The following is a 223861-nucleotide window of genomic DNA, read 5'->3' as shown; positions in this document are numbered from 1 at the left end:
GGGACCCCTACGAACGTGGCCGAGGTTGTCACCGTGGACTTGCCTTACCCGAGGGACCAGATCGGAACGAAATCCACCCGAGAGTTCGCGGAGCTTCGTGCCCATGTGCTCGGCCTGATTCGGAAGCCTGTGGGGCAGTGACTACTGGCACGACCACTGTGTCCAATGTCGAGGCGATGTTCCAAGCGCGAACTGTTCGGGCCTTCGTTGATGCGGAAGTTACTTACGAGCAACTCGCCCGCGTGCATGAGCTCGCCAGGTTCGGTCCGACAGCGTTCAACTCGCAACCGATGCGACTCACACTGATACCCGCCGGTCGACCCCGAGAACGACTGGCGAATCATATGAGCGCCGGTAACCGTCCCAGAGTCCAAGCAGCACCGATGACGGTGCTGCTGTCCGTGGACACTGCGTGGCACGAGCAACTCGGCGAACTCTTCCCGCATGCACCGGCCACCCGAGATCGGTTCATCCGAGACGCCAAGGCCCGCTGGCAGACCGGCTTAGAGAACGCCCACCTCCAAGCTGGCTATTTGATCCTCGCTGCCCGGGCGACCGGACTCTCGGTGGGGCCCATGAGCGGGTTCGACCGGACCGGCGTTGACAAGGAGTTCTTCAACGGGCGCGAGCGTGCCAGCTTCCTTGTGCTGAACTTCGGCTATCCGGGTGCAGCAGCGTGGAAGCATCCACGGTTGCCCCGCCTTAGCACGCACGAGGTGCTTGACGTCGCTTCATGTGACGGGCCCTCAGCCGGCAAGGAAACGCACGCCGCCGTCCACATGACCGCAACCGGAACAGTTCAATGAGAGGAAACCTATGTCCTGGGGACTCATAAGCGAAATGGGATACGTCGGCCTCCAAACCACGAATCTCGCCGACTCTGTGTTTGATGCGACTCAGATCCTTGGTCTTCGTGAGACGGACCGCGACGCCAACGCCGTGTATCTGTCGGCGGGCGAGGCACACCATGAGCTCGTATATGTGGAATCCGATGTTAATGGCGTCGATGGGTTTGGTCTTGTCGCCTCTGACGGTGACGCTCTCCGACAAATCCGTTCCCGCGTACAGGACGAAGGCTTCAGGATCGTCAACTCAAAACCTCGCCTGGACGGGATCGAAGATGGATTCGCCTTTGTCGGACCAGAGGGCTTCCTCTTCGAGATTTACATCGGCATGCAGAAAGCAGGCCGCGTTGAGAGAACCTTTGGGCCGGACCGCTACGGGCACATCAACTTCCATCCGCGAGATGTCACCGGCATGATGAAGTTCCTCCATCGGGTCTTGGATTTCCGGCTTTCGGACACGATAGGTGACGACTATGCCTACTTCATGAGATGTAATCCCGACCATCACGGCATCGCCCTCATACGGGGCGAGGGGACTCTGCACCACCATGCCTGGCAGACACAGAGCATCGCGGATTTGAGCAAGCTTGGCGATCGCCTCAACGCTGTTGGGCGCGAGTTGATCTGGGGACCGGTACGCCACGGAGCCGGCCACAATATCGCCGCCTACTTCGTCGAGACGACCGGCGCCGTTGTCGAGCTGTACACCGACCTTGAACAGATCTATGACGATTCCCGATCGCCAGTCGTATGGAGCGAGGGCGACAACTGGTGGAACATGTGGAGCTCCTATCGTCCAACCGAATTTCGCAAATACGGCATAACGCCTGTGGTTCGGTGACCATGCGCGCGCGAATGCGTCAGACCGCCCCTGCGCGGTACGCGACGAACCGGCGAACGGCGAACTGAATGGTAGTGGACACGGGTCAACAAGCCCGCCTGCACGGAGTCCGGCTGCTCCTAGCGCTTGTCGCCGCAATTGTCCTCGGGCTCAACCTCCGACCTGCGATTACATCTGTTGCTGCGCTCCTCGATGAAATCGCCGTCAACCAGGGTCTCAGCCCCGTTGACCTCATTCTCCTTTCCGCACTGCCCGTCGCCGCGTTCGGCATCGCCGCTCCAGTCATTCCGCCGCTGGCAGAACGATTTGGGATCGAGAGGTCCCTACTAGTGGCCATGGTCGCACTTGCGGCGTCGCTCTGGCTCAGGGCCGCGTCGCCCCCGCTCCTGCTGCCGGGGACGTTCCTAGCCGGCATTGCCATCATGTGCGGCAGCGTGCTCCTTCCGCCGTATATCAAGGCCTTGCAAGTCTCCAAAGTATGGGTCGGAGTGATGACAGCGACGTTCGGAGTTGGTGCTGCACTCGGCGCAGCACTCTCGCGGCCCCTCTATTCGTTATCGGGCGACGTCAATTGGACACTCGGCGCTTGGGCGGTACTCGCGTTGCTTGCAGCGGCTGCCCTCGTCCTGCCGACGGCTGAGAGCCGTCGCACGCGCCCGATCAGGTCCGCCAATTTCCGGCACCTGAAGACGACGTTCGACAGCAAGACAACGGCCGCACTTGTCGCTGGGGTTTTCGCGCTCCAGGCGATGCTCTTCTTTTCGATGACTGCTTGGCTTCCCGCAATGCTTGTGGCCCGGGGGGTAGCGCCATCAGGCGCCGCTGGCCTACTTGCCCTCTTCAGCGCCATCGGTTTAATACCGAACCTGATCTTGCCGGTCGTAGCGAAATGGCGCACCACTTTTCGAACAGTGGCGGCTGTCACTGGTATCTCGATCGCTTTGGGCCTCATGTTCCTCGCGTACGGTCCGCCGGAGTCGGCAGTGTGGGCCGCGCTCTGGCTCGGATTCTTCCACGCAGCCGCCTTCGGCTTCGCCATGGTGCTTCTCGTGGACAAGGCCGCCGATGTTGCCACGTCGCGGAAGCTATCAGCACTGAGCCAGGGTGCCGGCTACCTCCTCGGCGCAGCTGCGTCGGCACTAATCGGTGCAATTTTCGCCGCAACGGGGAGCTGGACTGGATCCATTTGGGTGCTGGCGGCGATAGCGGTGGCATTCGCGGCGGTGACTTCGGTGGCGCTGGCTCGGCCGACACTGACGGGAATCACGAATGCGGGGCCCAGCTCGCCAGCAGCCGATCTCGGTTCGGAAACCCGCAGAGTACTCAATCAACGAGAGATGGAGAACAAATGAAGTTCGCAAGCTACAGCGCAGAGAATGGCGCAGCCACCTGGGGCGTGGTCGATAGGGGAACGGTTTTTGACCTCGGCCCAACTGGACTAAACGTCGCACCAAGTCTCCGCACCGCAATCGCGCAAGACGCACTTTCGGGGTTCGGGGGTGCCCTCGAAGCGGCACCCAGCCAAGCGGAGGACAGCGTCGAGTTTTTGCCCGTGATTCCTGACCCGGGCAAGATCATCTGCGTCGGCGTCAACTATCGCAGCCATCAGGAGGAAACCGGCAAGACTGGACAGAAGGCACCAACCATCTTCACGCGCTTCGCTGATTCTCAGATGGGCCATCGCCAGCCAGCCCAGATGCCGCGCGTGACTGATCAATTCGACTATGAAGGTGAACTTGCCGTCATCATCGGAAAGGAAGCCTTCCGCGTAGCCGAAAAGGACGCGTTCGACTATGTCGCCGGCTACAGCATCTACAACGATTTCAGCGTACGCGACTGGCAGCGAGCGGCATCCCAATGGATACCCGGCAAGAACTTCCCCGGTACGGGTGGCTTCGGTCCCTACTTCGTCCGTGCAACCGATGTCGACGACCTAGACAGCCTCACGCTCGAAACGAGAGTGAACGGTCAGATTCGACAATCAGCTTCCATCAAGGACCTCGATTTCTCGATCCCCCAGCTGATTGCGTACATCACGACATTCACCAGGCTCGCGCCGGGCGACGTGATCGTCACCGGAACGCCCGGCGGCGTTGGCCTGTTCATGTCCCCTCAGGGCTTGCTGGCGGAAGGCGACCTGGTCGAGGTCGAGATCACGGGAATGGGCGTTCTCAGGAACGAGGTGGCACCCGAGGCGTAACGCAGCCTCGCGCAGACAGCAAGCACTGGCTTCTCGAACGCGGGCCCCAGGGGCCCGCGGGGCATTCAGCAAAGCGGTCGAGCCGCGACTTCCGTGCGCGGTGACGAGGAGTCCGCAGGAAGGTTCGGCTGTTGGGCGTCCACAGGCCTGGGAACTCAAGTCGGTGAACGGCGTGCATGTTTTCGACGGTAGTGATCCCCGTCCCTCTCACCTCGCCTGGGTTTGCGTGAGCGTCGATGGGTCATGACGGTCTGGTTCTGCGTTGTGCCAAACGTCCCTGATTTCGGCTGGCCATGCGTCGGACAGTGGTCGCTTTGTCGGGGCTTCAGCGTTCGGCAAATCTCCCCTCAGCACACGGCGTTCCGGGCCGTTCTGCAGGCAGTCGCGGGCGGTCGCCAAGTTGCGAGCGGCGGCGTCGGTCCAAATTGAAGGAATCACGACCGTTCGAAGTGGGTTGTCGCGAACGAAGGGACCGTAAGAATCCTTCGGACTGATTGGAACCGGTTCCAGACCGAACCTAGTCGACGTGGAGTCGACGAAAGCCTCCGCGTCGCGGTACGCCTCCGCGAGCGCGTGCTCAGAGTCATGGCAGGCTTTCGCGTTCTTCTCGGCTTCAGTGTTCAGCCGGACAAGCACGCGGTTGTACTCGGCGAGCCGTGAACGAGAATCGATCCGCGCACGGGCCCAATACGCGACGATCGGCACGAGGAAGGGAATCGATGCCCACAGGAGCGTCGTGATGTTCATTTCGCTCGGGACGTGCAGAACGTCCAAGCGCCAGGCATGGCTGAAAGCCTCGTATACGAACGCTGCAGACAACACGAGGATGCTGACGATTAGGGACGTCATTGCGAAGTTACCCGAGACGTCATCCTTGCCCCCGCGCTTTCGCTTGAAGAGGTCCTTGGCTGCTGCTTCGGCTGCTTCACGACGCTCATCGGGCGTAGTCGTGATGGGGGTCGGTGCCGTCTGCGAGAGCCGGACGACACGACGCGCCTCAATCAGCGGGTCTGGAACCAGCGATTTCCATGCCGTGTCCCATCTCTCTTCGATTTCCGAAGCCGTGCTAGCGATGGGGTCGAACCTGTTTTGGAAGGACTCCCATGCTTTGCCGTCGGCGCTGATGATCCAGCGCAGGGTGGCAGTCTCCTCCTTCTGTTGCTCGATGATGTTCAGGAGCGCCTCGCGGTCGTCAGCCGCTTCATCGGCCGCCTGCTCCAATATTTCGTAGGCGGCGGCGGTTTGGGCCTTGCTTTCAGCGAGAGCGGTTTGGAACTCCTCAGTCTGCGTCTGGATTGCAGAGCGAGTTCCCTCGTGCAACTCCGCTTGCCGGCACGCATAGCAATCGTGGTGGTGAGTGACGTGCTTGTGACAGCCCACGGTAAGTTCCTTTCGGCATCATTCAGATGCCGAGCCAATCGGAGCCACGGCAAACATGAGACGAACACACAGACTATTGGTTCGGGATGTCTCGCCGAGCGCGTGAAGTGGCCCCAGAAGAGGTGCCGAGAGAGTTATGCGACAGCGACGCCCGGCGTTCACCATGGAGAGTTTTAGCGGTCTGCGTCTGATGTGACCGCTAATCTGAGCCCGTGAGTGAGACTGAGGATCCGATAGTCGTGATGCGGACGAAGCGGCCCCGATGGCTCGACGTTAGTGTCGCAATCGCGGTCCTACCAATCGCCGTCGCCGCACTTCGGATACTCCTCTACTCCGGCGGCGACCCCGTGCTGATGAAGGTGCTCGTCGATACGCTCGACATCCCCACGCTCATCCTCGGTACGCTCCTGCCGCTACTGCCAGCGCTCCTCTGGCTCCCCCTCCAGCCGCTAATCCTCGATGCATCGCTGGCGCGGCAACTTCTGGGGGGCAAGTCGCGCACGTTGTGGATCATCCTCGTACTGGTTCTCGTGCTGATCTACCTCCTCATTGGGCCCTGGCCGAGCACCATCGAGATGTTGCGGAACTGCGTCATCGGCGCCGCCACGGGCGCCGCCATCGCCTACTGCTGGTACGTATTCAAGGAGCGCCGCGCCGGGCATCGATGGCTCACCGCGCTTCGCGTTCGGCTGGGTTGGGGCGTTGCACCTCCGGTCGGGCGCCCTATCCACGTGCTGATTATTCCGCTCGTTGTCCTCGCGGCAGTCTTCGCAATGCCCCTAGGCATGTGGCTCCCTCTCGAAAGGGTCACTACTGGTAGCACGCCGGTGCTCGCGTACGTCCTGCAGAACGAGAATGACTGGGCCACCCTCATGGAAGAGGACAAGACAGTGCTCCGAGTACCTGCGACCTCCATCACCGAGCGGGCGATCTGCGATCAGGGAGAGTACGAGTCGCTCATCACGACTTGGACAGGTGGCGCAAAGACCACTCCTTCGGTCTGCGACTAGCGAGCACCCGTCCTCGCGGCGGGCTGGTGGCCCGTCATGAGCGCGTGTGCGGTCAGCGAATCGCGCGTTCCGCTCCTCCACGCGGAAAGGCGCCGGCTGCGTCATTGAATGTCGCATAGCGCCGATAGGCTCTGATCGACCCGAAGCCGTGGGGGGAATGGCATCGGAAGTCGACGGCGATCGACCAACTTTTTGGGGGAACCATGAACCGCACACCACGAGCCGCGTTAACGGCCACAGCGATGACAGTGTTGCTCGCAGCGCTCGCTGGCTGCACCAGCCCGACCGACGAGTCGACTTCTACAGAGCGGTCACCAGCCGCAATCGCGGAAACCGCTCCTGCCGTTGACCCGGGACCCGTGACGCTCACAGCTGCCGACGGCGCGCAGCGTTACCTCGACATTGTCTGCGCAAACAATATCGCGGCCGGCAAGCTTGCCGACGCGTTCACCGCGGGCGAGGCAGAGTGGCTAAATGGCGGCGCTCCCGACCCCGGCGCGGTGAAGACGGCAGCGACCGATCGCGTGGCGCTGAACCGCATCGCGATCGAGCAATTGGACGACACCTACTTCGTCTGGCCGGACACCGTTGCAGGCCACCTGCCCCACATCCGGACCAGCTACATGGCAGAGCTGTCAACGCTCAACGCGATCGCGAACGCTGGTTCGTACGAGGATGCGTACTACACGACGTGGCCGGAGATGCCCGCTGAGCAGCAGGCAGCTGCCCAGGAGATCCGCTACCAACTCGGCCTGTCGGCCGACACGGACGCCAGCTGCGTCGGCCACGAAAACGGCCTCAACGCGCTCGCCGCAGCGAAAGCTGATCGAGACGCCGCGCTTGCGGCAACGGCAGAATAGGCGCCCACCGGCAATCTCGCCATGATGGCGGCGACCAGCGACTCTTTGGCGGAACAGGCTTGACTACACAGCACATCGGAGCGGCGGGGGAGATCCTCGTCCAGTACCAGTTGTTAAAGCTCGAAATCGACAGCGCCCGCCTCACCACCGACTCGGGCGTCGATTTGGTGGTGTACTCCCCCGGTGACGGCGCGGCGACGACTGTACAGGTGAAGACGGTCCGGTCGCCCATGCCCTCGGGCGGGAGTGGCAAGGCCGCCATCGGTTGGAGCTTTCCCCACGATTGCCAGGCGGACATGCTCGCCGTGACATCGCTGTCAACGGACACCGTGTGGCTCTTCACTCTGGCCGAGGCACGAGAACTCGCACAACAACACACCACCGCAGGCGCTCGACGGCTCTATTGGTACACGGACGAAGCGATTGCACAGAAGAACGGTGTGCCGTTGAAGCAGAGCGATATGGCAGGGTACCTGCTTAGCGCGAGAGCGCCCATCCTCTTTCGCGTGAATCGGGGCCGCGAGGCCATCAGGTTTGGTGCTGCCGGCGCCAATGGGTAGGCGGCAGGGTTGGGTTGTACTGGTCGACCATATGCCACAGGCCAGCCCGTACCTCGACGGCGGCGAGGATCGGATGCCGGTTCGGTGTCGGGTTCTTCGCCGCTCGGGTGCGCGCGTCGATGGCGTCTTGGCGACTGTGCTGCATGGCCATGAGTGCTCCTGTGGTGCTTGGAGCAGCCCGGCCGCTGCGTTACGTCGATTCTAACGACTGGGCCACAGTCGCTTCGAAGAGAACAAAACTGATCTGTACCCCCCTTATGCTCGTCAGAACGCCTGCCCCCCTGCAGGCGTTTGGCACGTCATCCCTGTCTCCGGGTAGAGACATGAGTGGATCGTGCTCGCTTCGTCTCCGGGGCGCATTCGGGTTGTATCCCGGAGGCGAAGCACATTCGAATCACGCTTACCGGGAGAGGACTGCTCGTGAATCTCTCCTGCCCAAATTGCGGAGCATCGATCAGGGCGGTTGTTGATCGCAAATATAGTTTTCGTAACGCAAACCATTTTTCGTTGACGGTTCAAGTGTCGCTTGCGAAACCTCACCGTCACGCTTGCCCGAAAGCCGAACTAGTAGGAGGGTTGGGGCGCCTCTCGGACTGCTCGCTGGCGGTGGCGAATTATCGAGGTCAGACTGCTCACGCTCAATGGCGAGGCCGGATTGATCCATCCACGAAGATCCATTTTCGGGAGTAGCGTGTCGACATTTCGCCACTGTTGGTCAATGGAAATCGAGCAGTCGTGGATAAGGTCGGCGCCGTGGGGACGGTTGAGGATGTCTACCGTCATGGCTGTCATCCCGGCAGCGGCTGGCCCGAGCACCCGCAACCACCGTGTAACGGCGCATGCCGGGCACGCCGGTGCTGAGTCCGCTCGCGCGACCATGCGTCGTGCAATGGCAATTTCAGGTTGCAGCTTCACATCTCGCGTTTCCACAGCGAGGGCCTCTCGACTACTCATCCCCAATACGGCGATTAGAACGAGCAACCAAGCGTCGCGTCTGCCTCGAAGGCCGGCGGGGAATCCGGATGCCGGCATCTTTTCCAACAGTTGTGGCCAACCCTCATCGAGGCCGCCTGTGGATCGGGTCTTGAGACCGCCAGACTTCAGCGCACGCAGTATGGCCCTGGTCCGTCTCTTCTGAGTGGCCTCCGGCCCAGACACGTCTCTAAGAAACGCTTCGATTTCGCGTGTCGTGCAGCTCAAAGCGTCGATTTGCATGGACGTGCACCAATCGCGAAAGAGCAGCCAATCCCTGTCGGTGACTTCGTCCAATCCTCACCTCCGCGACCGGAGTCTCAAAGCCAAGACTTCGAATCGCTCGCTCGGTATACCGCCGCTGCCCGCTCCTTCGTCCTTGTACGTCCAAGGTAGGACTCGCGCAGCGCTGGGCGAACGACGCTGTCCCGCCCTAAGCCGTACCGGGCAGTCGGGACAGCCATGGGTGCGCAGACGGTTGGTAGCCTTCGCGTATCGAGTGTGGCCAACCTCGCAAGTCCAGAATCGACCTTGATTTCCGGGGAGGATTTCAGCCGGAGAAAGGCCCATATTGGCTTCAAAGTCCCAATCGAGGATTATGAACGGGTAGCGTGCCGCAAGCGTGAACATTTCGAATCCCTCCTCGTGGTCGCAAATCGGACAATTGGAGTTCGCGGTCATTTGCTTCACCGACTTTGGGTAGGGATGGCCGTGCGCGCAGCACCACCAAAGGCGAACCCCTCCAGCCGCCAGCACCTCATAGGGCTCCAAGCCAAGGTTCAAGCCAACGTGCCACTTTTCGACCCAGTCCGGGTGTCTGGTTGCAATGTCGTTGAAGCCGGGCAAGACCAGGCGATCGTCACAATACGGACACCCTGCTCCCCGCTCTCTTGCAGGTATTGACTCGTAGAAGGAGTGATTGCGTTGACATCTCCAGAAGTGCAGGCCACCTAAACCCGGCCCTGCTAGGTCTGCTGGCATCCCGTTCATCGGGCAATCCCATTCGTTCGCGAGACCCAGAGACATCGAGGCTAGGTCGTTGAAACCGGGCAGAGTGGCGCGCCCCGCGCAGTACTCGCATCCCGTGCCGCGCACCCGAGCCCGTACTTCTTGGTAGAAGAAGTGCTCCTGACTGCATCGCCACCACAGCCATTTCTTAGAATTCGGCGCAATGGTGGCTGGGGCTAAGTCTTCACCAGGGGCCCAGTACAACTCAGCTGCGATGTCAGGGTAATATGCGGCCAGATTACGTTCGGGGGTAACCCGGCCAGGGGCGTGCGCCTCGCACGTGGGACACACCTGGCGAACGATCTCCGCAAACACCGTGCCGCGGTAGGAGTGATTCTGCGGACATAACCACCAGTACCAGGTCGTCTTGTCACTCAAAGCCACAGCATGAATATCCACTGACTTGTTCTTCTCGGGATGCCAGCGCGCGGCGACAGCCGGATGGAGATCCACCAGCGTGTTACACCCTCGCAGCTTCTTGTCGCCGGCGCATATTGAGCATCCGGGCATTTGGTTCTTGAACGACTCGGCGACGAACGATGGCTGGCGCAAAGTCGTATGGCCGCGTGGGCAGAGATTCAACAGAGCCGTCGCCGACGTCGATCTCGTCCGTAGACGTGTTGGAGCGTCTGACTCGGCAACAAATAGCGCGATGCATTCGAGCCACTCATTCCCGAGGCTAGTGCGCAGGCATTCGATGTAACGCTCGAATGGTTCGAGCGGACGGGTGACGTCCTTTAGGTCGATAGCGCTACGGCAGACCTGATAGCTGCGGTGCGGTTGGTCCCAGCCGAGCAGCTTGTCGCGGATCGTGGCGAAATCTGGCCGGATCCAAAGCCATAGGCCATCGACAAGAGCCGGGTGAGGTCCAATAGTTTCGTCTATCGAGTCAACCAGCTCGGCGTATGCATCGCGGAAGGTGAGATGCGGGTCGAAGAGTTTCTGCTGGAAAGCTGGGGCGGTGATGAGGTCACCCAATCGAACAACGGTCGCGAAGTGGGATGACTTCGCGCGGGACCTTCCAGGCCGGTCGGCCCCCTCCATGGCGTGAGTGACGATGGACTCTAGTTCGTTCAGGAGAGTCTCGTCCAAACGCCCTGATTGAAGCAGATCGCGTAGTCGGCGATCTGCTCGGACTGTCGTTTGATCCACTCGGTGTTGCTCGTCAAAGGGGCATCCGGGTCCGATCCATACTGCGTGCTTGTGGCACACATAGGGGTAAAGATGAGGCACTTGTGCCACACGTTCCCCATGCTCGCACCGAGCACAGCTGTATCGTGGGAGCGGCAGAATGTCGTGCCGGGGCGCCGTGCGTAAAAGTTCCTGAACGCTTCCCGACCTCAGCCGATTCCATGCCCTCGTCTCGTATCGGTGCTGGTATCTATTTCCACTGAGCACCTTCAGTACTTGAAGGCGCGCTTCATACGAGCTTGTGCCAGGATCGGCCTGTCGAATTTGTCGCGCGCACCATTCGAAATGGCTCGCCTGAACAGAGTTTGCGCTCAGGAGCCGTTCGACATAGCTCTCATCCGACTCGAGATGCCCGGGTTTGGGTGCCAGGCGCAGCGGCCTGACCTTAGACCGCTCAGTCGGGTGCATGCCTCACCCCAAATGGGAGACCACCATTCGGTGCCTTTGCGTCGAGTTGGATTCGTTCCATGACGTCGAGCGTGATTAGCTCGTCGGCAGGGTCTCGTTGTTCCCGAACGACCCTCATCGCAGAGCGCGTCAAGAGAGTGTTGACCGAACCTATCCGCCCACCGGTGCGCTCGTGGATGTAGCTACTCAGCGGCTGCAGAGGGTTCTGCTCCGAGCTCAGTAGCCCAAGGCGCTTCCAAAACCCAGCGAGCAAGCCGTTCCATTCCCTCGCTTGCTCGACAGTCCCCGCGGGATAGTCGTGGAGCCGGAGCAATTGGCTTCGACCCATAAATTGCTCGCCGTGCGGGCCAGCGAAAAAGGGACCGTTCTCTATGTTGAACCCCGAATAGAGAAAGGAAACAGGTACAGCTTCGATCAGGTCTTTCAACACTTGAGCTGCGTGATGGACGCCTTCAGTCTTCCCTGCAAGGTTCTGAATCTCATCGATGACGAGGAGGCGAGTGTTCGCCGCGTACATCTGCGGAATGACCATCTGAATGATCTCTTCTGCGGTGGCGTTCGTACGCATCGGAAGCCCGAGGAATATTGCAAATCTTCCGACCATCGCTTTGGCGGTAGCGTTGGGCGGCACGGATACAAAGATGATGGGCACAGAGTTCGCATCCGCTGCATCCGGAAAGACTTCGGTGTAGGTGTGGTAAAGGTGCCGCATACATTCCAGACAAGCTGTCGTCTTGCCCGAAACGGGGGTTCCAGACAACAGAACACCAGATCGACCCCGTTTTTTCTGCGAGAGCCACATAGTATCGCCGAGCGTTTCTATCAGCGACCGAATTAGGCGGGTTGGGACAATCAAATCCCCACCGAGATCCATTAGACGGGTTCTGTCGAACCTACGGCGGGTCTCAGCGTCCCAGCGGCGCATTTCGTCCCAGCTCGGCGAAGTCGGCCTGGTCTGAGGCACCGAGAGGAACTGTCGAAGGCCTGCGGCTCGGTGCAATCCACGCTCGTCATCATCCTCGCTCAATTCTTTCAAGGTGTGTCCTCCTCATCGAGTTCAATTTCCATCGGCTCAATCGCCGCGAGGTCATAGCTGCGCGATGGCTCCGCTGAGATCGCAAGGTGTGCGCCAAGTTCAGATTCGCGCTGACGAGCCGCATCGTTTCGGGCGCTGTGCGACTCCTCCCTCTTCCGTTGCTGATGCCCCTTGACGAGCCCGCTCGTCACTGCGTGCGCCTCTTCGTTCGTCACCGATATCGAGCCCTGATCATAGAGGCGAGCCCAGTCCTCAATTGCCTTTCCGAACGGCTGGTCAAGGTGGCTTCGGTCAACCAATTTGCATGCGATCCAGTCGTGGTTCGGCTTCTCAACCCAGACCTGGCCGTAGTTGTAGGGGTCAAATCGTATGGGCCACCGGCGACCTGCGCCAGCCCAGTTAGACGGCATGCCGCGGTATGGATCCAACTCCCGCGAGTCGTACCTTCGGTTTCGGAAGCTCACCCCGAGACGCCCGATTGTGCGATAGTCCGGCGACATGAGAGAGATGTAGCCGTCGCTCGTGATCGGTTGCAGCGGCTCGTCGGACGTGAATCGCCGCATGGCTTGATACAGGGTATTGGGTGAGTGCATGATGCTCGGGTACAGCGGATCCCGCAACGATGCATGTCGGCGGTTGGCGTAGATGTAAGTGCACCAAACGTCAAACAGGCGGGCCAGTTGCTCAATGCTCAAGAGCTCCTGTTTTTCGACGTTACGCCCGCGATTTTCCGGGCTTCCGCCTGTGAAACCGGGAATGTACTGGGCGAATCCAGTCTCGATGTATCGGAACAATCGTTCGACGTTGGGCTTGTCGGTTGGGGTGTAGGACGCGGCCTCAATTCTTGTGACACCGAAGCGGTCGCATGCTGACACAAACTCTCGAGATACGTAGTCCGCGCCGTGATCCGTGACAAGTACGTGCGGGCGCACGTACGGAGCCGGAAGCAGGGCAACGTCAAGCTCTGAACCGAACACAGCAGGCCACACGTCCTTACTAAGGAGTTCCGTCAGCTCTCGGTCGACAGGTCGGGACTCTGGAGGGAGTAGCGCTCGGGCAAGTAGATGTACGTGGTCGATTGCCTTCATTGCCACTATCCGAAGACAGCTGCCGATGATGAGCCTCGTGGGTATGTCGATCATCACCGTTAGCTGCGCAGCATGCGCCCTTCCTTTGTAGTCGCGGACCATGATGTCGAAGCCGGAGCTGTCGATCTGGACGGCGCTTCCAGGGAATAGCTCGACTCGGGTCCTATTCAGTCCCTTCGGCTGGTTGGCGGCTGATTGTCTCGTAGTTGCCTTGCCAAGGGTGTGTTTGCCGTTGCCGAGCATCTTGAGGTAGTTACGCATGGCGGAGCGAGACGGAAACCGGCTTCGGAAGTCAGGATCGAGCACTTCGAGATGATCACGAGTGCGAGCGATAAAGGCGTCCAGAGAGCCAGTCGATGTGAATATGCTGTCGTCAATTGTTTCGAGGATCGCCTGCCTGACCTTGGGGTGAACGCGCCCCAGCGGGTCCTGGGCGCGTAGTTTCCGGCCGTCAACGAGGGCGGCAGGCCCGCCGATCTTCCAGCTCCGCTTTTTGTTTTGCAGTGAGCGCAGCGTCATGGGAGCCCCAAGCCGGTCGAGTTCGTCGAGCTTTGACCTTTCGCGAACCCCAGCGGGAAGCTCCGGCCGATATTGAGGGCGCGGCTCAATGGCGCCGCTGAGTTGTTGCCCGGTCACAAGTTCACGCATGTGCAGATCGAGATCAGGGGGGTTCAATTCTGGGAGGCTGGCGCTGAGACGAAGCCGGCCGGGCTCAGATGACACGCTTGATCGTGAGGGTCGGTCTACTTGGCCAATCGGAACGCTCCGCACGGCGCCCGAGTTCATGTCGCGGAGTGTCACCCAGTCCTCCTCGACGATCACCACGGCGAACTTGATTCCTCGGAGAAGGAGGAGTTCACCTGGTTCGAAGCTTCGCTTCTGCCCGTCGCCGCTCATGGTTCACCGTCCCAGATGATGAGGGTGTCGTCGCCCAATGGCGCCATCAAGTCGAAAAACAAGGCACGCTTCCACATCAAGTGAAAGAGCGCTGCGTACGCGGTCGGGAACCCCAGCGCGCTCGCGGCGCGCCCGATTGAAACGGGATCAGCGCAGATAGCCCGGACGCTCTCGACGACAGCCGAGGGCGGCGCGAACCTGTCGAATCGATAGCCCGCAATCCATTCCAGGTTCTGACTCGCTGACCGGTTGGGAGCTCCCGTCAGCACCTCATATCTCCAGCCGACGGCTTGGCAAACTGACTCCGTCATGACGAAGGTCTGGATAGTTTTGGGGTCCAGAAGCGCGGCGGGCCGAACGTCATAGACAACTTGCTCGCCGCTTGCGTGGACCGCAAAATAGTCCGGATAGTGCCGCAAGTTATTGGGGAAAACGATGCAGAACGGCTGCGCAGAGATACCACGTATGGTGCAGAAATGGTCGAGCATGCGCAGCGCAGCGCACTCAACGAGTGACTCGTACCAAACAAGATGCTCGAGTTGCGCGAACCAGTAGAAACCCTGGTAGTTGCGTTTGTGTGGGTAGTTGATGGGCTCACGAGAGGCTAGCGATCGCTCGAGCTGTACATGGGTGAGCTCGGGTCCGGCGTGCAGCATGTGCTCGCCCTTGTGTTCATCTATCCAGTAGATGTCTGGGGCGGCCGAAGTGGGTTTCTTCTGACCGAAGGGGTTGGCTCTGCTCGCGCCGAAGGATCCCACGAGTTGTCAGCTCTCAACAAGGCTTCGCATCGTCGTTGTGGAAGGCGAACGCAGCGTGGAGTGACCGCTGGAGCAGGATCCAAGTAGCGACCGTGCGTTTGCCTGAACGCCCGGATGCGAACCAGATGCTGTGTCCACCTTGTCGCGGTGGATTTCCGCGGACATGACAGCGACTGTAGTATCACCGATCCTGAAAGTCACTGGGTCCCTCCCAAAACGCGGAGCACCGTCGCGATCAGGACGGCTAGAGGCTGGGTCCGCGCAATGCGAGCATCTTCGCCATAGAAGGTTTCAGCCCTCTTGCGTGCCTGTTTCTTGGGCACTGTGATTACGGCGCACCGATACTGATCGCGGAGCAAGGTGACTGTCGTGAGCTGCGTAATCGATTCGGCAAGCAGCACCACGCTTGGGCGCGTCCTGGACTTGAGGAGCTCATCGACAGACGCCGCGGCGATGACGACCGTCAAGCGACGATCGCGCTCGAGAACCACGGAGAGGCCCGACCGGTAGTGAAGCTCCGGGTCCACAATGGCGATGCTAATCATCTCGAGTCCTGCTCGTCCTCAATGATCCAATGCAAGCTTGGCGATAATAATAACCGACAGAGTGGGAAGTTGGAAGAGTTCTTGGGTGACCGCGGGAGAGGCTCCAGTACACCCAAAACGGTCCATCCCGCTTGGGCAGCGGCAAGCTTCGGTTGTGGCACCTGGGCTCGCGCCCGTAGTGCGCGACACGCCTGAAAGGTTGCGGTCATGACCCGACTGCTGCTATTCATTACTTGGTTAATGTTATAACCACAGGAGAGAGGTGTCGATGTCTGACTCTTCGTTGTCCTCTACGGTATTGTCATGGCTCGACCTCCCAGACCTAAGCCGCGTGATCTCGCGGTTGGCTGGCCCGACGTGAAATCCGAAGATTTAGCTGGCGAGGTCGCCCGGCTGTTTGCGCTCAATGTGCGGCACGCGATGGGTGACCGCAGTATTCGATCCGTTGCGGCGGAGGCTGGTATCGACCACGTCACGCTGGGGAATGTGCTCAAGGGCGACTCCTGGCCGGACCTCGTCGTTATCGCTCGCCTGGAGTACACCTTTGGCGTCGACCTCTGGCCAGGACGTGTCAAGTCGGGGGCGCGGATCCCTCGAGCTTGAGGTGCCAGCGATCTAACACTGGATACAAGTTTGTTGAGCACGGCGGCAAAGCCTCTGGGGAGTTCAAATGCCTTTAAGCCCCCCATCGCAAGTTCCGATGGGCTGATCGCTGGCTCGAATTGAGAGCACCGTTGTTGTCGTTCGCCTGGTGAAGATGACGTAGCGCGGGTTGCCGAGAGGCTCGAGAACGAAGACGGCGGGGAATCCGACCTGGAGGCTGACGACAGTAAGTATTTTAATGAGCTCACCGTCGCGCCTCAGGCGCACTGATTGAACCCCGGCGCCATGCGATTGGAGGGTATTGGCTCGCGACCGACAAAGGGTCATACGGTCGAGATCCACCAGGTACTCGCTCCCGCTGACAGTGCGGACAACGACGCGGCCGCTTGCTGGGCCAGGCTGGTCCTCCCATTCCTCACCGAAAGAATCTGGACCCGAGGGGAGGTGGCCGAGGAGGAAGTTGGCCAGCTGATCCACCGCGCCATCGCGGGTCTGTTCCGTCCGGCTTACCGGACAGTAACCACCCTCCCGGCGAAGGGCGAGTTCGAGCGTGAGGGATCGGTTCAACGTGACTACTGCGATGCGGCACTCGGTGTCGCTGACGACCCGGATTAGTACGAGTCTTGAAAGAGTGGTCTCAATGAGAAACTTGAAGTGAAACCACGACCTAACCGGTGCGAGTTTGGAATCCCCGGTACGGAAGAGAATCGCCGGCTGACGACTCGTTTGGTCATCGCGCGGCTGCCCTTCGAAAGCGGTCATGAGACAGAGGCTCGGGTCGTCGGGTTCTCAGCGCTATTGAGGAGCTGGAAATCGACGCTCACCTCGAGGTCTGCGACGGACGTATTGCCTAACGCAGCTCCGGTTGCGTGCCTGGTTCCAACTTCGGTTGTCAGCTCCTGCATCATCGCGCCTCCGATAGTGTGGCGATTTTAATCGCCACACTATCGGAGTACAGCAGGGCGTCAAGGGCCACCTGATGCAGGGCTTCTGGCAGCCCGGTCTGACTGGCCTCCGCTCGGTGCGGGCTGGGGGCTCTCGCCCGACTCGACCATGTGCCGAGAGTACCGCGCTGCCGCAGCACGTGCGAAGACTTGGAGAACCAGCGCAACGGGTGCCCCAAAAGACGACTGACACCAGCCCTTCCCGACGCGATCCGCGCACGTTATCGACGTTTGGCTCCCACCTCTCATAGGTGGCCACATCCCCTAATCAGTTGATTAAGCAGGTCTCTCTATTCGAAGCCGTAGCAGGGGGCGTTGGCGGATTGTGCGCAGAAAGAGGTCGTCGCCGGACTTCCATGCGGCAGAGCTGACTACGCGAATGTTCACTTCTCGGCCTAGCGCTCCTTCAGCTTGCGCAGCAGCCTCGGTGATTGCTGACCGCGCAGGGTTGCCGACGACGAGCACGTCTATGTCACGGGGCGCGGTTCCTGGCTCTCCTGAACGACGGGCCGCCCAGGAGCCGTAGACGTAAGCTGCCGAGACTCCATCGATCGGTTCAAGGACACGAGGGAGAACTGCGGCCGGACCGTAGCTCAGTCGCAGGAGCCCGACGACGTGGTCATACGCGGGGTCCTGCTGGTTGGCGCTAACGAGGATGGCGCGGCCGACCGCCTGCTGGTGGAACAGCCCTAGCTCGACTTGGCGTTGCACCTCGCGGTGAGTGGAGGCGTATGACGTCTCGTTCAGACGAGCGAGCTCTGCTGTGGTGTAGCTCCGGTCGGGATTCAGCAACACGCGCGCCAAGATGTCTGCTTGCGCGTCCGAGCGGAATAGAGGGCTGAGTCGAGGAGCTGCGATATTCATATTCACGATGATGTTATCGGCAATGCGAGCACTGTCACAGGTCGACGAGTAGTCCGAGGACTGCAGAGGTATGTATGAATCACATGGCACACAAATCGGTACGAGCGAATGGGCAACGCGGTGGGTGATTAGTCTCACCACCCCGTTGTACACACTACGGATGCGCACCCAGATTGACGTCGAGATGAGAGTTTTTGCCCGCCGGATGCCTGAGTACCACAACACTTTCATGGCCGGCGTGCTCTTCGACTTGATCGCTACTCTCGACCCTGCGGACCCTTGGCGGAACACTTACATCGACGATTCCCTCAACGTCCGGGTTCCGGGCGGCGAGATGTTTGGCATGTGGATGAACGCCGCGGACATGACTTTCGCCGTCAACAGCGACACGTCTGTTGACCTTGGCCTGTCGCCGCTGGCCGACCCGCTGTCCGGAGACTCCACGATGCTCTTCCACTTGGCGTCGACCAAAGGCTGGCGGGCTGCCAGTGCATGGTTGACCAACCGTCCCTCCAACGCGGAGAACGGCCAGGATCCGTTCGAGCTCGCGGAGGACGCGATCCGCTGGGCGCTATTCCGGCGCGCGAGTTACGCCATTGAAGGCGACGGCTTCTTCGCGGTCACCTCTGGTGCCTGGTTGAACCGGGTGACCAAGGTTGTCGCCGGGGAACCCTACGACGAGTCGCGGATGCTTCGACTGCGCTACAGCGCATCAGTGGAAGAGGGAACGTACGAACGGCTGATCGGTACGAAATCGCCTGAGTAGTTGGCGCTCTCTCGCCCCTCTGATTCGAGGCGGGCTCTATGCGCCAGCGAAGCATCCGAATTGAACATGGGCGTGGAGCGGGCGGCACCTAGCGATATCCGACGCGCTCGCGTCAGTTCGGCGCCGGTCAGTGCGGGACAGCCCCGACGCTCGCTGTGACACTCACTAGGCTCGGCTCATGGACGATGACTGGCTCGAAGCGATCCTTGAGGATCTGGAGATAGCAGCGATCGTGCGTGAGCGGACCGCTGCCGGTCCGGCCGTTCCGATGACAGCACTACTCGCAGAGTTCGGTGTGCAGATCGAGTAATCCCAACGTAGAACGCCCCGACCTCGTGATGTGGTGTGCCTTCCGCGGGATATTGGCGCGATGGACGGTGCCCGAGAACGAAAAGCGAGTATTCGCGGATTTCATCCAATGGCGGCAGGCTGATGGTCCTCGTGACATACGTAAGCGTCCCGCGGAAGTGGGTCTGGCTCCTTCCACTCCGCGCGGCACTCGACCGCGCTCCGCAGAGTCGTCTTTGTGAAGTATCTTCGCGTACCTCCAACTGGGGGTGCGCCGCCGAGCCCATCCATACCCGCTGAAACCCATGTGCATGACACGCTGGTTTGGAACCCGGCTGACGCGGGAGATTGGGTGGGTCGGTTGAGGCTCAATGCGGTTCGAGTTACGAATCACGCGCGATTAATGGACCTCGCACTGGATGTCCGCCGACACCTTGTGCTGGTCGGTGCTAACGACGTAGGCAAATCATCGCTGCTTCGGTGCCTCGATCTTGCTCTTGGGGCAAGTACTGCCGGACTTTACTCCCGAATCACGCCCGATGACTTTCGGGACCGAGCCGCGGAACTCCTCATCGAAGTGGACCTCATCGACTTCTCCGCCGACGAGAAGGCGCACTTTCCAGACGAGATCAACCAGGATCCCAGACTGCCGCAACCTGTGCTCACCATCAGGCTTGAAGCGCAGCTCGACCAAGCGGAAACGCTTCAAGTTCGCAGGTATTCTCCGAAGAGCGGGAACGAGCGGCAGCTGAGCCGCGAACAGCTGCAAACGCTCGGCTGGAAGATGATCGGGGCCACACAGTCGGGTGCTCGCGACTTCAGGGACGACCGCAACAGCTCATTCGAGGACATCCTCGCCGCCATTGATCTGAGCGATGAACGCCCCGAGTTTGAAGACGCGGTCGACGGATTCCAGAACAAACTGAACGACTCGATCGTTCTGGGGGAGCTTCGTGCGAAGCTTGCCACCCAGCTCTCGAAGGCGGTGCCGTCACGAATCGAAGCGGATAATCTGCGGTTCGTTAGCCGGAGTATTGCTGATGAAGACCTGCTTGCAGATGTGCGGCTTCAGATGATTCGCGACGGCGTCACGCGCGGTATGGCCGAGCAGTCGGATGGTGCCCGGGCGCTCTTCGCAATCGCGATGTACGACCTCGTCTCGGAAGCAGCCAACGTCGTAGCCGTCGATGAGCCCGAGATCCACTTGCACCCGACCAGCCAACGCAGCCTCGCCAACCTACTTCGGTCCTCGTCCAACCAGAAGGTGATCGCGACACATTCGCCTGACATCGTCGGAGCGTTCTCGCCGGAGGAAATTGCCGTCGTGCGGCGTGGTGGGCTTGTGAAACAGGCGGGAGAGAACTTTCTCGACGGCGATGCGAAGCTCGCTGCGCGGTGGTGGGTGCGTGACAAGCTTGAACCGCTCACGTCTTCTTTCGTGCTCCTCGTGGAGGGTCCATCGGACCGAATCGTCGTTCGGCGCGTCGGGCAGCTCGTCGGAAACGATCTCGACCGGCATGGGATCTCCGTCGTCGAGACTGACGGCAGCCGGTCCGTGCCGAACGCAAGGAAGGTATTCGGACCCGATGGCTTTGACGTGCCGATCCGGATGCTCATCGACGACGACGCGGTCCAGGACACTGCGGATGCTTTCGGCGTAGATAAGGGCGACCTCTCCTCTCATGGGGTCATCGTCTCGATGCCAGATCTCGAGGCTGAGTACTCAGCAGCCATCGGCGGCGAAGCGCTTTGGAATCGGCTTGTCGCGTCCGGTGAGTTCAAGCCCAACCAGCTGCTGCTCTGCACCGCATCGGGTCCAGGTGGCACGTACACGGCCGAGGATGTCGCAGCATTCTGCCGCCGGAAAAACTTCAAGGTCCAGGCGGCGCTCATCGTTGCCGCCACGCTGACCGCCGCCGAAGCCACAGCGGTTACCTCGATCAACGCGCTGCTGGCGGGAATCACCAGTGCGGACTGAAGTGCCCGCACCCACGCCGCGCCAGCAGGAGATTCGCGATTACGAGGGCCTTGGCCTACTGATCACAGCACCCGCCGGATGTGGGAAGACTGAAGCCCTCGCTCTCCGGGTTCGAGGTCTCATAGATCGTGGCGCAACCAGTCATCCGCGGCGCATCCTCATCCTCACGTTCACCAACCGCGCCAAGGAGAACATCGAGGAACGCCTCCGCAACTACCTGACCCACAGCGAGGTTCGTCGTCATGTCACGATAAGCAACCTTCACAGTTTCGCAGCGCGTGTAATTAGGGCGCACGGCAATGTGATCGGTGTCGACCACACGTGGGCCATTCCTGACTCCGACTGGGTAGGTGAGCAGCTTCGCGCCCTGGGGATACCCTCCAAGCAGCGGGAGATTGTGAAGGGGTACCTCCAAGAGGCGAAGCTCACAACCCGAACCGACGCCGAAGTCTTGACCCGCATCGCGCAAAGCCAGCACCCTCTTGCGATCCAACTCGAGCAGAAACGAGTCGCGGAAAAGCGCCTTACCTACGATGATTTGCCGCGCCTCGCAGATCTCATCCTTCGCGATGACGGTGTTGCTGCGCTGTATCGTGAGCACTTCAGTAGCCTCATCATTGACGAGTTTCAAGATTTGACGCTGCAGCAGTTGAGCATCGCGCAACGCATCGGCGCCAGCCGCATCACCTATGCCGGCGACCTAGCCCAAGGCATCTATAGCTTCGCCGGCGCGAACCCGCAGATGGTCCTGGACGCTGCACGCGCCGAAGGCATCCAAGAGATCGCGTTCGCGGAGTCGCACCGGTCCTCCCCGGCGGTGCTTAACCTTGTGAACTCGCTCACGCCAATGACCGACGGAACCGTGCTTTCCAGTTCACGGCCCGAATCATGGCCGGGCGGCGGACTCACCGGTCATCGCACATTCGAGACCGTCGAAGACGAAGCAGCTTGGATCGCGGACTTCGCCGCCAAAATCATCCCCTTGGCGCCCTCACACCGAATCGGCGTCGTCACTCGCGTGAAGGCTCGTCGCGAGGCGCTCGACAGCATCCTCAACGAAGACGGGCACCCGTTCTCGTGGTACCGATGGGACGACCCCATCTTCGACTCCCATACCGCGCCGATCCTCAGATCTCTCCTGCGGCGCGCAACTGACAGCATGCTGAGGGCCGATGACGCCGTCAAACAGATCCTCGAGCTCGTCGACCCCGTTGAACTTCATGATCCGACGACGCTGGAAAGCGTCACCGCCGGGTGCACATGGATCCAAGAGTTGTCCATCGACGGCTCGACACGGGCAGAGATCCGGGCACGCATCAAGGTTGGTGAGGATGAGACACTGCTGAGCGCCCCTGGTCTCCACCTGCTCACGGGTCACGCAGGCAAGGGGCAGCAGTTCGACTGGGTCATTGTCGCGGGAATGGAGGACGACTCAATTCCCTTTTACCTCGCGAAAACTCCGGATGCTGTTAAGGAAGAGGCGAGAGTGCTCTCCGTAATGATCTCGCGCGCACGGCACGGGGTCATCACCACCTATTGTGAACGCCTCACGAAGCCCTGGGGAGACGTTGTCGGGACCACACCATCGCGATTCTTCGGGCACTTGAATGCATCACCCTCGTACATGGGATGGGATGCCGCAGCCAACTGGCTCAACAATGCGAGCTGGGAGCAGATCGCTCAGCGGTAGTTGTTTCGTCTCGTTGGTCGCCCGCGGGACGTTTTGGGGAAGACGTTGGCGGTCGCGTCGCTGGTTGCTCTCCTGCTCCTAATTGCGGCCGGCATGCTGCTGTCTGAGGAGCCTCAAGCACCTTGACGTGGTGTGATCACGTGAGCCGGCTGTGGCCCAACCTAGCGAGCACGAGTGATCCGGGCGCGGACACATCCGACGGCCGCTCTTGTATCGACCAAAACCGCGCCTTGCCGCTATTGCCGCTGACGGGACCCAGTGCGGGCGTCGGTGCAGCGGTGATGGTTAGTGGCGCGGCGGAGGTTCGGCGGGGCTCCACGGATCCGGTGCGAAACCAGCGGGGCCGTGCGCTCGCACGTACACGCCGTGGGCTGCCTCGCATGCAGCGCGGAGCGTGCGGTAGTAACCGACCAGGTTTCGGTGGCCGTCGCGTGAGACGTGAACGGCCCGGTAGCCCTGTTCACCTCCGAGTTCGAGGAAGAGGACGACCGCGTAGGGCTGGTTGTACTGGTCGACCATATGCCAGAGGCCGGGTCGAATCTCGACGGCGGCGAGAATCGGATGCCAGTTCGGTGTCGGGCTCTTCGATGCACGAGCGCGCGCGTCGATCGCGTCCTGCCGGCTGTGCTGCATGGCCATGAGTGCTCCTGTGGTGCTTGGAGCAGCCCGGCCGCTGCCTACACCGATTCTAACGACTGACCCACAGTCGCTTCGAGAGGAGCAACACTGATTCGTACCCCCTTATGCTCGTCAGAGCGCCTGCCCCCCTGCAGGCGTTTGGCACGTCATCCGTGTCTCCGGGTAGAGACATGAGTGGATCGTGCTCGCTTCGCCTCCAGGGCGCATTCGGGTTGTACCCCGGAGGCGAAGCACACTCGAATCACGCTTACCGGGAGAGGACTGCTCGTGAATCTCTCCTGCCCAAGTTGCGGAGCATCGGTTAGGGCGGTTCGGAAACCCTACTTCGGTACTGGCCTTGCTGTCCACGAGTTCCTGCTCGACTGTCGCCGGTGCAAGACAGTGAGCTTGATCGCCGGCCATAGGGAGAAACCTGCAGTCGTGGAAACTCCTCCGCGTGTCTCGATGATTCGACGCTGGTGGAACAGGCTCTTCCTGAGGTAGTGGGTGGCGTCATTCCCCACCTTCGTGCGGGGCGCCCGAGGGGGGAGAGCGCCAAGGGTCGAGCTTAGGGACGCCCTAATCCGCGAGCGACCCCCACTCCACGGGTGTACAGATCTGTCCGCGGGGCCCCGAAGACCTACCGAGGCAGCCATGGCTGCGTGTCCTCCGGGAAACCGTCGCCAGCCATCGACCGTCGCCCCGTCGGCAGGGCCGCCACCCGGCATCGAGGGCACCACCAATAGGGATGGCCGTCTGTGCCCGCGATGTCGAGCGGCTGAAGGCACGTGGCGCAGTTCGGGCTCTGCAACACGTCCCCAAGGTCGTCCCTCATGCGCGCGATGCTACGCCCCGGCGATCGCGACCGGCCAGTGGGGAAGGGTTGGCCGACACTCCTTGAGTGTGTCATGTACGCAAAAGCGAATTCGCGCCGATTCATAACCGGAGGAGACGCATACTGGCACCCGCCCTGCGATGTCTGAGGTGAGGACTACTCTTTTGCTCATGACCTTGGGGATGAGTATGGCTGCAGGCACGGAAACACGCGTTGTGCCGAAACCTGACCGCGTATTCGTAGTTCATGGGCGTAATGACGCGGCACGCAAGTCGATGTTCCAGTATCTGCGGGGGCTAGGGCTGAACCCGCTCGAATGGAGTCAAGCGGTCGAGATGACGGGCGAAGGATCGCCCTATATCGGCCGTGTTCTTGACGTCGCTTTTGAGAATGCGCAGGCGATTGTCGTTCTGCTCACTCCGGACGAAATCGCGTATCTCCAGCCGCAGTATGGTGACGGCGACGGCGATCCCGAAACTCAGCCCTCGGCTCAAGCCCGGCCAAACGTGCTTTTTGAGGCTGGAATGGCGCTAGGGCGCAACGCGGCGCGAACGATTCTCGTTGAGTTAGGCGAACTCCGACCATTTACCGATGTGCTTGGTCGCCACGCAATCAGGATGGGCAACGGCGTTCCTCAGCGTAAGGCGCTTGCAAGCCGCCTTCGTACCGCGGGTTGCCCTGTCGACATGACCGGAGATGACTGGCTCACAGTCGGCGATTTCACGCCACCCGAGAAACCCGGTGGGGTGCTTCCACTCGGAAGGCGAGCGCCATCGTCGGAGCGACGAGGAGCCAGCGTTGACGCCCACTGGTATTCGAGCGGGGGGAACAAGCTCGATCAGCTCAAAGTCACCAATAACGGGGCAGTTCCCATCTTTGATGTTCGAGTCCACGTCCCGGAAACGCTCACCGGGGTGCAGATATGGCAGGAGGATCCTGTCCACCGGCTGCCAGCGGGCAAGAGCTTCACAATTCGCGCGCACAATTCGTCACACTCGCTCGGTGCCCCAGGACCGCAGCACTTTGATCTCAATGTGCTCGGCCGCCTCGAAGACGGTCGCGAATTCCACCAAGAAGTGTTCATCGATGCAGAGGGGTAACGCATGCAAATTCCCATTTCACTCCCACTCGACTCCGACGGATTTCTTCGCCGCGAGTGCCCGAACTGCGAACTGGAGTTCAAGTGGCACCATGGCAAGACCCCGGATGCTCCCGAGGACTTTGTCTATCCGCCCGTGTACTGGTGCCCCCGTTGCGGGCGGTCAGCTGGTCATGACTCGTGGTGGACTCCGGAGCAGCTCGATTACGCGCGAGCTGCGGCGATGGGCCCCATGCTCGACCAGCTCGACGATGAACTGGCTGGTGCCACTCGGGGGAGCAAGCACCTGAGTATCAAGCTCTCGTCCGAGCGCCCCGAGATTCCTGATCCGATGGTGGAGCCGGACGACATGATTGCGCTCCAGCCCCCGTGCCATCCGTGGGAGCCAGTAAAGGTTCCCGAGAACAGCGCACAGCCGCACTTCTGCCTCGTTTGCGGAGAGGCTTTCGCCGCTTAGTGCCATCCTTGAGCATGCGACGACCACGGATATCCCACCAGATTCCCGAGCCCACCGCCGAGGACTTGGAAAGGATTAACGTGCTCTTGCGTCATGTCGGCGGGCAACACGTCTCTTGGGGTGCACAGACTGCCCTTGATGTCTGGGTAATAGAGCAGCGTGCCAGACTCGATCAACAGATGTCTGAGCGAATTCGCGCCACCTCATCGGCCCTCGTGGTGGCGACAGTCGGTCTGGTCGTATGCACTGCCGGTCTCATCTGGGCGACGCTGGCTGCCTGAAGCGTCGGCGCGCAATCAGTATGCCCGGGAAAAGCCGAGAGCGGCATAGCGCCTCCAGCTCTCCCTTGATTGCCATCCCCACCTGTTAGGCCGCGAATCCAAAGCCGTGTAGAGGTCGTCCTTCTCCTCGTCACGTGATCAAGATCCACGTCGCCCATGGACTTGGCGAGTATGTAGAAGGTTTGGGCAGCCCGGCCAATGACGGGTAAACGTCCTGGCGATCGCAAGAACTCTTTTCGTAGAGCACGTGGCATAACTCGCAACCGAAACGGCTCGCGGGTCCATTGCCGGACCCTAAACGGGCCCGCTCGAAGCTGCTGCTTCGGCCCGCGCTGCATCTGTGCCATCCGTCGGGGCCGACTGAGTATCTCCGACTGCGATCAGACCTGGCCGGGATAGTTGCGAGCGAACGGCTCATCGCGGGATTGAGCCGCCGGCAGCTGGCGAAGGCAGCGGAGGTTGACACGTCGATGATTGTCGCGATCGAGCGGGAGAGGCCGGTCAGCTCACTACGGGGTTTGCGCAACACGTTACGGGTCCTCGGCATTGAGCCTTCCGCATTGCCGCCCCTTGTGCTGGCTCAATCCTCTAGCCAGCAGTCCGAGAGGACCCGTGTTCATCAGGCGCTTGAGGAGCGGGGCCGAGATGTGGCGCCACCGATCGAGAAGGCTGGGCGGAAGCCGCGTCTTGATCGGTGACGAGAGAGCCGGTGCGTTGGCGGCCGAGACCTAGCAGCTTTGCACCGGTAGTGTGCTGCTCATGGAACCCCGCCCCGACGACGAGATTGCCGCTGACACACGGCGAGTCATCGAGGCCGCCGGCACGGTGCTGCACCCCTCCACCATCTCGATCTGGCTCGACTCTCCCAACCAATGGCTAGGTCACTCGACGCCACGGGCGTGCATCGAGCGGGGCGACACCCTGTCGGTACTGTCGGCGCTAGAAGCGCAGGAGGAGGGTGGCTATGCCTGAGGAACAAGCGAAGTCTTTCGGCCCCGCGTATCGCCGAGGCGAAGCTTTGGTCGGTATCCCGATCACCTGGCGATCCGACACTGACGACACGCCTCGCAGCGCGATCGGTGAGGACCTGGAACGTCTGGTCGAGGAGCTGGGTCCGAACGGGTGGCTGCGGGTACAGAAGACCTATCCGCCGAACGAGCCGTTGTGGGTCTTAGTCCACCGGGTCGACGACACCCGGTTCACAGTAGAGACCGGGTTCAAGGACTATTCGACGCCGATTTCTAAGGGGACGGATTTCCGGAGGTATACAGGGGTGAGCCCGGTCACCGCTTTCACGGCTGGCGCGGTGAGCCGACACTACCTGCGGTTGGCGACGGTGCCTAAGGGATTCGGCTCGGTGCGAATCTGGTCTCCAGTCCCGGCAACTGCGCTGTTTTGGATGCGTGCGTACGCCGAGTTCGAGTGGTTGACGCTCGCCGAGGTTGTGTCGATGCTGGAGTTGCCGGAGAGCGCGACCCGCGAGGACCTCCAGGATCAGCTCCTCTCGACTGAACGTGACGGCGAGCTCGTCTACCCGGCCTTTCAATTCACCGAGGACGGGCAGGTGCGCCCGGTCATCGGCGAGCTGATCGTTGTGGGGAAAAAGTACGACCGGTCCGAGCGAGACATAATCGCCTGGCTCCTCATCGCCACCACCCAGATCAGCGGCGGCGGCGACTACGGCATTCGCCCGGTCGATCGCCTCGACGACGAGGACATCAAGGTAGTGCCTGAGGCGGCCAGGAGCCACTGGGGTGTCGACTGGTAACTGTGGAAGAAGCGCTTCAGGCGGGTGCCGCGACAGTACGGGCGGGTGAGCCCTCTTCGGGGAGGTGATCGGGGATGCCTCAGCCAACTTTGCAAAAGTGACTGAGCAGGCCGTCGGGGTGACGCTTCTGTTGTTAGCTTCTACAGAAGTGTCATCCGGGAACGACAGAAGAGCCCCAACCCGACCCATGAGAGGCGCGAGCCGATCCACGGCTGGACTTCTCAGCGCGAAGCCTGGTGGCTGAGCCACTCACTTGGTGCTGCCACGCCGATAGGGCGACGGCGAACAAAAGAGAAGGGTCGGCAGTCCTGCTCACCGGCCCTTCTCTCTTGTTTCTGCTAGACGCGCTGGGTGATCGTGCCCCCCGGGTTGTTCTTGGCGGTGTAAGCCGTCACGAACTTTCCCGTCGCCGCCGAGCGATTGACCGAACGAGCATTGCCCGTTCCATCTCCCACGCGTTCGGTGGTGGTTTTAGCTGGAGACCGCTTGGCGGTCGCCTTGGATACGAACTTTCCAGTTCCTGCGCTGCGATTGACAGTGCGTGCCATGATTGGCTCCTTCGGAGTAGGGGGAGGCCCAGAATGGACCTCCCCGGCTGTTACTTGATACGGCGAGTGGTCGTGGTGACCGTGACGCGGACAAGGACGGGCTTTGTGCGGATGCGCACGCGGCGGATGTTTGCCATGTCTTTCCTCCTCTCTCAGGGGCTGCGCCTGAGAGAGGAGAGCTATTCCGTAACAGCTGGGGACTCCGGTATAGTCAGTCTTCGCAACAAGGACTGTCTAATCTCAGGACTTGCAGGTCGACCCGTTAGAGCGGGTCGACCTTTTTTAGTTTTTGGGTGCACTCGCTAATGCGCTGACCCTCGGTGCCGAGTTCAGTCTTCTTGTAACAGAGACTCAACTCGGCAAGCACAACGCTACATGTAGTGGCCGACATTTAATCAGCCACTAGATGAAGTAATTACAACCGTGTCATTATTCACAGGTCCATCCACATGGTTATCCACTGCCGGGACCAGTTGTCCCCCGGATTGTCCACAGTTGGACGGACAATTGGGGCGTTTCTGTGGAAACTCCAGTTTGTACAACTCGCGGCGTGTCGAGGGCGTTCGCCTCGGCGACAAGGCGCAGGCACGGCCTCTTAGCGCGCTCGCGGTCGTGTGCGTAGCGCCCGCATGATCGACGACTCGGGGGATGTGCTGGAGTGCCCGAACTGCGCCACGTGCCTTCAGCTGCTCGACATTGCGGGCACAGATGGCCATCCCTATTGGTGGTGCCCTCGATGCCGAGTGGCAGCCCTGTCGACGGGCGACGGTCGACTGTTGGCGACGGTTTCGCCGAGGACACGGGGCCCTGGTCGCCTCTGTAGTTCTGCGGGGTCGAGCACTACCCATCTGTACACCCGCAGAGTGGGGGTCGCTCGCGCAGTGTGGGATCCCTATGCTCGACGCTTGGCGCTCTCTCTCTCTCTCTCCCCCCTCGAGCGCCCCCGCGTCGTCCCCGCCACCCGAAGGTGGGGATGACGCTACCCGCTACCTCCCGAGGACCCTGTTCCACCAGCGTCGAATCATCGAAGTATGGGGCGGAGGAGTTTCCACGACTGCGGGTCTCTCCCTATGGCCGGCGATCAAGCTAACTGTCTTGCATCGGCGACAGTCGAGCAGGAACTCGTGGACAGCAAGGCCGGTACCGAAGTAGGGATTCCGAACCGCCCTAACTGATGCTCCGCAACTTGGGCAGGAGAGATTCACCAGGCAGTCCCTCTCTGCAGTCTGAATCGAATAGCTTCGCCCCCCGGGGTACAACCCGAATGCAGCCCTAGGGGCGAAGCAAGCACGATCCGCTCATGTCTCTACCCGGAGACAGGGATGACGTGCCAAACGCCTGCGGGGGCAGGCGCTCTGATGAGCATAAGGGGGTACAAATCAGATTTTCTCCTCTCGAAGCGACTGTGGCTCAGTCGTTAGAATCGATGTGCAGCGGCCGGGCTGCTCCAGGGCAACAGGAGCACTCATGGCCAGGCAGCACAGCCGGCAGGACGCCGTCGACGCGCGCGTTCGAGCGGCGAAGAACCCGACAAGCAGCGAGTATTGGCCTCGGTTGCTCAGCCACCGAAATCGTGGAGCGATGTCAGGTCAGAGCCTGCCGCCCGGCAAGCCTGGCCGATAGTGGACCGCAAATCCTTCCACTCGCCGGCTTTCGGGTCATACGACTCTCCAGCTGCGGTGGGTTCGGCAGATTTCAAGTAGTTCGACGCTGCCTTTACCGCCTTGCCGACATCATTGTCGTCGATCAGCACATGGAGGTAGCCGTTCCTCACCACGTCGATGGTTTCGGTGTACTTAGCAGGAGTGATCGCCGCTAACGCAAAGCCCTCAACCGCATTGACCTCCATGGTGAGCAGGGTCGTTACTTGCCCGCATACGTGGGCCGGGCTAATAGCCGCGTCGCCAGCCTTCGGAGCCTCTAGCTCTGGTTCCGGTGTGGCTTGAGCAGTCGCAGGCGCCGGAGCTTGCGGGGCGGCATCCGGGGCGGCACACGCGGCGAGGCTGAACGCAATCGCGGCGGCTAGGGCGACGAAGCCGGTCCTACGGATGAGATTCGGGGTGAGCATTCTCGCCCTTTCTACGTGTTCTGGGTCAAGGGTTTTCAACTGGTGGCTGCCGCTGGAACCCAATCCATCACCCGACCATGTCAGCTGTGTGAGTTCTTATCATCTAAGCCTGATCCACCATGGCAGGTGCGCCCCGGAAGTTAAGGGCACCCATGCGAGGGTCACCGGTGGTCGCGTGGGTAGACCACCGGTCACCCCTTCAGGGGCCGCTTTTGCGCATGAACAGCGGCGCAACGCTGGGCGGGCATACTGAGCCCATGAAGAGCGACGCATCCCGTGCCAAGTCGACCCGATGCCTGATCGCAATCGGACTCGTTGGAACACTCAGCGGATGCGTCGCGAGCGCCTCGGACTTGGCGCGCGACAAAGTGGCCAACAGCGCTGCCGCAGTTTCCGATCGCTTGCAAACACTCTTCGCAGAATCGCCATCAGTGTCGGATGGCGATGTCACTGATCCCGGTTTCGACGCAGACCTGGCGGCGCCTGTAAGAGGGGCGCCTGTAAGAGGGTCGTACGTTCGACCCAGACGCTTTGCAGACTCTTCATCACATGGACGCTTCTTTGGTGCGGCCCGTACGCCCAGGGTTGGCGCACGATTCATCGCTCCGTGGCAACGAAATCCAGGTGAGCCGTGTCGCTCGCGGGTGACTCACCGAACAGGCACGGGTGCTCCGCGCGCCCCTTCCCGCAACTTCGACCCCCTACAATGCCGCGTGGTGTCGTTGCTCCATCCGGCACCGCGCCCGCGGGTCGGCTGCGGGACACGCCCGGAACGCAGGAGCACCACCAACGTGAAGTGGATCTCGCGCCACAGGTCGCTCGTTGCCATGGGCGTGAGCGGCTCGGTGCTCGCCAGCACCATCGTCGTCACGACGATGCTGACTCCCGGCTACCCGGGTGTGCAAGCGCTGCTCGGGGACGGCGGAGTCTGGGTGGTGAACGGGTCCGAGCAGGCGGTGGGCCGTGTGAACACCGAGGTCGGCGAACTCAACTCCGCCGTTCGGTTCGACACCTCCAAGCTCGAGGTGGTGCAGCAGGGCAAACATGTGCTCGCCATTGACCGGTCCACGTCGGCGGCCGCGGTGATTGATCCGGCGATGTCGGTCGCGTCCGAGCCGGTAAGGCTGCCGACGGATGCCACGGTCATCATCTCGACCGGAGGTCCATCGGCGACCGTGGTGGTACTCGACGCCGAGTCCGGCGAAGCGTGGACGGTTCCGTTCGAGCACTTCGATCGATTCGACGCAGGCCAGCCGGCGGACATTCACCTCGGCGCTGATGCCGTGATCGCGCCGGGAGTCGGCGGCGGGTTCGTCGCTGCGGCTCCGGCTACGGGGGAGGTGCTCCGGTTCTCCGCTTCGGAGCGGTCGACGCGCGAAGCCGCGCCACTCCCGAAAACGGGGCGACTACAGGTCGCCGACACCGCACACGGGTGGGTAGTGCTGAGCGGTGACACCCTCATCACCGCCGAACAGTCGGTGCCGCTCAACCTCGTCCGTGGGGAGAGCGCCACGCTGCAACGCTCGGCGGACGCGACATCCGTGTTCCTCTCCACGCCGACCCGGCTGCTCGAGGTGAACCCGCCCGACGGTGCAGTCCTAACGGCGCTCGCCGACGTCGACGGACGGCCGACCGCTCCGATCTGGGTGGACGGATGCGTACACGCCGCTTGGGCCGACGGCACGACCTGGAAGCGGTGCGGCGCTGATCCGACCGGTGACCGAACGGATGTCGCCAGCCTCGGTGGGGCGCGCAACGCGGTCTTCCAGGTGAACGGTTCGCGCGCGCTGCTGAACGATCCCGCTACCGGAAACGCGTGGGCAGTGCAGCAGGAATCACAGTTGATTCAGAACTGGCACGCGGCGCTGCCGCCGAAGGGAACTGAATCATCGGAGCAAGCGGAGCCAGGGCAGCAGCCGACCGTCGACGATCCACCCCCGGCGCCAATCGCTGCTCTGCCGCAATCACCCACCCCTAAACACAAGGCGACACCGGTCGGAGGCATTAGCCCGGTGCCGACGCCGACGCCGACGCCGACGCCACCAGCCGATCCCGCCCCACCGGAACCGGCAGCGGCCGGTACCCCGATCGCGACGGAGATCAACGCGACCATCGACGACGACCACGGCACGGCGGTGCTTGCCTGGTCGCCGTTCGACGGCAACGGCTCGCCCATGCTCGGCTACTACGCACAGAATCTCGGCCTCGACGCGGCGCCAGTCCAGTCTCCGTGCACGCCCACGCACGCTCCGACCGGGGGCGAGATTCAGCACCTCGGCCAGGCCACCACAGCCACGGTCACCGGGCTCACCCAGCCCGGGGCGACCTACCGACTGCTGGTCTGGGGGTACAACGAGGTCGGCTGTACTGCCAGCCGCATCATCGAACTCATCCCGCGGCCTGCGCCCGGGCCGGTAACCGCCGTCGACGGGGGAATGGTGCAACTCGGCACCCGCTACGAGTATCAGCTCGCCGCGCTAACGCCGGTGGCGGCCCTATACGAAGTGCAGAGACTGGATGCCGCCGGCCTGCCGATCGGCGACGTTGTGGGCTTCAGCGGCCAAGTGGTTCCGCGCGCGCTCACCGGCGGACCGTTCGGCGAGCCATACGCGTTTCAGGTGCGAGCCTGCGCTCTGTGGACTGACGTCGCCAAGTGCGGCGAGTGGACCGATCACACAGCCCCCGAGCCCTCCATCGATTTCACGGTCGAGGGCCTCAGCTACGACGAAATGACATCCACGTGGACGTGGACGGCGCTGCCTGACAACGGCGACCTCCTTGCGCGTGTCTCGTGCATCGATCGATCCGGGGGCTCAGTCTCTAGTACGGCCGACGCGTCGGCCTGCTGGCACGACTCGCCAGTGACCACAGAAAACAGCTGGGTGCTCGTTCGTGTTGGTGTTGGGACTGTGACCGTCTACCGCTACGAACATCACCCGAACTGACCAACCCTGAGCCGCCCAACCCATGACCGGCGCTTGCGTGCGCTACAGTCCCGCATGTGGATGATCCGACCGATGAGTACCTCATCGCGGCGTCCGCGAGCGGCGACGAACGCGCATTCGGTGCCCTGTACGATCGGCACGTTGAACCGATCTACCGGCATGCCGTAACCGAATTGGGCGACGCCGATGACGCCCAAGAGGTCACTCAGCAGGTGTTCGCAACCGCATGGCGAAAGCTACGCAAGATCAACTTGGTCGATGGTTCGGCTCGGTCGTGGCTGCTCGTAACCGCGCGGAATCTGACCGCGAATCGGCTTCGTTCGGCACGTCGGCGGCCGGTCACAGCGAGCTTCGACGATCCGGGCCTTACGATTGCCGACGCTGCAAGGTTTGGGGATGCGGACCGATTCGACGACCTGCTGAGCGAGCGAGAACTGATGACCCAACTGGACGCGGAGGTGGCTGTGATGCCCACACTCGACCAGGGGGTGTACCGCGCGGTGCTCGAGCAGGGACTCTCGTACGAGGCGGCCTCCGAGACTCTGGGCATCTCCGTGGCATCCGTGCGCAAGCGACTTCATCGTGTGCGCACGCGCCTGCGAAAGCGGTTGGGGGCGACCCAGTGACCGACACTCAACTCAGCCCCGAACGTCGCGCGGAGATGCGCGGCTGGGTCACGGGATACGTCCAGCGCAGCAAGCGCCGGCGTCGGCGCATGGCCGTCGCCGGGATCGCTGCTGCGTCGGTCGCCACGCTGGCCACGGCCGCGTGGATCATCATCTCGCCGCAGCAGGTCCAGGAGCGCTGGGCATTCTGCTACGAGGATGCCGCGCTGGATGCCCCTCACTCGGAAGGTGTCCGGCACAGCGGTGACGAGCTCGGTAACCCCGCCGCGAACGCCCTTGACATGTGCGCGACGCTCTGGAGTGCCGGCATCCTCGGTGGCACTGCTGGGGTTCCCGTGACCGGCGAGCCGGTGCATCCGGTACCTGACCTCGCGCTCTGCGTGCGCGCCGACCAGGCACTCGCCGTGTTCCCGGTCGGGCCGGCCAGCGACACACCAACGCTCATCACAGGGCCGGATGCCACGGAGTTCTGCTCCTCGCTCGGCTTGGGCGTCGTCGCCGACGGCGACTGACCGATCTCGACTACACCCACGTAAGCAGCCGACCAGAACAGTCGGATCCGCCCTCTGGCGACGCCATTTCCCTCTTTCCGCGCCGTCTTGATCGTTACCCCTCGATCATCGGGTTCACCCAAAGTTAGCCGGTTATACGCCAGATGGCCCTTGTTCGTCGCCGACTGTTTCCCTCACAGATGTTCAGAAGTTCAACCTGGCGCGGAAGACTCAACGGAGTCGGACGGTACCCGTTTACCACCGGCCATTCACCCCCTGCCACGCGGCGCCAGCGCACGCACTCACCGGGCAGCGGGTCATCCGTTCTTGCCCCAAGGAGACACCAGCATTGAGCACGACGAGCTTTCCGCGGATCACCTTCACGGAGTTTCAGGATTCGCGGCAGCACATGCTCGTGTCATTTCTGGCGCAGGTGCAGTCCATCACCCTGGCCGAAGCGCTCTCCGCTGACGCGCACACCGACGAGACCTCGGTGAAGTGGCCGACCGACCCGCTCGACGGCACCGTGGTGTGGCGGCTGATGGCGTCGAACCGCAAAGAACTGGGACGCACGGTGCGCAGCCACCGATCGTTCGAACTCGCCCGACGCAACGCGCTCGCGTTGGTCGCCGGGGTCGACGAACTCGAGGGCAAGGTGATCCGCGCCGGACGCCGCGCCGTGGGCTGGTACCTGGGCCTGTACGGGGTTCCGATGCTGGTGTGCGGTGAGCTGAGCCGGGATGCCGGACTCGCCCACGCCGCGATGGGCGCCGCCAGCGACGCCCTGCGCCGCGTCACCGTCGCTGACCGGGCCCGGCTGCTGCGCGTGGAGCACTCGGGTGGCCCGCTCGGCATCAACTCGTCGGTCACCCGCGGCCCGGCCGCGACGACCCGGGCCGAGCCGGTATCCAGCTCGCTTCGCAGCGGGGCGGATGCCCGATGACGACACTGCTCCCCAACCGGGTGGCCGAGGACGACGCGACCGCGGAGGTGACCGCATCGCACGGCCCGCGCCGGCTGACCACCGTGCGCGGCTGGCAGGACCTGTTCTTCCGGGGCGGTGTGCGCGGCGGCGGGGTCGTCGTGCTGCTGATCATGGCGTTCGTCGGTGTATTTCTGTTGTGGCAGGGCTATCAGGCGTTCAGCGTCGCGGGATGGGGCTTCTTCACGACGCAGTCGTGGGAGCCGAACGAGGGCGCCTTCGGTATCGCGGCGGTTTTGTTCGGCACCGTCACGATCGCCCTGATCGCGATCATCATCGCGGTGCCGCTTGCCACGGGCACCGCGCTGTACATCAGTGAGTACGCGCCGCGGCAGCTTAGGCAAACCCTGATCTCGACGGTCGACCTGATGGCCGCGGTGCCGAGCGTCGTATACGGACTCTGGGGATTCTTCCTGCTGACCCCGCTGGTGCTGCCGGTCAGCCAGTGGATCAGCAGCTACTTCGGCTGGATCCCGTTCCTGGCGGCTCCGAACTTCGACCCGACGAACCCGCTGGACACGCCCACCGTGTTCACCGCGAGCGCGTTCATCGCCGGCATCGTCGTCGCGATGATGGTCGCCCCGATCACCACCTCGATCATGCGCGAGGTGTTCGCGCAGGCCCCCCTGGGCGAACGGGAAGGCGCGCTCGCGCTGGGGTCCACCAAGCTGGGCATGATCCGTTCCGTGGTGATCCCGTTCGGACGCGGCGGAATGATCGGTGGCACCATGCTCGGCCTCGGCCGGGCGCTCGGCGAGACCATCGCGGTGTACCTGGTGATTTCGCCGATCTTCGCGATCAACCCGTTCATCCTCGAGAAGAACACCAACTCGATCTCATCCATGATCGCGCTGCGGTACAGCGAAGCATCGCCGTTCGAGATGAGCGCGCTGATGGCCGCCGGCCTCGCCCTGTTCCTCCTGACGCTGCTCGTCAACTTCGGCGCGTCCTTCATCATCGCCCGGTCCCGTTCCGGCGCATCCAGCGAGGCATAAACCCATGACCCTCACCATTGACCCCCAGACCGCGGAAGTGACCGCGCGCCCGAGGACCACAATGCCCGCACGCGATGCGTCAAACCACGCTGGCGACGACCCGCGGGCGGAACCTCGCCGCAACACCGCCACCGTGCGGACCAAGGATGTCGCCACCCTGATCGCCGGCGCGCTGTCGGCGATCGCGATCACCACGTTCCTCTACACGCAGAGCCTGCCGCTGGAAGGCGTGCTCGGCTTCCTGCTGATCGGATTTGCGGTGTTCGTCGCCGTCTACCTGGTGATGATCAGTCTCACCGAGGACGGGCCGGCCATCCAGGACAGGTTCGCCTCCATCATCATCCACGCCGCGGCGATGCTGCTCGTGTTCGCTCTCGCCGTCGTGGTGATCTTCGCCTTCATCCGCGGCACCGAGGCACTCCCGCATCCGAACTTTTACCTGCAGGACATGTCAATGGCGGGCCCGCTTGATCCGCTCAGCAACGGCGGCATCCTGCACGCCATCGTCGGCACCCTCATCCAGATCGGCATCGCCCTGGCCATCTCGATCCCGCTCGGGCTCACCTGCGCACTGTTCCTCACCGAGATCCCTGGACCGCTCAGCCGGTTCGTGCGCACCGTCGTCGAGGCCATGACCGCGCTGCCGTCGATCGTGGCCGGCCTGTTCATCTACGCGACAGTGGTGGTTTTCCTGGGCTTCGACCGGTCCGGATTCGCCGCGAGCCTGGCGATCACGGTGATGATGCTGCCGATCATCATCCGCGCCGCGGATGTGGTGCTGCGCCTGGTGCCGGGCAACCTCAAGGAGGCATCGCTGGCGCTGGGAGCCGGGCAGTGGCGCACCGTCTGGGGGGTCACCCTTCCCACCGCGCGCTCCGGGCTGACCACCGCGATCATCCTCGGCACCGCCCGCGGCATCGGCGAGACCAGCCCCGTGCTGCTGACCGCCGGGTTCACGCAGTTCCTCAACCTGAACCCCTTCTCCGGGCCGATGGTGTCGCTGCCGCTGGCGACCTTCAACTTCGTCAAGAGCCCCGAACCGACGATGATCGCCCGCGGGTTCGGCACCGCCGCAGTGCTCATGGTGCTCGTGCTCATCCTCTTCGCCGTTGCCAGGGTCATCGGCGGGCGCGGGCCAGGGGACCTCACCACCGCCCAGCGCCGTCGCGCCCTCGCGCGCTCGCGCCGCGAAGCCGAACGCTACGAACAACGCCTACTCGCTGCGAGTGACACCGTCGCGACAACCACTTGGAGTACCCGATGAACGCCCGCGGCCACCTCGTCCGAGCTCTCACCGGGATGGTCGGCGCCACCGCGCTCATCGCGGGCATCCTATTGCCGCACCCGCAAGCCGCGCAGGCGGCGGGCACGACCCACTGGCCGATCGCCGGCGCCGGATCGTCCTGGTCGGCCAACGCGCTCGAAGCGTGGATGCGCAACGTGTGGGACAACTACCGATGGAAGGTCACCTACGACAACTCCGGCTCATCCGCCGGCCGCTCCCTGTTCGCCGCCGGAACCGTGGACTTCGGCGTATCCGAAATCCCCTACAACCTGAAGGGTTCGGACGCGGCCGACCCGGCGCCGCCGCGCAAGCTCGCCTACATGCCGATCGTCGCGGGCGGCACCGCGTTCATGTACAACCTGACCATTGCCGGCAAGCGCGTCACGAACCTTCGCCTGTCGGGCGAGGTGATCACCAAGATCTTCACCAACAAGATCACCGTCTGGAACGACCCGGCGATCGCGGCCGACAACCCCGGCCTCGCCCTGCCGGCGATCCCCATCGTCCCCGTGGTCCGCTCCGAAGGCTCCGGCACCTCCGCCCAGTTCTCGTCGTGGATGCGCTCACAGCACGGCGGACTGTGGAGCGACTACTGCGTCGACGTCGGCCGCGGCGCGAACTGCGGCATCACCAGCAACTATCCTGTCGTCCCCGGCTCGAAGTTCGTCGCGCAGTCCGGCTCCAACGGCGTGTCGGGCTACGTCGCCCAGTCGGCGTCCGTCGGCGCCATCACCTACGTCGAGTACTCCTATGCACTGAACTCGGGCTTCCCCGTGGCGAAGGTGCTCAACAGTGCCGGCTACTACGCCGAACCGACGGCATCCAACGTCGCGGTAGCCCTGCTCAAGGCGCGCATCAACAACGACGCCGCCTCACCCGAGTACCTGACGAGCGACCTCTCGGGCGTCTACACCGACGCGGACCCACGCACCTACCCGCTGTCGTCGTATTCGTACATGCTGCTGCCGACCGCGCTGGAGTACAACTTCACCGAAGACAAGGGGCTCACCCTCGCCGACTTCGCCAGTTACTTCCTGTGCGAGGGACAGCAGTCCGCCGAATCGCTGGGCTACTCGCCGCTGCCGATCAACCTGGTGCAGGCTGGGCAGGAACAGGTTCAGCGGATTCCGGGCGGCAACCCCACGATCAAGGGCATCAGCGCCTGCAACAACCCCACGTTCAGCCCCGACGGCTCAAACAAGCTCGCAAACGAGGCACCACTTCCGCAGGACTGCGACAAGCAAGGCGCCACGCAGTGCACCACGGGAACCGGAGGTGCACGCGCGACGTCGACAGTCGCCAGCGGAGGTGCTGGTGCCGGCGGTTCCTCGGCCGGCGGCGCAGCCGCCACCGGTTCTGAGGGAACAACAGGCTCGGCATCTGACGGGCAAACCGTGGTCGGCGATGAGACGACCATCGACTCGACGCTTCCCATCAGCGTGGCCGCAAGCCCCCAGGGACTGCCCTGGGGTGGTATCTCCACAAACGTTCTCATGGTCACCGCAGGCGCTCTCTTGCTCGCAGGGGTACTCCTTCCCCCCGTTCTCTCCCGCCTCCGCCGACGCGAGCTCGGCTCGGTCTCGGCATCGCAGGCGGCCTCTGCGCGTACGAAAGGTCTCTAGTCTCCATGTCCCGGTCATCCGCTTTCCGCCCCAACGTGCGAGCCCGCAAACTTGTGGCGTTCGGTGCGGTCATGCTCGCCGCAGTCGGGCTCCTGACCGCACAGCCGGTCACTCTCGAGCAAGCGCAAGCGGCCACCGACCCGAGCGCGACGGACTCGACCGTCACCGTGAAGTGGGCAGGCGACAACGGCCAACTGCAGGACTACCAGCCCGAACGCACGCACTTGATCGACAACGCCGACGGCTCGGGGCACTGGCTCGATTTCAAGGACTTGCAAATCACGGTCTCGCAGACTCGGGATCTCACCGATCAGGCAGTGACTTTGACCTATTCCGGGATGGCGGCGACGACTCCGGCGAGCAACTCGTCAGTGCTCGGGAACTACCTGACGATGATGCAGTGCTGGGGCACCGACCCGAGTGCACCGGACTTTGCCGAGACTTGTCAATACGGCGCGTATGACGGCGGTCTTCTCCAGAGCCAGATCGATGCCACAGTGGGAAAGCTCAAGCTGGGTGGGTTTGATCGCGGCAGTGTCCGGTTCCGCACCGTCCAGAACGCAACGACCAAGTTGGCGAGCGAACGGAAGCTTGGCGAGCCCAGCGGCCTTCTCAACTACTTTCAGCCCTCGACGACGAACGAGATTTTGGACGCGCGCTTCGGCGCTGACCGGCGTGGGCAGCGGACCTTCGAGGTGCAGACCGCGGACGCGTCTCCGGCGTTGGGCTGCGGCCTGAGCCAAAACCAAGGCGGGGCGGGAAACCGCTGCTGGCTGATCGTCGTGCCCCGCGGATCGCACAGTGTGGTGCACCCGGACGGAAGCTCGTGTATCCCAGCCCATCAGACCGTCATCCCCTTCGGGCAATCATCGCCGATATCGCAGTCTGGCAGTCCCATCGATCCGGCTTGCGCGACGTGGAGTAATCGGATGGTGATCCCGCTCGACTTCACCGATGTGGACGTCTCGTGTCCCGCCGGCGTCAGCGAGCGTCGCATGGTCGGTTCAGAGCTGATCACTGCAGCGGCCTCATCATGGAAGCCCGCACTCTGCACGGCGGAAGGAGGAGCAAACTACTCGCTGGCTTCGGGGAGTGAAGATCTCGCCCGGACGCAGCTTCTCGCGGGGGGCGGTCTCGCCTTCGTGCAGGACCCGATCGATCGACGATCGCTCTCTACCGAAATGGAGATCGCGCAGTTCGACTCCGCCAAGCTCCACTACGCGCCCGTGGCCGTTTCGGCGCCTGTGGTCGCCTACCAGTACCGCGACGCGCTCCAGCGCGAATACGACCTCACCCTCTCTCCTCGACTCCTGGCGAAGATTCTCACGAACTCGTACCCGTACCAAGTCGCTGTTGACAGTGCCGAGACGGATGTGTCACACCTCGGCGAGGTGAACCGAACGTACCCGACCTGGGCCAGCGACCCAGACGTGATCGCGCTCAACCCGGCACTGGCCGACCAGAACGTCAGCATTGGCGCGGACAACCCTGCCCCAGTACTCGTTGGCCCATCGAGCTCCGACGCGATCGCCCGCCTGTGGGAATACATCCAGGCGGACGACGAGGCACGTGCCTTCCTCCAAGGCGCCCGCGACCCATGGGGCATGACGGTTAATCCATACTTCCTGCCGTCCGCTCACCCCAATTCACTCGCCGGTGGTGTCGACTTCGACCTCTCCTCCGACCGCATCGACACCTTCCCGAAGTCCGACCGTTGGCTCGTTCCGGGGAAGGAGTACGCCGACCGGTTCAGGAAGGGCAGACAGGTCGACATCCTGGCCAAGTCCCCGTACGTCAACAGCTTTGCGGCAGCTGCTGTGGCGACCGCCCGCCTCGACCCGGCGGACAAAACGATATGGGACAGCTTCAAAGTGGTTTCACCCGGGGTCTCAGGCGACTTCGTCGCCGGCGGGCCTCTCCTCGACACCGGGATGGTCATCACTGTGGTCGACGCGCCCGCAGCATTGCGCTACAACCTACGAATCGCGTCGCTCGTACAACCGAACAAGGACGACGTCGTGTCGTTCGACAATGCGGCGCAGACAGCTGCGCTGACTGCGCAGGTCGAGAACGGCGTCGAGGGCGTCACGAAGACCGACGTTCGAGCCCTCCCCGCAAACGCCTGGCCACTTACCGGCATCCTCTACGCGCTGATCGATGACAACGCCGCGACTCTCGACGACAGGGCGCGCGGGGACTACGCCGCCTTACTCCGCTACGCGGCGGGCGACGGGCAGAAACCCGGGGAGGCGCGCGGGCAGCTGCCAGCCGGTTACGTTCCACTCCCCGCGGACCTTCGTGCGCGCACGCTCGCGATCGCCGACGAGATCGCGCCCAGTCCTGGAGCGGACTTGTCTGACGAGGATTCGTCAACGACCACAGGTGCTGCACCTACCCAGGGAGCGGCAGCGGGGCCAGCGTCATCTCACCCCGTACTCGCTTCCCAAACGGCGACGACAATCACGACGGCGGGGGTCGCTGCCGCTGATGAGACGCCTGCCGCACCGGCTTCATCGACGGTTGGGCTCATGGGCGCCATCGCCGTCGGCGCCGCCGGTCTCGTTGGCGGCCCCTGGCTCCTTCGAAGGCGCGGCCCGTCCACATGAGCCTGAACAGAAGCTTGCCCTTTTCCGTCAAGAGGAGCGGCAAATCCCGCTCTCCTCAACCCAGTAATCCGAATTAGAAAGGCATCGCATGATTCCCGTTCCCCCCTCCCTGAGGCCATCCCGCCGGTCGCCGCGCCGGGCGCTGCTGGCAGCGGCCACAGCTCTCACTGCTCTGCTCGTGGGCGCCGCGACCGTCGCACCTGCTCACGCGGCCGCCGAAGATGTCAACCCCGCTCTGGGCACGTATCAGGCGCCTCTGTACGTGACGCCAACATCGGGCGTGTTCACTGCGACGCCGGGTGCGGGCTACTCAGGCGGCACGGGGCTCACGCGTCTTTGGACGGGTGGGGTCGCCAGTTCCGACACGACCTCCAAGCCCGAGAATGTGCGAGTCCTGCTCACCTACACCCACAACGGTGCCAAGAAGATTGTCCAGCTAGACACAACGGGCATTATGGCCAACAGCGCCGCCGCGCCGGTCTACGACTTCAACGCTGCCAGCCTCACCCAGGTGAGCAGCTTGCTCACCACCAGTAACGTTGACCCGCTGCGAAACATTGCTCAGTCGACCAACGCGCCCCTCACCTTCTCTGTTCTTCTTCAAACCAGTGGCATTGACTTGGTGAACCCGGATCAGCCCTACTTCCGCGCTGACTTCGAACTCGCCGCCGACGGCAACAGCTGGAGCTTCCTGGGAACCAATCCCGCCCCGGTCGATAAGACTGACACCACGACCCAGATCGCGGGTTCGCCGCAGCTTGACGGCAGCGTGGAGCTGACGGCAACCGTGGCGCCGATCGCGGCGACGGGCATGGTGTCATTCCAGAACGCCGCCGGCGAGGAACAGGGCACCGGCACGGTGACGAACGGCGTTGTCATGTGGACGTCGGGAGCACTCACCGCGGGCACCGACTACGTCTTCAAGGCGGTCTACTCCGGCGACACCGCGCACGAGGGCTCAACCTCGGGAACCATCACGGTGAAGACTGAAGCCGCTCCTGCGACACCGGTGAACACCACGATCACGGTCGACATCCCCTCGGGCGGACCGGGAACGGTCGCACTGCAGGGCGCATCGGCGGCAAGCCTGGGCGAGGCGTCGAACACGGGCACACTGTTCGAAGCGACCGGGCAGCTTGGTGAGGTCACCGTCATCGACAGTCGTCTCGACAAGAACGCCGGCTGGTCGATGAGCGGCAAGGTGAAGGACCCGTTCGTTTCGGGCGCGAACCAGATCCCGGCCAGTGCGCTGGGCTGGACCCCGGCCGCAGTCGGCACCCTTCCGACCGGCGTGACTGTCGGCAGCGTGGTTGCGGCAGGCTCGCCCGGCCTGGCCGACTCGAAGCCGCTGCTGTCGGCGGTGGGTTCGGCGCAGGCCGGCACAGTTACAAGCAAGGTGAACGCCGGCCTGAAGCTGCAGGCGCCGTCGTCGACGCCCGCCGGCAGCTACAGCTCCACCCTCACCATCACCCTCACCTGACGCCAGCCGCGTCTCCGTGTGAGACCGGGGGTGTGTTCGGAGCGGAGCTCCGCTCCGAACACACCCTCACCCGAGCGTTCCAGTTCTGAAAGACGACGATCCACCACATGCCATCGCATTCGATAACACCAGTGCTGAGGGTTGCCACCGCGCTCCTCGCCGCATTCGGCATCCTGGGCGCGACAACCGCCGCCGCCACGGCCGCGCAGCCGGTCTCGCCCGCTATCGCGCTTGTGGCGCCCACTGCGGGGACGGATGCCCCGACCTGGGGGGTACAGCCCGGTGGTGTCGGCGGCCCCGATGGCCGGCAGGCGTTCGACTTCACCGTCGCCCCGGGCTCGGTGGTCAGCGATCTGGTCTCCATCTCCAACTTCACGCCGAGCCCGGTCACGTTCGCCGTGTACCCGGCCGACGGCATCAACGACACCGAGACTGGCGCGTTCACCCTGTCGTCCGGACCGACGGACAACACCGACGCGGGCAGCTGGGTCACCGTGCAATCGGATGCCGCCGATACCGCCTGCGCCGACCCGGCCACCGCGCCGGCCGCGTGCCTTGCCGTGCAGGAAGGCGCCATCGCGCTCACCCTGCCGGGAAACTCCCGCGCCGAGGTGCCGATCCAGATCTCAGTGCCCACCAATGCGTCGCCAGGCGACCACGCCGCCGGCATCGTCGCCGCAGTCAGCCAGCGCAGCGAGAACGCCGAGGGACAACCGATCATCGTCGAGCAACGCGTCGGCGCCCGCATCTACCTGCGCGTCGACGGCGAGCTGACACCCGGGCTGACCGTCGCCGGCTTGGTCTCCGAGTACACCCCGGCGTTGAACCCGTTCGACGGCACCCTCCGGGTCGAGTACCAGCTCACCAACTCCGGCAACGTGCGCGTGCACGCCGGGCAACGCGTGAGCGTGACCGGGCCGTTCGGCATCCCGCTCGCCTCGGTTGAGGCCGGCCGGGTGGAAGACCTCGTCCCCGGACAGAGCGTGCATGTGCCACTGGAGTTCACCGGCATCCCGGCGCTGCTGTTCGCCGTGGCCACCGTCGATGTCGTTCCGCAGCTCGCGGGCGAGGCAACGCCGACCGAGGTTGTGAGCCAATCGGCGACCGGCTGGGCGATCCCGTGGACGTTGCTGCTCGCGCTGCTCCTGATCGCCGGCGGCATCTGGTTCGGCCTGCGCTGGCGGCGTCGATACCGGGTGCGGCTGGCCGCGACCGTCGAGCACGCCGTGCAGCAGGCCCAGCGAACACAGGCCGCCGCCCACAGTTCTGAAACCGCCGAGAGAGAGACCGTCTGATGAGCCCTTCGAACCGTCCCCCACACCCACGGTCGCGCACGACCCTTCGCGCTGCCGTCATGACGGCGCTGCTCGGTGCACTGCTGACCGTGCCGCTCGGCGCCGCGCACGCTGTCGAGGGCGACGAGTGGGCCGGGCCGACGCTCGATGTGTCGATCCCGACCACATCGCCGTCTCTACAGCCCACACAGCAGCCCACGCAGAAGCCCACGGAGAACGTCGCTCCCGCGCCCACCGAGACCGCTGCACCCGCAAACCCGGGCGGGAGCAAGGGCGGCGCGGCAGCTCCCGCCGGAACGGCCGCCGACCCGGCGCCGACCGCGCCGCAGGCCCCCACCCCGGGGCAGGCACCGAAGACGGACGCCGACCGGGCGATGCTGTCGACGACGAACCCGAAACCGGGACAGCGCGCCACCTTCACCGGCACCGGATACACGCCGGGCGAGCAGGTGCAGCTGGTTATCTACTCCACCCCGGTGGTGATCGCCTCCTACCCGGCTGGCGATGACGGGCGAGTCGTCGCGGAGTTCGATGTGCCGAAGGACCTCGCCCCGGGTGCGCACACGGCCGAGGCCACCGGTTGGCAGTCCGCGCATGTCACCAACGTGCGTTTCATCATCGCGAGCGACGCCGCCGCCTTCGGTGAAACCGACCACCCCGCCAGCGGGCTGTGGTGGGGACTCGGAATCGCGGGAGCGGTGGTCCTGCTCGGCCTGCTCGCATGGTGGCTGCTGCGGATGCGCCGGCCCCGCGCCGTGCTTTCGGGAGCAACCGCATGACGACCGAGGAACTGACGGCCACCGCCCCGGGCGAGGTCGCCCCAGACCAGACCCGCACTCGCCAGCTGCCTGCTGTGCGGTTGCCACGCCTGCGTCCCGCCCGCAGTGCACGCGGCGGCCCGGACAGGGCAACGTCCGCCGGCGGGTCGGGGATGCCGCCCGTGAAACTGCTCAACGTGCCGCCTGCGGCCGTGCTGACCCCGCGCGTGAAGGACACTCGGTACTGGGTGGGCGTGGCCTGGCTGACCATCTCGGCGCTGGTGCTGGGCTTCCTGTTGCACGTCGTCGTCATCTCGGGCCTGCAACACCAGCGTGCGCAGACGCTCGGCTACGACGAGCTGCGCGACTCGCTCGCCAAATCGGAGACACCGGTCAGCCAGATCGATTTCACCGACAACCCCGTGGCCGCCGGCACTCCACTGGCGCTGCTGGAGATCCCCAAACTGGGACTGCGTCAGGTGATTGTCGAGGGGACCACCGCAGAGACCCTTCGCGAGGCTCCTGGCCATCGACGCGACTCGGTGCTCCCCGGCCAGGCCGGCACCAGCGTGATCCTGGGCAGACAAACCACCTACGGCGGACCGTTCGGCACATTATCCCGGCTGCAACCCGGCGACGTGATCCGCGTCACCACCGGCCAGGGCGTGAACACCTTCGAGGTCTTCGGCCTGCGCCGCGCCGGCGACCCACAGCCCGCCGCCCCAAGCCGCGGGGAAGGCCGGCTGGAACTGGTCACCGCGGACGGCCCTGCCCTGTTCCTCACCGGTGCGCTGCACCTCGACGCCGCGCTCGTATCCGACACCCAGGACACGCCCGGCCGAATCTTCACGGAGACGGCGTTGCCGCCCGAGGAACGCGCCCTCGGCGTCGACTCCTCAGGCTGGGCGGTCGTCATCGTCTATCTCATGCTCATGGTCGCCGCAGCCGTCGGCACTAGGTGGGCATGGCGGCACCTTGGCCGCTGGCAGACCTGGCTCGCCGGGGCGCCCGTGCTGCTGATCGTCGGCATGGGCACCGCCGATGCGATCGTCAACATCATGCCCAACTTGATCTGAAACGCCAAGCTCACCATGACCGTTCCCCGCTCACACGAAAGCCCTGCACCCATGACGGACGACACCACAACCCACATTCCGGTCGACACTCTTGGCGAAGCCGATCACGACTCCGGCGCGCCGGAGGGGAAGGATGCGCCCGAGTTGTCCGTCGACGACACCGCGCCATCCGCGCGTCGGGCACACCGAGTGGACAAGTCCTGGTGGCGCAACGTCACGGGTTCTACACCGCAAAGGACTCCCAATGGCGGCACAACGCCTCAGAACTCCACACTTGAGGCAGCGCAGGCCATGACTGGCTCCCGGGGATTCGCCGCGCCGCCGGTTGTGATCGCCGAGTCAATGCACGCTCCGACGACCACGGTGACGGCCACTCAGCCGCTCGCATCGCTCCAGGCGCGTGACATCAGTGCGTGGTTCGGCGACCACAAGGTGCTCGACCGGGTGTCGCTGACCATGGAGGCCGGCCAGGTGACCGCGCTGATCGGGCCCTCCGGATGCGGCAAGTCGACGTTCCTGCGCATCCTGAACCGGATGCACGAACTAGTGCCGTCGGCATCGCTCGCCGGTGAGGTGCTGATCGACGGTGAGGACATTTACGACGCGTCGAAGAAGCTGACCGACGCGCGCCGCAACATCGGCATGGTCTTCCAGAAGCCGAACCCGTTCCCGGCGATGTCGATCTACGACAACGTGATCGCCGGGCTGAAGCTCACCGGCACGCGGGTGTCCCGTGATGAGAAGGACGCGATCGTCGAGCGTTGCCTCACCTCGGCCGGCCTGTGGAAAGAGGTCAAGGACCGGCTGCGGCAGCCCGGCGGTGGTCTCTCGGGCGGTCAGCAGCAGCGGCTGTGCATCGCGCGGTCGCTTGCGGTGCAGCCGAAGATCCTGCTGATGGACGAGCCCTGCTCGGCGCTGGACCCGACCTCGACCCGGGTGATCGAGGAGACCATGGTGGAGCTGCAGAAAGAGGTGACGATTGTGATCGTGACCCACAACATGCAGCAGGCGCAGCGGGTGTCACAGCAGTGCGCGTTCTTCCTCGCCTCGCAGGGCACCCCGGGCGCGATCGTCGAGCACGGCGACACCGACGCGATGTTCAGTGAGCCGCAGGATCAGCGCACCCACGACTACGTGAACGGTGTGTTCGGGTAGCCGATGAGCGCGGCGATGCGTTTGCCGCGCTCCCGAGGAGCGGCATCATCGGCGATGCTGGGCGCGCCCGCCGAGGAGCCCCCACCTCGGCGGGCGCCTGCGACGTTCCCGACAGAGGGAGAGGGCAGACGTCGATGAGTCTTGAGGGCGACGCTCGACCGGATGAGCTGCTCAGCGGACGTTACCGGCTCGGTGACTTGCTCGGCAGCGGCGGCACGGCATCCGTGTTCCGCGCCCATGACACGCTGACCGGCGACACGGTCGCGGTCAAGGTGCTGCACCCGCGCCTGTCGCACGACGAACCGGCGCGGGAGGCGTTCTTCGCCGAGGCGATGGCGGTCGCCGGCCTGGCGCACCCGAACATCGTGCGCGTGCACGCGGTCGGCGTGCACGACGCCGGCGGCGTCGAACTCGCCTGGATCGCCGAAGACCTCGCGGCCGGGGTGAGCCTCAGCGAGCACCTCGAGCAGGTGCACGGGGTATCGATTCCGCAGGCGCTCGTCATTGCCGAGGGCGTGCTGTGGGCGTTGACGGTGGCGCATGAGTCCGGATTGGTGCACCGCGACCTGTCGCCGGGCAATGTCATGGTCGATGTCGAACCCGACGGAGCAATCACCGTCGACGGGGTGCGCCTGGTCGATTTCGGACTCGCGGATGCCGCAGGGCGAACCGCACTCGGCAGCAACCCGCTGCGCGTTCCCGGCGACACCGCCGGCGAACTCATTATCGGCAACGCCCACTATCTCTCGCCCGAGCAGGCTCGCGGCGAACCGGTCGACGAGCGCGGTGACGTCTACCAGGCGGGCGCGGTGCTGTACACGCTGCTCACCGGGCAGGTTCCCTACCCGCGCAGCAGCATTGACGAAACCGTGCGCGCGCACGCGTCGGCCCCGCCGCCGGTGCCGTCGGCGACCCGAGATGGCGTCCCGCGCGAGGTCGACCGGATCGTCGTGAAGGCGATGGCGACGGCAGTGCGCGAGCGCTACCAACACTCGTCTGCAATGCTCGAAGCGGTGCGCGCGGCGCAGGCTCGGTACCCAATGGCTGCTGGCGCCGAACCCGCGCCCGCCACCGCCGGCGCACTCGCCTCCGCCGAGCCAACGATGACCAGGGTGCTGCCCGTCGCCACGCTCGGTGACAGCCCGCTGCCGAGCGAGGCGCGGACGGTTGTGCTCAGCGCCCTGCCGCCGGCATCCGACGACACGATTCCGGTCGACCCCATGTTCAGCACCGGCCGTCTGTCGCCCGCTGACTCGGGGGACACGACCGCCGCTCGCCGCCCGGGACCGCTCGTGCCCTATCGGCCGAGCTGGGGCGCAATCGCCGGGGCCGCTGGCGCTATCGCCATCATCGGACTGCTCAGCTGGGGCGTGATCGCCTACCAACTGGGGCAAGACGCCCCGCCGGCGATCGCTGACCCCGGCCCGGAACCCACGGCCGAGACATCCGCCCCGCCCGTGACGTCTCTGCCGACCCGGTCGCCGGCGCCGACGTCAACCGCGACGGCCGAGCCAGAGCCGGTGCTGACGCCGATTCCGGATGTCGCGGGTCTGACACTGGCGGTCGCCACGCGCCTGCTCGGCGAGAGCGGCTTCACCCGCGGGCAGGTGATCCCGCGGGACTCGATCGAGCTGCGCGATGTTGTGCTCGGCAGCGAACCCGCGCCGGGAACCAGCCTCGCGCCGGGGTCCGGCGTGAACCTCGTGGTCGCGTCCGGAAACAACCTCGTGCCCGCGGTCGCCGGGATGAGCTACCAGCAGGCCGTTCAGGCGCTGCGGGCGGCGGGGTTTGCCGCATCGCCGACGTCGGTCTCCGATGTGCCTTCGGGGGCGACCATCACGGGCACCAGCCCAGCCAGCGGTGCCAGCCTTCCGCTCGGGAACGCCGTGAGCATCACCTTCACCGTACCGACCCCGTCGCCCACGCCGACCGCACCGCCGACCGAACCACCTGTTCCACCCGAGGAGCCGGAATGACCCTGTTCTACCTGCCGCCGTTCACCGACGAGACAAAGGAGGATTCCGCGCTGCGCGCCGGTGTCGACTGGCTGCGGGCACAGGCCACGCCGGGGCTTGTCGTTGTCCCGGATGCGATGACGGCGAGAAGGGTCGAAGCGATGCGCGCGAGGCGGCGCGAGTTCGGTATCGTTGCGGAGGGTCGGCTGGCCTTTCACGGCCAGGACGTGAGTGCCGTGCTCCTGGTATGGCCGACGCCGAGCATGCTGAGCATGGTGTCGGTGGGCGGTCGTCTGGGCGAGACGACGAACGTGTGCGTACTCGAGCGGGGGATCACCGGCTGGCAGTCATCCTGGCTGCGGGCACATCAGGCGGTCGATGCCCGGTACGAGACCGTGTACCCCGGGGCATCCGTGCCGGTGCTGTCGCAGGCGATGCGAGTGCGGCTGCGCGAGTTCGCGTGGGCGAGGCGGCCCGCGATCGCGCGAGGCCTCGCGGAGATCATCGAGGATGGCCAGCACGTCAGCGCCAACGGAGTGTGGGCGTGGGCGCTTGCCGAGGGGTACGGGGCCAAGCGCGCATCACTGTTGCAGGAGCTTGCGGTGAAGGCGGCGCAGAGTTAGGGCGGTGTCTCAGGCGCTGGTGGTTTCGCCTCCGGGTACAACCCGAATGCAGTCCCGGAGGCGAAGCACGCACGATCCCGCTGCGTCTCTGATCCGGAGACTGGCAGGACGCGCGTAACGCGCTCGCAGGGCAGAGCGCTCTGACGAGCTTAGGGGGTACAAAACAGATTTGATAGTCCCCGGGGACGCAGTACCGCATCGCCGCTTGGTCGGAACGGAGTCGCTGCGTGGCCGTGCCATGTCCCGGTCAGCCGACGTGCCCGTATGGTCCGACGGTTGAGGCAGCGAGATGGAAGGTCAGCCTCACGACGGGACCAGACTTCAGTTCGCCACCGACCTTCTCTCGGGTATTCCGCTCTCAATACCTCCAGCTGCCCCGTGCGACCGCGGCCGTCGAAAGCTTTCAATGAGCATCGTGTTCTTGCACATAAGACTCTCTCGGTGGCCGTTCATCAAGCCACGGCCAACCGTTGTCCCGTCTCAGCGCCCAGCGGTCTGACCCCACCGCTTCCAGGCCGAGTTCCTCGCGCATCGCATTCCGGGTGACGTTGATCAGATCATCCGCTTGAAACCATCCCGGATAGTACTCGGAGAACGAACCTTCTATCTCGACCTGAGCGGTGATTTCCATCAGCGCTCCAGACACCCGATCGGAGAGGTCAGCGACCTTCGGGGACGCCAAGAGCTGCACTTCGCCGAGTAACGGTTGAAGCTCGTCCTCCCACTTTGCGAAGTATGCCTGGAGCTCCTCCCGCATGAACTGACGGTCCTCATCCGAGACTGGATCGCTGCCGTCCCCTGAAAGGAAGATCGCAACCCTGTCGAACTCTTTATGCATAGACTGGGCTAACCCGAGAAACCGCGAGTAAACCGTGCGTCGGTCCGCTAACCATCGGCGTCTATCCTCATTGGCTACACGTCGTCTATCGATTCCGATCGAGGAGACGAAGGTCAATAGCGCCCCCACAGCAACTCCGATCAACCCTTGCCGGTTGCACTCGACGTGTTTGACCGCCCGCAGACTGAGCAGGATGTGCCGACGCTCCCGACACCTTTTGGATATGGCGACGATGACTCGTTCCGCATTATCTTGGCCCCGACAAGCGACGCGGACAATGACGGCTATGTCGTATACGCCGCGACGAGCAAGAAGGGCATCTGCATCGTGGCGACGACGCCGGATCTGGGGACGGCTGACGCCAGCTGCGTCTCAGCGGAGGCGTTCGCCGATCAGGGTCTTGAGTTGAGTTGGACAATCGGCCGTGATCGAGAACTGAACCACCTGGTCAGGTGGGAGCCGGACGGCACCGTCTACTCAGAAAGGACGGAGGACGGCGCAGTTGCTTTGCACCGATAGAGGGTGGCGGCAACTGATGTCGAATCGCAGGGCTGAACCCTGAATATAGCAACGTGAGCGAAGGAGCCTCGATCGCCAAGACCAGTTGGCCGCCGGCCGCAATAGTGGTGACTCAGCTGGCGGTAACACTCGTCGTTGCTCTCGGCATCGTGCCCTTGTCATTCGGTGTCGCGTCCATCGGTGCGGATAGCGCGTCCGAGTTCAAGAACTTCGGCGGCGACATAGATGAAGGGCTGTGGCTGGGCATCGCATACGCAATCGCCGCAGGAGCCCTCGTCGCCGTGACGGGGTACTTGTGCCTGATTCCACTACCGGGCGGGCGTTACCTACTGCCCGGATTGGGACTCGCGCTGGTCATTCCTGTGCTAGGGGCTGGTCTTCTGGTGGTCCTTTGGTTGATCGGCATCGGCGGGATTGGTGGGCCCCCCGCGGAATTACCTGCGGCGCAAGAATACGGACGGGTCCTGCACCGGACTCTCCCTGTGCTGACAATCATCTGCGTGGGTGCCGTGATGCTCGGCGGCGTGGGTCTCCGGCATGTTCGATCGCCGAGATGGCGCCGGGTCGTGTGGTGGGTGCCGGGATCGGTGGCGGTCGTTGTTTCCCTGGCGCTCACCGTGCTCATCGTCGTGGCTCACGAGTTACCGCGATAAGCCCTTTTTTGCCGGGAGAGTCGGTGTGCAGTGGTTCCAGATCGTCAGCATCAAGTCCGAATTGGAGCCATTTTGGTGGGTGCTTGGAAGTACCACCTCGCCGTGGGCGCCTTCGGAAGTCGGACCCTCAACGGACGCCTTGACCGGTTCGCCGAACCCGATGAGTGTCTGTGAATGAATGGACTACTCATCGGATACGCACGCGTGTCCACGAATGAACAGGACCTAACCGCCCAACAAAACGCCTTGGAGCATCTGGGCGTTCAACCGAACCTGATCTACACCGATCACGGGCTCACCGGAACCAACAGAGCACGGCCTGGGTTGCGGGAAGCCTTGGCCGCGTGTCGAAGTGGCGACACCCTCGTCGTGGCAAAGCTCGACCGGCTTGCGCGTTCGCTTCGTGATGCGAAGGACATCGTTGACGAGCTCACGGCGAAGGATGTGAAGTTGAGCATCGGCGGCTCGGTCCATGACCCGAACGACGCGGTGGGTCGTCTGCTCTTCAACGTCCTGGCGATGGTCGCCGAGTTCGAATCCGATCTCATCCGGGCTCGCACTCGGGAGGGCATGCAGGTCGCCAAAGCGAAAGGTCGGCTTCGCGGCAAACAGCCCAAGCCTTCTAACCCGCAGCAGAAACACCTGATGGAGGTATACAACGCGGGGACTCACACGACTGCGGAACTAGCCGAGCTGTTCAACGTGGCCCGATCCACCGTGCATCGAACAGTCCAACGACAGCAGCACGGACACTGACAAGCGCCCACTCCGCCGCGGAGCCGTAGTCAGTTCCGCGAAGGGCACCTCGAGTGCCAAGAGCAAGCTGAGCCCTGTGCGGTCAGCATCGACCCATGCGGGCGGAGTTGGCCGCCGATGGACTTCAGCGCCCGCCGAACGGTGATGTCCACAGACAAACAATCGCGGTATGCGCCTTAAGTCCTTGCAGGGATGAGGGCTTCCGGCAGCCCACAGTGCCGGCGTCCCGATTGCAGGTCGTGCTTGGCGGGTGGTCGGATCGGCTCGGGTCGCGGCCACCCGCCGCACTCACATAGGCGCAATGTTTAGTCGTGGACCGTGACCCCCAAGGCTGCCCGAAGTGCCTCCTTGGCCCGGTGGTAGCGTCCGCGTGCTGTCGGGGCCGGGATACCGGTGAGTTCAGCGGCTTGGGCGAGGCTGAATCCGTCCCAGTGCACGAGCCGGACCAGTTCGGCCAGCTCGGGTTCGAGGCGTGCGATCGCGTCCAGCACCTCCGAGCCGGCATCGGCCGGCGGGGCTGACATCTGCGCATCCGTGGTCAGCAGGCTTCGCATCCGGTCGGCCAGTCGACTGCGGCGGCGGTCGGCGCGGTCGGCGTTCAGCAGCATGTTGCGGGCGATCCCAAACAGCCACATGCGCGCCTGCTCCGGATCGGACGGCAGCAGCTCGACGCGTCGCCAGGCGGTGACCATCGTCTCGGCCAGTAAATCCGCGGCGTCCTCCGGGGCTGCTCGCCGCCGGCAGTAGGCCAGCAGATCCGCAGACGCACCTGCCAGCACGTCGGTGAGCCGATCCCCAGCCGCGCTGTTGCCGCGGGTCACCAGTCAGCGCCCGGGCAGTGGGACTCGCCAGCGTAGCTCAGACCGGTGTCGGTTTCGAGATCGAAACCCTGCCGTAGCAGTTCATTCGTGATGACAGCACTCACCGCTTGGTTCACGGCAAGGTTGTATTCGACGTCCGCGTTGTAGTGCACCGTCCCGTAGCCGCCTGGCTCCTCGGTGCCATTCTCTAAGTGCTGGGTAGTTCCTTGCTCGCGCATGAGCTCAAGCGCTGCGTCGATGTCGGCGACAGCGAGGATGTCGACTCCGCCGACGAATGTGCGGATCGCTTCGGTGATCGCCGGGTCCTGCCCCCGTACGTCGCCCAACCGGTTCTCGCACACTGCACCGCTCGGAAGCGTGTACGTGTACACGGCATCCGGGGTCTGCGCCCACGGCGACCACCCGGCGAACGTCGCCGCAGCAGCGGCCCCGGCACCGCCCAACACGAGGACAGCGGCCACCCCGGCGACGGCCAGACGCGGCATCCGACGCAAGACACCCAGCGGGCGCGCCTCACGTTCAGCACCGACAACCATGCTCGGCAACTCATCCAGAATCCCCGGGTTCGGCTCGTGCCTGTACGGCGCGGTCTCGGTCAGCAAGGCGTCCAAGGTGTCATCTTCGCGGTCGGGATCGGTGATCATGTCGTTCTCCTTCACAGGTGGGAAATGCCTACACCTTGAACATGTCCGCCCCGCGCCGAAACGATCACGACCGGCACAATTTTCTCAGCTGCGTCGACGCACCTCACCCGCGGATCGCGCCGAGGGCACGATTCTCAGCCGCCCCCCTCGACCATCAGCACTGCTGCTCCGGCAGCCGGACCTTCAACGGGCACGACTCTCAACAAATTTATGACGCGGTTGAGCAAAGCCGGAACAGGGGGTGATGCCTCAAAGGAGCAAGCGGGAAGGTTCCCGACGGGTGGCTGCGAGCTGACGTGACACGCTAGCGAGGAATGACGGGATAAATGCCGAGTATGCATATACTCGGCATGTACGGCACAACGTTGGTGTCGCACTCGGTGCAGTACCGAACCGCAGGAGCCCCACATGTCCGTTCGTCAGAGCCTTCTCGCCATCCTCGACCAGGGGCCCAGTTACGGGTACCAGTTGCGGGCGGAGTTTGAGCGCCGTACCGGATCGACGTGGCCGCTAAACGTTGGGCAGATTTACAACACGCTGGACCGTTTGGAGCGCGACGGCATGGTGGTGAAGGGTGACACGGATGCCGAGGGTCACGTGTTCTACAACATCACCCACGCCGGCCACACCGAGGCGATCGCCTGGCTGCACTCGCCCGTGCCGCGATCGACCACGACCAAGGACGAGCTGGCGATTAAGCTGGCCATCGCAATCACCCTGCCCGGTGTGGAGATCACCGACATCATCCAGACGCAGCGAGTCTCAACATTGAAGACGCTGCAGGAGCTGACTCGGGCGAAGGCGGGCGGCGGCGACCCGGCAACAACCGAGGACCTGGCCTGGCAGCTGGTGATCGACTCGATGATCTTCCAGACCGAAGCCGAGGTGCGCTGGCTCGACCACACCGAGGCACGACTGGCCCGAGCGACCAAGGCAGGCGTCGTCACCGCGGTCCCAATCGCGGAGATCCCGAAAAAGGGCCGTCCTAGCAAAGACGGCGCGAGCACCGTCTCGGAGGTAACCCGATGAGCCGCGAACCGATCGGCGCGACCGAGCTGCTGCGACTGGACGGGGTGGCCATGCACTACGGCAAGGGCGAAACCTCGGTCACCGCCCTTGCCGGGATCGACCTAACCGTAAAACGCGGCGAACTTGTCGCCGTGATGGGCGCATCCGGCAGCGGTAAGTCGACCCTGCTGACCATCGCCGGGGGCCTGGTCACCCCGACCAGCGGTGAGGTCATCGTGGACGGGCAGTGGCTGAGCGACGCGTCATCGAAGCAGGTGGCCGCGCTGCGTCGCCGGAGCCTCGGGTTCGTGTTCCAAGACTTCAACCTGATCCCCGCGCTGACCGCGTTAGAGAACGTTGCGCTGCCGCTGGAACTCGACGGGTGGAAGACGGGCAAGGCCCGCCGTGCCGCGCTTGACGCACTCAGCCTGGTCGAGCTCACTGATCGGGCCAGCCACTACCCGGACGACCTGTCCGGCGGGCAGCAGCAGCGGGTCGCGATCGCCCGCGCCGTGGTCGGGGGGCGAGCGCTGATCCTCGCCGACGAGCCGACGGGGGCGTTGGACAGCGCGACCGGTGAGATCGTGTTGCGGATGCTGCGCTCCCGTGTCGACGCGGGAGCCGGCGGCATCCTCGTCACCCACGATGCTCGGCATGCGGCGTGGGCCGATCGGATCATTTTCTTGCGCGACGGGCGAATCATTGACGAATCCCGACAAAGCTCGCCGGACTCGCTGCTCGACGGAGCACTCGCGTGAGTCGCCGGGCAACGTTTCGAGCCGCTCTCCGGCTCGCCCGCCGATCGGCCTGGCAGTCCAAGGGACGTAGTGCACTGATTATCGCCATGATCGCGATCCCGGTAGCGGGGTTGAGCGGGGTCGCGCTGGTCGGGATGAGTATGCTCCCGACCAGTGAAGAGAGCGTCACGATGGAACTGGGCAGTACAGATGCCCGCTTCGAATTAGTCAGCGCGCCCGACCCGTCGCTAGTACAGAGTCCGACGAGCCCGTTCTGGTACCAACAGGATCAGGACAGTCACGGATCTCCAGTCAATGTGGAACCGGATGCCGCGCTCGCCGACCCGTTCGCGCTACTTCCAGACGCAACGGTGGTTGCGGTCCGACAGACCGACGTGACCGTCGAGTCGGCGGCGGGCGTCACGGGCATGACGGCTTATGAAGGTGACGTGTGGGAACCCGATTTCGAGCCGAAGTACACGGTCACGGCGGGTCGTGTGCCGGCCGGCGACGGCGAGGTGATGGCCACCGCAGCGGCGCTGGAACGCCTCGGGGCCCGCCTCGGCGAGTCCGTGCGGGTGCTTGACCCAGCCCGCGACGCGCTGGTGGTCGGTGTCGTTGATGCCGCCGAGCACCCGGACTCCAAGCCCTTGCTGTTCGGCTCGCTGGGTGCCTTCACCGGGCAACCGAAGGCTGCGCCGGGCGACTCCTTCTTCGTTCTCGATCAGGAGCTCGACTGGGATGCCGTGCAGCGGCTCAATCAGCACGGCGCCGTGGTGTGGTCGCGATCCGTGCTGCTCGAACCACCACCGCCGGGCACCTACCAGCTCCAGGATTCCGGCGCCGTGCAGGGGCCTGTGGTTTCCGTGATCATGATCACCGCGGTGGGGGCCGCCTTCGCGGTCGTGGAGGTCGCCCTGCTGGCCGGGGCCGCCTTCGTCGTCGGCGCGAGGCGGCAACAGCGCAGCCTCGCAATTGTCGCCAGCTCCGGCGGACAACGCAGCACGCTCTTCCAAATCGTCTCGGCAGGTGGCCTCGTTCTCGGTACGGCCGGCGGCATCATGGGACTGGGCCTCGGCATCGCGGCGGGGTCAGCCTTCATGGCATTCACGGCCGACGGCAGCGGAACTCAGTACTGGGGGTATCACCTTTCGTTCCCAGTCCTTGTGGGCGTGGCTCTGTTCGCGATCCTGGTCGGGTGGCTTTCGGCACTGGTACCGGCGTGGGCGGCGTCACGCATCGACGTTGTCGCCGCACTGCGAGGTGCACGCCGTCCAGCGCGACCAAGCAGGCATAGGCGATGGGTGGGGTTCACTCTGCTCGGTGTAGGTCTTGGGTTGACCCTGGCCGCGGCCGCCGTGCTGGCAACAGTCGTGAGCCGGGAAGGATTCATCTCGAACGTGCCTCTCTTCTCGGCGGCCTGGATCGCGGTTTTCGCCGGACCGGTGTTGGCTCAGGCCGGAGCGATCCTGGTCGCTCCGACGTTGCTAATCCTGGCCAGTCGTGTGCTGGGTCGGCTTGGCCTGGGCGCGCGGCTCGCCACCCGCGACGCGGCACGAAACCCCGCCCGCTCGGTTCCGGCGCTCGCGGCGGTGATGGGTGCCGTGTTTCTCGGCACTGTGGTGATCGGTTACATCGGAAGCGCCGAGGCGAGGTCTAGCGAGACCTACGAGCACTGGAATGCGCGCGGACAGGTGGTGGTCGAACTCAATAGCTGGGACGCAGCAGCGGGACGCCCGACGGTTCTCCCGATCGCCGACGCGGTGGCAGACGCGCTCAAGGCCCAGCTGAATTCAAGCGACGTTCGAGTCCTTTCGGGCGAGGAAAGCTTTCACTTACGCGCTCCGAGCGATGTCACTCTGGTTCCTCAGCTCGTTCTTCCCGACAAGTTCCAGTGCGAGCCGGCCTCCCAAGGGTCATCTTGGGAGGATTGCGGCACCCCGACCTACCTCGTTACGGAAGGGCTGGGTCCCAGGATCTGGGCGGGCTCCGTCTCCGATCTCGCACTGGTCCTGAACACTCCCGTGAGTGAGGCCGCACAGGAAACCCTGCAGAACGGCGGGGCGGTTGCGCTGTACTCCGAGTATGTCCGCGACGACGGAACGATCCTGCTGGAATGGCGTCGCGCATCAGACTTGCACGAGGCTGCGATGGGCAACGACACCGTCATCGCGGAGCGTAGTGAGAGTCTGAGCGCGGTCGTGCAGGAGCCGGAACATTCAATCTATTTCGGCGCGTTCATGCTCGCGGAGACTGCGAAGGACCTCGGCCTGGAACTCGTGGAGTACCGGATTCTCGCGGCGCTCGACGGACCTCCGACAGACGCGCAGCTCGACGCGGCGAGGGCATCGCTTCGCGCGCTGGGCGGACAGGACTTGCTTCTGCGATATGAGGCCGGGCCATCCGACACCATCGGTACGACCGGCTGGGCGGTGGTTGCGGTTGCCGCGCTGATAGCTCTCGCTGCATCGGCAGTCGCGCTGGGTCTGGCACGGGTCGAAGGACGCCGGGATGACGCCACGCTCAGTTCTATCGGCGCGAGCCCAGCAGTCAGACGCAACTTCGGGTTCTGGCAGGCCATCGTCATCGTTGGATTAGGAGCGCTCATCGGAGGCCTGCTGGGCTTGTCACCGACAGCAGCCACCGGGCTAACCGGCGCGATGCCATTCGCCGCACCGCCGTTGCAGGTGGTCGCGATCGTAATCGCGTTGCCACTATTCATCGCGGCCTGCAGTTGGCTGTTCACCGGTCGGGTGCGTTCACCGTCTCGTCGACCGACCGATTAGAGGGGACCTGGATACGGTCAGCTCAAGAGAGCTGACTGAGGGCACCTACCTCAGTTCCTTTCCGCGGCTTGTACCGCGGGGAGGCATGTGCCGTTCGCGGTTAACGGCGACCCGCGGGATCCCTCCCTCGAACCAAAGTGGGCGCCCGCAGGCGGGACCCTCAGCGGGCAAGTTTGACTAGTCTGCTCGCAGATTCGGGATATGAGCCGGGAGGGTATCCCTAGCGGTCTTGATTGCTTGCCGGCGGGGTGAAGGTGGTGAGGATCGCTCCCGATTCGGAACCGATCGAGACAACGAATGTCGACTCGTCGATCCAGGCCGCCCCTCTCACCCCGCAGGTGAACGGCAGGGATGTCGCCTTCCCCGCCCGAAAGAGGGCAAGTCCGCCCTCCTCTTTTGCTGTGCAGTCGCCATCCTGCGACATGACGTCCCTGGCTTCAGAGGAGCCGCGCACCATCGCCCAGTCCACGTCCGTGCCGCCTTCGCGCGAAGCAGGGGCAAGCACATCGCCGCCGGCGCTCACCGCAAGCACCGGCTGCCGTCCTGCATGTGTGCTTATCGGTGTTCGGGTTCCGTCGATTCCAACGGAGAAGGTTTCCCGTTCCGTGCTGACGTAGACCGTGCCGGTGGAATCGGTGTCGATAGCAACAGCTGTCGCGGTCAGGCCCGGATCAGCCTCCAACACCGTCGTTTGCCTGCCGCTTGAATCGAGCGCTCGAATCGCGAACGGCGTCGGCGCATCCGAATTGACGGAGCCACCCATCGCCCCGGGCACCACCGCGCCGAGGAAATCAACGAAGACGATCCGTCCCGCTGCATCCACCACCACGTCGCCGGTCGTCTCAGCGTCGACACCCACGGCGTCCCAGGTTCCGGCGTCCGTGTCATACAGGAAAAGCCCTGTACCGGCGCCGGAAGCGTTCTCCCGGTCGGTCCGCGATACAGCGAGGACCGACGGCGACACCGCCGATATTCCGTGCACCGTCATGATCATCTCGGCGTTGAACCGCCGCAGGGTGTTCCCGTTCTCGTCCAGGTGCAACCATGACCCCGCCGACTCGGTCCAAATCCCGCCCGCCGTGTCCGTCGTGATTTTCGCCATCGGGTAGCTGACATCGATCAGGTCCTCGCGGTCACCTTCCATGGCGTTATCGAATTCGATCGGCGCCACCCGCCAGGCATTCGGCGAAACCGAGGTACAACCGCCAAGGAACACCAGCACGATTACAGCGAAACAAACAGGCAACCATCGCCTTCGCGTCGCCACACTGGTCACGGGTCGAACCTAGCGCACTCACGACCCGTTGCGCCGGGCCGGCAGCTGATGACTGCAATTGGCGTAACGCATCGCGCCGCAGGCCGGACCCTCAACGGGCGGTGTAACTCAATACCTCAAGACGCTGGATATGCTCCGCCACCTGGTCAAATAGGTCGGCTTGCAGTGAGACGGAGGATCGCCAGTCGCCAGCGAGTTCGAGTGCGTGGTTGGCTCCCGAAACCGTTATGAGCCGGGCGGTCGAGTCCGCGACTTCGTTCGGCCAAAGATCATCAGCGTCGCCCCCGATCGCGACATCAGCTGCCGTTGCAGCCAGGAGCCCCGCGCGAACGGCGTCGCTGGTGAGAATCGGGGTCAACCAAATTCCGGGAACGCCGTTGCGTGCCGCCCAAGGTAGCGCGAACGAGCCAAATGACTTGGCGACAATGAGCCGCCGCGATGCGCTGGGCGCTGCCGCGAAAGCCGCCGCAACCGCGCTCTCCACAAATGACACAGGGTCTTCTGGCTCCTGCTCGGTCGTGTCCCATCGCACGGCTTCGACATGCCAGCCCGACTCCGCGAGCATTTCGGCACACCAATACAGCAGCGGTCCTTCGACGGGGTACCTCCCGCCGGGCAGCAAGACGGCGACGGGCGGATGTTCGCTGACGGAGTCTGACCACGCAAAGGAGCTCATGCCATCAGTATCTACGCTTGCTGGATCTACGGGCTCGCAGGGCTGGTATGTTTCGAGTTATGCACATGACGACGGCTTGGTGGCCCACCTTCTCGGTGGGCTGATTCAGGCGTTCTGCGCAACCAGACCCACCCGAAGTCGGTGGGTCTTTTCTGTTGCCCTCCGACACAACCCTCCGGAGGAAACATGACCAGTCCGTATGACCCTGACAACATCGGCGATTACCTCATCAGTGCCCGTAACCTCGCTGAATACAGCGCGTTCTTCGCCCTAACTTCAGACGACCGAAAGAAACGCATTCTCGACTGCCCTGGCGGCGCGACCAGCGTCGTCGCCGAACTCACCACGGATGGCAGTGACGCTATTGCCGTCGACCCGGTGTACAACCAACCAGCAGACACGCTGAGTGCACGCGTGATGGCCGAGGCTGAGCGCGCAAACGCGCACGCGACGGCCGGATCCGACCGGTACGACTGGACGTTCTACGGTAGCCCCGCCGCCCACGCCGACATCCGCCGCAAAGCGGCTGAACGCTTCATCGCCCATAAGGCGGCCGAGCCCGAACGATACGTCGCCGGTGGTCTACCCGACTTGCCATTCGCCGATGCCAGTTTCGACGTCGCGCTGTGCTCACACTTGCTGTTTACCTATGCTGACCGGCTGGACACAGACTTCCACGTCAGCGCTCTACTCGAAATGGCCCGCGTCGCACGTGAAGTGCGTGTTTACCCGCTCGTCGACTACACAGGCGCCCCAGCGGAGGACCTTTTGCGGCAGGTGCTCGCACAATTGCCGGAGTGTGGCCTCGCGGCGGAGGTCCAGCCGGTGCCATACCGCTTTCAGAAGCAGGCTACGGACATGCTCGTTGTCAGCCGGATCGCAGCGCAGTAGACCGACTCCGCACTCGAGTCCAGGAGAACATGATCTACGACCACACTGCAGATCGTTGCGCAACGATCCCGGCCGTAGCAATGGCCCAAGGCCGCCAAAGGGCACCAAAAGTCACAGACGAGGCCCAGCGAGTGAGCTTCAGCCCGATCGCCGGACGTCTAACGGGACGAATATCTGAAGCTGCGCTGGGTCCGCCAGCTGTGGAGGAACTGCGATTACGTGGACGAGCACCGAGCAGCGGACCGATCACACTCGGGTGAGCGTGGGCGTATGACACCGCGTGGCAAACACCAGAATCAACGCTGGTCGGGCACGTCGATTACGTCCTGATGAACCAATTCCGCGAGCAACGAGTGGTCGGTGGCATCCCCGGCGAGCTAGATTCCCCCGTGACCGAGCGGCACATCGAATCTGTCACCCTCCCGATCGACGGGGTCGACGTACCCGCAATGCGCATCGACAGTGACCCGCACGTCTATGCCCTCGCTGGGAACAACTACCGTAAGGCCTGCAGCCGCCTACTCAGACCTAAGGACGTTCCACTGCATGCGGCGGAGGCACAGCTGGTAGTCCAGTTCGTAGGCTGACAGCCCCTGCCATGTCGCGATTTGAGACGATCGGTCATCTTCTGGGACCTCTGCTGGGTCGGCGAGCATGGCGTTGTGTGGGCCCTCTATCGGAGACGCGAGCGCCTCTTCGACCGCTGCGCGAAGTTCAGGGTCATCGCACGCCTGTGGCGTCACTTCGGGCATCACGAACACCGCGCCTGAGTCTTCGATTGCTGGCTCTGTCGGGCCTGGCATCTCGCTGCCCGCACAGCTTGCAGTTCCGAGAGTTATCACCGAAGCCATCAGGATGGCTGCTGTGGTTCTGCGTTTCGTCAGCACCGCAGCCACCCTTCTATGGTTCGAGACCTATTGGAGCATTATTCATCACAATTGACGAGAATTCGTACGACAAGTTCGTTCGCCTGAGATGGGAATCGGTGCAGAGAGGACTGTCGATCGCTGAGCAGGTATACGAGCAGCCGGCCGACACCAACGACCGGCTTCTGTTCAACGGCGCGAGGACCTTCTTTCTGGATCAGAGGGGTGTGCTGCTGCAGGACATGGCCTCGGCCGACCTCAGCGCCCTGGCGGGGGCCCTGGTGAACCGGGTGGCAGAACTGTCAAACAACTACACGCGACTCCCTTAGCCTCACCCGGTCAGCTTGAGCAGCTGTTCACCGTCTTCGGATTCCACGATGACGGTGAACACTGCTAGCGGGTACCGGTACCGGATCTCGTCGAACCACTGTTCGACCGCGTCGACGGCACGATGCTCCTCAACTATTGGCAGGCCTGGTTCCAGCGTGATGACGCCGACAGGGCTTACTTGGGTGTCGTACGGGGTGTTGTAGAGGACGTCGACGTAGTCCACGCCCTCGGTTTCCCGTCCGTTCTCGTAGATCGCTTCGACGACGTGGTCTTTCGGATCGACGTTCGTGGTCACCAGATCAACGGCAAGGTGGCCGACGAGGAGGAGCGCAGCGATAGCGGCGAGCACGAGGCCTGCGATCGTCGCCCACTGCGACGCTTTGACGGTCGGTTCGCTTTTCATGGCTGTTTCACCCCTCTATCTCTCAAGTTACCGAGGAAGGTCCACAGGTCGTCCCCGGTGACAAGTGACCACACCTCCCCAACCAGGAGAAGACCGACTATGTGTAGCGCACCGACAGCGGGGAGCGGGAACACCAGCGCCACCGACAGCTGCAACACCAATACGGCCGGATGGGTAGAGCGCTGTCTTGTGGGCTGCGGTCCGTGCTGGTCCGCAGCCATGGGCTGACAATAACAAGTGAACAGTCTTCAGGGTCGGTATGCTCAGTGCCCGTTCCGACCTCGAACGGGCGCCGGCAATACACCGAAGCAGTTGGAAGGCCCGGATGCGTTCGATCGATAGGATCGCGAGATGGATCCCATGTGGCTGCTTGTCATCCTGATTCTGCTCGTCCTGTTCTCAAGCATCAGCATCGTTGCCGCTCTTCGTCGAATAGCTGACGCGACAGAACAGACTGCGGCGCATCTCGAATCTCTGGCCGCTGCATCCGGTCCGACGGTCAGCCCCAGCCGGGGCCCTGAATAGGAGCAACGTGAGCGACGAAGTTTCGATCGTGAAGACTGCTTGGTCCCCAGCTGCCACGCTAGGGACGCAGTTGACGGTAACGATCGTCGTTGCTCTCGGCATAGTGCCTTTGTCGTTCGGTGTGGCGTCCATAGGTGCCGATAGCGCGTCAGAGTTCATGACCTTTGGCGGTGACATAGATGAAGGGCTGTGGCTGGGCATCGCATACGCATTCGCCGCAGGAGCCCTTGTCGCCGTGACGGGATATTTGTGCCTGATTCTCCTACCGGGCGGGCGTTACCTGCTGCCCGGATTGGGACTCGCGCTGGTCATTCCTGTCCTAGGGGCTGGTCTTCTGGTGGTCCTTTGGTTGATCGGCATCGGCGGGATTGGTGGGCCGCCTGCGGAATTGCCTGCGGCGCAAGAATACGGACGGGCCCTGCACCGGACTCTTCCGGTGCTGACACTCATCTGCGTGGGTGCCGTCCTGCTCGGCGGCGTCGGTCTCAGGCATGTTCGATCGCCGAGATGGCGCCGGGTCGTGTGGTGGGTGCCGGGATCGGTGGCGGTCGTTGTTTCGCTGGCGCTCACCGTGCTCATCGTCGTGGCTCACGAGTTACCGCGATAAGCCCTTTTTTGCCGCGAGAGTCGGTGTGCAGTGGTTCCAGATCGTCAGCATCAAGTCCGAATTGGAGCCATTTGGTGGGTGCTTGGAAGTACCACCTCGCCGTGGGCGCCATCGGAAGTCGGACCCTGTACGGGCAGGGGGCAGGCTGGTGCGATTGGTGTCTCGACTCGGGCGACTGAGGGAGAATCCGTTTCTTGACGTCAACGCAGCGCCGACATAACGACTAGGCGAGTCCCGAGGATCGTCGAGCAGCAATGTACAACAGCGTCAGCGGGGGTACCGAAGCAAGCGCAACCAGGAATAGCCACGGCAGTATGTAGCTGATGGACCCGCCGAAAGCGCATACAAGACCAACCACAACTGCTACGCCGGCAGCCCATCCCAAGCACAACCAAAAGGCCCGAAAGACGGAGCTCGGTTGAGCATACTTCTCGGGCTGTAGCCGCGCGGCCGTTGCTCTCACTCCGGCGGGTATTGCCGCAAGAGTGAGCGCGAATACGCCGACGACACCGGCGGCGGGTGTCGCAAAGTTCACCACGACCAGAATCGCCAGGATAGCCGCCGCCAGGTAGAGCGGCGTCATCACGAGCAAGAGCAGTCGGCCCTCCCAGATCTCGTTCCAATAGCCGCCCGTAAAGGGGATCCGCCAAAGCGGTTTCGTCATCTCGTTTCTCCTCTCGTTGACAGCTACTCGAATAGAGTCAGATCAGTCCGCCAGTCACCGCCACTGCGCCATACGCGATGCCAGCAAGGGCAAACGCTGCGCCGATTGTGGCGACAGGGATTCCCAGACCGTGGCTGCAGTTCCTGCGTTGCTGGGATTGCAGCCCGCGTATGGGTATCGGTGCGGGTCTGGCCTGCTGGGTATCGACCCGGGTGAATCGGCCCATCACCGGGTTGGAGTGGCGGGCACCCAGTTTCGCCGACTCGGTCGCGGCGTCGTGGTCTCCGCCGGCGTACTCCCACTTGTTGTTGGCCGCCTGCGCGCCCGTCATGGTGATGGTTCCCCAGGCGTCGTAGGCGTAGGTGGCTGCTTTGGCTTCTGCGCTGTCGGTGAGCAGGGCCGTCGCGCCGAGGGCGTCGACGGTGAAGGAGAAGCTTCCCGCGCTGCTGCTCATGCTGACGATGTTACGTCGGGATCGCGGATGAAGGGAGTGGTCGCGGCGGCAGTGGTTTGTCTCTGGCAGAACGCCGGCCCTAAACCGGACCCTGAACGGGCACCGTTCGAACCTGATGCCGCAGCAAACGCGCGAAGCGCGCCAGCAGACGGACGTGTGGTCGCGCAGCTCATTGACGCCAGTAGGTGCGTGGGGCAGGCTACAGAGGTGAATACGGCTCAAGGCAGCTGTCGCGGCGATCTTCAAGAACGTTCCGTTGGAGCGCCAACCTCCTTCATCGATCTCGCACAGCACCGGTAACAACCACCAAAAGACCGACTCGCCCACTAGAGGGGCGAGAGTCATCGAACAGCAGGAGCAGCAATGAGCGTCCGACGGGCAGCTGTACCTTTCGTGCTCCTAGTTGGTGTCCTTGCTGGCTGCGCAACCACCTCGATCGTCCTGCCGACACCCGCTGCGACCGTCTCTGCATCACCGTCTCCGACCCCGACGGCCTCAGCTTCGTCAACACCAGCCCCGCCACCTGAGTCGAGCTTCATACCTCCGACTGTGCCGAGCAACGAGTGCCACCCGTGGGAGTTCACCGCACGCGACGACCCAGAACAAGTAGTGGGGTGGAAGCAGCAGATTCCGTCTGATGGTGGGCCCCGCGAGTTCGCGAACGGAACGCCGACGAACAACGAAAATGGCACACCGGTCGCCTACGTTGTCGCGCCCGGGGATGTAGGCGCGATCGTCGCTGAGCGGTTCTGCGTGAACCTGGCGTACTTGAGCACGCTGAACTCAGTACGGCGAAGCGGTGTATGGAACCTGCATCCCGGCGACACGTTGAACCTCGACGCGCACACAATCCTCTCGGTGGGCGACGAAGCAGGCGCTGTGCTTGAGAACATGTCCCCGTCACCGATACCACCGCAACACTAAGGATCGAGATGCGGAAAATCCGCCGAAGAATTGCGAAAGCGAACAGAGTCCGGCCATGAGCTCATCGTTCGCGCTACGCTCGCGGTAATCAACGTTCCCGGAGGATTACTTGGATCTTTTCACGCTGGGCTTTCTGTTCTTCGGGCTCGTTCCACTGGCCCTAGCGATTTGGGCGCTCGTGAGCATCGCCCACACCCCGTCCGAGCCGACACCGAAAGTGCTGTGGGTACTAGTCGTTCTCTTCTTCCCGCTGATCGGTCCGATCCTGTGGTTTGTGATCGGTCGGTCAGCCGCATTGCAGAAGAACTGACACACGACTCCGGCGAGTAATGAGCGGTGAGCTCAGGGATCGATGGCGGTGGTTGTCGCTCTGGCGCTTGTCGTGCTTGTCGTCGTGGCTCGCCAGACACCGCAATGGACCGACCTCGGCCGGGCGCACGGGGATTAGAAACAGTGGCTTGCGAGGAGCCCTCAAACGCCGATAGCTTGCAGCGAGATCGAAGGGGATACATGACCCAAACTGTTCGAAACACAAAGCGTAGACGCCTGCTCGCGGTCCCTGCGCACCTCGCCGCCATTCTCCTCACCGCAGCGTGCTCGCCTATGACCGCGGTAAACGATGCAAATGATGCGGCAACCGATAAGGCAAAGGCTCAGTTCACTGAGGCGCGCACCGCCTTCACTGAGAACATCCAGTCACTCCCGCCCGAAGGTTTCGTTCCGTTCGCCGAAGCGGGTGGCTTTAGGGCAGGCGCGTTGTTCATCGGCATGTCGGACGACGAGCTCCGGCAGCAGCGCCTTGAGGGGACATGGACGTACCAAATCAGCGCCGTAGAGGAAGACGGCGAAGGGCGTCTACTGACACTGATCATCGCCGACGCCGATACCGGCGGTGGACTCACCTACGAGCAGGCGAGCGTGTACGCGTGCATCGACTTTGTGTTCGACCTCGCGACGAAAGCGCTTGTAGACACAGAAGACACCGAATGCCCTCAACCCATACTCGACATTTCGCCCGGTGACGAGAAAATCAGCGTCGAGCAGCTTGAGTAACGGGGAACGGGAAATCACTCAGGCAATTGATCGGACCTAGGGCGACCATCAGCGGCACGCGGGTCCTTCAGTTATCGGCGCCACCCTCGTAACCGCCTGTATTCGATCTGAACGCCAAACAGGGCTCAACGCGTTGGGTAACTCGGTTGCCGATGTGCAGTATCACCGGCATCCTCAATTCCCCCACCGTACGGATGCTCAGCCGCCGAAATCGTGGAGCGCTGTCAGGTCAGAGCCTGCCGCCAGGCAAGCCTGGCCTATGGCGGACACCAGTTTCATCCAATCACCGGTCTTCGGGTCGTACGACTCTCCATCAGCGGCGGGTTCCGCAGATTTCAAGTAGTCCGACGCTGCGGTTACGGCCTTGCCGACGTCACCGTCGTCGACCAGCACATGGTGGTAGCCGTCCTTCACATTGTCGATGGTTTCGATGTACTCAGCGGGCGTGACCGCCCCATGGGTCAGGCCGTCAACCGCGTTCAACTCCATGGTTCTCAGGGTCGTTACTTGGCCGCATACGTGCGCCGGGCTAATTAGCGCTTCACCAGCCTTCCGCTCGACTGGCTCTGGCGTGGCCTCCGCAGTGGCAGGCTCCGGTGATTGCGGGGCGGCATCCGGTGCGGTGCATGCGGCGAGGCTGAACGCAATCGCTGCGGTTAGCGTGACAAAGCTGGTCCTACGGATGAGATTCCGGGTGAGCATTCTCGCCCTTTCTACGCGTTCTGAGTCAAGGGGTTTCAACTGGTGGCTGCCGCTGGAACCCAAGCCATCACCCGACCATGTCAGCTGTGTGAGTTCTTATCATCTAAGCCTGATCCACCATGGCGGGCGCGCCCCGGAAGCTAAGGGCACCCAAGCGAGGGTCACCAGTGATCGTGTGGGTAGACCACTGGTCACCCCTTCAGGGGCCGCTTTTGCGCATGAACAGCGGCGCAACGCTGGGCGGGCATACTGAGCCCATGAAGAGCGACGCATCCCGTGCCAGGTCGACCCGATGCCTGATCGCAATCGGACTCGTGGGAACACTCAGCGGATGCGTCGCGAGCGCCTCGGACTTGGCGCGCGACAAAGTGGCGGACAGCGCTGCCGCAGTTTCCGATCGCTTGCAAACACTCTTCGCAGAATCGCCATCAGTATCGGACATCTCAGCAGAGGAGCTCAGTGAGATCGGCTTCGACCTGCGTGAGCTCAGACGAGATGAGCTTCTAGAACTCGGAGAAATACGGACCGCCGTCTATGACCTCGAAAGCCGGGGACCTTCCGTTGAGGTTGGAATGATCGTCGCCGAGCGTGCGCAAACCGGCGGCGGCTGGTCGTATGACGACGCTCGCCTATACACCTGCGTCCTCTATCGCGGCCAGCTGGGCGAAGCGACGGAGGTGGACGCAGAGAGCGCACAGTGCCCGGACGAGATTGTAGAGAATCTGTACTTAATCCGAAGTGGTGAATTCATCCCCTTCGACAGACTTTGATACCGGGGGCGTAGGCCGTGATTCGGCTCGCTTACCGAGCCGCTCGCAAGCCGGACCCTGAACGGGCAGCCGACTCACTCACTAGCGAACGCAAGGTGCCTTCGAGCACGGTCGCAAGATGGCGAAGGGCAGCAGTTCATAACGCTGATCTTGCCTGCACAGGCTGATCGGTGAACCGGGCACGATAGCCTTCAGCGCATGGAGTCCACACCAGCATCCGTCGCCGACGCGCTCCTCGCGCTTCTCGATAACAAACGGGCGTGGGTGAAGGGGACCGCGCTCTGCATGGGTACCGATCAAGCCACGAGCCGATATGAGTTTGAGGTTTGGCCCAGACGCGGTGCGTGGTCAACGCGAAACATTGAGACAGACGAACTGCGTAGCTACGACGCCAGCGCGCAGACCCTGAGAACCGGCGAGATCGACACGTTTGCCGCGACTTATCCAATATTTCCAGCTCACGAATCTGTAAAGCTGCTGTTTCCATTGGAGCTGCCCATCTGGGGCAGAACGAGGGACGACTACCGACCCGTCTCAGCTGACGCAGAAAAGGACCGCCTAATCCTCATCTGCCGCCACAAGCACGACGCTGCGGTGATCGGGACGCTCACCGTGGATACCCTTCACGGACACGCCACAGATTGGATATCGCCGCTCACGACCGTCCGGTACACCGATCTCCCGGTCCAGACACGCGACAATTCCTGATTGCACTCGGTTGCAGTCCGAAAGTCCCCAACCGATACTCGACATTGCGACCGGTGACACCGTCATCAGCGTCGACCAGTTCGAGTAGAAGCGCGCGCACTCGTCAAGGCCCGGGACGCTCCAGCTCAGACGGTCGGGCAGCGGACTCTCGGCAAGAACAAATTCGGAACGGGTGATCGGGCAACAGATTCGGGCAGACAGACAGACAGACAGAACGCACGCGCGCCCCACGCGGGACCCTCGACGGGCACCCGAGGGAAGGCGGAACAAAGCGGATGGTTTCTGCTCGGATAGGCCCGTCACTCATAGTGCTTCGGCCTTGACTGGATAGGCCAGCTCAGATCAGACTGCACTCGCACGACAGCCGAGTGGATTATTGGGCGCGAGGCGCGATCTAGCCGCGGATCAAGGGACGAGATGCATAGAAAGCCGAATCTTCGCCGGCTAAGCAGAGTCGCTGTCTTGGCTGCGGTCCTATTTCTGATCCCGGTCGTGTGGCAGCTTGCGTTCTCGGAGCGGGACGGTTCGTCAACGTGTCAGCGCTACCCGCTGCCAGAAGGCACCATCATCAGCGAGAGCGCGGAATTGGCCGTCAAGGCCGAAGTGACCGCGTTGCCGCCGCAACTCGTTTGCAGCTACCCGGTCGGGGATCCCGCCAGCCCGACGCACGTGACCGTTTCCCATGATCGCGGGGCTGTATGGATGACGGCATCCGCGTGCCTTTTCATCGTCGCGGCAGCGATGCGTTTTTGCGGGAAGAAGCGTTGGCAGTTCCCCGTACGAGGACAGCTCCGGCCGGTGGCCAGCGGAGCGACACAACGACTGAAGACGCTTCGGTAACTTGACGGCGGAAGCGAATAGGCCTCGCGCAGAACCGGAGCGGGCTGGGCGTGACCGAGTGACGGACGGCCTGCGACTCTCGCCTCGCCGTATCGCACTGTGGGTGACCGCGGCCGGTCACCGATCGGCAACGATTCCTGCCGGGCAACTTCGCCTGGGTTAGTGTCTGCCTATGCGGAAACTCTCGGTCGCTGGGGTCCTCGTACTGTCGTGCGTGGGTCTCACAGCGTGCATGCCTCCAGGCCAGGTGGCAGGATTCGCATGCCCGGCCGTTGGTTACCCAAACGCGGCGAAGATCACGTTGGCCGAACCGAGGACGGGCGTCGAGCTTCAACTGTGTGAAGGTGCGAGTTGCACGCCGGGACCGCCGATGGCGCCCGTCGAGGTGCAGCCAACGCGCACAACGGCGGAGCCGATCGTTGAAGATACCGGCGTGCTTACCCTCACCGGAGACGGTGTTACAGGTTGGAGCGCGGAATTCCTCGACGGCCAATCGGTCGTCGGATACCGACTGGCTGACACGGTCGGCGGAGTGATCGCAGAAGGCGCCATCGACGCCGACTGGGTTCGCATCGGTGGAACCGAACAGTGTGGCGGACCTAAGGAAGCGGAGATCGAACTGCCCGCCTGAGGCGCCACGGCGATCGCCTGAGCCCGATACTGGACCGTTCGGCGGACCCTAAGCGCCTCAGCTTTGGGTGCACGCCAGTGTCACCAAACTTGCGGCTGTGGGCACGCCACGGTCACTTCGTTGAACCTGTCGGGGCTCATGCCTTTGGGGAGAAACGTAAATGCGGACCACTGAGCTTTCGAGTCGACATAGGTTTGAAGACTCGGCGCCGCCGGGACGTCGAATCCGAAACTCTCCAAGCACTCGACAGACTCGGTCACTTGGGCGTATAGCTCTTCATAATCGTTGTCAGTCAATGCGGGCAGGTTATCCATGCCAATTTCGGTTGAGCACTCATTGGTATCCTCGATGTAAAGGTCGGCTTGACTGGTCGGATACTCGGAAACGATGCCGCCGTCTGCCGGGTCAACCTCGGCGGACCAACCCCGATCAGCCAGGCATGATCTGAGCAGATCGCTTGCGTGCGCGCCTGACGTTGGATGCGGGGCACTGTGCGCCTCCGCGTAAGCGGCACATCCCGTCGCTCCTAGGCACAGCACGATGCAGACCGCAACGGACAGCCGCAACCTCACATCGACTCCTTTGAAAGCCGGAAGCACAGAGGAACCAATGCCTCAACTGGATAACTCTCACATTATGTTTCAGGTTAAGTGACTCCAGAGCATTTAGCTAGTGTTCGCCGCTCATCAGTCTGTGCCCTTGACTACATTTCCGATGGATGGCCTCGTCAGGTGAAAAGGCGTCGTTGTAGGGTTTCCGCATGGTTCTCCGTGTGACCGCCACCCCAATCGATCTTTGGGGCGCGACGACGCCTCCGACGGAGGAGCCTGCGTTGGCGGAATGGTTACCTGGCGCTGCCGCGTATCGGCGCGTGCTGAACCCAGCGCGGTCAGACCAAGGTGCGTTTCGCTGGCAGGCGTGCGCCGGCGACGATTTTCGCGTCGACGCGCAAACGCAGTGGCCCGACATCCGCGCCCACAGGCCGGATGTCGAAGGCCGATATGGGACTCCGGAAATGGGTGGGCTTGACGCCGACGTCGCGGCGGCGCTCGCGAGGGTGCTCAGAGACTTCACCACAACCCCCGATGAGGTCTACTTCATGGCTTGGGAGGGTTATGCAGGTTTGAAGGATGTCTACCGCTCCTCTGCGCTCATTTCCGGACCAAACGATAGAAATCTGTATGTGGTGCGGGGAACGCTCGATGACGTCCTCGCATCTGTAGAGGAACCACCCTTCAAACGTCTCCCCCTCTGGTGGGTTCCTGCCGACCGTGCTTGGTGCGTTGGAAATGACATTTACGCGCTAAGCGCTTTCGTGGGAGGGTCGGAGGAATGCGCCACCGCGATCGCCGGCGAGGGAGCGCTCGAAAGTTATGTCGCAATCGCCGGTCAAAGCGTGGTGCCCGAGGAGTTTTGAACTGCTCGACGGATCGCCGCTGCCTTCGATTAAGGTCACGGCTAGTGCGGCGACACGTCAGCGGCCGCGTGTCTCAGCCACGCCTGGCGTTCCGTCCACGAGCCCCTGCATGGCCCCGATCAGCGGTCGCTGTGGGAACAGGGTGTCGAGCACTAAGTCACCGACAACGGGAGTCACGGCGATCACAACTGTGACAAAGCCCGGCGATCGTTGCCAGCTGCACCGCGCTCACCGGCGGCTTCGCTGGCGCGTCGGCAGGTAGCTGGCCAAACAGCTCGTTGGTCACAGGCGGACGATAACAGGTGAGCCCGTCATGAGAACGGGTTCCTGGACGTTGTGAAGTTGCTGGCCCGAACATTCTGCTAAGACAAACCTTCCGTGCCGCGACTGTTGCGAAGGGGACGCTGAACGGGCACGATGTTCCATACCCGCTGAACAAATTCGCCGGAGGTTGGCGCGACCGCGGGACTCCTACCGGCTGTTCGAGGGTGTCCAGTTCCCGTCTTCGCCGTCGTATTTCCATTCTTGATGGGTCGACGTGTCTGGAGTGACGTCTCGGAGCCAGTAGGTCTGGTCGGGGTCCCACCCAGCGAGCACCGTCGCCCAATCATCTGCAACGGGTAGAGCTAGGCCAGCCGTGGCCAGGTAGCCGCCGACCGAGAGATGAACCGCGTCGTGGTCATGTTGGACACGCGACCAATCAGGGACGAGCCAGCGACCGTTCCGGCCCGTGGTGCGGTACCAGTCATGTCGTCGGGATGCCGTGACATCCAACGGATACCGCCGGCACAGATCCACCCATGCTTGAGGACCATCGATCTCGTAAATTCGCGCGTCAGCGGGGATGGGGACTTGTTCCGTGGTGGCAGCGGTCCAGTCGAATCGGTCTTCAACCAGCCACAAGCCCACGGGACCCCGCCCTCGGAGGGACCGTGTTGTGCGCGTCAATACCGAAGGCGGTATCGACCACCAGGGCCCGCTCACCATGGCGGAGGGGTCTGCGGGTCGCTCGCGACTCGCGTTGCTCTCTTCGACGAGCATTAGGGAACGCCACCGATCGAGCGTTTCTCGGGCAGTTCTCGCTGTCGACGAACTGCCGCCTGTCGTGCCAGCAAAGGTGACTGTCCACTGCCGCAGGCGGTCCATGGACTCCACCCATCGGGTTGCGCACGGTGACTCCGTGATCGCAGCGGCCACGCGGCCGAGCGACGCGCCAACCTCCGGCGTGCTGGCGAGAATGTCTTCGCCGTCGGGCTCCTGCCAGTAGCGTGCACTGTCCACCGCTGCCGCCAGCGAGAACCACAGGGCACGTTCGTCGGGCTCCGCAAGCGGGACGGACTCAAGAAGCTGCCCAACGTCTTCCGGCGAAGGGTGCGGCAGCGGACGCTGGTCCGCACCCGCTCCGAAGAGAACAACTGAGGCACCACGGCCGGGGTCGGCATCGTAGGCGGCATAGAACACTGCTTGACGAATCTCATCAGCGGCCACGCTCTTGTTGTCCCATCGCCGCAGCGCGAATTCAAGACACAGGCGCCTGCCGCGGGGGCCGGTAAGCAATTGAGCGGGCCGCAGACGCATGAGGTCACCCTATGCGCACGAGGCGCAACCGACCGGTCCCATGGACGGAGCGCCTCGGAGTTCGCGTTACCCCGACGTTGAAAGGGCCCGCCTTGACCGGTTCAGGGAACCGCACGACCGTCTGTGGATGAATGAACTACTCATCGGATACGCACGCGTGTCCACGAACGAACAAGATCTGACCGCCCAACAAAACGCCCTCGAACACTTGGGTGTGCACCCGAACCTGATCTACACCGATCATGGACTCACCGGTACCAACAGAGCACGACCCGGATTGCGTGAAGCGCTGGCGGCCTGTCGGAGCGGCGACACCCTGGTCGTCGCGAAACTCGACCGCCTCGCCCGATCGCTGCGGGACGCCAAGGACATCGTTGACGAGCTCACCGCGAAAGACGTCAAGCTGAGCATCGGCGGCTCCGTGCATGACCCGAACGATCCGGTGGGCCGGCTGCTCTTCAACGTCTTAGCGATGGTCGCCGAGTTTGAATCCGATCTCATCCGGGCACGCACCCGAGAGGGAATGCAAGTCGCCAAGGCGAAAGGTCGGCTTCGTGGCAAACAACCCAAGCTCTCGATTCCGCAGCAGAAGCATCTGATGGAGGTGTACAACGCTGGAACGCATACGACAGCAGAACTGGCGGAGCTGTTCAATGTGGCGCGGTCCACCGTGTATCGAACAGTCCAAAGGCAACTGCACGGACGCTGATCCCTGTGATCCCGATCTGAGCGCCGAAAAGCAAGTGCGCGCGGACAGTGCGGGGCGCTCCGCCGCTGCTCCCCGATCGCTGAGGACCTGCCATTACACGGGCCGTCCCATAACGACGCGAGGCCATCGGCTCAGACCAAGCGTCGCCTCCTGCTCCACTTTTCGGTGAAGATCTGGCCCCCATTGTTCGCGGGCGATCTCGGCAAAGCCGAGGCGCGCATAGTAAGGCGCGTTCCACGGCACGTCTCGGAAGGTGGTCAGTGTTAGTCCGCGTAACGACCTGTCCGCCGCATGCTGACCTGCTAAATCAAGTAGCCGTGAACCGAAGCCTTGGCGTGCATGCAGCGGATGCACGGTTACTTGCTCGACGTGCAGTGCGTCGTCGATCGGCTCGACGAGCAAGTAGGCGACAACCGAGCCATCCACCACTGTTACCCAAGCATCATCGTGCAGGAGATAGCCCTCGAAATCGGTAGTGCTGATTGGATCGTCATCCGCAACCTCATACATGCCGACCGTCCGGAACCTCTGCCCCGCTGCTCGCTCAACGTCGTGGACGGCGGCCAAATCACGAAGGGTCGCCAGCCGATGCATGTCCTCATACTGGCACGTGGTCTAGTGCGAGGATCCAGGCGCCCCAGTACGCGGACCCTCACCGCAACTCAAACGGCGCCCCGCACCTGGCGTGACCAGCTAGCGCTCCGCTTCGAAGTGGAGGTCGAGGTCGCCGACGTTCATCCGCCGCAGCGCATCGTTGCGTTGCGGGTCCAACAGGGGCCTGGTATTGAGCAACTGCTGCGCGAGCCCAAGAGCGCAACGGAGAGCGAGCCCCAAACGAAGAGACGGTAGGCGGCCTTCCCTCTTGCCTACAAACCTGGCCACATCTAGTTCACGCGATTGGCTTGCCGAGTTCCGCTACTCGGACCGGATTCGGTTGGTGGTTCGGCACCCCAGCGTGATGCACGCGCGTGACGGATGACGGGTGACGGACGGACAATCACCCACGCGACGACGCCGATCACTGGCAGAAGAAGCGCAACCGCAACCCAAAACATGCGCATGGCCGGAGTGAGTCGAGGATCACGAGAAATGTCCGCTAGAGCGGCGGCTAGAGCGGCTAGGTAGAGGACCAAGATGGCGCTCCACATGAGGTCCGCTGACGCTATAGGACCCATCGAATGACCTCCATGAAGCAACCATAGCCTCCGCCCGTTTGGGTCCACCAGCTCTTGTGAAAGCAACTCATGAGTTGCGCTGCCGTCGAGTCACTACGCGCTGGTGGGGCCCGAAACCCCAGCCCCGATTAGCGCTGACGGGACCCTCAACGGGCCCTCGGCGAACGGCGTATGTCTGCACGCCGGGGAGCCAGTCGAGCGGCAGGAAGAAGGAAATCTCCGGATACTTGGTTCATGACCAACGGTGACAATACGTCGGAGTTACCCGAAAGCTGGTCCAGGGAGCATCCGCACGCGGCGGAGATCCTCGCGGTCGAGGTTGCCATCCAGGACCACCCGGGCCAGAAGCTCGCGCTCCGGCTAAGAGACCTCGAAAGGATCTTCACGGCGTGGGCAGGCTTCTCCGTCGGCCTCGGCCGACTCCTTGAGAAGTGTGAAACTCACGAGCCGACAATTACCGAACTGGTCATACGGAACGTGGGTGACACATCTCAGCGTGCGGCCATAACTACCGCTCTTGACCAAGCCACCGTCGCCTACGTTGCCGGACTAGGCGCTCTCATCGATCACACCCGCATCGTGCTGAAGTCGCAAGCCGACGAAATCCAAACGGAGCACGCGGACCTTCTGCGATCCATGACTGCAACCGTTCCAGCAGCCTTGTTCCTAGCAAAGCTCCGTACTTACGTTCTGCACTATGTCGTCGCCCCGTGGGAGTTCACTGCAGAACAGAATGGCGACACGATCACAGCCAAGGTCCTCCTGGCCACTGACGAACTGCTGAAGATTGAATGGCAGGCGCCGGTGCGGTCGTTCATCAAACTAAGCGGCAGCCAAATTCACCTCTCACCGCTCCTCAACCCCTATCTGAATGCAATGCACAGCCTGACGACCAGCTTCATTGAGAGGTGTTGGCAGGCCAACGCTCGATTGTTCGACGAGGTGGACGCGCTCGTTGCCAAGCGGAACTTGCTGCTCTCAGGTGGCGTGACAGACGGGCGGGACTGGGCCGCGCGCGTGGCGAACATGGAAGAGAACATCAAACGTGCTGAACGTGGGGAAATGCAAGTCAACTTTCAGACTGGTAGACCCTTCCAAATGGATCCTGAGCTGGAAGGCCACGCGCCTTGAACGGGCCGAGCTGATCCGAGGAGTGACGGTATCGCCCACACCATCGCTGCCAATGCATAACGACATACCGGCGGGGCGGTCGCATAGCCGCCGCTCATTGTCCGGACCCTGAACGGGCACCACGCCAGAGCCTTCTGCTAACGATCTTTGTACCGGCGCTGGGTGAGAATGGCGATTGTCAGGCTCAGGAGAAAGCAGAGAGTGACAAGGATGAACGCGAACCATTCGCCATCGTTCGCTGGATCCCGGGCCAATTCCATTCCGCTTAGGACACCGCTCACCCCGAACGTAACAGTCCCGAGCCATAACATGATGATGCGGCCCCTGCTCGGTTCTTCCGATTCGGTCATCCGTGAGTACTCCAGTCTCGGCTTATCGCGTGCACGAAGTTAGGAACGGTCAGCACTTATTTATTGCGTCTCCAATTCGATAAACCAGGAACGCGTCAAATGGCGAAACGAACTGCTGCGAGGGCGCCTAGCGCCGAGGATCAGGGTGGGAGCGCCAAGAACAACACCTTCCGTCGCGTAACCCGTGCTTATCAGGAGGCCGAGAGAAGCGCTAGAGCTTTACTAGATTCGAGCCTGGCAAACATGGACGGGTCCGTCGAGTTGCGGGGATTGCACCACGCATACGGGCACCCATTCTTCCTGCCCGCTGGGGTCAGCGAGGTGAATCCGCCAATCACCGTGCAGTAGTAGCGGAACCGAATTTCGCGGATGTACGAAGTGGTCGCCCCGGCCATCGTATGCCGCCTCCAGCCGGCCCTAAACCGGACGTTGAACGGACGCGTTCTGCGAGCCGACCGACCACTCTCCGCGACGCCGAGCGTCGGGCCCGCATTGGAACGAGAAACGGGCAATCGGACGCACCCCCGCGTTATGTAGCGGCCGGGGCTAGATTGACAACATGGCTGACGGACGAATGGTTTTGTGGGTTAGGAAGCACTACGTCGCCCTCAACGTGGCAATGGTGGTGCTCTGGTTAGCTGTTGCCGCGACCCAGATCATCCCGCTCGTCAACGGAGACTCGGGAACCAACGGAGGACACGTCTTCGCGCTGGTGCTAAGTCTCCTGCTAGCTGTCCTCGCAGGGGTGAGTGCAGTCGTAGCCTCCACTATCAAGAGGAAGAAATCTCCGAAGAGTTCATCGCAGCGAGTTGACCAATAAACGGACCCTCAACGGGCGCTATTCTTCGAGGCAGCCACTCATGGTCTACGTCTTGCCTACGTAACTACTCGGCTAAGACTTTGATCGCGTTCTCAACGCGGAAATCAGTTCCTAACATGGGGCCACGCTGAGTATTCGACGACGCTGCCGGCGGGCTCATCGAGGACGCCTAGTCCGCCGGTGTAGATGACGTCCGAGGCGATGATCTGTCGGGTGGCTGCGTCGATAATGACTGTGACTTCAAACGCTGTGCGGGTCGATGATGTGAGCCGGAGGGCGATGCCGTCGCGACCGAGTCGATCGGTGACAGTGCCGAGCAGTTCCAGTCCGCCGGATTGTTCGAGGATCTGCAGCATTGCGGCGTGATGGGCGGGTGTGAGCGTCCATTCGCTCAGGAGCATTCGGAAGGCGCCCCAATACTCCATGGCGTCCGCGTCGTCGCGCAGCGGGATCTTCTCGCGAAGCGCGGCGACCAGTCCCGCAGTGTCGGCGGGGGGTGCAGTAGGGAATCCGCCGAAATACTCGTCTTCCGCTGCCGTGCTCACTCGCGTGCCGGCGGTCGGTGCGGGGCCAGCGGGCTCGGTGATCTGCCCGTCGGCCAGCACGGAGTACGGTTGCTCCGCGGTGATCAGCACCGACGCGGCGCCATTCTCGTCCCATTCCCAGGCGTACCGCTGGGGAATGAAGACCGGCTCGCCCTCGGCATCCTGACTATGCCGCCACCGAACGACCTGTCCCTCTCGCCTGGCCGCCTGCTGCGGTGCCGTGAGCAAGACTTGCACTGACGCGTCGACGACTTCGTTGAGAGATTCGGCGACGGGTTGCGGGGCCAGCGGTGGTGGGGTTTGAGCGTAGGCCGGTGGGGTGGTGATTGAGCCGGTCACCACGGCCACGGTGACGAGGGCGGCAGCAATCGGAAGTGCCCAGAGCGTGCGAAGCCGGAGCAGCGCCGGTGGGCGGGCCCGGCGGCTGTCCGTGGCCATCATGGTTCGTAGCTGCGCCCAGTCTGTCGAGGTCGTCGCCGAGTCGGGTGCTGTGTGTGCCGGGTCGAGCGACTTCAGTCCTTCGGCGAGGCGGTCATCGGTCCAGCGCAAGTTCATTCACCTCCTGTGGGAGTGTTGCGTCATCGTCGAGTAGTGCGCGCAACGCGTCCCGTGCGCGGCTGAGGCGTTTCCACACCGTGGGTACGCGACATCCGATGACCTGTGCCGTTTCGGCGGCCGACAGCCCGTCCCAGTACACGAGCATGAGCAGCTCGCGGTCCGGCTCGCGCAGCTGGTCCATTGCGATTGCGAGTTCGACGTGGTCGTGTGACCCGGTTTCGGGGCCGAGGCGCTCGATGTCGGCGAGGTGCGCCAGGCCGACGCGTTCGCGGTCGCGGCGCCGGTAGGAGTCGCCGACGATGTTGTGCGCGGTGCGTAGCAGCCAGGGTAGGCCGAACGGATGCTTTGGGTCGAAGCGCTTCCACGCGACTTCGAAGCAGTCCATGGCGAGTTCGCGCGCTTGCTCGCGTTGGTCGACGCGACGTTCGATGTAACGGAGAACGGCGGGATGGTGCTCGGCGAAGAGTGTTTCGAACGCGGCACGCCTGTCGTCCACGCGGTCCCCTCCCCGCCGGCGCGGATGCGCGCCGATCTCATCAGACTAGGTTGTTGGTGGCGCCGAATCCTGACATCGGCGCGCCTGTCGGTCGCGGTGTGCATCATTGCCGCAGCGCCTCCGCCGGATGAACTCGGCTGGCCCGCGCGGCACCGACGATCGAGGCCAGCGCGCCGATCGTGACGCCCGCGACCACCGCGAGCGGGGCCAACGCCACGTCGAAGACCGGTAGCCACCGGTTCGCGACCGTGAATCCGAGGATCCCGGCGAAGCCCGCGGCAAGCCCGAGGACACCGCCGGCCGCGCCGAGCATGGCCGATTCGGCGACGACCAGCCCGATCAGATCGGCTCTGCGTGCGCCGAGCGCGCGCCGCAGCCCCAGCTCGGCACGGCGCGCGGTGATCGCCGAGCCGATCGCGTTGATCAGGGTCAGCACCGCGATCATCGCCGCCAACCCGGTGAACGCCAGCAGCGCGACTCGCACTCCGGATTGCACCTCGGCACGCAACATGGTCGGATCGGTGGGCGCCTGCACGACGTACGCGTCCGGTGCGTGCGGATCCAGAGCGACCGGGAGTTGTCGTCCGACCTGCAGCGCGGCGCCCGCGACCGTGCGGATGAACAGGGTGCGACTCTGCGCGGTCAACTCAGCGGGCGCCTGCCCGTCGCCGAGCACGACACCGCCGGCAAGCATTGGCGCACGGTTCGAGGTGTCGATGATGCCCACCACGGTGAACGTGGTGCCGGCGATCGCAATCTGCGGGCGTGCAATCAGCGGGCCGAGCTCCAGCTGGGCGGCGAGGGATGCTCCAACCAACGCCTCGCCGGCTCTGGGCAACCCGGCACCCTCGCCGCGCGCCCAGCTGAGGTCAGCGCGCAGCGCCGAAGCAAGGTCGCCGCCCGCTTCGTGGACCTGTGCGGTGCGCGTGGTCGTTCCGTTGCTGATAGCGCTTTCGAGGTAGCCCGAGACCACGGCCGCAGACTCGACGCCGGCGAGGGAGCTGGCTGCGGTCACCGCCTCTGCCGGGGCAGGTGTGTCGGATGTCGCATCTTCTGGTTCCCATTGGGCACTGACTTCCCGATTGGCGTGGGCGTCGAAGGTTGAGGTCACCTGGGCGCGGGTTGAGGCATCCAGACCCAGCGTCGTGACCAGCAGCGCGACGGCCAAGGCCACCGTGCCCGCGAGCGCGAGGGACTGCCGGGTTCTGGAACGAAGTGATGCGAGGGCGTCGGCAAGCAGGTCGCCGAAACGGACCCGGTGGCGAATGGGCGCGGAGGCAGCTTGCGCGGTCGGCCCGCTGCGGGTCGAAGGCTCGCTGGCCTGTTGCCGCTCCTCGGTGAGTCGCCCATCGGCGATCCGCACCACGCGCGACGCGGCGGCAGCAACCTCGGAGTCGTGAGTGACAACGATCACGGTGACGCCTTGTCGGTGCAGTCGGGTGAGTTCCGCCATGACCCGCGCGCCGGTGGCGGAATCCAGGTTGCCGGTGGGTTCGTCAGCGAGCAGCACCGGTGCGCGGGACGCGATCGCGCGAGCGATGGCGAGCCGCTGGCGTTGGCCGCCGGACAGCAGGGCGGCTCGGGCACCGAGGCGGTCCCGCATGCCGATGTGCTCCGTCGCCTCGGCCGCGCGGGCGGCGCGGTCCTTCGCGCCTACCCCCTGGTAGAGCATCCCCAGTTCAACGCTGTCGGTGGCCGGGCGCTGATCGAGCAGGTGAAAGCTTTGAAAGATGTAGCCGAACGTTTCGGATCGCAGCGCCGCAAGTTCGCGGCCTTCTTGACGCGGAACCGCGACCCCATCGAGCAGATACTTGCCTGAGGTCGGCGTATCCAGGGCGCCGATGATTGACAGCAGGGTGGACTTGCCGCCGCCGGAGGGTCCGACGATGGCGAGGAACTCGCCGGGATCCACTCGCAGGTCCACGTCGACGAGAGCATGCACGGGAGCCTCAGCGGTGCCATACACGCGGGACACCCCGACCAGTTCGATGAGCGGCATCAGTCCACCCGCACCCGATCTCCAGGCTGCAGCTCACCCGCGACCGCAGATCGCCCGCCATCCGAGCCGAGAACACTCACCGGCACCTCCAGGAACGTGCCATCATCTTCCCGGCGCAGCACGATTCCGTCGGTGCCGTCGTGTTGCGCCACCGCAACCGTTGGCACCAGCAGCGCGCCCGCCGCGATCTGCCGCGTTTCGACCACGACGCTCACCGCCGTGCCCACCGCCGCCAGCTCGTCCTCGCCGGCCGGGAGGATGTCAGCCCACTTCATCGGCTCACCGCCGGCACCGACCCCGACCTCATCGGCCGTCGCCTCGAAGACCCGATCGACAACTCCGGCTACGGCAGGCTGCCCGGCCACCGTGAAAGTGACCGCCGCACCGAGAAGGAGAGCGGATGCCGCATCCGGCGTAACGCCCACCCGCACGACATTCCGCGTGGAGACAACCCCGATGCTCGCGCCCGCGGTCACATCGGCACCAACCGGCGGCACCGCGACAATTTGAGCGGGCAGGGATGTGAACGCCGCGACCGCCGACAGCGGCAGGTACGGGTGCTCGGATGCCGGTGCCGGTGCTAACGCCGGTGCGATGGGCGCTTCCGTGATCGTTGTCGTTGTCGTTTCCGGTGCAGGAGTCGCGATGTCAAGCGTGCGGTGCGGGGCGGCCCCGCCTACCCCGAGATACAGCTTCGCGACGGCCTTCGCGGTCGCCTGCCCGAACTTGCCATCCGCGCCGCTCAACAGCCCGAGATGGGTGAGGTTGTCTTGCAGCACGCGAACGTCGGGTCCGGCGTCGCCGACGCCAAGGTCACGGTAGAAGGGGAATGGAGACGCGATCGCGAACACCGGTGAGCCATTCACCCACGCCGCCAGTGCGCCCGCTGCGAGGCTCTCGCCCGGAGACAGGGGGCTGTCGGTGACCACGCTGCGTGCGGCGTCCGTCACTGCAGCGAGCATGACGGACTCCTCCGTCTGCGCCGCGATCACCCCCGGCAGGGTCCGGGTCGCGATGAGATCTCCGCGCTGCACTTCCGCGAGCACGGGTTCCACAGCCGGCGGCATGGCCTGCGCCTCCCACTGCGCGGGAGAGGTGAACGCCTGTGCCGCGAACCACCCGCCGGCCACCAGCACACCTGTGGTGGCGACCCCGAATGCGGTCAGCCAGACGCGCCTGCTCATCGTTGCGCCGGAGCGTGCTTCGCGATCAGTTCGAGCAGCACCTGCCGGTCCTTCAGCCACGTCTCGCGATCGCTGCTCAGCCGGTCGGCGTTGTCGCGGATGAATTCGACCTGGCGGTCCCACTGGGCGTCGTACTGGGCCTGCGTCCAGCCGCTCGACTCCCGGCACTGAACATCGGCGGTCGCGAGCGCGATCTCCATCTCGGTCAGCGGCGGCTCGGGCGGACCATCCACGCCGGGCGCGTAACCGGGGATCCCGAGCTGAACGCGCATCTCCTCAGTCGGCATCCCATCCAGAGGGCTGTCCGGAGCACCGCCGTAGCCGGCCTTGTCCAGGCAGTCGCGCCAGGCGTCCGCGGCCGCCTTCACAGTGTCGGTGGTGGCGGCATCCTCCGCGGTCTGCCAGTAGCTCGGCGCAATGAAATTCACCGACTTGGATACGCCGCCTAATACCGAATGCTCGGCCCTCACCCCGTGAACGCACGGGGTGATCACCGTGTCGAATCCCGGCTGAGACTGCGCCAGCGTGTTCATCTTTGTGAAGTTCTCGATGCGCGCCGCACGCTCAGCTGAAGGCGCCTCGTGATACCCCCACGTCTGCGCCACCTCAAGAGTGAGAATGGACATCATGCCCTCATAGTCCGCATCCTCCAGCGACTCCGGCATGATCGGCCATTGGAAGCCCGCCTCCCGCATGCACTCGGAGACGAGCAGGTTCTCCGCGTAGGATTCGATCTGGCTTGAGGACGGGAAGTAGTAGTCGTCGAGTGGCATGACCCAGCTCGCCCGGTCCTTCGCCGGAAGGTTCAGGTCCGCGATCGCCGGGCCACCGGCACACCCTGAGAGGAATGCGGTGCAGAGTGCGGCAACTGCCGCGCCATGCACCACCGTTGTTCGTGCACTGCGGGTCATCCTTGCTCCATCCTCATTAAGGGTCGATACCCACAAGGTTGTCCCAGCGACTCAAACCTGACCGATGCCGACGATTAATTCTCAAACTCAGGGCCTAGAGATAGAAACGTAAGTAATTCGAGAAGCCGATCTGGGTGGTTGCCGGCCGTAAGCCGGACGCTTGGCAGGCGCCAGTAAGGGTCGTCGCGAACGGGCTATGTGAGTCAGTACCGTTTACGGTCTGATGAGCGTGGTGTGTGTAACCAAATCGTCGGTGCGGACATTCTTAGGTATGGGGACTTCTCAGATTTCGGATGTCGAGCTGTGGCAGAGCAGCCTCGCTGGTGACGGCGCTGCCTTCGCCCGGCTGTTCGACCGGCACCGTGACCGCGTGTTCCTCTACGCCCGGCGGCTGTTGGAAATCCCGGCAGATAGCGAGGACGTCACCGCCATCGCGTTCCTTGAGTTGTGGCGTCGCCGCGACGACGTACGCATCGTGAATGACTCAGTGCTTCCTTGGCTTCTCGTCACAGTGGGCAACACCGCTCGCAACTCTGCGCGCGCGCGTCGCCGGCACGGGCGTTTCCTCGCGACCCTCCCTCCAGCCGATCACCAGCCAGACGTCCACGACGACATTGCCGACCGGCTGGACGGGGAAGGGGAGCGTCGCGCCCTCCGGCAAGCCATGCGGGAGCTGTCGCCCGTCGACCAGCAGCTTTTGACCCTGACCCACTTCGAGGGACTCACGCTCCACGAAGCAAGCGACGCCCTGAGCATCGGTTACGGCGCCGCTAAGACGCGTTTGTCGCGCGCCCGCAGTCGCCTGCGGTTGGCGATCGCGCCGAGCGTCCGCATGCCCGAAGAAAGGACCGCACCGTGAACGAAGCACAGTTCACCCAGGCACGCAGCGACCTGATCCGAGCGGAACTCCAACGCACGGTGGAAGCAACGCGCCGAGTCCGCCGTTCGCCTCACCGGAAGCGCTGGGGAATCGCCGTCTTCGCAATCGCTGGCGTCGTTTCGGGCGGCACCGTAGCGGCGGCCGCGACATCCGGTCTGTTCTGGCCGCACACCGAACCGAACCCGCTGCCGGGAGCACCCGCGGCGACTGCGTTGACCGACATCAGCATCACCGAAGGCACTGGCGATCTTGTCATCGAGCTCCCCAGCCAGCCCGCGGATGCCACGCACTTCAGCGTCGTCTTCACCTGCCGTAGCTCCGGGACTTTCGTGTGGGGATTCGACCCGTCCGGTAACAACCCGAGCACGGCGTGCCAGCCAGGCGAGATGAGCAGCCACAACTTCCCGATCACAGCGGACTCCACGAAATTCCACGTGACCACAACCGACGACCAGGCAAGCTGGTCCATTGCCAGCCGATACGTTCAAACTCGCACCGAAGCGCTCGGCGTCAACGAACACGGAGAAACCTACGGTGTCGCCGGAGACGGCAGCAACACGCCAGACCTGATCGCCGTCATCGGGGTCGCGGACGACGGGACAGCCATCGAGGGCTACGCGAGAGCCTCTGACATGGAACAACCGATGCCGTCCTCTCCCGAAGAAGCACTCCGCTCGCAGGAGGAGCATCAGGCGAAACACCCGAACGGGCGGGAGGTGCCGGTGTACAAATCGGATGGCACCACCCGCATCGGCACGTTCACCATCGGCTGACCACTCGTCCATACTCGCCAACCTTCGGAGCAAAAGCGGGACCCTGAGCGGGCACAGACTCAACTGTGGCCGCAGGCGCTCAGCTCGCGAGCATCGTGGCGAGCCCAGCGCAGAGGGGGTGTAGGTGCGCAACCCAGTTCCGCTACTAGCTGTCCTTGTTGCCTGCTCAGCTCTCATGTGCGGATGCTCGATCGTGTCTAGCAGCTACTCTGGCGGTCCCACCAGCGATGACGGCGGACGTCTCGTGGCGGAGAGACGCGATGTCCAACGTCGGTTTCAGTCGAGGGTGAAAGATTTCCAACACCACGTCCCGCCCGTTCACACCGTTCTGCTCTGCTGATATAGCCACGATGACCTACGAAATCGACCTCCCGGATGCAGTTCAGGCTCGGCGGAGGCGGAGATTTCCGTCGCCGACGGCGCACCGGTGAGGTTTTAGAACCATGCAGTGGTACGAACCCTCCCCGCGGTTGACGGTGAAGTCAAAAGCCGACCTCACCAGGTGAGAGCGAACCCAGAGGAGAACAGAGCAGCAAGCGCGAACACAATTCCGAGGCCGCTGACAAGGCCCGTGCCGATGCGCATGATGGCCTGCGGGATACTCCCCGAGTGATTCACGGCGCCGGCCAGAATCCAAGTTGCTGCGGCTAGGCAGATCACAACAACCCCACCGATCGACGCGAGCAGTATGCGGGTACCCGTGGAACACGCCGAAACCGTTGCGGCGCACACGGCCGATCGCGTACCAGCCCAGAGAAGCAGGAGCAGGATGACCGCGAGAACCGGCAGCAGCGTTGAGAAGCCCAATCGAGTTGTGGTGGAGAGTCTTTCCATGGTCTTCGTCACTCCTAGGGCTCTGCCGCCTTGTGGCCAAAATGGCTTATCAGCTGACCCTAAGGGGAGGTATCCAAAAAGTGTGGATTTCTTCAGGATGTATGCGTTGCAGCCGATGATCCGGCGCCAACTGATCCCATCTGACACAAGGGCACGAACTACGGGCAACCCGAAACCGGACGCTGAGCGGGCACAGCCTTCGGTCACCGGCTATGCGAGCGGGTGACCGAAGTCAGACACTAGCTCGCCGGGGCAGCAGGCCCGTCAGCGATCGAGACACTGCATCACACAGAACATAAGCCTCGCCTGATTGCGCAAGAAGACTCCGAGCCTTATGCAAAATTGATTCACGTTCGTTAGGCTACGTCGCGGAGCTCGGCGGCGAGGAGGCGGCTCAGTGGGAGAGCAGATGGAGTCAGCCATGGGCGGCAACGCCGCGCCTATTCGTCACGGCCGCACCAGAAGGCCGGCGCGGTGGAAGGCGCTGCTCAAGGCTCTCTCGATCTCGATCGCCGTGGTGCTGGTGAGTGCCACCGCTGTCGCTGGCACCACTGCATGGCAGCTTGGCGCGGAGCTCAGCGCCGACGCAGTAGACCTTTCTGCTGGATCGGATGCGCCGCCGCTACCCGCGATCGGGGCATACGGCGGCGGGTTCAACATTCTCGTCGTCGGCGTCGACAACTCTTCCGATCAGGGTGCGCAGTACGGCAAACGCACAGGCACGCTCAATGACGTGAATCTTGTTTTGCACGTCTCCGCCGACCACAGCAGCGCCGTCGCAGTCAGCTTTCCGAGGGACCTGGTCATTCCCCATCCGAGCTGTGAGGACCCCGAATCGGGCAAGTCCTTCTCCGCCATGTCTGCACAGCCGCTTAACGCAGCGATGGGACGTGGTGGTCTGGGGTGCGTAGCTAAGACGATTGAGAATCTCACTGGCTTGGACATTCCCTACGCCGCCACGATGAACTTCAACGCTGTCAAAGAGGTGACCGATGCAATCGGCGGCGTATCTGTCTGCTTAACTGCGCCCCTGCGTGACCGATACGTCCCCATCAACCTCCCGGCCGGGTACTCCGACATATCTGGAGAGGAAGCGCTTGGCTTCCTCCGCTCACGACATGGCGTCGGCGACGGCAGCGACTTGTCCCGTATTTCATCCCAGCAGCAATACATGTCGTCACTCGTGCGGAAACTGAAGAGCGCCGAGACTCTGACGAATATTTCGGCGATATACGGGATCGCGCAAGTAGTGAAAGACAACGTCCAGCTGTCCACGACTCTGGCGAGCATTGACACCATGGTCTCAATGGCCCAGGCCTTCAGCAGAATCGATCTGGGCGAGGTGACGTTCGTGCAATACCCGACCGGTAGCGACGCCCGCTACCCCGGAAAGGTCGTTCCACAGAAACGTGCCGCCACCGAACTGTTCGATAAGATCATCGCCGACGAGCCGTTCGCGCTCCCCGAAGATTCCACCGGGCGCGGCAGCGTCGATGTGTCAACCGAGCCGACGACAACCCCCGCGCCCGAAGCCGCACCCACACCAACGGATACACCATCTCCGACAGACACCGTCGCGCCGCCCCCGCCCTCGGTAGTCGACGGGCTAAAAGGAAGCACCGCGGAGCAGGAGACCTGCGCAGTACCCTTCGGGCAGTAGCCGGTTGAACTCGTCGAACACAGTCACATCATCGCTTGCAGCTGGAGTACAGGCCGTCCAGCCCAGGTCGACCACGCACGAGTCGGACCTTGAACGGGCGATGACGTGCAGCGCGCGGCGTTCACTGATGACCCCTGTCTGCTCAGCCCGGCAGTCGCTAGCGCCAGGTGCACCGGCCAGCCGGTGGCCGGGCTGGTGAAACGCCTGCTGAAACCGCAAACGCCTCCCTACCGAAATTGTGGTCGACTCGCGCCGGTGGACATTGAAGTATCGTTACGACAGTTTCGGAAAACGTAGAATCTTCATAGGGGAGTCCTGGTGCGTGCACGTGGTCCCGTTTCGATCCTCCTGAGCGCGCTGCTGATTCTCGCTGTCGCGGGTTGCACGGATGATCCCCTCGCGCAGCAATACCGCGAGGGTACCGACAAGGGGTACGTCGCGGGCGACGGTAACATCATCACCACTCCACTCGCGGAACGTGGCGACCCAATCGTCTTCGACTCGGAACTGAGCGATGGTTCCCAGATCTCGTCCGACGAATATGGCGGCAAAGTCCTAGTGGTGAACTTCTGGTACGCGTCCTGTGCACCGTGCCGGGAGGAGGCACCGGATCTGGAAGAACTGAATCAGGAATTCGCCGATGACGTCAGTTTCCTTGGCGTGAACCTCCGAGACTCGGCCGGCACCGCTGAAGCATTCATGCGGAAGTTTGAGATGACTTTTCCGACCGTGCTGGACGTCGACAACGGCACAATGACCCTTGCCTTTGCGGGTGTCACGGCGCCACGGGCCACCCCGTCCACAATCGTCCTCGACCAAGAGGGACGAGTCAGCGCACAAATAATGGGAATGTTCGATCGATCAATCCTTCGCACGCTCATCGCAGAGACAATCGCGGAGCCGACGGAAGCGCCCTGAACCATGGATCTCCCCGAGAATCTCGCCGCGCATTCGAAAGCGCGCACTGCATGACCAGATACCAGACATCGATCCCTAGCGCAGGTCCCGTGACTGGCCTGTATTCACGCGATCGGACAGAACTGCAGGGCGCGGTCCGCGTAGGGACGCGCAAGGGCAGTTAGAACAAGAAGCATCGGCGTGCATCTCGACGAGTTGTGCGAGGCCAGACATGGTGCTGGCGGCGAGTAGTCAGAATACCGGCGCCGCTGCCTAGGCTCGCCGTTCGTGGCGTCGTGGCTTGAGCCGGGCTGGCGCGTCGGACGCCGGAACGAAGTCGCACGTGAATTCGCCTTCGTAGCCGAACAGGAATCCGAAGAGACGATTTCGCACTTCCAGTCGGATCCGGTAGACGTTCGCTGAGTCATCGAATGACTCGTGCAGGTCGGCTCGGCCGCTGAAGAGCATCGGAAACCGGAACGCGAGGGGACCTTCGTAAAAGCGTTGGGCACCGGAGCACAGGCGCAATGACCCGTCCGGTTCGACTGAGAGGTCAAGGTCGACGGCCAGGTGCTGGTGGGTGCCCAGGTAGTCGAGCACCTTGCCGTCGCTCAGGACCATGGTCGCGTCGAACCGGCTCGGTCTGTCGCGAACCCGGTATTCACGCACGAACGTGACGGTCTCACGACCGAATGGGTCGAGGTAGGGATAGTTCTCGATCGTGAACGGCACGTTCTCGCCGAGATCGGGGATGAGGATGTTGCGAATCTTCCCGATGCGCAGGAAGGGGATCGTCCACCATGGCCCGCGCCTGATCTGCGCCATCGTGCCACGACCGATAGCTGCGTAGCCGGCGTCAAGCCCCACCCCGAATCGGAGCTGCAGCATTGGATGCAATCGATCGAAGTCATCGCCGAGTGCGTGCTGGAAAATCGACGTCATGGCGCTTCCAGGGTGTGCAGGGTTCTCGGGGCTTGGGCCATCGCGTTTCCGAGGCGCGGGGCTCGCCGGCATCGCGCCGCTTTGGGCCGGTCCGGTCGCCAAAACGCGAGAACGGACACCAGCGGCCACCGCTCCGGCGGCGTGCCCGTTTCAGCCCAGATTCGCAGGCGGTCGAAGCTCCACGCCGTCATCCATCCGATGAGTCGACGCATAACCAACCGGTCCACGAGTCGCCCCCACCCAGGGTCGTAATCGAAGCCGGTAATGAAGGTGGTTCGCTCAGCTGTCGGAAGGTACCGCCAGTAGCCACGGCCTGCTCCGAGTGGCGAGAATTTGTCGTTCGTCGCGAACCTCAGTGCCGAGGTGCGTGTTCCGTCCGGTCGCTGTCGCTCTCCTAGCGAGGTGCCCGTCCCCGTGATGGTGTGAAGCGGCATCCGGCGTTCGTAGGTGAATCGATAGCCGCCGGTTGGAAGCTCCGCGGCCGGAGTGATGGTGCTGAACCGAAGATCCCATCGCGGATGCTGAGCGACGCCCTGGGTGAGTTCCCACACGCGATCGACGGCGGCTTTGATCTCGATCTCAACATAGATCGCCTTGTCGCCCATTCGATCAGCTTGCAGCACGGCCCAGCATTGAGGAGGTAATGAATCGCGTGTTGAGCCCGGTCGTCCGACCCTGAAGGGGCAGCACGGCCAGTGCCTCGATTGTTATCTCGACTCGGACGACTGCGGGAAAATCGGGTTCCTGGCGCCACGCGGCGCCGACATAACGTCTAGGCGTGTCCTAAGGATCGTCGAGCAGCAATGTACAACAGCGTCAGTGGGGGTGTCGAAGCTAGCGCAACCAGGAATAGCCACGGCAGTATGTAGCTGATGGCGCCGCCGAAAGCGCATACAAGACCAACCGCAACTGCGACGGCGGCAGCCCATCCCACGCACAACCAAAAGGCCCGAAAGACGGAGCTCGGTTGAGCATACTTCTCGGGCTGTAGCCGCGCGGCCGTTGCTCTCACTCCGGCGGGTATTGCCGCAATAGTGAGCGCGAATACCCCGACGACACCGGCGGCGGGTGTCGCAAAGCTCACCACGACCAGAATCGCCAGGATAGCCGCCGCCAGGTAGAGCGGAGACATCACGAGCAAGAGCAGTCGGCCCTCCCAGATCTCGTTCCAATAGCCGCCCGTGAAGGGGATCCGCCAAAACGGTTTCGTCATCTCGTTCCTCCTCTCGTTGACAGCTACTCGAATAGAGTGCAGATCAGTCCGCCAGCCACCGCCATTTCGCTAGGGATCCTGGTGTCGACGCTGGGTAAGAATCGCGATTGTCAGGCTCAGGAGAAAGCCGAGAGTTACAAGGATGAACGCGAACCATTCGCCATCGTTTGCTGGCTCCCTGGCCACTTCAATTCCGCTGAGGACACTGCCCACCCCGAAGACAACCATCGCGAGCCACTCGATGATGATGCGGCCCCTGTTCGGTTCTTCCGATCCAGTCATCCGTGAGTACTCCAGTCTCGGCTAATCGCGTGCGCGATGATAGGAACGGTCAGTACTTGCCGGGGTGAATCGGCCGATCGCCGGGTCGCAGTACCGGGCCTCGAATTTCGTCAACCCGGTCGCGGCGACTTTCTAGCCGCCGATACTGCCACGGGTTGTTCGCCGCCTGCCCAGCTGTGGTGGTGGGAGTCGTAGGCGTAGATGCCCTGGCTTGGGTGCTGTCGGTAAGCAGGATCGTCGAGCCGAGGGCGTCGACGGTGAAGGAGAAGCTTCCCGCGCTGCTGCGCATGCTGACGATGTTACGTGCGGGATCGCGGATGAAGGAAGTGGTCGCCCCGGCCGTGATTTGTCTCCGGCAGGACGCCGACACCCGACGAGGGCGTTTCAACTGTGCCTGCGACTGACTCAGGTGGGTCCGTCGAAGGGGTAACAGTGAAGTGGGTGTTGGGGTGCGGGAAGCGACGGTGGTCAGCTCTCGATTGGCCGCGATTCTTCGATGGGTGTCACCGTTCGGTGTCGTAGATGGGACGATCCCGCATACGTCGCGCAAATGCCGCTGACGAGGATCGCGGCAACATAAGCCGTTGCCGGAGCGATCAAGATCGGCGACAGCCGCTCGATCGTCAAAATACCCGAGGCGATCAGAGTGACCGAAGCGGCGACGAGGGCAGCCCTGACACGAATACTGACCTTGGCGACCGGGACGATCGCCGGTATCAGATACAGCAGGCAAAGAACACCGAAAACCACGAACTTCCCGTCGTTGAACTCAAGCATCGACATCGCCACCCACCACGCCCAGGCCAGAGCCGCCGAATACCCGATCCAACCGAAAACGCGACTCGCGGCGCGATTCTGCCGCTCGTCCCATGTTGCCGCAACTCCCCGAAAGACAAAGCTGAGCAGAAGCGCTATGAGCTGAATCGCAACGGTGAGTATCAACAGAATCCGACCTGGAGAGCCGAGCAACACGGTCCGGCTCGGCGAGACGAGCCATGAAATGATTGGTATCCAAATCGCCAGGCTTGCGAGCGAGAAAATCACCAAATGAATCGTGGGATTTTTCATGGCGCTTGTCACTAGACCACCCTGTAATATCTTCGTAACTTACTGTCGGAATCGGGTGCCCGGCGCCTCTTCATCAGTCATTACTGAAGCAACCGGGCTCGGGACTATGTGTTGAAAAACGCCCGCACCCTGCACGATAACCGAATTATCGGACCTTCAACGGGCGGCTTGTTCGCGCGGGTCATGCGGCGAACGGCGACGAACCGGTGAGGCGTCTGGTGATTCGGCCGGCGTTGATTTCGAGGATTTCGGTGCTGAGCTCGTCGATGTCCTCCCGGTTGTGACTGGTGAAGACGATCGTTGTGCCCTTGGCCTGTTCCTCGCGAAGGATCCCGCGGAGGATGCGTACGCTGTCTGCGTCCAGGGCGTTGAATGGTTCGTCGAGGAGCAGCACTTCCGGGTTTTCCATGAGTGCCTGCGCTAGGGAGAGCTTCTGCTTCATCCCGAGGGAGTAGCTACGCACCTTTTGCTTCAGCTCGGGACGCAAGCCGATCCGCCGTAGCGCCGCGTCGACGTCGTCTGGGCTGATCCGCTTCTGGATGGCGGCGAGGTCGAGCAGGTTCTGTCGCGCGGTTGACCCCGGCAGGTAAGCCGGGCCGTTGATCGTCACGCCGAACCTGTCGGGGAAGCTGCGGTTCTTTGACAGGTAGCGCGGATCAATCCAGATTTCGCCCGCGTCTGGCACAGTGAATCCGCAGAGCAGCTTGAGCAGGACAGATTTCCCCGAACCATTTGCTCCGACCAGACCATATGTCTTGCCCTGGTCAAGGTCGAAGGAAACGTCATCGAGGATGACGGTCCCTCTGTACCGTTTGGTGACGCCACGAACCGACACGACTGTCATCTCTGTACCTTTCACGAACGTAGTTTTTGCCAATGAAGCAGTGGAGGAATTGACACGACGAGTACGCACAACGCCGCTGCCAGGGTGCCGGTGGCAGCGAGCACGGGAGACCACCCGCCCACCGCGAGAGCCATGCCAGACAGTTGGACAGGCAGCCAGGGCGAGGGCGTGTTCTGCAGGTACGCGAGCATGATCAGGAGAGCGCAGATCACCAGCGCACCAGCCCGACTTGGCGTGACCCAGGTGGCTCCGAAGACGGCGACGAGGTACACGGCAAGCTGCAGCACCCCATTGACCATGAACTGATAAGCCCACACTGCGAAGCCTCCATCAGGCGGAGAGAACTCGCGGCCTCCCCACAGCACGTAGATGAGGGTTGCCAGGCCAAGCAGCACGGTGACGAAGGCGATGGCTTTCAGTAACTCGACAAGTGCAAGGCGAGCGCACCATCGAGTGGTGGAACCGTGACGGAGGAGCTGAAGTTGCGCCCAGCCGTCCCGCAGCTGCGATAAGCGGGCACCGAACAGGTAGGCGTACCCGATGAAGATAAACGAGGAGACGAAGAACTGCGGGAGCGTGCCTCCGCTGCCGGTGAACGCGATCGACACCGTGTCAAACAGCGATGTATCGTGCAGGTTGATTCCGTTGATCGTGACAGCCAGTACTCCCACAACCCCGGCCATGAAGACGATCGCCGGTACATCGAATCGCCTGCCACCCCCGCGCGCACGCCTATCCTGCTCGCCGATCGCCAGAGCACAGAACATCCAGATGGCCGCGATGCTTGCCGCGGTGGACAGTGTTCCCTCCGCCGATGTCGCGCTCAAGGAGGCGTTGAGAAAGTAGCCAAGGTTCAGTGGCGACCCTTCCGGGACTGCGCCCATCGTTGCGGCACTGGCCCAGAGCCAGAGGGCGAGCGCGGACAGAATCTCCACCGCGCGCCGCCGGAAGACAACCCACAACGTGGTGAATAGGAACTGGATGGTGATGAGCGACAGGACGACGAGCGCGATCTGCAGGAGCAGCCCGAGAGGCGCCGAGATCCCGACGAGTGAAAGGCGTGCGGCAGCGGTTCCGGGTACGGGGTCGCCCGACCACCGCAACCCCAGTGCGGCACTGGCAATCAGCCATGCCAAGGTCAGAGAAGCCAGGGTCACGCCGATTGGCGGAACCGCGGCGGCGCAGGACACGTCGGCCAATCGGCGGAAGCTGCCCAACCGCATCAAGCCCGGCACGGCAACCGGTCGTGCAACTACCAGTCGCACCAGCCACACCGTCAGTACCACGTAGGTAATGAAGTACGGGTCTGTCGCCACCTCCAGCGCCAGATCCCAGGCCCCCGGGGACGCAGCAAGCTCGCCGGCCTCAGGCAGTAGGCGGGCGCCATACCCCAGCCCACCCAGCGTGATGAGAAGTGCGAACGACGCCGATCGAACCGTGTGACGCCAGCGCCGGCCCACTTAGGCGAGATTCTCGATGCGTTGGACCCGGCAGAGCACGACGAGACAGAGGATTCCGGTGAGGGCGGCCAACACCAGGGTCGGCGCGGCCCCCGCCAGGATCGAGGTTTGGCTGAGCCCGAACGGGAACGTTGAGTACACAAGCCCCGCCTGCGGGTACCCGATCACCGCGGCGATGACTGTTTGGCCGAAGTAGACCAGGAAGGGGATAGCGAGCGCGAACACGCGATTCTTCACCACGAGCAATGCGGCTATCCCCAGACTCGCGTAGATGCTCGCGGTGAAACCGACCCACGCCGAGTACGCGACGCCGTACGTCATCGTCCCGTGCTCAAGCAGCGAACTGTAGGTGGTGCGCTCGAAGCTGTCCGCCAGAGCTGTGCTCGTCGTCAGACTGTAAACGATCGGATTGACGGAAGGGTTCCCCAACGCGGGCCACAAGTAGAAAGCGACGACAAACGGGACAAACGCGAACAGGAAGAACACGACAAAACTGGTGCCACTGGCAAGGAGGAACTTGGCGAATACGTAGCTTCCTACGCGAACACGCACACGCGTATTGGACACATATCGGTGACCGATCTCCCGGTAGAAGCGCAGGCAACTCAGAAAAACGACCAACACCGGAAACACGAGGTTCAGCGGCGTGTTCATCAGCACCTGATACACGTCGAAGTTGTCCCTGAGGAGGACCTTGAATCCGCCGGCCAAGTCGTTGGAGACAACGCCGAGCAACAGGGGAACCGCAACCACCAACGCCGCAATGCCGACCTGCCTCCAACTGCGCGAGGTACTCATCTCCGTGTTCAGCAGTTCACGCGAGACCGCGGCTGCGGCGAAGCTGAATGCTCCGAGAACGATGCCGGAGCGGCGGATGTCCAACTCGTCGGCATCGCGCAAGTCGGCCATCCACTGTTCCCGATAGCGGGCACGGGCCGTCGCGCGAAGGGTGGCGGAGGCCAGAAGAACCAGTTGCTCGGCTAGGCGAATCATGCCTGGGCGCCGGTCGGTCGAAAGGAAGCATTTGATTTCGCGTCAAACCGCGCGATCACCGCTCGGGCCGCAACTGCACCACCGTCACTGAGTTTGTAGAAACGACGGCGCGGGCCGGGCCGATCATTCTCGGCCTCCCACGCCGAAGACACCCACCCCGCACGTTCGAGACGCTCCAAGATCGGGTACACACTGCCCGGAGGTCGTCCGCTCCCCTTGATCACGCGAAGACCCCAGCAGGCATCATCCCCTGCACTGAGCACACGGAGCACGTCCACAGTCGCGGCAGTGACCCGCGCGAGTTCATCCATGGCTGAACTCTAGCTATATCGAGATGGGTTCGTCTATTGCCCCCCCGCAGATCCGAGTGCAGGGCGCATCCACCCATGCATGTGAGCGGTCCTACAGCAACGAAAACCGTGCGCTGCCCATGGGCCGGGTCCGCAGACGGACCCTGAACGGGCAGCACGGCCAGAGCTTCCGCTAAGGGTCTTTGTGCCGACGCTGGGTGAGAATGGCGATTGTCAGGCTGAGGAGAAAGCAGAGAGTGACAAGGATGAACGCGAACCATTCGCCATCGTTCGCTGGATCCCGGGCCAATTCCATTCCGCTTAGGACGCCGCTCACCCCGAACGTAACAGTCCCGAGCCATAACATGATGATGCGGCCCCTGCTCGGTTCTTCCGATTCAGTCATCCGTGAGTACCCCAGTCTCGACTTATCGCGTCCATGAAGATAGGAACGGTCAGCACCTATTCATCGCGTCTCCAATTCGGCAGACCAGGACGCTGACGAAATGGCGAAACGAACTGCTGCGAGGGCACCTTGCGCCGAGGATCAGGGTGGGAGCGCCAAGAACAACACCTTCCGTCGCGTAACCCGTGCTTATCAGGAGGCCGAGAGAAGCGCTAGAGCTTTACTAGATTCGAGCCTGGCAAACATAGACGGGTCCGTCGAGTTGCGGGGATTGCGCCACGCATACGGGCACCCATTCTTCCTGCCCGCTGGGGTCAGCGAGGTGAATCCGCCAATCACCGTGCAGTAGTAGCGGCACCGAATTTCGCGGATGTACGGAGTGGTCGCCCCGGCCATCGTATGCCGCCTGCAGCCGGCCCTAAACCGGACCCTGAACGGGCACCAAATCGCTTCCCTTCGCTGGAGTTCAGAAGCGAAAGCGGAATCGTGCTCCTCAGCTCGACAACTCCAGCTTGTGTGGAGCTAGCTCCACACGCTGAAATGCAATTTATAACGCGTGCCCTCGAAGACTCCCATTCGCACACCCAAATTCGGCTGTCGAAGATCCTTCCATCTGGACGAATCACCATGACCGTCATCCCCGGTTGCCACTCACTCGCCGATGCGCAGTGAAGATTAGTCGAATTGATGCGATAGTTCGGTGGACGTTTTCCTTCCGGGCGGACATGTCTTAGGTGAAGGGCATGCGGCCCTAGAAGGAGTTCACGATGAACGACACCACCGAACCTGAGTCTGACGCGTTCGACCGCAGGCTTGACGCATCCGCCCCGGACACCTCCGTTCTGACGCCCGAACTTCACGCCGAGATGGCGAGGATTGCGGCAACGGCGAAGCGGGAGCTACCGAGTCGTCGGCCTCGACATCTGTCGCGAGCCGCGGTATTCGGTGTCGCCGCGGTGATCGGTCTCGGTGGCGTGGGTGCGGCCGCCGCTGCCACGTTCTATGAGTGGGGTTTACCGTGGGCGAGCAATCCGGATGGGATTGTTCATTTCACGCTGCCAAGCGGCACGGACTGTGAGCTGCGGGTCGGCAACTTCGCTGGGAAAAATGCGGAGGCGGCAGCGGCCGCGCGGGAGTTCGCCGGTAAAGCTGACATTCTCGACAGGGCGGACGTCCAGGGCACGTTCGAGGAGATGCGCTCCGCTGAGATGACCGTGGTCGGAGGCGGAGAGACACCTGGGGACGATTTCTTCTATAAAACCGCTGTCGCACGGGCTGTCGGGTTGGTGGTTTACGAGGAACTGGAGCGACAAGGGTTCGACACTGTCGGGCTTTCCTCCGAGGGTGAGATGCACTGCTCGGACGACCAGTCGTGACGCGCGCCTCTCGTCGTGAGCCCGCGGATCGGCTTTCTGAAGCCCTCACCGCGGTAGCACCGGACCTGCTCAAGTATTTTCAGCGCCGCGTGAATGGTGCGGATGCCGCCGATCTGCTGGCGGAGACGATGACGACCGCGTGGCGGCGTGAGCACCTGCTCCCCGGCGAGCCGGAGAAGGCGAGGATGTGGCTATACGGGATCGCCCGGAACACGCTGCTGAACGCTGAGCGGAGCGAACTACGACGGCTGCGCCTCGCCGACCGTCTCCGGTCGATGTTGGCCGTCCATCACGATGCTGTGGGGCAACCAGCCGATACCGGCGGCGAGGTCAGGGACGCGATCGAGCGGTTGGAACCGCACCTCGCCGAACTCATTCGGCTGGTGCACTGGGACGGGCTCACACTCGTGGACGCCGCGGCTCTCATCGGCATTCCGGCATCGACGGCCCGTGGCCGCTACCAACGCGCAAAGCAGGAACTTCGCGAGGCCTTGGGCTCCGAATCTATTGGCACGGATGGAGGAACCTTTGATGCCAGGCACAACGCGGGCGCCATCTCTTGAACGTATCGATCCCGCTGCAGTCGAGCTCCCGCCCTCACAGACCGTGATCATTGTGTTCGTGAGCCCGGAGCACTCAGCTGGCAGCGTGTAGCGGCGCAGGTTGGTAAGAGGATGCGCGTTTGCCCTTCTCGTTTGGATCGCGCGCTCTCGTCCGCCCGGTGGCTCAGCGCGTTCGTTGGTCGAGGGTTGATGTCGCCGGTGACGAGCGACCATCAGATGTCCCAGACGGGGGGAACGAGGTTGAATGACTGACACTCAGCAGACACACGTTCCCTCGGCAATGGAGCGCCGCAGGAAGAGCGTAGGGATCTTCCTCCGTGACGTGGTCGTCATATTCCTCGCCGCGATCCTGATCTCCTTTTTGATCAAGATCTTCCTGGTCCGGTCGTTCTATATTCCGTCCGAGTCGATGATGGACACCCTGCACGAGAACGACCGGATCATCGTCAACCAGCTCACCCCGGACCTGATGCCGCTTCAGCGTGGCGACGTAGTGGTGTTCAAAGACCCCGGCCAGTGGCTCCACCCGCGAGTTCCCGAACCGCAAAACCCTGTTCTCGCTGCCTTCGACTGGTTGTTCTCCGTCGTCGGGCTGTCGGCGCCCGACAGCAACGATCACCTCATCAAGCGTGTCATCGGGCTGCCAGGAGATGTTGTCGCCTGCTGTAACGAGTTCGGTCAGGTGACCATCAATGGCGTCCCGATCGACGAGCCATACGTCGTGCTTCTCGCCGGATCTGATCGAGTCTCGGAGGCTGACTTTGAGGTGACGGTGCCGGAGGACTCGCTCTGGGTGCTCGGCGACAACCGGTACGCCTCCGCCGATTCCCGGTTCAACACCGACAAGCCCGGCAACGGGTTCGTCCCCTACGACAACGTCGTCGGCCGTGCCATCCTGATCACCTGGCCGATCGATCGCTGGACCTGGCTCGACAACCACGAGTTCACCTTCCGGGGAGTTGAACCCGCGAAGGAGTGACCGCGGCTGCACTCGTTGGCCAGATCGCTGGGAAACGCGATGCCGGTCGCGAGGGGGGACCCTCAGTCGGCTTCCGCTTGCAGAGTGGCGAATGGTCGGATGTCCCTACCGGCTCGTTCCAAGCTGCCAGATCTCGCGGTCCCTGTCGTATGTCCATGTTTGACGAGTTGACGTGTCGTGAGCGAGGTCTCGGAGCCAGTAGGTCTGGTCCGGGTCCCAGCCAGCCAGCACGGTCGCAAGATCATCATCGACTGGAATAGCGCGCCCTGCGGTGGTCAGGTAGCCGCCGACCGTGAGATGTACCGCGTCGTGGTCGTGCTGGACCTGCGCCCAGTCAGGGATAACCCAACGACTATTCCGACCTGTGGTGCGGTACCAGTCGTGTCGGCGGGATGCCGTGACTTCCATCGGGTAGCGCCGGCACAGCTCGGCCCAGGCTGCAGGCCCATCGATCTCGTATACTCGCGCGTCGACGGGGAGGTGGATTCGTTCGGCCGTGGCTGCCTTCCAGCCGAGTCCGTCTTCGACGAGCCACAGGGCCACGGGCCCCCGTCCTTCGAGCGCACGCGTTGTTCGGGGCAACCCAGTAGGCGGTTTTGACCACCATGTCCCGCTCCAGTTAGCTTCGGGGTTGATGGGTCGGTCGCGGCTCGCGGCAAGTTCCTCCTCGATCTGCAGGGCGGGCCACGCTTCGAGCGTCTCAAGAGCGGTCTTCGTTGCTCTTGTCGTGCCTGTGCCTGCTGTTTCGGTGAAGGTGACTTCCCACTGCTCGCCTTCGTCCATCGAATCGGCCCACCAGGCTGCGGAGGAGGACGCGGTGATGGCTTCGGCTACGCGCACGAGCGCCGCGCGAACCTCAGGCGTCGTGGCGAGAATGTCTTCGCCGTCGGGTTCTTGCCAGTACCTCGCGTTGTCCACTGCCGCTGTCAGCGAGAACAGCAGGGTGCGTTCGTTGGTCTCTGCAAGCGGGACATCTTCCAGAATGCGCCCTACGTCTTTGGGTGAAGGCTGTGGCGGCGGCTGGTCCGCACCTGCCCCGAAAAGCACTCTCGCTGATGTGCCACGTCCAGGGTCGAGAGCAAAGGAGGCGAAGAACACGGCTTCGCGGAGCCCGTCAAGGGGACCACGCCTTGGATCCCATCCTTGCAGCGCGAACGCAAGACACAGCCGTCTTCCACGGGGGCCGGTGAGCAGATCATCGGACTGCAGGCTCATGAGGCCACCCTATGGGGCCCAGCGACGCGGAGGAGCTGGCCCCGAGATCGAACTGGGAACGGATTCCCGTAGCGGAACGTTTGCCGACGCGCTCGCAAGCCGGACGCTCATCGGGCGGCCAAAAGGGGTGCCGTCCGGCGACATACCAGACAAGCGCGCCGACTGCTGGGGCGAATAGGCCGGCCGCATTTGTACACCGGTATCTGCAGACCGTTGGGATGCTTCGCTTGATGAGCCTCCTGAAAGCGGAGTGCTTCTTCGGGAGAAGACGGCATCGATTGCTCCAGGTCAGAAGCTCTCGTGTAGCCCTGTTGCGACAGTCACAAGTGTGATCGAAATGAGGAGTGGAAGCCCGTTGAATAGCAGCACACCCGCGCCAGCCAAGAAGGCTGCTAGGGAAAGACGAAAACCGCGAAGGTCAGGCCGCGCTTTGAGCTCACGGCGACTCGCCAACGCAAGAACAACCGCCGCGGCCGCAACGACGAGGCCGAGCCATATTGACACGGACACGAGCACAATCGACGCGAGCCCAACGACGAGGGCCCCGATCGCCCGGCCCGAGTAGGGCTGGGCTGAGGTTGCGGGATGATCGTCCGTCATGCGGGCAATCTAGCAGCCTCGCCGGGCCAAGGGTCGGACCAAGACCGCTCCGTGTTGAATGGCAGGACCCACTCGCTAGGGGTGGCGTCGGGCGGGAAGAACTTGTAGCAGTGAGAGTGCGTTGACCGAGCGAAGAAGCTAACGCTGGACAAGTCCATGGCTCCTCGCCGCAAAACATCCAGTGTGACGGACGCTCAGCGGGCACTTCAGCCCACGAGTTCGCGCCCTTCGATTTACATGGCGGTAGTGTCGCCGGCTGTTGGGATTCGCCTCAGATTCCGAAAATATTGGCGCGGCTGCGCAGTTTGCTCTAAGGAGCTCCTGAGCTATCGCCTGATTCTTCGGAATCATGCTCCAAAGTGTCTTGTGATGGAGGCTTCGAGATGGAGAACGGGAGCAACCCATAGAGTGCTGCACCGATGGTCGCAAAGCCGGCAAGTGCATTGAAGCGCGATGGATCTGCCGGTGGATACATTGCAGCCCAGGACTGAAAGATCCAGATTGCGCAGGTGAAACCGGCGACCGCTCCTGCCCAAAACAACGGAGTTCGCCTGCTCGAAGAATCATTGGGACCCTCCGGCACCACGCTGCTCGCACCGATGCCCGCGCCAAGGAGAACCACTCCGAGTCCAATGGCAATGAGCCAGACCGGTAGCGCAGCGGCATTCTCGCTATTCAAGTCGTTCCGAAGCGTCACTGTTGTAGGCAGATCATCTGCCCACAACACCCATGTCATGAGGAACGTAAGGAATGGTAGCCAGACGGTCGCCGCGGCCAACGCGTCTCGAGTTCGCACGGTCCAGGTACGCGTCGCCATTCGTCGAGACTATCCGGTCACTCAAAGCGGGAAGGGCAGCAGATTCGCGCATCCTTCAGCCAACCACCCGCGAGCGGGACCCTAACCGGGCGATTGTCAGGCCTACAGGGAGGGCTGTGAGAACCACAGCGAGCGGTGGCCACGGCCGCGGCAAACACCTCGTTACCAGAGGCGTGCAACGATCAAGGCGTAGCCGGGAATGAGTAGGTAATAACCCCGGGAGGATTCGGTGAACGATACAGAGCTAGATGGCCTGCTGCAGTCCGCGGTTGCGCCCATTCCGCAAGCGATTACAAAGGAAGCTGAGCGCGCGGCTATGCAGACAATGCCTGCACGGGTTCGGCGAGGAAGGTTACCGCGGCCACGTTGGGCTCTACCGACCCTGCTGGCGGGCGGTGCCCTCGTCCTGACAGCAGGGGCGGGCACGGCGACGGTCATGATGTCTCACTGGGGTGGTGTGAGCATGCCGCTGGAGAACATCCGGAGTGAGGTACCGATCCCCGTTGGTTGGATCGCGGAGGGCGGTCACGTAGAGACCTGTCGAGTGTGGATTGAATTGCGAAACCCGCAGCCCGGTGACCGGCAAGTTTTGGACGCCGCTATCGCATCTCACGACTGGTCTGGCCTCGGCCAGCGTCTGTACGACAACGCAGGTCCCATGAAAGACGATCCCGGCGGGGAAGTCCGCGTCAGCAACGCGCTCGCCCCCGTCATCGAGTCCTTCGCGGATGCGACGTTCCCCGGGGTGCTGTGGCTTAGTGAAGCAGGCGCATCCCGCGCGGTCGACGGTTGGGGCATGACTTGTGTGCCGGAGGATCAGTGAGAGCTCGCGCGGGTCAGACGACGAAGCGCATCGAGGATGCCGTCACCGCCAATTCTCCCGTGCTGCTGTCCTACTTTGCGCGCAGAGTGGACCCGCCCGACGATGCCGCCGATCTGCTGGCGGAGACGCTCCTCGTCCTGTGGAAGCGCGCGGCAGCACTTCCCTCAGAGGATGATGAGGTACGTCCTTGGATGTTCGGCATCGCGCGAAACGTACTGCTGCATCACTACCGCGGGAAGACACGCCAGCACGCCCTAGTCGATCGACTGCGGAGCCTCCTTGCCGTGACGGCACGCCCGGGCTTTGTGGACGTCCCTGACTTCGACGGTCTCCACGCCGCGCTCCGCACTCTCGACGAGGTAGATGGAGAAATCATCCGGCTCCACCACTGGGACGGACTCACCCTGGCGGAGGCCAGCCGAGTGCTCAGGATGAAGGAAGGAACAGTGCGTAGTCGATACCATCGCGCCCGGACCTCCCTGCGCACCCAGCTGGAGATGTATACGCCGGTCGCTGAGCAGACGTCGCGGTGACGGGACGTTGAACGGGCTGCCGCTCGGCTCCTGCTGAACGCGCCGATACGGTTGCGCACGCGGACCCGCTTTGAAAACGTTGGCATGGACGAACTGTCTTCTCCCAATTCCCGCAAGCCCCGCCCGTTGATGTGCCCGGTCAAGGAACCTCAACCGCGACAAGTCTTGAGTCGATTTACTTTGGTAACTGGCCCGTCCGGTGATCAGCGTCGCGGGCGACGGCGACGCGAATGACACCACCGTCGGATAGTGAGGGAAGGTCGCTACGAAAACTACCTTGCGTTACGAAAACTATCTGTGCGTTACGAAAACTATCTTTGCGATCGACAGCGGTGAGGTGTCGCATAGCCTGAGAATTGACACGTGGAGCGGATGACGGGAATCGAACCCGCGCTATCAGCTTGGGAAGCTGAAGTTCTGCCATTGAACTACATCCGCGTGCGGCATCCAGAGATGACGACTGCCCTATCCTATCGCGGCGTTCCCAATGCGAGGCCGAATTGTCGACTGCTCAGTTTTATGCATAAGTATGGAATAAACCGGCCGAACTGCGAGTTAGCTATCAATGACGGGCCGGAACCGGTCGGTCAGGATTCAATGACTGCAGGACACAATCCCGCGCAGGAGGACACATCATGGGTAACTTCGAAGGCAAGACAGCACTGGTAACCGGCGGCGGTTCGGGGCTCGGCGAGGCGATCAGCAAGGACCTCGCCCAGAACGGCGTGAACGTGGTCGTCGTCGACATCAACCTGGATGCCGCGACCCGGGTCGTCGACGAGATCAAGGCCGCCGGTGGCAGCGCCGCACCCTTCAAGGCCAACACCATGGTGGCCGACGACAGCAAGAAGGCCGTCGACTTCGCCGTCGAGACCTTCGGTGGCCTCAACTACGCGGTCAACAACGCCGGCATCGGCGGCGCCAATGCCCCGACCGGTGAGATTGACCTCGAGGACTGGGACCGCGTCATCGGCATCAACCTCAGCGGCGTGCTCTACGGCATGCGCTACCAGATCCCCGAGATCCTGAAGGCCGGCGCCGCCGAGGGCGCGATCGTGAACATGGCGTCGATCCACGGCACGGTTGCAGCGCTCGGCAACTCGGCGTACACCGCCACCAAGCACGCGGTGGTCGGCCTCACCAAGAACGCCGCCGCCGAGTACGGTGCCCAGGGCCTCCGCATCAACGCGGTCGGCCCTGGCTACATCGACACCCCGCTGCTGAAGACCGCGCCAGAGGAGGTGCTCGCCGGGCTGAAGGGCAAGCACCCGCTGGGCCGGCTGGGCCAGCCGGAGGAGATCGCGAACGTCACCACGTTCCTGCTCTCCGACAAGGCGAGCTTCATGACCGGCGCCTATGTGCTGGTCGACGGCGGGTACACCACCGTCTAGCCATGGGCTGACACGCTCAACGCTTCGAGGGGCATCGGATGGCGACATCCGGTGCCCCTCGTCGTTACTAGGCTAGGCACGTGCTGCTATCGGACCGGGACATCAAGGCGGAGATCGACGCGGGCCGGATCGGGCTCGATCCACTCGAGCTCGAGATGGTGCAACCGTCGAGCGTCGACGTGCGGCTCGACCGCTTCTTTCGGCTGTTCGACAACCACAAGTACCCCTATATCGACCCCGCCGAGGACCAGCCGGAGCTGACCCACATGGTCGAGACGATGCCCGACGAGGCGTTCATCCTGCACCCCGGCGAGTTCGTGCTGGGCGCCACCTACGAGCAGATCACCCTGCCGGACGACGTCGCGGCGCGGCTCGAGGGCAAGAGCTCGCTCGGCCGGCTCGGCCTGCTGACCCACTCCACCGCCGGCTTCATCGACCCCGGCTTCAGCGGTCACGTCACGCTCGAGCTGAGCAACGTGGCCACCCTGCCGATCAAGCTCTGGCCCGGCATGAAGATCGGGCAGCTCTGCTTCTTCCGGCTGAGTTCCGCGGCCGAGTACCCCTACGGCTCGAGCGTGTACGGCTCGCGGTATCACGGGCAGCGGGGGCCGACGGCATCCCGGTCGTTCCAGAATTTCCACCGCACGGATGTCTCGGTGACCGAGGCCGGCCGGCCGGGCAAATAGCGCGTCATGCGGGTGCGGCTGAAGCTGGTTCTTAATTGCCAACCGGATGCCGCGTGGGCCGCGATCGCGCGACCGGAGGCGTTCCGCGCGGTGTCCGCCCCGCTCGCCACCTTCGAGTCGCTGACCGTCGCCGGGTTTCCCGACCGCTGGACGCCCGGGCTGCCGCACCCGGTGGCGCTCCGGCTGTTCGGTGCCATCCCGATCGGCACGCAGACCATCGACGTGGCCTTCACAGAACGCCGCAACGGGGTGCGGATGATGACCGACTCCGGGCACGCGCTGTCCGGCCCGCTCGCGGTGATCGACTCCTGGGATCACCGCATCGCGATCTCGGCCACCGCGGACGGCCGCACCCTCTACCGCGACCAGCTCAGCTTCTCGGCCGGAGCTGTGACACCCCTGGTCTGGGTGGGGCTGTGGCTGTTCTGGCAGTGGCGGGCGATCGGGCTAACCCGTGCCGCCCGCAGCTGGCGAGTCAGGCTGTAACGCGGTCGCCCGCGCTGACGAACTCGAGTACCGCGTCGAGCGTCTCGTCGGCGGCGAGGATGCGATTGTGCCCGAGCCCCTCGGTGATCACCAGCCGGGATCCGTCGTGCGCGGCTGCCAGCGCCTCTGACTGGCTGGTTGGCACGGTGCGGTCGCCGCGGTCGTGCACCAGCAGCACCGGCACGGCCACCGGATGCTTGAGCCCCGAGAACCGCTCGAACAGGTCCGGCTGCCCCGGGAAGACCCGGCGCTGGAACACCTCTCGCAGCGCGGCGGTGGTCGCCGGAGTCAGTCGCATGACCGACGCGAAGCCCTCGACCAGGCTGTTCGCCTCGGCGACCCCGGCCAGGCCGACCAGCCGCCCGATGCGCATGCCGTCACCGATCGCGGTGAGCGCGGCGAGCAGCCCGAGGGAGTGCCCGACCACGGTGTGGAAGCCGCCGTGCTGCCGCTCGAGCTGCCGCATCGCGTCGATGTACTCGACGATGTAAGTGCCGCGCCCGGCGGAGTCGCCGTTCGCCGGCGCATCGAAGCTCACCACGGTGAAACCCTCGGCGAGCAACTCGCGCACCAGCGACGCGAGCTGCGAGGCGCGTCCCTGCCACCCGTGCACCAGGAGCACCACCTCGGTGCCGCGCCCCCACTCGTAGACCGCGACCCGTTTGCCGTTCACCCTGATGCTGCTGCGCCGAGCGGCCTCATGGGTGGCCAGGTCTCGCGGATGCACCGGCATCCTCGGACCGACCCGCATGAACAGCGGCAAGGCGAGTTCTGCGCCGAGCCTGGGCGACAGGGCGGATGCCGCGGCGATTGCGGCTCGGGCGGTGGTCAGTGCGGCGGGCATCGGTGCCTCCAGATCGGCTGCGGAACAATACGAACGATCGTACTACTAACAATACGGACGATCGTACTACTAAACTGGCGAGATGCAACAGGTTGATGGCCGCCGGGCGCGGGGAGACGAGTCCCGCCGCGCCGCGCTGTCGAGCGCGGTCAACACGGCGTCGGTGCACGGGCTCGAGCGCCTGTCCATCGGCGGTCTCGCCGGCTCGATCGGGGCGAGCAAGAGCGGCGTCGCCGCGCTGTTCGGCTCCAAGGAGCAGCTGCAACTGGCCGTGGTGGCCGCCGCCCGCGAGATCTTCGTGGCGACGGTCATCGAACCCGCGCGGGTTCAGCCCCGCGGCATCCGTCGGCTGACTGCCCTGGTGCAGTTGTGGCTCGACTATTCGTCTGGTCGCACCTTCCCGGGCGGATGCTTCTTCCTCGCCGCCGCGGCGGAGTACGACTCCCAGCCGGGACCGGTCCGTGACGCCGTGGTGGCCGCCCTCGCCGAGTGGGACGGCTACCTCACCGCGTCCATCCGGTTCGCGATCGAGCAGCGGGAGCTGCCGCTGCTGGACGATGCCGAGCAGCTTGCGTTCGAGATGCTCGCGCTAACGGCCGAGGCGAACTCGCGGTCGCTGCTGCAGGACTCGGATGTCCCGTACGCCCGCGCCCGCGCCGCAATGTCCGCCCGGCTGCTGATGCTCGGCGCGGACCCCGCAGTGCTTCGCGAGGGCGGCCTGGGCTAAATCCGGATCGGGATCGAGCCGGTCGAGGTGTACGAGCCGCTCGCCACAGCGACGCTCGGCACTCCGGCCTCGTCCAACTCGCTCGTCACGATGATCGGAACTCCGACGTCGGCAGACTCGCCGGTCATGACGATCGGAATTGAGCTGGTCTGCGTGCTCTCGGCGAGGTTCTCGGTGGTGTCGACGAACGTGTCGACGAACTCCGACGAGTCGATGATCGACACCGAGATGGTGGGCGGCGGCAAGTGGCGGCCGCGGCGCACCACGACGACGGTGGCCAGCGCCAGCGGCACGCTGACCAGGCAGGGGGCCATCACCCAGAACGAATTGGACAGCACGCCGAAGGCGATCCAAAACAGTCCGGAGACCACCACCAGCCACTGCGTGCTGGATGAGATCCCGGCCAGCCGGGCGGCGTCGTTCCGGTTCTGCCAGGTGATCCGCGCCTGCGGGATCCAGAGAAAAATGCCGGTCGCGGTGGCCGCGAATCCGAGCAGGTTGATGACGAGGGTGGAGCTGTCCATGGCGGGGTGGTGCACTTTCGAACGGTCCCGCGGGAGAGCCCCGAATGGACAGGATGTTGCTAGGGCGTCGACGATCGCCACGGTCATCATACGTACTTTTTATTGCGGAAAAGTTACCGATTTTGGGCGGGGTGAAATCGGTCTTTCGGGCGGTGCGGAGCCTACTGATTCCAGGCGGCCGGGTGCCGTCGCTGCCACTGGATTCGGCGCTCCAGTTGGGCGCCGATCGCGAGCAGGGTGGCCTCCCCGCCGGGACGGCCGATCAGCTGCACCCCGACCGGAATCCCGGCCTCGGTCTGGTGCACCGGCAGCGTGATCGCCGGCAGCCCTGAGACGTTCACGAAGCTGGTGAACGGGCCCACCTGCACCTGCTGGTTGAAGTTGCGTTGGCCATCAATCTGGTCGTACCAGCCGATCGGCTGCGGCAGCAGCGCCAGGGTCGGGGTCAGCACGGCGTCGAACCGGGAGAACTGCCGAATCACCGAGCGCTCGAAGCGGCTGGCGGCACTGAGGGCCAGCAGGATGTCGCGGGCCGGCAGCCGCCGCCCGCGTTCCACCAGCCAGCGGCTGAGCGGCTGCAGCAGCTCGAGCTCGTCGCCGTCGGCGGGCACCGTCACGGCGCTCGCTTGCCAGATGGTGGTGAACAGCTCGGGGTAATCCGACGGCTCCAGCGCAATCTGCTCCAGCCCGTGGCCGAGCGCGTCGAGTTCGGATGTCGCCAGCTCGAGTGACTCGACAACCGCCGGGTCGAGACGGATGTCGAGCGCGTCATCCCACGGCGACGTGGTCATCACGCCCAGCTGGAAGCGTCCCTCGCCACGGATGGCGGCGCCGAGCAGCGGCCCGTCGGCGGACACCGGGGCGCGCAGCGCGAACGGGTAGGGACCGGCCGCGACCATGGCGTCGAGCAGCATGGCGGCATCCGCGACGGTGCGGGCGATCGGGCCGCCGACCGCGAGGCCGGCAAATTTGTCGACACCGGATGCCGCGGGCACCAGCCCTCGCGAGGGCTTCACCCCCACCAGCCCGGTTGAGGACGCGGGGATCCGGATCGAGCCGCCGCCGTCGGATGCCGGGGCGAACGGCAGCAGGCCGGCCGCCACGGCGGTGGCCGCTCCCCCGCTGGAGCCGCCGGCTCCGAGCGTCAGGTCGTACGGGTTGCGGGCGGGCGGCGCCACCGCCGACTCGGTGTACCCGGTCATGCCGAATTCGGGGGTGTTGGTCTTGCCGAGGCTCACGCCGCCCGCGGCATCCAGCACCTGGGCCATTTCGTCGGACTCGGTGGGCACGAAGTTCTCGAACAGCCGGGAACCGTAGGTGGTGCGCACCCCGGTGCGCATGGTGAGATCTTTGTCGCCGAACGGCAGCCCCCAGAGCGGTGCGGACTTCGGCACGGCCTGCTCGAGGGTGCGGGCGCGTTGGCGCGCGGCATCCGGTGTCACGGTGATGAACGCGCCCAACTCGGCGTCCAGCCGTTCGATGCGGGCGAGGTAGTGCTCGGTCAGCTCGGACGGGGTCAGCTCGCCGCGGTGCAGCAGGTCCCACTGCTCCTGGGCGGTGAGGTGGTGGAGTTCGGACACCCCTCGAGCCTAGTGAGCGGGCTACTCGGCTGTGTTTACTCGGCGGCGTCGTCCCAGCCGAGGTTGCGGGCCATCGTTTCCAGCACCTGGAGCGTCTGCTGATATTCCTCGGCGCTGACGCCCTCGCCGGCGTAGTCGCGCAGCTCGCTCACCACCTCGCTGAGCTTCTGGAACGCGAGCCGACCGCGGTCGGTCATCTCGTAGCCGGCTTCGGTCGCGCTCACCCAACCGCTTTCGATCAGTTCGGTGAGGTGCTCGAGCGAGGATTCACCCTCCCCCTCGGCAAGGAACGGGGCGACCGCCTCATCCAGGTGCTCGACGGTGGCCTCGCCGGCCGACAGTACGTTGAGGATCTGCCATTGGCGACGAGTCACGCCGTGCTCTTCGAGCACCTCGGCGAAATGCTCGTCGATGAGACGGTCGAGTAGTTTGAGCCAAAATCCGATGGGTCTGGGCTGCGCTGCCATACCGGCACACTACCGCCGCGGACGCAAACCTCAAGCTCACCGCGCGACCGCGCCATCAACCGGTTTCCCTTACTTAACCGCGCGTGCCCGCGGGCATCCGCACGAACAGCATCAGCACGAGGCCGACCGCGAGCACCACGACGATGCCGAGGATGCCCCAGTATGCTGCCCCGAACGCGGCGATGAAGGTCGTCCACAGGGCGGGTGCCATGAAGCTCGCCGCGCGTCCGGTGGTGGCGTACAGGCCGAAGATCTCGCCCTCGCGTCCGGCCGGGGTCACCCTGGCCAGCAACGACCGGCTGGAAGCCTGCGCGGGGCCGACGAACATGCAGAGCATCAGGCCGCCGATCCAGAACACGATCTTGCCGGCGTCGTGCAGGGCGAACACCGCCGTGCCCGCGACGACCAGGCCGATCAGCGCGGTGAGGATCACCGCACGACCACCGAAACGGTCGTCGAAGCGCCCGGCGATGATCGTGCTGACTCCGGCGACGAGGTTCGCGGCGATGCCGAACACCACTACCTCGAGGAACTCGAAGCCGAAGCTCACCGACGCGATCACCGCACCGAAGGCGAAAACCCCGGCGAGGCCGTCGCGGTACACCGCGCTGGCGAGCAGGAACCAGAACGTCGGGCGCGCCTCACGGAACAGCCGGGCAATATCCTTGCCGAGCTGCAGGTAGCTGCGGAAGACGCTCACTCGCTCGCGCGTGGGACCGACGGCCAGTTCGGGAACGTTCCGGGCGAACGGGATGGCGAACACCACCGCCCAGATCGCGCAACCCACCGCGACCAGACGGAACGGCAGACCATCCTCCTGCGGCAGCCCGAACCAGTCCGAGGCGTAAGCGGCCACCACGATCACCAGGGCCACGATGCCGCCGATGTAGCCGAGCCCCCAGCCGAGACCGCTCACCTTGCCGACGGTCTTCGGCGTCGACACCTGCACCAGCATGGCGTTGTAGTTGACGCCGGCGAACTCGCTGAAGACGCTGCCGATCGCGATCAGCGAGACGCCGAGCACGAAGTACGCCGGGTCGGCCTGCACGAAGAAGAGCAACGCCATGCACGCCACGAGCCCTGCCGTGTACACCAGCAGCCAGAACTTGCGACGGCCAGAAGCGTCGGCGCGCTGGCCGAGCACCGGCGCGGTGACGGCGACCGCAAGACCGGCGATGGTGGTGGCGAGTCCGAAGCCGCTCGCGAGGTCGGCGAGACCCCGTTCCTTCGCCGGGTCGCCGTCAGGCAAGGCGGCGATCGACGGGTCGAGGAAAGTTTCGGTGGTGAGGTAGAGCGCGGTGAAGACGAAGGTGAGGATCACCGAGTTGAACGGCTGGGTTGCCCAGTCCCACATCGCCCACGACCGCACCTGCTTGCGCGGGATGTCGCGCTCACCCTGCAGATCCAGGCCGGTGGTCGAGAAGGATGCTGCGGGCGTCGCAACAGTGCCGGGCGTTTCGCTCATGGCGACACGCTAGCGCCAGACGGTAAACGGATGGCGCTACGCCGAGCACCAAAAACTTGAGCCACTCACACTCAACTTTCAGCCAGCGAACTTGACAGCAAATCCGGTGGGGTAGAAACTTGATACCGCAAGACTCAACTCTTGTGATGGATGTGGCCGCCGAGGCTCTCGGAGCGGCTTTAGCTATTTAGTGGTCCCTTTGAGAGCCTCAGGGACCGGGTACAGGAGCGTAAGACGCATGGCTCGAGCAGTAGGAATCGACCTGGGAACCACCAACTCTGTTGTGTCGGTTCTCGAAGGTGGCGAACCGAAGGTAATCGCCAACGCGGAAGGCTTCCGCACGACGCCGTCTGTGGTGGCGTTCACCAAGGATGGCGAGGTGCTCGTCGGTGAGACCGCGAAGCGCCAGGCCGTCACCAACGTCGACCGCACCATCGCGAGTGTCAAGCGCCACATGGGCACCGACTGGACCGTCGGGATCGACGAGAAAAAGTACACAGCGCAGGAGATCTCGGCGCGCATTCTGGGCAAGCTGAAGCGCGACGCCGAGCAGTACCTCGGCGAGCCGGTCACCGACGCGGTCGTCACCGTTCCCGCGTACTTCAACGACGCCGAGCGTCAGGCCACCAAGGAGGCCGGTGAGATCGCCGGCCTGAACGTGCTGCGCATCATCAACGAGCCGACTGCCGCCGCGCTCGCCTACGGCCTCGACAAGGGCAAGGAAGACGAACTCATCCTGGTCTTCGACCTCGGCGGCGGAACCTTCGACGTGTCGCTGCTCGAAGTGGGCAAGGACGACGACTTCTCCACCATCCAGGTGCGCGCCACCGCCGGTGACAACCGCCTCGGCGGCGACGACTGGGACCAGCGCATCGTCGACCACCTGATCAAGAAGTTCAAGGAAACCACCGGTGTGGATGTCTCGAACGACAAGATCGCCAAGCAGCGCCTGAAGGAAGCAGCAGAGCAGGCGAAGAAGGAGCTCTCCAGCTCCATGTCGACCAGCATCCAGCTGCCGTACCTGTCGCTCACCGAGAACGGCCCGGCGAACCTCGACGAGACCCTCAGCCGCGCCCAGTTCGAACAGATGACCAGCGACCTGCTCGACCGCACCAAGAAGCCGTTCACCGACGTGATCAAGGAAGCCGGCATCAAGCTGTCGGACATCGCCCACGTGGTGCTGGTCGGCGGATCCACCCGCATGCCCGCGGTCAGCGAGCTGGTGAAGCAGGAGACCGGCGGCCAGGAGCCCAACAAGGGCGTGAACCCCGATGAGGTCGTCGCCGTTGGCGCCGCGCTGCAGGCCGGCGTGCTGAAGGGCGAGCGCAAGGACGTTCTGCTCATCGACGTCACCCCGCTGTCGCTTGGCATCGAAACCAAGGGCGGCATCATGACCAAGCTGATCGAGCGCAACACCGCGATCCCGACCAAGCGCAGCGAGACCTTCACCACCGCAGACGACAACCAGCCGTCCGTGGCGATCCAGGTCTTCCAGGGCGAGCGCGAATTCACCCGCGACAACAAGCCGCTCGGCACGTTCGAGCTCACCGGCATCGCGCCGGCTCCGCGCGGCATCCCGCAGGTCGAGGTCACCTTCGACCTCGACGCCAACGGCATCGTGCACGTGTCCGCCAAGGACAAGGGCACTGGCAAGGAGCAGTCGATGACCATCACCGGCGGCTCGTCGCTGCCGAAGGAAGACATCGAGCGTATGGTGCGCGAGGCCGAGGAGCACGCCGCAGAAGACAAGGCCCGCCGTGAGTCGGCCGAGGTGCGCAACAACGCCGAGCAGCTGGCCTACTCGATCGACAAGCTGATCAAGGACAACGACGACAAGCTGCCCGCCGAGGTGAAGACCGAGGTGCAGGCGGATGTCGACGCGCTGAAGTCGGCGCTGGCCGGCGACGACGAGACGGCCGTGAAGACCGCCTTCGACAAGCTCAGCGAGAGCCAGACCAAGCTCGGCGAGGCGATCTACGCGTCGAGCCAGGCTGACGCGTCCGCCCCGCAGGCGGATGGCGCCGAGCAGCCGCAGTCCGGCACCGACGAGGACATCGTCGACGCCGAGGTCGTTGACGATGAAGAGGAGACGAAGAAGTAGTGGCCGACGACAAGACATCCAATGAGGGCTTGCCGGAACCGCACTCCGAGGACGGCGACGCGACCAGTCACGAGAACCTGATCGAGGCCGAAGGCCCCGACCAGGAGACCTCGACCGACTCTGGCTTCTCCGACGCCGATCAGGAGATGTTCGACCAGGCGGAGCAGGACCTGCTGGCCGAGATGCGCGACGACCTGCTTCGCGTGCAAGCCGAGCTGGTCAACTTCCGCACCAGGGTGGAGCGTGACCGGCAGGCGAACCGCGAGTCGGTGATCGCCGAGGTCATCCGGTCGTTGCTGCCGGTGATCGACGATCTCGATCGCGCCGAGACGCACGGCGACTTGGCAGAGGGCAGCGCGTTTGCGCTGATCGCGCAGAAGCTCCGTGGCGGCTTTGAGAAGTACGGGCTGCACAAGGTCGGCGAGAAGGGCGACGCGTTCGACCCGCACCTGCACGAGGCGCTGGTGCAGCTGCCGACACCGGGCGTCGAGGTCAACACGATCGCCGATGTCATCGAGATCGGGTACGCGCTCAACGACCGGCTGATCCGCGCCGCCAAGGTGGCAGTGGCCGTTCCGGCGGAGTAACACCCCCCGTCGGTCGAGCTTGTCGAGAGTGGTCTCGACAAGCTCGACCGACCAAGGGCCAAACTCGACAGACGAATCAACACGTAAACAGCAACGGAGGCACCGAATGGCGAGCCAAGACTGGTTCGACAAGGATTTCTACTCCCTCCTCGGCGTCTCCAAGGATGTCTCGGAAGCACAACTGAAGAAGGCGTACCGCAAGCTCGCCCGGCAGTACCACCCCGACTCAAACCCGGGCAACGCGGCCGCTGAAGCCAAGTTCAAGGAGATCAGCGAGGCCTACTCCGTGCTGTCGGACGCCGACTCGCGGCGCGAGTACGACCAGATCCGCGCGATGGGGTCCGGAGCCCGGTTCACCGCGGGTGGCGCTGGCCAGACCGGCGGCTTCGAGGACGTCTTCGGCGGCATGTTCGGCGGCCAGGGCGCCGGTGCACGCGCCCGCCAGGGCAACTTCGACGACATCTTCAGCGGCATGTTCGGAAACCAGGGCGGAGGGTTCGGCACCCCCTCCGGCGGCTTCCGCGGGTTCGGCGGTCCGAGCAAGGGCCGCGACCTCACGGCATCCGTCACCCTGGAATTCACCACCGCCATTCACGGTGACACCGTCGAGCTGCAGGGCAGCGCCAGTCGACCGCTCAAGGTCAGGATCCCGGCCGGTGTCGCCGACGGGCAGAAGATCCGGCTCAAGGGTAAGGGCGAACCGAGCCCCGACGGCGGAGAATCGGGCGACCTGGTGCTCTCGGTCACGGTGCGCCCACACCCGGTGTTCGAACGCGACGGACTCAACCTGCGCGTCGACGTTCCGGTGACCTTCGTCGAGGCAACCCTCGGCGCAACCATCGAGGTGCCCACGCTCGGCGGGCCTCCCGTGAAACTCAAGGTAGCCCCCGGCACGCCGAGCGGCCGGGTGCTGCGGGTCAAGTCGCGCGGAGTCGTAACCGAGAAGGGCACCGGCGACCTGCTGGCCACGGTGCAGGTGGCTGTTCCCAGCCACCTGTCGACCGACGCCCGCGAACGGCTGGAGGCGTTCGCCGCCGCCATGCCGGAGGAGAACCCGCGAACCGACTTGATCGCCCGCGCCCGCGGGTAGGTTGGGGACACCATGGGACTGGCAACCGGAGAGGGAGGCATGGACGAGCACTCCCCGCTGTTCGCGATCACCGTCGCGGCGGAGCTGGCCGGCATGCACCCGCAGACCCTGCGGCAATACGACCGTCTGGGCATCGTCTCGCCCACCAGGACCCCCGGCAAGTCACGCCGGTACTCCATGCACGACATTGTGAAGCTGCGGGAGGTCGCGCGACTCAGCGGAGAAGGCCTCAACCTTGAGGGCATCCGGCGGATCATCGACCTCGAAGACCTCGTTACTGCGCTGCAGGCCAGGGTGCGCGACCTCGAGGCGACGCTCGCCGATGAACTGCTCACCCGGCCCGGCCGCCGCGTGTTCGCCGCCGGCCAGGACGGCGACGTCGTGACCCTGCGGGCGGGCACCCGTACGCCGCGCAACACCCAACTCGTGGTCTGGAATCCGCTGCGGCGCAGGTGATATCAGCCGGGGCATGCCCCCGTTTGCGTGCCCCGGAAAGTGTGGGCAGAACGGGACGTCCCCGTGGGCCGTCGGCGTGTCACGATGAGTCCGTGGCACCCTTACCCGAAGGATTTTCGCCCCCGACGATTCTCGACGTCGCGAGGCGCGCCGGCGTGTCCCGAACCACGGTCTCCCGGGTGCTCAACGAGCCAGACAGCGTGTCGAAGGATGCTCTGGCCAGGGTGCAGCAGGCGGCGGCCGAGCTCAACTACGTGCCGAGCAGCGTTGCCCGCAGCCTGCGCAGCGGTCGCAGCGGCACCATCGCGCTGCTGGTGCGTGACTTCGCGCAGCCGTTCAACGGGGCACTCGCTAAGGCGGTCGCGCACGCCGCGGACACCCGGGGCCTGAACGTGGTGCTCGCCGATCTCGGCAGCGACGACGACCGGCTGGCCCCGGTCGTCTCACGGCTGTCGAGGCAGGGAGTCGACGGCATCATCATCGCCACCGGAGACGACGTCGCATCCGGTGCGGTCTACGACGCCCTCGCCGCCGCCACCGCCCGCGGGATCGCCGTCGGCATCACGGTCGGTGATCCAGGCGATCTCGACATCTCGGCGCTCCGGGTCAACTACCGGCAGGTCGGTGCCGCCGCCACCGCGCACCTGGTGGAACGCGGCGCACGGAATATCGTGCTGCTGCCGGGGCCGACTGGCGGCTTCCACTCCGGGGAGCTGCGGGACGGCTATCTGCAGAGCATTACCGGCCACGGCCCGGAACGGGTGGCCTGGACCGGTTATTCGTACGATGACAGCCTGCGGGCGCTGACCAGCCAGCTCAGCTCCGACCCCGTCGTCGACGGAATCGTGGTGGGCACCGTGCCGATCGCGCTCGGCGCCATCCGGGCACTCGAGGCATTCGGTCTGCGCGTGCCCGGCGATGTGGCGCTGATCTCGTGCGAGGAGCTGCCGCTGGCCCGGCACGCCCGCCCGGCGATCAGCAGCATGGCCATCGACATCGACCGGGTCGGACACGAAATGGTGCGCATGGTGAGCGTCGCGATGGGCGGCGGCATGCCGGAGCCGATCGCGCTGCACCCGCTGCACATCCCGCGCGAAACGTCGTAGTCTCGCCGCGCGGGTTTCGACGGAGCTCAACCAGCGGAGGGTGAGCTGGCGCAGGCATGGGACGATGGATGCCGTGGCTGACTTCTCGCTCGATGCGCTGCGGCGCTGGCCGGATGTCGAGGCCGACAACCTGTTCGCCGTCGACGCGGCCGACCGCTTGCTGCTCGCCGAGGCATCCGCAGCCCTGACCGGTGCTGACGTGGTGGTGATCGGCGACCGGTACGGTGCGCTGACCCTGGGGGCGTTGCACGAGCACGGCGCCCGCAGCGTTCGGGTGCACCAAGACCCGCTGAGTGGCGAATTGGCGCTGGACAACAACGCGCGCGGGTCGGATGTCGCATTCAGCAGGCACCCGCTGGACGCGTCGCTCGTGACGGGCGCCCGAGTGGTGCTGCTGCGTCTGCCGCGCAGCCTGGACGCGCTCGACGAGATCGCCGAGCTCGTCGCCTCGCACGCCGCCGACGACGTGGTGCTGTTCGCCGGCGGCATGGTGAAACACATGAGCGTCGCGATGAACGACGTACTCGGCCGCCACTTCGGCCGGCTCGATGTGAGCCATGCACGGCAGAAGGCGCGGCTGCTGGTGGCTCGGGAACCGCAGCACCGCGGGGGGCTCGACCAGCCGCCCACCTGGCCGCGCCGGGCATTCGACGACGAACTCGGGTTGTGGGTCTGTGCACACGGCGCCGCGTTCGCCGGCACCAAGGTGGACATCGGCACGCGGTTCCTGCTGTCCGCCCTGGAGAACACGACGCTCCCGACATCCGACGCCATCGACCTCGGCTGCGGCACCGGTGTGATCGCCGCGTGGCTCGCCCGGCGCGGGCACCGGGTGCTGGCCACCGACCAGTCCGCTGCCGCTGTGGCCTCCGCTCGCGCCACCGCAATCGCCAACGACGTTGCCGATGCCGTCACGGTGGTGCGGGATGACGCGCTCAGCGGGCAACCGGATGCGTCGGCCCGGCTGATCGTGCTCAACCCGCCGTTCCACATCGAATCGGCGGTGCACGCGGGCATCGCCCTGAAACTGTTCGAGGACGCCGGCCGCGTGCTCGCCCCGGGCGGGCAACTCTGGGCGGTGTGGAACTCCCACCTGACGTACAAGGCGGCGCTGACCCGACTGGTCGGACCGGTGCGAGAGGTCGCCCGCAACAGCAAATTCACCGTCACGGTGGCCACTCGCCGCGACTGACCGAGCGCGCGACATCCGGCGCACCGTAGCGGAAGCGCGGCGGGCGGCATTAGCTTGTCCTCAACTAGCTTGTCTCAACAGCCGACAGCGGCGGCACTGCAGCCGTCGCGAAGTGGGGAGCGATCATGGGCGATCTGGCAACCGAACAACGCGCGCTCGTCGAGACGGTGCGCGACTTCGCCCAGACCGAACTGGCACCCCACGCTCTCGAATGGGACCAGGCCAAGCACTTCCCGGTTGACACGCTGCACCGGGCAGGCGAGCTGGGGCTCGGCGGAATCTGCGTGGCCGAGGATGTCGGCGGACTGGGGCTCACCCACGCCGACGCGGTGCTGATCTTCGAGGAACTCGCGGCGGGAGACCCGTCGATCGCCGCGTACATCTCGATTCACAACATGGTGGTCGGCATGATCGACCAGAACGGCACCGACGAGCAGCGTCGCCGCTTCGTGCCCGCCCTCGCCGCGATGCAGTCGTTCGCCAGCTTCTGCCTGACTGAGCCCGGCGCCGGCTCGGATTCCGCCGCGCTCACGACATCCGCCGTGCGCGACGGCGACGAGTACGTGCTGAACGGGGTGAAGCAGTTCACCTCGGGCGCCGGGTCATCGAGCGTGTACTTCGTGCTGGCCCGCACCGGGGAGGCCGGGGCCACCGGGATCAGCGCCATCCTCGTGCCACTGGAGGCGCCTGGCCTGTCGTTCGGCGCCAACGAACGCAAGATGGGCTGGAACGCGCAACCCACGCGGCAGGTGATCTTCGAGAACGTGCGGGTGCCGGTCGACAACCGGATCGGCGCGGAGGGCGCCGGCTTCGCCCAGGCCATGCGGGGGCTGAGTGGCGGCCGGATCAACATCGGCGCCTGCTCGGTGGGCGGCGGACAGTGGGCGCTCGACAAGACAGTGCGGCGTCTCGCGGACCGGCAGGCGTTCGGCCGACCGCTTGCCGCCCAGGAGGCCCTGGTCTTCGAGATCGCCGACCGCGGCACAGACCTGCAGACCGCGCGGCTGCTGCTCAGACACGCAGCGCAGGCGCTCGATGCCGAGCAGGCCGACGCCACCGTGCTTTGCGCCATGGCCAAACGCCACGCCACCGACGCCGGATTCGCCGCCGCCAACGCGGCCCTGCAACTGCACGGCGGATACGGCTACCTCGCGGAGTACGGCATCGAAAAGGTGGTGCGCGACCTGCGAGTACACCAGATCGTCGAGGGCGCCAACGAGATCATGCGGCTGATCGTGGGTCGGGCACTCCTCGACACCCCCTGAGCCGCGTTGCGCACCGATTGGAGTACGAAGATGAGCACAACGATCGCATTCATCGGGCTCGGCCACATGGGCCTGCCGATGGCCGTCAACCTGATGGCCGCCGGGTACCAGGTCACCGGGTTCGACATCACGCAAGCCGCGGTGGATGCCGCGCGCACCCGCGACATCCCGCTCGCGGCCAATGCGGTGGAGGCTGCGGCAACCGCCGACGTCGTCATCACCATGCTGCAGACCGGTGAGCAGGTCATCGGCCTGTACACGGGCGGGCTGCTCGACATCGCGTCGCCGGGGACCCTGTTCATCGACTGCTCGACCATCGCCGTCGACGATGCGCGGGCCGCCCACCAGCTGGCCGCGGTCGCCGGGCACCGGAACCTGGATGCGCCCGTCTCCGGCGGAGTAGTCGGCGCCGAGGCCGCCACGCTGGCGTTCATGGTCGGCGGCGCCGACCGGGACTTCGCCGAGGCGCAACCGATTCTTCAGGCGATGGGCAAGCGCGTGGTGCACTGCGGGGCATCCGGTCTCGGGCAGGCGGCGAAGGTGTGCAACAACCTGATCCTCGGGGCGTCGATGATCGCGGTGAGTGAGGCGTTCGTGCTCGGCGAGAAGCTGGGGCTGACCCACCAGGCCCTGTTCGACGTGGCCTCCAACGCGTCCGGGCAATGCTGGGCGCTGACCACGAACTGCCCGGTGCCCGGCCCGGTGCCGACCAGCCCGGCAAACCGCGCATACCAGCCAGGCTTCGCCGGCGCCCTGATGGCAAAAGACCTGGGACTCGCCGAGCACGCCGTCGCCGCAACCGGAGTGCATGCCGAACTAGGATCGCTGGCGAGCGCCATCTACCGTCGGTTCGCCGACGAGGGCGGAGCCGGGCTCGATTTCTCGGCGATCATCACCAACATCCGCGCGCGCAGCGCCGGGGAAGGACCGGCATGACCGACTACGAGACGATCCAGGTTGAGCGCCGCGGGCGCGTCGGCATCATCACGCTGAACCGGCCAGGTGCGCTGAACGCCCTGAACGGCGCGCTGATGAACGAGGTGGTCACCGCCGCCGCCGAGTTCGACGCCGACCCCGGCATCGGCGCCATCCTGCTCACCGGCTCGAAGCGCGCGTTCGCCGCGGGCGCCGACATCACCGAGATGGCAGAACAGAGCTTTCAGGATGTCTCGAGCACCCAACTGTTCGCGCCCTGGGACCGGTTCGCCGCCGTGCGCACCCCGACGATCGCCGCGGTGGCCGGCTACGCACTCGGCGGCGGCTGCGAGGTCGCGATGATGTGCGACATCATCATCGCCGCGGACACCGCGAAGTTCGGCCAGCCGGAGATCAACCTGGGCGTCATCCCCGGGATGGGCGGCACGCAGCGGCTCACCCGCGCGATCGGCAAGGCCAAGGCGATGGAGCTGATCCTGACCGGCCGCACGATGGATGCCGCCGAGGCGGAACGCTCAGGGCTGGTGGCACGCGTGGTTGCCGCCGATGCGCTGCTCGACGAGGCCATCGCCACCGCGACCGCGATCGCCGAGAAGTCGCTGCCGGTGGCGCAGGCCGCCAAGGCTGCGGTGAACGCCGCCTACGAGTCGACTCTGACCGAGGGGGTGCGGTTCGAGCGGCACGCGTTCTATGGCACCTTCGCGCTCGATGACCAGAAGGAAGGCATGGCGGCGTTCACCGAGAAGCGGACGCCGGAGTTCACGCACCGCTGATGCCGTGACCGCCAGGCTGCAGCGGCAGCTCGAACACCAGCTCCAGCCCGTCGTGGTCGTCCCACTGTTCGCCGACCTGCACGAACCCGAAGCGGGCGATCACCGCCTGCGAGCCGACATTGTCTGGCGAGATCGACGCCCGAACCACCGCGACGCCGTCGCGGCGGGCCCGGTCGAGGAGCCTGCCGAGTGCCGCTCGGGCGTATCCGTTGCGGCGGTGCGCCGGGTCGACCGAGTACGCCACCTCAACGGAGGCCGCGGCATCCGGAGCGGAATGGAACCCGGCATGCCCCACCACCTGGCCGGTCTCGGTGATGATGAGCCCGGCGATCCAGTCGAGATCGACCGGTGAGTGCTGCACCTGCTCCCAGCGCAGCCGCCAGAGCCAGCCGTACTCGCCGATGAAGGGGGTGACCGTAACGCCGCTCAGATCGCTGGCGTACTCCAGATCCTCCGCCGCCAGGGCGCGCAGCACGGGCAGGTTCTGACGAAGTAGCTGCACCTCGGGCGTGATCCGGCGTCTCATCGGCGTCTCCTCGTTACCGGAATCATAATCAGCTAGCCGAGACGCGACATCCGCCTCTACACTCGCGTCAGTACTGCTGGCATAAGGAGCCACTGACATGAGCGAGCGCATCGGCATCATCGGTGGCGGAATCGTGGGCATCGCGCTGGCCCGCGCACTGGTTCGGCGGGGCCTCGGCGAGGTCACGGTGTTCGAGAAGGAAGGCCGGCTCGCCGCGCATCAGACCGGGCATAACTCGGGGGTGGTGCACGCCGGCCTCTACTACAAGCCGGGCTCGCTGAAGGCGCAGCTCTGCGTGGCCGGGCGCGACGCGATCCGCGACTTCTGCCAGGAGAAGGGCCTGCCGTACCGGGAGGTGGGCAAGCTAGTGGTGGCGGTGGACGAGTCGGAACTGGCGGCGCTCGCCGACATCGAGCAGCGGGCCAGGGCGAACGGGGTGCCGGACCTCGTCCGCATCGATGACGCCGCCCACCTGCGCAGCCTCGAACCACATGTCGCCGGGGTGGCGGCGGTGCATTCGCCGCACACCGCGGTCGTCGACTACGCGGCCATCACCGACGCGATGGCCGACGACGTGCGTGCGGCGGGCGGCGCCATCCTGCTCGGCGAGGAGGTCGTCGCGATGCAATTGGAGGGCGCCGCCGTGCGGGTGCGCACGCAGCTGTCGGAGCACGTCTTCGACCGGGTGATCGCCTGCGCCGGACTGCACTCCGACGTCGTCGCCCGCCTGGTCGGTGCCGACCCGTCACCGAAGATCCTGCCCTTCCGCGGCGAGTACTGGTCACTGAATCCCGACCGGAACGGGCTGGTCACCGGCATGATCTACCCGGTGCCCGATCCGCGCTTCCCGTTCCTCGGCGTGCACTTCACCCGGGGCGTCTACGACGACATCCACGTCGGCCCGAACGCCGTGCCCGCGCTCGCCCGGGAAGGTTACCGCTGGCTGACGGTGTCGCCGAAGGACACCTGGGACTCGTTGCGCTGGCCGGGAGCCGGCGCGTTGGCGAAGCAGCACTGGCGGATGGGTGTCGACGAGATCAGCGGATCGCTGCTGAAGCCCCTCTATTACCGCAAGGCCCGTCGCTTCATCCCGGAACTGCGGATGTCGGATCTCACGGCCAAGACCGCGGCCGGGGTTCGAGCGCAGGCCTGGGGGCGAGACGGCGCGCTGCTCGACGACTTTGACGTGGATCAGGTCGGGCCGGTGACGCTGTTGCGCAACGCGCCGTCACCGGCAGCGACCTCGTCGATGGCGATCGCCGACTACGTGATCGACCGGTACGTCTACGCACAGGCATAGACGCACCGGTCGACGTAGCCGGGTTACCCGCGGGAAGCCCCGGTCATGATCGCAACGGCATCGGTCATGGAATGCGACTGGGGGGTGATCGTCGCCGCCTTCTTGCCGAGCCGCTGGACGTGGATGCGGTCGGCCACATCGAACACCTGCGGCATATTGTGCGAGATCAGAATCACCGGGATGCCGCGGTCGCGGAGGTTCTTGATCATCTCGAGTACCTGGTTTGACTCGCGGACGCCGAGCGCGGCAGTGGGCTCGTCGAGCACGACGACCTTTGAGCCGAACGCGGCGGCGCGGGCCACGGCGACGGCCTGGCGCTGGCCGCCGGAGAGGTTCTCCACCGCCACGGTGACGTCTTGCAACGTCGTGATTCCGAGCGCCTTCACCTCGGCTGTCGCCTTCTGTCGCATGCCCTTCTGGTCGACCACGCGGAATACCGAGCCGAGAATGCCCTTCTTCCGTTCCTCGCGGCCGAGGAACAGGTTGGCAGCCACGTCGAGCGCGGGCGAGACCGCGAGGTTCTGGTAGACCGTCTCGATGCCGGCCGCGCGGGCGTCCTGTGGGCGCTTGAAGTGCACGGGCTTCTCGTCGAGGAAGATCTCACCCTCGTCGGGGATTTCCGCGCCGGTGAGGCACTTGATGAGGGTGGACTTGCCCGCGCCGTTGTCGCCGATGACGGCGAGCACCTCCCCAGCGTAGAGCTCGAGACTCACCCCGTCGAGGCCGACGACGCGGCCGAAGGTTTTCACGAGACGGCGAGCCCGGAGAATTGGCGTGCGCGTCTCCATTGGCGTGGCGCCGGCGGCCGGGGCCGCGGTGGTGTCAGTCATTTGCGTACCTTTCGGATCCACTGGTCGATCGAGACGGCGGCGATGATGAGCACGCCGACGGCGAAGGTCTGCCAGAGCACGTCGAGTCCCGCCAGCGAGAGACCGTTGCGGAACACGCCAACGATCAGCGCACCGAGGAGCGTGCCCCACACGGTGCCGCGCCCGCCGAAGAGGCTCGTGCCGCCGATGACGACGGCGGTGATGGAGTCAAGGTTGAGGTCGACGCCGGCGTTTGGTGACGCGGCGTTCGACCGCCCAATCTGAATCCACGCGCCGACCGCGAGGATGGCGCCCGCCGAGAGATAGACGCTCATCAGAACCCGGTTCACCCGGATGCCGGCGAGGCGCGCCGACTCCTTGTCGTCGCCAACCGCGTAGACGTGGCGGCCCCAGGCTGTCTTCTGAAGGATGAGCGCGATCGCGACGTAGAGGAGCAACATCATGATTACGCCGACCGTGATGTTCACTCCGCCGATGCCGAAGGTCTCGCCCGTCCAGGTGAGGATGGCCGGCATCTCGGCCCCGCGGATGGTGGCGCCGCCCGAGTAGAGCAGAGTGAGCGCGACGAAGATGTTCAGCGTGCCGAGGGTGGCGATGAAGGGCGGCAGCTTCAGCCGTGTCACCAGGAAGCCGTTGAAGGCGCCCGCAGCGAGGCCCACGATGAGCCCGAGCAGGAGGCCGAGTACGGCGGGCAGCCCTGCCTGCACGGTCGACTGCGCGATGACCATGGAGCTCAGCACCATCACGGCGCCGACCGAGAGGTCGATGCCCGCGGTGAGGATGATGAGCGTCTGGGCGATCGCGAGGGTGCCGACCACGGCGACCTGCTGCGTGATAAGCGACAGGTTTGCCGGGTTGAGGAAGCGGTCGTTCAGCAAGCCGAAGACGATCACGGCGACCACGAGCACGATGGCCGGGCTGATGGCCGGGTACCGGTGCAACGCGCTGCGGATTCGGCTGAGCGGGGTGGTGCGGTCGAGGAACTCCTCGGCCAGATCGAGCTCCGAGGTTGGAGGCTCGCTCCGTGTGTTCTGAGTCACGTTCTACTCCGATGTCTCATTGACCGGTGTGATGGTTGGGCTTAGCCCCAGCAGATTTCGCTGCCGTCGGCGGCGGTGATGGACTCGACGCCATCCTGCGGGTCATCCGTTACCAGGGCTACCCCGGTGTTGTAGAAGTCCAGGCCCTCGCTGGTCTCAGGTGCCTCGCCGGTTTCCACCAGGTCGTGGATCGCCTGCACTCCGAGTTCGGCCATCTTCACGGGGTACTGCTGGCTTGTCGCGTCGATGATGCCCTCAGCCACCTGGTCGACACCGGCGCATCCGCCGTCGACCGAGACGAGGATGATGTCTTCGTTGCCGGCCGCCTTGAACGCCTCGTATGCGCCATAGGCAGCAGGCTCGTTGATCGTGTAGACCACGTTGATGTCGGGGTTCTGCGAGAGCAGCGTCTCAGCTGCGGTGCGGCCGCCGTCCTCGGCCCCCTGGGATGCCTCGTTGCCGACGATCTCGTACTCGCCGCCGTCGCCGCCGCTGTACGTGCCGGTCGAAGCCTCGTCGCCGTTCGCGGTCTCGTCGGCCAGGTCAATGCCCATGCCGTCGAGGAAGCCCTGATCGCGGTTCACATCGACCGATACGACCTTGTCATCGAACAGGTCGATCATCGCGATCGTGGCCTTCTCCCCCGCGAGCTTCGCGGCGGTCCACTGGCCGATCAGCTGGCCGGCCTCGAAGTTGTCCGTCGCGAACGTGATGTCCACAGACTCGGGGTCGCTGGGCGGCGTGTCGAGCGCGATGACGAAGAGGCCGGCGTCACGGGCCTTCACCATGGCATCTTCGACGCCAGGGCCGTTGGGGGTGATCAGGATGCCGGCATCACCCTTGGAAATGGCGTTCTCGACCGCTTGAATTTGCGTGTCCTCGTCGCCGTCCTCCCTGCCGGCGGCGAGCGTGAGGTCGACGCCCAGTTCGTCGGCGGCCGCTTGGGCGCCCTCCTGCATGGAGACGAAGAACGGGTTCGTGGTCGTCTTCACGATAAGCGAGACGCCGACGGACTCGCCGTTTGAGTCGGAAGTCGTGGCTGTGTCGGGCGTGCCGCCCGTGTTGCATCCGGTGAGAGCGAGCGCGCCGGCCGCGACAAGCGACCCCGCGGCAATGAGGCGGCGTCGGGATGCGCCAGGTGCTGCGTGATTCATCGTTGAATCTCCTCTGGTGGTGGGGAATCGTTGTCTCCCTGACAACGATGTCATCCATAGGTCTAACTCACATGGTTGTGTATAGTCAAGGGGGTATTGCACATTGGAGAGCGAGTAATGACACCGTTGTCAACCATCAACACCACTCAGTCTGCAGACATCGACCGCTCCAGGCCGACGATGCGTCAGGTAGCCGCGCTGGCAGGCGTGGGGATCAAGACCGTTTCCCGTGTTATCAATGGTGAGCCCAATGTGTCGGCCGCGACAACCGCCAAGGTCACCGCGGCGGCCCGAACACTGAATTACCAGCCTGACTTGCACGCCGGCAACCTTCGTCGAGCCGACGGACGCACGCGTACCCTCGGTTTGCTCGTCGGCAGCGTGGGTAACCCGTTCGCCGGGGCGGTGCACCGGGCGGTTGAGGACGCCGCGCTGCAACACGGCGTCGGCGTCCTCGCCTCGAGTCTCGACGACGACCCCGCGCGTGAGCAGCAGGCGGTGAGTGCCTTCCTCCGCCGTCGCGTTGACGGGCTGATCCTGACCACAATTTCCGACAGCCAGGCGTACCTCGCGTCGGAGCTTCGGCGCGGCACGCCCGTCGTCTTCGTCGACCGCGAGCCTGCGGGGATCACCTCCGATGTCGTCGTCAGCGACAACGCTGAGGGCGCCGCCCGCGCGACCCGGCACCTTCTCGAGCACGGCCACCGGCGGCTCGCCTACCTCGGCGACCGCCCCACAATCCAAACCGCTCGCGAGCGCCGTCGCGGCTTCCTCGAGGAACTCGGTCGCGCCGGAGTCGCCACCCGCGACGTGCCCGTGATCGAAGGGCTCCACGACGAGGAGTCGGCCCGACTCGCGACGCTCGCGCTCTTCGACTCGCCGACGCCGCCGACCGCGATCTTCAGCGCGCAGAATCTCGTGACGATCGGAGTCATTCACGGGCTTCGCGAGCTCGGCCGGCATCACGACACCGCGCTCGTCGGATTCGACGACGTGGCGCTCGGCGACCTGCTCGACCCCGGGATCACGGTCATCGCGCAGGACCCGCAGCAGATCGGCCGCATCGCCGCAGAACGCGTCTTCGCGCGGCTCGGCGGAGACGCCTCCCCCGCCGTGCGCACGATCGTGCCGACGCGGCTGATCCAGCGCGGGTCCGGTGAGATCCCGCCCCGCCAGGAGGGCTGAACGGATGCCGCAACCCACCGCACCGACCCGGCGCATCACCGTCGTCGGCGACGCCCTCATCGACGAGCTTCGGGATCAATACGGATCACGCGAGTTCGTCGGCGGTGCCGCCCTTAATGTCGCCGTGGGCCTCGCCGTGCTCGGTGAGACGGTCACCCTCGTCGCCATGGTCGGCGCCGACGAGCCCGCAGACCGCATTCGCGCCTACCTCACCGATTACGGGGTGCGGCTCGTCGAGAGCCCCTCGCCATATGGCACCTCGCGGGCGATCTCCGACCGCGCAGACGGCGAGCCGAGCTACACGTTCAACGAGGCCGCGAAGCGTCGCGCCATCCGGTTCGACGAGGCGACGCGGCGGGCGCTCGACGAGGCCGACCTGGTCGTGGTGAGCTGCTTCCCGTTCGATAACGGCGACCAGTATGCCCAGCTGGTCGACGCGATCGCCCGGCCCGCGCAGCGGGTGATCGTCGACGGAAACCCCCGGGCCGGGATGCTCGCCGACCGGGAACGCTTCCTCGACAATCTCGAGGACTTCGCGTCGAGGGCTCTGCTCGCGAAAGTGGGCGACGAGGACGCGGACCTGCTGCTCGGCGACTCCCTCGAGGCGTTCGTCGAACGGCTCAGGACGGGTCGTCCGGGCGGATCTGCAGCCGGCGCCGTGCTTGCCACCGCGGGACGCGCCGGAGCGACCCTGTACCACGACGACCGGCCCGTGCACGCTCCGATCGTGCCGCTGCCCGGCCCGGTCATCGACACGATGGGCGCGGGTGATGCGACGCTGGCCGCCATGGTGCGACGCATTGCCGTCGATGGGATACCCACCAGCGGTGCGGCGTGGGCGCATGCGCTGCAGGAATCGATGGAGATCGCGGCGGCGACGGTGCGGCATGAGGGCGCCCTGCTCCGGGTGCCGACCGCTGACGAGGGCGAGCGCGAGGGCGAGTCGACAAGCTGACGAGCTGACGGCTGACGCGAGCGTGAGACAGCCACCGGGCGCGAGACGCGCCGCGGTGGCTGACGGGGAAACCAGCGAGGCCGGGGAATCAGCGGATGAAGCGCTGAGGGAACTGCTTGATGATGCCGTCGGCGAGGGTGTCGGCCATCTCGAGGATGTGGTGGTGGATCTCGTCGTAGGCCGCGACATCCGCCGCCCAGTCTCCGGTGAGCCGAGCGGTGGCTTCATCGAGCGTCTGGTCGAGGTGGGCGCGCATCATCTCCTTCAGCGTCTCGTACGGCCAGTTCGGGTTGGCGTCGGCCAGGAACCGCGAGATGTCATCGGCATTCTGATACCACCGGTCGCTCTGGATCTGAACGGCCGCCGCGTCGCCTGCTTTCGCGGCGGCGAGCAGGTCAGCGGCGCCGAGGATGTGCTCCCGGAGCAGTGCGGTCAGCGCCGCCCCGGCGTCGTCGCCGTAGAAGGTGGCAACGGCATCGCCGATGTCCGCCTGGTTCTGCAGCAGTCGACCGGCGGTGGCGTCGAGGTCTGGCAGATCGGCGATCGCACTGACGATGTAGAGCCGGGTCCAGGTGATGTGGTCCTCCCACAGTTTGCGCATGTCCTGGTGGAAGGTGGCCCGATCGATCTTCTGGGCCTTAGGCGCAGCGTGCGCAGACGACGCGTGCGCAGACGAATTGTGCGCCGCAATGGGGACAGCCGCCTCGAGCGGTTGAGCTGCAAGGGCGCAGCCGCTCGCGCCCAGGGCGACGCCGAGCGCAATCGCAATCGCAGCCAGGTGGTGGGGGTGCTGATTCATCGGAATTCTCCTGTCAGGGTGCCCACGGCGGAAACCGGCGCGGGCGAGGGTCGGGGGTATCGCCGGGGTGGCGGGAGGGGGAGCACCGTCATCGGCCCGTCCTTTCTTTGATCAACTTGCGCCGATTTTAGAGTCGCGAATCTCTTACGTCAACCGGTTCCTTTTTTAGAATCAGGCGCGCCGAGCCGGGAAACTACCGGGAGCGCTGGCGTCGCGGCATCCGATCTCCTAAACTTGAGTCGTTTAGACTCAACTTTGAAGTGGAGCACACGGATGGCAAACATGCAGGGCGCACCCGGCACACAGGAGGAGCAGAAGTCTGCCCTCGAGCAGTTCGGAATCAACCTCACCGAGATCGCCCGTGCCGGCAAACTCGACCCCGTGATCGGTCGCGACGCGGAAATCAGGCGCGTGAGCCAGGTGCTCACCCGGCGCACCAAGAACAACCCGGTGCTGATCGGGGAGCCGGGTGTCGGCAAGACCGCCGTGGTCGAGGGGCTCGCCCAGCGCATCGTCGCCGGCGACGTCGCAGACAGCCTGAAGGGCAAGCAGCTGATCGCGCTGGACATCGCCGCCCTGGTTGCCGGCGCGATGTACCGCGGACAGTTCGAGGAGCGCCTGAAGAGTGTGCTCAAGGAAATCAACGAGGCCGAGGGCCAGATCATCACCTTCGTCGATGAGTTGCACCTGCTGATGGGCGCAGGCGGCGGAGAGGGATCGGTCGCGGCATCGAACATGCTGAAGCCGATGCTGGCCCGCGGCGAGCTGCGCCTGATCGGCGCCACCACCCTGAACGAATACCGCGAGTACGTGGAGAAGGATGCCGCGCTGGAACGCCGCTTCCAGCAGGTGTACGTGGGCGAACCGAGCGTCGAGGACACCGTCGCCATCCTGCGCGGACTCAAGGAGCGCTACGAGGCGCACCACAAGGTGTCCATTTCGGACGGGGCGCTGGTGGCAGCGGCATCCCTGAGCAACCGCTACATCACCGGTCGGCAGCTGCCGGACAAGGCGATCGACCTCGTCGACGAGGCAGCCAGCCGTTTGAAGATGGAGATCGACTCCTCCCCGGTCGAGATCGACGAGCTGAAGCGTGCCGTCGACCGGCTGAAGCTTGAAGAGCTCGCGCTGAAGAAGGAGAAGGACGACGCCTCGAAGGCGCGCCTGGAGAAGCTCCGTGAGGAGATGGCCACCAAGCAGGCGTCGCTCGACACGCTCGAGGCGGCGTGGGCGGCCGAGAAGGCGTCGCTGCAGGATGTCGGCGAGCTGAAGACCAAGCTGAATGATGCCCGCATCGACCTCGACCGGGCCATGCGCGAGGGCCGCTACGAAGACGCCGCGCGGCTGAACTACGAGGTGATCGCGGGCATCGAGAAGCAGATCGCGGCCGCCGAGTCGGAGGAGCCGACCGGGCCGCGCATGGTGAACGACCAGGTCACCGAGGAGGACATCGCCGCGGTGGTGGCCGCCTGGACCGGTATCCCGGTCGACAAGCTCACTCAGGGGGAGACCGAGAAGCTGCTGCACCTGGAAACCGAGCTCGGCAAACGCCTGATCGGCCAGAAGGAAGCGGTGACCGCGGTCAGCGAGGCGGTGCGCCGCACCCGCGCCGGCATCGCCGACCCGAACCGGCCCACCGGCTCGTTCCTGTTCCTCGGCCCGACCGGTGTCGGCAAGACCGAGCTGGCGAAGGCGCTCGCCGCGTACCTCTTCGACGACGAGAAGGCGATGGTGCGCATCGACATGAGCGAGTACGGGGAGAAGTTCTCGGTGTCGCGCCTGGTCGGTGCCCCTCCCGGATACATCGGTTACGAGCAGGGCGGCCAGCTCACTGAGGCGGTGCGCCGCCGCCCGTACTCGGTGATCCTGTTCGACGAGGTCGAGAAAGCGCACCCCGAGGTCTTCGACGTGCTCCTGCAGGTGCTGGATGACGGCCGGCTGACCGACGGTCAGGGGCGCACCGTCGACTTCCGTAACACCATCCTGATCCTCACCTCGAACCTCGGCAGCCCGATCCTGATCGACCCCACGCTCGCCTGGGACGAGAAGAAGCAGGCCGTGCTCGACCTGGTGCGTCAGGCGTTCAAGCCGGAGTTCGTCAACCGGCTCGATGACATCGTGGTGTTCTCCCAGCTGTCGATGGAGGAGCTCGGCGAGATCGTCGAGCTCTACATCGAACGGCTCTCACTGCGGCTGGCCGGCCGCCGCCTCGAGCTGGCGGTCACCCCGGATGCGCGGCGCTGGCTGGCCGAACGCGGCTACGACCCGGTGTACGGTGCCCGGCCGCTGCGCCGGCTGATGCAGCACGAGATCGACGACAAGCTCGCCCGCGAGTTGCTGGCCGGAGAGATCCGTGACGGCGACACGGTGCGGGTGGGCATCGCGGACGATGGCGACGGCCTGACCGTCGAGAGGTACGACCCGGCGTTGGTGTAACGGATGTCGCAGTCCCCGCAAGGCGCACGGTTGGGCACGCGCCTGCGAGCCTGGCTACGCTCGCCAAGCGCGCAGACCACGCTGCTGATGGCGACGAAGTCCGCCATCGCGGCCGGTGTCGCCTGGGCGGTGGCCGGGCTGGTTCCCGGTGCCGCGGCGGAGTACCCGTATTACGCGCCGCTCGGGGCCATCATCTCGATGAACCCGACGATTGCGCGCTCCGCGAAGAATGGGCTGCAAACCATCCTCGGGCTGGCGGTGGGGGCGATCATCGCCGTCGGCATGATCGCGCTCGGCCGGCCGACACCGCTTACCGTCGGCCTGGCGGTGGGCCTGGCCGTGCTGCTGGCGAGCGCCCGCGTGTTCGGGGAGCAGCGCAGCTGGGTGCCCTCGGCGGCACTGTTCGTGCTGCTGCTCGGGTACTCCCAGGCAGAGGAGTACTCGTTCGCCTACATCCTGCAGATGCTGATCGGCGTGGTGATCGGGCTGCTCGTGAACTTCCTGTTCCCGCCGCTGTACCTCAGTGAGGGGCAACGCGCCCTGAAGGCCGGCAGGCAGGCGGCCGAGCGGCGGCTGCGGCAGCTGGCCGACCGGCTGGAAAGCGACGACGCCGAGTTGGATGACGACGGCGAGAAACTCCGGCAGGCGGTGGGCGCGGCACGGTCGATGGTGGCCTCGGCGGGAGAGAGTCGGCGAGGCAACCCGCGCGCTCGGCGACATCCCGGAGCCTTCGAAAACGAGCAGAAACAGTTGCGGGCACTGGAGCGGATCGCCCGGTGCATCGAGGAGATCGGCGACATCGCTGAGGGCGCCGCAGACGAACCGCGGGAGAGATACGCGCATACCGAGCTGCGGGGGCCGTTGGCCGCGGTCGCGCGCGACACCGCGGATGCCATCGAGGCCTGGAACAGCGGCAGCCTCACCGCCGAGCAGCTGGATGGCGCGGAGGCGGTGCTGTCCGAACTGGTCGAGACCATCGACGCCGCCGAGGAGCGCGGGGCGCCGGTGCGCGTGGCGATGACCGCCTCGACGATGCTGCAGCGGATCCGGCTGGTGCTGCGCGGCTTCGTCGACTGACTCAGCGCAGCGCGGGCATGACCTCGCGTTCGAACAGGTCGATGCTCGACCGGTCGTATGCGGCCTCGGGGAAGTAGTGGATCGCGTAGCCCAGACCGAGGTCCTTCAGCGCGGAGAGTCGCTCCGCGACCTGCTCCGGCGTGCCCACGCCGATCGCGGTGCCGCTGCGGTACTCATGCACGAACTCCGCCGCCTTGTCGGCACCCAGGTGCGGCGTGACCCGCGCCTCGATGGCGTCGATGCGCGCCGAGACATCAGCCGCAGATGTGCCGAGGATGGTGTTGTAGTTGGCGCTTCGCACGATCGAGCCGAAGTCGCGGCCGAGATTCGCGCAGTGCTGCTCCAGGATGCCGCTCTTGTGCGCGAACCCGATGGGGTCGCCCGAGAAGTTGGTGTAGTTGGCGTACTGGGCGGCGATCCGCAGGGTCACCTTCTCGCCACCACCGGCGATCCAAATCGGGATGCCGCCCGCTTGCAGCGGCAGCGGCCGCACAATCGCGTCATCCACCTGGTAGTGCTTGCCGTCGAGGCTGGCGCGGCCGGTGGTCCAGGCCTGTTTCATGATCTGGACGCCCTCGTCGAGGCGTGCCAGGCGCTCGCCGACTCCGGGAAAGCCGTAGCCGTACGCCCGCCACTCGTGCTCGTACCAGCCGGCGCCGATGCCCATCTCCACGCGCCCACCCGAGATGAGGTCGGCCGTTGCCGCCACCTTCGCGAGGTAGACCGGGTTGCGGTAGCTCATGCAGGTGCACATCTGGCCGAGCCGCACCCGGGAGGTGGTGGCGGCGAAGGCCGCCATCAGCGTCCATGCCTCGTGCGTGGCCTCGTCGGTGGCCACCGGCACGGTGTGGAAGTGGTCGTAGACCCAGATCGATTCCCACGGCCCGGCGTCGGCATGCCTGGCCAGGCCGCTCATCGCCGCCCACTGGTCGGCCGGATCGATTCCGACCAGATCATGACGCCAGCCCTGCGGAACAAACATGCCGAATCTCATGATTCGACCCTAAGGCCACCGGGTTCAGGCGACGATGATCACCCGTTTCTGAGCGTCCGTGTCCTCCTCGAACGCCCTCGCGGCATCCGTGAGTGGGTAGCTGGAACCGATCCGCTGCACGATGACGCCAGAGTTGGCCAGCACCGCCACCTGCTCGAGCAGCTCGCGGGTGGGCTGGGTGAGCTGGGATTTCGCCGTCACGCCGGCATCCGCCGCCCTCGCGGTGTCATGCTCGGTGCTCGTGCTCATCGACACCATTCGGCCGCCGCGCTTCAGCAGTACGTAGTACGGCACGGGGTCGAGTCCGGATGACGCGTCGTAGATCGCGTCGAGATCGCTGACTTCGGCGAGCCAGGTGTCGTCGGTGTAATCGAAGACGCGGTCGACGCCGAGCCCGATGAGGTAGCTCTCTTCGGAGGCCGCGGCGCTTCCGTACACGGTCGCGCCGCGGTCTTTCGCTACCTGCACGGCCACGCTGCCGACCGCGCCCGCGGCGCCGAGCACCAGGATGGTGGTGCCCTCGCCCACTTGCAGCGTGTTGATGGCCTCCACCGCACTGGTGGCGACCAGGGGGAGCGCGGCGACGTGCACATCGTCAAGGTCTTGCGGTGCCCGAGCGGTGAACTCTGCGGAGGCCACGGTGTAGTCCGCCAACGACCCGGTGCCGCCGAGCAGCGGCCCGGCTTGCCCGAACACCCGCTCGCCAGGCTGCAGGTGGGTGACGCCGGCGCCCACTTCCTCGACCGTGCCCACGAAATCGCCGCCCGCCGTGGCCGGAAGTTCGAGCGGCAGGTTCTCTTGCAGGTAGCCGTCGATCACGGCTTTGTCGATCTTGTTGATGCTGGCCGCGGCGACCTTCACGAGCACCTGTCCGTCACCGGGCGTGCTTCGGCCAGTGGCATCCGTCACGTCGATGGTGCCGTACTCGATGATCTGAACTGCGGTCATGGCGATTCTCCTTCGGCACTGAACCCGGGCAGCGAACCCGCTCAGTTCAATGTTCTGCTTTATGGGCAGGATCCGCGAGGGGTGCTTGTCAGGACGAGGCGACGATGTGCGCGATCCGCGCCGGCACGGTGTCGTCCTGCAGGCTGGTGACGTCACCGAGGACTCGTCCGTCGGCGATGTCACCGAGCAGCCGGCGCATGATCTTGCCGGAGCGGGTCTTCGGCAGGTCGGGCACCACGATGACATCGCGCGGCTTGGCGATCGGGCCGATGTGCTGCGCGACATGTGCGCGCAACTCGGCGAAGAACTGCGGGCGCAGGTCGTTCCAGTACGCCGGGTCATGCTCGGCGTGATCGGCGACGGCCGGGATCACGAACGCGGCGATCCCCTGCCCGGTGATGTCATCGTGCACGCCGACCACGCCGGCCTCGCCGACCAGCGGATGCGCCACCAGCGACGACTCGATCTCGATCGTCGACAGCCGGTGGCCGGACACGTTGATCACGTCGTCGACGCGACCGAGCACCCAGATGTCGCCGTCCTCGTCCCACTTCGCGCCGTCGCCCGAGAAGAAGTAGCCCTGCTTCCAGTACTTGGCCCAGTACGAGTCGCGGTAGCGCTCGGGGTTGCCCCACACGGTACGGGCAAGCCCCGGTCCGGGCCGGTCGACCACCAGGTAGCCGCCCTGACCGTATGGCACGGTCTCGCCGGCTTCGTCGACGATGCGGGTGCCGACGCCGGGCAGCGCCCGGTTGGCGGAGCCCGGCTTCAGCGTGGAGACGCCCGGCAGCGGGGCCATGATCGCCGCTCCGGTCTCCGACTGCCACCAGGTGTCCACGATCGGCGCCTCGCCGCGGCCGATCGTCTCGTGGAACCAGACCCACGCCTCAGGGTTGATCGCCTCGCCGACGGTGCCGAGAAGGCGGATCGATGACAGGTCGTACTCGGCCGGCGCACCCTCCGGGAACCAGGTCATCAGCGTGCGGATCAGGGTCGGCGCGGTGTAGTACGTGGTGACGCCGTAGCGTTCGATGATCTCGAAGTGCCGCGCCCGGTGTGGGGTGTTCGGGGTGCCCTCGTAGATCACCTGGGTGAGCCCGTTCGAGAGCGGCCCGTAGATCTCGTAGGTGTGCGCGGTTACCCAGGCGAGGTCGGCGGTGCACCAATGCACGTCGTCCGGTTTGGCGTCGAAGACCGCCCAGTGCGTGAAGTTCGCCTGGGTGAGGTAGCCGCCGCTGGTGTGCACCAGGCCCTTTGGCTTGCCGGTCGTTCCGGAGGTGTAGATGATGAACAGCGGCGTCTCGGCGTCGAAGTATTCCGCTTGGTGCATATCGGATGCCGTGTCGACACTGTCGTGCCACCAGACGTCGCGGCCCTCGGTCCAGGGGATGTCGGAGCCGGTGCGCTTCACCACGAGTACGTGCTCGATGCTCGGCACGTCGGCGACCGCGGCATCCGCGTTTTCCTTGACCGCGACGGCGCCGCCGCGACGGTACTGGCCGTCGGTGGTGATCAGCAGTTTCGCCTCGGTGTCCTCGACCCGGAAGCGCAGCGCCTCGGCGCTGAATCCGCCGAACACCAGGGAGTGGATTGCTCCGATGCGGGCCACCGCGAGGGTGGCGATCACGGTTTCGGGGATCACCGGCAGGTAGATGACGACCCGGTCGCCCTTGACGATGCCGAGGTCGGTGAGTGTGTTCGTGGCCTTGGCCACCTCGCGCTCGAGTTCGGCATAGGTGATGGCTCGGCGGTCACCTGGTTCGCCCTCGAAATACAGGGCAACCTTGTCGCCGTTGCCGGCGCGCACGTGCCGGTCGACGCAGTTGACGGCCACGTTCAGGGTGCCGCCGGCGAACCATTCCGCTTTCGGAATACTTAGCGCGCCGTCGGCGTCCCCGTCGGTTGAGCCGGTCGAAACCACCGGCTCCCACGTGTGCGCGGTGTGCCAGGGAGTGTTCCATTCGAGCCGGCGGGCCTGTTCCTCCCAGAACGCGACCGGGTCGGCATCCGCCTTCGCCCACCACGACGCATCCACGTTCGCCTGCGCGGCGAACGGCGCGGGCGCCGGGTAGCTGCGGGTCTCAGCCAGCAGGTTCGCGATCGTCGGGTTCGTCACCACTGCATCAGGCATGCCAACACGCTATGCCGCCGCGCTCAGCCGTTCTAATCGAGGCGTAACGCGGGGCAACAGTCGCCGCCGCTCAGAGCAGAGCAGAGCAGCTCAGCGCTTCAGCAGCTGCTCCCGCACCTCGCGCCGCAGCACCTTGCCGATCAGCGAGCGCGGCAACACGTCGAGCTGCACGATCGTCTTCGGCACCTTGTATGCCGCGAGCCGTCCTCGGCAGTGCTCGCGCACCGCCTCGACGTCCAGGGTGGCGCCGTCTGCGAGCACCACGGCGGCCGCGACATCCTCGCCGCCGTGCTGATTGGGCATCGCCACGGCGGCCGCGTCGATGACGTCGGGGTGTGAGAGCAGGGCCTCGTCGACCTCGCTCGGCGATACGTTGAACCCGCCGCTGATGATCAGCTCCTTGAGGCGGTCAACCACGGTGACGAACCCGTCGACCGAGACCCGCACCATGTCGCCGGTGCGCAACCAGCCGTCCGGCAGCAGGGTCGCGGCGGTGTCGTTCGGGCGTTTCCAGTAGCCGAGGAACACCTGAGGGCCGCGCACCAGCAGTTCGCCTTCCTCCTCGAAGCCGCGATCGACGGTGGGGTTCTCGGGGTCGACGACCCGCATCTCAGTGCTCGGAAACGGCACCCCGACGGTGCCCGGCCGTCGGCTCGGGCCGACCGGGTTGCCAAGCGCGATCGGTGACGCCTCGGTCATTCCGTAACCCTCGACCAGCAGGCCGCCGGTCGCTTTCTCCCAGCGCTCGACGGTGGCGACCGGCAGGCTCATCGCGCCGGAGACGCCGAAACGGATGCCGCGGAGGCTGACGTGCCGCGCGGCCGCGGCCCGCTCGAGGCGGTCGTAGATCGGCGGAACTGCCGGCAGGAAGGTGGGCGGGATGCGCTTGATGGCATCGAGCATGAGGGTCTCGTCGAACTTCGGCAGCAGCACCAGGCGTGCGCCGACGCTCATCGCGAAGGTCAGGCAGAGCGTGAGTCCGAAGGCGTGGAACATCGGCAGCACCGCGTAGAACACCTCGCGCCCCTTGCGCAGGCCCGGGAGCCACGCCTCTCCTTGCAGCGCGTTGGCGCGCAGGTTGCGGTGGGTGAGGATGGCGCCCTTCGGCGCCCCGGTGGTGCCGCTGGTGTACTGCAGCACGGCGACGTCGTCGACGCGCGGGCGTGGGTGGGAGCGGCGTAGCGGCCGGGATTCCGCGATCGTGCTCCACGGGATGACGCCGGGGCTGAGGCGGCCGGCGGTTAACTGGGCGCGGGATTCCCGTGCCTTCCGCACCGGCAGGCGCAGCGCCATCCGCATGCCGAGCTTCATTCCCCGGGTGATGTCGACGCCGATCACCGTGTTGACGCCGAGGTCGCCGGGAAAATCGAGCACGGTGTCGGCGATCTTGTCCCAGACGATCGCGGTGCGGGCGCCGTGGTCTTCGAACTGGTGGCGCAATTCACGCTCGGTGTAGAGCGGGTTGTGCTCGACGACGATCGCACCGAGCCGCAACACGGCGTAGAACGCGACGATGTGCTGCGGCGAGTTCGGTAGCACGATGGCCACCCGGTCGCCGCGCTGCACGCCCAGCCGTCGCAGCCCTTCGGCGGCGCGGTTGATCTGCTCGCCGAGCTCGCCGTAGCGGGTGGTGGCGCCGAAGAAGTCGAGGGCGACCTTGTTCTTATAGCGACGCACCGAGGCTTCCATCGCGTCGACGAGCGTGTCCGTGGGCGGTGCGATTTCGCTCGGCACGCCCTTCGCATAGGCACTCAACCAGGGCTTCGTCGCAAAAACGCTCACATTTTCCATCTTGCTCCCTGTTCGCTGGGAGCCTGCTGGCGATCGGGTGTGTGCCGGGTGAATTGGCAACCTATCTGACTGGCTGCTAGGTTTTCTGACGCGTCGACGGAGCCCGGCGCCATTTGGCGAGGAGGCCATTCATGACGACATCTCACACCTTGACCGCAGGGACAACCCTTCGACGTTCCGACCCATATGTGGTCGACGGAACCCAGATCAAAGAACCGCCGACGACCCTGCGCGGCCGGTTCCGTTTCCTCGGCCCCGGCATGATCACGTCGGCGGCTGTGGTCGGCTCCGGCGAGCTCCTCACGGCCACCGCTCTCGGTGCCCAGGCCGGCTTCATGCTCTTCTGGCTGGTCTTCGTCTCGACCTTCGTCAAGGTCTGGGTGCAGATCGAGCTGGCACGGTGGACGATCTCCACCGGCCGTGTCGCCATCGCGGGCTACGACGACGTTCCGCCCCGACTGGGTAAGCGCGGCTGGATGGCCTGGCTTGTCCTGCTGATGTTCGTGCAGTTCCTGACCAGCCAGGCGGGCGTGATCAGCGCCGCGGCGTTCGCCTTCAGCACGCTGTTCCCGATCGGCGGCGAGCCGTACTCGCTGCTTTCGATCGGCACCTGGGTTGCGATTCTCGCCGTCGCCGCAATCCTCATTCACATCGCGAACAAGTACCTCATCGTGGAGCGCGTGTCGACGGTGCTCGTCTTCGTCGTGACCGCGTTCGCGGTCGCCATGGTGTTCATCATCCAGGGCACGGAATTTGCCTGGACGGGTGCAGACCTCGCCGAGGGCTTCCAGTTCCAGATCGCCATCGGTGCCATGGGCATCGCCCTCTCCATGTTCGGACTCACCGGAATCGGTGCCGGAGAGACCACGGCGTACACCTACTGGTGCGTGGAAAAGGGATACGCGGCATGGACCGGTCCCCGCGACGACTCCGCCGACTGGGCGCGCCGGGCCCGCGGCTGGATCTCGGTGATGAAGGTTGACGCCTGGGTCTCCTGGGTCATCTACACGATCAGCACCGCCGCCTTCTACATGCTGGGCGCTGCTGTCCTCCACCCGCAGGGCATCGTGCCGGCTGGAACCGAAGTGATGACGACCCTGTCCAGCATCTTCGAGACGGGCGTCGGAGCCTGGGGTGCAGTCATCTTCCTGCTCGGTGCCGGCCTGGCATTGTTCAAGACCATCGTCGCGAACGTTCCGAGCCTCGGCCGTCAGATCGGCAACACCCTCGCCATCTTCGGCGCCTTCGACTGGTTCGACCAGGTCAAGCGGGACCGCTGGATGCGCTGGATCATGATCATCCTCCCCCTGGTCTGGGGCGCATTCGGCACGATCGTCTCCTCGCCGCTGCCGCTCGTGATCTTCGCGGGTGTGCTCAACGCGATCTTCCTGATCGGCGTGGCCATCGCGACGGTGTACTTGTCGCGCACTCAGACGGACCCGCGCGTGAAGGACGGCAAGGCGACGACGGTGATGCTGTTCGTCTCCGCGGCATCCATCACCTTCGTGGGCGTCGTCGGATTGATCAACACCTTCTAACCGGGTATTCGCGGCAGATCGGCGACCGGTGCTTAGTACGCTTGCAAACGTGTCGACCGATCTCATGCGCGAACCCCTGACCGCCCAGGTGCACCGCGCAATCATCAGCTACATCGATCAAGCGCGGCTAGCGCCTGGCGATGCCCTGCCATCAACCGCAGCGCTCAGCGAGCGATTCAACGTCTCCCGCCCCGTCATCCGGGAGGCGCTGAGCGCGCTGGCGGCCCTGGGACTGATCGAACTGTCGAACGGCCGCAACGCGGTCGTTCGACGGCTCGATTCGCATCTGGTCGCACTGTTTCTCTCTCGAGCGATCCGCACCTCGGCCGAACCGCTCACGACGCTGATGGAACTGCGCGCGCCGCTCGAGATCGAGGCGGCTCTGCTCGCGGCGAGCAAATCGACAGCGTCCCAGCGGGAGGATCTCGTGTCGCTCGAGAAGGCGATGCGAGATGCGATGGGCGACGCGAAGGCCTATATCGAGCTGGACCTCGAGCTGCATAGGCAAATTGCCGTAATCAGTGCGAATCCGGCCCTACTCGGCGTCACGGAGGCCGTTCGCGGTCTCGTGTTCGAATCCATGATCCGGCTGCGTGCCCACCGCGAGGCAGAGGGCCTGGTCGGGGAGGAGCACGCCGAGCATGCGCGCATCGTCGAGGCGATCGTGGCAGGCGAGCCGGATGTCGCGGCCGAGGCGATGCGCGTGCACATGGACAGGACGGCACAGTTGGTGCACGCGGTCGAAGCGGAGACCGCATCCCACATGCTCAGGCAACCTGTCATATAGGCATATAGGGTCTGCTACGCTGACGTAAGCACCGATGTCGTTCTGCGTCGGTTCTGGTACCGATGCTGGAAGGCAGCCCGAAATGCGCGTCCTCGAACTCCATGCGGCAGGCGATCTCCGCCTCTCCGACCGTCCCTCCCCCACGGTCGGCCCCGAGGATGTCGTGATCCGCGTGGCCTGGGCTGGAATCTGCGGCTCAGACACGTCCTACTGGAAGTCCGGCCGATCGGGAAGCGCGGTGCAGCAGCATCCGTTCGTCCTCGGTCACGAACTGTCGGGCACCGTCATCGCGGTCGGCGAGTCCGTTACCTCGGTCAGCCCGGGCACGGCCGTGACCGTGTACCCCGCGTCGACGACGGGTCCCCTGCCTGAACGCCTCGCCGGACGGGACAACCTGCACCCGCACCTGTCCTACCTCGGGTCAGCGGCCGTGTCGCCGCACCGCGATGGGGCGTTCGCGGATGAGATCGCGGTTCACGAGAGCCAGGTGCGGCTCATTCCCACCGGTCTGAGCAAGCGCAGAGCCGCACTCGCGGAGCCTTTCGCCGTGGCGCTGCACGCTGTCTCGCGCGCCGGCGACGTCGCAGGCAAGAGCGTCCTGGTCAGCGGATGCGGACCGGTCGGCGCCCTCGCCATCATTGCCCTCCGAGCCGCGGGAGCCGCCCACATCACCGCGATCGACCCCGCCCAGTCGGCACGCGAACGGGCACTCAAGGTCGGGGCCGACGACGTGCTCGACGTTGGTCAGCCCGTTCCGGGTGAGCACACCATCGCCATCGAAGCGTCAGGCGCGGGGGCATCGCTCGCCCATCTGATCAAGACGGTCGCCATCGGCGGCACCATCGTTCAGGTCGGCAATCTCCCCCTCGATCCCATTTCGCTGCCGATGGGTCTTCTGGTGAGCCGCGAGCTCGATCTGCGCGGCTCGTTCCGCTTCGCCGACGAGATGGACCGCGCGCTCACCGTGCTGGCCGAGACCCCCGCCGCCGATGAGCTCATCACTCACGCGTTCCCGGTGGACCGCGCCTCGGAAGCCTTCGCCATGGCAACGAATGGCGAGGCCAGCTGCAAGGTGCTGCTCGAGTTCGACGGATCGTAACGCGGCACTCGCCGAACAGCGCGGGGTTTCTCACTCAATGCGGCGCTACATAGCCCTGCGCGGTGTGAGAAACACCGCGCGGTTCAACTAGGGTTCCGGCATGGCCGCTGACACCGACCCGCCGCTCACGTCGATCGCGCTCGCCGCGGCGCTCGCCGCGGCGCTCGACGCGGCCGGCAACCCCGAGGATGCCGCGTTCCTGCAGCGCTTCTTCAAGACCGGGCCAGGCCAATACGGCGAGGGCGATGTCTTCGTCGGCGTACGGGTTCCGGCCACTCGGGCGCTGGTGACGCGATTCGAGCGGATGCCGCTGGCCGAGGCATCCGCCCTGCTGCACAGCCCCGTGCACGAGCACCGGCTGGCGGCCTTGATGGTGATGGTGGCGCAGTTCCGGCGCGAGAGCCGGCCGCGCTCGCGCGACGAGCACGCCCGAGCCGAGCTGCACAACTCCTATCTGCAGGCGCTGCGGGCCGGGCGGGTGAACAACTGGGACCTGATCGACTCGTCCGCCCCAGACCTGATCGGCGAGTACCTGCGCGACCCGCCGCTGTCGCTGGTGCTGCTCGACCAGCTGGCGGAGAGCGACTCCCTCTGGCAGCGCCGGGCCGCGGTCCTCGCCACCTTCGCCTTCATCAAGGCCGGCGACGCCGCCCCGACGCTGCGTCTCGCGACCCGGCTGCTCGACGATCGCGAAGACCTGATGCACAAGGCGGTCGGCTGGATGCTGCGCGAGGTCGGCAAGAAGGTGGATCGCGCGGTGCTCACCGGATTCCTCGACGAGCACGCGTCACGGATGCCGCGGACCATGCTGAGCTACGCCACCGAGCACCTCAGCCCTGAGCAACGCGCCCACTACCGGGCGCTGCGCTGAAACCGGCGACCGGCCGGCAAGCACTACTTCAGCGCGCCAGCTCCTCGCGGATCGCCGCAGCGAACGCGTCGATATCGGCCTCCGTGGTGTCGAACGAGCACATCCAGCGCACCTCTCCGGTGGCCGGGTTCCAGTCGTAGAAGCGGAACTTCTCGCGCAGCCGGTCGGCAACCCTGGGCGGCAGCACCGCAAACACCGCGTTCGACTGGGTGGGCTGGGTGAAGCCGAGCCCGTCGATGCCCTCGACCGCCGCCCGCAGCCGGGTCGCCATCGCGTTGGCATGTCCGGCCGAGCGCAGGTACAGGTCATCCGTCAGCAACGCGATCAGCTGCGCCGACACGAACCGCATCTTCGACGCCAGCTGCATCGACAGCTTGCGCAGGAAAATCATGCCGACGGATGCCGCGGGGTTCAGCACCACGACCGCCTCGCCGTACAGCACACCGTTCTTGGTGCCGCCGAAGCTCAGAATGTCGACGCCCGCGTCGGTGGTGAAATCGCGGAGCGGCACCCCGAGCGCCGCCGCCGCGTTGGAGATGCGGGCACCGTCCATGTGCAGCGCCATCCCGTGGGAGTGCGCGTGCTCGGCGATCGCACGGATCTCGTCCACCGAATACAGCGTGCCGAGTTCGGTGGTCTGGGTGATGCTGACCGCGAGCGGCTGCGCGCGGTGCTCGTCGCCCCACCCCCAGGCCTCCAGGTCGATCAGGTCGGGGGTGAGCTTGCCGTCCGGGGTGTCGACGGTCAGCAGCTTCAGCCCGCTCACCCGCTCGGGGGCGCCGTTCTCGTCGGTGTTGATGTGCGCGGTCTTCGCGGCGATCACGGCACCCCAACGTGGCAGCAGGCTGGTCAGCGCGGTGACGTTCGCGCCGGTGCCGTTGAACACCGGGTAGGTCTCGGTCTGCTCGCCGAAGTGCTCGCGCATCAGCTCCTGCAGCCGGGCCGTGTACACGTCTTCGCCATAGGCGACCTGGTGGCCGCCGTTGGCCTCGGCGATCGCGGCGAGCACCTCGGGGTGGGCGCCGGCGTAGTTGTCCGAGGCGAAGCCGCGGCGGTCGGTGTCGTGGAGTTGAGTCACTCGACCATTCTGTCCCCTCGCGCAATCGTCGTGTCTGTTGACCGCGCCGAGTGGCGGGCGTAACGTCGCCGCCGTAATAGCGCGGTCGGGCCGGGCACGCTGCCCCAGTTCCCCGCATCGCACGGCGACCCGAACGCCGGATCTCATATCCATACCGCCTTTTGGCAATCCTTCGGGAGACACGAACAATGAAGCTCCATAAAAAGGGCATCGTCGCCCTGTCCATTCCCCTAGCGATTCCCCTGACGTTGGGGATGGCGATCCCCGCGACCGCAGCAGGGGAGCAGCAAGGCAGCGATGAGCCGGCCGCCAGCTCAGATGACTTCTCCTCCGAGGTCCTGACGACTGGCCTCAATAATCCTTTCGAGATCATCTACGGACCAGACGGCTGGCTCTGGGTCACCGAGAGAAACGCCGGCAAGGTCACCAAGGTGAACCCCGCCGACGGGTCCACGAAGACGATCCTCACCATTCCCGAGGTCGTGGCGACACCCGGCGAGCAAGACGGCCTGCTTGGCATGGCACTGCACCCCGATCTGCTGAACGGGGATGACAGCAGTTATGTGTACCTCTCGTACACCTACGACGGTGACCCGGGCGAGGCGCTGGACCGCCGGCAGAAGCTGGTGCGCTACAGCTACGACCAGGACAGTGACACGCTGGGCGACCCGACCGACCTGATCAGCGGGCTGATCGCGAGCGACGATCACAACTCCGGTCGGCTGCTGTACGGCCCCGACGACAGGCTCTATTACACGATCGGCGACCGCGGAAACAACCAGGACTCGAACGCCTGCCGGCCGAACCTGGCTCAACGGCTGCCCACAGCAGACGAGATCGGAGCCAGCGACTGGACCGCCTATCAGGGCAAGTCGCTGCGCCTCAACCTCGACGGGTCGATCCCCGACGACAACCCCGAACTAAACGGCGTCGTCAGCCACATCTACACCTACGGGCACCGCAACGCGCAGGGAATCGTCTTCGCGTCCAACGACCTGCTGTACTCATCAGAACAGGGGCCGAAGAGTGACGACGAGCTGAACCTCCTGCAGGCAGGCGGCAACTACGGCTGGCCCTACGTCGCTGGATACAAGGACAACAGCGGTTACGTCTTCGGCGACTGGTCGGCAGCGCCCGGCTGCGGCACCACCGTGCCGTACGACGCCTTCGTGATTCCGGATGTCGTGCCGCAGTACATCGAGTCCGACTTCAACGACCCGGCATTCGTGCAGCCGCTGCGAACCTATTACACGGTTCCATCGACGCACGATTTCTCGGGTGAAGCGTGCGAGCCGTCCGGGCTGTTCTTCATCTGCTACCCGACGATCGCACCGTCGAGCCTGGACTTCTACGCGCAGAACGCCATCCCGGGATGGGAGAACTCGTTCCTGATGCCGACGCTGAAGGACGGGCAGGTCTACCGCGTGGAGCTCGCCGCTGACGGCCAGTCGGTCGGAGACAGCGAGCCGCTGTGGCGCAGCGTGAACCGGTACCGGGACACCGCCATCCACCCCGACGGAACCACCGTCTACGTGGCCACCGACACCGGCGGCCTTGCCCGCGGCACCAACGGCGACTCGACCGACCAGCTGGAGAACCCCGGTTCCATCCTCGTGTTCCACTACGACGGGACGGTCGGCGACTAGCCTGACGAACAGGAGCAAAGAACCCCGGGAGCATGCTCCCGGGGTTCTTTGCTGTCGAGGGCAGGGGGTCTCTCGGGAAGCCAAACTGGATCGTTGACACCAACGCGGTCTGGCTGTCATCCTGTCATACCAGGCGCAACACACATTTCGACTGAATTGAGGTTTCAATGGTGAAATCAATCAGGATCACGGCAGCTGTGGCGGTAGCAGGTCTACTGGCACTGGCGGGCTGTTCCGCGAGTGAACCAACCAGCAGCGGCGAGGACGTCACACTCGAGTTCTGGACACAGATCTATGGCGACCCGGCCGAATGGCGCACCACGGTCGAAGGGCTCGCGGCGGACTTCGAAGAGAAGACCGGCACGGCGGTGGAGGTCGAGTTCATCGACTTCGCCCAGTCGCGTGATCGCTGGCTCCTCGTCGCCCAGGGCGCAGACGCCCCCGACGTCGGCGACATGTATCAGCTGCACACGAACGTGCAACTGGGCGGTGGCAAGGCCGGCCCGATGCCTATCTCAGACTTTAAGGACGACTACTGGCCCGATCTGGAGGAGCGGTTCGCCAAACCCCTGCTGGGTGATGCTCAGTGGGATGGCGAGTTCTACGGCATTCCCTGGCGGGCCGATCCACGGGCCATGCTCTACCGCACAGATCTCCTTGAAGCGGCTGGCTTCACAGAGCCACCGGCGACCTGGGACGAGGTTCGCGAGTACGCAGCTGAGCTGACCGACGAGGGCGCACAGCAGTGGGGCTTTACGTTCGGCAGTGTTGACGTCGTGCAGGGGCTCATCCCGGCGCTGTGGCAGGCCGGCGGCGAATACATGACACCGGACGGGAAGACCGCGACGCTGGATACGCCTGAGATGCGTGAGGCACTCGAATGGATGGCCTCATTGGCCGAGGACGGTTCGGTGCCGCCCGACTTCATGGATCCGAACTATGACGCCATGACCGACTTCCGCACCGGCCGAGTGGCCATGATCGCTCAGGCCACGTCTTCCGACTTTGACTCATTGACCCGAGACAACCCCGAACTGGAGGGCAAATGGGCTGCAGCGCCACCGCCGGCTGGGTCGGCTGGCTCCGCTGCGTACACGGGCGCCGGTTACTGGGGTGTGCTCCAAGGCACGGAACATCCCGACGAGGCAGCAGAGTTCATCGCCTTCCTGAGCGAAGACGAAAACATGCAGGTGATCTCCGAGGTGAGCGGTGCCATGAGCACGAACCTGAGTGTCACGCAGTCCGAATTCTGGACATCCGAGGACTATCAGGCGGTGCTCGGCACCGTGCTTGCTGAGGAAGCGCATTCGTCTCAGGCTCCGTCGCCGTTCTGGACGATCATTCGGGATGAGAAGCCCGGCGGGGTGCTGTGGGACCTGTTCGCAGCGGTCGTCGTCTCCGGAGCCGACATCGATACTGCGCTCGCCGATGCGCAGGTCAAGATGCAGGAGGTTCTCGACCGAGGGCAGTAACAGCCAAGACGCATATCGAAACCGTAAGTCACGACACGAAAAGAGCGAGAGACAATTGGGCAGCACACGAGTTTCCATCGTCGGACAGCAGTTCCTCATCAATGGCAAACCCACGTATCGGGGTCAGGGGTTTGAGGACACGAGTATCGAAGGACTCCTCTTCAACTCGAGAATGGTTCAGGCCATCTTCGATGACGAGAATCCCGAGACGCGCGCCCGGTGGGCCTACCCCGACACCGGGACCTGGGACCCTGACCGGAATACGAACGAGTTCCTCGCGTTGCTGCCCACCTGGCGGTCGTTCGGGTTGCTCGGGCTCACGCTGAACCTGCAGTGCGGAAATCCTGTGCGCGGCCGCGGGGCCGACGGCGTCGTGCCCGTCCAGCAACCGTGGAAGGTGTCTGCCTACGAGGCTGATGGATCGCTCAAACCAGAGTGGATGCGGCGCCTCAAGCTCGTGCTGGATGCGGCCGATCAGTACGGCATGGTGGTGATCCTCGGCCTGTTCTACTTCGGCCAGGATCACCACCTCGCCGACGAGGCGGCCGTGGTCCGCGCCACCGAGAACGTCATCCGCTGGCTGGACGAGAACGACGTGACGAACGTCGTGATCGAAGTCGCCAACGAGTGCAACGTGCCGCGCTACAGTCACGACATCCTGACCCCGGACCGCATTCCTGAGCTGATCGCCCGGGTGCGCGAGCTCACGGATCGGCCGGTTTCGGCGAGCTACGGGGCGATGCCCGACGACTACCTGCCAGCGGCGGAACTGGTCGGGGCGATGGACTTCGTCCTGCTGCATGCCAACGGGCTCGACGACCCGGGGATCATCGCCGAGATGGTGCGCGACGTACGCATGAAGGCGCACCGGACGGGCGGCGGCAAGCCGATCGTCTTCAACGAGGACAACCACTTCGATTTCTTCAAGCCCACCAACAACTTCCTCGCGGCGACCGAGAACTACGCCTCCTGGGGCTTCTTCGATCCAGGTGACGCCAACGACTACAACGACGGCTACCAGTGTCCGCCCGTGCAGTGGGGCCTCACGACCCCGCGCAAGCGCTCCTTCTTCTATGAACTGGGGCGGATGACCGGAGCGGTGAGAGGACGAGCATGACCGATACGACGAAGGAACCTCGAGTGATGAACAGGGCCGACTTCCGCGACGACTTCGCGGACCGCAACGAGGTGCACCTGTCATGGGTGGGCGACAGCGCCACCACGATGAACGTCGTGTGGAAGACGCCGGATGCCGCCACGGCACTCGGTGCCCGCATTCGCGAAACCGGGGCCGCTGAGTGGCAGCCCGTCAACTCGACGGTGCGGACGGTGGTGGAGACCGGCGCCGTTCGCGAGGCGGCATTCACCGGGCTGAAGCCCCAAGGCGGCTACGAGTACTCGGTCGAGATTGCGGCAGGGGCGTGGACCGAGGCGCGCGAATTCGCCACGGCAGCGCCCGCACTGCAACGTTTCGCGTTCAACGTCGCCTTCGTCGCCGACACCGGCCTCGTCGGGCGCCGCGACGGACTGACCAACGGCACCGCTCGGGTAATCCAGAGCATCGCCGACTACCGGCCACTCGTCACCCTCGAGGGCGGGGACTTCGCCTATTACGACACCGACCGCCGGTTCGAATACCTCGAGGATGCGATCGACTACTTCTTCAACCAGATGGAGCCTGCCTTCTCGGTGGCTCCGGTCCAGCCCACCTGGGGCAACCACGAACTGATGCCGTTCTTACAAGAGCGGATCGAACCGTGGCTCGACCGCTTCGCAACGCCCGACGGCCGCGACGACATTCACTGCTACTCGTTCGATGTAGGGCACGTGCACTTCGTGGCGCTGTCCGCGTGGGAGATGTGGGAGGCCATTCCCCAGGCGCGAATCGATTGGATGATCGCCGATATCGAAGACGCACAGCGTCGCGGTTTCGAGTGGGTCATCCCGTATATGCACGTCGCTCCGTTCGCCGACGGCACCAATCATCCGTCCAACCTGGAGTTGCGCGCGCAACTCGGTCCAGTCTTCGAGAGGCTCGGCATCCGAGTTGTGCTCACCACCCACGACCAGGCTTACGAACGCACGTTCCCCCTGCGGGATGTCCCAGCCACGAACACGCCGACGACACAGGCGCTAAGCGGCTATGGCGAGGGCGAGGGAACCGTCTGGGTGAAGGTGAGTCCTGGCGGGAAGATGAGCAACATCAACAAGTCCTTCTCCACGTTCGCCAACGAGACAGCGCCCGCGTGGACTGCGGTTCGCAGCCGGACCCATCACTGCTGGGCCAAGCTCGAGTTTGCGGATGACGGCAGCCTGACCATCCGGATCGCGGGAATTTCCGGCGACCCGGCCGAGGAGGAGGTGGTCCTCGATGAGCTCAAGCTCTTTGCAGCTGGCTCCTGACAAGCTAGCTCCCGAGACCCCCGCCGCGCCGGCGCGGCGATCGACTCACGGTCCCGGACGCCGGCGCGTCCGCCGGCGCCGATTCCTCTTCGACGGGCTAATGGTCCTCCCCGCTCTGCTGATCGTTGCCGTCTTTGGGCTCTACCCGATGTTCGACACAATCCGGCTGAGCTTTCTCGACTACGACATCTTCCGGGTCAATTTCGCCGGTACTCCGTTCGTCGGATTCGACAACTACGTCGTCATCCTGACCGACCGGGAGTTTCTGCAGACCGCACTGAACACCGCCACATTCGGGGTCGTGGTGACGGTTGCGATCGTCGGGCTCGGCTTGGCGGTCGCCCCGGTACTCAACCGCAAACTGTTCGGCACCGGTTTGCTGCGCGGCGTCGCACTGATGCCCTGGTTCGTCCCGGGAATCGTCGCGTCGGCGATCTGGTTGTGGATCTTCTCGCCTGGACAAAGTCCCATCAACCAGGTCCTCATGGAACTCGGCTGGATCGACGCGCCAATCCGGTTCCTGGGGGAGACGGGCACCTGGGGTCCGTTCAGCATCCCGCTGATCGCGATCGCGATCGCCCGCGTCTGGGGTGGTCTGCCACTGGCCATCACCTTGCTCCTCGCGGGGCTCCAATCGATCGACAACGCCGTGTATGACTCGGCGAAAGTCGACGGCGCAAACCGCTGGCAGACGTTCGTCCACATCACCCTGCCGCTCCTGCGACCGACGATCTTCATCCTCACCGCGCTCTTGCTCATCGGAACCGTCGGACACTTCGAACTGGTGTACCTCATGACCGGTGGTGGGCCCGCGAACCTAACCAACGTGCTCGCGGTGTATTCGTACCACGAGGCTTTCGTGAACGGTCAGTACGGGCTAGCGGCCGCGGCGAGCAGCATCATCCTCGTTGTCAGCGCGATTATCGGTGCGGTTTACATAGTTCTGGACCGCCGCACACGGGAGAGCAACTCATGACGACGGCAACCCTTGCACGCCCGAGGCGCCTCAACCCGATCCGAGTATTCAGTTTCGTCATCGGCGCTGTGATCTCTGTTGGTCTCGCAATCTACCTGCTGCTCCCGTTCTTCTGGATGGTCAAGAGCGCATTCCAGCCCGCCGGCGAGATATCGGCAGCGCCGCCGATTTGGCTTCCGACGAGCCCGACGCTCGACAATTTTCGCGACGCCCTCGCGATGATGCCGTTCCTACAGCAGATGGGAAACTCGCTCCTCGTCGGCATCTCCGCAGCGCTGCTGACGACGATCATCTCGAGCATGGCGGCATACATCACCGCGCGCTCGAAGTTGCGAATCGTCGGCGTAGTGCTCGGCATCCTGGTGCTGAACCAGTTGTTGCCAGAGATCACGCGGCTCATCCCGGTCTACTTCATGCTCGAGGACTTCGGGCTGATTAACACCTATCTGGGCATGATCCTGACATACACCGGGTTCGCCACTCCGTTCGCTGCGCTCGTGCTGCACGGATACTTCCAGAGCAGCTGCCCAGCTGAGCTGGAAGAGGCTGCATCCATCGACGGCTGCTCACGCATCGGGACATTCTTCCGGGTGTTCCTCCCCGTCTCACGCACGGGCCTGGTCGCGGTGTCGTGCATTGTGTTCTTGCAGATCTGGAACGACTTCATTTGGGCGAGCGCCATCCTGTTCAAGGGAGACGTCACCATGCTTCAAGTCGGACTCCGGTCGTTCCTCGGACTCGGCGGCAACGTTCAGTACATGGGCCCGTTCATGGCCGCCTGTCTCCTCACTCTGATCCCAGCATTCGTGCTGTTCCTGTTCATCCAGAAGTACATGGCGGCTGGGCTCTCGGCGGGAGCGCTGAAGGGATAGTGCGACCCATCGATTTTCATCTGCATTTCGCGCCGGATGACCGGCCGCGCAAGTATGACGGTGCCCGAGTCATCCAGGACTACGCCCGTGTCGGCGCTCGCGGCGTCGTCTACAAGAGCCACCAGTTGCCCACCTCGGTGGGTGCGGCGATCCTCGATTCGAGCCAGGACGCGGTGCGCGTCGCCGGCGGCGTGGCGCTGAACTCGGGAGTGGGCGGGCTGAACCCCGCGGCTGTCGAAGCTGCCGCACGAAGCGGTGGCCGCGTCGTCTGGCTTCCCACGCAGGACGCGGAGTCCATCCTGGCCGAATCGGCGCGGGACGGCGCCGACGGCTTGCGCGCGCGGGTCTGGCCGATCCTCGAACTGTGTGCCCAGTACGACCTGGTGCTCTGCAGCGGTCACCTTCCTCCGGCCGCAACCGTGGACGTGTTCGAGTTGGCCGAGCGGCTCGGCGTTGCGCGCCGCGTTGTCACCCATCCCGACCACAACGAGGTCGGCATGACCGTCGAAGTGCAGTCACAGCTGGCGCGGCAGGGAGCATTCCTGGAGCGCGTCGTGCCGCGCAGCCGCAACACCGCCCTCGACCTAGCGGGAATGGTCGCGCAGATGCGCGCCGTCGGCATCGAGCGGAATGTGCTCGGCAGCGACCTCGGCCAGCCCGATTCAGTCGACCCTGCGGCGGGATTCGTGCAGTTCATCGACGACCTGTCCAGCGCAGGCATCTCGGACGAAGACCTCGCGACCGCCGGCGAACGGAACGCCGCCGCGCTGCTCGGATGGGATGGCGACGCATGACCGCGCCAACACGGGTCGCCCTCGTCGGGGCAGGCCACGTCAGCCAATACCATCTGCGCGCCTGGGCCGATCTGCAGGGAGCGCAGGTCGTCGCTGTGATCGATCCCGACCAGGCCCGCGCCGCCGATCGTGTCCGCGAGTTCGGCGTCGGCTGGGCGTTCTCCACGATCGATGAGGCGCTCGACACGGTCGCCGTCGACGTGCTGGACATCGCGACCACTCCGTCGACGCACGCCGAGCTGCTGCAACAGGCGTTCGACCGGAACCTGGACGCGATCTGCCAGAAGCCGCTCTGCGCGGACTTCGATGAAGCCGTCGCGGTGGCGCGGCGCGCACGGGACGCGACATCCCTCGTCATGGTCAACGACAACTGGCGGTACCGGTCCTGGTACCGCCGGCTCAAGGGAATCGCCGATCGGGGCGAGCTCGGCAGAATCTTCCACGTCGCCTCGTCGGCCCGGTTCGCGGGCACCATCCGCTCCTCCGCGCACCCCGACGTGCCGTTCAGCCTGGCGCGCCAGCCGTACTTCGCCGAGCTGGACAGGTTCCTGCTGCTGGAGTCGGCGATCCACCAGATCGACGCACTCCGGAGCGTGCTCGGAACGCCGACGACCGTGCACGCCCGCGGGCACTCGATCGCGCCGGGAATCGCCGGGGAAGACGTGGTCACCCTGATGCTCGGCTACGAGGCGGCTACCGCAGTCATCGATCGTAGTTACGCGTCGCACTCGATTCAGTCCGCCCCGGTGCTCAGCGAACAGGTTCGCGTCGAAGGCACCGGAGGCACGGCGACGATAGACCAGAACGGCGACCTTACCGTCGTACGGGATGCACCGAGCGGTCGCCAGATTGAGACGTTCCCTGCCGAGCCCCGCGCGTACGAACAGAGCTATGCCACCGCTTTCCAGCACTTCCTCGACGCCCGGAACGGCCGAGTGCCGCTGGAATCCACGATCAACGACGCGCTCGGCACCCTGGCCGTTGTCTTCGCGGCCTACGAATCCATGACGAGCGATGAGGTGGTGCGGCTCGCGGATTTCGCGACCCGTCACGGCTGGGAGGAACAATGACCAAGATCGGCATCATCAACGCCGCGGACAGCGCGCTGGCGATCGCCCGGCAGTATCTACGCGACGAGCTGCCGGATGCCGCTGCGTGGGCCCTGTTGGACGACCGCCTGCTGCCCGATCTCGCGCAGGGCGTGGACTCCGGATCCAGGCTGAAAGACATGGCTCTGACACTCCGGTCCGGCGGGGTCGATGCCATCTGGCTGACCTGCTCCAGCTTTCCCGAAACGGTCGAGGAGATCAGGCAGACCGTCGAGCTGCCGGTCACCGGACCCGACGAACTCATGTTCGACGCGATCGCCCGGGACCAGGCAACGCACCTCACGATCGTCTACAGCGCCGAGGCCGCGCGGCCGGCGGTCGAATACCACCTCGAGCGCACCGGTATCGCGCAGCTGGCCCGCGTCGACTGGGTGCGCTGGCAGGGTGACCCGGCATCCGGTCTCGGCGACGGCCCGGACACCGGCGCGCTTGCGGCGAGCGTCGCCGGCGGCAGCGGGCGAATCGTGCTCGCGCAGTACTCGCTCGCGCCACTCGCCGAACCGTTCCAGCGCACATACGAAGTCCCCGTCGACTGGGGCCTCCCGTACGCCATTGCTTTCCTTCGACAGGCCCCAGAAAGAATCGAGACGACATGACGCACCACCCCACCACCACCATCGGAGTGATCCAGGGGGACGGCATCGGGCCCGAGATCATTGCGTCCACGATCGATGTGCTCGGAGCTGTGGCGCCGGGCCTGTCGTACGAATTCCACGCCGTCGGCCACCTGACCGAGGAGGGTCACGCCGGTGACCCGCTTCCGGACGCGAAGCTCGACCGCCTGTTGGATCTGGGCACCATCCTCAAGGGGCCGCTGAGCGCGCCGAAAGGCACCGGGCGGGTCGTGAAGGTGATCGACGACACCCTGCAGGTCTGGCCCAGCGTCAACAACGGTCTGCGTCGTGCGTTCGATCTGTACGCGAACGATCGGCCGATCCCGGCGTTCCGCATCGGAGACCAGCCCCGCCGACCCGAGTTCACGATCGTCCGGGAGGTGTCCGAAGGCATCTACAGCGGCATCGAGCACCGGATCGGCGACAGCGCGTTCGCGTTGAAGACCGTGACCGTGAGCGGATGGCGACGGATCGCCGAGCATGCCTTCGACCTCGCCCGCTCGACCGGCTACAACAAGGTCGTTCTGGGACACAAGGCCAACGTGCTCAACATCGTCGACGGGATGCAGCTGTCGATCACGCGCGAAGTCGCTGAGGCGAACCCGGACATCGAGTTCGTCGATGTCATGGTGGATGCGCTCGGCATGTACATCGTGCGAGGACAGATCGAGAATTCGGTCGTCTTGCTCGACAACCAGTACGGAGACATCCTTTCTGATGTTGCCGCCGCCGCGGCCGGCAGTCTCGGCCTCGGCCCGGGCGCCAACCTGGGCACCAAGGCGGCGATGTTCGAGGCCTGCCATGGTGCAGCTCCCGACATTGCGGGCCAGGGGATCGCCAACCCCACCGGCATGGTGCTCTCGGGCGCTCTGCTGCTTGAGCATGTCGGGTTGGCCGAGGAGGCCACCCGCGTGCGGGACGCGGTGCGCACGGTGTTGGAGCGCGGCACGGCGGTGACCGTCGACGTCGGCGGATCCGCCTCCACGTCGCAGTACACCGCAGAGATCCTGGAGGTGCTGAAGTGAGCGCGCCTTCCCGGGTGGCCTACACGGTGATGTCACCGGAGGCGACCATCCTGATGAACACCGCATTCGAGGGGTCGTTTCACGACGCGGTCGACGTGTTGCGGGCGGTCGGCTATGACGGCGTAGAGCTGCAGGTTCAGTCACCGCTGGAGTTCCCGTTGACGGACGTGCGCGCTCGGTTGCAGGAGTCCGGCCTGGGCGTGAGCGCTCTGGCGACCGGCCCGATGCGGCAGGAACGTGGCCTGAGCCTCAGCTCCGCCGACGACGACCTGCGGGCGCAGACCGTCGCCGAGTCCAAGCGTTTGGTCGAGCACGCGGCCGAGCTGGGCACCGGGGTCTCCTTCGGTCGGATCATGGAGCCGGATGTCGTCACCGACCCCGCCCGTCACTACGAGCTGCTCGCGGATTCGCTCGCGCAGGTGGCCGCTCACGCCGAGCGCCTGGACGCGCGGGTACTCATTGAGCCCCAGAACCCCAAGCTCGTGACACTGATCACCGAGCAGGGCGCCGCGGCGCGCTTCCTGACCCAGCACGGGCTGGCGACCGTCGGGCTGATCTTCGACACCTACCACGTCGTCGAGTCCGGGCACGTGGCGGCCGACGCGCTCGCCGGCTCGGACGAACTGCCGGCGCTGGTCCAGATCGCGGAAACCACATCCAGAGGCGCCATCGAATATCCTGATGAACCGCTCGAATCGTTCCTCACCGATCTTCTCGGCCGGGGATACGCCGGGTGGATCACAATGGAACATCTGCAGTCCGCAGGGGGCAGAACCCCCGAACTGTCCCTCGCCGGACTCGCGAGGATGGTTCCCGTATTGAAGGAGCGAGCCTGATGACCACGACCCACGTCACCGCCTTCGGCGACGGGCTGAAGGCGCACACTCTGGCCGAACAGGTCAGCGATCAGATCGCCAAGACGATCATCGACAACAAGCTGGTCGCGGGAGACAAGCTCCCGTCCGAGCGGGAACTCTGCGACGGATTCGGGGTATCGCGCACCGTTGTGCGTGAGGCGCTGAGGGGGCTCGCCGCCCGCGGCATCGTGACGGTGCGCTCGGGCGTGGGAGCAAGCGTCGCCTCGGCGGATGCCTCCCTGGTCACCGACGCGTTCCGCTCCTTCCTGCGGGGCTCCGAAGAACTCGAGTACTCGCACGTGCATGAGGTCCGCCTCATGCTCGAGTTGCAAATTGCCAAGATCGCCTGCGAGAACGCCACTGATGATGACATCAAGCAGCTGGAGGCCATTCACGCGCGGATGGCGGGTGACCCAACCACCGAGGACGCTGCTGCGGCCGACGTCGAGTTCCACGGCATGATCGCCAAGGCCACCCACAATCCGCTGTACGCGATCATCCTCGATTCGCTCCGCGACGTGCTGTTCCAGGTTCGCCAATCCGCGCTGCACGTCCCCGGCCGCGGGCACCGCGGCTTCGAATACCACAGCGCAATTCTCGACGCCATCCGTCGCCGTGATGCTGACGCCGCGGTCGCGCACATGCGCGATCACCTTGAGGACGTCTCGCGCGCGCTCGGCGTTAAGGGATTTTGATGCTGCCGGAGCCCCAGTCATGATCGGCGCGATCGCCGACGATTTCACGGGAGCAACGGATGTCGCGGTGGCGTTTCGTCGCGCCGGGCTACGGGTGCTGATCTTCTTCGGAATCCCCGCTGACGACCTGGAATTGACGGCCGCCGACGCGATCGTCATCGCACTCAAGTCGCGCACGATCGCGCCCGACGAGGCCGTGCGGCAGTCGCTTGAGGCGGGAGCCTGGCTTCAGGCACACGGAATGAGTCAGCTCTTCTTCAAGTACTGTTCGACCTTCGATTCGACTTCCCGAGGAAACATCGGACCGGTCGCTGACGCGTTGGCGGATCTGGTCGGCGCGCCCGTGACGACGGTCGTGCCCAGTTCGCCCGGTCACGACCGTCGCCAGTTCATGGGGCAGCTGTTCGTCGGCCAGAATCTGCTCAGTGAATCCGCGATGAGCAACCATCCCCTCACGCCGATGACGGATTCGTTCATCCCCCGCGTGCTGCAGTCGCAGACGGAGCGGCCAGTAAGACTGGTGGATATCCGTACGGTCTCGGCAGGAGTGAACGCCATCGCGGCCGCTCTCTCCGACGCAGAACTCAGCGGCGATCGGTACGCCGTCGTGGACGCCGCCACCGAGGATGACCTCAGGGTCATCGGTGAGGCCATCCTCGATGCGCCCCTGGTCACGGGCGCCGCCGGATTGGCTAGTGGATTAGGCATTGCACGAGCCCGCGGGCTGGGACTCGGCGAAATGGAGTCGGATGACTCGGACCCGGTAGGAAGCGCGGTGTCGGTTGTGCTTGCTGGAAGCTGCTCGGCACGAACCCTCGAGCAGCTTGCCGAAATGAAGCGCAGCTACCCCTCATACCGACTCGACGCAGTGAAGACGCCAGACCCTGACGCCCTCGCGGACGCTGCCCTCGCCTGGTTCGACTCCGAACGCCCGCCCACCGCGGCACTGATCTACTCGTCACTTCCACCAGACGAGTTGCGCGCAACGCAAGAGGCTCTCGGTGCACAGCGAGCCTCGGAGATCTTGGAATCGGCGACCGCCCGCATCGCACAGGGACTCATCGAACGTGACATCCGGCGAATCGTCGTGGCGGGCGGGGAAACATCGGGGGCGGTGGTCTCGGCGCTCGCCGTGAGCGGCGGCGTCATCGGTGCCGAAGCCGCACCTGGCGTGCCGTGGATCTACACAGGCAGTGAGCCGCGCCGCGCGCTGCTGCTCAAGTCCGGAAACTTCGGTGACAAGGACCTGCTGGTCCGCGCCGTCCAACCACGTCAACCCGCGAAGGACCTTGCATGACCGCCGAGGCACGCGCTCGGGCCGACATCGTGAGCGCCGCCCACTCCCTATTCAGCCGCGGACTCGCGCACGGCAGGACCGGCAATGTCAGCGTGCGCGTCGGGGAGCAGATCTACGTCACGCCCACCGGAAGCAGCCTCGGGACAGTTCAGGCGGCGGACCTCTCGGTCATCGATCGTTCCGGCGCCCACGTTTCCGGCCGAAAACCGTCGAAGGAGAGCTTCCTACACGCCGCGATCCTGCGGGCACGGCCGCAGGACACAGCTGTAGTGCACACTCACTCGACGTACAGCACGGCCGTGTCGTGCCTTGCCGGGCTCGATCCCACGAATGCCATCCCGCCGCTAACGGCGTACTTCGCGATGCGCGTCGGCCGCGCCGCCCTTCTCCCGTACCACGCGCCAGGGGATGCGGCCCTCGGCCCACTCGCTGAGCACACCGCGGCATCCCATTCGGCGATGCTGCTGAGCAACCATGGCGCCATCGTCTCGGGGTTGACCCTGGACGCGGCGATGGACGCGATCGAGGAGCTCGAAGCCACCGCACGGCTGCAGCTGCTCCTCGACGGCCGGGCGGCTCGCCCACTCACCGTGGAGCAGGCGGCCGCCTTGGCGCCGCCGCAGGCCTAGCCGCGCAGCGCTTCCTTCAGGGTGACTCGCGCGCCGGTGCGAAGCAGCGAGTTCGAGTAGATGCGCGATCCGAGGGCAATCACCACGAGGGTCGAGAGCACCAGCACCACCAGCGAGACCAGCGGCTCCCACCACAGCGCGTCGCCGAGGAACACCCGCATCGGCATCCCAACCGGCGCGGAGAACGGCACGTACGACATGATCGTCAGCACCAGCGGGTTGTCGTAGAAGAAGATGATCAGGAAGTACGGGATCATCACCAGCATCGTCACCGGCGTGGTGGTCGAGCCGATGTCCTCCTGGCGCGACACCATCGCGCCGGTCGCCGCGAACAGCGCGGCCAGCAGCACGAAGCCGAACAGGAAGAACACCACGAACCAGACGATCGACGGCCCGACGTCGGCGAGCAGCAGGTCCTGACCGGATGCCAGCATGCCCACCCCGGTCACGACCGCGATCAGAAGGATCTGGCCGAACGCGAGCAGGCTGTTGCCGACGATCTTGCCGGCGAGCAGCACCCGCACCGGCACGGTGGCCATCAGGATCTCCACAATGCGCGTCTGCTTCTCCTCGACGACGCTCTGCGCGATGATCGAGCCGAAGGTCAGCGCCGACACGAAGAAGATCATGCCGAACGCGAGCGCCACCAGGTAGACCAGCCCGGGATTCTCACCGGATGGGTCGAGCAGCTCGACGGACGGCGCGACGCTGAACAGGCCGACGATCGACGACGGCGCCTCCTCAAGGGCGATCACCGAGACATCCAACGGCGAATCCCCGCCGGATGCGGGCACCAGCGCCGCCTCGACCTCTTCGGTGCGCACCAGATCCTCCGCCTCGGCGACCGACGCCGCCTCGGTGACCTCGAGTGCACCGGTCTGCTCGGCGACCGCGACCGCCGAGCCGACCGCGGCGACCTTCGGCAGCGACGAGTTTGCGCCGAACAGCGGCGGCAGCACCACGCCGGCGAGCACGATGAGCAACAGGATGCCGCTGGAGATCAGGAACACCTTGCTGCGCAGCCGCATCTTCACCTCCCGTTCGGCAACGAGCCAGGTGGCCTGCAGGAATCCGGGTGTGGCGTAGCGGGAGCTGGTCACTTGATGACCTCCTTGAAAATCTGAGCGAGCGACGGATGCTGCGGAGCGAACTGCCGCACGGGCGCGGTGGCGACGGCGCGCTGCAGTACGCGCTGCGCGGTGTCGTGGTGGTCGACCTCGAACAGGGCGTAGCCGCCGTCGAAATCGAGCACGGTGACGCCGGCCTCCTGGCGCAGCCAGCCGGCATCTCCGTCGAGGTGCAGTTCGAACTGGTCACGGGAATGCGCCGCGCGCAGCCCCTCGCGGGAGCCGCTGGCGCGGATCTCGCCGTCCGCGATCACGACCAGGTCGTCGCAGAGGCGCTCCACGATGTCGAGCTGGTGCGACGAGAACAGCACAGGGGCGCCCTTCGCGGCGAACCCGGTGAGCACGCCCTGCACCACCTCCACCGCGATCGGGTCGAGGCCAGAGAACGGTTCGTCGAGGATCAGCACCTCGGGGTCGTGCACCAGCGCCGCCGCGATCTGCGCGCGCTGCTGGTTGCCGAGCGACAGGCTCTCGATGGTGGAGTCGGCGCGTTCGGCCAGGCCGAGCTGGTCGAGCAGGTGCGCGGTGCTGCGCTTCGCGGCATCCGTCGACATGCCGTGCAACCGACCGAGGTAAATGATCTGCTCGGCCACCTTCATCTTCGCGTACAAGCCGCGTTCCTCCGGCATGTAGCCGAAGCGGGTGCGCGCGTTCGCGGTGAGCGGCGAGCCGTTCCAGGTGACCGTGCCGGCGTCGGCGCCGAGCACCCCGAGCACGATCCGCATCGTGGTGGTCTTGCCGGCGCCGTTGCCGCCGACAAAACCGGTCATCCGGCCGGGTGCCACGGTGAACGAGACGTCGCGCAGCACGCGTCGGTCGCCGAAGGAGCGATTAATTCCGTTGAGTTCGAGCATGCCTCAACGCTACGGATGTCGCGAGCCTGCGGCATCCGCCTCGTGGATGGTTTCCGGCATCCCCCTCCGGGCGGAGACCGGCCTAGCTCGGTGCGATGTTCTGGTTGAGACGGAACACGTTCTGCGGGTCGTACTTCGCCTTGAGCAGCCGCAGCCGCTCGTACTTGGCCGGCCCGTAGGCCTGCCGCACCCGGTCGGTGCCCTCGTCGCCGAGGAAATTGACGTAGACCCCGGCGTGCCATGGCTGAAGCGCCGACCAGAATTCGCGCACCCAGTCGCGTTCCTCGTCGAAGCCGGCGGCGGCCTCGGTGCTGCCGGTGATGTTGTAGGTGAAGCCCGCGGTGCGGCCACCGAATGCGGTCTCGTCGTCGCCGACGCGGGCCAAGGCGCCACCGCGCTGCCAGATCGGGAAGGAGGTGAGCGGCGATGCGACGCGCAGCGAGTGCTCCGCCGTGATCTCGATCACCTCGTCGCTGAGTTCGTCGACGTCGCAGCTCCGGGTGTAGTACCGGCGACCGGCGGGGAAGCTGGGGTCAAACATCGCCTGATGCGCGAGGTAGGGCGTGGGCGCGCACGCGTCAACGGCCGGGTTGCCGAACCGGCGGAGCGGGCGGATGAACGATTCCCCCGCCTCGATGTCTCCGCTCCAGCACGGGATCACCATCACCACCGGCGTGCCGTGCAATTCGCTGGGGATCATCGGCAGCGGCGGCGCCTTGCGGTGCACGATCGCGGTCATCAGCTCATCCGGTGCGTCGGCGCACCACTCGCGGTAGAACCGCATCACCTCGACCGAGCGCTGCATCGGCCAGATCACCGGCCCGGCGAGCACCTGCGGGCCGAGCGGCACGCAGTGGAACTCGAACTCGGTGACGATGCCGAAGTTGCCTCCGCCGCCGCGGATTCCCCAGAACAAGTCGGCGTTCTCGTCCGCGCTCGCCTGGACGAAGCTGCCGTCGGCGGTGACGACGTCGACGCGGCGCAGCTGGTCGATGGTCAGGCCGTGGTGGCGCATGGTCCAGCCGATTCCGCCGCCGAGGGTGAGCCCGGCGACGCCGGTGTGCGTGACCACGCCGGACGGCACGGCCAGCCCGAAGGCCTGAGTCTCGTGGTCCAGCTCGCCGAGCAGCACGCCCGCCTGCACCCGGGCGGTGCGCCGCTGCGGGTCGACCCGCACGCCTCGCATCGGCGACAGGTCGATCATCACGGCGTCGTCGGCGACCGAGAGGCCGGCGAAGGAGTGCCCGCCGCTGCGCACGGCGATCGGCAGGCCGCTCGAGGTGGCGAAGTTCACCGCGGCGATGACGTCGGCGACGCCCGCGCAGCGGATGATCACGGCCGGATGCCGGTCGAAGGCCCCGTTCCACACCGCGCGATGGGTGTCGTATCCGTCGTCGGCCGGGCCGATGACGTCGCCGCGGAATGCCGTGGCGTCCAGTTGTCGCGCCGAAGCAACGCTGGTCACGGCCCCAGAGTAGGTCGGTGTGCGGGGGCGGGTCAACCGGTACGGACGTACGGATGTCGCGGGCCTGCGGCATCCGTCGTCCGACAGGTTCTGCCTCAGGCGAGCTGCTCGACCAGGATGGCGAAGGCCTGGTCCCAGCCGTCGTAGACGTTGTCATCGCCGGGCTGCCCGTCGATGCCCTCCAGCAGGAACGTCATCTCGGTCTTGCCGTCGGCCAGCTGCACGAGGGTGACGGTAATGACCGGCGCCTCGGCCTGCAGGTCTCCCGGGTTGCCCCAGGTGAACTTCAGCCGTTCCGGTTCAACTACTTCGAGGTACTCGCCGTAGGTGGGGTATTCGGAGTTGTCGGGCGCGATCATCCGGTACTCGTAGCTGCCGCCGACGCGCAGGTCGATGCGGACGGATTCGCGGGGCGTGACGACCTCGCGCGGGTGCCACCACCGGCTGGCCTCGTCGGGGTCGGTCCAGGCGTGCCAGATCGTCTCGCGGGGGGCGTCGAACACGCGGATGATGGTGAACTGCTTCTCTTGCGTTGTACGGTCAGGCATCTGCCGACCTCTCCTTCAGCTCGCGGAGTCGCTCATCGAGCAGGTCGAAGCGCTCGTTCCAGGCGCCGCGGTGGCGGTCGATCCAGTCGGAGACATCGTCGAGGGGCTCGGTGCGCAGCGTGCAGGTGCGCCACTGCGCCGTGGTGGTCCGCTCGATCAGCCGCGCGTTCTGCAGCACCCGCAGGTGCTGCGAAATCGCGGGCCTGCTCATCGCGAACGGTTCGGCGAGCTCGCCCACCGTCGCCGCGCCCTGCCGCAACCGCGACAGGATCGCCCGCCGCGTGGGGTCGGCCAGGGCCGCGAAGACTGTGCTCAGCTCGTCGGTAGCCATCTGTATGTAAGCAACCCCTTAATTAATGGATGGCTTAAACGTAAGGCGGGCTAGGGTCGAGGTCAAGCCCCTATTTCGTCGAGGCCAGCCCGTTTTCCTTCTTGGATACCAGGCCGTTTTCATAGGCGTAGACGACGGCCTGCACCCGGTCGCGCACACCGAGTTTCATCAGCACCTTGGACACGTGGGTTTTGACGGTCGCCTCGCCGACGAACAGCTCCGTCGCGATCTCCCCGTTCGACCAGCCCTGCGCCACGAAGGAGAGCACCTCGGACTCGCGGTCGGTGAGGCCGTTCGCGGGCAACGACGGCGCGGGCGCCGCGGGCACCCCGGGCGTGCCGTCGGCGGCGGGCGCTGGCTGCTCGAACGCTGCCGCGCCGAACCGGGCGATCACCCGCGCGGTCACCTTCGGCGACAGCAGCGCGTCGCCGCGCGCAATCACCTGCACCGCCTCGACCAGATCCTCGGGGGATGCGGTCTTCAGCAGGAACCCGCTCGCCCCGGCGCGCAGTGCCGCGAACAGGTAATCGTCCCGGTCGAACGTGGTGAGCATCAGGATGCGGCTGAAGACGCCGGCATCGGCGACCAGCTGCCGCGTCGCCTCGAGCCCGTCCACGCCGGGCATCTGGATGTCCATGCAGATCACGTCGGGCGCAAGCTCCCGGGCGAGCTGCACGGCGTCCGCGCCGTTCGCCGCCTCACCGACCACATCGATTCCCGGTTCGCTCTGCAGGATGATGCGGAATCCAGCGCGCACCAGTTCCTGATCGTCGACGAGCAGCACCCGGGTCATCGGACCGCCTCCGCCGAAAGGGGGATGCTCGCCCGCACCCGGTACCCGCCGCGGGAGCGCGGACCCACCTCGAGATCGCCGCCGATCGCGGTGACGCGTTCCCGCATGCCGACCTGGCCCAGTCCCCCGGTCGTGGCCAAGCTGTGTCCCACGCCGCTGTCCACAACTTCCAGCTCCACGGCATCCGGTGCGTAGCGCAGCCGCAGGTCGGCGCTGGCACGGCTGCCGGCGTGCTTACGGGTGTTGGTGAGCGCTTCCTGTGCCACGCGATACAGGGTGAAACCGACCAGGGCGGTTACCGGGCGGGGGTCGCCGATCACGGTCAGGGTCGCGGGGGTGCCGGCGGCTTGGGACTCCTCGACGAGTTCGCCCAGCTGGTCGAGCCCGCGGGTCGAGGCACTGTGGCTGGCGGCATCCGACTCGTCAGTGCGGAGTGTGGTCAGCAGTTGTTGCAGTTCCTCGACGGCGCTGCGGGCGCTCTGCTCGATCACCTCCAATGACGCGGATGCCTGGGCCGGGTTACTGTGCAGCACCCGCCTGGCCGCTCCGGCCTGCACGCCCATCACCGAGACGTGGTGGGCGACCACGTCGTGCAGTTCCCGCGCGATGTTCACCCGGTCGAGGGCGACCGCCTGCGCGGCGCCACGCTCGCGTTCTTCGGCTAGTTCCGCGGTGCGCGCCTCGAGGGTGGCGTGTTCGGCGGCGGCGGCATATGCCATGTTGCCGAAGAAGTACGCCGCACCGAAATACAGCGCGTTGGTCAGCACCTGGATCACCGCGAGGGCGGCCAACTGCGAGAAGACGCCCGAGCGCGACACGTCGGGCAGCTTCTCGGGGTCACTCACGGTCATGAGCAGGTTGACGATCACCCAGACGAACATGGCCGCGATGATCGCCGCGCGCATGATGGCGGCCCGGCGCCGGTCGCGTCCCCAGGCGCCGAGGGTGTAGATCGCCACGAACAGCGCGATGTTGCAGAACAGCAGCTCGGGTACAGAGAACTGGCCGCAGACGAAGAACGCGATCGCCACCACGATCGCCACCAGCTCCGGCGCTCGCCGGCGGAAGGCCAGCGGCACCGTCATCCCGGCGATGGCGACCACGCTCAACCACAGCGGGGCCGGCTCCAAGTACCAGCCGACGCGGGTGTACAGCAGCGCGGACACGGTTGCCCCGATGGCGAGCAGGCCCGCCGCGAGGGCATCGCGTTGATAGGCGCGCGTGGCGGGTCGGGGCCGGGTCCACTGATCAGTCACGCCTCAACGCTATCGAGCGGGCGGCGGGCTGCCATCCGCCGCGCGGCGGAGTTAGCGCGGCGGACGTCAGCCGCTCGTCAGTCCCGCCCGGTGATGCCCGAGGTCGACTCGATCACGGAGGCCATCTTCTTCTGCAGGGCCTCGTAGAACATCGACAGCGGGAACTCGTCGTCCAGAACCTGATCGGTGTAGCCCTTCGGCGGCCCGGCCAGCACCTCGTCTGGCAGCCCGCGCGCCCACGCGGATGCCGGGTGCGGGGTCACCGTGGCCGAGACCAGCTCGTAGGCGGCGAGCCAGTGCGCGGTCTTCGGCCGGTCGATCGAGCGCCAGTACAGGTCGTCGATCGCCTCGCCGAGCTGGTTCACCACGGCGGGCACCTCGGCCCAGTCGAAGGTGAGCTGGGTGTCGGTCCAGTGCAGCACGTTGTGCTGGTGCAGCCAGGCGAACAGCAGTTGCCCGCCGAGTCCGTCGTAATTGCGCACCCGGCTGCCGGTGATCGCGAACCGGAAGATCCGGTCGAAGATCACGGCGTACTGCACCAGGCGGGCCCGGTCGCGGGTGAGCTCGTCGGTCTCGTCGTCGCGCTCCAGGCGCACCGCCTCGCGGAACGCGGTCAGGTCGCAGCGCAACTCCTCGAGCGAGTAGAGGAAGAACGGCATCCGCTGTTTGATCATGAACGGGTCGAACGGCAGGTCGCCGCGCATGTGGGTGCGGTCGTGGATCAGGTCCCACATCACGAAGGTCTGCTCGGTCAGCGACTGGTCGTCGAGCAGTCGTTTCGCGTCATCCGGAATATCCAGCTTTGTGATCTCGGATGCCGCGGCCACCACCCGGCGGAACCGGGCGGCCTCCCGGTCGGCGAAGATCGCGCCCCAGGCGAAGGTCGGCAGTTGTCGCATCGCCACCGTCTCGGGGAACAGTACGGCCGAGTTGGTGTCGTATCCGTCGGTGAAGTCGAGGAAACGGATCGGCACGAACAGCTTGTTCGAGTACGGGCCCGCCTCCAGCCCGGCGATGAAGTCGGGCCAGATCACTTCGATGAGCACCGCCTCGACCAGCCGGTCGGGCGACCCGTTCTGGGTATGCATCGGGAACACCACGACGTGCTTGGTGCCGTCGACCCGGTGCAGCTGCGGATGGAACGCCACGAGCGAGTCGTAGAAGTCGGGGATGCCGAACCCCTCGGCCGCCCAGCGCTCGAAGTCACGCGCGGCGGCGGTGAGATAGTCGGCGTCGTGCGGCAGCGCCGCGGCCAGCGTCGGCAGCTGGGCCCGGATGCGCTCGACGGCGTCGCGGGCCTCGTCGTGCTTCGTCTCGTCGGGGATGCTGCCGTCGTGAATCTGATGGACGCGCAGAGCGGATGCCGCGGACTTCAGTTCGAGCCAGGCGGGGTGGCTGGCAGTGACGTCTTCGACGACCTCGGGTTCTCCGATGATCGCGTGCTGCGCTGCGTCGTGTGCAGTTGCCTGTGCCATGGTCCAACCTCCCGTCGTCTGTCGTGACCGCGGGGCGTTCTGCCCCTGTTCCTGAGCCTAGGCGGGGATTCGTAGCGTTTGGTTGTCCCCAGACGAGAAAACGTGCGCGCCCGAACGGGACGCGCACGTTTTCTTCGTCGCATGCGGGTGGGGCGGGTGCTACTCCGCCGCGGTGGGGATGCGGCGGCGCGCCGCCACGATCGGGCCGAGCGCGAACGCGATCACGAACAGCGCGATGATGCCGAACGAGAACGGCCCGTAGGATTCCTCGGCGACGAGCACGGGCAGGTTCTGGAACACGATCACCGTGAAGCCGAGCAGGCCGACCAGGCCGAGGCCCGGGGCGACCAGCGTCTTCCACCGGCCGAGTCCGTGGTCGTTGCGGCGGAAGATGATCAGCACCGAGGCGCTGGTCAGCACCAACAGCAGCATGATGCCCACCGCCGAGATCCCGCCGAGCCAGGTGTACAGCTGCGTGATCGGGTCGAGGTGGAGCAGCACCGCGATGGCGACCAGCACGGCCACCACGGCCGAGGTCGCGATCGAGGCCAGCGCGGGCGAGCCGTGCCGGGCGTGCGGCTGGCCGAGCGAGCGGTGCAGCGCGCCGCGGTCGGCGAGCGTGTAGACGTAGCGGGATCCGATGTTGTGGAACGACAGGATGCAGGCGAACAGGCTGGTCACGAACAGCACCTGGATGATGTGGCCGCCGACGACGCCGAGGTACTGCTCGGTGGTGGTGGCGAGAATGCTACCGGCGTTGTCCGTGGCGTTCTGAACGATGGTGCTCTCGCCATTGGCGGAGATCAGCACCCAGCTGGACAGCGTGTAGAAGACACCGATCAGGATGAGCGAGATGTACGTCGCCTTCGGGATGGTGCGCTGCGGGTCGCGCGCCTCGTCGCGGAACACCGCGGTGGCCTCGAAGCCGACGAAGCTGAGGATGGCGAACAGGATGGCGAAGCCGGGCGCTCCCGAGACGATGTCGGTCGGCGAGAGGATGCCGGACGAGTACCCCTCCGGCCCGCCGCCGGAGAAGACGACGACCGCGTCGAGCACCAGCACGATCGCCACCTCGGCGATCAGCAGCACGCCGAGCACGCGGCCGGACAGCGCGATGTTGAAGTAGCCGAGCGCGGTGACCACCACGAACGCGACGGCCGCGTACAGCCACCACGGGATGTCGGGCAGGCCATACGACTGCAGCAGGGCATTGGCGCCGGGGCCGATCAGGCCATAGACGCCGGCCTCAAGGGCCAGGTAAGACAGCAGCGCGGCGAACGCGGCGCCGAAGCCCGGCCCGCGGCCGAGGCCCTTCTCGACGTAGGCGAAGAAAGCGCCGGCCGACTTCACGAACGGCGTGGCGTTGGTGAACCCGACGGCGAACAACAGCAGCACCGCCGTGACCACCACGAAGATGAACGGGAAGCCGGCGCCGTTGCCGAACGCGATGCCGAGCGGCACGGGGCCGCCGATGACGCCCAACGGTGAGGCCGCGGCGACGACGATGAAGACAATGCTGGCGACTCCGAGCGAGCCGCGTAGGCGGCGATGGGTCGCCGACTGCGGCGGCGCCTCGACCTGGGCGGTGTCTGACATGGGGATCCAATCGGGAGGAATGAGGTGTAGCAACTGTGGGGCTCCCGCCGCCCCGCGGCAAACATCGGTTACCCGCCGTTACCGCATGTTTCGCCGTGTGACAGAGGCATTGTGGAAACCCGGTCAGTCCACCTTTTTCGGCACGCCCACGTACCACTCGTACGGCGGCTCGGCGTCGTTCACCAGGGCGTCACCGATCACCCGCGCCTTGAACAGGGCGGGGTTGTGCGAGCTGACCGTGCGGGCATTCCGCCAGTGCCGGTCGAGCTGCAACGGGGCGGCGGTGGCCGAGGCCCCGAGGGCGTCGAACAGCCGGGTCGCCGCCTGCTGCGCGAGGTCACCGGCGATGACCTGCGCGCGGGCGGTGTCCAGTTCCGCGTCACGTTTGAGTGTTGCGCGCTCCGTCTCCGAACCGTCGCGGGCGTCATAGGCCGCCTGCAGGCTGGCCGCGGCCCGCAGGACCACCGCTTCCGCCGCGTACGCCGCGGCATCCACCCGTCCGACCGATTCCAGCAGTTGCGGGTCGTGTCGGCTCTCGGCCGAGTTGCCGTGGCTGAACGCGCGGGCGCGGGTGGACAGCTGCGTCACCGCGTCGCGGGCGCTCGCCCGCGCAATGCCGGCCTGCACGGCGACCAGCACCAGCTGGTACAGCGCGGTCTGATACCAGAACCGGCGGCTGAACGGATAGACGTGCTCGGCCCGTACCGGCGCCTGCTCGAAGATCGCGGTGCCGCTGCCAGTGAGCCGCTGGCCAAAGCCGTTCCAGTCATCCGACACGGTGACCCGGCCACCGGCGGTGCTCACCAGCGCGGCAACCTCGGTGCCGTCGGGCAGCAGCGCGGTGGCGTCGATCCACTCGGCGAAGATGCTGCCGGTCGTGTAGTACTTGCGCCCGCTGAGCAGCCAGCCGTCGCCCTCAGCGCTGCTGAGCCGGGTCGTGGTGTCGCCGAGGGCGACCGATCCGATCTCGGTCACCGCGTTGCCCACCATCTCGCCGCCGGCGAAGCGGTGCAGCCACTCGTCGCGTTCCGCAGAACCGGGCGCGACCAGGCGGTCTTCGACGAACGCCAGGTGGCCGCGGAACGCCTGCGGCACGTGCGGGTCGGCGGCGGCGAGTTCGATCAGCAGCCGGAACAGGTCGACCAGGCTCGCGCCGTCACCGCCGAATTCGGCGGGAACACGGATGCCGGTGAACCCGACGTCCTTCAGCCAGCCAACCTGCTCGGTGGGCAGCACGCGGTCCTGCTCCCGGGCGAGGGCGCCGTCGGCGATGCGGGCGAAAACGGGACGGTACTTCTGCGCGAGGGCGTCGAAAGTAGCACTCATCGGATCAGGTGTACAGCGAGATCGGTGCCACGGCGCCGGTCAGGTAGTTCGCCCCGACCTCAGACTTCTTGTAGTCCACCGGATCGTGCAGGCTGTGGGTGCGGAGGTTGCGCCAGTAGATGTCCAGCCCGTTCGCGGAACTGGTGGAGCTGGCCCCGGTCACCTCGAACACGCGGGATGCCACGTCGAGACCCACCTCGGTGGACACCACCTTCAGCTGCGCGATCGCGATCTCCAGCTCTGCGCGGTCTGCCGCGGTGGTATCAGCGCCGAGCGCCGCGGCCGTGTCGAAGCGGCGGCCCAGCTTGTCGGCCAGCGCCTCGACGGCGGCGGTGCGGGAGACCAGCTCTCCGAACACCCGGTGCACGAACGGGTCGTCCGAGTAGCGGTCGACAGTGCTGAGGAACCACGAGTTCTTGCGCGCCAGGGTGAGTTCCCTCGCCTGGGCGAGGGCACCCTCGGCGATGCCGAGGTAGACGTTGCCGAACAGCAGCTGCACGCCGGGGGTGACCACGGTCGAGAACGGTTCCTCCAGGTCGACACCGATCACATCGTCCGGCGTGATCAGCACGTTGGAGTAGCGCACCGAGCCGCTGGCCGACGCGCGCTGGCCGAGGTGATCCCAGTCGTCGAGATGCTCAACACCCTCACGCTGCCCGTCGACGGCGAAGATCAGCAGCTGTCCGTCATGCCAGCCGCCCTGCGCGATGCCGCCGGTGATGATCTTGTCGGCGACCGATGCGCCGGTGGCGAACCGCTTCAGCCCGTTGAGCCGGTAGTTCTCGCCCTCGGCGACCACGCTGAGATCCGGGCTTACCGGGTTGAACGAGTCGCTCCAGAACCACCGCCCCTCGCTGGTGCGCCGGTACCAGTCGGCCTGCTGCTCGCCGCTTGGGCAGTAGAACGTGATGCACGCCTGGTTGAGGTAGTGGTAGCCGAGGATCTGCGCGACCGAGGCGTCGGCCCGCGCCAGGATGCGGGTGATCGCGAAGGCCGTCTCCCAGTGTGCGCCGTGGCCGCCGAACTCGATCGGCACAAGCAGCCCGTCAAGGCCAGCCTCGCGCAGCACGTCAAGTTCTGCCGCCGGCCGCGCCGAGGCCCGGTCCCGCTCGAGGGCGCCGGCGGCGAGCCGTTCGCGCACCGTCTCCGCCACCGGCAGCCAACGGTCGAGCTCGGACTGGTCGGCGTGACCGCGCCATGGGGTGCGAACGAACGGGGTGGTGGTGCTCATGAGACCGCTTCCTTGGGGCAGGCGACTGCCGGGATGCAGCCCCCTCCATGCTCTGGCCGCGCAGCGTGCTCGCCAAGACGACCCGTAACACGGGGTAACCCGCGATCCGGTCGGTGCATGCTCGAACCGGAGATATCCGGGCCGGATCAGTTTCGGCAGGCTAGAAAGGCGCACACCATGGCACGACGCATCCGTTTCAACGCGTTCGATATGAGCTGTGTGGGGCACATCTCCGCCGGACTCTGGCGGCACCCCGACGATCAGGCGTACCGGTACACCGACATTTCGTACTGGACCGAGCTGGCGAAGACGCTGGAGCGCGGCCGGTTCGACGGGATCTTCATCGCCGACGTGCTCGGCACCTACGACGTCTACGGTGACAGCGCGGATGCCGCGATCCGGCACGCCGCGCAGGTTCCGGTGACCGATCCGCTGATGGTGGTCTCTGCGATGGCCGCCGTCACCGAGCACCTCGGCTTCGGGGTCACCGCCGGAACCGCGTACGAGCACCCGTACCCGTTCGCCAGGCGGATGACCACCCTCGACCACCTGACCAAGGGCCGGATCGGCTGGAACGTCGTCACCGGATACCTGCCGTCGGCCGCACGCAACATGGGCAACGACGACCAGCTTGAGCACGATGCCCGCTACGACTACGCCGACGAGTACCTCGAGGTGCTCTACAAGCTGTGGGAAGGCTCCTGGGAGGACGACGCGGTGGTGCGCGACCGCGAGAGCGGCGTGTTCACCGACCCGTCCAAGGTGCATCCGATCAACCACGAGGGCACACACTTCAAGGTCCCCGGCATTCACATCTCCGAGCCGTCGCCGCAGCGCACCCCGGTGATCTTCCAGGCCGGCGCCTCCGCCCGCGGCGTTGCGTTCGCCGGCGAGAACGCCGAGGCGATCTTCATCGGGGCGCCCTCGCGGCAGACCCTCGCCGCGCAGGTGGCGAAGATCCGCGCCGGACTCGAGGCGGCCGGCCGTGACCGCAACGCCGCACGGATCTACGCGATGTTGACCATCGTGGTCGATGAGACCAGCGAGAAGGCGCGAGCCAAGTACGAGAAGCTGCTCGAGTACGCCAGCCCGGAAGCTGCGCTGGTGCTGACGTCGGGCTGGATGGGGGTCGACCTCTCCAAATACGACCTCGCCGACCCCGTCGGTGACGTGAAGAGCAACGCGATCCAGTCCACCGTCGCCTCATTCCAGCAGGAAGCGAACGAAGGCCGCGAGTGGAGCGTGGGGGACATAGCCGAATACTCCAAGGTCGGCGGCTACGCGCCGGTGATCGTCGGGTCGCCGAGCGAGGTCGCAGACCAACTGCAGGAGTGGGTGGAGGCGACGGATGTCGACGGCTTCAACCTCTCCTACGCGATCACCCCCGGCACCTTCGAGGATGTCGTGCGCTTCGTGGTTCCCGAGCTGCAGCGACGGGGCGTTTACCCAACGGAGTACGAGGAGGGCACACTGCGCCACAAGCTGCACGGTCGCGGCGCCAGCCTGCCGCCCGAGCACCGCGGTGCACAGTACAAGGTCACGACGAGCGCCCCCACCCACAGTTGAGCATCTGATCCACTTCGTCGGGTTTGAGCCACCGCGCTCTGGGCAGATTCATATGGTCGTTGCAACGCTGCGGAAGGGTGTTGCGATGAAGCCGAAGTTCGGGCCGGCGGAGCGAGAACGGTTCTTCGAGTTGATGGCCGCAGGGTCGTCGATGAATGCCGCGAGTGCTGCGGTGGGCGCGTCGCGGGGCGCCGTGAGACGGTGGTGGGCGCAATCTGGGCCGATGACACCTTTGCGGATGGGCCCGCACGGTGGGATGGCCGAACCGGTGCCGCCGCCGCGGGAGAAGTCCGGGCGCTCTCTGAGCTCGGAGGATCGCGCCGTGATCCAGGCGGGGCTGGGTCAGCGGTTGCCCCTGTCGCAGATCGGGGCGCTGATCGACCGGGACAAGTCCGTGGTCTCCCGTGAGATCAGCCGCAACCGCGGCCCGGACGGGGTCTATCGGGCGCGGATCGCCGACCGGCTCGCGGGATCTCGGCGAGCTCGTCCGAAACCGTTCAAGCTCGCGGTGAACGAGCTGCTGTGTCGCCGGATTGCGGCCTGGATGGACCAGGGCTGGAGCCCGCGACTGATCGCGGACATGCTCCGCCGCACGGCCGGGAGGGATCAGACTAGCCGGGTGAGTCACGAGACGATCTACCAGGCGCTATATGTGCAGACGCGTGGGAATCTGCGGGCGGATCTGAACCAGCAGCTCAGCCTGAAACGGCGATCCCGGGTCTCCCGGTCGAGCCGGGCTAACCCGAAGAACCCGTATCGGGAGGCGTTCACCATCAGTCAGCGGCCGGCCGAGGCCGCCGACCGCGCCGTCCCGGGGCACTGGGAGGGCGACCTGATCATAGGTGGAGGGAACCGGTCGGCGATCGGCACCCTGGTGGAACGCGCCAGCCGGTTCGTGATCCTGCTGCACCTGCCCGGTCGACACACCGCCCCGGAGGTCGCCGACGCGATGATCGAACAGATGCGGCACCTGCCCGAGCATCTGCGCCGGTCGGTCACCTGGGACCGGGGAACCGAGCTGGCCGACTACGAACGCATCCAACTCGAGCTGAACACCCGGTTGTACTTCTGCGACCCGCACTCGCCCTGGCAGCGGGGCAGCAACGAGAACACCAACCGGCTGCTCCGGTTCTGGTTCGAGAAGGGCAGCGACCTCTCGACTCACACGGCGGCCGACCTGCGCAAGGTTCAGGACACCCTGAACAAGCGGCCCCGGCCGACCCTGGACTACCGCACCCCCGCGCAGGCCCTCGCCCAGTTCCTCCAGGCAGCCTGATCGACACAGTTGCAACCACCACTTGACATTGCCCTGGCTCAAACCCGACAGGGTGGCTCAAACCCGACGGCGGCGACTCAATAGAGGTGATCTGGACCAATCCACGCCGGCAAACTCTTCCAATTCAGCATGTTCAATAGTACGATTTGGGAATGATTGAGCAGCCCGACGTCGACAGCGGCGTCACCTTCGAGCGCCTACAGGACGACCGCGTCTCGCGGTCCGAGTCCGTGGCGCATCAGGTCAGCGAGATGATCACCCGGCAGCAGCTGGCGCCGGGATCCCGACTGGGGCGCAAGTCCGACCTGCGCGAGCAGTTCGGTGTCGCGGCATCCACGCTCAACGAGGCCATCCGACTGCTGGAGAGTCGCGGACTGGTGGAGACCCGCCCGGGGCCGCAGGGTGGCATCTTTGTGGCGCAGCCGTCGGCGCACCTTCGGCTCAGTCACCTGATTCTCGACCTGGACAGCAACTCCCTGCCGGTGGCCGACGGGCTGGAGATCCGGAACGCGCTGGAGATCCCGCTGGCCGCGCATGCCGCCATTCAGGCGGATCGTGAGGGATTGGCGCTGCTGGAGAGAATCGTCACCAGGATGGGCCAGCTACGCGATGACCCGGCCGAATACCTGCGCCAGAACTGGCAGCTGCACGAGGAGATCGCCAAGATGTCGAGCAACGAAATGCTCCGCACCATCTACATCTCCCTGCTGGACACCGCCCGCCAGTCGCTGAAACACGTGGCGCCCGACCCACAATTCCATGAATCGTGGCAAGAGAACTGGGCACTGCACCGCGAACTGGTCGACGCGATCGCGTCGGGCAGCCCCGGGCGTGCTCGCATCGCCGCCGAGCGGCATGCGCCATACGCAGAACGCATGAGCGACACCCTGAATTAACCGGCATCCGCAGGGTCGTGGACTGACGGTATCCGCACGTCCTGAGCTGAACCGGCATCCGACAATCTGTCGAAATCGATTTGACGTATTCGACATGTTGAATAGGATGGTCATGCCGTCTATCGGAATCTACGACGATTCCACGACAACGAGGTCTTGAATGAACGACACTGATATCGCCGATCTCGGCGACACGCTGCTTGCGGCGTATGACAGCCGCGAGCCGGTGCGCCCGCTGACTGAAGCGCACCCCGACCTGCGGATCGAAGATGCCTACCGGGTGCAGCTGCACCAGGTCGAGCACTGGAAGAACTCCGGCCGACGCGTCGCCGGCTACAAGGTCGGGCTCACGTCCCTCGCCATGCAGCGACAGCTCGGCGTCGACCAGCCCGACTTCGGGCACGTGTTCAGCGACATGATCCTGGACGGCACGGCCATCGACGCCGGCGCGTTCATCAGCCCGAAGATCGAACCGGAGATCTCGTTCGTGCTGAAGCACGACCTGCGCGGTCCCGGCCTGAGCGTCGCCGATGTCATCGGCGCGGTCGACTACGCGATCGCCTCGCTCGAGATCATCGACTCCCGCGTCGCGGACTGGAAGATCACGCTGTCCGACACGGTCGCCGACAACGCGTCATCCGGAGCGCTGGTGCTCGGCACCCGCCCGGTGCGGCTGGATGTCGCGGACCTCGGCCTCGCCGGCTGCGTGCTCGTGAAGAACGGCGACGTCGTCGCCACCGGCGCCGGCGCCGCCGTGCTCGGGCACCCCCTCAACGGCGTGCTCTGGCTGGCGAACATGCTCGGCTCGCTCGGGCAGACCCTCGAGGCCGGCTCGGTCGTGATGGCCGGATCGATCACCGCCGCCATTCCGGTCGCGCCCGGCGATGTGGTCACCGCCACGTTCGCGCACCTCGGTTCAGTCAGCGCTCGTTTCAGCCCAGCGTCGAAGGAGACCGCAGCATGACGACAACGGAATGGACGACCGAGAAGGTCGCCGACATCCTGCTCGACGCTGAAGCGAGCCGCACCGACCGCGGCCGCATCACCGACGAATGGCCAGGCCTCGACCTGGAAACCGGCTACGCCGCGCAGCGGGTGCTGATCGAACATAAGAAGGCCGACGGGCACACCGTCGTCGGCGTGAAGCTCGGCCTCACCTCCCGCGCGAAGCAGCAGCGGATGGGCATCGACTCACCACTGACCGCCGTGATCACCGACAAAATGGTGCTCGAGGCCGGCGTGCCGATTGCCCTGGACGAGCTCATCCACCCGCGCGTGGAGCCGGAGATCGTCTTCGTGCTCGGCGAACGGCTGCAGGGCCCCGGCGTCACTGCCGCCTCGGCCATGCGCGCCGTCGCGTCGGTGCACGCCGGGCTCGAAGTCATCGACAGCCGTTACCGCGACTTCAGCTTCGCGATGCCCGACGTGGTGGCCGATAACGCCTCCAGCGCCCGGTTCATCGTCGGCGCGACATCCGTCTCCCCCATCGGACTGGACCTTGCCCTCGAGGCCTGCGTGCTGCGCATCAACGGCGTTGTGGTCGACACGGCAACCGGCGCCGCGGTGCAGGGTCACCCGGCCGAAGCACTGGCGCTGGCCGCCAACGCGCTGGCCGCCCGCGGCGAGGCCATCGAAGCCGGATCCATCGTGCTCACCGGCGGCATGACCGACGCCGTGTTCATCAATGACGGCGACGAGGTGTCGGTCGAGTTCACCTCGCTCGGCCAGATCACCGCACCCGTAAGGAGGTCGGCATGAGTGCCGTCGCCACCCTGCCCGTCCGTCGACGGGTGAGCCCCAAGCTCACTCGCGGCCTGATCGGGGTCGTTGTTCTGCTCGTGCTGGCGGAACTGGTGAGCCGGCTCGGGATCATTCCGGAAAACATCCTGCCGCCGATGTCGCGGGTGCTGCTCGACACCGCCGGCCTGATCGTCAACCCCGCGTTCCTCGGTGACGTCGGCTCGACGCTGACCGCCTGGGCTATCGGCCTCGGCATCGCCATCGTGATCGCTGTGCCGGCCGGTCTGGTGCTGGGCTCCTTCCGGATCGCCTACGAGGCGTCATCCGCCGTGGTCGAGTTCATGCGGCCGATCCCCTCGGTTGCGCTGATCCCGCTCGCCATCCTCGTCTTCGGTCTGGGAACCGACATGAAGATCGCGCTCGTGGTGTACGCCTCGCTGTGGCCGATCTTCTTCAACACCGTCTACGGCGTGCGGGATGTTGACCCCATCGCCAAGGAAACGGCCCGCACCTTCCGGCTCAGCCGCGTCGGCATCCTGGCCCGGGTCAGCCTGCCCTATGCCGCACCGCTGGCCGCGACCGGCGTTCGCATCTCTGCCGCGATCGCCCTGATCGTCACCATCAGTGCCGAGCTGCTGGCCGGCTCCGCCAGCGGCATCGGCTCATACATCCTGCGGATCAGTTCGGGCGGCGGTGACACCTCGCTGGTGTTCGCCGGCACCATCGTCGCCGGGCTCCTCGGAATGCTGGTCAACGGCGTGCTGGTGGCCATCGAGAAGAAGATCTTCGCCTGGAAGAAGGAGGGGGTGGCGTAATGGCCCTCACAACCGCGGTAACCACCGCCAACCGGCCCCGCGCCAGTCGCGAACAGCAGGCCGCAAAACGTCAGTGGTGGGGCAGCTTCGCCCTGCGCTGGGTCGTGCTGGTCGTGTTGATCACCGCATGGCAGGTGGCGACGGTGGCCTTCCCCTCACCGTTCTTCCCCCAGCCGTTCCTGATCTTCGAGCGAGCCGCGCTGCTGTGGCTGCCCGGCGCGAACGGCGTGCTCACCCCGAGCATGCAGAACGACGTCATCCCGAGCCTTGGCCGGGTGCTGCTCGGCTTCGGCATCTCGGTGGTACTCGCGATCGCCGTCGGCGTAGCGATCGGGCTCAGCCGCAAGTTCGGTGATTACATCGACCCGATCATCCAGTTCCTGCGGGCGGTTCCGCCGCCGGCACTGATCCCGATCTTCCTCGTGGTGTTCGGCACCGGCGACGAGATGCGGGTGCTGCTGATCGCGTTCGGCACGGCCTGGCCGATCCTGCTGAACACCATCGAGGGCGTGCGCTCCATCGAGGAACTCAAGTACGAGACGGCAACGGTGTTCCGGATCGGCGTCGTCGGCCGGCTCACCCGCATCGTGCTGCCGGGTGCCGCCCCGAAGATCCTCGCCGGTGTGCGCACCAGCCTCTCGCTCGGCCTGATCCTCATGGTCATCTCCGAGATGGTGGCCGCCTCCAGCGGCATCGGCTTCTCGATCGTGCAGGCGCAGCGTGGCTTCGGATTCCTCGACATGTGGGCCGGAATCGTGCTGCTCGGCATCATCGGCTTCCTCCTCAACACGGTGCTCACCGTCATCGAGCGCCGCATCCTCGCCTGGCAGCGCAGCTCCGGTCGCGAAACCGCCTAGTCCGTAAGGAAAAATCATGCTTGACGTCAAAAACCTCACTCACACCTACGGCACCGGCGCGAAGGCGCACCTGGCGCTGAAGGACATCACATTCTCGGTCGAACCCGGCGAGCTGGTCTCCATCGTCGGCCCGTCCGGCTGCGGCAAGACCACCCTGCTGCGCACGATGGCAGGACTCATGCGGCCGACCGGCGGCGACCTGCGCTTCCTGGGCGACCGGATCACCGCGGTACCGGAAGGCCTCGCGATGGTGTTCCAGGACTACCGCGGCTCGCTGTTCCCCTGGCTCAGCGTCGAGGCGAACGTCCGCTTCCCCCTCAAGCGACTTGGCCTCAGTAAGGCCGACCTCGACGAGCGGGTTTCCGAGTCGCTTGTCGCCGTGGGACTCTCCGGCTTCGAAGACCGGTTCCCGTCGCAGCTGTCTGGCGGCATGCAGCAGCGCGTGGCCATCGCTCGCGCACTGGCCTACCGCCCAAAGATCCTGCTGATGGACGAGCCCTTCGCGTCGGTCGACGCGCAGACCCGCGAAGACCTCGAAGACCTCGTGCTGTCGGTGAAGAAGAAGTTCAACATGACCATCCTCTTCGTCACCCACGACATCGACGAGAGCGTCTACCTGGCCGACCGTGTTGTCGTGCTGTCCAAGCCGCCGACATTCGTCGTCACCACCCTCGACATCCCGCTCTCGGACACCCGCGACCAGATCGAGACGAAGGAAGACCCGGAGTTCATTCGCCTGCGCGGCGAAGTCGCGCGGCTCATCCGTCACCCCAAGGACGACGACGTCGCCGCCGTGGCAGACGTCGCCTAACAGCCCCCAGCACCACCAATAGCACCGCACCATTCAAGGAGGAAAACGTGCCCATCACATCCCAAATCCGCCCCAAGAAGACCTGGCTCGGCGTCGCCGCGGCATCCGCGCTGGCGCTCAGCCTCGCCGCCTGTTCCGGCGGCAGCAGCACAGCCCCGGCCGCCGACGAACCCGCTCCGGCAGGCAACGGCAAGCCGGAGATCAGCGAGCTCATCGTTGGTATCACCCCGGTCGCCGACCAGGCATCGGTGTACATCGCCGTCGCCGAGGGCTTCTTCGAAGAAGAGGGCCTCACCGTCACCCCGCAGCCCGCCCAGGGCGGCGCCGCGCTGGTGCCCGCGATGATCGCCGGCGACATCCAGGCCTCGTTCGCAACCTACCCGTCGTTCCTGCTCGCGCAGGCCGGCGGCATCGACATCAACATCGTCGCCGAGGGTGTGCGCGGTAACGAGGAGAGCAACGGCGTCTGGGTTAAGGCCGACTCCGGCATTGACTCGATCAACGACCTCGAGGGCAAGAAGGTCGCCGTCAACACGCTGAAGAACACCGGCGAGCTGACCATCAAGGTCCTGATGGACGAAGCCGGCGTCGACGTCAGCAAGGTCCAGTTCCAGGAACTGCCGTTCCCCGACATGGTGCCGACCCTGCAGTCCGGCGGCGTGGACGCCATCTGGGTCGTCGAACCGTTCCAGACCGCTGCTGAGGCCTCGGGCGCCAAGAAGCTGTTCGCCAACTTCTCCGGCCCGACCGACGGAGTGCCGCTGTCCGGTCTCGGCATGACCGCCGAGTTCGTCAAGGCAAACCCGAACACGGTTGCCGCGTTCATCCGCGCCATGGAGAAGGCCAACGCGCTGCTCGCCGAGAACCCGGATGCCGCTCGCGAGATCGTCCCGACCTACTCGAGCACCACGCCGGAGCTCGCCGCCAAGCTCAAGCTGCCCAAGTGGGTCGCCGGCGCTGCCAGCGCCAAGAACCTCGAGGTCTGGAACGACATCATGGTCGATCAGGGCGCGATCTCGGCACCGGTCGACATGGACAAGATGGTCTACGTCCCCGGCAAGTAACACCCTTCACCACCCCGCCGGGCGGGCGGAAACGCCCGCCCGGCACACCAAGAAAGGGCCCCAGGCCATGCAGACATTCGGTCACATCATCGATGGCCAGGAAGTCCAGTCCATTTCCGGGGCGACCTTCCCGAGCATCGATCCATACACTCGCGAACCATGGGCCGAGATCGCCCTCGGCGGCCAGGACGACGCCGATCTGGCCGTCGCCGCCGCCCGCCGCGCCTTCGATGAGGGCCCGTGGCCCCGGATGACGGCCGGCAAGCGCCGCGAGCTGATCAACAAGTTCGCCGACCTGATCATCGAGCACGGCGAGGAACTCGCCATGGCCGACACCCGTGATATGGGCAAGCCCATCACGCAGAGCCTCGGCAACGACGTCGCCCGCACCGCGCAGAACTTCCGCTTCTTCGCCGACCACGCGCACCTGACCCCGGCCGACGTGCTGCCGATGGACTCCGGCCACCACACCTACACGCGCTACGACGCCGCCGGAGTTGTCGCCGCGATCGCGCCGTGGAACTTCCCGATGATGCTCGAGAGCTGGAAGGTCGCTCCGGCGCTCGCCTGGGGCAACACGGTCGTGCTGAAGCCGGCCGAAGACTCCCCGGCATCCGCCACCATCCTTGCCCGGCTCGCGCTCGAGGCCGGCATCCCGGCCGGCGTCTTCAACGTCGTCCACGGGTACGGCCCGGACTCGGTGGGCGAGCGGCTCACGCAGCATCCGGATGTCGACCGCATCACGTTCACCGGCGAATCGAACACCGGCCGGATCATCGCCCGCGCCGCCGCCGCCAACCTGACCCCGGTGAGCCTCGAGCTCGGCGGCAAGGGCGCGAACGTGGTGTTCGCTGACGCCGATCTCGACAACGCGATCAGCTGGTCGATCCGCGCCATCTTCACCAACGCCGGGCAGGTCTGCCTCGCCGGCAGCCGCATCTACGTCGAACGACCGATCTTTGACGAGTTCATCGAGCGCTTCACCGCGGCCGCCGACGCCATGGTGATCGGTGACCCGAAGGACCCGGCCACCCAGATCGGCCCGCTCGCCAGCGAGGAGCATTACACCAAGGTGCGCAGCTACTTCGACACCATCGAGGAGGAAGGCGGCACCAAGGTCACCGGCGGACTCGGCGACGGCTGGATCGTGAAGCCCACCGTGGTCACCGGTCTCGACCGCGATGCGAAGCACCAGCGCGAAGAGATCTTCGGCCCGATCGTCACCATCACCCCGTTCGACACCGAAGAAGAGGTCGTGCACGAGGTCAACGACAGCCCGTACGGCCTGAACGCCATGCTGTTCACCGAGAACCTGGTCAAGGCGCACCGCGTCTCCGGTGCTCTCCGGGTCGGCACGGTGTGGGTGAACTGCTTCTTCATTCGCGACCTGCGCGCCCCGTTCGGCGGGGTCGGGGCATCCGGAGTCGGCCGTGAGGGCGGCAACTTCAGCCGGGAGTTCTTCACCGAGCCGAAGGCCGTCGTGATGCAGCTGGAGCCGCCGGTCGCGCACCCGCCCGTGGTGCTCACCGGAGCGCACTGATCTGACGCGATTCCGGATGTCGTGAACCCGGGTCGATCGACAGATGCTGTCGATCGGCCCGGGTTTTCGGCTTTTCTGACTTCAGGCGGGCGTGATGTTCGCGTTGAGGTGGAACACGTTGTGCGGGTCGTACTTGGCTTTCAGCGTTTGGAGTCGTCCGAGCTTGCCGGGCGGGTACGCGCGCCGGACGCCGGCGGCTCCCTCGTCGGCGATCGCGTTGACGTACAGCCCGCTGGCGAATGGCTCCAGCGCCGCCGCACTGCGACGGGCGCCCGCCATGCGGGTCTCATCCTCGGCCGGGTCGGTCCACCCGGTTGACGCGACGTACTCGAACAGCGTGTCGCGGTGGCTGAAGGCAGTGGCCTCGTCGGCGACGTCGGCGATGGCGCCGCCGTAGGCCTGCAGGGACGCATTCGGGGGCATGTCGCCGTGACCGTCGGCGGTGCCCCGCATGAGCAGGGCCTCGATCGCCCCCTCCTGCAGGGACTTGAGGTAGTGGCCCTTCCAATACCGGCGCGCCGTTCCGCCCCGGCGGCCCGTATCGTCCATTCGCTGCAGGTCGACGTACGACTTCTCGATCAGTTGCTCCGACGTGGGCCGACCCAGCGCACGCAGTGACGGCAGTAACAGCCGACCCTGGTCCGGGTCGCCGACCCAGATGAAGCCGACGCTCACGGTGCCGTCCGGCGTGATCAACGCGGTGAAGGTCGCCTCACGCGGCGCCTCGGCACTGAGGTCGCGCCAGCGGCTGAGCACCGACTGACCCTCCTCAAGCGGAAAGGACAGCGCAGCGAACAGGGTGCGGCCGTCTACCGGGTGCAGCCGCAGCTCGAAGTCGGTCACCACGCCGAAGTTGCCGCCTCCGCCGCGCAGCCCCCAGTCCAGGTCGGGGTTCTCGTCCTCGCTGGCCCGCACGACCTCGCCGTCGGCGGTCACCATCTCGAAGGAGGCGACGTTGTCGCAGGTGAGGCCGAACCGGCGCGCCAGCCAGCCCATCCCGCCACCGAGGGTCAGGCCACCGACGCCGGTGTGCGAGACGTTGCCGGCCGTGGTGGCCAGCCCGTGCTGCTGCGCCTCGCGGTCGAGCGCGCGGAGCAATGCGCCTCCCTGCACGTGGGCTGTCCGACGCTCCGGGTCTATCCGCACGCCACCCATCGGGGTGAGGTCGATCATCAGCCCGCCATCCGGGACCGAGTGGCCGACCACGCTGTGGCCGCCACACTTCACGCCGATCTCGACGTCCAGCTCACGGGCGGTACGGATCGCCGTCACCACGTCCCGGGCGCTTGCGCAGCGGACGACCATGCGCGGCCGCCGGTCGATCATCGCGTTCCAGACGGTACGTGCGGTGTCGTACCCGGGTTCGCCCGGCAGAAGCACAATTCCGTCGAGCCGGTCTCGGATGGCGGCCGCGGCGGTGGTGTCAGTGGCCATGATGCCTCCAATTGCCTCAGCACCCTCGGCTCGGCGCCGTCGCGCGAGTTCGCCACGAGGCTACGCGCAGGGAGATTGCGGCGGCAAGGCCCCCGAGCACGCGAAAGGCCCGCAGTCGTTCGACTGCGGGCCCGTGATTTCGCGACGCGGCCTCGCTTCGCTCGGGCGCTCCTCAACCAGCGAGGTGGTTACTTGGCGGCGGCCTTCTCGGCGAGGGTTACTCCACCGGACAGCCACAGCGCGGGCGGCACCTCCCGTACCAGCACGCGGACACTCTGGCCCGGCGCACCCCACTCCTCAATGGCTGTGTGCACACGGCCCATCAGGTCGCGCAACTGCTCTTCGGTACGCCCTTCGGCGATGCTGATCTCAACGAGCGGCATTACGCCTCCTGCAGTTCGGACGAGTCGAGCGGACGACGGATCTGCTTCTGCGTCTGCACGCGCTGCGTGACGCCACCCCACATGTCGATCGACTTAGGGTGCAGCGGGTCGAAGGTGCGCGGCTGCCAAGTGGCGTCATCCTCGATCCGGCGCACGCCGTACGAGTACTCGTAGGTGAGCCCCTCCGGCCCCTTGAAGTAGAGGAATATCGCGGTGGACTGCGGGTGGCGGCCCGGGCCCTGCTCGATCTCGACGCCCTGCTCGAGCAGGAAGTTCCAGCTGCGCATCACGTCGTCGAGCGACTCGACCTGGAAGTTGATGTGGCAGAGCCCTGGCTCGCTGCCCTTGAACACGGCCAGCTTGTGGTGCACCGGGTCGAAGCGCATGAGCGCCGCCCAATCGCCGATCCAGTCGCTGATCTTGATATTGAAGAGCGAGCTCCACCACTCGTAGGCCGCCTTGACATCCGGCGCGTCGACGCAAAGGTGCCCGAACTCGATGATGCCGGCCTGCCGCCCCCAGTGCACCGTGTCGGCGTCGTAGACCTGGCCGACGACCAGGTCGAAGCGGTTGCCCCAGGGGTCGTCGAAGCTGATGAAACTGCTAACGCGGCGTGAGCGCGCCTCTTCGGTGGTGCCGCGCACGACCTTCACGCCCGCGAGCGTGAGTTCGGTCTCGGCAAGCCGCAGGGCGTCCTCGTCTTTCAGCGTGAGGCCGGAGCTGAGTACGCCCGCTTCACCCTCGACGAAGGCGAGGCAGTGGTGACGGTGGTCGGCGCGGAGGTAGTGCACGCCGTTGTCGTTGCCGGCGTACTGCATGCCGACGATGTCCACGGCGAAACGCACAGCCGCGTCGACATCCGCCGATCCTGATCGCACATACGCGATGTCGGTGATTTCGATCATCATTGACCCTTTCGGTAGGTGTTGGTGAGGTAGGTGTAGATCCTAGGCAGCAGTTCGGTGGCACGATCGCGCCACCAGGACTGTTCGTCGAGGGGCAGCGGATGCGGCGTGCCGGCACCGAGTGCGGCGAGGTTCAGCTGGGCTGTCTTCTCGAGCACCCACATCAGCGCGACAGCGTTGGCGATGTCGGGCCCGGTGGTCACCGCCCCGTTGCCGCGCAGGATGACCGCTGTTGATTCGCCGAGAGTCTCGCTCACGCGGCTGGCGCTATCCGCATCGCGGATCAGGCGGGAGTCCGGGTACACCGGCACCGTCTCGCCGAGGAACGAGCCGTGCCCGTTCAGCGCCAGCACGGGCTGGCCCGCCGCGACCAGAGCGGCGACGGCCGGGGGCTGAGCGCGGCAGATCGCGCCGACCTCGGGTCGCGCTTCGGCGATCGCGAGGTGGATCCAGGCTTCCTTCGGGGCGGCCGGCGGAAGCTCGGTGGCGTCCAGGCTGAGCTCCGGGTATTCGTCCTGGTCGGTGAGCAGCGAGAGAGGAACCGGCGGGGTGATAGTGAGAGCGTGCGCGGAGGAGCGCACTGACAGGTGGCCGAAGGCATCGGAGAGGCCGAACGCGGCGACAACGGCGCCGGCTTCGCGCAGCTCGGACGGGTGGTTCAGCGACATCTGCGTACCTCTCTACGACTCTGTAAAACGTTGTCAGCCTACATGTATGAATAGAAATGTCAATGTAGGAGTGTTTGTGCCTAAGATGAGGCCCATGTCCCTGCAGCATGCGGTGCTCGGCGTGCTTGAGGCACGCGAAATGAGCGGTTATGAGCTCACCCAGTTCTTTGAGGCGTCCGCCCGCTGGGTGTGGACCGCGCCGCAGAGCCAGATCTACCCCTTGCTGGCGAAGATGGCCAAAGAGGGACTGATTTCGGGCGAGGAACAGGTGCGCGGCAGCAAGCTGAAGCGCACCTCGTACTCGATCACCGAGGCGGGGCTGACCGAGCTGCGCCGCTGGCTGGCCGAGCCGCATAGCGAGCCGAGCGTGCGCGATCCGTTCCTGTTGCAGACCCTGTTTCTCGACACGATCCCCGCGGCCGACGCCGAGGCCGTGCTGCGCGCCCATATCGCAGAGGTGCGCGAGCGGCTCGAGCAATGGGCCGCGCACAGGGCACGCTTGGCTGCCATTGACACTCCGTTGATTCGGGAGCGACTGGCGCGTCGCGACCCGGCCGATCACGACCGAATCGTGCAGCTGAAGACGCATGTTTTCGACTACCTCATCGACACCGCGACGCATCGGATCGAGTGGGCTGAACAGGCGATCGAGATCGTGCGGCAGCCGACTCGTGTCTGACCGCGCGGCCGCGCCTCGCCCGGCTGACAGAATGAACGAGTGTCTGGCGTTCTAACGGGGTTCGGTGTCATCGCCGCCATCATCCTGGTCGGTTACATCGTCGGACGCAGCGGCGTCCTCGGCGTGCACGCCCAGCCCGTGATCGCCCGCACCGTGTTCTACGTGCTGTCCCCGTTCCTGCTGTTCACGGTGCTGGCCGACGCCTCGGTCGAGCAGCTGTTCTCTCCGCTGCTCGTGGTGTCGCTGATCGCCGCGCTGATCTGCTTCGCGCTTTTCGCGGTGGTGGCCGTGTTCGTCTGGAAGCGTCCGGTGCCGGAAGCGACCATCGGCTCCGTGGCAGCAGGCTACGTGAACGCCAACAACATCGGTATTCCAGTCTCGGTATATGTGCTCGGCGATGCGGCGTACTCCGCCCCGGTGGTCCTGCTGCAGCTCCTGGTGTTCACCCCGGTGATCCTCACCATCCTCGACGTGCGCACCGGCGGACGCACCACGGTTGCCCGGGTGCTGCTGCAACCGCTGCGCAACCCGATCATCATCGGATCGGCGCTCGGACTGATCGTCGCGCTCACCGGGCTGCAGCTGCCGGCCCCGGTGATGGAACCATTCCGACTGATCGGCGCCGCGGCGGTTCCGGTGATGCTGATCAGCTTCGGGATGTCGCTGCATGGCCAACGCATCCTGCAGGCGGGATCCGGTCGACGTGACGTGGTGCTGGCCTCGGCGATCAAGTTGGCGATCATGCCAGCCGTGGCGTGGCTGGTGGGACGTGTCCTGTTCGGGCTTGAGGGGCAGGCGTTGTTCGCGGTGGTGGTGCTGGCGGCGCTGCCCACCGCGCAGAACGTGTTCAACTACGCGCAACGCTATGACCGGGGCGTGATCATCGCCCGCGACACCGTGTTCATCACCACGTTCGGGTCGATCCTGGTGCTGCTGGCCTGGACGGCCCTGCTGCACTAGCAGGGCACTCTCACTCGGTGAGTAGGCGCTCAGCTGTCCAGTGCGCTCTGCACGTCGGTCTGTGAGAAGTCATCGCCCTTGAAAAGAAGGGGCTGTCCGCGGTCCTTGGCGAGGGCGTAGGCGAAACAGTCGCCGAAGTTGAGACCGGCCGGATGTCCACTGCCCTCGCCGAAATCGCGATACGCATCGCGAGCAATACGCGCCTGTTCGACGGTGACCGGTTCGATTCTGATCGAGGCCAGGCTCAGGAGGTCATCGAATGCCCGGCTCGCGATCGGGTCGTGGGAGCGGTCGACCACGATCGCCGCCTCGACGTAGTTCGCCGCCGACAGGAAGCTTGCCTCCGACCGGGCCAGCGCCCGAGCGTAGGTTGCAGCGTCCGGTTCCTGGCGCGCAATGGCGATCAGCGCAGAGGAGTCGACGATCATCGAGGCAGCCCGTGTTCGTCATAGAGCAGGTCGTCGACATCGCCGAAACTGTCGGGCCCGAGTCGGCCCGCGATCTCCCGGCCGACCGCGAGAATGCGCTCGGCCTTGTCCTCGGGCGCGTGTCGCCTCAATTCGTCGAGGCGGCGGTTGACAGCGTCTTCTACGGCGCGGGTTTGGCTCACCCCGGTGAGTCTGGCGAGTTCGCCTGGTGCACCGCCTCGTTCTTGATGTTGAGACTCATGTCTACCATTCTACCCGTGAGGGGTAGAGGTCTACCAGCTAGAAGATCATCGGGCGGTCATCGTCATCCTCGTCGATCGCCAGGTCGACCACGACGGGCACGTGGTCGCTCGGGGTGGTGCCCTTGCGCTCATTGCGGTGGATCGAGGCATCCGTCACCAGCTCGGCGAAGCCGGGCGAGCCGAGGATGAAGTCGATCCGCATGCCCTCATTGCGCGGGAACCGCAGCTGCTTGTAGTCCCAGTAGGTGAACAGCCCCTCGGGAACGTGCGGACGCACGACATCCTGCATGCCGATCTCGGCATATGAGGCGAACGCGGCGCGTTCCTCGGGTGAGACGTGGGTGCTGATGCCCTCGATCACGGTCGGGTCGCCGTTGTCCACGTCGGTGGGCGCGATGTTCCAGTCGCCCATCAGGGCGAGCGGCAGGCGCGGCTCGGCGGCCAGCCGCTCGATGGTGGCGGTGCGCAGCGCGTTCAGCCAGTCGAGCTTGTACGTGTAGTGCGGGTCGCCCAGCGCCCGCCCGTTCGGCACATACAGGCTCCACAGCCGCAGCTCTCCGACGGTGACGCCCATCGCGCGCGCCTCGATCGGCAGGTCGGGACCTTCCTCACCCTTCAGGAAGCCCGGCTGGTGCTCGAAGTGGGTGGCGACATCCGTCATCGGCAGCCGGCTGGCGAACGCCACGCCGTTCCACTGGTTGGTGCCGTGCGCGATGACCTCGTACCCGGCCTCCTCGAACAGCTGCACCGGGAACTGCTCCGGCTTGCACTTGATTTCCTGCATGCCGAGCACGTCGATGTCCTCGCGCACCAGCCAGTCCACGACACGGCCGGCGCGGGTACGGATCGAGTTCACATTCCAGGTGGCAACACGCATGCCTCAACGCTACCGGCGTCCCGGCACCGTCTCGGGCCAGCCGAGCGCGATGATCGCCAGCCAGATGCCCATCAGCACCAGTGAACCGTGCGGCCAATAGCCGAACAGAACTGTGCCGGCCACCGTCACCGGCAGTAGCAGCGCCAGCATCACCGCGGGCCAGGTCGGACGCATCCGCCGCAGCAAGGCAACGACCCCGCAGCAAGGCAACGACCCCGCAGGCAATCGCCAGCAATCCCATTAGCGCCAGCCCGAGCGCCTCGGCGCCCCACAGGCTGTTCCACGGTGCGGGCAGGGCGTGGGTGACGTAGCTGACCACCACGACCAGGGCGGTGAGCAAGGCGACCCAGTGCAACAAGGCTCCCAGGATGCCGAGGGTCCGGGTCGCCGGGCGAAGCGCCACGGCCAGCAGCAGGAAAGACGGCGCGACCGCTGCGCCGAACAGCGCGTAGTGGTCGGTCAGCCCGGCGCCATCGGCCGCGGCCCGCAGACCGTCGTAAACCGGCAGGTCGCTGAGCTGCCGGATCCACGGAGGCATCGCGCCATCCGTCGCCCACACCTTCAACTGCGGTGGCAGCAGGAAGAATGCCCAGGCGGATGCCGCCAACCCCGCCAGCGCGAACGGCCAACGATTGCGCCTGAAGGTAGTTGTCGTCATGGGCTCCCCGCCGAATCGCTAAAGTGAAGGACGTGACTGACGTACGGCAGCAGCTTATTGACTACATCGCAAGTGACGCCGTTTTCCACGGTGACTTCACCCTGACGAGCGGCAAGAAGGCGACGTACTACGTCGACATGCGCAAGGTGAGCCTCGACTACCGGGTCGCGCCGCTGATCGGCCAGGTGATGGTCGACCTGATCAAAGACATCGACGACGTATATGCGGTCGGCGGCATGACCATGGGCGCCGACCCGATCGCGGCCGCCATCCTGCACCAGGGTGCCAGCCTCGGCAGGAACTACCACGCCTTCGTCGTGCGCAAGGAGCCCAAGGACCACGGCCGCGGCAAGCAGGTGGAGGGCCCCGACCTCGCCGGAAAGCGCGTCATCGTGCTGGAGGACACCTCAACCACCGGCGGATCGCCGCTCGCCGCCATCGAGGCGCTGAAGAAGGTCGGCGCCGAGGTGGTGGGCGTCGCCGTGGTCGTCGACCGCAACACCGGCGCCCGCGAACGCATCGAAGCGGCCGGCTACCCATACTTCGCCGCGATCGGCCTGGCCGATCTGGGCCTGGACGGATGACCGACCGCACCGACCCCTCGCGAGAGCCACAGGACGGGGATCCCTCCGAACTGGACGACGTGTTCGGCGAGACGGCGTTCCGCGACTACAGCGACGAACCCGTGTTCACGCCGTCGCGGTCGACGCGACGGGAGTCTCAGCCGGGACGCCGCCAGGCCGAACCGGCCGAACCGGTCGGGCAGACGCAGGGCGGTTTCGGGCAGGCAGCGGACGGGAAACCGGATGTCGCCGCCCAGGGGCACGCGCCCATCCCCCGCAATCAGCAAATCCTGCTGTGGATCGCCGGCTCACTGGTGGCCGTGCTCGCCATCGTGGCGCTTTACTTCGTCGGAACCCGGCTGGGTGGCACTGACGAGCCGGCCGCGGTCGTGACGCCGAGCGCAACCGCCGAGCCAACCCCGACGTCCACGCCAGAGGCGCCCGCGGTCGGTCCGCTGCCGGCTGGCGTCTACGACTGGTCAGAACTGCTGGGCGGTGAGTGCATCGACCCGTACACCGATCCTTGGGCGGAGGAGTTCACCGTCGTCGACTGCGCCGTGCCGCATCCCGCGCAGTTGGTCGATCGGGGCACTTTCCCGATGGATGCCGCCAACCCGAGCTACCCGGGCGTCGACGGGTTGCAGACCCAGATCAACCTGCTCTGCAGCGCGCCCACCGTGATCGACTTCGCCGCGGCCGGCCAGTTCTCGGACATCCAGGTGCAGGCCAGCTACGCCGCGACCGCGGAGGAATGGGATGCCGGTCACCACGACTACTTCTGCTTCGCCACCCGCTCCTCCGGCGAGCCGCTGACCGTAAGCGTGGCGGTCCCGCAGCAGTAGTCGGCTGGCGATAGGCCGCTGAAGTCTGGCATTCGGTCGTTCATGGGCCGCTCGAACAACCAAACTCCAGACCTCACGGGAAAGTTGGCGCCGCGCGACCCAACCTGGCGGCTGGCCGCCCTTCCCTAGAGGTCGGAGTCGTACGGCTCGACCGCCAGCAGCTCGTGCACGCCGGAGAGCACCTCGTCGGGCCGGAACGGGTACCGCGCCATCTCGGCCTCATCGCTGATGCCGGTCATCACCAGGATGGTGTGCAGGCCGGCCTCGATGCCGGCGACGATGTCGGTGTCCATCCGATCGCCGATCATGCCGGTGTTCTCGGAGTGCGCGCCGATCCGGTTCATCGCCGAGCGGAACATCATCGGGTTCGGCTTGCCGACCACATACGGGTCCTTGCCGGTGGCCTTGGTGATCAGGGCGGCAATCGCCCCGGTTGCAGGCAAAGGTCCCTCAGCGCTGGGCCCCGTGGCATCCGGATTCGTCACGATAAAGCGAGCGCCGTTGATAATCAGCCGGATCGCCTTGGTGATCGCTTCGAACGAATAGTTGCGGGTCTCGCCGACCACCACGTAGTCGGGGTCGGTCTCGGTCATGATGAAGCCGGCCTCGTGCAGCGCGGTGGTGATTCCCGCCTCGCCGATGACGAAGGCGGATCCGCCGGGCATCTGCGAGGCGCAGAAGTCGGCGGTGGCGAGCGCGGAGGTCCAGATCGACTCTTCGGGAACGTCGAGCCCGGATGACCGCAGCCGGGCGCTCAGGTCACGCGGCGTGAAGATGGAGTTGTTGGTCAGCACCAGGAACGGCGTGCCGTCGTTTCGCCACTGCTGAATCAGCTCTTGGGCGCCGGGCAGGGCACTGTTCTCGTGTACCAGCACGCCGTCCATGTCGGTCAGCCAACACTCGATCTCGCCTCGGTTTCGCATGCCGCAATCCTAGGCGGGCGATATTGACGACCCGTGAAGCGTCAGGACTGCTCGATGACCCGCTCACCTTCGCCGAGCGGGGCCTCGAACCCGGCGAGATAACGATCGAGCAGCTCCTCGGACACGGACACTGCGTTGGCGCCGGTCAGCTGGTTCCGCCGCGCGAGCCGTCGTCGGAGGATCTCGGCGGGCACCCGCAGGTAGACCAGCTCCCACCTGCCGCCGCCCTGTTCGATGAGCGCCTTGTAGCGATCCCTCGTGGTCTTCTGCCAGAAGCTGTAGTCCAGCACCGCGGATCGCCCGCCGGCGAGCAGCCGCAGCAGTTCACCGTCGAGCATCCGTTGGGCCGCCCTCTTGTGCTCTTCGTATACGGCGGCATCCAGCTCGGCGCCGTCCCTGCCGACCGCCGCCCAGATCGCCTCATCAATGGACAGGCGCACGAAGCCTCGCTGTTCGAGGGCGGTCGCATAGGTGGTCTTCCCCGACCCGGCGACACCGCACATCATCACGACGGTCGGGCGGGCCGGATCGATGTCCGGGATGTCGCGGTCCAAGGCATCCACGCGACGAGGTTATCGCGCAGGGCCCATCGCGGCCTCCGGCCTCAGCCCAGCGTGACCACCTCGGCCGAGCCCAGGCGCGACCGCATCACCTCGATGGCGTCGGGGTTCGCGTCGACCAGCATGAACCGCCGGCCGAGCTTGCCGGCAACCGCGCCGGTGGTGCCGCTGCCGGCGAAGAAGTCGAGCACCCAGTCGCCGGGAGCGCTTGAGGCCTGCACGATGCGACGCAGCACGCCCTCGGGCTTCTGCGTGGCGTAGCCGGTCTTCTCTTTACCTGTCGGCGACACGATCGTGTGCCACCAGACATCCGTCGGCAGCTTGCCGCGCTCCGCCTTCTCCGGCGTCACCAGGCCGGGCGCCATGTACGGTTCCCGGTCGACCGCCTCGTTGTCGAAGTAGTACGTGGCCGGGTTCTTGACATAAACCAGGATCGTGTCGTGCTTCGACGGCCAGCGCTTGGTGGCGCGGGCGCCGTAGTCGTATGCCCAGATGATCTCGTTCAGGAAACACTCCCGGCCGAACAGCGCGTCGAGCACCACCTTGGCGTAGTGCGCCTCGCGGTAGTCCAGGTGCAGGTAGAGCGTGCCCCGGTCATCGAGCAGGCGCCAGGCCTCGAGTAGCCGCGGCTCCAGGAACTCCCAGTAGTCGGCGAACGAGTCGTCGTAGCCGTACAGGGTGCCCTTGATGGTGTCGTAGCTGCGGCCCTTGAACCCGACGCGGGTGCCGGTGGCGCTGCGCACGGTCGTGATCGTCTGCCGCTTTTGCGGCCGGCCGGTGTTGAACGGCGGGTCGAGATAGATCAGACGAAAGGATGCGTCGGGCAACTGTTCGAGCGCCGGCAGGTTATCGCCGTGCACGATGAGGTCAGGGCCATCGTTTGTCCAGTTCAGCCCGTTCACGAACTCGACCTTAACAGGCCTGCGGGAGCCGGACAGACACCTCCGATAGGCTCTCGGTGTTTGCCGCCGGTGTTTGCCGCCGGTGAGGGAAGCTCCGAGGAATTGAATGTCTGACACGTCGCTACGGCCCCGCCGAAGCAAGCGGGGTGCCTCCAAGGCGGCCTCGAAGCGGGGTGCGTCTGGGCGGCGTCCGTCGCGCGCGCTGGGCGTGGTCGGAGTGCTCGGCGAGCTGCTGATCACCGCGGGCGTGCTGGTGTTCCTCTTCCTCGGCTGGTACTTCGGCGTGCACGACGCGCAGCAGCGGGCCGAGCAGAACGAGACCGCCGCGGCGATGAGCGACCAGTGGACGGTTCCCAAGCCCACCGCCGCACCGGAGCCCGAACCGGCAGTGGTACCGGCGCCGGAGTTCGGCGAGGGCTACGCGGTGCTGAAGGTTCCGCGCTTCGGCAGCGACTACGCGACGGTCATCGCCGAAGGAGCCGTGCTCAGCGTGCTCGAGCAGCACATCGGGCACTTTGAGGGCACCGCGCAGCCCGGCGAGATCGGCAACTTCGCCGTGGCAGGGCACCGCACCACCTGGGGCAGGCCGCTCAACCTCATCCACGAACTCGTACCGAACGACGCGCTCGTGGTGGAAACTGCGGACGGCTGGTACACCTACCGCTACCGGTCCGGCGAGATCGTCAAACCGCAGGCGACGGACGTGCTGCTCCCTGTCCCCCGCCAACCCGGCGTCGAACCCACCGAAGCGATGATCACGCTGGTCGCGTGCCATCCGATGTTCTCAGCCAGGGAGCGCTTCATCGGCTACGGCGCCCTCGAATCATTCACGCCACGCGTCGACGGGCCGCCCGCCTCGCTCGCCGCCCCGGACGGAGCCTGACATGTACGCCGCTCTCTTCAAAGTCCTGCCCGGCCCGCTGTGGCTGCGCATCCTGCTGGCCATCGTGCTGGTCGCCGCGGTGGTGGCGGTGCTGTTCTTCTGGGTGTTCCCGGCGATCCTGCCGTTCATCGAGCCTCTAATGACGCCAGATCCGACGATCGTCGGCTGAGCGGTCGGCACCTCTTCGTCCGGCGCGGGCTCATCGGACGGACTTTCTCTCCCCCCCAATCTGGGCGCCACGGATAAACGCAGATCCGCACGGAAGCACGGTACGCGGGCGCGAATCTCCGGACCATCCCCCCGTAACCCCAGAACTGGGGGCCGCGAGTGCGCGAGGGATACCGGCGCCTGACCCATACTCATTGACGGCCAGCGCCGGAGTAAAGCCTGCGCGGCCGCAGCCCTTTCGCTACACAATCCAGGAGAACCACCGCATGGCTAGAGAAACCCGTTTCAGCTTCGACGGCGGCGCCGCCACCTACTTCGGGACCGCAATCCTGGGTCTACTCGTCACCGTATGCACCCTCGGCATCTGCTACCCGTTCGCGCTTGTCCTCAACGAACGCTGGCGCGCGAAGCACACCTTCATTGACGGTCAGCAGCTCGTGTTCACGGGCTCGGCCACCGGCCTGTTCGGGCTGTGGATCAAATGGTTCCTCCTGAGCCTCATCACCGCCGGCATCTACCTGTTCTGGGTCGGTCCTCGCATCCAGCGTTGGGTGACGGTGCACACTGAGTTCGCGAAGCCTGTCGCACCGCTGCAGTCGTGGTCAGCGGGCCAGCCGGCCCAGGCGCAGCCGGTTCTCGCGGAGCCGCAGTCGCAGATCTCGGTCACCGCTTAGGCAGCAGCATGGAAGCGCCTTGTCGAACCTTCACGGTTTGGCGGGGCGCTTCTGTCGTCCGGTCAGCTGACTGGCCCTCGATACCGCGTAACGTCGAACCGTGACTGATATGCCCGTTGACAACTCCACACACGACCGCCCCGGCACTCACGAACTGAGTACCCACGGCGTGGGGCCCTGGCCCGGTGACTGGCCGGCGGACGAGCACTACGACCCGGACCTGCTGCGCGACGGCGACACCCGCAACGTGATCGACCGCTACCGGTACTGGCGGATGGAAGCCATCGTCGCGGATCTCGATCAGCACCGGCATCCGTTCCATGTCGCGATCGAGAACTGGCAGCACGACATGAACATCGGCTCGATCGTGCGCAGCGCCAACGCGTTCGGCGCCGACACCGTGCACATCATCGGCCGCCGTCGCTGGAACAAGCGCGGCGCGATGGTCACCGACCGCTACCAGCACGTGATGCATCATCCGGATGTCGCCGACTTCGTCGTCTGGGCCCGCGCGCAGGGGCTGCCGATCATCGCCATCGACAACGTGCCGGGCAGCGTGATCATCGAGACGTTCCGGATGCCGGAATCCTGCGTACTGCTGTTCGGCCAGGAGGGCCCCGGCCTGTCGCCGGAGGCGATCGCGGCCTCCGACGCCGTTCTGGAGATCAGCCAGTTCGGCTCCACCCGGTCGATCAACGCGTCGGCCGCGGCGGCCGTCGCGATGCACGCCTGGGTGATGCAGCACGTGTCGTTCCCGCGCGGCTGAGCGGTGACCCGCCCGGCAATCGCCTGAGCCTCGCGAGCACCGGGATCCGTTGACCCGGCCGCCCCGCCGGTCTAGCGTGTGCGGCATGAACATCTCGGTCATTGGGACCGGTGCCGCGGGCCAATTCCTGGCGGCGGCATTGAGCCAGGCCGGCCACACCGTCGTCGTCGGCACGCGCGAGCCGGAGCAGACGCTCGCGCGCACCGAGGGTTCAGTCACGGGCGCCGGCCCATTCAAGGAATGGCACGCCGACCATCCAGAGATCCCGGTTGTCACGCTGGCCGAAGCCGGCGCGCACGGCGACCTCGTGGTCAACGCCACCGCCGGCACCGCGTCGGTCGAGGCGCTGCGGGCGGTCGGGTCGCTGGACGGCAAGATCATCATGGATGTCGCCAATCCGCTGGACTACTCCCGCGGCTTCCCGCCGTTCCTCTCGGTCTGCAACACGGACAGCCTCGCGGAGCAGCTGCAGCGCGAATTTCCGGCCGCCCGGGTGGTCAAGGCGCTGAACACCGTTAACCACGTGCTGATGGTCGATCCGCAGCGGCTGCCGGCACCGCACAACGTCTTCATCGCCGGCGACGACGCGGCGGCCAAGGCGGAGGTCGCCGGGCTGCTCCGGCAGTTCGGCTGGCCGGAGGACGACATCATCGACCTCGGCGGTCTCGTGGCGGCGAGGGCGCTGGAGATGTTCCTGCTGCTCTGGGTCGACCTCATGCAGGCCACCGGAACCTGGGACTTCAACATCCGGATCGTGCTCGGAGGGCAGTCCGCGTCCTGACGCGCCGGGTGCCGGATGCCCGGTGCTGGGGCTACGGTGGGGGCATGACTGAGATCACCGACGATCTGCCCGCCCGCCTGCTGCGCGAAGAGCACAACAGCTGGCGCGCCCTGTGTGAGGGCCGTGCCGGTGCCCACTTCCAGCGCGAGATGACCGCTGACGGAGTGATGGTGTTGCCCGGTCTCGTCGGCGGGCGAGACGAGGTGGCCGCGTCGTTCACCGGTGCGCCGCCGTTTGAGACGTACGAGATACGCGAACCCCGCGTCATCCGTCTCGGAGATCATGCCGGCATGCTCGTCTACCGTGCCGTTGCGACCAGCGGTGGGCAGCCGGTGGAAATGCTGGTCAGCACCACCTATGTCTGGGAAGACGGCGGCTGGAAGATCGCGGCGCACCAGCAGACGGCGGCGTAGGCGGGGGCCTCCCCGACAAAGGCTCAGCGACCCTTCGGTAGACTGAGGTGTAATCCCCACCGATCTGAAGGGATCCCCCCATGCCAGCAATCGTTATCGTCGGCGCCCAATGGGGCGATGAGGGCAAGGGAAAAGCCACCGACCTGCTCGGCGGCCGCATCGACTACGTCGTCAAGTTCAACGGCGGTAACAACGCCGGGCACACCGTCGTGGTGGGCAACGAGAAGTACGCGCTGCACCTGCTGCCATCCGGCATCCTCACGCCCGGCGTCATCCCGGTCATCGGCAACGGCGTCGTCGTCGACATCGAGGTGCTCTTCGACGAACTCACCGCCCTGAGCGCCCGTGGCGTCGACGTCTCGAAGTTGCTGGTTAGCGCGAACGCGCACGTCATCACCCAGTACCACCGCACGCTCGACAAGGTCACCGAGCGCTTCCTCGGCAAGCGCCAGATCGGCACCACCGGTCGCGGCATCGGCCCGACATACGCCGACAAGATCAACCGCGTCGGCATCCGCATCCAGGACATCTTCGACGAGAACATCCTGCGGCAGAAGGTCGAGGCATCCCTCGATCAGAAGAACCACCTGCTCGTGAAGGTGTTCAACCGTCGCGCCATCACCGTCGACGAGATCGTCGACGACCTGCTGAGCTACGTCGAGCGGCTGCGCCCGATGGTCGCCGACACGTCGCTTGAGCTGAACCGGGCTCTGGATGCCGGAAAGACCGTGTTGTTCGAGGGCGGCCAGGCCACCATGCTCGACGTGGACCACGGCACCTACCCGTTCGTCACCTCGTCGAACGCCACCTCGGGTGGCGCGGCAACCGGATCCGGTGTCGCCCCGAACCGCATCGACCGGGTGATCGGCATCGTCAAGGCGTACACCACCCGCGTCGGAGCCGGCCCGTTCCCGACCGAGCTGCACGACGAGTCGGGCGAGTTCCTGCGCTCAGCCGGCTTCGAGTTCGGCACCACCACCGGCCGCCCGCGCCGCACCGGCTGGTACGACGCCCCGATCGCCCGATACTCGGCGCGCATCAATGGCGTAACCGACTTCGTGCTCACCAAGCTCGACATCCTGAGCGGCCTGGAGAGAATCCCGGTCTGTGTCGCCTACGACGTCGACGGCGTGCGCCACGACGAGGTGCCGGTGTCGCAAAGCGACTTCCACCACGCGAAGCCGATCTACGAGGAGTTCCCGGGCTGGTCCGAAGACATCAGCGGGGCGCGTACCTTCGAGGACCTGCCGAAGAACGCCCAGGACTACGTCATCGCCCTGGAGAAGATGAGCGGCTCGCGCATCTCGGTGATCGGGGTCGGCCCCGACCGTGACGAGATCATCGTGCGGCACGACCTGGTCGACTAGCGCGCCCGAGCTCCTGGCTTGCGGTGAACGCCGCCTGCTCGCGGTGAACGCCGCCTCCCGCGGTGAACGCCGCGAAAACGGACGAGCGCCGCTGCCACGTCAGCGGCGCTCGTCCGTTTCTCCGGCGCTCGCGCCCGTCGAGTACTGGCTCACGCGAGGACCGGCTCAGACGATGCTGAAGCCCTCGGGCAGCTGACCACGACCGGTGAGAGCGAACAGGACGTCCCGGCCCTTGCCCTTGGCCACGGCGATGCGTGCCGCCATCGCGGCAGAGTCGGACACCGCCTTCTCGGGCAGCTGATGCGACAGCCCGGTGGCAAGGCACAGGTCCATGGTGTGCACCACCAGTTCGAAGATGCGGGTGCGCAGGTACTGGTCCAGCGTGATGCCCATGCCGCCGATGGAGACCAGGCGCCCGGGAGGCTGCTCCGCGATCAGCGCGTCGGTGCGGTCGTGCAGGTCGACAAGCTGAGCGACGGGGTCGTCGCCGAGCCACTCGCCCGCCTCGACACCGCGAGCCGCGACCGACGCATGGTCGGTGTACTGCTCGAATACGGTCGTGTAATAGGTCTCGGCATCCGGAATCGACACCACTCCCGGTTCGTCGGCGTGAAGGTAGTTCTCTACCGTCAACATGGCCCGCGCCGTATGGCCGACCAACCCGCGAACATCCCATACACCCAGGCCGGCCGCCTGCCACTGGTCGGGCGCGATCGAGCCCACCACGGAGATAAAAGCGCTGCCGGACTGGCTGAACAACTGTGCTTCACCCATGGCTCCATCGTCGCATCTATTCGAGGAGGCATTTGACGCTTCCTCCGCTCCCCACGAGCGGTCACCAATCCCTCGACATGGACTTGCTATCCGCAGGTCCTGAGGTGTTCACGTGCGATTCACGGACGGGCTGCACGATGTGCCGATGACCGCCGTGCGTCCCGACCTGTCGCCTCTCGACGGTCGCTACATCCGCCTCGAACCGCTGACCGAAGCGTTGCTTCCCGAGCTGTGGCGCGTGATCGGTCAGCCGAGCGTCTTCGCCGGCGGATTCGGCGGCGGCGCGGCGGGATTGCGCGATACCGAACCCGGCTTCGTCGACTGGGCGCGCAGCTACTTTCCCTGGCAGCGCGGCAACGTCTACGCCGTCTTCGTGCAGGGCGGACCGTACGACTCCCACCTGGTCGGCACCACCTCGCTCAGTGACTTCGACCTCGCCAACGAGCACAGCCATCTCGGCTGGACCGCCTTTGACCCGCGCGTCTGGGGCACTCAGGTGAACGCCGAGGCGAAACAGCTGCTGCTGCGGCTCGCGTACACGCATGGCTTCGGACGCGTGAAAATCCAAGCGGATGCCGCAAACCTGCGCTCCCGCGCGGCGATCGAACGCCTCGGAGCCCGCTTCGAGGGCATCCACCGTCGCGACCGCAAGCGGCCCGACGGCAGCTGGCGCGACACCGCGGTGTACTCGATCCTGACCGACGAGTGGCCCGAGGTGGCCGCGTCGTTGGAGCAGCGCCTGGAGCGGTTCGGCGCGCAGCCGGTGCTGTTCCGGGCGGGCGGGCTCGAGGCATCCGCTTAGGGGGCTCGCCTCGACTCCGCACTCTGGCAGGCGAGCGTCGATGTTTGGCGGAGAACTGTCGCTGGCTACCGATAGCGTCGACACGTGAAGTCATCGTCGAACCTCTCCATCGGCCTGCAGTTCCTCGGAATGGGGCTGATTTGGGGTGCCAGCTTCCTGTTCATGAAGGTGGCGCTCGAGGGTGTCAGCTACGGGCAGGTGGCGTGGTCGCGAGAGGTTCTGGGCGCCCTGGCGCTCGCCGTGGTGATGCTGCTGTCGCGGCAGCGCCTCCCGCGCGACCGCACGCTGTGGCTGCACTTCACCGTGCTCGGCGTGACGAACTGCGTGCTACCGCACCTGCTGTTCGCGTGGGGTGAGCAGTACGTGTCGTCCGGGCTCGCCAGCATCTACAACGCGGTGACGCCGATCATGACCGCGCTCGTGGTGACCCTGGGCTTCCGGGTCGAGAGCTTGTCGCGACGCCAGATCGGCGGCATCCTGATCGGCATCTTCGGGGTGCTGATGATCATCGGCCCCTGGCAGCACACGGCGCTGACCGGTGAGCTGTGGGGACAGCTGGCCTGCCTCGGCGCCACCGCCTGCTACGGCTTCAGCTTCGGCTACAACCGCAAGTTCGTGGCGAAGCACAAGGTTCCCGGAACCACCCAGGCCTTCATGAACATCGGCATGGCCGCCGTGGTCATGCTGCTGCTCACCCCCGTGCTGGCTTGGCAGCCGGTCGTGCTTGACTGGCGAGTCGTCGGCAGCCTCGTACTGCTGGGCGCCCTCGGCACTGGCATCGCCTACGTCTGGTTCTACAACGTGCTCGAGGCCTGGGGACCCACCAGCACGTCGACGGTCACCTACGTCACCCCGGTCGTCGGAGTGGCCCTCGGCGCCGTGCTGCTCGGCGAGACCTTCAGCTGGCACGAGCCCGTCGGCGCGGTGCTCGTGCTGCTCGGCATCCTGCTGACCCAGCGCAAACCGCGGGCCAGGGTGCCAGAGCCGGCGGCCATCGAGCGCGCCTAAGCCCGGCAGCCGACCGCACCTGCCGGCAGCCGACCACGCCCGGCGGCTGGTGCTGTCGGACCCGACACCACCGGTCAATTAGGCTCGACCCATGGCATTGGAAGAGCGCGCGCCCCTCGATGAACTGGCCAGGATCCGCAAGAGCATCGACAATATCGATGCGGCGCTCATTCACATGCTGGCCGAACGGTTCCGCTTCACCCAGCAGGTCGGCCTGCTGAAGGCGCGCCATCACCTGCCGCCGTCCGACCCCGATCGTGAGCGCCTTCAGATCGCGCGGCTGCGGGCGCTCGCCGAGGAGGCGCAGCTCGACCCCGCGTTCGCCGAGAAGTGGTTCAACTTCGTGGTGGCCGAGGTCATCCACCACCACGAGCAAATCGCGGCCAACGGCGAGAGCGAGTAACCCCGCGGGGGCTAGAACCCGAAGCTGACCACCGGCGGCACGCTGCCGGCGAGCATCCGCTCCAGCACGAACAGCTCGTGCGGAACCACCGGCGTCGGCAGCGCGTCCAGTGGGAACCAGCGCAGATCGGCGGCCTTGGTCTCCTGCAGCACCGGCTCACCGCCCCATACCCGGCATTCGAAGAAGAAGTCGACCCGCTCGTCGATCAGCTGGTGGCCGTCGTGGGTGCGGTGCATGGCGGTCAGCGGCACCAGATCGGCGGATGCCACGGAGATCCCGAGCTCCTCGGCCGCCTCCCGGCGGGCGGCGTCGAACACCGACTCGTTATGCTCCACGTGGCCGGCCGCCCCGGCCGCCCAGTATTCGTCGAAGTAGCCGGTGTCGCGCCGCAGCTGCAGCAGAACCTCATCGCCGCGCCGCAGGAACAGGTACGCGGCAGGCACCACCTGAAAGCGCTCAACCATGCGACATCCGCTCTAAATATGGGTTGAGGTCTGGGCTTTGGTTCTTCACCGGCTCGATGAAGGACCAAAGCCCAGACCTCACGGTCAACTACTGGCCGACGACGGCGCCGAACGCGGCGGCCAGCGGCGCGCGGTGCGTGGCGCGCAGCTCGTCGACGGTCAGCGTGAACTCGTCCTGGATCTCGAGCGAGGCGGATGCCGCGTCGGTGACGCCGATTCGCAGCACGGGGTAGCCGCGGCCCTCGCACAGCCCGCGGAACTTCACGTCGTCCTCGCGGGGCACCGACACGATGACGCGGCCGGTGGACTCGCTGAACAGCGCGGTCGCGGCGTCCACTCCGTCGCGCTCCATGATCTCGGTCAGCCAGACGCGGGCGCCGACGCCGAAGCGCATCACGCTCTCGGCGAGGGCCTGGCCGAGGCCGCCGTCGGCGAGGTCGTGCGCGGAGCCGATGAGCGATTCGCGGGCGCCGGCCGAGATCAGTTCGGCCAGATCCTTCTCGCGGGACAGGTCGACGGCCGGCGGGCGTCCGCCGAGGTGGTCGTGGATGACGCCGGCCCAGGCCGAGCCGTCCAGCTCGAGCGCGGTGGTGCCGAGCAGGTAGATGTTGTCGCCCTCGTCCTGCCAGCCGGACGGGATGCGGCGGGCCACGTCGTCGATCACGCCGAGCACGCCGACCACCGGGGTCGGGAAGATCGGCACGTCGCCGGTCTGGTTGTAGAACGACACGTTGCCGCCGGTGACGGGGATCTCAAGCTCGAGGCATCCGTCGGCCAGTCCGTCGACGGTCTCGCTGAACTGCCACATCACCTCGGGGTTCTCGGGAGAGCCGAAGTTCAGGCAGTCCGACACGGCGACCGGGGTGGCGCCGGTGACGGCGACGTTGCGGTACGCCTCGGCGAGGGCCAGCTTGGCGCCCTGGCGCGGGTCGAGCTGGCAGTAGCGGCCGTTGGCGTCGGTGGCGACGGCGAAACCGAGGCCCGACTCCTCGTCGACGCGAACCATGCCGCCGTCGTCGGGGAAGCTGAGCGCGGTGTTGCCGAGCACGTACTTGTCGTACTGGTTGGTGACCCAGCTCTTGTCGCCGAGGTTCGCCGAGCCGAGCAGGCGCAGGAACTGGTCCCGCAGCTCGTCCGAACTGGTCGGCCGGGGCAGCCCGGCGGCCGAAGACGCCTGCAGCGCGTCAAGCCAGGTCGGGTAGGCGACCGGACGGTCGTAGACCGGGCCGTCGACGGCCACGGTGCGCGGCTCGACGTTGACGATCTCTTCGCCGTGCCAGTCGATGATCAGCCGGCCGGTGTCGGTCACTTCGCCGAGCACCGAGGTCTCGACATCCCACTTGGCGACGACCGCGAGGAAGGCGTCCAGCTTCTCCGGGCGGACGATGGCCATCATCCGCTCCTGGCTCTCGGACATCAGAATCTCTTCGGCGGTGAGCGACGGGTCGCGCAGCAACACCTTGTCGAGCTCGATGAACATGCCGCCGTCGCCATTGGAGGCGAGTTCGGATGTCGCGCAGCTGATGCCGGCGGCGCCGAGGTCCTGAATGCCCTCCACCAGCTCCTGCTGGAACAGCTCGAGGCAGCACTCGATGAGCACCTTCTCGGCGAACGGGTCGCCGACCTGCACCGCGGGGCGCTTGGTCGGTCCGCCGTCGGCGAAGGTGTCGGAGGCGAGGATGGATGCCCCGCCGATGCCGTCGCCGCCGGTGCGGGCACCGAACAGCACGACCTTGTTGCCCGGGCCGCGGGCGTTCGCCAGGTGCAGGTCTTCGTGCCGCAGCACGCCGACCGCGAGCGCGTTGACCAGTGGGTTGCCCTGGTAGATCGGGTCGAAGTAGGTCTCGCCGCCGATGTTCGGCAGGCCGAGGCAGTTGCCGTAGAAGCTGATGCCCGAGACCACGCCGTGCGCCACACGGGCGGTGTCGGGGTGGTCGATGGCGCCGAAGCGCAGCGCGTCCATCACGGCGACCGGGCGGGCGCCCATCGAGATGATGTCGCGCACGATGCCGCCGACGCCGGTCGCGGCGCCCTGGAACGGCTCGATGTAGCTGGGGTGGTTGTGGCTCTCGATCTTGAAGGTGACGGCCCAGCCCTCACCGACATCCACGACGCCGGCGTTCTCGCCCATGCCGACCATGAGGTTCTTCTTCATGGCGGGCGTGACCTTCTTGCCGAACTCACGCAGGTACTTCTTCGAGCTCTTGTATGAGCAGTGCTCGCTCCACATCACCGAGTACATCGCCAGCTCACCCGAGGTGGGACGGCGGCCGAGGATCTCGCGGATCTTCAGATACTCGTCTTCCTTGAGGCCGAGCGCGCCGTATGGCTGCTCTTTCTCGGGGGTGACGGCGGCGTTCTGAACGGTGTCAGCGACAGCGCGGGAAGGGGAGGTGGATGTGTCGGTCACGAGTGGCGAACTCCAAGAGAAAAGCGGATGCCGGACTGCCCAAGTCTACCGGCGGCCCACCTGCAAGATGCCCCAGCGCTCGTGGATGCCATACTCGGCGCATGGCCACTCACAGCGCAGAGGTTGACGCCTGGTTCGAGTCCTACTCCAATCCGCAGCGGGAGCTCGTCATGGCGGTTCGGGATGCGGTGCTCGACGCCGATGATCGGGTGAGCGAGGTGATCAAGTGGCAGGCGCCGACCTTCGTGTACCGCGGCAACATCGCCTCGTTCTACCCGAAGTCGACCAAGCACGTCAGCCTGATGTTCCACAGGGGAGCGTCGCTGCCCGACCCCGACGGGTTGCTGGAGGGCGAGGGCGACGTGTCCCGGGTCGCGAAGTTCCTCGATGCTGACGACCTCGAGCGCAAGCGGGGGTCGCTGCAGGGTCTGATCCGCGCGTGGATCGCCGCGCAGGACGCCTGAGGTGCCTGAGGCGCCTGCACTCGCCAGCGACGTGAGCGTCGAAAGTCCGCGACATCCGCTCGACCGGAAAGAATGGCAGACATGAGCTCAGCCCTGCTTGCCCTGACCGAGATGCCGTCGCCGCAGTACGTGATGTCCGCCGACGGACGCCGGATCGCGACCTACCTGTGGGGCGAGGAAGATGCCCCGGTAGTGATGTGCGTGCACGGGTTCGCCTCGAGCAGCCGAGACAACTGGGCGAACACAGGCTGGGTGCGGGATCTGACGCGGGCCGGGTTCCGGGTGCTCGCGGTCGACCAGCGCGGCCACGGCGCGAGCGACAAACCGCATGAAGCGACCGCCTACGGCATGGACACGCTCGTGAACGACCTGGTGACCGTGCTCGACACCTACATGCTCGACACCGTGCACTACGCCGGGTATTCGCTCGGCGGGCGCGTCGGCTGGCAGCTCGCCGTGCTTCTTCCGCACCGCATCGACCGGGCGGTGCTCGGCGGCATCCCCGACGGCCGTCCGCTGGCGAGGCTGCAGCTCGATCAGGCACGTGCCTACGCCGAACACGGCACCCCGGTCGAGGATCAGGTCACGCTCAACTACTGCACGGTCGCCGAGCGCGTCGCCGGCAACGACCTGCGGGCGCTGATCGCGCTCGCCGAAGGAATGCGGTTCGCCGACTCTGACCCCGATCCGGCAAGCCCGCCGCAGCAGCAGATCCTGTTCGCGACCGGCAGCGAAGACGCGATCCTCGCGCAATCGCGCCGACTCGCGGATGCCGCACCCCACGGCTCCTTCGTCGAACTACCCGACCGGCATCACTTCAACGCGCCGGGGTCGCGGGTGTTCCGGGAATCGGCGGTGGAGTTCTTCACCGCCGGGCGTTAGGCGCTCTCGAGCTCGGCGATCACGATCTTCTTCTGCTGCATGAACACCTGCATCTGTTCGGGCCGACGGATCAGCTCGCCCATGTTCGCCGGGATGATCTGCCAGCTCAGCCCGAACTGGTCCTTGCACCAGCCGCACTGCTCGGATTCGGGCACGTGCGACAGCTTCGACCAGTAGTAGTCGATCTCGTCCTGGTCCTTGCAGGACACGATGAAGGAGACCGCCTCGGAGAGCGTGAAGATCGGTCCGCCGTCGAGGCAGACGAAGTCCACCCCGTTCAAGGTGAACTGCCCGTTGATCACCTTGCCCGACATCCCGACGAAGTGTTCGTCGAGCGACTCGTCGGGATACTCGTCGATTGAGATGATTCGCGAGTTCGGGAACACATCAACGTAGTACGTCATCGCCTCGCGAGCCTGGTTGTCAAACCACAGGCAAGGCTGGATCGGTGAGAGCTCGGCCATCGAAAGACTCCTTGTTCGACCAATGCGTCGCAGCCCACGCTAAGCCCGAACTGGAAAACCGTCGAGGGGTTGCCTCCGTTACGCGCCCCACTCGCTGGGCGGGCCAGCGACCAGCATGCCCGCGACCACGCCGACGACAGCGACCACGAACACGGTGCCGAGCAGGATCGGCCGGCGCAGCATCCAGCGCACCAGACCGTCGATGACGGAGCGGTCGCGCGGGTCGTCGGATTTCTCGATGCGCCAGCTGCCCTCAAGGCGACCGGTGCGCTCCAGCCAGCGGTCGAACGGGACGGTGGCGTAGGGAACGATCGCGGTGGCGACCGCGCCCGCGATCAGCGGGAAGCCCCAGCGCTGGTTGATCCCCACCAGCACCGCGGTCGCCGCGTAGGCGATGAACACGAAGCCGTGCGCGAGCCCGGCGGCGAAGCTGAACGGGGTGTCGATGCCGGCCGCATACTTCAACAGCATGCCGACGATCAGCAGCTTCCAGGTGACCGCTTCCGCGATCGCCAGCGTGCGGTAGAACAGCCGCGGGGTGAGTCGGGTGCGCGGGGTGGTCAGGCTCACGCCGACAGCAGTGAGTTCTGGATGACGCTCACGAACATGGCCAGCCCGTCGGTGCCGGAGGACATCGCCTCGGGCGTGTTCGGGCCGAAGCCCTCCTCGACGGCGTGCTCGGGGTGCGGCATCAGGCCGACCACGTTGCCGCGCTCGTTCCGGATGCCGGCGATGTCGTTCAGCGACCCGTTCGGGTTCACGTCGAGGTAGCGGAAGACGACCTGACCCTCACCCTCGATGCGGGCCAGCGTCTCGGCATCCGCAATGAAGCCACCCTCGCCGTTCTTCAACGGGATGGTGATCTCTTGACCCTCGCTGTAGGCGGTGGTGAACGCGGTGGAGGTGTTCTCCACCCGCAGTTTCTGGTCGCGGCAGATGAATGAGCCGTGGTCGTTGCGCACCAGGCCGCCGGGCAGCAGGTGTGACTCGACCAGGATCTGGAAGCCGTTGCAGATGCCCAGCACGGGCATGCCGGCGTTCGCGGCGCTGACCACCTCGGCCATGATCGGCGAGTGGGCGGCGATGGCTCCGCAGCGCAGGTAGTCGCCGTAGCTGAACCCGCCGGGCAGCACGATCGCGTCGACGCCCTGCAGGTCGTGGTTGCCGTGCCAGAGGGGCACGGCGTCGCCGCCGGCCAGGCGCACCGCGCGCTGGGCGTCGCGGTCGTCGAGGGAGCCGGGGAAGGTGATGACGCCGACGCGCATTACGCGGCCGCGTCCTCGAGCACGCTGATCGAGACGACATCCTCGATCACAGAGTTGGAGAGCATGTCGTCGGCCAGCTGCTGAACCTCGGCCAGCACGGCATCCGTCACCTCGCTGTCCACGGTGATTTCGAAACGCTTGCCGATGCGCACACCGGTGAACTGGGTCTTGCCCTGACGGGCGAGCGAGCCGGCGACGGCCTTGCCCGCGGGGTCAAGCAGTTCTGCCTTGGGCATGACTTCTACGACGATGGTGGGCACGCATTACTCCCGAGTGAGTCGTCTGATGGGGGATCGCCTCAGTCTACCCGGCCAGTAGTTCGGCAGATGCTGTGCGCCGGGTCAGCCACTCCCGCATGATGCGGTTGAACAGCTCGGGATCCTCCGCGTTCCAGGCATGGTGCATCTTCGGCACGATGTGGGTTGTCGCGGCGGTGCTGCGTGAGGTGAAGTCGGGGAAGGAGCGGGCGACGCTCGGGTCGTCCTTCTCCCCGGCGAGCACGAGCAGCGGCACGGTGCTGCCGACCAGCCCGGACAGCTGTTCCGTGACGCCGCTGTAGGTTTCGGCCATCATGCGGCGCGCGCTTGGCCGGTCGATGCCGAGGCCCGTCTCGATGAAGATGTCGAGCACGTCGTCCGGCATCCGGTACGCCTTCGCCAGGGTCTTCCAGTAACCGCGGCTGCCCCACATGCGCAACTGAAACATGCCCGCCCAGTTGGCAAAGCCGTGCACGCCGCCAAGCGGTGCGCCGGTGAGCATCGCCGAGCGGACGAGTTCCGGATGTCGCGCGACAAGCACAGTCCCGACGAGGGCGCCGAGCGACAACCCGACCACATGGGCGGTGCCGCCATTCGCCCGCTCGCGGATGATCGCGGCGAGCTGGTCGGCGGTATCGGCGAGCGATTCCCAGCGCTCACCGTTCGATGCGCCGAACCCGGGAAGGTCGGGCACGATCGTGTGGAAGTCGGGCAGCGCGTCAACCTGCGCCTCCCACATCCAGCCGGCGACGTTTCCGCCGTGAATGAAGAGCACGGACTCGGCCGCCTGCGTGTTCTGTTCGGTGACGTGCATGGTCATGGTGCGGTCTCCAGTGTCGGTGTGGTGATCGGTGCGGCCGCCAGGGTGGCCGTCAGCTCGTCGAGCCAGTCGAGTTCGGATTGGGTGTGCGCGATGCCGTTATCGAGAGTGGCCAGCCGAAGACGGGCGGCGAGGTCGGATGTCGCGGACTCCTGCTGCTGCAAGGCGCGGAGTGCGGCGAGCTGGGCCGCGGCGGCGGCGCGGCGCTCGTCGAGCAGGGCGCTGACGCGGTCGGCGCCCATCCGCCCGGCGAAGAACAGCCGGGCGAGGAACGGTTCGCGGGTGGGCTGCTGCTCCAGCGGGGAGCGCAGCCAGTCGTCGAGAGCCGCCCGACCCTGCTCGGTGATGCTGTGCACGTTGCGATTGGGCTTGCTGCTCTGTTCGACCACCGAAACGCTGGCGAGACCCCCGTCGACCAAGCCGGAAAGGGTGCGATAGATCTGCGACTGGTCGGCGCTCCAAAAGTGGGCGACGGTCGCGTCGAAGTTCTTCTTCAGGTCGTAGCCGGTCATCGGCGCAAGGTCGAGGAGTCCGAGGATGGCGTGTTTCATACTCACGTCCCATATTAGACACTACACATATAGGACAGCGCAAGTATTCACGAGCTTTTGGCCGTGGCCTCTTTACCCGCCTGGGTTGCGCATGCCCGCATTCTGCCACCTGAGGTCTGCCGTTTGGTCGTTGCTGGCGCCCGGGAAGGGCCGATTGCCAGACTTCAGCCCGCTATCGGTGGCGACGGCTCTGGTGAACGGTGGTTGAACGGTTGCTTCTGACAGTTGTTTTGAACGGCTAAAAACAACTAGGGTAGAGGAATGATCGCGCCCAGCCTCGAAGTGCTCACCCAGAGCATCCGGGGTGCCGGGCTCAAGGTGACCGCCCCGCGGCTCGCCGTGATGCAGGCGCTGGAGCGATCCCCGCACGCTGCCGCGGAGCAACTGTTCGCGGCCGTGCACGAGGAGCTTCCGAACACCTCGCTGCAGGCGGTCTACGGCGTGCTCGGCGCGCTCGCCGATGCCGGGCTGATCCGCCGCATCCAGCCCGCCGGCTCGCCCGCGCTGTACGAACGCCGCGTCGACGACAACCACCATCACCTCATCTGCAGCGGCTGCGGCGCGGTGCAGGATGTCGACTGCGTGGTCGGTGCGGCGCCCTGCCTCACCCCGTCGGATGCCGCCGGCTTCACCGTGCACGCGGCAGAGGTCACCTTCTGGGGACTGTGCGCCGACTGCCAGGCTGCCGCGTCCGCGACATCCGCTCGCCCCTAAATCTTTCCCTTCCATCCCTACGAGACCATCCCCACCGAGAAACAAGGAGATCAATGTCTGAGAACACCACCACCCAGACCGGAAGCCCGGTTGCCAGCGACGAGCACTCGCTGACCGTTGGCGCCGACGGCGTCACCGCGCTGCACGACCGCTACCTGGTTGAGAAGCTCGCCCAGTTCAACCGCGAGCGGATCCCGGAGCGCATCGTGCACGCCAAGGGCGGCGGAGCGTTCGGTGAGTTCGTGGTGACTGAGGATGTCTCGCAGTACACTCGCGCGGCCGTCTTCCAGCCCGGCGCGAAGACCGAGACGCTGCAGCGCTTCTCCAGCGTCGCCGGCGAGCAGGGCAGCCCCGACACCTGGCGCGACGTGCGCGGTTTCTCGGTGAAGTTCTACACCACCGAGGGCAACTACGACATCGTCGGCAACAACACCCCGGTGTTCTTCATTCGCGACGCGATCAAGTTCCCCGACTTCATCCACTCGCAGAAGCGTCTGCCCGGCTCCGGCCTGCGCGACGCCGACATGCAGTGGGACTTCTGGAGCCTCTCGCCCGAGTCGGCACACCAGGTCACCTACCTGATGGGCGACCGCGGCATCCCACTGTCCTGGCGTGAGATGCCCGGCTTCGGCTCGCACACCTACCAGTGGATCAACGCCGCCGGTGAGCGCTTCTGGGTGAAGTACCACTTCACCTCGAACCAGGGCAACGTCGAGATCGGCGGCTCCGAGGCTGAGATCATCGCCGGCGCGGACGCCGACCACTACCGTCGCGACCTCTACGAGGCCATCGAGGCCGGCAACTTCCCGTCGTGGGACGTGCACGTGCAGGTCATGCCGTACGAGGACGCGAAGAGCTACCGGTTCAACCCGTTTGACCTCACCAAGGTGTGGCCGCACGCGGACTACCCGCTGATCAAGGTCGGCACGCACACCCTGAACCGCAACCCGCAGAACTTCTTCGCCGAGATCGAGCAGGCCGCCTTCAGCCCGGCGAACCTGGTTCCCGGCATCGACGTCAGCCCCGACAAGATGCTGATGGCGCGCGTGTTCTCGTACCCGGACGCCCAGCGCTACCGTGTCGGCACGAACTACAACCAGATTCCGGTGAACGCTCCGCACGCCGCATCCGTGCACAGCTACACCCAGGATGGCGCCCAGCGTCACGCCTACAACGCGCCCGATGTCCCGGTGTACGCGCCGAACTCGAAGGGCGGCCCGGTGGCTGACGCCGCTGCAGCCGGAATGGGCAGCTGGGAGAGCGACGGTGCGCTCATCCGCGCCGCGGCTACCCTGCACGCCGAGGATGACGACTTCGGCCAGGCCGGCACGCTCTACCGCGAGGTGTATGACGACGCCGCCAAGGAGCGCTTCCTCGAGACCATCACTGGCGCGGTCGGTGGTGTGAAGAGCCCCGAGATCAAGGAGCGCGCGATCCAGTACTGGACCAACGTCGACGCCACCCTCGGCGCCAAGCTCCGTGAGAACCTGGCGACCGCCGGTGAGACCGCGAACGAGTCGGCCGAATACGTGGGTGTCGGGGAGTAGTTCCCGTCAGCTGAAGGTGCGAAACGGCCGGTCCCCTCGGGGGCCGGCCGTTTTGGCGTGCGGTGAGGTTTGGGTTGGGTGGGCCGCTATCTGCGGGTGAGGTCTGGCGTTTGGTTCTTCGAGCGCCCGGTTAAGGGCCGAAAGGCGTACCTCAGCGGGCGTGGATCGGCACACACGGCAAACGCCCGGCTCCTCGCGGGAGCCGGGCGTTCCTGTCGTCGAGCGGGTTACACCTCGGCGGTCACGCGCACCAGGTTCGCCCACGGGTCGTTGAAGCGCACCTCGGTGCCCGTGTTGATCACCTCGACCTTGCGCGATGAGAGCCGCTCGCTGAGCGCGCCGAGTTCCTCCGCGGTCGGAACCTTGATTGACACCTCGCCGAGTCCGAGCGCGGGCGTGCGGGCGCCGGCTCCGGAGCTCTCCCAGGTGTTCATGCCGAGGTGGTGGTGGTAACCGCCAGCGCTTACGAACAGCGCCTGGGTGCCGTACTCGATGGTGGTTTCGAAACCGACCGTGTCGACGTAGAACTCCTTGGCGGTGCGGATGTCGCCGACCTTGAGGTGCACGTGGCCTACTCCGGCGTCCCCGTTACCGGTGTCGGTCATGCCGGCCTCGGTGATGTTCTCCTGCAGGAAGCGGTTGGGGTCGAGGTACTCCGTGCCCATGTGGATGGAGCCGTTGTTCCACTTCCAGCTTGCCGGGTCGGTGTCCCAGTACAGCTCGACGCCGTTGCCCTCGGGGTCGTTGAAGTAGAAGGCCTCGCTGACGTAATGGTTGGAGCTGCCGGTGAAGGTGTTCGGGAACTTGCGGGCCACAGAGTAGACGGATGCCGCGAGATCGGGCTTCTCGGCGAACAGGAATGCCGTGTGATACAGGCCCGCGGAGCCCTGCGGCGCATGCTTCAGTTCGGGCGTGAGCTGCAGGATCAGCGACGGCCGGCCGGGTCGGCCGAGTACCGCGGTGTCACCTTCCTGGGACAGCAGGTCGAGGCCCACTCCCTGGGTGTAGTACCCGATCATGCGGTCCAGGTTGCCGACCTTGAGGGTTACCGCACCCATCCCGGTGCCGGCGGACAGAATGTCCTGCTGTGCTGCGCTCATTTCACCACTTCCTTGAATGTTCAACTATTCTCGCACAATTGAACCGCGCGCGCACTCCGAGCATTCCCGCGATCGTGCTCGCTGGGGCGTCTGCCCGGGTCTGAGCGGGGCTAGAGCGCCTTCGCGTAACAGACCGACAGCTCGGAATCCACGTACGCCCCGAAGTTCGGGATGCGGGTGTACCCCTCGCGCTCGTAGAAACGCATCGCGTCGGGCTGCAGTGTTCCGGTTTCGAGCACCAGCTTGGTGAGCCCGCTCTCGCGGCCGAACGCCTCGATCGCCTCGAGCACGGCCACCGAGATGCCGGTTCCGCGGTGCGCGGGCGTGACATACATCCGCTTGATTTCGGCTTCGTCGTCGCTGAGCAGGCGAAGGCCTCCGCAGCCGGCAGGCATGCCGTCTTCGTAGGCCACGAAGAACGCGGTGACGTCTGCTGCCGAGGGCGCGACGCCCGGTTCGGAGTCGTGGGTGCCGTAGCGGGCGGCCAGTTCCGCCTTCTGGGCGGCCCGCAGCATGGTGCTGTCGGCGTGCTCAAACGGTACTTCGCGGACTTCAGGCACCTCAGGCTCCAGTCAGTCGGTTGATGAGTTCGCGATATCGGCTTGCGGTCTGCTCGACGATCTCGGGAGGTAACACCGGCGGGTCGCCGACGCGGTCCCAGTGTGCCAGTAGCCAGTTACGAACAATCTGCTTGTCGAAACTGGCGGTGCGATCCCCGCTGTTGTAGAGCTCGGCGTCCCAGTATCGGCTGGAGTCGGAGGTCAGTACCTCGTCGCCGAGCGTGATCACGCCGTTCTCGTCTGAACCGAACTCGAACTTGGTATCGGCCAGGATCACGCCGCAGCTTTCCGCAATGTCGGATGCCCGGTGGAAGATCTGCAGAGACAGGTCACGAAGGGAGGTTGCCGCCTCGGCACCCACCAACTGAACAGTGCGCTCAAAGGTGATGTTCTCGTCGTGCTCGCCCATGGGGGCCTTCCACGCCGGTGTGTAGATCGGCTCGGGGAGGCGGTCGCCGTCGCGCAGGCCGCTCGGCAGGGCGACGCCGCAGACGCTCTGCGACTGCTGGTACTCAACCCAGCCGCTGCCGGAGAGGTAGCCGCGCACGACGCACTCGACGGGGAACATATCCAGCGTCTTCACCAGCATGGCGCGGCCGGCCACGGCCGCCGGGATGTCGCCATCCACCAGGTGGTTCGGCACCTCGCTCAGCTGGGCGAACCACCACATGCTGAGCTCGGTGAGGAGTTTCCCTTTGCCGGGGATGCCGGGCTCGAGCACGTGATCGAAGGCGCTGACGCGGTCGCTGGCGACCACCAGCATCCGGTCGGACGAGCCGTCGGCCGGGGTGTAGAGATCCCGCACCTTGCCGGAGTAGGTGTGCGCCCAGCCGGGGACTTGTTCGGTCGGCGACTGCGCGGTCATCGGGCGACCCGCGCGGCGATGTCGGTGCGGAACTGGCCGCCCTCGAGCGAGATCTTCTGCAGCTCCCGGTAGACGGTGGCGCGGGCTTCCGCGAAGTCGGGGGCGGTGGCCACGACCGTGAGCACACGCCCGCCGGTGGCGACGAAGTGTCCGTCGGCGGCGTGGGCGGTGGCGGCGTGAGCCACGGTTACTCCCTCGAGCCGGTCGAGGCCGGTGATCGCGCGCCCGGTGATCGGTTCCTCGGGGTAGCCCTCGCTGGCGAGCACCACACCCACCGCGACATCCGTTGTGAACTCCGGTCTGGGCTGTTCTGACAGGCGGCCGGTGGCGGCGGCGTAAAGCAGGCCGCTCAGCGGGGTGAGCAGGCGCGGCAGCACCACCTGGGTCTCGGGGTCGCCGAAGCGGGCATTGAACTCGATCACGCGGATGCCGTCGGCGGTGATGATCAGGCCGCAGTAGAGCAGGCCGATGAACGGCGTCTGCTCCTGGGCGAGCTGCCGCACGGTGGGCAGTGCCACCCTGTCGATCACCTCGTCGACGAAGCCGTCAGGCAGCCAGGGCAGCGGCGAGTATGCGCCCATGCCGCCGGTGTTCGGTCCGGCGTCGTCGTCGCCGAGCCGCTTGTAGTCCTGGGCGGGGCTGAGCGGCAGCACGGTGTGCCCGTCGCTGAGCAGGAACAGGGAGACTTCCTGTCCGTCGAGGAACTCCTCGACCAGCACGCTGCCCTGCTGCAGGTAGTGCCGGGCGTGCTCAAGGGCGGCGTCCCGGTCGCTGGTGACGATCACGCCCTTGCCGGCGGCGAGCCCGTCGGCCTTCACCACGTATGGGGCGCCGAACTCGTCGAGCAGCGCGATCGCATCCTCGATGGTGCCGGCGCGGTCGGCGCGGCCGGTGGGCACGCCCGCCGTCTCCATGATGTACTTCGCGAAGGTCTTGGAGCCCTCCAGCTGCGCGGCGGCCTTGCCCGGGCCGAACACGGCGATGCCGCGCTGGCGCAGTTCGTCGGCGACGCCGGCCACGAGCGGGGCCTCCGGTCCGATGATGACCAGCTCGATGTCGTTCTCGATCGAGTACTCCGCGACCACGGCGCCGTTGGTGGGGTCGAGCGCCACCACGGCGACATCCGCGGCGATGCCGGCGTTGCCGGGTGCCGCGGTGATCTCATGGCCGACGTTCTCACTGAGCAGAGCAGTGACGATGGCGTGCTCGCGGGCACCGGATCCGAGGACGAGAATTCTCACCTTGTCAGCGTACCCGGCGGCTCACCCGTCAACCGTGGCAGGTAGCGTTGAAGCATGGGCAAGGCAAAGATCGTTGCCATCGTCGGCGAGGCGGCGGTGCGCAAGGAGTTGAGTGGCGACACCGACCGGGAGGCTACTGCGTTGGCGGTGCGCTACCTCCTGCAGCTGCTGGCCGAGCGGGCACCGGGAAACACCGTCGAGGTGCGCGTGCCGCCCTTCGGTGCGGTGCAGGCGATCGAAGGGCCACGGCACACCCGCGGTACTCCGCCGAACGTGATCGAGACGGATGCCGCCACCTGGGTGGCTCTCGCCACCGGTTCGCTGTCCTGGGACGACGCGCTGGCGGCCGACCGGGTGAGCGCGTCGGGCTCGCGCGCCGACCTGGCCGGGCAGTTGCCCGTGTTGCGGGTGGCCGCGGCCTGAGCGACATCCGTCTGACCGACATTCGCCTCCCGACATCCGCCCACACTCACGTGCGCGACAATGGAGGCATGAACGACGACCGCGAGGGAACCACCGACACTGCGAAGGTGCGCGTTCGGCGCGCGCCGAAGATCCCGGTGTTCCTCATCGCCGGCGGAGGGCTCGGCGCCGTCGTCACTTTCATCGTGACCGCGCTGTACCCCACCGACCCGAACATCGGCTTCGGCACCTTGTTCGGCTACTTCCTGATCTTCGGCATCCCCGCCGGCGTCGTGGTCGGCGCCGTGGTGGCACTGCTGCTCGACCGGCGCGCCAGCAAGCACGCCCAGGCGGTCGACGCCGAGCGCATCCACGTGGACGCCGTGCCGGAAGAGGTCGAGGGCGAGATCGAGCAGTAGCTCGACCCAGCCCGCGACCACCGGCTAAGACAGCTGGTTCGCCTCGACCCAAGCTAGGTATTCCGGGGTGACCGTGCCGGTCACGTAGTCGCCGGTGAAGCAGCTCATCTCGAGCGACGTGACCGACGACCCCTCGATGATCGCCGACTCCATGTCGGCGACCTCCTGGTAGATCATGCGGTCGGCGCCGAGCAGGGTGGCGATCTCGGGGATCTTGCGGCCGTGCGCGACCAGCTCCTGCCGCGACGGCATGTTGATGCCGTACACGTGCGGGAAGCGCACCGGCGGGGCTGCCGAGGTGAAGGTGACGTTGTTCGCGCCGGCGGCGCGCGCCATCTCCACGATCTGCTTTGAGGTGGTGCCGCGCACGATCGAGTCGTCCACGATCAGGATGTTCTTGCCCTTGAACTCCGAGCTCATTGCGTTCAACTTCTGTCGCACCGAACGGGAGCGCTCCGCCTGGCCGGGCATGATGAAGGTGCGGCCGACGTAGCGGTTCTTGTAGAAGCCCTCGCGGTATTCGATGCCGAGCTTCTGGGCCACCTGCATGGCGGCGGGGCGTGACGAGTCCGGGATCGGCATCACCACGTCGATGTCCCCGAGCGGCGCGTGGGTGGCGATGGTGTCGGCCAGCCGGTCGCCGAGGCGCAGCCGCGCGTCGTAAACCGAGATGCCGTTCATGATCGAGTCGGGCCGGGCCAGGTAGACGTATTCGAACGAGCAGGGGATCAGTCGGGGGTTGGCCGCGCACTGGCGGGACTCCATCCGGCCGTCGCGGCTGATGAACACGGCCTCGCCGGGCGCGACATCGCGGACGATCTCGTATCCGCCGGCCTCGAGCACCAGCGATTCGCTGGCGACGACCCACTCGTCCGGTTCGCCCTCGACGTGCCGCACGCCGAGGATCAGCGGGCGGATGCCGAACGGGTCGCGGAACGCCAGCAGCCCGTGCCCGGCGATCAGCGCGATGGCCGCGTAGGAGCCTTCGACCCGCTGGTGCACCCGGGAGACGGCGTTGAAGATCTGGTCGGGGTCGAGGTCGAGCCCCGAGACCTCCTGCTGCAGTTCGTGCGCGAGCACGTTGACCAGCAGCTCGGTGTCCGACGACGTATTCAGGTGCCGGCGGTCGATGGTGAACAGCTCGCGGGTCAGTTCCCGGGTGTTGGTCAGGTTGCCGTTGTGGATCAGCGTGATGCCGTACGGCGCGTTCACATAGAACGGCTGGGCTTCTTCTTCGGCGGATGCGATCCCACGGGTGGCGTAACGCACGTGCCCGATGCCCATGTTGCCGAGCAGGCTGCGCATGTCACGGGTGCGGTACGCCTCGCGCACCTGACCCTTGGCCTTCTGCATATGCAGGATGTTGCCCTCCGCGGTCGCGATTCCGGTGGAATCCTGACCGCGGTGTTGGAGCAGCGCAAGGCTGTCGTAGACGAGTTGATTGACGGGGTGTGATGAGACGATGCCCACGATGCCGCACATGCGGAACGCGCTCCAGACCATAGAGTTGTAATTGCCGAAGACAGTCTTTCACGCCGCAGAACGGAACAACGCATGGCCAACAAGTACCAAGAGGCTGGGGTCGACACGGCTGCCGGCGATCTCGCCGTGGAACTGATGAAGTCGGCGGTCGCGAAGACCCACAATTCCAGTGTTCTGGGCGGCGTCGGCGGGTTCGCCGGGCTCTATGACGTGAGTTTCCTGACAAAATTCGATCGGCCGCTGCTTGCGACGTCCACGGATGGCGTGGGCACCAAGGTGGCCATCGCGCAGGCGCTCGACAAGCACGACACCATCGGGCAAGACCTGGTGGGCATGGTGGTTGACGACATCATCGTGGTCGGCGCCAAGCCGCTATTCATGACCGACTACATCGCTTGCGGCAAGGTGGTTCCCGAGCGCATCGCGGCCATCGTGCGCGGCATCGCCGAGGCTTGCTCGGCCACCGGCACCGCGCTGGTCGGCGGCGAGACCGCCGAACACCCCGGACTGCTCGGCCCAGACGACTACGACGTGGCGGGAGCCGCGGTGGGTGTCGTCGAAGCCGACGCCATGCTCGGCGCCGAGAAGGTTCGTCACGGCGACGTCGTGATCGCGATGGAATCCAGCGGCCTGCACAGCAACGGATACTCCCTGGTGCGGCACCTGCTCGCCGGCCGTGACCTTGGCTACAGCGACCACTCCGACGACCTCGGCGGCGTGATCGGCGAGGTACTGCTCGAGCCGACCCGCCTGTACACCGGCCCGCTGGTGGGCGTGCTCGAGGAGCTGCCCGGCGCGATCCACTCGCTCAGTCATGTGACCGGCGGCGGCATCGCCGCGAACCTGGCCCGCGTGCTGCCGATCGGCTCTTGGGTTGAGGTCGACCGCTCCACCTGGTCGCCGGCGCCCGTGTTCCGCGTGCTCGCCGACTGGGGCTCGATGAGCCTGGAAGAAACCGAAAGCACCTGGAATCTCGGCATCGGCATGTTCGCAGTGGTATCAGCGGATGCTGCCACCTCCGTTGTGCGCGCGCTCGAGGCTCGCGGTATCCGTTCCTGGGTGGCGGGTCGCGTCAGCACGGAGAAGCGCGACTTCACCGGCTTCGAGCAGGGCGCCAAGGGCGTCGACGGCGGTGCGGTGCGCCTGGTGTCGGCCTACGCGGCCTGACGCCCCGCCGGTAGCGCTGCGCCAGTGACGCTGCGCCAGTAACGCGTGGCCGGTAGCTCTGCGCTCCGGGAACGTAGCTCGCTCGGGAGGTAAACGCGCGCTCGGGCGGCCACAATCGCGAGATTGTGGCCGCCCGAGCCCCCGAAATCCTCCGCTCCGGCGCTACTCCGCCGGGTCGAGCACGAAGTCGTAGGTGACCTCCTTGCCCTGATCGTCGGACCGCGGCTGCGGATCGAGGATCAGAGACTCCTTCACGGCGGACGCAATGTCGTCGGAGATATGCGCGTCGCCGGTGAAGTACAGCTGTGTCGTGATCAGCTGGTGCTCCGGCGCCGACACCTTGAGGTGGATGTGGGCCGGGCGCCAGGCGTGCCAACCCGCCGCCTTGATCAGCGCCCCGCACGCGCCATCCGTGGGGATTTGGTACGGAGCCGGCTGCATCGTATCGATGTGGAACTGGCCGTCTGGCTCCACCGGGACGGTCGCCCGCAGGTTCCACTCCGGCAGGCCCGGGGCGAACTGCGAGTAGAAGCCGAGGTCGTCGGCGTGCCAGATCTCGATCTTCGCGTCGGGCAGCGGATCGCCGGCGACGTTCGTCACCCGGCCCCGGAACAGCAGCGGCGTTCCGGGTTCGTCCTCGCGCATCGGCAGCTTGGTCGGACTCTGCTGCACCGGGGCGTCGGGCACGTAATACGGGCCCTCGATCGACCCCTGTGAACCGTGCCGGTTCTCGTTCGCGACCTGCTCGACCGAGTGCTCGATCCAGACGTCGAGGAACAGCGGCCATTCGCCGTCCTCGCCCACCCTGATCAGCCACGCCTTGAGCGCGTTGTACTCGTCGTAGGTCACCTTCTCCTCAAGCACGGTGTCGTTGACGGCCTTGATCACCCGGGAGGCGAGCAGGTTGACCCGCTCCGTGCTGATCTCCGCCGCCCCGACTCTCCCGCTCTCGCGGAAGCGTTCCGTGGCGGTCTGGCCCGAGGCGGCCGCGGTTGCGGTGGTCTCATCACGCGTGTCAGTCATGACTAACTCCTTTGTCAGTGCTTGTGTTGTTGCCTTTTGTCAGTGGTCTGGTGTGGTCTCAAGAAATCGAAGACGGATGCTGCGCAAGAGGGGTGACGGTGATGGTCATGTAAGGGAACAGAGGCAAGCCCGAGAGGATGTCGTGCAACTCGTCGTTGCTCGCCACATCGAATACCGAGTAGTTCGCGTACTCGCCGACCACCCGCCAGATGTGCACCCAGCGGCCGTCGCGTTGAAGCTGCTGCGAGTACGCCTTCTCGGTGGCCTTGATGGCCGCGGCGTCGTCAGCGGGCATGGTGGTGGGGATGTTGACATCCATACGCACGAGAAAGAGCACGGGGTCTCCTAGTCCTTGTCCTGACGGTAGCGGTCGAGCTTGTCGTCGTCGATCACGGCGCCGACTCCGGGCACCCGCCGGGTCGGGATGACGCCATCCCGGATGACGAGGGGTTCAGCCAACAGGTCGTCACTCATGTCGAGGAAGTTGGAGAGCTCGCCGGCGCGGCGGGTGGTCGCGGCAAAGGCGGCCCCGAAGGTCACGGTGGCGAGGGTGCCGATCTGCGTGTCGATCTGATTGCCCATCACGACATCGACGCCGAGTCCCTCGCAGAGGCCCAGGATCTGCTGCGCCTCGGTGAAGCCGCTGCGGGCCGTCTTGATGCTGATGGCATTGCAGCCGCCGGCCAGCAACTCTCGGGAGACATCGCCCGGGGTGGGCACGCTCTCGTCGCCGACGACGGGAATGGGGGACTTGTCGACCAGCCGCCGTCGACTCAGCGCCTCTTTCGCATCGCACGGTTCCTCGAGCAGGCTGAGGCCCACGTCCGCGGTCTGCCGCAGCACCTCGAGGGCCTCGTTGGCCGTCCAGCCGCGGTTGGCGTCGAGATACAGGTCGACGTCCTCGCCCAGTCCGGCGCGCAGCACATGGCAGGCCTCGATGTCCAGCCCAAGCGGACGCCGGCCGACCTTGAGCTTGAACGTGGTGATTCCGTAGTCGGCCCGCATGTGCAGTGCCTCGTCGAGCAGCTCTTGGGCCGAGGCGAAGCCGAGCATGTGCGACACGCGCATCGAGTCGGTGTAGCCGCCGAGCAGCGTGCTGACGGGGGTGACGGTGGCCTGTCCGATGATGTCCCAGAGGGCGATGTCGATTCCGCCCTTGGCTGTGTTGTTGCCGATGGTGCGGCCGAGAACCTGCTGCGCCTTGGAACGCTCGAACGGGTCGATTCCCGTGAGCGCCGGCGCGAAGATCCGCTCGACGACCGCAACGATCGATTGCTGGGTTTCCCCATAGGTGTACGGGCGGGGCGGTGTATCGGCCACCCCGATGATGCCCTCATCGGTGTGCACACGGATCAGCACGTGATCGGCCACGGTCACCTCGCCGCTGGCGAACTTCAACGCCTTGCGATACGGGATCGAGTACGGCACAGCCTCGATGCGGGTGATCTTCATGCGCGACCGGTCCTTTCGCGCGGCGTCCTCACCGCGCATTAACGCACGATAAGACCGCCGGGTGGCAAAGGGAAGTGCCGGCTATGTCTGGAGTGGTATCCAGCGGCTCTCAATGAGGGAGCGGATGCCGCGTGCCCACGTGTGGGCACACTGCGCCGTCAGCGAGCAACCTAGGCGATGTTGGACTCGTCCTCGTCCGTGGCGTACTTGTCTTCTTCCGCCACGTATTCCGGCCATTTCTGAAGGTCCTCCTCGAGACGAGGATTACCAGACAGCTCTTTCTCAAGAGCGCCGTAGTTGGTGTCGGGGCTGAAGTACTTCAACTCCCGAGCCACCTTCGTGTGCTTTGCTTTTTGACGGCCGCGCCCCATGCGTGACCCCCTTTATGAATCGAAAATGGCGAACAGGGACTAAGAAATCTAGCGGGTAGTTTATCATGCGGCGCGGGCTATCCCGGTCTGGCATGCGGTCTGCCCGGTAACCTTGTGCACGTGAATTCAGGCCGCTATGACACCGAGGTTATCGTAATCGGTGCCGGCCAAGCCGGACTCTCTTGTGCATTCTACCTTCGACGCCTTGGACTGGAGCCGGGAGCCGAGTTCCTGATGGTCGACCGCGGGCCCGGAACCGGCGGGGCGTGGCAGTTCCGCTGGGACGCGCTGCGCCTCGGCTCCGCGCACAAGGTCAACGACCTGCCGGGCATGGGCGAGCTCGGGCTGAGCTTCGACACCGCCGACCGGCAGCTGCCGGCGAAGGATGTCGTGGCGGACTACTACCGGCGGTACGAACAGCACTACGACCTGAGGGTGGAGCGTCCGACATCCGTCACCCGCGTTGAAAATGACGCGGCAGACCTGGCCGTCGACCTGTCCGGGCCGAGCGGCGACCGCAGGCTGATCACCAAGATGATCGTGAACGCCACCGGAACCTGGGGATCGCCGTTCGTGCCCTGGTACCCCGGAATGGACAAGTTCGGCGGTCGCCACGTGCATACCGCCGACTACCGGTCGGCTGAGGAGTTCGCCGGGCAGAACGTGATCGTCGTCGGCGGCGGCACCAGTGCGATCGGGTTCCTGATGGAAATGGAAGAGGTGGCCGCGAACCTCACCTGGGTGAGCCGCACGCCGATCGAATGGCTGCACGACCAGAACCTCACCCTCGAGGCGGCGGTTACCGCGGTGTCCGCCCAGGATGAGGCCGCCCGGGCGGGCAACGCCCTGCCGAGCATCGTCAGCGGCACCGGAATTCCGCGCACCCGCCGCATCCAGGCCGCCATTGATCGCGGCCTGTTGACGCCGCATCCGATGTTCACGCGCATCGAGCCGGACGGCGTGCGGTTTCCCGATGGGTCATTCGCCCCTGCCGACGCAATCATCTGGGCCACCGGGTTCCGGCCGGAGTTACGTCACCTTGCCCCGCTGAAGCTGCGCGAGAAGGCGGGTGGTATCACCGTCGGTGCGAACGCGTCGTGGAAGGATCCGCGCATCTTCTTCGCCGGTTACGGCCCCACAGCCAGCACAATCGGCGCGAACCGGGCCGGACGGGCAATCGCCCGCCAGGTGGTCGCGAGCCTCTCGAGGATGTCATGAGCGAATTCCCCACCCTGCTGTTTATCGTCGTGCCGGTCACGTTCGCGGTGATGGTCCTTGTGGTCGCTGCGATCTTTTTGATCGTCGTGTTGCCGCCGGCGCGCAAGCGGGTGCGCGAGGAACGGATGCGGCAGGAGATTGAGCGGCGCGCGGCGGGTGGAGACGCGGGCCGCGACGCGGGCGCGACTGGGGCTGAGGACGACGATGCTGGCGACGGTCGGTAGGTCGCTTCCCCGTCGCGGTTAGACCAAGGCGGCCGTGATCGCATACCCGCCGAGCGCCAAGCCGATGCCTGCCGCCAGGCTCGCAACCACGTTCACCGTGGCCGTGCGCCAGCGACCGTCTCGCACCAACTCGATGGTTTCGACGCTGAAGGTGCTGAAGGTGGTGAGTCCGCCGGCGAATCCGGTGAGCAGGATCAGACGGATGTCGCCGCCGATCGCCGCCGCATCGGCCAGGGCCAGCACGATCCCCGCCACCGCGGAACCCACAGCGTTCACCGCCAGCACGCCCCACGGCAGCGGAAGCAGCAGCGTGGCGAGGTAGCGGAGGCAGGCGCCGAGTCCGCCCGCGAGTGCGACGGTCAGCGCGAGGGGCAGCGTCACGCTCACTGTTCCGCCCCGACCTCGGCGGCCGCCCGCCGGTTGTGCCCGAGCTGAAGGCCGGCCGCGGCGGCGAGCAGTCCGAGCACCACGGACGCCGCAAGGTAGAGCGCAGCGAGTGCCGGGGTGAGCGTGAGCGCGGATGCCATCACTGCCGAGAAGGTGGTGAAGCCGCCGAGCAGGCCGGGGCCGAGCGCCGCGCGCAGCCAGTGCGGCGCCACCGGCCAGACGCGACCGACGAGCCATCCGAGCAGCAGCGAACCGAGCAGGTTGATGCCGAGCGTGGCGGTGGGGAACGCGTCATCCGGATGCGCAACGACGATGTCGATGCCGAGACGCAACGCGGTGCCCACGGCGCCGCCGAGAAACACGGCGAGCAGCAGCAGGGGCACGAAACCCGAGCCTAGTGGCGGATGTCGCGGCCCCAAGCCCGCGCTGGTCCAGCCCGCCGAGACCCCCTCCGTAGACTCGATGAGTGGGTAACCGGGGAGTACGCAGGCGGCGCTGGCCTTGGATCGTGGGGGCGATCGCCCTCGTGCTGCTGACCACGGTCGCCGTCTACGCGGTGCCGATTCTCACGCACCAGAACGCCGGGCAGTCCGCGCAGGACCCGTTCACCGACGAGTGGCCGCTCACCGCCACCGCACACGGCGAAGATGGGCGCGACCGCCGCATCGATGTCCTCGCAGCCGACCCCGGAGCGCCCGTCGACACCTCGGCGCTCGCCGCGGGCGACCGGCTCGTGATCAGCGGAACCGGGTTCGACGCCGCGCGCGGCATTTACGTCGCGATCTGCGCCATCCCGGAGCCGGGAGGCAAGCCCGGCCCGTGCCTCGGCGGGGTGCCCTCCACCGAGGAAGGCGAGACCGTCGCCGAGGGCAGCATCCAGTACGCGCCGAGCAACTGGATCAACGACGACTGGGCCTGGCGGCTGTTCGGTGCGCGCAGCTTCGACAACGCGACATCCGGAACCTTCACCGCCTACCTCGAAGTGGCCGCGCCCGCCGGCGAGGGCATCGACTGCACCACGGATGCCTGCGGCATCTTCACCCGCAACGACCACACCGCGGCGAACGACCGGGTGCAGGACCTCTACGTCCCGGTGCGCTTCGAGTAGCGAGCGGCACACAGCGTGGGTCGGTCGCTGAGCAGCGTCGGCAGGACTACGGATGTCGCGAGCGCCGCACTTTCACGCGAGCGCCGCGGTTCGAACCTCGGCGCTCGTGCGAAACCACGGCGCTCGCAGACTGAGGTTGTGGCGCGGCAGGGGTGCGAGGCGCTGGCAGCGCCCCGCACCCCCGGCCGCGACACCCCTACAGCGTCCTCCGCACCTCGTCGAGCCGACTGCGGAGGTCGGCTACGGTCTCCGGAGTGAGCTCGCCGCGCGCCGTGCGGCCACGCAACTCGGTGCGCACCTCGTGCCGGAACTCGGTGAGCGCGAACTCCGCGTCGCGCAGCGCCTCCCGGGCGCCGAGCGCGGTGGTCTTCACCCCGCTCGGGCCGGACGCCCCGGCGGCCGTCTCGGGGGCCTCGGCGCTCTCGGTGCCTTCGGTCCCTTCGGTGCCCTCGGTGGTCGCCGTGCTCGTCGTGCTCGCCCGAGTCTCGGACCGGGCGTCGCGGGCGGCGGAGGCCAGGTCGGCGCGCAGCGTCTTCATCGCGGCGTTCACCGAGTTGCGCACCTCATCTGCCAGGCGCCGCACCGAGTCGGTGAGCTCGTCCTCGATGCCGTCGAGTTCGCCCTCCCGGCTCGCAAGCTCGGCGCGTCCGGCATCCGTGATCTCGTACACGGTCTTGCGACCGTCGGCGATCTTGGTGACCAACCCGTCTTCCTCCAGCTTCGCCAGCCGCGGGTAGATGGTGCCGGCGCTCGGCGTGTATGTGCCGCCGAAGCGCTGCTCGAGCGACTGGATCAGCTCGTAACCGTGCTGCGGCCGTTCGGCGAGCAGGCTCAGGATGTAGAGCCGCAGGTGGCCGTGGCCGAACACCGGGGGAGTCATGCGCTCACCGCGTGCAGCACGCTGATGTTTCCCGACACCGTGTTCACCCGCAGTTCGAGGGCGGAGGCATCCAGCGTCCCGTATTTGCCGATATAGCTGCCGCGAACCCCGGAGATGGCCGAGTCGTCAAGCTGCAGCTTTCCGCCGACGGTGTTGATGCGGTACTCCGCCGGCTGACCGGGAGCCA

Annotated in this window: 232 protein-coding genes, 1 tRNA gene and 1 pseudogene (2 of these 234 only partly in view); 131 read left to right on the top strand and 103 right to left on the bottom strand. The window is 65.4% G+C overall.

Translation table 11 applies throughout. The features are described 5' to 3' along the window. From HCT51_RS18200 to HCT51_RS18180, 5 genes are all read left to right on the top strand, one after another. Nucleotides 1-141: the final stretch of an ABC transporter ATP-binding protein gene (locus HCT51_RS18200; RefSeq protein ID WP_166880190.1), read on the top strand. It extends 606 nt beyond the left edge of the window; 141 of the gene's 747 nt are visible here — the last part of the coding sequence; its start codon lies beyond the left edge, outside the window; its stop codon occupies nt 139-141. Between the two features lie 35 nt (nt 142-176). Continuing rightward, on the top strand, nt 177-806 hold the full coding sequence (locus tag HCT51_RS18195) for a malonic semialdehyde reductase (RefSeq protein ID WP_166880193.1): 630 nt from the start codon (nt 177-179) through the stop codon (nt 804-806). A 10-nt stretch (nt 807-816) separates the two neighbouring features. Next, complete coding sequence (locus HCT51_RS18190; protein WP_166879991.1) at nt 817-1686, top strand: VOC family protein; 870 nt, start codon at nt 817-819, stop codon at nt 1684-1686. A gap of 68 nt (nt 1687-1754) precedes the next feature. Further along, on the top strand, nt 1755-3038 hold the full coding sequence (locus tag HCT51_RS18185; protein ID WP_166879994.1) for an MFS transporter: 1284 nt from the start codon (nt 1755-1757) through the stop codon (nt 3036-3038). Continuing rightward, nucleotides 3035-3886, top strand: coding sequence for a fumarylacetoacetate hydrolase family protein (locus tag HCT51_RS18180; protein ID WP_166879996.1), 852 nt, complete (start codon nt 3035-3037; stop codon nt 3884-3886). Before HCT51_RS18185 ends, HCT51_RS18180 begins: the two co-directional genes overlap by 4 nt. 207 nt (nt 3887-4093) lie before the next feature. Here the strand turns inward: HCT51_RS18180 and HCT51_RS18175 are convergent, their stop codons facing one another. Next, nucleotides 4094-5266, bottom strand: a complete 1173-nt coding sequence (locus tag HCT51_RS18175; protein WP_166879999.1) for a hypothetical protein — start codon at nt 5264-5266, stop codon at nt 4094-4096. Between the two features lie 212 nt (nt 5267-5478). Between HCT51_RS18175 and HCT51_RS18170 the strand changes: the two genes are divergently transcribed. The 3 genes from HCT51_RS18170 (at nt 5479) to HCT51_RS18160 (ending at nt 7696) form a co-directional block, all read left to right on the top strand. Next, nucleotides 5479-6276 (top strand): hypothetical protein, encoded by a 798-nt coding sequence (locus tag HCT51_RS18170; RefSeq protein WP_166880001.1) that lies wholly within the window; start codon nt 5479-5481, stop codon nt 6274-6276. A gap of 359 nt (nt 6277-6635) precedes the next feature. Then, nucleotides 6636-7136, top strand: coding sequence for a hypothetical protein (locus HCT51_RS18165; protein ID WP_166880003.1), 501 nt, complete (start codon nt 6636-6638; stop codon nt 7134-7136). A gap of 59 nt (nt 7137-7195) precedes the next feature. After that, nucleotides 7196-7696, top strand: coding sequence for a hypothetical protein (locus HCT51_RS18160; protein WP_166880006.1), 501 nt, complete (start codon nt 7196-7198; stop codon nt 7694-7696). Here HCT51_RS18160 and HCT51_RS18155 read toward each other — a convergent pair. From HCT51_RS18155 to HCT51_RS18130, 6 genes are all read right to left on the bottom strand, one after another. Beyond that, nucleotides 7665-7847, bottom strand: coding sequence for a hypothetical protein (locus HCT51_RS18155; protein ID WP_166880008.1), 183 nt, complete (start codon nt 7845-7847; stop codon nt 7665-7667). The genes HCT51_RS18160 and HCT51_RS18155 overlap by 32 nt on opposite strands. Nucleotides 7848-8968: 1121 nt before the next feature. Further along, nucleotides 8969-10654 carry a zinc-ribbon domain-containing protein gene (locus HCT51_RS18150; RefSeq protein WP_166880010.1) on the bottom strand — a complete coding sequence of 562 codons (1686 nt, stop codon included), beginning with the start codon at nt 10652-10654 and terminating at the stop codon, nt 8969-8971. A gap of 607 nt (nt 10655-11261) precedes the next feature. Beyond that, nucleotides 11262-12149: a TniB family NTP-binding protein gene (locus tag HCT51_RS18145; protein ID WP_166880012.1), complete on the bottom strand. Its 888-nt coding sequence runs from the start codon at nt 12147-12149 to the stop codon at nt 11262-11264. Nucleotides 12150-12307: 158 nt separating this feature from the next. Continuing rightward, a complete protein-coding gene (locus tag HCT51_RS18140; RefSeq protein ID WP_166880014.1) occupies nt 12308-14296 on the bottom strand; it encodes a Mu transposase C-terminal domain-containing protein in 1989 nt (662 codons plus the stop codon). Further along, nucleotides 14293-15054, bottom strand: a complete 762-nt coding sequence (locus HCT51_RS18135; protein WP_166880016.1) for a TnsA-like heteromeric transposase endonuclease subunit — start codon at nt 15052-15054, stop codon at nt 14293-14295. Before HCT51_RS18135 ends, HCT51_RS18140 begins: the two co-directional genes overlap by 4 nt. Before the next feature lie 197 nt (nt 15055-15251). Next, a complete protein-coding gene (locus tag HCT51_RS18130) occupies nt 15252-15599 on the bottom strand; it encodes a helix-turn-helix domain-containing protein (protein ID WP_166880018.1) in 348 nt (115 codons plus the stop codon). Between the two features lie 303 nt (nt 15600-15902). Here HCT51_RS18130 and HCT51_RS18125 point away from each other — a divergent pair, with 303 nt between their 5' ends. Continuing rightward, a complete protein-coding gene (locus HCT51_RS18125; protein ID WP_166880020.1) occupies nt 15903-16202 on the top strand; it encodes a helix-turn-helix domain-containing protein in 300 nt (99 codons plus the stop codon). Nucleotides 16203-16265: 63 nt separating this feature from the next. Here the strand turns inward: HCT51_RS18125 and HCT51_RS18120 are convergent, their stop codons facing one another. Continuing rightward, nucleotides 16266-16964 carry a hypothetical protein gene (locus tag HCT51_RS18120; protein ID WP_166880022.1) on the bottom strand — a complete coding sequence of 233 codons (699 nt, stop codon included), beginning with the start codon at nt 16962-16964 and terminating at the stop codon, nt 16266-16268. Nucleotides 16965-18170: 1206 nt separating this feature from the next. On the opposite strand from HCT51_RS18120, the gene HCT51_RS18115 reads away from it, so the two are divergent. From HCT51_RS18115 to HCT51_RS18105, 4 genes are all read left to right on the top strand, one after another. Continuing rightward, nucleotides 18171-18776 carry a hypothetical protein gene (locus HCT51_RS18115; protein WP_166880027.1) on the top strand — a complete coding sequence of 202 codons (606 nt, stop codon included), beginning with the start codon at nt 18171-18173 and terminating at the stop codon, nt 18774-18776. Nucleotides 18777-18954: 178 nt separating this feature from the next. Then, nucleotides 18955-19086, top strand: a complete 132-nt coding sequence (locus tag HCT51_RS18895) for a hypothetical protein (RefSeq protein WP_255523533.1) — start codon at nt 18955-18957, stop codon at nt 19084-19086. Nucleotides 19087-19467: 381 nt separating this feature from the next. Next, nucleotides 19468-21042, top strand: coding sequence for an ATP-dependent nuclease (locus tag HCT51_RS18110; RefSeq protein ID WP_224760578.1), 1575 nt, complete (start codon nt 19468-19470; stop codon nt 21040-21042). Between the two features lies 1 nt (nt 21043). Continuing rightward, entirely contained in the window at nt 21044-22732 is a 1689-nt protein-coding gene (locus HCT51_RS18105) for a UvrD-helicase domain-containing protein (protein WP_166880029.1), read from the top strand. A gap of 285 nt (nt 22733-23017) precedes the next feature. On the opposite strand, the gene HCT51_RS18100 is transcribed toward HCT51_RS18105, so the two are convergent. Next, nucleotides 23018-23371 (bottom strand): hypothetical protein, encoded by a 354-nt coding sequence (locus tag HCT51_RS18100; RefSeq protein ID WP_166880031.1) that lies wholly within the window; start codon nt 23369-23371, stop codon nt 23018-23020. 984 nt (nt 23372-24355) lie between these two features. Between HCT51_RS18100 and HCT51_RS18095 the strand changes: the two genes are divergently transcribed. The 4 genes from HCT51_RS18095 to HCT51_RS18080 all read left to right on the top strand — a co-directional run bounded on the left by HCT51_RS18095 (nt 24356) and on the right by HCT51_RS18080 (nt 27790). Next, nucleotides 24356-25285: a TIR domain-containing protein gene (locus HCT51_RS18095; protein WP_166880034.1), complete on the top strand. Its 930-nt coding sequence runs from the start codon at nt 24356-24358 to the stop codon at nt 25283-25285. Nucleotides 25286-25288: 3 nt separating this feature from the next. After that, nucleotides 25289-25741, top strand: a complete 453-nt coding sequence (locus HCT51_RS18090) for a hypothetical protein (protein WP_166880036.1) — start codon at nt 25289-25291, stop codon at nt 25739-25741. 1040 nt (nt 25742-26781) lie between these two features. Then, nucleotides 26782-26994: a hypothetical protein gene (locus tag HCT51_RS18085; RefSeq protein ID WP_166880038.1), complete on the top strand. Its 213-nt coding sequence runs from the start codon at nt 26782-26784 to the stop codon at nt 26992-26994. Further along, nucleotides 26987-27790, top strand: a complete 804-nt coding sequence (locus HCT51_RS18080) for a hypothetical protein (RefSeq protein WP_166880040.1) — start codon at nt 26987-26989, stop codon at nt 27788-27790. Before HCT51_RS18085 ends, HCT51_RS18080 begins: the two co-directional genes overlap by 8 nt. A 338-nt stretch (nt 27791-28128) precedes the next feature. On the opposite strand, the gene HCT51_RS18075 is transcribed toward HCT51_RS18080, so the two are convergent. Further along, on the bottom strand, nt 28129-28338 hold the full coding sequence (locus HCT51_RS18075; protein WP_166880042.1) for an ABC transporter ATP-binding protein: 210 nt from the start codon (nt 28336-28338) through the stop codon (nt 28129-28131). Between the two features lie 1558 nt (nt 28339-29896). After that, nucleotides 29897-30187, bottom strand: a complete 291-nt coding sequence (locus HCT51_RS18070; RefSeq protein ID WP_166880045.1) for a hypothetical protein — start codon at nt 30185-30187, stop codon at nt 29897-29899. Nucleotides 30188-31197: 1010 nt separating this feature from the next. Here HCT51_RS18070 and HCT51_RS18065 point away from each other — a divergent pair. The 15 genes from HCT51_RS18065 (at nt 31198) to HCT51_RS17995 (ending at nt 50300) form a co-directional block, all read left to right on the top strand. Then, a complete protein-coding gene (locus HCT51_RS18065; RefSeq protein ID WP_166880047.1) occupies nt 31198-33351 on the top strand; it encodes a hypothetical protein in 2154 nt (717 codons plus the stop codon). Between the two features lie 56 nt (nt 33352-33407). Next, nucleotides 33408-33977: an RNA polymerase sigma factor gene (locus HCT51_RS18060; RefSeq protein ID WP_166880049.1), complete on the top strand. Its 570-nt coding sequence runs from the start codon at nt 33408-33410 to the stop codon at nt 33975-33977. Continuing rightward, nucleotides 33974-34489 (top strand): hypothetical protein, encoded by a 516-nt coding sequence (locus tag HCT51_RS18055; protein ID WP_166880051.1) that lies wholly within the window; start codon nt 33974-33976, stop codon nt 34487-34489. Before HCT51_RS18060 ends, HCT51_RS18055 begins: the two co-directional genes overlap by 4 nt. A gap of 328 nt (nt 34490-34817) precedes the next feature. Then, nucleotides 34818-35411, top strand: coding sequence for a hypothetical protein (locus HCT51_RS18050; protein ID WP_166880053.1), 594 nt, complete (start codon nt 34818-34820; stop codon nt 35409-35411). Beyond that, nucleotides 35408-36445, top strand: a complete 1038-nt coding sequence (pstC, locus tag HCT51_RS18045) for a phosphate ABC transporter permease subunit PstC (protein WP_166880055.1) — start codon at nt 35408-35410, stop codon at nt 36443-36445. The genes HCT51_RS18050 and pstC overlap by 4 nt, the downstream gene beginning before the upstream one ends. Before the next feature lie 61 nt (nt 36446-36506). Beyond that, nucleotides 36507-37709 carry a phosphate ABC transporter permease PstA gene (gene pstA / locus HCT51_RS18040; RefSeq protein WP_224760577.1) on the top strand — a complete coding sequence of 401 codons (1203 nt, stop codon included), beginning with the start codon at nt 36507-36509 and terminating at the stop codon, nt 37707-37709. Further along, nucleotides 37706-39352: a phosphate ABC transporter substrate-binding protein PstS gene (locus HCT51_RS18035; protein WP_224760576.1), complete on the top strand. Its 1647-nt coding sequence runs from the start codon at nt 37706-37708 to the stop codon at nt 39350-39352. Before pstA ends, HCT51_RS18035 begins: the two co-directional genes overlap by 4 nt. A 71-nt stretch (nt 39353-39423) precedes the next feature. Next, entirely contained in the window at nt 39424-41958 is a 2535-nt protein-coding gene (locus tag HCT51_RS18030; protein WP_166880060.1) for a hypothetical protein, read from the top strand. An 88-nt stretch (nt 41959-42046) separates the two neighbouring features. Further along, nucleotides 42047-43438: an Ig-like domain repeat protein gene (locus tag HCT51_RS18025; RefSeq protein WP_166880062.1), complete on the top strand. Its 1392-nt coding sequence runs from the start codon at nt 42047-42049 to the stop codon at nt 43436-43438. A gap of 131 nt (nt 43439-43569) precedes the next feature. Then, nucleotides 43570-44733 (top strand): hypothetical protein, encoded by a 1164-nt coding sequence (locus HCT51_RS18020; RefSeq protein ID WP_166880064.1) that lies wholly within the window; start codon nt 43570-43572, stop codon nt 44731-44733. 59 nt (nt 44734-44792) lie between these two features. Further along, entirely contained in the window at nt 44793-45512 is a 720-nt protein-coding gene (locus HCT51_RS18015; protein ID WP_166880066.1) for a hypothetical protein, read from the top strand. Further along, nucleotides 45509-46567 carry a sortase gene (locus HCT51_RS18010; RefSeq protein ID WP_166880068.1) on the top strand — a complete coding sequence of 353 codons (1059 nt, stop codon included), beginning with the start codon at nt 45509-45511 and terminating at the stop codon, nt 46565-46567. Before HCT51_RS18015 ends, HCT51_RS18010 begins: the two co-directional genes overlap by 4 nt. Nucleotides 46568-46909: 342 nt before the next feature. Then, a complete protein-coding gene (pstB, locus tag HCT51_RS18005; protein WP_191413917.1) occupies nt 46910-47722 on the top strand; it encodes a phosphate ABC transporter ATP-binding protein PstB in 813 nt (270 codons plus the stop codon). Nucleotides 47723-47856: 134 nt separating this feature from the next. Beyond that, complete coding sequence (locus HCT51_RS18000) at nt 47857-49698, top strand: protein kinase domain-containing protein (RefSeq protein ID WP_166880071.1); 1842 nt, start codon at nt 47857-47859, stop codon at nt 49696-49698. Further along, the gene (locus tag HCT51_RS17995) at nt 49695-50300 is read left to right on the top strand and encodes a hypothetical protein (RefSeq protein ID WP_166880073.1); all 606 of its coding nucleotides are present in this window, start codon (nt 49695-49697) and stop codon (nt 50298-50300) included. The genes HCT51_RS18000 and HCT51_RS17995 overlap by 4 nt, the downstream gene beginning before the upstream one ends. A 403-nt stretch (nt 50301-50703) precedes the next feature. Here the strand turns inward: HCT51_RS17995 and HCT51_RS17990 are convergent, their stop codons facing one another. Beyond that, nucleotides 50704-51138 carry a hypothetical protein gene (locus HCT51_RS17990; RefSeq protein WP_166880076.1) on the bottom strand — a complete coding sequence of 145 codons (435 nt, stop codon included), beginning with the start codon at nt 51136-51138 and terminating at the stop codon, nt 50704-50706. 147 nt (nt 51139-51285) lie between these two features. Here HCT51_RS17990 and HCT51_RS17985 point away from each other — a divergent pair, with 147 nt between their 5' ends. The 3 genes from HCT51_RS17985 (at nt 51286) to HCT51_RS17975 (ending at nt 53066) form a co-directional block, all read left to right on the top strand. Beyond that, the gene (locus HCT51_RS17985) at nt 51286-51657 is read left to right on the top strand and encodes a hypothetical protein (protein WP_166880078.1); all 372 of its coding nucleotides are present in this window, start codon (nt 51286-51288) and stop codon (nt 51655-51657) included. 53 nt (nt 51658-51710) lie between these two features. Next, nucleotides 51711-52310: a hypothetical protein gene (locus HCT51_RS17980; protein WP_166880081.1), complete on the top strand. Its 600-nt coding sequence runs from the start codon at nt 51711-51713 to the stop codon at nt 52308-52310. A 174-nt stretch (nt 52311-52484) separates the two neighbouring features. Then, complete coding sequence (locus tag HCT51_RS17975) at nt 52485-53066, top strand: recombinase family protein (protein ID WP_166880083.1); 582 nt, start codon at nt 52485-52487, stop codon at nt 53064-53066. Between the two features lie 305 nt (nt 53067-53371). Here the strand turns inward: HCT51_RS17975 and HCT51_RS17970 are convergent, their stop codons facing one another. Both HCT51_RS17970 and HCT51_RS17965 read right to left on the bottom strand, forming a co-directional pair. Next, on the bottom strand, nt 53372-53887 hold the full coding sequence (locus HCT51_RS17970; RefSeq protein WP_166880086.1) for an RNA polymerase sigma factor: 516 nt from the start codon (nt 53885-53887) through the stop codon (nt 53372-53374). Beyond that, nucleotides 53884-54531 (bottom strand): hypothetical protein, encoded by a 648-nt coding sequence (locus HCT51_RS17965; RefSeq protein WP_166880088.1) that lies wholly within the window; start codon nt 54529-54531, stop codon nt 53884-53886. Before HCT51_RS17965 ends, HCT51_RS17970 begins: the two co-directional genes overlap by 4 nt. A 408-nt stretch (nt 54532-54939) precedes the next feature. Here HCT51_RS17965 and HCT51_RS17960 point away from each other — a divergent pair, with 408 nt between their 5' ends. From HCT51_RS17960 to HCT51_RS17950, 3 genes are read left to right on the top strand one after another with little or no spacing between them, the layout of a single operon-like run. Further along, a complete protein-coding gene (locus HCT51_RS17960; protein WP_166880091.1) occupies nt 54940-55560 on the top strand; it encodes a PadR family transcriptional regulator in 621 nt (206 codons plus the stop codon). Then, entirely contained in the window at nt 55557-56297 is a 741-nt protein-coding gene (locus HCT51_RS17955) for an ABC transporter ATP-binding protein (RefSeq protein ID WP_166880094.1), read from the top strand. The genes HCT51_RS17960 and HCT51_RS17955 overlap by 4 nt, the downstream gene beginning before the upstream one ends. Next, the gene (locus tag HCT51_RS17950; RefSeq protein ID WP_166880096.1) at nt 56294-59062 is read left to right on the top strand and encodes an ABC transporter permease family protein; all 2769 of its coding nucleotides are present in this window, start codon (nt 56294-56296) and stop codon (nt 59060-59062) included. The genes HCT51_RS17955 and HCT51_RS17950 overlap by 4 nt, the downstream gene beginning before the upstream one ends. Nucleotides 59063-59282: 220 nt before the next feature. Here the strand turns inward: HCT51_RS17950 and HCT51_RS17945 are convergent, their stop codons facing one another. Both HCT51_RS17945 and HCT51_RS17940 read right to left on the bottom strand, forming a co-directional pair. Then, nucleotides 59283-60284: a hypothetical protein gene (locus HCT51_RS17945; protein ID WP_166880099.1), complete on the bottom strand. Its 1002-nt coding sequence runs from the start codon at nt 60282-60284 to the stop codon at nt 59283-59285. 145 nt (nt 60285-60429) lie between these two features. Then, on the bottom strand, nt 60430-61014 hold the full coding sequence (locus tag HCT51_RS17940) for a hypothetical protein (RefSeq protein WP_166880101.1): 585 nt from the start codon (nt 61012-61014) through the stop codon (nt 60430-60432). Between the two features lie 186 nt (nt 61015-61200). On the opposite strand from HCT51_RS17940, the gene HCT51_RS17935 reads away from it, so the two are divergent. Beyond that, nucleotides 61201-61905 carry a methyltransferase domain-containing protein gene (locus tag HCT51_RS17935; protein ID WP_166880104.1) on the top strand — a complete coding sequence of 235 codons (705 nt, stop codon included), beginning with the start codon at nt 61201-61203 and terminating at the stop codon, nt 61903-61905. 518 nt (nt 61906-62423) lie between these two features. Here HCT51_RS17935 and HCT51_RS17930 read toward each other — a convergent pair. Next, nucleotides 62424-62801, bottom strand: coding sequence for a hypothetical protein (locus HCT51_RS17930; RefSeq protein ID WP_166880107.1), 378 nt, complete (start codon nt 62799-62801; stop codon nt 62424-62426). 89 nt (nt 62802-62890) lie between these two features. Here HCT51_RS17930 and HCT51_RS17925 point away from each other — a divergent pair, with 89 nt between their 5' ends. Further along, nucleotides 62891-63100, top strand: a complete 210-nt coding sequence (locus HCT51_RS17925) for a hypothetical protein (protein ID WP_166880110.1) — start codon at nt 62891-62893, stop codon at nt 63098-63100. Nucleotides 63101-63102: 2 nt separating this feature from the next. Here the strand turns inward: HCT51_RS17925 and HCT51_RS17920 are convergent, their stop codons facing one another. Then, on the bottom strand, nt 63103-63504 hold the full coding sequence (locus tag HCT51_RS17920; protein WP_166880112.1) for a hypothetical protein: 402 nt from the start codon (nt 63502-63504) through the stop codon (nt 63103-63105). A 532-nt stretch (nt 63505-64036) separates the two neighbouring features. Between HCT51_RS17920 and HCT51_RS17915 the strand changes: the two genes are divergently transcribed. Next, nucleotides 64037-64636, top strand: a complete 600-nt coding sequence (locus HCT51_RS17915; protein WP_166880115.1) for a hypothetical protein — start codon at nt 64037-64039, stop codon at nt 64634-64636. A 223-nt stretch (nt 64637-64859) separates the two neighbouring features. Here HCT51_RS17915 and HCT51_RS17910 read toward each other — a convergent pair whose 3' ends face one another. Beyond that, nucleotides 64860-65300 (bottom strand): hypothetical protein, encoded by a 441-nt coding sequence (locus HCT51_RS17910; RefSeq protein WP_166880117.1) that lies wholly within the window; start codon nt 65298-65300, stop codon nt 64860-64862. A gap of 37 nt (nt 65301-65337) precedes the next feature. Continuing rightward, nucleotides 65338-65754 (bottom strand): hypothetical protein, encoded by a 417-nt coding sequence (locus HCT51_RS17905; protein ID WP_166880119.1) that lies wholly within the window; start codon nt 65752-65754, stop codon nt 65338-65340. A gap of 549 nt (nt 65755-66303) precedes the next feature. Here HCT51_RS17905 and HCT51_RS17900 point away from each other — a divergent pair. From HCT51_RS17900 to HCT51_RS17890, 3 genes are all read left to right on the top strand, one after another. Beyond that, nucleotides 66304-66678 carry a hypothetical protein gene (locus HCT51_RS17900; RefSeq protein ID WP_167043856.1) on the top strand — a complete coding sequence of 125 codons (375 nt, stop codon included), beginning with the start codon at nt 66304-66306 and terminating at the stop codon, nt 66676-66678. Between the two features lie 109 nt (nt 66679-66787). Further along, on the top strand, nt 66788-66988 hold the full coding sequence (locus tag HCT51_RS17895) for a PLD nuclease N-terminal domain-containing protein (protein WP_208322643.1): 201 nt from the start codon (nt 66788-66790) through the stop codon (nt 66986-66988). A gap of 293 nt (nt 66989-67281) precedes the next feature. Further along, nucleotides 67282-67731: a hypothetical protein gene (locus HCT51_RS17890; RefSeq protein WP_166880121.1), complete on the top strand. Its 450-nt coding sequence runs from the start codon at nt 67282-67284 to the stop codon at nt 67729-67731. Between the two features lie 198 nt (nt 67732-67929). On the opposite strand, the gene HCT51_RS17885 is transcribed toward HCT51_RS17890, so the two are convergent. Continuing rightward, nucleotides 67930-68220, bottom strand: coding sequence for a hypothetical protein (locus HCT51_RS17885; RefSeq protein ID WP_166880123.1), 291 nt, complete (start codon nt 68218-68220; stop codon nt 67930-67932). 470 nt (nt 68221-68690) lie between these two features. Here HCT51_RS17885 and HCT51_RS17880 point away from each other — a divergent pair, with 470 nt between their 5' ends. The 4 genes from HCT51_RS17880 (at nt 68691) to HCT51_RS17865 (ending at nt 71382) form a co-directional block, all read left to right on the top strand. Further along, nucleotides 68691-69203: a hypothetical protein gene (locus tag HCT51_RS17880; RefSeq protein WP_166880126.1), complete on the top strand. Its 513-nt coding sequence runs from the start codon at nt 68691-68693 to the stop codon at nt 69201-69203. A gap of 198 nt (nt 69204-69401) precedes the next feature. Further along, the gene (locus HCT51_RS17875) at nt 69402-69911 is read left to right on the top strand and encodes a hypothetical protein (RefSeq protein WP_166880128.1); all 510 of its coding nucleotides are present in this window, start codon (nt 69402-69404) and stop codon (nt 69909-69911) included. Nucleotides 69912-70373: 462 nt separating this feature from the next. Further along, on the top strand, nt 70374-70751 hold the full coding sequence (locus HCT51_RS17870; protein ID WP_166880130.1) for a hypothetical protein: 378 nt from the start codon (nt 70374-70376) through the stop codon (nt 70749-70751). Between the two features lie 433 nt (nt 70752-71184). Further along, nucleotides 71185-71382: a hypothetical protein gene (locus HCT51_RS17865; protein WP_166880133.1), complete on the top strand. Its 198-nt coding sequence runs from the start codon at nt 71185-71187 to the stop codon at nt 71380-71382. Nucleotides 71383-71462: 80 nt separating this feature from the next. On the opposite strand, the gene HCT51_RS17860 is transcribed toward HCT51_RS17865, so the two are convergent. Next, nucleotides 71463-71954, bottom strand: a complete 492-nt coding sequence (locus tag HCT51_RS17860; RefSeq protein WP_166880136.1) for a hypothetical protein — start codon at nt 71952-71954, stop codon at nt 71463-71465. 188 nt (nt 71955-72142) lie between these two features. Here HCT51_RS17860 and HCT51_RS17855 point away from each other — a divergent pair, with 188 nt between their 5' ends. Continuing rightward, nucleotides 72143-72799, top strand: coding sequence for a hypothetical protein (locus HCT51_RS17855; RefSeq protein WP_166880138.1), 657 nt, complete (start codon nt 72143-72145; stop codon nt 72797-72799). A gap of 471 nt (nt 72800-73270) precedes the next feature. Here the strand turns inward: HCT51_RS17855 and HCT51_RS17850 are convergent, their stop codons facing one another. After that, nucleotides 73271-74377: a hypothetical protein gene (locus HCT51_RS17850; protein ID WP_166880140.1), complete on the bottom strand. Its 1107-nt coding sequence runs from the start codon at nt 74375-74377 to the stop codon at nt 73271-73273. Nucleotides 74378-74504: 127 nt separating this feature from the next. Between HCT51_RS17850 and HCT51_RS17845 the strand changes: the two genes are divergently transcribed. Further along, nucleotides 74505-75086: a recombinase family protein gene (locus HCT51_RS17845; RefSeq protein ID WP_166880143.1), complete on the top strand. Its 582-nt coding sequence runs from the start codon at nt 74505-74507 to the stop codon at nt 75084-75086. A 93-nt stretch (nt 75087-75179) separates the two neighbouring features. Here the strand turns inward: HCT51_RS17845 and HCT51_RS17840 are convergent, their stop codons facing one another. Together HCT51_RS17840 and HCT51_RS19060 are read right to left on the bottom strand one after the other, a co-directional pair. Continuing rightward, on the bottom strand, nt 75180-75680 hold the full coding sequence (locus HCT51_RS17840; RefSeq protein ID WP_166880146.1) for a GNAT family N-acetyltransferase: 501 nt from the start codon (nt 75678-75680) through the stop codon (nt 75180-75182). Between the two features lie 290 nt (nt 75681-75970). Further along, on the bottom strand, nt 75971-76234 hold the full coding sequence (locus HCT51_RS19060; RefSeq protein ID WP_191413673.1) for a PLD nuclease N-terminal domain-containing protein: 264 nt from the start codon (nt 76232-76234) through the stop codon (nt 75971-75973). A 261-nt stretch (nt 76235-76495) separates the two neighbouring features. Here HCT51_RS19060 and HCT51_RS17830 point away from each other — a divergent pair, with 261 nt between their 5' ends. Together HCT51_RS17830 and HCT51_RS17825 are read left to right on the top strand one after the other, a co-directional pair. Further along, the gene (locus HCT51_RS17830) at nt 76496-77392 is read left to right on the top strand and encodes a hypothetical protein (protein WP_166880150.1); all 897 of its coding nucleotides are present in this window, start codon (nt 76496-76498) and stop codon (nt 77390-77392) included. A 909-nt stretch (nt 77393-78301) separates the two neighbouring features. Continuing rightward, nucleotides 78302-78562 (top strand): hypothetical protein, encoded by a 261-nt coding sequence (locus HCT51_RS17825; protein ID WP_166880153.1) that lies wholly within the window; start codon nt 78302-78304, stop codon nt 78560-78562. Between the two features lie 104 nt (nt 78563-78666). Here the strand turns inward: HCT51_RS17825 and HCT51_RS17820 are convergent, their stop codons facing one another. The 5 genes from HCT51_RS17820 to HCT51_RS17800 all read right to left on the bottom strand — a co-directional run bounded on the left by HCT51_RS17820 (nt 78667) and on the right by HCT51_RS17800 (nt 84255). Further along, complete coding sequence (locus HCT51_RS17820; protein ID WP_166880155.1) at nt 78667-79662, bottom strand: hypothetical protein; 996 nt, start codon at nt 79660-79662, stop codon at nt 78667-78669. After that, nucleotides 79640-80161 (bottom strand): RNA polymerase sigma factor, encoded by a 522-nt coding sequence (locus HCT51_RS17815; RefSeq protein WP_166880158.1) that lies wholly within the window; start codon nt 80159-80161, stop codon nt 79640-79642. Before HCT51_RS17815 ends, HCT51_RS17820 begins: the two co-directional genes overlap by 23 nt. A 103-nt stretch (nt 80162-80264) precedes the next feature. Then, nucleotides 80265-82160, bottom strand: coding sequence for an ABC transporter ATP-binding protein/permease (locus tag HCT51_RS17810; RefSeq protein ID WP_166880170.1), 1896 nt, complete (start codon nt 82158-82160; stop codon nt 80265-80267). Continuing rightward, the gene (locus HCT51_RS17805; protein WP_166880172.1) at nt 82160-83344 is read right to left on the bottom strand and encodes a peptidoglycan-binding domain-containing protein; all 1185 of its coding nucleotides are present in this window, start codon (nt 83342-83344) and stop codon (nt 82160-82162) included. Before HCT51_RS17805 ends, HCT51_RS17810 begins: the two co-directional genes overlap by 1 nt. After that, nucleotides 83341-84255 (bottom strand): hypothetical protein, encoded by a 915-nt coding sequence (locus HCT51_RS17800; protein ID WP_166880175.1) that lies wholly within the window; start codon nt 84253-84255, stop codon nt 83341-83343. The genes HCT51_RS17805 and HCT51_RS17800 overlap by 4 nt, the downstream gene beginning before the upstream one ends. Nucleotides 84256-84478: 223 nt before the next feature. Here HCT51_RS17800 and HCT51_RS17795 point away from each other — a divergent pair, with 223 nt between their 5' ends. Both HCT51_RS17795 and HCT51_RS17790 read left to right on the top strand, forming a co-directional pair. Then, a complete protein-coding gene (locus HCT51_RS17795) occupies nt 84479-85114 on the top strand; it encodes an RNA polymerase sigma factor (RefSeq protein WP_224760575.1) in 636 nt (211 codons plus the stop codon). Beyond that, entirely contained in the window at nt 85111-85908 is a 798-nt protein-coding gene (locus tag HCT51_RS17790; protein WP_166880177.1) for a DUF4175 domain-containing protein, read from the top strand. The genes HCT51_RS17795 and HCT51_RS17790 overlap by 4 nt, the downstream gene beginning before the upstream one ends. Nucleotides 85909-86403: 495 nt before the next feature. Here the strand turns inward: HCT51_RS17790 and HCT51_RS17785 are convergent, their stop codons facing one another. After that, a complete protein-coding gene (locus tag HCT51_RS17785; protein ID WP_166880180.1) occupies nt 86404-86742 on the bottom strand; it encodes a hypothetical protein in 339 nt (112 codons plus the stop codon). Between the two features lie 421 nt (nt 86743-87163). Here HCT51_RS17785 and HCT51_RS17780 point away from each other — a divergent pair, with 421 nt between their 5' ends. After that, complete coding sequence (locus HCT51_RS17780; protein ID WP_224760574.1) at nt 87164-88402, top strand: LCP family protein; 1239 nt, start codon at nt 87164-87166, stop codon at nt 88400-88402. Between the two features lie 318 nt (nt 88403-88720). Further along, complete coding sequence (locus HCT51_RS17775; RefSeq protein WP_224760573.1) at nt 88721-89320, top strand: TlpA family protein disulfide reductase; 600 nt, start codon at nt 88721-88723, stop codon at nt 89318-89320. A 252-nt stretch (nt 89321-89572) separates the two neighbouring features. Here the strand turns inward: HCT51_RS17775 and HCT51_RS17770 are convergent, their stop codons facing one another. The 9 genes from HCT51_RS17770 to HCT51_RS17730 all read right to left on the bottom strand — a co-directional run bounded on the left by HCT51_RS17770 (nt 89573) and on the right by HCT51_RS17730 (nt 96412). Further along, on the bottom strand, nt 89573-90241 hold the full coding sequence (locus HCT51_RS17770; protein ID WP_191413670.1) for a DUF4166 domain-containing protein: 669 nt from the start codon (nt 90239-90241) through the stop codon (nt 89573-89575). Beyond that, a complete protein-coding gene (locus HCT51_RS17765; protein WP_166880936.1) occupies nt 90238-90846 on the bottom strand; it encodes an SRPBCC family protein in 609 nt (202 codons plus the stop codon). The genes HCT51_RS17770 and HCT51_RS17765 overlap by 4 nt, the downstream gene beginning before the upstream one ends. A 167-nt stretch (nt 90847-91013) precedes the next feature. Continuing rightward, a complete protein-coding gene (locus HCT51_RS17760) occupies nt 91014-91454 on the bottom strand; it encodes a hypothetical protein (RefSeq protein ID WP_166880666.1) in 441 nt (146 codons plus the stop codon). Between the two features lie 331 nt (nt 91455-91785). Then, nucleotides 91786-92025, bottom strand: coding sequence for a hypothetical protein (locus HCT51_RS17755; protein ID WP_166880669.1), 240 nt, complete (start codon nt 92023-92025; stop codon nt 91786-91788). 179 nt (nt 92026-92204) lie between these two features. Next, nucleotides 92205-92816 carry a hypothetical protein gene (locus HCT51_RS17750; protein ID WP_166880671.1) on the bottom strand — a complete coding sequence of 204 codons (612 nt, stop codon included), beginning with the start codon at nt 92814-92816 and terminating at the stop codon, nt 92205-92207. A gap of 169 nt (nt 92817-92985) precedes the next feature. Further along, nucleotides 92986-93648, bottom strand: coding sequence for an ABC transporter ATP-binding protein (locus tag HCT51_RS17745; RefSeq protein WP_166880674.1), 663 nt, complete (start codon nt 93646-93648; stop codon nt 92986-92988). 11 nt (nt 93649-93659) lie between these two features. Continuing rightward, on the bottom strand, nt 93660-95108 hold the full coding sequence (locus tag HCT51_RS17740; protein ID WP_166880676.1) for a hypothetical protein: 1449 nt from the start codon (nt 95106-95108) through the stop codon (nt 93660-93662). After that, nucleotides 95109-96101: a hypothetical protein gene (locus HCT51_RS17735; protein ID WP_166880679.1), complete on the bottom strand. Its 993-nt coding sequence runs from the start codon at nt 96099-96101 to the stop codon at nt 95109-95111. Beyond that, a complete protein-coding gene (locus HCT51_RS17730; protein ID WP_166880681.1) occupies nt 96098-96412 on the bottom strand; it encodes a PadR family transcriptional regulator in 315 nt (104 codons plus the stop codon). Before HCT51_RS17730 ends, HCT51_RS17735 begins: the two co-directional genes overlap by 4 nt. A gap of 1152 nt (nt 96413-97564) precedes the next feature. On the opposite strand from HCT51_RS17730, the gene HCT51_RS17725 reads away from it, so the two are divergent. From HCT51_RS17725 to lepB, 3 genes are all read left to right on the top strand, one after another. Next, complete coding sequence (locus tag HCT51_RS17725; protein WP_166880683.1) at nt 97565-98173, top strand: hypothetical protein; 609 nt, start codon at nt 97565-97567, stop codon at nt 98171-98173. Next, on the top strand, nt 98170-98736 hold the full coding sequence (locus HCT51_RS17720) for an RNA polymerase sigma factor (protein WP_166880686.1): 567 nt from the start codon (nt 98170-98172) through the stop codon (nt 98734-98736). The genes HCT51_RS17725 and HCT51_RS17720 overlap by 4 nt, the downstream gene beginning before the upstream one ends. A gap of 244 nt (nt 98737-98980) precedes the next feature. Further along, the gene (gene lepB / locus HCT51_RS17715) at nt 98981-99715 is read left to right on the top strand and encodes a signal peptidase I (RefSeq protein ID WP_166880688.1); all 735 of its coding nucleotides are present in this window, start codon (nt 98981-98983) and stop codon (nt 99713-99715) included. Between the two features lie 105 nt (nt 99716-99820). Here lepB and HCT51_RS17710 read toward each other — a convergent pair whose 3' ends face one another. The 3 genes from HCT51_RS17710 to HCT51_RS17700 all read right to left on the bottom strand — a co-directional run bounded on the left by HCT51_RS17710 (nt 99821) and on the right by HCT51_RS17700 (nt 102347). Then, nucleotides 99821-100930, bottom strand: a complete 1110-nt coding sequence (locus HCT51_RS17710; RefSeq protein ID WP_166880691.1) for a hypothetical protein — start codon at nt 100928-100930, stop codon at nt 99821-99823. A 288-nt stretch (nt 100931-101218) separates the two neighbouring features. Next, nucleotides 101219-101530, bottom strand: coding sequence for a hypothetical protein (locus HCT51_RS17705; RefSeq protein ID WP_166880693.1), 312 nt, complete (start codon nt 101528-101530; stop codon nt 101219-101221). A 310-nt stretch (nt 101531-101840) separates the two neighbouring features. Next, the gene (locus HCT51_RS17700; protein ID WP_166880695.1) at nt 101841-102347 is read right to left on the bottom strand and encodes a hypothetical protein; all 507 of its coding nucleotides are present in this window, start codon (nt 102345-102347) and stop codon (nt 101841-101843) included. A 658-nt stretch (nt 102348-103005) separates the two neighbouring features. On the opposite strand from HCT51_RS17700, the gene HCT51_RS17695 reads away from it, so the two are divergent. Then, the gene (locus HCT51_RS17695) at nt 103006-103170 is read left to right on the top strand and encodes a hypothetical protein (RefSeq protein ID WP_166880698.1); all 165 of its coding nucleotides are present in this window, start codon (nt 103006-103008) and stop codon (nt 103168-103170) included. Then, entirely contained in the window at nt 103167-103703 is a 537-nt protein-coding gene (locus tag HCT51_RS17690) for an RNA polymerase sigma factor (protein WP_166880700.1), read from the top strand. The genes HCT51_RS17695 and HCT51_RS17690 overlap by 4 nt, the downstream gene beginning before the upstream one ends. A gap of 364 nt (nt 103704-104067) precedes the next feature. Here HCT51_RS17690 and HCT51_RS17685 read toward each other — a convergent pair. After that, nucleotides 104068-104141, bottom strand: a tRNA-Gly gene (locus HCT51_RS17685). Between the two features lie 197 nt (nt 104142-104338). Between HCT51_RS17685 and HCT51_RS17680 the strand changes: the two genes are divergently transcribed. The 3 genes from HCT51_RS17680 (at nt 104339) to HCT51_RS17670 (ending at nt 106266) form a co-directional block, all read left to right on the top strand. Then, nucleotides 104339-105094, top strand: a complete 756-nt coding sequence (locus HCT51_RS17680; protein WP_166880703.1) for an SDR family NAD(P)-dependent oxidoreductase — start codon at nt 104339-104341, stop codon at nt 105092-105094. 80 nt (nt 105095-105174) lie between these two features. Next, nucleotides 105175-105780: a dCTP deaminase gene (gene dcd / locus HCT51_RS17675; protein ID WP_166880705.1), complete on the top strand. Its 606-nt coding sequence runs from the start codon at nt 105175-105177 to the stop codon at nt 105778-105780. A gap of 6 nt (nt 105781-105786) precedes the next feature. After that, a complete protein-coding gene (locus tag HCT51_RS17670) occupies nt 105787-106266 on the top strand; it encodes a hypothetical protein (protein ID WP_166880708.1) in 480 nt (159 codons plus the stop codon). Here the strand turns inward: HCT51_RS17670 and HCT51_RS17665 are convergent. After that, entirely contained in the window at nt 106256-107110 is an 855-nt protein-coding gene (locus tag HCT51_RS17665) for an alpha/beta fold hydrolase (protein WP_166880711.1), read from the bottom strand. The genes HCT51_RS17670 and HCT51_RS17665 overlap by 11 nt on opposite strands. An 82-nt stretch (nt 107111-107192) precedes the next feature. Between HCT51_RS17665 and HCT51_RS17660 the strand changes: the two genes are divergently transcribed. Then, nucleotides 107193-107837 (top strand): TetR/AcrR family transcriptional regulator, encoded by a 645-nt coding sequence (locus HCT51_RS17660; RefSeq protein WP_166880713.1) that lies wholly within the window; start codon nt 107193-107195, stop codon nt 107835-107837. Here HCT51_RS17660 and HCT51_RS17655 read toward each other — a convergent pair. From HCT51_RS17655 to HCT51_RS17640, 4 genes are all read right to left on the bottom strand, one after another. Beyond that, nucleotides 107834-108361 (bottom strand): hypothetical protein, encoded by a 528-nt coding sequence (locus tag HCT51_RS17655; RefSeq protein WP_166880716.1) that lies wholly within the window; start codon nt 108359-108361, stop codon nt 107834-107836. The two genes, HCT51_RS17660 and HCT51_RS17655, sit on opposite strands and share 4 nt — an antisense overlap. Nucleotides 108362-108522: 161 nt before the next feature. Further along, on the bottom strand, nt 108523-109941 hold the full coding sequence (locus HCT51_RS17650; RefSeq protein ID WP_166880718.1) for an amidase: 1419 nt from the start codon (nt 109939-109941) through the stop codon (nt 108523-108525). A 35-nt stretch (nt 109942-109976) separates the two neighbouring features. Next, a complete protein-coding gene (locus HCT51_RS17645) occupies nt 109977-110408 on the bottom strand; it encodes a MarR family transcriptional regulator (protein WP_166880721.1) in 432 nt (143 codons plus the stop codon). Nucleotides 110409-110481: 73 nt separating this feature from the next. Further along, nucleotides 110482-111873, bottom strand: coding sequence for an MFS transporter (locus HCT51_RS17640; RefSeq protein ID WP_166880723.1), 1392 nt, complete (start codon nt 111871-111873; stop codon nt 110482-110484). 238 nt (nt 111874-112111) lie between these two features. Between HCT51_RS17640 and dnaK the strand changes: the two genes are divergently transcribed. The 9 genes from dnaK to HCT51_RS17595 all read left to right on the top strand — a co-directional run bounded on the left by dnaK (nt 112112) and on the right by HCT51_RS17595 (nt 121379). After that, nucleotides 112112-113974, top strand: coding sequence for a molecular chaperone DnaK (dnaK, locus tag HCT51_RS17635; RefSeq protein WP_166880725.1), 1863 nt, complete (start codon nt 112112-112114; stop codon nt 113972-113974). Further along, on the top strand, nt 113974-114561 hold the full coding sequence (locus HCT51_RS17630; RefSeq protein WP_166880727.1) for a nucleotide exchange factor GrpE: 588 nt from the start codon (nt 113974-113976) through the stop codon (nt 114559-114561). Before dnaK ends, HCT51_RS17630 begins: the two co-directional genes overlap by 1 nt. Before the next feature lie 106 nt (nt 114562-114667). Then, nucleotides 114668-115651 carry a DnaJ C-terminal domain-containing protein gene (locus tag HCT51_RS17625; protein ID WP_166880730.1) on the top strand — a complete coding sequence of 328 codons (984 nt, stop codon included), beginning with the start codon at nt 114668-114670 and terminating at the stop codon, nt 115649-115651. Between the two features lie 39 nt (nt 115652-115690). Continuing rightward, on the top strand, nt 115691-116107 hold the full coding sequence (locus tag HCT51_RS17620) for a heat shock protein transcriptional repressor HspR (protein ID WP_166880845.1): 417 nt from the start codon (nt 115691-115693) through the stop codon (nt 116105-116107). Next, nucleotides 116104-117213 (top strand): LacI family DNA-binding transcriptional regulator, encoded by a 1110-nt coding sequence (locus HCT51_RS17615; RefSeq protein ID WP_370626864.1) that lies wholly within the window; start codon nt 116104-116106, stop codon nt 117211-117213. The genes HCT51_RS17620 and HCT51_RS17615 overlap by 4 nt, the downstream gene beginning before the upstream one ends. A gap of 64 nt (nt 117214-117277) precedes the next feature. After that, a complete protein-coding gene (locus tag HCT51_RS17610; protein WP_166880732.1) occupies nt 117278-118405 on the top strand; it encodes a class I SAM-dependent methyltransferase in 1128 nt (375 codons plus the stop codon). A gap of 125 nt (nt 118406-118530) precedes the next feature. Next, a complete protein-coding gene (locus HCT51_RS17605; protein ID WP_166880734.1) occupies nt 118531-119670 on the top strand; it encodes an acyl-CoA dehydrogenase family protein in 1140 nt (379 codons plus the stop codon). Between the two features lie 30 nt (nt 119671-119700). Next, nucleotides 119701-120606, top strand: coding sequence for a 3-hydroxyisobutyrate dehydrogenase (gene mmsB / locus HCT51_RS17600; protein ID WP_166880745.1), 906 nt, complete (start codon nt 119701-119703; stop codon nt 120604-120606). Then, the gene (locus HCT51_RS17595; protein WP_166880747.1) at nt 120603-121379 is read left to right on the top strand and encodes an enoyl-CoA hydratase; all 777 of its coding nucleotides are present in this window, start codon (nt 120603-120605) and stop codon (nt 121377-121379) included. Before mmsB ends, HCT51_RS17595 begins: the two co-directional genes overlap by 4 nt. Here the strand turns inward: HCT51_RS17595 and HCT51_RS17590 are convergent. After that, on the bottom strand, nt 121366-121905 hold the full coding sequence (locus HCT51_RS17590) for a GNAT family N-acetyltransferase (protein ID WP_166880749.1): 540 nt from the start codon (nt 121903-121905) through the stop codon (nt 121366-121368). The two genes, HCT51_RS17595 and HCT51_RS17590, sit on opposite strands and share 14 nt — an antisense overlap. 97 nt (nt 121906-122002) lie before the next feature. Between HCT51_RS17590 and lhgO the strand changes: the two genes are divergently transcribed. Then, complete coding sequence (gene lhgO, locus HCT51_RS17585; RefSeq protein WP_166880751.1) at nt 122003-123205, top strand: L-2-hydroxyglutarate oxidase; 1203 nt, start codon at nt 122003-122005, stop codon at nt 123203-123205. Between the two features lie 23 nt (nt 123206-123228). Here lhgO and HCT51_RS17580 read toward each other — a convergent pair whose 3' ends face one another. From HCT51_RS17580 to HCT51_RS17570, 3 genes are read right to left on the bottom strand one after another with little or no spacing between them, the layout of a single operon-like run. After that, entirely contained in the window at nt 123229-124035 is an 807-nt protein-coding gene (locus HCT51_RS17580) for an ATP-binding cassette domain-containing protein (protein ID WP_166880753.1), read from the bottom strand. After that, a complete protein-coding gene (locus HCT51_RS17575) occupies nt 124032-125075 on the bottom strand; it encodes an ABC transporter permease (protein WP_166880756.1) in 1044 nt (347 codons plus the stop codon). Before HCT51_RS17575 ends, HCT51_RS17580 begins: the two co-directional genes overlap by 4 nt. A gap of 41 nt (nt 125076-125116) precedes the next feature. After that, nucleotides 125117-126229: a substrate-binding domain-containing protein gene (locus HCT51_RS17570; protein WP_166880758.1), complete on the bottom strand. Its 1113-nt coding sequence runs from the start codon at nt 126227-126229 to the stop codon at nt 125117-125119. 117 nt (nt 126230-126346) lie between these two features. On the opposite strand from HCT51_RS17570, the gene HCT51_RS17565 reads away from it, so the two are divergent. Next, the gene (locus HCT51_RS17565; protein ID WP_370626863.1) at nt 126347-127414 is read left to right on the top strand and encodes a LacI family DNA-binding transcriptional regulator; all 1068 of its coding nucleotides are present in this window, start codon (nt 126347-126349) and stop codon (nt 127412-127414) included. Nucleotides 127415-127418: 4 nt separating this feature from the next. Then, nucleotides 127419-128369: a carbohydrate kinase family protein gene (locus HCT51_RS17560; protein WP_166880760.1), complete on the top strand. Its 951-nt coding sequence runs from the start codon at nt 127419-127421 to the stop codon at nt 128367-128369. An 88-nt stretch (nt 128370-128457) separates the two neighbouring features. Here HCT51_RS17560 and HCT51_RS17555 read toward each other — a convergent pair whose 3' ends face one another. Next, nucleotides 128458-129168, bottom strand: a complete 711-nt coding sequence (locus tag HCT51_RS17555; RefSeq protein ID WP_208322730.1) for a hypothetical protein — start codon at nt 129166-129168, stop codon at nt 128458-128460. Between the two features lie 273 nt (nt 129169-129441). Between HCT51_RS17555 and HCT51_RS17550 the strand changes: the two genes are divergently transcribed. Continuing rightward, a complete protein-coding gene (locus HCT51_RS17550) occupies nt 129442-131604 on the top strand; it encodes an ATP-dependent Clp protease ATP-binding subunit (protein ID WP_166880763.1) in 2163 nt (720 codons plus the stop codon). A gap of 30 nt (nt 131605-131634) precedes the next feature. Next, entirely contained in the window at nt 131635-132681 is a 1047-nt protein-coding gene (locus tag HCT51_RS17545) for an FUSC family protein (RefSeq protein ID WP_166880766.1), read from the top strand. A gap of 1 nt (nt 132682) precedes the next feature. Here the strand turns inward: HCT51_RS17545 and HCT51_RS17540 are convergent, their stop codons facing one another. The 4 genes from HCT51_RS17540 to HCT51_RS17525 form a co-directional block, all read right to left on the bottom strand. Then, a complete protein-coding gene (locus HCT51_RS17540) occupies nt 132683-133675 on the bottom strand; it encodes an LLM class F420-dependent oxidoreductase (protein WP_166880768.1) in 993 nt (330 codons plus the stop codon). Nucleotides 133676-133699: 24 nt separating this feature from the next. Continuing rightward, a complete protein-coding gene (locus tag HCT51_RS17535) occupies nt 133700-134623 on the bottom strand; it encodes an NADP-dependent oxidoreductase (protein ID WP_166880770.1) in 924 nt (307 codons plus the stop codon). An 88-nt stretch (nt 134624-134711) separates the two neighbouring features. Continuing rightward, nucleotides 134712-136754 (bottom strand): acetate--CoA ligase, encoded by a 2043-nt coding sequence (gene acs / locus HCT51_RS17530; protein WP_166880772.1) that lies wholly within the window; start codon nt 136752-136754, stop codon nt 134712-134714. 90 nt (nt 136755-136844) lie between these two features. Continuing rightward, a complete protein-coding gene (locus HCT51_RS17525) occupies nt 136845-138545 on the bottom strand; it encodes a long-chain-fatty-acid--CoA ligase (protein WP_166880774.1) in 1701 nt (566 codons plus the stop codon). Nucleotides 138546-138676: 131 nt separating this feature from the next. On the opposite strand from HCT51_RS17525, the gene HCT51_RS17520 reads away from it, so the two are divergent. The 4 genes from HCT51_RS17520 to HCT51_RS17505 all read left to right on the top strand — a co-directional run bounded on the left by HCT51_RS17520 (nt 138677) and on the right by HCT51_RS17505 (nt 142840). Next, entirely contained in the window at nt 138677-140083 is a 1407-nt protein-coding gene (locus HCT51_RS17520) for an Nramp family divalent metal transporter (RefSeq protein ID WP_166880776.1), read from the top strand. A gap of 49 nt (nt 140084-140132) precedes the next feature. Then, nucleotides 140133-140870, top strand: coding sequence for a FadR/GntR family transcriptional regulator (locus HCT51_RS17515; protein WP_166880778.1), 738 nt, complete (start codon nt 140133-140135; stop codon nt 140868-140870). A gap of 82 nt (nt 140871-140952) precedes the next feature. Further along, nucleotides 140953-141969, top strand: coding sequence for an L-idonate 5-dehydrogenase (locus HCT51_RS17510; RefSeq protein WP_166880781.1), 1017 nt, complete (start codon nt 140953-140955; stop codon nt 141967-141969). Between the two features lie 100 nt (nt 141970-142069). After that, nucleotides 142070-142840 carry a DNA alkylation repair protein gene (locus tag HCT51_RS17505; RefSeq protein ID WP_166880784.1) on the top strand — a complete coding sequence of 257 codons (771 nt, stop codon included), beginning with the start codon at nt 142070-142072 and terminating at the stop codon, nt 142838-142840. A gap of 28 nt (nt 142841-142868) precedes the next feature. On the opposite strand, the gene HCT51_RS17500 is transcribed toward HCT51_RS17505, so the two are convergent. After that, entirely contained in the window at nt 142869-143918 is a 1050-nt protein-coding gene (locus tag HCT51_RS17500; protein ID WP_224760571.1) for a threonine aldolase family protein, read from the bottom strand. A gap of 188 nt (nt 143919-144106) precedes the next feature. Between HCT51_RS17500 and HCT51_RS17495 the strand changes: the two genes are divergently transcribed. The 14 genes from HCT51_RS17495 (at nt 144107) to otnC (ending at nt 158307) form a co-directional block, all read left to right on the top strand. Next, on the top strand, nt 144107-145564 hold the full coding sequence (locus tag HCT51_RS17495) for a glucose/sorbosone family PQQ-dependent dehydrogenase (RefSeq protein WP_224760570.1): 1458 nt from the start codon (nt 144107-144109) through the stop codon (nt 145562-145564). Nucleotides 145565-145731: 167 nt separating this feature from the next. Next, nucleotides 145732-147036, top strand: a complete 1305-nt coding sequence (locus HCT51_RS17490) for an ABC transporter substrate-binding protein (RefSeq protein WP_166880788.1) — start codon at nt 145732-145734, stop codon at nt 147034-147036. A 172-nt stretch (nt 147037-147208) separates the two neighbouring features. Continuing rightward, nucleotides 147209-148153 carry a glycoside hydrolase family 5 protein gene (locus HCT51_RS17485; RefSeq protein WP_224760569.1) on the top strand — a complete coding sequence of 315 codons (945 nt, stop codon included), beginning with the start codon at nt 147209-147211 and terminating at the stop codon, nt 148151-148153. After that, nucleotides 148150-149439 (top strand): purple acid phosphatase family protein, encoded by a 1290-nt coding sequence (locus tag HCT51_RS17480; RefSeq protein ID WP_166880793.1) that lies wholly within the window; start codon nt 148150-148152, stop codon nt 149437-149439. The genes HCT51_RS17485 and HCT51_RS17480 overlap by 4 nt, the downstream gene beginning before the upstream one ends. A gap of 100 nt (nt 149440-149539) precedes the next feature. Beyond that, nucleotides 149540-150415 carry a carbohydrate ABC transporter permease gene (locus HCT51_RS17475; protein WP_166880796.1) on the top strand — a complete coding sequence of 292 codons (876 nt, stop codon included), beginning with the start codon at nt 149540-149542 and terminating at the stop codon, nt 150413-150415. Next, nucleotides 150412-151287 (top strand): carbohydrate ABC transporter permease, encoded by an 876-nt coding sequence (locus tag HCT51_RS17470; protein ID WP_166880798.1) that lies wholly within the window; start codon nt 150412-150414, stop codon nt 151285-151287. Before HCT51_RS17475 ends, HCT51_RS17470 begins: the two co-directional genes overlap by 4 nt. Then, on the top strand, nt 151287-152081 hold the full coding sequence (locus HCT51_RS17465) for a DUF6282 family protein (protein WP_166880800.1): 795 nt from the start codon (nt 151287-151289) through the stop codon (nt 152079-152081). The genes HCT51_RS17470 and HCT51_RS17465 overlap by 1 nt, the downstream gene beginning before the upstream one ends. Then, a complete protein-coding gene (locus HCT51_RS17460) occupies nt 152078-153151 on the top strand; it encodes a Gfo/Idh/MocA family protein (RefSeq protein ID WP_166880802.1) in 1074 nt (357 codons plus the stop codon). Before HCT51_RS17465 ends, HCT51_RS17460 begins: the two co-directional genes overlap by 4 nt. Beyond that, entirely contained in the window at nt 153148-153786 is a 639-nt protein-coding gene (locus HCT51_RS17455; protein ID WP_166880804.1) for an aspartate/glutamate racemase family protein, read from the top strand. The genes HCT51_RS17460 and HCT51_RS17455 overlap by 4 nt, the downstream gene beginning before the upstream one ends. Next, nucleotides 153783-154829 carry an isocitrate/isopropylmalate dehydrogenase family protein gene (locus HCT51_RS17450; protein WP_166880806.1) on the top strand — a complete coding sequence of 349 codons (1047 nt, stop codon included), beginning with the start codon at nt 153783-153785 and terminating at the stop codon, nt 154827-154829. Before HCT51_RS17455 ends, HCT51_RS17450 begins: the two co-directional genes overlap by 4 nt. Next, on the top strand, nt 154826-155665 hold the full coding sequence (locus tag HCT51_RS17445; protein WP_166880808.1) for a sugar phosphate isomerase/epimerase family protein: 840 nt from the start codon (nt 154826-154828) through the stop codon (nt 155663-155665). The genes HCT51_RS17450 and HCT51_RS17445 overlap by 4 nt, the downstream gene beginning before the upstream one ends. After that, a complete protein-coding gene (locus HCT51_RS17440) occupies nt 155665-156381 on the top strand; it encodes a FadR/GntR family transcriptional regulator (protein WP_166880810.1) in 717 nt (238 codons plus the stop codon). The genes HCT51_RS17445 and HCT51_RS17440 overlap by 1 nt, the downstream gene beginning before the upstream one ends. A 19-nt stretch (nt 156382-156400) precedes the next feature. Beyond that, a complete protein-coding gene (gene otnK / locus HCT51_RS17435) occupies nt 156401-157678 on the top strand; it encodes a 3-oxo-tetronate kinase (protein ID WP_166880813.1) in 1278 nt (425 codons plus the stop codon). Further along, nucleotides 157675-158307 carry a 3-oxo-tetronate 4-phosphate decarboxylase gene (otnC, locus tag HCT51_RS17430; RefSeq protein ID WP_166880816.1) on the top strand — a complete coding sequence of 211 codons (633 nt, stop codon included), beginning with the start codon at nt 157675-157677 and terminating at the stop codon, nt 158305-158307. The genes otnK and otnC overlap by 4 nt, the downstream gene beginning before the upstream one ends. On the opposite strand, the gene HCT51_RS17425 is transcribed toward otnC, so the two are convergent. The 11 genes from HCT51_RS17425 to HCT51_RS17375 all read right to left on the bottom strand — a co-directional run bounded on the left by HCT51_RS17425 (nt 158304) and on the right by HCT51_RS17375 (nt 170309). Then, nucleotides 158304-159407 (bottom strand): ABC transporter permease, encoded by a 1104-nt coding sequence (locus HCT51_RS17425; protein WP_224760568.1) that lies wholly within the window; start codon nt 159405-159407, stop codon nt 158304-158306. The genes otnC and HCT51_RS17425 overlap by 4 nt on opposite strands. Further along, complete coding sequence (locus HCT51_RS17420; RefSeq protein ID WP_166880818.1) at nt 159404-160288, bottom strand: ABC transporter ATP-binding protein; 885 nt, start codon at nt 160286-160288, stop codon at nt 159404-159406. The genes HCT51_RS17425 and HCT51_RS17420 overlap by 4 nt, the downstream gene beginning before the upstream one ends. A gap of 82 nt (nt 160289-160370) precedes the next feature. Further along, nucleotides 160371-161753: an FAD-binding oxidoreductase gene (locus HCT51_RS17415; protein ID WP_166880820.1), complete on the bottom strand. Its 1383-nt coding sequence runs from the start codon at nt 161751-161753 to the stop codon at nt 160371-160373. Nucleotides 161754-161848: 95 nt separating this feature from the next. After that, on the bottom strand, nt 161849-162301 hold the full coding sequence (locus HCT51_RS17410) for an SRPBCC family protein (protein ID WP_166880822.1): 453 nt from the start codon (nt 162299-162301) through the stop codon (nt 161849-161851). After that, entirely contained in the window at nt 162294-162632 is a 339-nt protein-coding gene (locus HCT51_RS17405) for an ArsR/SmtB family transcription factor (protein WP_166880824.1), read from the bottom strand. The genes HCT51_RS17410 and HCT51_RS17405 overlap by 8 nt, the downstream gene beginning before the upstream one ends. A gap of 70 nt (nt 162633-162702) precedes the next feature. Then, complete coding sequence (locus HCT51_RS17400) at nt 162703-163425, bottom strand: response regulator (protein ID WP_166880826.1); 723 nt, start codon at nt 163423-163425, stop codon at nt 162703-162705. Then, nucleotides 163422-164681 (bottom strand): sensor histidine kinase, encoded by a 1260-nt coding sequence (locus tag HCT51_RS17395; RefSeq protein ID WP_166880829.1) that lies wholly within the window; start codon nt 164679-164681, stop codon nt 163422-163424. Before HCT51_RS17395 ends, HCT51_RS17400 begins: the two co-directional genes overlap by 4 nt. A gap of 77 nt (nt 164682-164758) precedes the next feature. Next, complete coding sequence (locus HCT51_RS17390; RefSeq protein ID WP_166880832.1) at nt 164759-166156, bottom strand: DUF6421 family protein; 1398 nt, start codon at nt 166154-166156, stop codon at nt 164759-164761. A gap of 159 nt (nt 166157-166315) precedes the next feature. Continuing rightward, nucleotides 166316-167752, bottom strand: a complete 1437-nt coding sequence (locus HCT51_RS17385; RefSeq protein ID WP_166880834.1) for an APC family permease — start codon at nt 167750-167752, stop codon at nt 166316-166318. 123 nt (nt 167753-167875) lie between these two features. Beyond that, nucleotides 167876-169078, bottom strand: coding sequence for an acyl-CoA dehydrogenase family protein (locus tag HCT51_RS17380; protein ID WP_166880837.1), 1203 nt, complete (start codon nt 169076-169078; stop codon nt 167876-167878). A 4-nt stretch (nt 169079-169082) separates the two neighbouring features. Continuing rightward, nucleotides 169083-170309 (bottom strand): acyl-CoA dehydrogenase family protein, encoded by a 1227-nt coding sequence (locus HCT51_RS17375; protein ID WP_166880840.1) that lies wholly within the window; start codon nt 170307-170309, stop codon nt 169083-169085. 177 nt (nt 170310-170486) lie between these two features. Between HCT51_RS17375 and HCT51_RS17370 the strand changes: the two genes are divergently transcribed. The 10 genes from HCT51_RS17370 (at nt 170487) to HCT51_RS17325 (ending at nt 180874) form a co-directional block, all read left to right on the top strand. Beyond that, nucleotides 170487-171875, top strand: coding sequence for an LLM class flavin-dependent oxidoreductase (locus HCT51_RS17370; protein ID WP_166880842.1), 1389 nt, complete (start codon nt 170487-170489; stop codon nt 171873-171875). A gap of 85 nt (nt 171876-171960) precedes the next feature. Then, on the top strand, nt 171961-173151 hold the full coding sequence (locus tag HCT51_RS17365; RefSeq protein ID WP_224760422.1) for an IS30 family transposase: 1191 nt from the start codon (nt 171961-171963) through the stop codon (nt 173149-173151). Nucleotides 173152-173303: 152 nt separating this feature from the next. Further along, nucleotides 173304-174047, top strand: a complete 744-nt coding sequence (locus HCT51_RS17360; protein WP_166880447.1) for a FadR/GntR family transcriptional regulator — start codon at nt 173304-173306, stop codon at nt 174045-174047. A 160-nt stretch (nt 174048-174207) separates the two neighbouring features. Beyond that, nucleotides 174208-175011: a 2-keto-4-pentenoate hydratase gene (locus tag HCT51_RS17355; protein ID WP_166880445.1), complete on the top strand. Its 804-nt coding sequence runs from the start codon at nt 174208-174210 to the stop codon at nt 175009-175011. Next, nucleotides 175008-175805 carry a 2-keto-4-pentenoate hydratase gene (locus tag HCT51_RS17350; protein WP_166880442.1) on the top strand — a complete coding sequence of 266 codons (798 nt, stop codon included), beginning with the start codon at nt 175008-175010 and terminating at the stop codon, nt 175803-175805. The genes HCT51_RS17355 and HCT51_RS17350 overlap by 4 nt, the downstream gene beginning before the upstream one ends. Beyond that, complete coding sequence (locus HCT51_RS17345; protein ID WP_166880440.1) at nt 175802-176602, top strand: ABC transporter permease; 801 nt, start codon at nt 175802-175804, stop codon at nt 176600-176602. The genes HCT51_RS17350 and HCT51_RS17345 overlap by 4 nt, the downstream gene beginning before the upstream one ends. Continuing rightward, a complete protein-coding gene (locus HCT51_RS17340) occupies nt 176602-177459 on the top strand; it encodes an ABC transporter permease (RefSeq protein WP_166880437.1) in 858 nt (285 codons plus the stop codon). The genes HCT51_RS17345 and HCT51_RS17340 overlap by 1 nt, the downstream gene beginning before the upstream one ends. Nucleotides 177460-177475: 16 nt before the next feature. Next, on the top strand, nt 177476-178270 hold the full coding sequence (locus HCT51_RS17335) for an ABC transporter ATP-binding protein (RefSeq protein WP_166880434.1): 795 nt from the start codon (nt 177476-177478) through the stop codon (nt 178268-178270). A gap of 47 nt (nt 178271-178317) precedes the next feature. After that, nucleotides 178318-179334, top strand: coding sequence for an ABC transporter substrate-binding protein (locus tag HCT51_RS17330; RefSeq protein ID WP_166880432.1), 1017 nt, complete (start codon nt 178318-178320; stop codon nt 179332-179334). Nucleotides 179335-179401: 67 nt separating this feature from the next. Beyond that, nucleotides 179402-180874 carry an aldehyde dehydrogenase gene (locus HCT51_RS17325; protein WP_166880430.1) on the top strand — a complete coding sequence of 491 codons (1473 nt, stop codon included), beginning with the start codon at nt 179402-179404 and terminating at the stop codon, nt 180872-180874. An 81-nt stretch (nt 180875-180955) separates the two neighbouring features. Here HCT51_RS17325 and HCT51_RS17320 read toward each other — a convergent pair whose 3' ends face one another. The 4 genes from HCT51_RS17320 to HCT51_RS17305 all read right to left on the bottom strand — a co-directional run bounded on the left by HCT51_RS17320 (nt 180956) and on the right by HCT51_RS17305 (nt 184264). Further along, the gene (locus tag HCT51_RS17320; RefSeq protein WP_166880427.1) at nt 180956-182308 is read right to left on the bottom strand and encodes an FAD-binding oxidoreductase; all 1353 of its coding nucleotides are present in this window, start codon (nt 182306-182308) and stop codon (nt 180956-180958) included. 188 nt (nt 182309-182496) lie between these two features. After that, nucleotides 182497-182691 (bottom strand): tautomerase family protein, encoded by a 195-nt coding sequence (locus tag HCT51_RS17315; protein WP_166880425.1) that lies wholly within the window; start codon nt 182689-182691, stop codon nt 182497-182499. Continuing rightward, nucleotides 182691-183596: a VOC family protein gene (locus HCT51_RS17310; protein WP_166880423.1), complete on the bottom strand. Its 906-nt coding sequence runs from the start codon at nt 183594-183596 to the stop codon at nt 182691-182693. Before HCT51_RS17310 ends, HCT51_RS17315 begins: the two co-directional genes overlap by 1 nt. Beyond that, entirely contained in the window at nt 183596-184264 is a 669-nt protein-coding gene (locus tag HCT51_RS17305; RefSeq protein WP_166880420.1) for a class II aldolase/adducin family protein, read from the bottom strand. Before HCT51_RS17305 ends, HCT51_RS17310 begins: the two co-directional genes overlap by 1 nt. A gap of 94 nt (nt 184265-184358) precedes the next feature. Here HCT51_RS17305 and HCT51_RS17300 point away from each other — a divergent pair, with 94 nt between their 5' ends. Together HCT51_RS17300 and HCT51_RS17295 are read left to right on the top strand one after the other, a co-directional pair. Continuing rightward, nucleotides 184359-184943, top strand: a complete 585-nt coding sequence (locus HCT51_RS17300; protein ID WP_166880418.1) for a PadR family transcriptional regulator — start codon at nt 184359-184361, stop codon at nt 184941-184943. A gap of 39 nt (nt 184944-184982) precedes the next feature. Next, complete coding sequence (locus HCT51_RS17295) at nt 184983-185903, top strand: AEC family transporter (protein WP_166880415.1); 921 nt, start codon at nt 184983-184985, stop codon at nt 185901-185903. Nucleotides 185904-185932: 29 nt separating this feature from the next. On the opposite strand, the gene HCT51_RS17290 is transcribed toward HCT51_RS17295, so the two are convergent. The 4 genes and pseudogenes from HCT51_RS17290 to HCT51_RS17275 all read right to left on the bottom strand — a co-directional run bounded on the left by HCT51_RS17290 (nt 185933) and on the right by HCT51_RS17275 (nt 187624). Beyond that, entirely contained in the window at nt 185933-186331 is a 399-nt protein-coding gene (locus tag HCT51_RS17290) for a type II toxin-antitoxin system VapC family toxin (RefSeq protein WP_166880412.1), read from the bottom strand. Beyond that, nucleotides 186328-186522: pseudogene (locus HCT51_RS17285) on the bottom strand (type II toxin-antitoxin system VapB family antitoxin); the annotation flags it as partial. The gene HCT51_RS17290 and the pseudogene HCT51_RS17285, both read right to left, overlap by 4 nt. Before the next feature lie 88 nt (nt 186523-186610). Next, nucleotides 186611-187450, bottom strand: a complete 840-nt coding sequence (locus tag HCT51_RS17280) for an exodeoxyribonuclease III (RefSeq protein WP_166880407.1) — start codon at nt 187448-187450, stop codon at nt 186611-186613. Nucleotides 187451-187459: 9 nt separating this feature from the next. Next, nucleotides 187460-187624 carry a hypothetical protein gene (locus HCT51_RS17275; RefSeq protein WP_166880404.1) on the bottom strand — a complete coding sequence of 55 codons (165 nt, stop codon included), beginning with the start codon at nt 187622-187624 and terminating at the stop codon, nt 187460-187462. A gap of 516 nt (nt 187625-188140) precedes the next feature. Here HCT51_RS17275 and pyrE point away from each other — a divergent pair. Both pyrE and HCT51_RS17265 read left to right on the top strand, forming a co-directional pair. Next, the gene (pyrE, locus tag HCT51_RS17270) at nt 188141-188692 is read left to right on the top strand and encodes an orotate phosphoribosyltransferase (RefSeq protein WP_166880402.1); all 552 of its coding nucleotides are present in this window, start codon (nt 188141-188143) and stop codon (nt 188690-188692) included. Next, on the top strand, nt 188689-189513 hold the full coding sequence (locus HCT51_RS17265; protein WP_166880399.1) for a hypothetical protein: 825 nt from the start codon (nt 188689-188691) through the stop codon (nt 189511-189513). The genes pyrE and HCT51_RS17265 overlap by 4 nt, the downstream gene beginning before the upstream one ends. Nucleotides 189514-189638: 125 nt before the next feature. On the opposite strand, the gene HCT51_RS17260 is transcribed toward HCT51_RS17265, so the two are convergent. Genes HCT51_RS17260 through HCT51_RS17250 form a run of 3 tightly spaced genes read right to left on the bottom strand, consistent with a single transcriptional unit; the run spans nt 189639 to nt 191898 of the window. Further along, complete coding sequence (locus tag HCT51_RS17260; RefSeq protein WP_166880397.1) at nt 189639-190436, bottom strand: HAD-IIA family hydrolase; 798 nt, start codon at nt 190434-190436, stop codon at nt 189639-189641. A gap of 41 nt (nt 190437-190477) precedes the next feature. After that, nucleotides 190478-190999, bottom strand: a complete 522-nt coding sequence (locus HCT51_RS17255) for a P-loop nucleotide/nucleoside kinase family protein (RefSeq protein WP_224760567.1) — start codon at nt 190997-190999, stop codon at nt 190478-190480. Between the two features lie 41 nt (nt 191000-191040). Continuing rightward, nucleotides 191041-191898 carry a DNA-methyltransferase gene (locus tag HCT51_RS17250; RefSeq protein ID WP_166880395.1) on the bottom strand — a complete coding sequence of 286 codons (858 nt, stop codon included), beginning with the start codon at nt 191896-191898 and terminating at the stop codon, nt 191041-191043. A 106-nt stretch (nt 191899-192004) separates the two neighbouring features. On the opposite strand from HCT51_RS17250, the gene HCT51_RS17245 reads away from it, so the two are divergent. The 7 genes from HCT51_RS17245 (at nt 192005) to HCT51_RS17215 (ending at nt 196950) form a co-directional block, all read left to right on the top strand. Then, the gene (locus HCT51_RS17245; protein WP_166880392.1) at nt 192005-192781 is read left to right on the top strand and encodes a class E sortase; all 777 of its coding nucleotides are present in this window, start codon (nt 192005-192007) and stop codon (nt 192779-192781) included. A 1-nt stretch (nt 192782) separates the two neighbouring features. Continuing rightward, the gene (locus HCT51_RS17240) at nt 192783-192950 is read left to right on the top strand and encodes a hypothetical protein (protein ID WP_166880390.1); all 168 of its coding nucleotides are present in this window, start codon (nt 192783-192785) and stop codon (nt 192948-192950) included. A 265-nt stretch (nt 192951-193215) separates the two neighbouring features. Further along, nucleotides 193216-193623, top strand: coding sequence for a DUF898 family protein (locus tag HCT51_RS17235; protein WP_166880386.1), 408 nt, complete (start codon nt 193216-193218; stop codon nt 193621-193623). Between the two features lie 109 nt (nt 193624-193732). Then, entirely contained in the window at nt 193733-194389 is a 657-nt protein-coding gene (locus HCT51_RS17230; RefSeq protein WP_166880479.1) for an RNA methyltransferase, read from the top strand. Between the two features lie 85 nt (nt 194390-194474). Beyond that, on the top strand, nt 194475-195170 hold the full coding sequence (locus tag HCT51_RS17225; RefSeq protein WP_166880383.1) for an NADPH-dependent F420 reductase: 696 nt from the start codon (nt 194475-194477) through the stop codon (nt 195168-195170). 44 nt (nt 195171-195214) lie between these two features. Further along, entirely contained in the window at nt 195215-195583 is a 369-nt protein-coding gene (locus tag HCT51_RS17220) for a DUF4440 domain-containing protein (RefSeq protein ID WP_166880381.1), read from the top strand. 80 nt (nt 195584-195663) lie between these two features. After that, nucleotides 195664-196950 (top strand): adenylosuccinate synthase, encoded by a 1287-nt coding sequence (locus tag HCT51_RS17215; RefSeq protein WP_166880379.1) that lies wholly within the window; start codon nt 195664-195666, stop codon nt 196948-196950. 165 nt (nt 196951-197115) lie between these two features. Here HCT51_RS17215 and HCT51_RS17210 read toward each other — a convergent pair whose 3' ends face one another. Beyond that, nucleotides 197116-197724, bottom strand: a complete 609-nt coding sequence (locus tag HCT51_RS17210; RefSeq protein WP_166880377.1) for a maleylpyruvate isomerase family mycothiol-dependent enzyme — start codon at nt 197722-197724, stop codon at nt 197116-197118. Nucleotides 197725-197836: 112 nt separating this feature from the next. Here HCT51_RS17210 and HCT51_RS17205 point away from each other — a divergent pair, with 112 nt between their 5' ends. The 3 genes from HCT51_RS17205 (at nt 197837) to HCT51_RS17195 (ending at nt 199937) form a co-directional block, all read left to right on the top strand. Continuing rightward, nucleotides 197837-198526, top strand: a complete 690-nt coding sequence (locus tag HCT51_RS17205) for a GNAT family N-acetyltransferase (protein ID WP_370626860.1) — start codon at nt 197837-197839, stop codon at nt 198524-198526. Nucleotides 198527-198610: 84 nt separating this feature from the next. Next, entirely contained in the window at nt 198611-199534 is a 924-nt protein-coding gene (locus HCT51_RS17200) for a DMT family transporter (protein WP_370626859.1), read from the top strand. A 91-nt stretch (nt 199535-199625) separates the two neighbouring features. Continuing rightward, entirely contained in the window at nt 199626-199937 is a 312-nt protein-coding gene (locus HCT51_RS17195) for a chorismate mutase (RefSeq protein WP_166880375.1), read from the top strand. Nucleotides 199938-199948: 11 nt separating this feature from the next. Here HCT51_RS17195 and HCT51_RS17190 read toward each other — a convergent pair whose 3' ends face one another. Together HCT51_RS17190 and purL are read right to left on the bottom strand one after the other, a co-directional pair. Then, nucleotides 199949-200401 (bottom strand): NUDIX domain-containing protein, encoded by a 453-nt coding sequence (locus tag HCT51_RS17190; protein WP_166880373.1) that lies wholly within the window; start codon nt 200399-200401, stop codon nt 199949-199951. A gap of 88 nt (nt 200402-200489) precedes the next feature. Further along, nucleotides 200490-202811: a phosphoribosylformylglycinamidine synthase subunit PurL gene (gene purL, locus HCT51_RS17185; RefSeq protein ID WP_166880371.1), complete on the bottom strand. Its 2322-nt coding sequence runs from the start codon at nt 202809-202811 to the stop codon at nt 200490-200492. A 101-nt stretch (nt 202812-202912) separates the two neighbouring features. Between purL and HCT51_RS17180 the strand changes: the two genes are divergently transcribed. Beyond that, complete coding sequence (locus HCT51_RS17180; RefSeq protein WP_166880369.1) at nt 202913-203275, top strand: DUF1801 domain-containing protein; 363 nt, start codon at nt 202913-202915, stop codon at nt 203273-203275. 81 nt (nt 203276-203356) lie between these two features. Then, complete coding sequence (locus tag HCT51_RS17175; protein ID WP_166880367.1) at nt 203357-204157, top strand: alpha/beta fold hydrolase; 801 nt, start codon at nt 203357-203359, stop codon at nt 204155-204157. Here HCT51_RS17175 and HCT51_RS17170 read toward each other — a convergent pair. From HCT51_RS17170 to HCT51_RS17145, 6 genes are all read right to left on the bottom strand, one after another. Continuing rightward, entirely contained in the window at nt 204154-204621 is a 468-nt protein-coding gene (locus HCT51_RS17170; RefSeq protein ID WP_166880364.1) for a VOC family protein, read from the bottom strand. The two genes, HCT51_RS17175 and HCT51_RS17170, sit on opposite strands and share 4 nt — an antisense overlap. 78 nt (nt 204622-204699) lie before the next feature. Then, a complete protein-coding gene (locus tag HCT51_RS17165) occupies nt 204700-205191 on the bottom strand; it encodes a DUF3817 domain-containing protein (protein ID WP_224760566.1) in 492 nt (163 codons plus the stop codon). Further along, nucleotides 205188-205886 (bottom strand): phosphoribosylformylglycinamidine synthase subunit PurQ, encoded by a 699-nt coding sequence (gene purQ / locus HCT51_RS17160; protein ID WP_166880361.1) that lies wholly within the window; start codon nt 205884-205886, stop codon nt 205188-205190. The genes HCT51_RS17165 and purQ overlap by 4 nt, the downstream gene beginning before the upstream one ends. Beyond that, nucleotides 205886-206146, bottom strand: coding sequence for a phosphoribosylformylglycinamidine synthase subunit PurS (gene purS / locus HCT51_RS17155; protein WP_166880359.1), 261 nt, complete (start codon nt 206144-206146; stop codon nt 205886-205888). The genes purQ and purS overlap by 1 nt, the downstream gene beginning before the upstream one ends. 43 nt (nt 206147-206189) lie before the next feature. Continuing rightward, complete coding sequence (locus HCT51_RS17150) at nt 206190-206963, bottom strand: alpha/beta fold hydrolase (RefSeq protein ID WP_166880356.1); 774 nt, start codon at nt 206961-206963, stop codon at nt 206190-206192. Next, a complete protein-coding gene (locus tag HCT51_RS17145) occupies nt 206960-207514 on the bottom strand; it encodes a PadR family transcriptional regulator (RefSeq protein ID WP_370626971.1) in 555 nt (184 codons plus the stop codon). The genes HCT51_RS17150 and HCT51_RS17145 overlap by 4 nt, the downstream gene beginning before the upstream one ends. Before the next feature lie 261 nt (nt 207515-207775). Between HCT51_RS17145 and HCT51_RS17140 the strand changes: the two genes are divergently transcribed. Together HCT51_RS17140 and HCT51_RS17135 are read left to right on the top strand one after the other, a co-directional pair. Then, nucleotides 207776-208228, top strand: a complete 453-nt coding sequence (locus tag HCT51_RS17140) for a Fur family transcriptional regulator (protein WP_166880352.1) — start codon at nt 207776-207778, stop codon at nt 208226-208228. A 53-nt stretch (nt 208229-208281) separates the two neighbouring features. Beyond that, the gene (locus HCT51_RS17135; RefSeq protein ID WP_166880350.1) at nt 208282-209775 is read left to right on the top strand and encodes a catalase; all 1494 of its coding nucleotides are present in this window, start codon (nt 208282-208284) and stop codon (nt 209773-209775) included. A gap of 227 nt (nt 209776-210002) precedes the next feature. Here HCT51_RS17135 and HCT51_RS17130 read toward each other — a convergent pair whose 3' ends face one another. The 4 genes from HCT51_RS17130 to purD form a co-directional block, all read right to left on the bottom strand. Beyond that, nucleotides 210003-210875: a VOC family protein gene (locus HCT51_RS17130; RefSeq protein WP_166880347.1), complete on the bottom strand. Its 873-nt coding sequence runs from the start codon at nt 210873-210875 to the stop codon at nt 210003-210005. 110 nt (nt 210876-210985) lie between these two features. Further along, on the bottom strand, nt 210986-211435 hold the full coding sequence (locus HCT51_RS17125) for a GNAT family N-acetyltransferase (RefSeq protein ID WP_224760565.1): 450 nt from the start codon (nt 211433-211435) through the stop codon (nt 210986-210988). A 1-nt stretch (nt 211436) separates the two neighbouring features. Continuing rightward, nucleotides 211437-212300, bottom strand: a complete 864-nt coding sequence (locus tag HCT51_RS17120) for a phosphoribosylaminoimidazolesuccinocarboxamide synthase (RefSeq protein WP_166880344.1) — start codon at nt 212298-212300, stop codon at nt 211437-211439. Next, nucleotides 212297-213541, bottom strand: a complete 1245-nt coding sequence (gene purD, locus HCT51_RS17115) for a phosphoribosylamine--glycine ligase (protein ID WP_166880342.1) — start codon at nt 213539-213541, stop codon at nt 212297-212299. The genes HCT51_RS17120 and purD overlap by 4 nt, the downstream gene beginning before the upstream one ends. 54 nt (nt 213542-213595) lie before the next feature. Here purD and HCT51_RS17110 point away from each other — a divergent pair, with 54 nt between their 5' ends. Beyond that, nucleotides 213596-213964, top strand: coding sequence for a sterol carrier family protein (locus HCT51_RS17110; RefSeq protein ID WP_166880339.1), 369 nt, complete (start codon nt 213596-213598; stop codon nt 213962-213964). A 68-nt stretch (nt 213965-214032) separates the two neighbouring features. Next, nucleotides 214033-214362 carry a hypothetical protein gene (locus HCT51_RS17105; RefSeq protein WP_166880338.1) on the top strand — a complete coding sequence of 110 codons (330 nt, stop codon included), beginning with the start codon at nt 214033-214035 and terminating at the stop codon, nt 214360-214362. Between the two features lie 24 nt (nt 214363-214386). Here the strand turns inward: HCT51_RS17105 and purF are convergent, their stop codons facing one another. Next, on the bottom strand, nt 214387-215844 hold the full coding sequence (purF, locus tag HCT51_RS17100) for an amidophosphoribosyltransferase (RefSeq protein ID WP_166880468.1): 1458 nt from the start codon (nt 215842-215844) through the stop codon (nt 214387-214389). 72 nt (nt 215845-215916) lie between these two features. Between purF and purM the strand changes: the two genes are divergently transcribed. Continuing rightward, nucleotides 215917-217011, top strand: a complete 1095-nt coding sequence (gene purM / locus HCT51_RS17095) for a phosphoribosylformylglycinamidine cyclo-ligase (RefSeq protein WP_166880336.1) — start codon at nt 215917-215919, stop codon at nt 217009-217011. A gap of 162 nt (nt 217012-217173) precedes the next feature. Here purM and catA read toward each other — a convergent pair whose 3' ends face one another. The 4 genes from catA to HCT51_RS17075 all read right to left on the bottom strand — a co-directional run bounded on the left by catA (nt 217174) and on the right by HCT51_RS17075 (nt 219857). Next, on the bottom strand, nt 217174-218034 hold the full coding sequence (gene catA / locus HCT51_RS17090; RefSeq protein ID WP_166880334.1) for a catechol 1,2-dioxygenase: 861 nt from the start codon (nt 218032-218034) through the stop codon (nt 217174-217176). Between the two features lie 58 nt (nt 218035-218092). Beyond that, nucleotides 218093-218371, bottom strand: a complete 279-nt coding sequence (gene catC / locus HCT51_RS17085) for a muconolactone Delta-isomerase (RefSeq protein ID WP_166880321.1) — start codon at nt 218369-218371, stop codon at nt 218093-218095. 8 nt (nt 218372-218379) lie between these two features. Next, nucleotides 218380-219486 carry an enolase C-terminal domain-like protein gene (locus tag HCT51_RS17080; protein WP_166880319.1) on the bottom strand — a complete coding sequence of 369 codons (1107 nt, stop codon included), beginning with the start codon at nt 219484-219486 and terminating at the stop codon, nt 218380-218382. A 170-nt stretch (nt 219487-219656) separates the two neighbouring features. Continuing rightward, a complete protein-coding gene (locus HCT51_RS17075; RefSeq protein ID WP_166880317.1) occupies nt 219657-219857 on the bottom strand; it encodes a DUF3073 domain-containing protein in 201 nt (66 codons plus the stop codon). 120 nt (nt 219858-219977) lie between these two features. Here HCT51_RS17075 and HCT51_RS17070 point away from each other — a divergent pair, with 120 nt between their 5' ends. Next, complete coding sequence (locus HCT51_RS17070) at nt 219978-221075, top strand: NAD(P)-binding domain-containing protein (RefSeq protein ID WP_166880314.1); 1098 nt, start codon at nt 219978-219980, stop codon at nt 221073-221075. Beyond that, complete coding sequence (locus tag HCT51_RS17065; RefSeq protein WP_166880311.1) at nt 221072-221299, top strand: hypothetical protein; 228 nt, start codon at nt 221072-221074, stop codon at nt 221297-221299. Before HCT51_RS17070 ends, HCT51_RS17065 begins: the two co-directional genes overlap by 4 nt. 18 nt (nt 221300-221317) lie before the next feature. On the opposite strand, the gene crcB is transcribed toward HCT51_RS17065, so the two are convergent. Together crcB and HCT51_RS17055 are read right to left on the bottom strand one after the other, a co-directional pair. Continuing rightward, the gene (gene crcB, locus HCT51_RS17060; protein ID WP_166880309.1) at nt 221318-221680 is read right to left on the bottom strand and encodes a fluoride efflux transporter CrcB; all 363 of its coding nucleotides are present in this window, start codon (nt 221678-221680) and stop codon (nt 221318-221320) included. Nucleotides 221681-221682: 2 nt separating this feature from the next. Next, nucleotides 221683-222069: a CrcB family protein gene (locus HCT51_RS17055; RefSeq protein WP_166880307.1), complete on the bottom strand. Its 387-nt coding sequence runs from the start codon at nt 222067-222069 to the stop codon at nt 221683-221685. 125 nt (nt 222070-222194) lie between these two features. Here HCT51_RS17055 and HCT51_RS17050 point away from each other — a divergent pair, with 125 nt between their 5' ends. After that, on the top strand, nt 222195-222794 hold the full coding sequence (locus HCT51_RS17050; protein ID WP_224760564.1) for a hypothetical protein: 600 nt from the start codon (nt 222195-222197) through the stop codon (nt 222792-222794). Nucleotides 222795-222990: 196 nt separating this feature from the next. On the opposite strand, the gene HCT51_RS17045 is transcribed toward HCT51_RS17050, so the two are convergent. Further along, on the bottom strand, nt 222991-223674 hold the full coding sequence (locus HCT51_RS17045; RefSeq protein ID WP_166880302.1) for a PadR family transcriptional regulator: 684 nt from the start codon (nt 223672-223674) through the stop codon (nt 222991-222993). Further along, nucleotides 223671-223861, bottom strand: partial view of a DUF4097 family beta strand repeat-containing protein gene (locus HCT51_RS17040; RefSeq protein ID WP_166880300.1) — the 3' end only. The gene runs 610 nt beyond the window's last position; the window shows 191 of its 801 coding nt (coding positions 611-801); its start codon lies beyond the right edge, outside the window; it ends in the stop codon at nt 223671-223673. Before HCT51_RS17040 ends, HCT51_RS17045 begins: the two co-directional genes overlap by 4 nt.

Source organism: Salinibacterium sp. ZJ450 (genome assembly GCF_011751885.2).
Lineage (GTDB): Bacteria > Actinomycetota > Actinomycetes > Actinomycetales > Microbacteriaceae > Ruicaihuangia.
This window is presented reverse-complemented; position numbering and strand designations above follow the sequence as displayed.

Excerpts from the sequence above, each read along its gene's own strand:
- HCT51_RS18195 (WP_166880193.1), top strand. The coding sequence starts at position 177 with ATGTTCCAAGCGCGAACTGTTCGGGCCTTCGTTGATGCGGAAGTTACT.
- HCT51_RS18190 (WP_166879991.1), top strand. The coding sequence starts at position 817 with ATGTCCTGGGGACTCATAAGCGAAATGGGATACGTCGGCCTCCAAACC.
- HCT51_RS18185 (WP_166879994.1), top strand. The coding sequence starts at position 1,755 with ATGGTAGTGGACACGGGTCAACAAGCCCGCCTGCACGGAGTCCGGCTG.
- HCT51_RS18180 (WP_166879996.1), top strand. The coding sequence starts at position 3,035 with ATGAAGTTCGCAAGCTACAGCGCAGAGAATGGCGCAGCCACCTGGGGC.
- HCT51_RS18155 (WP_166880008.1), bottom strand. The coding sequence starts at position 7,847 with ATGGCCATGCAGCACAGTCGCCAAGACGCCATCGACGCGCGCACCCGA.
- HCT51_RS18145 (WP_166880012.1), bottom strand. The coding sequence starts at position 12,149 with ATGGATCTCGGTGGGGATTTGATTGTCCCAACCCGCCTAATTCGGTCG.
- HCT51_RS18140 (WP_166880014.1), bottom strand. The coding sequence starts at position 14,296 with ATGAGCGGCGACGGGCAGAAGCGAAGCTTCGAACCAGGTGAACTCCTC.
- HCT51_RS18130 (WP_166880018.1), bottom strand. The coding sequence starts at position 15,599 with ATGATTAGCATCGCCATTGTGGACCCGGAGCTTCACTACCGGTCGGGC.
- HCT51_RS18125 (WP_166880020.1), top strand. The coding sequence starts at position 15,903 with ATGGCTCGACCTCCCAGACCTAAGCCGCGTGATCTCGCGGTTGGCTGG.
- HCT51_RS18120 (WP_166880022.1), bottom strand. The coding sequence starts at position 16,964 with ATGACCGCTTTCGAAGGGCAGCCGCGCGATGACCAAACGAGTCGTCAG.
- HCT51_RS18115 (WP_166880027.1), top strand. The coding sequence starts at position 18,171 with ATGCGCACCCAGATTGACGTCGAGATGAGAGTTTTTGCCCGCCGGATG.
- HCT51_RS18895 (WP_255523533.1), top strand. The coding sequence starts at position 18,955 with ATGGACGATGACTGGCTCGAAGCGATCCTTGAGGATCTGGAGATAGCA.
- HCT51_RS18110 (WP_224760578.1), top strand. The coding sequence starts at position 19,468 with ATGGACCTCGCACTGGATGTCCGCCGACACCTTGTGCTGGTCGGTGCT.
- HCT51_RS18100 (WP_166880031.1), bottom strand. The coding sequence starts at position 23,371 with ATGGCCATGCAGCACAGCCGGCAGGACGCGATCGACGCGCGCGCTCGT.
- HCT51_RS18095 (WP_166880034.1), top strand. The coding sequence starts at position 24,356 with ATGACCTTGGGGATGAGTATGGCTGCAGGCACGGAAACACGCGTTGTG.
- HCT51_RS18090 (WP_166880036.1), top strand. The coding sequence starts at position 25,289 with ATGCAAATTCCCATTTCACTCCCACTCGACTCCGACGGATTTCTTCGC.
- HCT51_RS18085 (WP_166880038.1), top strand. The coding sequence starts at position 26,782 with ATGGAACCCCGCCCCGACGACGAGATTGCCGCTGACACACGGCGAGTC.
- HCT51_RS18080 (WP_166880040.1), top strand. The coding sequence starts at position 26,987 with ATGCCTGAGGAACAAGCGAAGTCTTTCGGCCCCGCGTATCGCCGAGGC.
- HCT51_RS18075 (WP_166880042.1), bottom strand. The coding sequence starts at position 28,338 with ATGGCACGCACTGTCAATCGCAGCGCAGGAACTGGAAAGTTCGTATCC.
- HCT51_RS18070 (WP_166880045.1), bottom strand. The coding sequence starts at position 30,187 with ATGGAGGTCAATGCGGTTGAGGGCTTTGCGTTAGCGGCGATCACTCCT.
- pstC (WP_166880055.1), top strand. The coding sequence starts at position 35,408 with ATGACGACACTGCTCCCCAACCGGGTGGCCGAGGACGACGCGACCGCG.
- pstA (WP_224760577.1), top strand. The coding sequence starts at position 36,507 with ATGCCCGCACGCGATGCGTCAAACCACGCTGGCGACGACCCGCGGGCG.
- HCT51_RS18035 (WP_224760576.1), top strand. The coding sequence starts at position 37,706 with ATGAACGCCCGCGGCCACCTCGTCCGAGCTCTCACCGGGATGGTCGGC.
- HCT51_RS18030 (WP_166880060.1), top strand. The coding sequence starts at position 39,424 with ATGCTCGCCGCAGTCGGGCTCCTGACCGCACAGCCGGTCACTCTCGAG.
- HCT51_RS18025 (WP_166880062.1), top strand. The coding sequence starts at position 42,047 with ATGATTCCCGTTCCCCCCTCCCTGAGGCCATCCCGCCGGTCGCCGCGC.
- HCT51_RS18015 (WP_166880066.1), top strand. The coding sequence starts at position 44,793 with ATGACGGCGCTGCTCGGTGCACTGCTGACCGTGCCGCTCGGCGCCGCG.
- HCT51_RS18010 (WP_166880068.1), top strand. The coding sequence starts at position 45,509 with ATGACGACCGAGGAACTGACGGCCACCGCCCCGGGCGAGGTCGCCCCA.
- pstB (WP_191413917.1), top strand. The coding sequence starts at position 46,910 with ATGCACGCTCCGACGACCACGGTGACGGCCACTCAGCCGCTCGCATCG.
- HCT51_RS18000 (WP_166880071.1), top strand. The coding sequence starts at position 47,857 with ATGAGTCTTGAGGGCGACGCTCGACCGGATGAGCTGCTCAGCGGACGT.
- HCT51_RS17995 (WP_166880073.1), top strand. The coding sequence starts at position 49,695 with ATGACCCTGTTCTACCTGCCGCCGTTCACCGACGAGACAAAGGAGGAT.
- HCT51_RS17990 (WP_166880076.1), bottom strand. The coding sequence starts at position 51,138 with ATGCATAAAGAGTTCGACAGGGTTGCGATCTTCCTTTCAGGGGACGGC.
- HCT51_RS17975 (WP_166880083.1), top strand. The coding sequence starts at position 52,485 with ATGAATGGACTACTCATCGGATACGCACGCGTGTCCACGAATGAACAG.
- HCT51_RS17965 (WP_166880088.1), bottom strand. The coding sequence starts at position 54,531 with ATGATCACCGATCCCGACCGCGAAGATGACACCTTGGACGCCTTGCTG.
- HCT51_RS17960 (WP_166880091.1), top strand. The coding sequence starts at position 54,940 with ATGTCCGTTCGTCAGAGCCTTCTCGCCATCCTCGACCAGGGGCCCAGT.
- HCT51_RS17955 (WP_166880094.1), top strand. The coding sequence starts at position 55,557 with ATGAGCCGCGAACCGATCGGCGCGACCGAGCTGCTGCGACTGGACGGG.
- HCT51_RS17940 (WP_166880101.1), bottom strand. The coding sequence starts at position 61,014 with ATGAGCTCCTTTGCGTGGTCAGACTCCGTCAGCGAACATCCGCCCGTC.
- HCT51_RS17935 (WP_166880104.1), top strand. The coding sequence starts at position 61,201 with ATGACCAGTCCGTATGACCCTGACAACATCGGCGATTACCTCATCAGT.
- HCT51_RS17920 (WP_166880112.1), bottom strand. The coding sequence starts at position 63,504 with ATGAAAAGCGAACCGACCGTCAAAGCGTCGCAGTGGGCGACGATCGCA.
- HCT51_RS17910 (WP_166880117.1), bottom strand. The coding sequence starts at position 65,300 with ATGACGAAACCGCTTTGGCGGATCCCCTTTACGGGCGGCTATTGGAAC.
- HCT51_RS17905 (WP_166880119.1), bottom strand. The coding sequence starts at position 65,754 with ATGAGCAGCAGCGCGGGAAGCTTCTCCTTCACCGTCGACGCCCTCGGC.
- HCT51_RS17890 (WP_166880121.1), top strand. The coding sequence starts at position 67,282 with ATGACCGCGGTAAACGATGCAAATGATGCGGCAACCGATAAGGCAAAG.
- HCT51_RS17885 (WP_166880123.1), bottom strand. The coding sequence starts at position 68,220 with ATGGAGTTGAACGCGGTTGACGGCCTGACCCATGGGGCGGTCACGCCC.
- HCT51_RS17880 (WP_166880126.1), top strand. The coding sequence starts at position 68,691 with ATGAAGAGCGACGCATCCCGTGCCAGGTCGACCCGATGCCTGATCGCA.
- HCT51_RS17875 (WP_166880128.1), top strand. The coding sequence starts at position 69,402 with ATGGAGTCCACACCAGCATCCGTCGCCGACGCGCTCCTCGCGCTTCTC.
- HCT51_RS17855 (WP_166880138.1), top strand. The coding sequence starts at position 72,143 with ATGGTTCTCCGTGTGACCGCCACCCCAATCGATCTTTGGGGCGCGACG.
- HCT51_RS17850 (WP_166880140.1), bottom strand. The coding sequence starts at position 74,377 with ATGCGTCTGCGGCCCGCTCAATTGCTTACCGGCCCCCGCGGCAGGCGC.
- HCT51_RS17845 (WP_166880143.1), top strand. The coding sequence starts at position 74,505 with ATGAATGAACTACTCATCGGATACGCACGCGTGTCCACGAACGAACAA.
- HCT51_RS17840 (WP_166880146.1), bottom strand. The coding sequence starts at position 75,680 with ATGCATCGGCTGGCGACCCTTCGTGATTTGGCCGCCGTCCACGACGTT.
- HCT51_RS19060 (WP_191413673.1), bottom strand. The coding sequence starts at position 76,234 with ATGTGGAGCGCCATCTTGGTCCTCTACCTAGCCGCTCTAGCCGCCGCT.
- HCT51_RS17830 (WP_166880150.1), top strand. The coding sequence starts at position 76,496 with ATGACCAACGGTGACAATACGTCGGAGTTACCCGAAAGCTGGTCCAGG.
- HCT51_RS17825 (WP_166880153.1), top strand. The coding sequence starts at position 78,302 with ATGGCTGACGGACGAATGGTTTTGTGGGTTAGGAAGCACTACGTCGCC.
- HCT51_RS17820 (WP_166880155.1), bottom strand. The coding sequence starts at position 79,662 with ATGAACTTGCGCTGGACCGATGACCGCCTCGCCGAAGGACTGAAGTCG.
- HCT51_RS17810 (WP_166880170.1), bottom strand. The coding sequence starts at position 82,160 with ATGCCGCTCATCGAACTGGTCGGGGTGTCCCGCGTGTATGGCACCGCT.
- HCT51_RS17805 (WP_166880172.1), bottom strand. The coding sequence starts at position 83,344 with ATGAGCAGGCGCGTCTGGCTGACCGCATTCGGGGTCGCCACCACAGGT.
- HCT51_RS17800 (WP_166880175.1), bottom strand. The coding sequence starts at position 84,255 with ATGACCCGCAGTGCACGAACAACGGTGGTGCATGGCGCGGCAGTTGCC.
- HCT51_RS17795 (WP_224760575.1), top strand. The coding sequence starts at position 84,479 with ATGAGCGTGGTGTGTGTAACCAAATCGTCGGTGCGGACATTCTTAGGT.
- HCT51_RS17785 (WP_166880180.1), bottom strand. The coding sequence starts at position 86,742 with ATGGAAAGACTCTCCACCACAACTCGATTGGGCTTCTCAACGCTGCTG.
- HCT51_RS17780 (WP_224760574.1), top strand. The coding sequence starts at position 87,164 with ATGGGCGGCAACGCCGCGCCTATTCGTCACGGCCGCACCAGAAGGCCG.
- HCT51_RS17770 (WP_191413670.1), bottom strand. The coding sequence starts at position 90,241 with ATGACGTCGATTTTCCAGCACGCACTCGGCGATGACTTCGATCGATTG.
- HCT51_RS17765 (WP_166880936.1), bottom strand. The coding sequence starts at position 90,846 with ATGGGCGACAAGGCGATCTATGTTGAGATCGAGATCAAAGCCGCCGTC.
- HCT51_RS17760 (WP_166880666.1), bottom strand. The coding sequence starts at position 91,454 with ATGACGAAACCGTTTTGGCGGATCCCCTTCACGGGCGGCTATTGGAAC.
- HCT51_RS17755 (WP_166880669.1), bottom strand. The coding sequence starts at position 92,025 with ATGCGCAGCAGCGCGGGAAGCTTCTCCTTCACCGTCGACGCCCTCGGC.
- HCT51_RS17745 (WP_166880674.1), bottom strand. The coding sequence starts at position 93,648 with ATGACAGTCGTGTCGGTTCGTGGCGTCACCAAACGGTACAGAGGGACC.
- HCT51_RS17735 (WP_166880679.1), bottom strand. The coding sequence starts at position 96,101 with ATGATTCGCCTAGCCGAGCAACTGGTTCTTCTGGCCTCCGCCACCCTT.
- HCT51_RS17730 (WP_166880681.1), bottom strand. The coding sequence starts at position 96,412 with ATGGATGAACTCGCGCGGGTCACTGCCGCGACTGTGGACGTGCTCCGT.
- HCT51_RS17725 (WP_166880683.1), top strand. The coding sequence starts at position 97,565 with ATGAACGACACCACCGAACCTGAGTCTGACGCGTTCGACCGCAGGCTT.
- lepB (WP_166880688.1), top strand. The coding sequence starts at position 98,981 with ATGACTGACACTCAGCAGACACACGTTCCCTCGGCAATGGAGCGCCGC.
- HCT51_RS17710 (WP_166880691.1), bottom strand. The coding sequence starts at position 100,930 with ATGAGCCTGCAGTCCGATGATCTGCTCACCGGCCCCCGTGGAAGACGG.
- HCT51_RS17705 (WP_166880693.1), bottom strand. The coding sequence starts at position 101,530 with ATGACGGACGATCATCCCGCAACCTCAGCCCAGCCCTACTCGGGCCGG.
- HCT51_RS17700 (WP_166880695.1), bottom strand. The coding sequence starts at position 102,347 with ATGGCGACGCGTACCTGGACCGTGCGAACTCGAGACGCGTTGGCCGCG.
- HCT51_RS17695 (WP_166880698.1), top strand. The coding sequence starts at position 103,006 with ATGAAAGACGATCCCGGCGGGGAAGTCCGCGTCAGCAACGCGCTCGCC.
- HCT51_RS17680 (WP_166880703.1), top strand. The coding sequence starts at position 104,339 with ATGGGTAACTTCGAAGGCAAGACAGCACTGGTAACCGGCGGCGGTTCG.
- HCT51_RS17670 (WP_166880708.1), top strand. The coding sequence starts at position 105,787 with ATGCGGGTGCGGCTGAAGCTGGTTCTTAATTGCCAACCGGATGCCGCG.
- HCT51_RS17665 (WP_166880711.1), bottom strand. The coding sequence starts at position 107,110 with ATGCCCGCCGCACTGACCACCGCCCGAGCCGCAATCGCCGCGGCATCC.
- HCT51_RS17660 (WP_166880713.1), top strand. The coding sequence starts at position 107,193 with ATGCAACAGGTTGATGGCCGCCGGGCGCGGGGAGACGAGTCCCGCCGC.
- HCT51_RS17655 (WP_166880716.1), bottom strand. The coding sequence starts at position 108,361 with ATGGACAGCTCCACCCTCGTCATCAACCTGCTCGGATTCGCGGCCACC.
- HCT51_RS17645 (WP_166880721.1), bottom strand. The coding sequence starts at position 110,408 with ATGGCAGCGCAGCCCAGACCCATCGGATTTTGGCTCAAACTACTCGAC.
- HCT51_RS17640 (WP_166880723.1), bottom strand. The coding sequence starts at position 111,873 with ATGAGCGAAACGCCCGGCACTGTTGCGACGCCCGCAGCATCCTTCTCG.
- dnaK (WP_166880725.1), top strand. The coding sequence starts at position 112,112 with ATGGCTCGAGCAGTAGGAATCGACCTGGGAACCACCAACTCTGTTGTG.
- HCT51_RS17625 (WP_166880730.1), top strand. The coding sequence starts at position 114,668 with ATGGCGAGCCAAGACTGGTTCGACAAGGATTTCTACTCCCTCCTCGGC.
- HCT51_RS17620 (WP_166880845.1), top strand. The coding sequence starts at position 115,691 with ATGGACGAGCACTCCCCGCTGTTCGCGATCACCGTCGCGGCGGAGCTG.
- HCT51_RS17610 (WP_166880732.1), top strand. The coding sequence starts at position 117,278 with ATGGATGCCGTGGCTGACTTCTCGCTCGATGCGCTGCGGCGCTGGCCG.
- HCT51_RS17605 (WP_166880734.1), top strand. The coding sequence starts at position 118,531 with ATGGGCGATCTGGCAACCGAACAACGCGCGCTCGTCGAGACGGTGCGC.
- mmsB (WP_166880745.1), top strand. The coding sequence starts at position 119,701 with ATGAGCACAACGATCGCATTCATCGGGCTCGGCCACATGGGCCTGCCG.
- HCT51_RS17595 (WP_166880747.1), top strand. The coding sequence starts at position 120,603 with ATGACCGACTACGAGACGATCCAGGTTGAGCGCCGCGGGCGCGTCGGC.
- HCT51_RS17590 (WP_166880749.1), bottom strand. The coding sequence starts at position 121,905 with ATGAGACGCCGGATCACGCCCGAGGTGCAGCTACTTCGTCAGAACCTG.
- lhgO (WP_166880751.1), top strand. The coding sequence starts at position 122,003 with ATGAGCGAGCGCATCGGCATCATCGGTGGCGGAATCGTGGGCATCGCG.
- HCT51_RS17580 (WP_166880753.1), bottom strand. The coding sequence starts at position 124,035 with ATGACTGACACCACCGCGGCCCCGGCCGCCGGCGCCACGCCAATGGAG.
- HCT51_RS17570 (WP_166880758.1), bottom strand. The coding sequence starts at position 126,229 with ATGAATCACGCAGCACCTGGCGCATCCCGACGCCGCCTCATTGCCGCG.
- HCT51_RS17565 (WP_370626863.1), top strand. The coding sequence starts at position 126,347 with ATGACACCGTTGTCAACCATCAACACCACTCAGTCTGCAGACATCGAC.
- HCT51_RS17560 (WP_166880760.1), top strand. The coding sequence starts at position 127,419 with ATGCCGCAACCCACCGCACCGACCCGGCGCATCACCGTCGTCGGCGAC.
- HCT51_RS17555 (WP_208322730.1), bottom strand. The coding sequence starts at position 129,168 with ATGAATCAGCACCCCCACCACCTGGCTGCGATTGCGATTGCGCTCGGC.
- HCT51_RS17550 (WP_166880763.1), top strand. The coding sequence starts at position 129,442 with ATGGCAAACATGCAGGGCGCACCCGGCACACAGGAGGAGCAGAAGTCT.
- HCT51_RS17540 (WP_166880768.1), bottom strand. The coding sequence starts at position 133,675 with ATGAGATTCGGCATGTTTGTTCCGCAGGGCTGGCGTCATGATCTGGTC.
- HCT51_RS17535 (WP_166880770.1), bottom strand. The coding sequence starts at position 134,623 with ATGACCGCAGTTCAGATCATCGAGTACGGCACCATCGACGTGACGGAT.
- acs (WP_166880772.1), bottom strand. The coding sequence starts at position 136,754 with ATGCCTGATGCAGTGGTGACGAACCCGACGATCGCGAACCTGCTGGCT.
- HCT51_RS17525 (WP_166880774.1), bottom strand. The coding sequence starts at position 138,545 with ATGGAAAATGTGAGCGTTTTTGCGACGAAGCCCTGGTTGAGTGCCTAT.
- HCT51_RS17520 (WP_166880776.1), top strand. The coding sequence starts at position 138,677 with ATGACGACATCTCACACCTTGACCGCAGGGACAACCCTTCGACGTTCC.
- HCT51_RS17510 (WP_166880781.1), top strand. The coding sequence starts at position 140,953 with ATGCGCGTCCTCGAACTCCATGCGGCAGGCGATCTCCGCCTCTCCGAC.
- HCT51_RS17505 (WP_166880784.1), top strand. The coding sequence starts at position 142,070 with ATGGCCGCTGACACCGACCCGCCGCTCACGTCGATCGCGCTCGCCGCG.
- HCT51_RS17495 (WP_224760570.1), top strand. The coding sequence starts at position 144,107 with ATGAAGCTCCATAAAAAGGGCATCGTCGCCCTGTCCATTCCCCTAGCG.
- HCT51_RS17490 (WP_166880788.1), top strand. The coding sequence starts at position 145,732 with ATGGTGAAATCAATCAGGATCACGGCAGCTGTGGCGGTAGCAGGTCTA.
- HCT51_RS17485 (WP_224760569.1), top strand. The coding sequence starts at position 147,209 with ATGGTTCAGGCCATCTTCGATGACGAGAATCCCGAGACGCGCGCCCGG.
- HCT51_RS17480 (WP_166880793.1), top strand. The coding sequence starts at position 148,150 with ATGACCGATACGACGAAGGAACCTCGAGTGATGAACAGGGCCGACTTC.
- HCT51_RS17475 (WP_166880796.1), top strand. The coding sequence starts at position 149,540 with ATGGTCCTCCCCGCTCTGCTGATCGTTGCCGTCTTTGGGCTCTACCCG.
- HCT51_RS17470 (WP_166880798.1), top strand. The coding sequence starts at position 150,412 with ATGACGACGGCAACCCTTGCACGCCCGAGGCGCCTCAACCCGATCCGA.
- HCT51_RS17460 (WP_166880802.1), top strand. The coding sequence starts at position 152,078 with ATGACCGCGCCAACACGGGTCGCCCTCGTCGGGGCAGGCCACGTCAGC.
- HCT51_RS17455 (WP_166880804.1), top strand. The coding sequence starts at position 153,148 with ATGACCAAGATCGGCATCATCAACGCCGCGGACAGCGCGCTGGCGATC.
- HCT51_RS17450 (WP_166880806.1), top strand. The coding sequence starts at position 153,783 with ATGACGCACCACCCCACCACCACCATCGGAGTGATCCAGGGGGACGGC.
- HCT51_RS17440 (WP_166880810.1), top strand. The coding sequence starts at position 155,665 with ATGACCACGACCCACGTCACCGCCTTCGGCGACGGGCTGAAGGCGCAC.
- otnK (WP_166880813.1), top strand. The coding sequence starts at position 156,401 with ATGATCGGCGCGATCGCCGACGATTTCACGGGAGCAACGGATGTCGCG.
- otnC (WP_166880816.1), top strand. The coding sequence starts at position 157,675 with ATGACCGCCGAGGCACGCGCTCGGGCCGACATCGTGAGCGCCGCCCAC.
- HCT51_RS17420 (WP_166880818.1), bottom strand. The coding sequence starts at position 160,288 with ATGCTCGAACTCAACGGAATTAATCGCTCCTTCGGCGACCGACGCGTG.
- HCT51_RS17410 (WP_166880822.1), bottom strand. The coding sequence starts at position 162,301 with ATGCCTGACCGTACAACGCAAGAGAAGCAGTTCACCATCATCCGCGTG.
- HCT51_RS17405 (WP_166880824.1), bottom strand. The coding sequence starts at position 162,632 with ATGGCTACCGACGAGCTGAGCACAGTCTTCGCGGCCCTGGCCGACCCC.
- HCT51_RS17400 (WP_166880826.1), bottom strand. The coding sequence starts at position 163,425 with ATGACCCGGGTGCTGCTCGTCGACGATCAGGAACTGGTGCGCGCTGGA.
- HCT51_RS17390 (WP_166880832.1), bottom strand. The coding sequence starts at position 166,156 with ATGGCACAGGCAACTGCACACGACGCAGCGCAGCACGCGATCATCGGA.
- HCT51_RS17385 (WP_166880834.1), bottom strand. The coding sequence starts at position 167,752 with ATGTCAGACACCGCCCAGGTCGAGGCGCCGCCGCAGTCGGCGACCCAT.
- HCT51_RS17380 (WP_166880837.1), bottom strand. The coding sequence starts at position 169,078 with ATGAGTGCTACTTTCGACGCCCTCGCGCAGAAGTACCGTCCCGTTTTC.
- HCT51_RS17375 (WP_166880840.1), bottom strand. The coding sequence starts at position 170,309 with ATGAGCACCACCACCCCGTTCGTTCGCACCCCATGGCGCGGTCACGCC.
- HCT51_RS17370 (WP_166880842.1), top strand. The coding sequence starts at position 170,487 with ATGGCACGACGCATCCGTTTCAACGCGTTCGATATGAGCTGTGTGGGG.
- HCT51_RS17365 (WP_224760422.1), top strand. The coding sequence starts at position 171,961 with ATGAAGCCGAAGTTCGGGCCGGCGGAGCGAGAACGGTTCTTCGAGTTG.
- HCT51_RS17360 (WP_166880447.1), top strand. The coding sequence starts at position 173,304 with ATGATTGAGCAGCCCGACGTCGACAGCGGCGTCACCTTCGAGCGCCTA.
- HCT51_RS17355 (WP_166880445.1), top strand. The coding sequence starts at position 174,208 with ATGAACGACACTGATATCGCCGATCTCGGCGACACGCTGCTTGCGGCG.
- HCT51_RS17350 (WP_166880442.1), top strand. The coding sequence starts at position 175,008 with ATGACGACAACGGAATGGACGACCGAGAAGGTCGCCGACATCCTGCTC.
- HCT51_RS17345 (WP_166880440.1), top strand. The coding sequence starts at position 175,802 with ATGAGTGCCGTCGCCACCCTGCCCGTCCGTCGACGGGTGAGCCCCAAG.
- HCT51_RS17340 (WP_166880437.1), top strand. The coding sequence starts at position 176,602 with ATGGCCCTCACAACCGCGGTAACCACCGCCAACCGGCCCCGCGCCAGT.
- HCT51_RS17335 (WP_166880434.1), top strand. The coding sequence starts at position 177,476 with ATGCTTGACGTCAAAAACCTCACTCACACCTACGGCACCGGCGCGAAG.
- HCT51_RS17325 (WP_166880430.1), top strand. The coding sequence starts at position 179,402 with ATGCAGACATTCGGTCACATCATCGATGGCCAGGAAGTCCAGTCCATT.
- HCT51_RS17320 (WP_166880427.1), bottom strand. The coding sequence starts at position 182,308 with ATGGCCACTGACACCACCGCCGCGGCCGCCATCCGAGACCGGCTCGAC.
- HCT51_RS17315 (WP_166880425.1), bottom strand. The coding sequence starts at position 182,691 with ATGCCGCTCGTTGAGATCAGCATCGCCGAAGGGCGTACCGAAGAGCAG.
- HCT51_RS17310 (WP_166880423.1), bottom strand. The coding sequence starts at position 183,596 with ATGATCGAAATCACCGACATCGCGTATGTGCGATCAGGATCGGCGGAT.
- HCT51_RS17305 (WP_166880420.1), bottom strand. The coding sequence starts at position 184,264 with ATGTCGCTGAACCACCCGTCCGAGCTGCGCGAAGCCGGCGCCGTTGTC.
- HCT51_RS17300 (WP_166880418.1), top strand. The coding sequence starts at position 184,359 with ATGTCCCTGCAGCATGCGGTGCTCGGCGTGCTTGAGGCACGCGAAATG.
- HCT51_RS17290 (WP_166880412.1), bottom strand. The coding sequence starts at position 186,331 with ATGATCGTCGACTCCTCTGCGCTGATCGCCATTGCGCGCCAGGAACCG.
- HCT51_RS17280 (WP_166880407.1), bottom strand. The coding sequence starts at position 187,450 with ATGCGTGTTGCCACCTGGAATGTGAACTCGATCCGTACCCGCGCCGGC.
- HCT51_RS17275 (WP_166880404.1), bottom strand. The coding sequence starts at position 187,624 with ATGCGTCCGACCTGGCCCGCGGTGATGCTGGCGCTGCTACTGCCGGTG.
- HCT51_RS17265 (WP_166880399.1), top strand. The coding sequence starts at position 188,689 with ATGACCGACCGCACCGACCCCTCGCGAGAGCCACAGGACGGGGATCCC.
- HCT51_RS17260 (WP_166880397.1), bottom strand. The coding sequence starts at position 190,436 with ATGCGAAACCGAGGCGAGATCGAGTGTTGGCTGACCGACATGGACGGC.
- HCT51_RS17245 (WP_166880392.1), top strand. The coding sequence starts at position 192,005 with ATGTCTGACACGTCGCTACGGCCCCGCCGAAGCAAGCGGGGTGCCTCC.
- HCT51_RS17240 (WP_166880390.1), top strand. The coding sequence starts at position 192,783 with ATGTACGCCGCTCTCTTCAAAGTCCTGCCCGGCCCGCTGTGGCTGCGC.
- HCT51_RS17235 (WP_166880386.1), top strand. The coding sequence starts at position 193,216 with ATGGCTAGAGAAACCCGTTTCAGCTTCGACGGCGGCGCCGCCACCTAC.
- HCT51_RS17230 (WP_166880479.1), top strand. The coding sequence starts at position 193,733 with ATGCCCGTTGACAACTCCACACACGACCGCCCCGGCACTCACGAACTG.
- HCT51_RS17225 (WP_166880383.1), top strand. The coding sequence starts at position 194,475 with ATGAACATCTCGGTCATTGGGACCGGTGCCGCGGGCCAATTCCTGGCG.
- HCT51_RS17220 (WP_166880381.1), top strand. The coding sequence starts at position 195,215 with ATGACTGAGATCACCGACGATCTGCCCGCCCGCCTGCTGCGCGAAGAG.
- HCT51_RS17215 (WP_166880379.1), top strand. The coding sequence starts at position 195,664 with ATGCCAGCAATCGTTATCGTCGGCGCCCAATGGGGCGATGAGGGCAAG.
- HCT51_RS17210 (WP_166880377.1), bottom strand. The coding sequence starts at position 197,724 with ATGGGTGAAGCACAGTTGTTCAGCCAGTCCGGCAGCGCTTTTATCTCC.
- HCT51_RS17195 (WP_166880375.1), top strand. The coding sequence starts at position 199,626 with ATGGCATTGGAAGAGCGCGCGCCCCTCGATGAACTGGCCAGGATCCGC.
- HCT51_RS17190 (WP_166880373.1), bottom strand. The coding sequence starts at position 200,401 with ATGGTTGAGCGCTTTCAGGTGGTGCCTGCCGCGTACCTGTTCCTGCGG.
- HCT51_RS17180 (WP_166880369.1), top strand. The coding sequence starts at position 202,913 with ATGGCCACTCACAGCGCAGAGGTTGACGCCTGGTTCGAGTCCTACTCC.
- HCT51_RS17175 (WP_166880367.1), top strand. The coding sequence starts at position 203,357 with ATGAGCTCAGCCCTGCTTGCCCTGACCGAGATGCCGTCGCCGCAGTAC.
- HCT51_RS17170 (WP_166880364.1), bottom strand. The coding sequence starts at position 204,621 with ATGGCCGAGCTCTCACCGATCCAGCCTTGCCTGTGGTTTGACAACCAG.
- purQ (WP_166880361.1), bottom strand. The coding sequence starts at position 205,886 with ATGCGCGTCGGCGTCATCACCTTCCCCGGCTCCCTCGACGACCGCGAC.
- HCT51_RS17150 (WP_166880356.1), bottom strand. The coding sequence starts at position 206,963 with ATGACCATGCACGTCACCGAACAGAACACGCAGGCGGCCGAGTCCGTG.
- HCT51_RS17145 (WP_370626971.1), bottom strand. The coding sequence starts at position 207,514 with ATGAAACACGCCATCCTCGGACTCCTCGACCTTGCGCCGATGACCGGC.
- HCT51_RS17140 (WP_166880352.1), top strand. The coding sequence starts at position 207,776 with ATGATCGCGCCCAGCCTCGAAGTGCTCACCCAGAGCATCCGGGGTGCC.
- HCT51_RS17135 (WP_166880350.1), top strand. The coding sequence starts at position 208,282 with ATGTCTGAGAACACCACCACCCAGACCGGAAGCCCGGTTGCCAGCGAC.
- HCT51_RS17130 (WP_166880347.1), bottom strand. The coding sequence starts at position 210,875 with ATGAGCGCAGCACAGCAGGACATTCTGTCCGCCGGCACCGGGATGGGT.
- HCT51_RS17120 (WP_166880344.1), bottom strand. The coding sequence starts at position 212,300 with ATGACCGCGCAGTCGCCGACCGAACAAGTCCCCGGCTGGGCGCACACC.
- HCT51_RS17110 (WP_166880339.1), top strand. The coding sequence starts at position 213,596 with ATGGGCAAGGCAAAGATCGTTGCCATCGTCGGCGAGGCGGCGGTGCGC.
- HCT51_RS17105 (WP_166880338.1), top strand. The coding sequence starts at position 214,033 with ATGAACGACGACCGCGAGGGAACCACCGACACTGCGAAGGTGCGCGTT.
- purF (WP_166880468.1), bottom strand. The coding sequence starts at position 215,844 with ATGTGCGGCATCGTGGGCATCGTCTCATCACACCCCGTCAATCAACTC.
- purM (WP_166880336.1), top strand. The coding sequence starts at position 215,917 with ATGGCCAACAAGTACCAAGAGGCTGGGGTCGACACGGCTGCCGGCGAT.
- catA (WP_166880334.1), bottom strand. The coding sequence starts at position 218,034 with ATGACTGACACGCGTGATGAGACCACCGCAACCGCGGCCGCCTCGGGC.
- HCT51_RS17080 (WP_166880319.1), bottom strand. The coding sequence starts at position 219,486 with ATGAAGATCACCCGCATCGAGGCTGTGCCGTACTCGATCCCGTATCGC.
- HCT51_RS17075 (WP_166880317.1), bottom strand. The coding sequence starts at position 219,857 with ATGGGGCGCGGCCGTCAAAAAGCAAAGCACACGAAGGTGGCTCGGGAG.
- HCT51_RS17065 (WP_166880311.1), top strand. The coding sequence starts at position 221,072 with ATGAGCGAATTCCCCACCCTGCTGTTTATCGTCGTGCCGGTCACGTTC.
- HCT51_RS17045 (WP_166880302.1), bottom strand. The coding sequence starts at position 223,674 with ATGACTCCCCCGGTGTTCGGCCACGGCCACCTGCGGCTCTACATCCTG.